The organism is Bradyrhizobium sp. SZCCT0148, assembly GCF_018129985.1.
Classification (GTDB): domain Bacteria; phylum Pseudomonadota; class Alphaproteobacteria; order Rhizobiales; family Xanthobacteraceae; genus Bradyrhizobium; species Bradyrhizobium japonicum_H.
In genome coordinates, this window is the sequence record NZ_JAFCKT010000002.1 from 1 (window position 1) to 227,182 (window position 227,182).

213 protein-coding genes, 4 tRNA genes, 5 pseudogenes and 1 riboswitch (1 of these 223 cut by a window edge) are annotated in these 227,182 nt (G+C 64.5%); of the genes and pseudogenes, 116 read left to right on the forward strand and 106 right to left on the reverse strand.

Annotated elements, in window-relative coordinates; translation table 11 throughout:
- Window positions 1-287: 287 nt before the first annotated feature.
- The 3 genes from JQ580_RS08410 to JQ580_RS08420 form a co-directional block, all read right to left on the reverse strand.
- Complete coding sequence (locus JQ580_RS08410; RefSeq protein ID WP_212279280.1) at window positions 288-2,066, reverse strand: caspase family protein; 1,779 nt, start codon at window positions 2,064-2,066, stop codon at window positions 288-290.
- A gap of 852 nt (window positions 2,067-2,918) precedes the next feature.
- Window positions 2,919-3,131, reverse strand: a complete 213-nt coding sequence (locus JQ580_RS08415) for a hypothetical protein (protein WP_212279283.1) — start codon at window positions 3,129-3,131, stop codon at window positions 2,919-2,921.
- Window positions 3,132-3,260: 129 nt separating this feature from the next.
- Window positions 3,261-3,491, reverse strand: coding sequence for a hypothetical protein (locus JQ580_RS08420; protein WP_311982326.1), 231 nt, complete (start codon window positions 3,489-3,491; stop codon window positions 3,261-3,263).
- Window positions 3,492-4,190: 699 nt separating this feature from the next.
- Between JQ580_RS08420 and JQ580_RS08425 the strand changes: the two genes are divergently transcribed.
- The 7 genes from JQ580_RS08425 to JQ580_RS08455 all read left to right on the forward strand — a co-directional run bounded on the left by JQ580_RS08425 (window position 4,191) and on the right by JQ580_RS08455 (window position 12,409).
- Window positions 4,191-5,879: a methyl-accepting chemotaxis protein gene (locus tag JQ580_RS08425; protein WP_212280212.1), complete on the forward strand. Its 1,689-nt coding sequence runs from the start codon at window positions 4,191-4,193 to the stop codon at window positions 5,877-5,879.
- Window positions 5,880-7,148: 1,269 nt separating this feature from the next.
- On the forward strand, window positions 7,149-7,334 hold the full coding sequence (locus JQ580_RS08430) for a hypothetical protein (RefSeq protein WP_212279286.1): 186 nt from the start codon (window positions 7,149-7,151) through the stop codon (window positions 7,332-7,334).
- A 179-nt stretch (window positions 7,335-7,513) separates the two neighbouring features.
- The gene (locus JQ580_RS08435; protein WP_212279288.1) at window positions 7,514-8,473 is read left to right on the forward strand and encodes a hypothetical protein; all 960 of its coding nucleotides are present in this window, start codon (window positions 7,514-7,516) and stop codon (window positions 8,471-8,473) included.
- A gap of 1 nt (window position 8,474) precedes the next feature.
- Window positions 8,475-9,152, forward strand: coding sequence for a hypothetical protein (locus JQ580_RS08440; protein WP_212279290.1), 678 nt, complete (start codon window positions 8,475-8,477; stop codon window positions 9,150-9,152).
- Complete coding sequence (locus tag JQ580_RS08445; protein WP_212279292.1) at window positions 9,152-9,418, forward strand: hypothetical protein; 267 nt, start codon at window positions 9,152-9,154, stop codon at window positions 9,416-9,418. The genes JQ580_RS08440 and JQ580_RS08445 overlap by 1 nt, the downstream gene beginning before the upstream one ends.
- Window positions 9,415-10,983 carry an AAA family ATPase gene (locus JQ580_RS08450; RefSeq protein ID WP_212279294.1) on the forward strand — a complete coding sequence of 523 codons (1,569 nt, stop codon included), beginning with the start codon at window positions 9,415-9,417 and terminating at the stop codon, window positions 10,981-10,983. Before JQ580_RS08445 ends, JQ580_RS08450 begins: the two co-directional genes overlap by 4 nt.
- A gap of 151 nt (window positions 10,984-11,134) precedes the next feature.
- A complete protein-coding gene (locus tag JQ580_RS08455) occupies window positions 11,135-12,409 on the forward strand; it encodes a DUF2130 domain-containing protein (RefSeq protein ID WP_212279296.1) in 1,275 nt (424 codons plus the stop codon).
- A 131-nt stretch (window positions 12,410-12,540) separates the two neighbouring features.
- Here the strand turns inward: JQ580_RS08455 and JQ580_RS08460 are convergent, their stop codons facing one another.
- From JQ580_RS08460 to JQ580_RS08475, 4 genes are all read right to left on the reverse strand, one after another.
- On the reverse strand, window positions 12,541-12,879 hold the full coding sequence (locus tag JQ580_RS08460; RefSeq protein ID WP_212279298.1) for a DUF3644 domain-containing protein: 339 nt from the start codon (window positions 12,877-12,879) through the stop codon (window positions 12,541-12,543).
- 483 nt (window positions 12,880-13,362) lie between these two features.
- On the reverse strand, window positions 13,363-15,078 hold the full coding sequence (locus tag JQ580_RS08465; RefSeq protein WP_212279300.1) for a site-specific integrase: 1,716 nt from the start codon (window positions 15,076-15,078) through the stop codon (window positions 13,363-13,365).
- A 280-nt stretch (window positions 15,079-15,358) separates the two neighbouring features.
- Window positions 15,359-15,448 (reverse strand) — tRNA-Ser (locus JQ580_RS08470).
- Between the two features lie 614 nt (window positions 15,449-16,062).
- Complete coding sequence (locus tag JQ580_RS08475; RefSeq protein ID WP_212279302.1) at window positions 16,063-17,202, reverse strand: ROK family protein; 1,140 nt, start codon at window positions 17,200-17,202, stop codon at window positions 16,063-16,065.
- Between the two features lie 333 nt (window positions 17,203-17,535).
- Between JQ580_RS08475 and rplU the strand changes: the two genes are divergently transcribed.
- From rplU to JQ580_RS08490, 3 genes are all read left to right on the forward strand, one after another.
- On the forward strand, window positions 17,536-17,922 hold the full coding sequence (gene rplU / locus JQ580_RS08480; protein ID WP_212279304.1) for a 50S ribosomal protein L21: 387 nt from the start codon (window positions 17,536-17,538) through the stop codon (window positions 17,920-17,922).
- 115 nt (window positions 17,923-18,037) lie between these two features.
- Window positions 18,038-18,307 carry a 50S ribosomal protein L27 gene (gene rpmA / locus JQ580_RS08485; RefSeq protein ID WP_018459863.1) on the forward strand — a complete coding sequence of 90 codons (270 nt, stop codon included), beginning with the start codon at window positions 18,038-18,040 and terminating at the stop codon, window positions 18,305-18,307.
- 154 nt (window positions 18,308-18,461) lie between these two features.
- A complete protein-coding gene (locus JQ580_RS08490) occupies window positions 18,462-19,055 on the forward strand; it encodes a GNAT family N-acetyltransferase (RefSeq protein WP_212279306.1) in 594 nt (197 codons plus the stop codon).
- Window positions 19,056-19,058: 3 nt separating this feature from the next.
- Here JQ580_RS08490 and JQ580_RS08495 read toward each other — a convergent pair whose 3' ends face one another.
- Complete coding sequence (locus JQ580_RS08495; protein WP_212280213.1) at window positions 19,059-19,973, reverse strand: DMT family transporter; 915 nt, start codon at window positions 19,971-19,973, stop codon at window positions 19,059-19,061.
- Between the two features lie 261 nt (window positions 19,974-20,234).
- Here JQ580_RS08495 and JQ580_RS08500 point away from each other — a divergent pair, with 261 nt between their 5' ends.
- The 3 genes from JQ580_RS08500 to JQ580_RS08510 all read left to right on the forward strand — a co-directional run bounded on the left by JQ580_RS08500 (window position 20,235) and on the right by JQ580_RS08510 (window position 23,586).
- Window positions 20,235-20,717 (forward strand): MaoC family dehydratase, encoded by a 483-nt coding sequence (locus JQ580_RS08500; protein WP_212279308.1) that lies wholly within the window; start codon window positions 20,235-20,237, stop codon window positions 20,715-20,717.
- Window positions 20,718-20,802: 85 nt separating this feature from the next.
- On the forward strand, window positions 20,803-21,843 hold the full coding sequence (gene obgE / locus JQ580_RS08505; RefSeq protein WP_212279310.1) for a GTPase ObgE: 1,041 nt from the start codon (window positions 20,803-20,805) through the stop codon (window positions 21,841-21,843).
- A 108-nt stretch (window positions 21,844-21,951) separates the two neighbouring features.
- Window positions 21,952-23,586, forward strand: a complete 1,635-nt coding sequence (locus JQ580_RS08510; protein WP_212279312.1) for an alkaline phosphatase family protein — start codon at window positions 21,952-21,954, stop codon at window positions 23,584-23,586.
- 110 nt (window positions 23,587-23,696) lie between these two features.
- On the opposite strand, the gene JQ580_RS08515 is transcribed toward JQ580_RS08510, so the two are convergent.
- Window positions 23,697-24,662 carry a Bug family tripartite tricarboxylate transporter substrate binding protein gene (locus JQ580_RS08515; protein ID WP_212279314.1) on the reverse strand — a complete coding sequence of 322 codons (966 nt, stop codon included), beginning with the start codon at window positions 24,660-24,662 and terminating at the stop codon, window positions 23,697-23,699.
- A gap of 206 nt (window positions 24,663-24,868) precedes the next feature.
- Between JQ580_RS08515 and proB the strand changes: the two genes are divergently transcribed.
- The 10 genes from proB to JQ580_RS08565 all read left to right on the forward strand — a co-directional run bounded on the left by proB (window position 24,869) and on the right by JQ580_RS08565 (window position 34,573).
- Entirely contained in the window at window positions 24,869-25,990 is a 1,122-nt protein-coding gene (proB, locus tag JQ580_RS08520) for a glutamate 5-kinase (RefSeq protein WP_212279316.1), read from the forward strand.
- A gap of 186 nt (window positions 25,991-26,176) precedes the next feature.
- The gene (locus JQ580_RS08525) at window positions 26,177-27,472 is read left to right on the forward strand and encodes a glutamate-5-semialdehyde dehydrogenase (protein ID WP_212279317.1); all 1,296 of its coding nucleotides are present in this window, start codon (window positions 26,177-26,179) and stop codon (window positions 27,470-27,472) included.
- Window positions 27,473-27,495: 23 nt separating this feature from the next.
- A complete protein-coding gene (locus JQ580_RS08530; protein WP_212279319.1) occupies window positions 27,496-28,140 on the forward strand; it encodes a nicotinate-nucleotide adenylyltransferase in 645 nt (214 codons plus the stop codon).
- A 221-nt stretch (window positions 28,141-28,361) separates the two neighbouring features.
- Window positions 28,362-28,718 (forward strand): ribosome silencing factor, encoded by a 357-nt coding sequence (gene rsfS / locus JQ580_RS08535; RefSeq protein WP_018318847.1) that lies wholly within the window; start codon window positions 28,362-28,364, stop codon window positions 28,716-28,718.
- Between the two features lie 95 nt (window positions 28,719-28,813).
- Window positions 28,814-29,296: a 23S rRNA (pseudouridine(1915)-N(3))-methyltransferase RlmH gene (gene rlmH, locus JQ580_RS08540; RefSeq protein WP_106947104.1), complete on the forward strand. Its 483-nt coding sequence runs from the start codon at window positions 28,814-28,816 to the stop codon at window positions 29,294-29,296.
- A gap of 32 nt (window positions 29,297-29,328) precedes the next feature.
- Window positions 29,329-30,687 carry a murein hydrolase activator EnvC family protein gene (locus JQ580_RS08545; protein ID WP_212279321.1) on the forward strand — a complete coding sequence of 453 codons (1,359 nt, stop codon included), beginning with the start codon at window positions 29,329-29,331 and terminating at the stop codon, window positions 30,685-30,687.
- Window positions 30,684-32,042: a S41 family peptidase gene (locus JQ580_RS08550; protein WP_212279323.1), complete on the forward strand. Its 1,359-nt coding sequence runs from the start codon at window positions 30,684-30,686 to the stop codon at window positions 32,040-32,042. The genes JQ580_RS08545 and JQ580_RS08550 overlap by 4 nt, the downstream gene beginning before the upstream one ends.
- Before the next feature lie 153 nt (window positions 32,043-32,195).
- Window positions 32,196-33,428, forward strand: coding sequence for a divergent polysaccharide deacetylase family protein (locus tag JQ580_RS08555; protein ID WP_212279325.1), 1,233 nt, complete (start codon window positions 32,196-32,198; stop codon window positions 33,426-33,428).
- Between the two features lie 75 nt (window positions 33,429-33,503).
- Window positions 33,504-34,010 carry an RNA pyrophosphohydrolase gene (locus JQ580_RS08560; RefSeq protein ID WP_212279327.1) on the forward strand — a complete coding sequence of 169 codons (507 nt, stop codon included), beginning with the start codon at window positions 33,504-33,506 and terminating at the stop codon, window positions 34,008-34,010.
- A 62-nt stretch (window positions 34,011-34,072) separates the two neighbouring features.
- Entirely contained in the window at window positions 34,073-34,573 is a 501-nt protein-coding gene (locus JQ580_RS08565) for an RNA pyrophosphohydrolase (protein ID WP_212279329.1), read from the forward strand.
- A 193-nt stretch (window positions 34,574-34,766) separates the two neighbouring features.
- Here the strand turns inward: JQ580_RS08565 and JQ580_RS08570 are convergent, their stop codons facing one another.
- The 5 genes from JQ580_RS08570 to JQ580_RS08590 all read right to left on the reverse strand — a co-directional run bounded on the left by JQ580_RS08570 (window position 34,767) and on the right by JQ580_RS08590 (window position 39,932).
- Window positions 34,767-35,174, reverse strand: a complete 408-nt coding sequence (locus JQ580_RS08570) for a F0F1 ATP synthase subunit epsilon (RefSeq protein WP_212279331.1) — start codon at window positions 35,172-35,174, stop codon at window positions 34,767-34,769.
- 140 nt (window positions 35,175-35,314) lie between these two features.
- Entirely contained in the window at window positions 35,315-36,757 is a 1,443-nt protein-coding gene (gene atpD / locus JQ580_RS08575; RefSeq protein WP_212279333.1) for a F0F1 ATP synthase subunit beta, read from the reverse strand.
- 52 nt (window positions 36,758-36,809) lie between these two features.
- Window positions 36,810-37,685 (reverse strand): F0F1 ATP synthase subunit gamma, encoded by an 876-nt coding sequence (locus JQ580_RS08580; RefSeq protein ID WP_212279335.1) that lies wholly within the window; start codon window positions 37,683-37,685, stop codon window positions 36,810-36,812.
- 157 nt (window positions 37,686-37,842) lie between these two features.
- Window positions 37,843-39,372 carry a F0F1 ATP synthase subunit alpha gene (gene atpA / locus JQ580_RS08585; protein WP_212279337.1) on the reverse strand — a complete coding sequence of 510 codons (1,530 nt, stop codon included), beginning with the start codon at window positions 39,370-39,372 and terminating at the stop codon, window positions 37,843-37,845.
- Window positions 39,372-39,932 (reverse strand): F0F1 ATP synthase subunit delta, encoded by a 561-nt coding sequence (locus JQ580_RS08590; protein ID WP_212279338.1) that lies wholly within the window; start codon window positions 39,930-39,932, stop codon window positions 39,372-39,374. The genes atpA and JQ580_RS08590 overlap by 1 nt, the downstream gene beginning before the upstream one ends.
- A gap of 681 nt (window positions 39,933-40,613) precedes the next feature.
- On the opposite strand from JQ580_RS08590, the gene JQ580_RS08595 reads away from it, so the two are divergent.
- Window positions 40,614-41,117 (forward strand): septal ring lytic transglycosylase RlpA family protein, encoded by a 504-nt coding sequence (locus JQ580_RS08595; protein WP_212279339.1) that lies wholly within the window; start codon window positions 40,614-40,616, stop codon window positions 41,115-41,117.
- A gap of 260 nt (window positions 41,118-41,377) precedes the next feature.
- On the opposite strand, the gene JQ580_RS08600 is transcribed toward JQ580_RS08595, so the two are convergent.
- Window positions 41,378-43,588, reverse strand: a complete 2,211-nt coding sequence (locus tag JQ580_RS08600; protein WP_212279340.1) for a primosomal protein N' — start codon at window positions 43,586-43,588, stop codon at window positions 41,378-41,380.
- Window positions 43,589-43,699: 111 nt separating this feature from the next.
- On the opposite strand from JQ580_RS08600, the gene JQ580_RS08605 reads away from it, so the two are divergent.
- Window positions 43,700-44,665, forward strand: coding sequence for a tyrosine recombinase XerC (locus tag JQ580_RS08605; RefSeq protein ID WP_212279342.1), 966 nt, complete (start codon window positions 43,700-43,702; stop codon window positions 44,663-44,665).
- Between the two features lie 100 nt (window positions 44,666-44,765).
- Window positions 44,766-45,356, forward strand: coding sequence for a DUF4337 domain-containing protein (locus tag JQ580_RS08610; protein ID WP_212279344.1), 591 nt, complete (start codon window positions 44,766-44,768; stop codon window positions 45,354-45,356).
- A gap of 168 nt (window positions 45,357-45,524) precedes the next feature.
- Here the strand turns inward: JQ580_RS08610 and JQ580_RS08615 are convergent, their stop codons facing one another.
- The 12 genes from JQ580_RS08615 to JQ580_RS08670 all read right to left on the reverse strand — a co-directional run bounded on the left by JQ580_RS08615 (window position 45,525) and on the right by JQ580_RS08670 (window position 59,534).
- Entirely contained in the window at window positions 45,525-46,055 is a 531-nt protein-coding gene (locus JQ580_RS08615) for a hypothetical protein (RefSeq protein ID WP_212279346.1), read from the reverse strand.
- Window positions 46,056-46,089: 34 nt separating this feature from the next.
- Window positions 46,090-47,490, reverse strand: coding sequence for a dihydrolipoyl dehydrogenase (gene lpdA, locus JQ580_RS08620; RefSeq protein WP_212279348.1), 1,401 nt, complete (start codon window positions 47,488-47,490; stop codon window positions 46,090-46,092).
- A gap of 39 nt (window positions 47,491-47,529) precedes the next feature.
- Window positions 47,530-48,291: an SDR family oxidoreductase gene (locus JQ580_RS08625; protein ID WP_212279349.1), complete on the reverse strand. Its 762-nt coding sequence runs from the start codon at window positions 48,289-48,291 to the stop codon at window positions 47,530-47,532.
- Window positions 48,292-48,343: 52 nt separating this feature from the next.
- Entirely contained in the window at window positions 48,344-49,594 is a 1,251-nt protein-coding gene (gene odhB, locus JQ580_RS08630; RefSeq protein ID WP_212279351.1) for a 2-oxoglutarate dehydrogenase complex dihydrolipoyllysine-residue succinyltransferase, read from the reverse strand.
- A 159-nt stretch (window positions 49,595-49,753) separates the two neighbouring features.
- Complete coding sequence (locus tag JQ580_RS08635) at window positions 49,754-52,711, reverse strand: 2-oxoglutarate dehydrogenase E1 component (RefSeq protein ID WP_212279353.1); 2,958 nt, start codon at window positions 52,709-52,711, stop codon at window positions 49,754-49,756.
- A gap of 137 nt (window positions 52,712-52,848) precedes the next feature.
- On the reverse strand, window positions 52,849-53,733 hold the full coding sequence (gene sucD, locus JQ580_RS08640) for a succinate--CoA ligase subunit alpha (protein ID WP_094890720.1): 885 nt from the start codon (window positions 53,731-53,733) through the stop codon (window positions 52,849-52,851).
- 36 nt (window positions 53,734-53,769) lie between these two features.
- Complete coding sequence (locus JQ580_RS08645; RefSeq protein WP_212279355.1) at window positions 53,770-54,249, reverse strand: DUF1579 family protein; 480 nt, start codon at window positions 54,247-54,249, stop codon at window positions 53,770-53,772.
- 4 nt (window positions 54,250-54,253) lie between these two features.
- Complete coding sequence (sucC, locus tag JQ580_RS08650; protein ID WP_212279357.1) at window positions 54,254-55,450, reverse strand: ADP-forming succinate--CoA ligase subunit beta; 1,197 nt, start codon at window positions 55,448-55,450, stop codon at window positions 54,254-54,256.
- Window positions 55,451-55,663: 213 nt separating this feature from the next.
- On the reverse strand, window positions 55,664-56,632 hold the full coding sequence (gene mdh, locus JQ580_RS08655; RefSeq protein ID WP_212279359.1) for a malate dehydrogenase: 969 nt from the start codon (window positions 56,630-56,632) through the stop codon (window positions 55,664-55,666).
- A 251-nt stretch (window positions 56,633-56,883) separates the two neighbouring features.
- Window positions 56,884-58,068, reverse strand: a complete 1,185-nt coding sequence (zapE, locus tag JQ580_RS08660) for a cell division protein ZapE (RefSeq protein WP_212279360.1) — start codon at window positions 58,066-58,068, stop codon at window positions 56,884-56,886.
- 111 nt (window positions 58,069-58,179) lie between these two features.
- The gene (gene thpR / locus JQ580_RS08665; RefSeq protein WP_212279361.1) at window positions 58,180-58,716 is read right to left on the reverse strand and encodes an RNA 2',3'-cyclic phosphodiesterase; all 537 of its coding nucleotides are present in this window, start codon (window positions 58,714-58,716) and stop codon (window positions 58,180-58,182) included.
- Window positions 58,717-58,889: 173 nt separating this feature from the next.
- Complete coding sequence (locus tag JQ580_RS08670) at window positions 58,890-59,534, reverse strand: arylesterase (RefSeq protein ID WP_212279363.1); 645 nt, start codon at window positions 59,532-59,534, stop codon at window positions 58,890-58,892.
- A gap of 55 nt (window positions 59,535-59,589) precedes the next feature.
- Between JQ580_RS08670 and JQ580_RS08675 the strand changes: the two genes are divergently transcribed.
- The 4 genes from JQ580_RS08675 (at window position 59,590) to JQ580_RS08690 (ending at window position 64,631) form a co-directional block, all read left to right on the forward strand.
- On the forward strand, window positions 59,590-60,312 hold the full coding sequence (locus JQ580_RS08675) for an ABC transporter ATP-binding protein (RefSeq protein WP_212279365.1): 723 nt from the start codon (window positions 59,590-59,592) through the stop codon (window positions 60,310-60,312).
- Window positions 60,309-62,879, forward strand: coding sequence for an ABC transporter permease (locus JQ580_RS08680; RefSeq protein ID WP_212279367.1), 2,571 nt, complete (start codon window positions 60,309-60,311; stop codon window positions 62,877-62,879). Before JQ580_RS08675 ends, JQ580_RS08680 begins: the two co-directional genes overlap by 4 nt.
- A 282-nt stretch (window positions 62,880-63,161) precedes the next feature.
- The gene (locus tag JQ580_RS08685) at window positions 63,162-63,953 is read left to right on the forward strand and encodes a Bax inhibitor-1/YccA family protein (protein WP_212279369.1); all 792 of its coding nucleotides are present in this window, start codon (window positions 63,162-63,164) and stop codon (window positions 63,951-63,953) included.
- A 147-nt stretch (window positions 63,954-64,100) separates the two neighbouring features.
- The gene (locus JQ580_RS08690) at window positions 64,101-64,631 is read left to right on the forward strand and encodes a GNAT family N-acetyltransferase (RefSeq protein WP_212279371.1); all 531 of its coding nucleotides are present in this window, start codon (window positions 64,101-64,103) and stop codon (window positions 64,629-64,631) included.
- Window positions 64,632-64,749: 118 nt separating this feature from the next.
- On the opposite strand, the gene JQ580_RS08695 is transcribed toward JQ580_RS08690, so the two are convergent.
- From JQ580_RS08695 to acnA, 3 genes are all read right to left on the reverse strand, one after another.
- Window positions 64,750-65,118, reverse strand: a complete 369-nt coding sequence (locus tag JQ580_RS08695) for a DUF2794 domain-containing protein (protein WP_106947131.1) — start codon at window positions 65,116-65,118, stop codon at window positions 64,750-64,752.
- 557 nt (window positions 65,119-65,675) lie between these two features.
- Window positions 65,676-66,467 (reverse strand): DUF1223 domain-containing protein, encoded by a 792-nt coding sequence (locus tag JQ580_RS08700; protein ID WP_212279373.1) that lies wholly within the window; start codon window positions 66,465-66,467, stop codon window positions 65,676-65,678.
- A gap of 221 nt (window positions 66,468-66,688) precedes the next feature.
- Window positions 66,689-69,409 (reverse strand): aconitate hydratase AcnA, encoded by a 2,721-nt coding sequence (gene acnA / locus JQ580_RS08705; RefSeq protein ID WP_212279375.1) that lies wholly within the window; start codon window positions 69,407-69,409, stop codon window positions 66,689-66,691.
- Between the two features lie 239 nt (window positions 69,410-69,648).
- Here acnA and ccmA point away from each other — a divergent pair, with 239 nt between their 5' ends.
- The 5 genes from ccmA (at window position 69,649) to JQ580_RS08730 (ending at window position 72,656) form a co-directional block, all read left to right on the forward strand.
- A complete protein-coding gene (gene ccmA, locus JQ580_RS08710) occupies window positions 69,649-70,251 on the forward strand; it encodes a heme ABC exporter ATP-binding protein CcmA (protein ID WP_212279377.1) in 603 nt (200 codons plus the stop codon).
- Window positions 70,252-70,318: 67 nt separating this feature from the next.
- Entirely contained in the window at window positions 70,319-70,987 is a 669-nt protein-coding gene (ccmB, locus tag JQ580_RS08715) for a heme exporter protein CcmB (RefSeq protein WP_028150494.1), read from the forward strand.
- A gap of 105 nt (window positions 70,988-71,092) precedes the next feature.
- A complete protein-coding gene (locus JQ580_RS08720; RefSeq protein ID WP_212279379.1) occupies window positions 71,093-71,884 on the forward strand; it encodes a heme ABC transporter permease in 792 nt (263 codons plus the stop codon).
- A complete protein-coding gene (gene ccmD, locus JQ580_RS08725) occupies window positions 71,881-72,066 on the forward strand; it encodes a heme exporter protein CcmD (protein WP_212280214.1) in 186 nt (61 codons plus the stop codon). The genes JQ580_RS08720 and ccmD overlap by 4 nt, the downstream gene beginning before the upstream one ends.
- A complete protein-coding gene (locus JQ580_RS08730) occupies window positions 72,063-72,656 on the forward strand; it encodes a DsbE family thiol:disulfide interchange protein (RefSeq protein WP_212279381.1) in 594 nt (197 codons plus the stop codon). Before ccmD ends, JQ580_RS08730 begins: the two co-directional genes overlap by 4 nt.
- Before the next feature lie 105 nt (window positions 72,657-72,761).
- Here the strand turns inward: JQ580_RS08730 and JQ580_RS08735 are convergent, their stop codons facing one another.
- Together JQ580_RS08735 and ftsY are read right to left on the reverse strand one after the other, a co-directional pair.
- Window positions 72,762-73,364 carry a septation protein A gene (locus tag JQ580_RS08735; protein WP_212279383.1) on the reverse strand — a complete coding sequence of 201 codons (603 nt, stop codon included), beginning with the start codon at window positions 73,362-73,364 and terminating at the stop codon, window positions 72,762-72,764.
- 3 nt (window positions 73,365-73,367) lie between these two features.
- Window positions 73,368-74,315, reverse strand: a complete 948-nt coding sequence (gene ftsY / locus JQ580_RS08740; RefSeq protein WP_212279385.1) for a signal recognition particle-docking protein FtsY — start codon at window positions 74,313-74,315, stop codon at window positions 73,368-73,370.
- A 60-nt stretch (window positions 74,316-74,375) separates the two neighbouring features.
- On the opposite strand from ftsY, the gene JQ580_RS08745 reads away from it, so the two are divergent.
- A complete protein-coding gene (locus JQ580_RS08745; protein ID WP_212279387.1) occupies window positions 74,376-75,077 on the forward strand; it encodes an RluA family pseudouridine synthase in 702 nt (233 codons plus the stop codon).
- Window positions 75,078-75,191: 114 nt separating this feature from the next.
- Complete coding sequence (locus JQ580_RS08750) at window positions 75,192-76,301, forward strand: DUF2336 domain-containing protein (protein ID WP_212279389.1); 1,110 nt, start codon at window positions 75,192-75,194, stop codon at window positions 76,299-76,301.
- 77 nt (window positions 76,302-76,378) lie between these two features.
- Here JQ580_RS08750 and mtaB read toward each other — a convergent pair whose 3' ends face one another.
- Window positions 76,379-77,632, reverse strand: a complete 1,254-nt coding sequence (gene mtaB, locus JQ580_RS08755) for a tRNA (N(6)-L-threonylcarbamoyladenosine(37)-C(2))-methylthiotransferase MtaB (RefSeq protein WP_212279390.1) — start codon at window positions 77,630-77,632, stop codon at window positions 76,379-76,381.
- Complete coding sequence (gene dapF, locus JQ580_RS08760; protein WP_212279392.1) at window positions 77,632-78,507, reverse strand: diaminopimelate epimerase; 876 nt, start codon at window positions 78,505-78,507, stop codon at window positions 77,632-77,634. Before dapF ends, mtaB begins: the two co-directional genes overlap by 1 nt.
- A gap of 241 nt (window positions 78,508-78,748) precedes the next feature.
- Here dapF and JQ580_RS08765 point away from each other — a divergent pair, with 241 nt between their 5' ends.
- Both JQ580_RS08765 and JQ580_RS08770 read left to right on the forward strand, forming a co-directional pair.
- Window positions 78,749-79,522, forward strand: a complete 774-nt coding sequence (locus tag JQ580_RS08765) for a GyrI-like domain-containing protein (protein ID WP_212279394.1) — start codon at window positions 78,749-78,751, stop codon at window positions 79,520-79,522.
- A gap of 5 nt (window positions 79,523-79,527) precedes the next feature.
- The gene (locus JQ580_RS08770) at window positions 79,528-80,241 is read left to right on the forward strand and encodes an SIMPL domain-containing protein (protein WP_212279396.1); all 714 of its coding nucleotides are present in this window, start codon (window positions 79,528-79,530) and stop codon (window positions 80,239-80,241) included.
- 181 nt (window positions 80,242-80,422) lie between these two features.
- Here JQ580_RS08770 and JQ580_RS08775 read toward each other — a convergent pair whose 3' ends face one another.
- Entirely contained in the window at window positions 80,423-81,487 is a 1,065-nt protein-coding gene (locus JQ580_RS08775) for an MBL fold metallo-hydrolase (RefSeq protein ID WP_212279398.1), read from the reverse strand.
- A gap of 314 nt (window positions 81,488-81,801) precedes the next feature.
- Between JQ580_RS08775 and ffh the strand changes: the two genes are divergently transcribed.
- The 7 genes from ffh (at window position 81,802) to JQ580_RS08810 (ending at window position 87,719) form a co-directional block, all read left to right on the forward strand.
- A complete protein-coding gene (ffh, locus tag JQ580_RS08780; RefSeq protein ID WP_106947146.1) occupies window positions 81,802-83,346 on the forward strand; it encodes a signal recognition particle protein in 1,545 nt (514 codons plus the stop codon).
- An 85-nt stretch (window positions 83,347-83,431) separates the two neighbouring features.
- A complete protein-coding gene (gene rpsP / locus JQ580_RS08785; RefSeq protein ID WP_008133080.1) occupies window positions 83,432-83,764 on the forward strand; it encodes a 30S ribosomal protein S16 in 333 nt (110 codons plus the stop codon).
- A gap of 8 nt (window positions 83,765-83,772) precedes the next feature.
- Window positions 83,773-84,330, forward strand: coding sequence for a ribosome maturation factor RimM (rimM, locus tag JQ580_RS08790; RefSeq protein WP_212279400.1), 558 nt, complete (start codon window positions 83,773-83,775; stop codon window positions 84,328-84,330).
- 109 nt (window positions 84,331-84,439) lie between these two features.
- Window positions 84,440-85,195 (forward strand): tRNA (guanosine(37)-N1)-methyltransferase TrmD, encoded by a 756-nt coding sequence (gene trmD / locus JQ580_RS08795; protein ID WP_212279402.1) that lies wholly within the window; start codon window positions 84,440-84,442, stop codon window positions 85,193-85,195.
- Between the two features lie 111 nt (window positions 85,196-85,306).
- The gene (rplS, locus tag JQ580_RS08800) at window positions 85,307-85,687 is read left to right on the forward strand and encodes a 50S ribosomal protein L19 (protein WP_094890672.1); all 381 of its coding nucleotides are present in this window, start codon (window positions 85,307-85,309) and stop codon (window positions 85,685-85,687) included.
- A 322-nt stretch (window positions 85,688-86,009) separates the two neighbouring features.
- Window positions 86,010-87,416, forward strand: a complete 1,407-nt coding sequence (gene leuC / locus JQ580_RS08805; RefSeq protein ID WP_212279404.1) for a 3-isopropylmalate dehydratase large subunit — start codon at window positions 86,010-86,012, stop codon at window positions 87,414-87,416.
- Between the two features lie 93 nt (window positions 87,417-87,509).
- Window positions 87,510-87,719: a hypothetical protein gene (locus JQ580_RS08810; protein ID WP_212279406.1), complete on the forward strand. Its 210-nt coding sequence runs from the start codon at window positions 87,510-87,512 to the stop codon at window positions 87,717-87,719.
- Between the two features lie 53 nt (window positions 87,720-87,772).
- Here JQ580_RS08810 and JQ580_RS08815 read toward each other — a convergent pair whose 3' ends face one another.
- Window positions 87,773-88,348: a hypothetical protein gene (locus JQ580_RS08815; RefSeq protein ID WP_212279408.1), complete on the reverse strand. Its 576-nt coding sequence runs from the start codon at window positions 88,346-88,348 to the stop codon at window positions 87,773-87,775.
- Between the two features lie 179 nt (window positions 88,349-88,527).
- On the opposite strand from JQ580_RS08815, the gene JQ580_RS08820 reads away from it, so the two are divergent.
- On the forward strand, window positions 88,528-88,827 hold the full coding sequence (locus tag JQ580_RS08820; protein WP_212279410.1) for a DUF1330 domain-containing protein: 300 nt from the start codon (window positions 88,528-88,530) through the stop codon (window positions 88,825-88,827).
- Window positions 88,828-88,834: 7 nt separating this feature from the next.
- On the opposite strand, the gene JQ580_RS08825 is transcribed toward JQ580_RS08820, so the two are convergent.
- Window positions 88,835-89,089 carry a hypothetical protein gene (locus tag JQ580_RS08825; RefSeq protein ID WP_212279412.1) on the reverse strand — a complete coding sequence of 85 codons (255 nt, stop codon included), beginning with the start codon at window positions 89,087-89,089 and terminating at the stop codon, window positions 88,835-88,837.
- Window positions 89,090-89,136: 47 nt separating this feature from the next.
- Complete coding sequence (locus JQ580_RS33775) at window positions 89,137-89,415, reverse strand: hypothetical protein (protein WP_249134094.1); 279 nt, start codon at window positions 89,413-89,415, stop codon at window positions 89,137-89,139.
- Between the two features lie 154 nt (window positions 89,416-89,569).
- On the opposite strand from JQ580_RS33775, the gene JQ580_RS08830 reads away from it, so the two are divergent.
- From JQ580_RS08830 to JQ580_RS08845, 4 genes are all read left to right on the forward strand, one after another.
- Window positions 89,570-89,968, forward strand: coding sequence for a metallopeptidase family protein (locus JQ580_RS08830; RefSeq protein WP_212279414.1), 399 nt, complete (start codon window positions 89,570-89,572; stop codon window positions 89,966-89,968).
- Between the two features lie 80 nt (window positions 89,969-90,048).
- A complete protein-coding gene (gene leuD / locus JQ580_RS08835) occupies window positions 90,049-90,654 on the forward strand; it encodes a 3-isopropylmalate dehydratase small subunit (protein WP_008539074.1) in 606 nt (201 codons plus the stop codon).
- Window positions 90,655-90,734: 80 nt separating this feature from the next.
- Window positions 90,735-91,520: a glycosyltransferase family 32 protein gene (locus JQ580_RS08840; RefSeq protein ID WP_212279416.1), complete on the forward strand. Its 786-nt coding sequence runs from the start codon at window positions 90,735-90,737 to the stop codon at window positions 91,518-91,520.
- A gap of 231 nt (window positions 91,521-91,751) precedes the next feature.
- Complete coding sequence (locus JQ580_RS08845) at window positions 91,752-92,171, forward strand: hypothetical protein (protein ID WP_212279418.1); 420 nt, start codon at window positions 91,752-91,754, stop codon at window positions 92,169-92,171.
- Between the two features lie 19 nt (window positions 92,172-92,190).
- Here the strand turns inward: JQ580_RS08845 and JQ580_RS08850 are convergent, their stop codons facing one another.
- The 4 genes and pseudogenes from JQ580_RS08850 to JQ580_RS08860 all read right to left on the reverse strand — a co-directional run bounded on the left by JQ580_RS08850 (window position 92,191) and on the right by JQ580_RS08860 (window position 95,508).
- On the reverse strand, window positions 92,191-92,985 hold the full coding sequence (locus tag JQ580_RS08850) for a caspase family protein (protein WP_311982444.1): 795 nt from the start codon (window positions 92,983-92,985) through the stop codon (window positions 92,191-92,193).
- 72 nt (window positions 92,986-93,057) lie between these two features.
- Window positions 93,058-93,309 (reverse strand): annotated as a pseudogene (locus tag JQ580_RS34085) (tetratricopeptide repeat protein); the annotation flags it as partial.
- 35 nt (window positions 93,310-93,344) lie between these two features.
- A pseudogene (locus JQ580_RS34295) lies at window positions 93,345-93,671 on the reverse strand (tetratricopeptide repeat protein); the annotation flags it as partial.
- Window positions 93,672-93,831: 160 nt separating this feature from the next.
- Window positions 93,832-95,508, reverse strand: a complete 1,677-nt coding sequence (locus JQ580_RS08860) for a methyl-accepting chemotaxis protein (RefSeq protein ID WP_212279423.1) — start codon at window positions 95,506-95,508, stop codon at window positions 93,832-93,834.
- 490 nt (window positions 95,509-95,998) lie between these two features.
- Here JQ580_RS08860 and JQ580_RS08865 point away from each other — a divergent pair, with 490 nt between their 5' ends.
- Window positions 95,999-96,970 carry an AraC family transcriptional regulator gene (locus JQ580_RS08865; RefSeq protein ID WP_212279425.1) on the forward strand — a complete coding sequence of 324 codons (972 nt, stop codon included), beginning with the start codon at window positions 95,999-96,001 and terminating at the stop codon, window positions 96,968-96,970.
- Window positions 96,971-97,051: 81 nt separating this feature from the next.
- Here the strand turns inward: JQ580_RS08865 and JQ580_RS08870 are convergent, their stop codons facing one another.
- Window positions 97,052-97,933 carry an HpcH/HpaI aldolase/citrate lyase family protein gene (locus JQ580_RS08870; RefSeq protein WP_212279427.1) on the reverse strand — a complete coding sequence of 294 codons (882 nt, stop codon included), beginning with the start codon at window positions 97,931-97,933 and terminating at the stop codon, window positions 97,052-97,054.
- A 109-nt stretch (window positions 97,934-98,042) separates the two neighbouring features.
- Here JQ580_RS08870 and JQ580_RS08875 point away from each other — a divergent pair, with 109 nt between their 5' ends.
- Window positions 98,043-98,687, forward strand: a complete 645-nt coding sequence (locus JQ580_RS08875) for a carbonic anhydrase (protein WP_212279429.1) — start codon at window positions 98,043-98,045, stop codon at window positions 98,685-98,687.
- Window positions 98,688-98,816: 129 nt separating this feature from the next.
- Here the strand turns inward: JQ580_RS08875 and JQ580_RS08880 are convergent, their stop codons facing one another.
- On the reverse strand, window positions 98,817-99,851 hold the full coding sequence (locus tag JQ580_RS08880; RefSeq protein WP_106947163.1) for an aspartate-semialdehyde dehydrogenase: 1,035 nt from the start codon (window positions 99,849-99,851) through the stop codon (window positions 98,817-98,819).
- A 116-nt stretch (window positions 99,852-99,967) separates the two neighbouring features.
- Here JQ580_RS08880 and JQ580_RS08885 point away from each other — a divergent pair, with 116 nt between their 5' ends.
- Entirely contained in the window at window positions 99,968-100,762 is a 795-nt protein-coding gene (locus JQ580_RS08885; RefSeq protein ID WP_212279430.1) for a hypothetical protein, read from the forward strand.
- 125 nt (window positions 100,763-100,887) lie between these two features.
- On the forward strand, window positions 100,888-101,310 hold the full coding sequence (locus tag JQ580_RS08890; protein ID WP_249134066.1) for a hypothetical protein: 423 nt from the start codon (window positions 100,888-100,890) through the stop codon (window positions 101,308-101,310).
- Between the two features lie 171 nt (window positions 101,311-101,481).
- Here the strand turns inward: JQ580_RS08890 and JQ580_RS08895 are convergent, their stop codons facing one another.
- Together JQ580_RS08895 and leuB are read right to left on the reverse strand one after the other, a co-directional pair.
- Window positions 101,482-102,117 carry a DapH/DapD/GlmU-related protein gene (locus JQ580_RS08895; protein WP_212279431.1) on the reverse strand — a complete coding sequence of 212 codons (636 nt, stop codon included), beginning with the start codon at window positions 102,115-102,117 and terminating at the stop codon, window positions 101,482-101,484.
- A 132-nt stretch (window positions 102,118-102,249) separates the two neighbouring features.
- Window positions 102,250-103,362 (reverse strand): 3-isopropylmalate dehydrogenase, encoded by a 1,113-nt coding sequence (gene leuB, locus JQ580_RS08900; RefSeq protein WP_212279433.1) that lies wholly within the window; start codon window positions 103,360-103,362, stop codon window positions 102,250-102,252.
- Between the two features lie 263 nt (window positions 103,363-103,625).
- On the opposite strand from leuB, the gene JQ580_RS08905 reads away from it, so the two are divergent.
- Window positions 103,626-104,828: a YbfB/YjiJ family MFS transporter gene (locus JQ580_RS08905; RefSeq protein WP_212279435.1), complete on the forward strand. Its 1,203-nt coding sequence runs from the start codon at window positions 103,626-103,628 to the stop codon at window positions 104,826-104,828.
- 102 nt (window positions 104,829-104,930) lie between these two features.
- Here the strand turns inward: JQ580_RS08905 and JQ580_RS08910 are convergent, their stop codons facing one another.
- The 4 genes from JQ580_RS08910 to JQ580_RS08925 form a co-directional block, all read right to left on the reverse strand.
- Window positions 104,931-105,713 (reverse strand): molybdopterin-binding protein, encoded by a 783-nt coding sequence (locus tag JQ580_RS08910; protein WP_212279437.1) that lies wholly within the window; start codon window positions 105,711-105,713, stop codon window positions 104,931-104,933.
- Window positions 105,714-105,783: 70 nt separating this feature from the next.
- A complete protein-coding gene (locus JQ580_RS08915) occupies window positions 105,784-106,413 on the reverse strand; it encodes a cytochrome b/b6 domain-containing protein (protein WP_212279439.1) in 630 nt (209 codons plus the stop codon).
- 182 nt (window positions 106,414-106,595) lie between these two features.
- Window positions 106,596-107,150, reverse strand: a complete 555-nt coding sequence (locus JQ580_RS08920; RefSeq protein ID WP_212279441.1) for a fasciclin domain-containing protein — start codon at window positions 107,148-107,150, stop codon at window positions 106,596-106,598.
- A gap of 330 nt (window positions 107,151-107,480) precedes the next feature.
- Window positions 107,481-108,242, reverse strand: coding sequence for an SDR family oxidoreductase (locus JQ580_RS08925; protein WP_212279443.1), 762 nt, complete (start codon window positions 108,240-108,242; stop codon window positions 107,481-107,483).
- A gap of 85 nt (window positions 108,243-108,327) precedes the next feature.
- Between JQ580_RS08925 and JQ580_RS08930 the strand changes: the two genes are divergently transcribed.
- Window positions 108,328-109,857, forward strand: a complete 1,530-nt coding sequence (locus tag JQ580_RS08930) for a malonate--CoA ligase (protein ID WP_212279444.1) — start codon at window positions 108,328-108,330, stop codon at window positions 109,855-109,857.
- A gap of 112 nt (window positions 109,858-109,969) precedes the next feature.
- Here JQ580_RS08930 and JQ580_RS08935 read toward each other — a convergent pair whose 3' ends face one another.
- Complete coding sequence (locus JQ580_RS08935; protein ID WP_212279446.1) at window positions 109,970-110,830, reverse strand: sulfite exporter TauE/SafE family protein; 861 nt, start codon at window positions 110,828-110,830, stop codon at window positions 109,970-109,972.
- A 517-nt stretch (window positions 110,831-111,347) separates the two neighbouring features.
- On the opposite strand from JQ580_RS08935, the gene sdhC reads away from it, so the two are divergent.
- The 4 genes from sdhC to JQ580_RS08955 all read left to right on the forward strand — a co-directional run bounded on the left by sdhC (window position 111,348) and on the right by JQ580_RS08955 (window position 114,875).
- Complete coding sequence (sdhC, locus tag JQ580_RS08940) at window positions 111,348-111,746, forward strand: succinate dehydrogenase, cytochrome b556 subunit (protein WP_212279448.1); 399 nt, start codon at window positions 111,348-111,350, stop codon at window positions 111,744-111,746.
- Complete coding sequence (gene sdhD, locus JQ580_RS08945; RefSeq protein WP_212279450.1) at window positions 111,743-112,147, forward strand: succinate dehydrogenase, hydrophobic membrane anchor protein; 405 nt, start codon at window positions 111,743-111,745, stop codon at window positions 112,145-112,147. The genes sdhC and sdhD overlap by 4 nt, the downstream gene beginning before the upstream one ends.
- Before the next feature lie 3 nt (window positions 112,148-112,150).
- Window positions 112,151-113,992, forward strand: a complete 1,842-nt coding sequence (gene sdhA, locus JQ580_RS08950) for a succinate dehydrogenase flavoprotein subunit (protein ID WP_212279452.1) — start codon at window positions 112,151-112,153, stop codon at window positions 113,990-113,992.
- A gap of 100 nt (window positions 113,993-114,092) precedes the next feature.
- Window positions 114,093-114,875: a succinate dehydrogenase iron-sulfur subunit gene (locus JQ580_RS08955; RefSeq protein WP_094890228.1), complete on the forward strand. Its 783-nt coding sequence runs from the start codon at window positions 114,093-114,095 to the stop codon at window positions 114,873-114,875.
- 21 nt (window positions 114,876-114,896) lie between these two features.
- On the opposite strand, the gene JQ580_RS08960 is transcribed toward JQ580_RS08955, so the two are convergent.
- Window positions 114,897-115,418, reverse strand: a complete 522-nt coding sequence (locus JQ580_RS08960; RefSeq protein WP_249134067.1) for a GAF domain-containing protein — start codon at window positions 115,416-115,418, stop codon at window positions 114,897-114,899.
- 62 nt (window positions 115,419-115,480) lie between these two features.
- Between JQ580_RS08960 and JQ580_RS08965 the strand changes: the two are divergent.
- The 7 genes and pseudogenes from JQ580_RS08965 to JQ580_RS08995 form a co-directional block, all read left to right on the forward strand.
- Window positions 115,481-116,131: pseudogene (locus JQ580_RS08965) on the forward strand (GMC oxidoreductase); the annotation flags it as partial.
- Window positions 116,132-116,193: 62 nt separating this feature from the next.
- On the forward strand, window positions 116,194-118,140 hold the full coding sequence (locus JQ580_RS08970) for an ABC transporter ATP-binding protein/permease (RefSeq protein WP_212279454.1): 1,947 nt from the start codon (window positions 116,194-116,196) through the stop codon (window positions 118,138-118,140).
- 123 nt (window positions 118,141-118,263) lie between these two features.
- Window positions 118,264-119,088, forward strand: coding sequence for an FkbM family methyltransferase (locus tag JQ580_RS08975; protein ID WP_212279455.1), 825 nt, complete (start codon window positions 118,264-118,266; stop codon window positions 119,086-119,088).
- A gap of 20 nt (window positions 119,089-119,108) precedes the next feature.
- Window positions 119,109-119,495 carry a VOC family protein gene (locus tag JQ580_RS08980; protein WP_212279457.1) on the forward strand — a complete coding sequence of 129 codons (387 nt, stop codon included), beginning with the start codon at window positions 119,109-119,111 and terminating at the stop codon, window positions 119,493-119,495.
- A 67-nt stretch (window positions 119,496-119,562) separates the two neighbouring features.
- Window positions 119,563-120,048 carry a pyridoxamine 5'-phosphate oxidase family protein gene (locus JQ580_RS08985; RefSeq protein WP_212279459.1) on the forward strand — a complete coding sequence of 162 codons (486 nt, stop codon included), beginning with the start codon at window positions 119,563-119,565 and terminating at the stop codon, window positions 120,046-120,048.
- On the forward strand, window positions 120,048-120,290 hold the full coding sequence (locus tag JQ580_RS08990) for a hypothetical protein (RefSeq protein WP_212279461.1): 243 nt from the start codon (window positions 120,048-120,050) through the stop codon (window positions 120,288-120,290). The genes JQ580_RS08985 and JQ580_RS08990 overlap by 1 nt, the downstream gene beginning before the upstream one ends.
- Window positions 120,291-120,476: 186 nt before the next feature.
- Window positions 120,477-122,657: an OmpA family protein gene (locus tag JQ580_RS08995; protein ID WP_212279463.1), complete on the forward strand. Its 2,181-nt coding sequence runs from the start codon at window positions 120,477-120,479 to the stop codon at window positions 122,655-122,657.
- 64 nt (window positions 122,658-122,721) lie between these two features.
- On the opposite strand, the gene JQ580_RS09000 is transcribed toward JQ580_RS08995, so the two are convergent.
- From JQ580_RS09000 to JQ580_RS09030, 7 genes are all read right to left on the reverse strand, one after another.
- Complete coding sequence (locus tag JQ580_RS09000; protein ID WP_212279465.1) at window positions 122,722-124,479, reverse strand: alkaline phosphatase; 1,758 nt, start codon at window positions 124,477-124,479, stop codon at window positions 122,722-122,724.
- A gap of 80 nt (window positions 124,480-124,559) precedes the next feature.
- On the reverse strand, window positions 124,560-125,897 hold the full coding sequence (gene argG, locus JQ580_RS09005) for an argininosuccinate synthase (protein WP_094975895.1): 1,338 nt from the start codon (window positions 125,895-125,897) through the stop codon (window positions 124,560-124,562).
- A 93-nt stretch (window positions 125,898-125,990) separates the two neighbouring features.
- A complete protein-coding gene (locus JQ580_RS09010) occupies window positions 125,991-126,767 on the reverse strand; it encodes a phosphatase PAP2 family protein (protein WP_212279467.1) in 777 nt (258 codons plus the stop codon).
- A 54-nt stretch (window positions 126,768-126,821) separates the two neighbouring features.
- Window positions 126,822-127,316, reverse strand: coding sequence for a hypothetical protein (locus JQ580_RS09015; RefSeq protein ID WP_212279469.1), 495 nt, complete (start codon window positions 127,314-127,316; stop codon window positions 126,822-126,824).
- Window positions 127,317-127,463: 147 nt separating this feature from the next.
- A complete protein-coding gene (gene rlmN / locus JQ580_RS09020) occupies window positions 127,464-128,666 on the reverse strand; it encodes a dual-specificity RNA methyltransferase RlmN (protein ID WP_212280216.1) in 1,203 nt (400 codons plus the stop codon).
- A 181-nt stretch (window positions 128,667-128,847) separates the two neighbouring features.
- Entirely contained in the window at window positions 128,848-129,495 is a 648-nt protein-coding gene (locus JQ580_RS09025; protein ID WP_212279471.1) for an invasion associated locus B family protein, read from the reverse strand.
- A gap of 107 nt (window positions 129,496-129,602) precedes the next feature.
- Window positions 129,603-130,439, reverse strand: a complete 837-nt coding sequence (locus tag JQ580_RS09030) for an SDR family oxidoreductase (RefSeq protein ID WP_212280217.1) — start codon at window positions 130,437-130,439, stop codon at window positions 129,603-129,605.
- Window positions 130,440-130,656: 217 nt separating this feature from the next.
- On the opposite strand from JQ580_RS09030, the gene JQ580_RS09035 reads away from it, so the two are divergent.
- Window positions 130,657-131,631: an NADPH:quinone oxidoreductase family protein gene (locus JQ580_RS09035; protein WP_212279473.1), complete on the forward strand. Its 975-nt coding sequence runs from the start codon at window positions 130,657-130,659 to the stop codon at window positions 131,629-131,631.
- Between the two features lie 185 nt (window positions 131,632-131,816).
- Here the strand turns inward: JQ580_RS09035 and JQ580_RS09040 are convergent, their stop codons facing one another.
- Both JQ580_RS09040 and JQ580_RS09045 read right to left on the reverse strand, forming a co-directional pair.
- Window positions 131,817-132,203, reverse strand: a complete 387-nt coding sequence (locus tag JQ580_RS09040; RefSeq protein ID WP_212279475.1) for a YkvA family protein — start codon at window positions 132,201-132,203, stop codon at window positions 131,817-131,819.
- 97 nt (window positions 132,204-132,300) lie between these two features.
- Window positions 132,301-132,591 (reverse strand): 4a-hydroxytetrahydrobiopterin dehydratase, encoded by a 291-nt coding sequence (locus JQ580_RS09045; RefSeq protein WP_212279477.1) that lies wholly within the window; start codon window positions 132,589-132,591, stop codon window positions 132,301-132,303.
- A gap of 152 nt (window positions 132,592-132,743) precedes the next feature.
- Here JQ580_RS09045 and JQ580_RS09050 point away from each other — a divergent pair, with 152 nt between their 5' ends.
- Both JQ580_RS09050 and JQ580_RS09055 read left to right on the forward strand, forming a co-directional pair.
- Window positions 132,744-134,186, forward strand: a complete 1,443-nt coding sequence (locus JQ580_RS09050) for a TAXI family TRAP transporter solute-binding subunit (protein WP_212279479.1) — start codon at window positions 132,744-132,746, stop codon at window positions 134,184-134,186.
- Between the two features lie 121 nt (window positions 134,187-134,307).
- Window positions 134,308-135,849: an alkaline phosphatase D family protein gene (locus tag JQ580_RS09055; RefSeq protein WP_212279481.1), complete on the forward strand. Its 1,542-nt coding sequence runs from the start codon at window positions 134,308-134,310 to the stop codon at window positions 135,847-135,849.
- 3 nt (window positions 135,850-135,852) lie between these two features.
- Here the strand turns inward: JQ580_RS09055 and JQ580_RS09060 are convergent, their stop codons facing one another.
- A complete protein-coding gene (locus JQ580_RS09060; protein ID WP_212279483.1) occupies window positions 135,853-136,236 on the reverse strand; it encodes a response regulator in 384 nt (127 codons plus the stop codon).
- A gap of 179 nt (window positions 136,237-136,415) precedes the next feature.
- On the opposite strand from JQ580_RS09060, the gene JQ580_RS09065 reads away from it, so the two are divergent.
- From JQ580_RS09065 to JQ580_RS09095, 7 genes and pseudogenes are all read left to right on the forward strand, one after another.
- On the forward strand, window positions 136,416-137,180 hold the full coding sequence (locus tag JQ580_RS09065; RefSeq protein ID WP_212279484.1) for a Crp/Fnr family transcriptional regulator: 765 nt from the start codon (window positions 136,416-136,418) through the stop codon (window positions 137,178-137,180).
- Window positions 137,181-137,260: 80 nt separating this feature from the next.
- Window positions 137,261-137,977: a prolipoprotein diacylglyceryl transferase family protein gene (locus tag JQ580_RS09070; protein WP_212279486.1), complete on the forward strand. Its 717-nt coding sequence runs from the start codon at window positions 137,261-137,263 to the stop codon at window positions 137,975-137,977.
- Window positions 137,974-139,419, forward strand: coding sequence for a radical SAM protein (locus JQ580_RS09075; RefSeq protein ID WP_212279488.1), 1,446 nt, complete (start codon window positions 137,974-137,976; stop codon window positions 139,417-139,419). The genes JQ580_RS09070 and JQ580_RS09075 overlap by 4 nt, the downstream gene beginning before the upstream one ends.
- Window positions 139,416-139,637, forward strand: coding sequence for a mercuric transport protein (locus JQ580_RS09080; RefSeq protein WP_212279490.1), 222 nt, complete (start codon window positions 139,416-139,418; stop codon window positions 139,635-139,637). The genes JQ580_RS09075 and JQ580_RS09080 overlap by 4 nt, the downstream gene beginning before the upstream one ends.
- Window positions 139,634-139,915, forward strand: coding sequence for a hypothetical protein (locus JQ580_RS09085; protein WP_212279492.1), 282 nt, complete (start codon window positions 139,634-139,636; stop codon window positions 139,913-139,915). Before JQ580_RS09080 ends, JQ580_RS09085 begins: the two co-directional genes overlap by 4 nt.
- 237 nt (window positions 139,916-140,152) lie before the next feature.
- Window positions 140,153-141,979 carry a translational GTPase TypA gene (gene typA, locus JQ580_RS09090; RefSeq protein ID WP_212279494.1) on the forward strand — a complete coding sequence of 609 codons (1,827 nt, stop codon included), beginning with the start codon at window positions 140,153-140,155 and terminating at the stop codon, window positions 141,977-141,979.
- Window positions 141,980-142,154: 175 nt separating this feature from the next.
- Window positions 142,155-143,405: pseudogene (locus tag JQ580_RS09095) on the forward strand (flavin monoamine oxidase family protein); the annotation flags it as partial.
- A 104-nt stretch (window positions 143,406-143,509) separates the two neighbouring features.
- On the opposite strand, the gene JQ580_RS09100 reads toward JQ580_RS09095, so the two are convergent.
- Genes JQ580_RS09100 through JQ580_RS09115 form a run of 4 tightly spaced genes read right to left on the reverse strand, consistent with a single transcriptional unit; the run spans window position 143,510 to window position 146,608 of the window.
- Entirely contained in the window at window positions 143,510-143,917 is a 408-nt protein-coding gene (locus tag JQ580_RS09100) for a thiol-disulfide oxidoreductase DCC family protein (protein WP_212279498.1), read from the reverse strand.
- Entirely contained in the window at window positions 143,917-145,236 is a 1,320-nt protein-coding gene (locus JQ580_RS09105; RefSeq protein ID WP_212279500.1) for an SDR family oxidoreductase, read from the reverse strand. The genes JQ580_RS09100 and JQ580_RS09105 overlap by 1 nt, the downstream gene beginning before the upstream one ends.
- Before the next feature lie 8 nt (window positions 145,237-145,244).
- Window positions 145,245-145,712, reverse strand: coding sequence for a DUF2269 family protein (locus JQ580_RS09110; RefSeq protein ID WP_212279502.1), 468 nt, complete (start codon window positions 145,710-145,712; stop codon window positions 145,245-145,247).
- A complete protein-coding gene (locus tag JQ580_RS09115; protein WP_212279504.1) occupies window positions 145,709-146,608 on the reverse strand; it encodes an alpha/beta hydrolase family protein in 900 nt (299 codons plus the stop codon). Before JQ580_RS09115 ends, JQ580_RS09110 begins: the two co-directional genes overlap by 4 nt.
- Before the next feature lie 263 nt (window positions 146,609-146,871).
- Here JQ580_RS09115 and JQ580_RS09120 point away from each other — a divergent pair, with 263 nt between their 5' ends.
- Window positions 146,872-147,381, forward strand: coding sequence for a GNAT family N-acetyltransferase (locus JQ580_RS09120; RefSeq protein ID WP_018318962.1), 510 nt, complete (start codon window positions 146,872-146,874; stop codon window positions 147,379-147,381).
- A gap of 177 nt (window positions 147,382-147,558) precedes the next feature.
- Window positions 147,559-148,101 (forward strand): inorganic diphosphatase, encoded by a 543-nt coding sequence (gene ppa / locus JQ580_RS09125; protein WP_212280218.1) that lies wholly within the window; start codon window positions 147,559-147,561, stop codon window positions 148,099-148,101.
- 129 nt (window positions 148,102-148,230) lie between these two features.
- Here ppa and folD read toward each other — a convergent pair whose 3' ends face one another.
- From folD to JQ580_RS09140, 3 genes are read right to left on the reverse strand one after another with little or no spacing between them, the layout of a single operon-like run.
- Entirely contained in the window at window positions 148,231-149,115 is an 885-nt protein-coding gene (gene folD, locus JQ580_RS09130; RefSeq protein WP_212279506.1) for a bifunctional methylenetetrahydrofolate dehydrogenase/methenyltetrahydrofolate cyclohydrolase FolD, read from the reverse strand.
- Window positions 149,116-149,125: 10 nt separating this feature from the next.
- Entirely contained in the window at window positions 149,126-149,470 is a 345-nt protein-coding gene (locus tag JQ580_RS09135) for a DUF167 domain-containing protein (RefSeq protein WP_212279508.1), read from the reverse strand.
- Window positions 149,471-149,484: 14 nt separating this feature from the next.
- Window positions 149,485-149,775 (reverse strand): YggT family protein, encoded by a 291-nt coding sequence (locus tag JQ580_RS09140; RefSeq protein ID WP_094975914.1) that lies wholly within the window; start codon window positions 149,773-149,775, stop codon window positions 149,485-149,487.
- 216 nt (window positions 149,776-149,991) lie between these two features.
- On the opposite strand from JQ580_RS09140, the gene JQ580_RS09145 reads away from it, so the two are divergent.
- Window positions 149,992-150,067, forward strand: a tRNA-Ala gene (locus JQ580_RS09145).
- 108 nt (window positions 150,068-150,175) lie between these two features.
- On the opposite strand, the gene JQ580_RS09150 is transcribed toward JQ580_RS09145, so the two are convergent.
- The 7 genes from JQ580_RS09150 to JQ580_RS09180 all read right to left on the reverse strand — a co-directional run bounded on the left by JQ580_RS09150 (window position 150,176) and on the right by JQ580_RS09180 (window position 158,030).
- Window positions 150,176-150,988 (reverse strand): enoyl-CoA hydratase, encoded by an 813-nt coding sequence (locus JQ580_RS09150; RefSeq protein WP_212279510.1) that lies wholly within the window; start codon window positions 150,986-150,988, stop codon window positions 150,176-150,178.
- A 109-nt stretch (window positions 150,989-151,097) separates the two neighbouring features.
- On the reverse strand, window positions 151,098-151,892 hold the full coding sequence (locus JQ580_RS09155; RefSeq protein ID WP_212279512.1) for a glutamine amidotransferase: 795 nt from the start codon (window positions 151,890-151,892) through the stop codon (window positions 151,098-151,100).
- A gap of 121 nt (window positions 151,893-152,013) precedes the next feature.
- On the reverse strand, window positions 152,014-152,793 hold the full coding sequence (locus JQ580_RS09160) for an SDR family NAD(P)-dependent oxidoreductase (RefSeq protein WP_212279513.1): 780 nt from the start codon (window positions 152,791-152,793) through the stop codon (window positions 152,014-152,016).
- A gap of 226 nt (window positions 152,794-153,019) precedes the next feature.
- A complete protein-coding gene (locus JQ580_RS09165) occupies window positions 153,020-153,508 on the reverse strand; it encodes a tellurite resistance TerB family protein (protein WP_212279515.1) in 489 nt (162 codons plus the stop codon).
- Window positions 153,509-153,791: 283 nt separating this feature from the next.
- On the reverse strand, window positions 153,792-155,201 hold the full coding sequence (locus JQ580_RS09170) for an adenylate/guanylate cyclase domain-containing protein (RefSeq protein WP_094893231.1): 1,410 nt from the start codon (window positions 155,199-155,201) through the stop codon (window positions 153,792-153,794).
- A 50-nt stretch (window positions 155,202-155,251) separates the two neighbouring features.
- Window positions 155,252-156,622 carry a cytochrome P450 gene (locus JQ580_RS09175; RefSeq protein WP_212279517.1) on the reverse strand — a complete coding sequence of 457 codons (1,371 nt, stop codon included), beginning with the start codon at window positions 156,620-156,622 and terminating at the stop codon, window positions 155,252-155,254.
- Between the two features lie 31 nt (window positions 156,623-156,653).
- Window positions 156,654-158,030: a hydrolase gene (locus JQ580_RS09180; RefSeq protein ID WP_212279519.1), complete on the reverse strand. Its 1,377-nt coding sequence runs from the start codon at window positions 158,028-158,030 to the stop codon at window positions 156,654-156,656.
- 61 nt (window positions 158,031-158,091) lie between these two features.
- Between JQ580_RS09180 and JQ580_RS09185 the strand changes: the two are divergent.
- A pseudogene (locus tag JQ580_RS09185) lies at window positions 158,092-159,075 on the forward strand (polysaccharide deacetylase family protein); the annotation flags it as partial.
- 68 nt (window positions 159,076-159,143) lie between these two features.
- Here JQ580_RS09185 and JQ580_RS09190 read toward each other — a convergent pair.
- The 6 genes from JQ580_RS09190 to JQ580_RS09215 form a co-directional block, all read right to left on the reverse strand.
- Window positions 159,144-159,545 carry a hypothetical protein gene (locus tag JQ580_RS09190; RefSeq protein WP_212279521.1) on the reverse strand — a complete coding sequence of 134 codons (402 nt, stop codon included), beginning with the start codon at window positions 159,543-159,545 and terminating at the stop codon, window positions 159,144-159,146.
- Between the two features lie 109 nt (window positions 159,546-159,654).
- Window positions 159,655-161,301, reverse strand: coding sequence for a glycosyltransferase family 39 protein (locus JQ580_RS09195; RefSeq protein WP_212279523.1), 1,647 nt, complete (start codon window positions 161,299-161,301; stop codon window positions 159,655-159,657).
- Window positions 161,302-161,428: 127 nt separating this feature from the next.
- Window positions 161,429-161,504, reverse strand: a tRNA-Thr gene (locus JQ580_RS09200).
- 100 nt (window positions 161,505-161,604) lie between these two features.
- Window positions 161,605-163,341 (reverse strand): heme biosynthesis protein HemY, encoded by a 1,737-nt coding sequence (locus tag JQ580_RS09205; RefSeq protein WP_212279525.1) that lies wholly within the window; start codon window positions 163,339-163,341, stop codon window positions 161,605-161,607.
- Window positions 163,342-163,377: 36 nt separating this feature from the next.
- Window positions 163,378-164,643, reverse strand: coding sequence for a COG4223 family protein (locus tag JQ580_RS09210; RefSeq protein ID WP_212279527.1), 1,266 nt, complete (start codon window positions 164,641-164,643; stop codon window positions 163,378-163,380).
- Window positions 164,644-164,707: 64 nt separating this feature from the next.
- Window positions 164,708-165,454: a uroporphyrinogen-III synthase gene (locus JQ580_RS09215; protein ID WP_212279529.1), complete on the reverse strand. Its 747-nt coding sequence runs from the start codon at window positions 165,452-165,454 to the stop codon at window positions 164,708-164,710.
- A 150-nt stretch (window positions 165,455-165,604) separates the two neighbouring features.
- On the opposite strand from JQ580_RS09215, the gene tsaD reads away from it, so the two are divergent.
- The 3 genes from tsaD to JQ580_RS09230 all read left to right on the forward strand — a co-directional run bounded on the left by tsaD (window position 165,605) and on the right by JQ580_RS09230 (window position 168,192).
- Window positions 165,605-166,678: a tRNA (adenosine(37)-N6)-threonylcarbamoyltransferase complex transferase subunit TsaD gene (gene tsaD, locus JQ580_RS09220; protein WP_212279531.1), complete on the forward strand. Its 1,074-nt coding sequence runs from the start codon at window positions 165,605-165,607 to the stop codon at window positions 166,676-166,678.
- A 2-nt stretch (window positions 166,679-166,680) separates the two neighbouring features.
- Window positions 166,681-167,661 (forward strand): NAD(P)H-dependent glycerol-3-phosphate dehydrogenase, encoded by a 981-nt coding sequence (locus tag JQ580_RS09225; protein ID WP_212279532.1) that lies wholly within the window; start codon window positions 166,681-166,683, stop codon window positions 167,659-167,661.
- A 117-nt stretch (window positions 167,662-167,778) separates the two neighbouring features.
- The gene (locus JQ580_RS09230; RefSeq protein ID WP_094975932.1) at window positions 167,779-168,192 is read left to right on the forward strand and encodes an EVE domain-containing protein; all 414 of its coding nucleotides are present in this window, start codon (window positions 167,779-167,781) and stop codon (window positions 168,190-168,192) included.
- 13 nt (window positions 168,193-168,205) lie between these two features.
- Here the strand turns inward: JQ580_RS09230 and JQ580_RS09235 are convergent, their stop codons facing one another.
- Complete coding sequence (locus tag JQ580_RS09235) at window positions 168,206-169,375, reverse strand: DNA topoisomerase IB (protein WP_212279534.1); 1,170 nt, start codon at window positions 169,373-169,375, stop codon at window positions 168,206-168,208.
- Window positions 169,376-169,777: 402 nt separating this feature from the next.
- Here JQ580_RS09235 and acs point away from each other — a divergent pair, with 402 nt between their 5' ends.
- Window positions 169,778-171,724: an acetate--CoA ligase gene (gene acs, locus JQ580_RS09240; RefSeq protein WP_212279536.1), complete on the forward strand. Its 1,947-nt coding sequence runs from the start codon at window positions 169,778-169,780 to the stop codon at window positions 171,722-171,724.
- Window positions 171,725-172,162: 438 nt separating this feature from the next.
- Complete coding sequence (locus JQ580_RS09245) at window positions 172,163-172,678, forward strand: L,D-transpeptidase (protein WP_212279538.1); 516 nt, start codon at window positions 172,163-172,165, stop codon at window positions 172,676-172,678.
- Window positions 172,679-172,730: 52 nt separating this feature from the next.
- Here the strand turns inward: JQ580_RS09245 and JQ580_RS09250 are convergent, their stop codons facing one another.
- Together JQ580_RS09250 and JQ580_RS09255 are read right to left on the reverse strand one after the other, a co-directional pair.
- A complete protein-coding gene (locus tag JQ580_RS09250) occupies window positions 172,731-173,321 on the reverse strand; it encodes a thermonuclease family protein (protein ID WP_212279540.1) in 591 nt (196 codons plus the stop codon).
- A 53-nt stretch (window positions 173,322-173,374) separates the two neighbouring features.
- Window positions 173,375-173,572, reverse strand: a complete 198-nt coding sequence (locus JQ580_RS09255) for a DUF1674 domain-containing protein (RefSeq protein WP_212279541.1) — start codon at window positions 173,570-173,572, stop codon at window positions 173,375-173,377.
- A 184-nt stretch (window positions 173,573-173,756) separates the two neighbouring features.
- Between JQ580_RS09255 and JQ580_RS09260 the strand changes: the two genes are divergently transcribed.
- From JQ580_RS09260 to purH, 3 genes are all read left to right on the forward strand, one after another.
- Complete coding sequence (locus JQ580_RS09260; RefSeq protein WP_212279543.1) at window positions 173,757-175,103, forward strand: RsmB/NOP family class I SAM-dependent RNA methyltransferase; 1,347 nt, start codon at window positions 173,757-173,759, stop codon at window positions 175,101-175,103.
- 156 nt (window positions 175,104-175,259) lie between these two features.
- The gene (locus JQ580_RS09265; protein ID WP_212279544.1) at window positions 175,260-176,978 is read left to right on the forward strand and encodes a heparinase II/III family protein; all 1,719 of its coding nucleotides are present in this window, start codon (window positions 175,260-175,262) and stop codon (window positions 176,976-176,978) included.
- A gap of 57 nt (window positions 176,979-177,035) precedes the next feature.
- Window positions 177,036-177,117, forward strand: a riboswitch (ZMP/ZTP riboswitch).
- A gap of 25 nt (window positions 177,118-177,142) precedes the next feature.
- Complete coding sequence (purH, locus tag JQ580_RS09270) at window positions 177,143-178,735, forward strand: bifunctional phosphoribosylaminoimidazolecarboxamide formyltransferase/IMP cyclohydrolase (protein ID WP_212279546.1); 1,593 nt, start codon at window positions 177,143-177,145, stop codon at window positions 178,733-178,735.
- A gap of 119 nt (window positions 178,736-178,854) precedes the next feature.
- On the opposite strand, the gene JQ580_RS09275 is transcribed toward purH, so the two are convergent.
- Window positions 178,855-180,240 carry an MFS transporter gene (locus JQ580_RS09275; protein WP_212279548.1) on the reverse strand — a complete coding sequence of 462 codons (1,386 nt, stop codon included), beginning with the start codon at window positions 180,238-180,240 and terminating at the stop codon, window positions 178,855-178,857.
- 108 nt (window positions 180,241-180,348) lie between these two features.
- On the opposite strand from JQ580_RS09275, the gene ggt reads away from it, so the two are divergent.
- Both ggt and JQ580_RS09285 read left to right on the forward strand, forming a co-directional pair.
- The gene (gene ggt, locus JQ580_RS09280; protein ID WP_212279550.1) at window positions 180,349-182,097 is read left to right on the forward strand and encodes a gamma-glutamyltransferase; all 1,749 of its coding nucleotides are present in this window, start codon (window positions 180,349-180,351) and stop codon (window positions 182,095-182,097) included.
- Window positions 182,098-182,196: 99 nt separating this feature from the next.
- Window positions 182,197-183,492, forward strand: coding sequence for an MFS transporter (locus tag JQ580_RS09285; protein WP_212279552.1), 1,296 nt, complete (start codon window positions 182,197-182,199; stop codon window positions 183,490-183,492).
- Between the two features lie 40 nt (window positions 183,493-183,532).
- Here the strand turns inward: JQ580_RS09285 and JQ580_RS09290 are convergent, their stop codons facing one another.
- Window positions 183,533-184,198 (reverse strand): glutathione S-transferase family protein, encoded by a 666-nt coding sequence (locus JQ580_RS09290; RefSeq protein ID WP_212279554.1) that lies wholly within the window; start codon window positions 184,196-184,198, stop codon window positions 183,533-183,535.
- Between the two features lie 178 nt (window positions 184,199-184,376).
- Between JQ580_RS09290 and JQ580_RS09295 the strand changes: the two genes are divergently transcribed.
- The 4 genes from JQ580_RS09295 to panE all read left to right on the forward strand — a co-directional run bounded on the left by JQ580_RS09295 (window position 184,377) and on the right by panE (window position 188,138).
- Window positions 184,377-184,958 (forward strand): DUF2239 family protein, encoded by a 582-nt coding sequence (locus JQ580_RS09295; protein WP_212279556.1) that lies wholly within the window; start codon window positions 184,377-184,379, stop codon window positions 184,956-184,958.
- 82 nt (window positions 184,959-185,040) lie between these two features.
- Window positions 185,041-186,408 carry an MATE family efflux transporter gene (locus tag JQ580_RS09300; RefSeq protein WP_249134069.1) on the forward strand — a complete coding sequence of 456 codons (1,368 nt, stop codon included), beginning with the start codon at window positions 185,041-185,043 and terminating at the stop codon, window positions 186,406-186,408.
- Window positions 186,409-186,493: 85 nt separating this feature from the next.
- On the forward strand, window positions 186,494-187,102 hold the full coding sequence (locus tag JQ580_RS09305; RefSeq protein ID WP_212279560.1) for a 2-hydroxychromene-2-carboxylate isomerase: 609 nt from the start codon (window positions 186,494-186,496) through the stop codon (window positions 187,100-187,102).
- Window positions 187,103-187,214: 112 nt separating this feature from the next.
- Window positions 187,215-188,138 (forward strand): 2-dehydropantoate 2-reductase, encoded by a 924-nt coding sequence (gene panE / locus JQ580_RS09310; protein WP_212279562.1) that lies wholly within the window; start codon window positions 187,215-187,217, stop codon window positions 188,136-188,138.
- Between the two features lie 79 nt (window positions 188,139-188,217).
- On the opposite strand, the gene JQ580_RS09315 is transcribed toward panE, so the two are convergent.
- From JQ580_RS09315 to JQ580_RS09330, 4 genes are all read right to left on the reverse strand, one after another.
- A complete protein-coding gene (locus tag JQ580_RS09315; RefSeq protein ID WP_212279564.1) occupies window positions 188,218-188,796 on the reverse strand; it encodes a c-type cytochrome in 579 nt (192 codons plus the stop codon).
- A gap of 185 nt (window positions 188,797-188,981) precedes the next feature.
- Window positions 188,982-190,250, reverse strand: a complete 1,269-nt coding sequence (locus JQ580_RS09320) for a PQQ-dependent sugar dehydrogenase (protein WP_106947252.1) — start codon at window positions 190,248-190,250, stop codon at window positions 188,982-188,984.
- A gap of 366 nt (window positions 190,251-190,616) precedes the next feature.
- Window positions 190,617-191,603, reverse strand: coding sequence for an NAD-dependent epimerase/dehydratase family protein (locus tag JQ580_RS09325; RefSeq protein ID WP_212279566.1), 987 nt, complete (start codon window positions 191,601-191,603; stop codon window positions 190,617-190,619).
- 76 nt (window positions 191,604-191,679) lie between these two features.
- Window positions 191,680-191,754 (reverse strand) — tRNA-Gly (locus JQ580_RS09330).
- Between the two features lie 274 nt (window positions 191,755-192,028).
- On the opposite strand from JQ580_RS09330, the gene trxA reads away from it, so the two are divergent.
- A complete protein-coding gene (trxA, locus tag JQ580_RS09335) occupies window positions 192,029-192,952 on the forward strand; it encodes a thioredoxin (RefSeq protein ID WP_212279568.1) in 924 nt (307 codons plus the stop codon).
- Window positions 192,953-193,038: 86 nt separating this feature from the next.
- Window positions 193,039-193,716 carry an LON peptidase substrate-binding domain-containing protein gene (locus tag JQ580_RS09340; protein WP_212279570.1) on the forward strand — a complete coding sequence of 226 codons (678 nt, stop codon included), beginning with the start codon at window positions 193,039-193,041 and terminating at the stop codon, window positions 193,714-193,716.
- A gap of 57 nt (window positions 193,717-193,773) precedes the next feature.
- Here JQ580_RS09340 and JQ580_RS09345 read toward each other — a convergent pair whose 3' ends face one another.
- From JQ580_RS09345 to JQ580_RS09355, 3 genes are all read right to left on the reverse strand, one after another.
- Entirely contained in the window at window positions 193,774-194,358 is a 585-nt protein-coding gene (locus JQ580_RS09345; RefSeq protein WP_249134070.1) for a cytochrome b/b6 domain-containing protein, read from the reverse strand.
- Window positions 194,359-194,458: 100 nt separating this feature from the next.
- Window positions 194,459-194,737, reverse strand: coding sequence for a PepSY domain-containing protein (locus JQ580_RS09350; RefSeq protein ID WP_212279574.1), 279 nt, complete (start codon window positions 194,735-194,737; stop codon window positions 194,459-194,461).
- Window positions 194,738-194,925: 188 nt separating this feature from the next.
- A complete protein-coding gene (locus JQ580_RS09355) occupies window positions 194,926-195,276 on the reverse strand; it encodes a hypothetical protein (protein WP_212279576.1) in 351 nt (116 codons plus the stop codon).
- Window positions 195,277-195,382: 106 nt separating this feature from the next.
- Here JQ580_RS09355 and JQ580_RS09360 point away from each other — a divergent pair, with 106 nt between their 5' ends.
- Window positions 195,383-195,913: a TetR/AcrR family transcriptional regulator gene (locus tag JQ580_RS09360; protein WP_212279578.1), complete on the forward strand. Its 531-nt coding sequence runs from the start codon at window positions 195,383-195,385 to the stop codon at window positions 195,911-195,913.
- A 99-nt stretch (window positions 195,914-196,012) separates the two neighbouring features.
- Complete coding sequence (locus JQ580_RS09365; RefSeq protein ID WP_007598651.1) at window positions 196,013-196,210, forward strand: Trm112 family protein; 198 nt, start codon at window positions 196,013-196,015, stop codon at window positions 196,208-196,210.
- Window positions 196,211-196,275: 65 nt separating this feature from the next.
- Here the strand turns inward: JQ580_RS09365 and JQ580_RS09370 are convergent, their stop codons facing one another.
- On the reverse strand, window positions 196,276-197,496 hold the full coding sequence (locus tag JQ580_RS09370) for a ubiquinone biosynthesis hydroxylase (protein WP_212279580.1): 1,221 nt from the start codon (window positions 197,494-197,496) through the stop codon (window positions 196,276-196,278).
- A 138-nt stretch (window positions 197,497-197,634) separates the two neighbouring features.
- On the opposite strand from JQ580_RS09370, the gene tesB reads away from it, so the two are divergent.
- The gene (tesB, locus tag JQ580_RS09375) at window positions 197,635-198,498 is read left to right on the forward strand and encodes an acyl-CoA thioesterase II (RefSeq protein WP_212279582.1); all 864 of its coding nucleotides are present in this window, start codon (window positions 197,635-197,637) and stop codon (window positions 198,496-198,498) included.
- Here tesB and JQ580_RS09380 read toward each other — a convergent pair.
- Together JQ580_RS09380 and JQ580_RS09385 are read right to left on the reverse strand one after the other, a co-directional pair.
- Window positions 198,495-199,343: a DUF4339 domain-containing protein gene (locus JQ580_RS09380; RefSeq protein WP_212279584.1), complete on the reverse strand. Its 849-nt coding sequence runs from the start codon at window positions 199,341-199,343 to the stop codon at window positions 198,495-198,497. The genes tesB and JQ580_RS09380 overlap by 4 nt on opposite strands.
- A gap of 32 nt (window positions 199,344-199,375) precedes the next feature.
- On the reverse strand, window positions 199,376-200,275 hold the full coding sequence (locus JQ580_RS09385) for a DUF4339 domain-containing protein (RefSeq protein ID WP_212279585.1): 900 nt from the start codon (window positions 200,273-200,275) through the stop codon (window positions 199,376-199,378).
- Window positions 200,276-200,513: 238 nt separating this feature from the next.
- Here JQ580_RS09385 and JQ580_RS09390 point away from each other — a divergent pair, with 238 nt between their 5' ends.
- The 9 genes from JQ580_RS09390 to xth all read left to right on the forward strand — a co-directional run bounded on the left by JQ580_RS09390 (window position 200,514) and on the right by xth (window position 210,842).
- Window positions 200,514-200,852, forward strand: coding sequence for a P-II family nitrogen regulator (locus tag JQ580_RS09390; RefSeq protein WP_027535359.1), 339 nt, complete (start codon window positions 200,514-200,516; stop codon window positions 200,850-200,852).
- A gap of 78 nt (window positions 200,853-200,930) precedes the next feature.
- A complete protein-coding gene (locus JQ580_RS09395; RefSeq protein ID WP_212279586.1) occupies window positions 200,931-202,232 on the forward strand; it encodes an ammonium transporter in 1,302 nt (433 codons plus the stop codon).
- Window positions 202,233-202,543: 311 nt separating this feature from the next.
- Window positions 202,544-202,882 (forward strand): P-II family nitrogen regulator, encoded by a 339-nt coding sequence (locus JQ580_RS09400; RefSeq protein WP_008142813.1) that lies wholly within the window; start codon window positions 202,544-202,546, stop codon window positions 202,880-202,882.
- Window positions 202,883-202,920: 38 nt separating this feature from the next.
- Window positions 202,921-204,369, forward strand: coding sequence for an ammonium transporter (locus tag JQ580_RS09405; RefSeq protein WP_212279588.1), 1,449 nt, complete (start codon window positions 202,921-202,923; stop codon window positions 204,367-204,369).
- 218 nt (window positions 204,370-204,587) lie between these two features.
- Entirely contained in the window at window positions 204,588-204,992 is a 405-nt protein-coding gene (locus JQ580_RS09410; protein ID WP_212279590.1) for a GFA family protein, read from the forward strand.
- Window positions 204,993-205,218: 226 nt separating this feature from the next.
- Window positions 205,219-206,433, forward strand: a complete 1,215-nt coding sequence (locus JQ580_RS09415; RefSeq protein WP_212279592.1) for an aminotransferase class I/II-fold pyridoxal phosphate-dependent enzyme — start codon at window positions 205,219-205,221, stop codon at window positions 206,431-206,433.
- A 9-nt stretch (window positions 206,434-206,442) separates the two neighbouring features.
- Window positions 206,443-208,923, forward strand: a complete 2,481-nt coding sequence (locus tag JQ580_RS09420; protein ID WP_212279594.1) for a DNA translocase FtsK — start codon at window positions 206,443-206,445, stop codon at window positions 208,921-208,923.
- A gap of 151 nt (window positions 208,924-209,074) precedes the next feature.
- Window positions 209,075-209,827, forward strand: coding sequence for an outer membrane lipoprotein carrier protein LolA (locus JQ580_RS09425; RefSeq protein ID WP_212280219.1), 753 nt, complete (start codon window positions 209,075-209,077; stop codon window positions 209,825-209,827).
- Between the two features lie 199 nt (window positions 209,828-210,026).
- Window positions 210,027-210,842 carry an exodeoxyribonuclease III gene (gene xth, locus JQ580_RS09430; RefSeq protein ID WP_212279596.1) on the forward strand — a complete coding sequence of 272 codons (816 nt, stop codon included), beginning with the start codon at window positions 210,027-210,029 and terminating at the stop codon, window positions 210,840-210,842.
- A gap of 63 nt (window positions 210,843-210,905) precedes the next feature.
- Here xth and JQ580_RS09435 read toward each other — a convergent pair whose 3' ends face one another.
- Window positions 210,906-211,349, reverse strand: coding sequence for a cyclic nucleotide-binding domain-containing protein (locus tag JQ580_RS09435; protein ID WP_212279598.1), 444 nt, complete (start codon window positions 211,347-211,349; stop codon window positions 210,906-210,908).
- A gap of 58 nt (window positions 211,350-211,407) precedes the next feature.
- Complete coding sequence (locus JQ580_RS09440) at window positions 211,408-212,094, reverse strand: response regulator transcription factor (protein WP_008142830.1); 687 nt, start codon at window positions 212,092-212,094, stop codon at window positions 211,408-211,410.
- Window positions 212,095-212,295: 201 nt separating this feature from the next.
- On the opposite strand from JQ580_RS09440, the gene JQ580_RS09445 reads away from it, so the two are divergent.
- Together JQ580_RS09445 and JQ580_RS09450 are read left to right on the forward strand one after the other, a co-directional pair.
- Entirely contained in the window at window positions 212,296-212,865 is a 570-nt protein-coding gene (locus tag JQ580_RS09445) for a L,D-transpeptidase family protein (protein ID WP_212280220.1), read from the forward strand.
- Window positions 212,866-212,871: 6 nt separating this feature from the next.
- The gene (locus tag JQ580_RS09450; protein WP_212279600.1) at window positions 212,872-213,657 is read left to right on the forward strand and encodes a 2-keto-4-pentenoate hydratase; all 786 of its coding nucleotides are present in this window, start codon (window positions 212,872-212,874) and stop codon (window positions 213,655-213,657) included.
- Window positions 213,658-213,698: 41 nt separating this feature from the next.
- Here the strand turns inward: JQ580_RS09450 and JQ580_RS09455 are convergent, their stop codons facing one another.
- Window positions 213,699-214,388 carry a YggS family pyridoxal phosphate-dependent enzyme gene (locus JQ580_RS09455; protein ID WP_212279602.1) on the reverse strand — a complete coding sequence of 230 codons (690 nt, stop codon included), beginning with the start codon at window positions 214,386-214,388 and terminating at the stop codon, window positions 213,699-213,701.
- A gap of 108 nt (window positions 214,389-214,496) precedes the next feature.
- Between JQ580_RS09455 and JQ580_RS09460 the strand changes: the two genes are divergently transcribed.
- The gene (locus JQ580_RS09460) at window positions 214,497-216,194 is read left to right on the forward strand and encodes a diguanylate cyclase domain-containing protein (RefSeq protein ID WP_212279604.1); all 1,698 of its coding nucleotides are present in this window, start codon (window positions 214,497-214,499) and stop codon (window positions 216,192-216,194) included.
- Between the two features lie 39 nt (window positions 216,195-216,233).
- Here the strand turns inward: JQ580_RS09460 and JQ580_RS09465 are convergent, their stop codons facing one another.
- A complete protein-coding gene (locus tag JQ580_RS09465) occupies window positions 216,234-217,283 on the reverse strand; it encodes a GGDEF domain-containing protein (RefSeq protein ID WP_212280221.1) in 1,050 nt (349 codons plus the stop codon).
- 192 nt (window positions 217,284-217,475) lie between these two features.
- On the opposite strand from JQ580_RS09465, the gene leuS reads away from it, so the two are divergent.
- From leuS to holA, 3 genes are all read left to right on the forward strand, one after another.
- Complete coding sequence (gene leuS, locus JQ580_RS09470; protein ID WP_212279605.1) at window positions 217,476-220,112, forward strand: leucine--tRNA ligase; 2,637 nt, start codon at window positions 217,476-217,478, stop codon at window positions 220,110-220,112.
- Window positions 220,099-220,650, forward strand: a complete 552-nt coding sequence (gene lptE, locus JQ580_RS09475) for an LPS assembly lipoprotein LptE (RefSeq protein WP_212279607.1) — start codon at window positions 220,099-220,101, stop codon at window positions 220,648-220,650. The genes leuS and lptE overlap by 14 nt, the downstream gene beginning before the upstream one ends.
- 64 nt (window positions 220,651-220,714) lie before the next feature.
- Window positions 220,715-221,743 (forward strand): DNA polymerase III subunit delta, encoded by a 1,029-nt coding sequence (holA, locus tag JQ580_RS09480; protein WP_212279610.1) that lies wholly within the window; start codon window positions 220,715-220,717, stop codon window positions 221,741-221,743.
- Window positions 221,744-221,860: 117 nt separating this feature from the next.
- Here holA and JQ580_RS09485 read toward each other — a convergent pair whose 3' ends face one another.
- From JQ580_RS09485 to mnmE, 5 genes are all read right to left on the reverse strand, one after another.
- The gene (locus tag JQ580_RS09485; protein WP_162308832.1) at window positions 221,861-222,748 is read right to left on the reverse strand and encodes a ParB/RepB/Spo0J family partition protein; all 888 of its coding nucleotides are present in this window, start codon (window positions 222,746-222,748) and stop codon (window positions 221,861-221,863) included.
- Between the two features lie 149 nt (window positions 222,749-222,897).
- A complete protein-coding gene (locus JQ580_RS09490; protein ID WP_140481789.1) occupies window positions 222,898-223,752 on the reverse strand; it encodes a ParA family protein in 855 nt (284 codons plus the stop codon).
- A gap of 27 nt (window positions 223,753-223,779) precedes the next feature.
- The gene (gene rsmG, locus JQ580_RS09495; RefSeq protein ID WP_409363199.1) at window positions 223,780-224,451 is read right to left on the reverse strand and encodes a 16S rRNA (guanine(527)-N(7))-methyltransferase RsmG; all 672 of its coding nucleotides are present in this window, start codon (window positions 224,449-224,451) and stop codon (window positions 223,780-223,782) included.
- 108 nt (window positions 224,452-224,559) lie between these two features.
- Window positions 224,560-226,440, reverse strand: a complete 1,881-nt coding sequence (gene mnmG / locus JQ580_RS09500; protein ID WP_212279614.1) for a tRNA uridine-5-carboxymethylaminomethyl(34) synthesis enzyme MnmG — start codon at window positions 226,438-226,440, stop codon at window positions 224,560-224,562.
- Between the two features lie 439 nt (window positions 226,441-226,879).
- A protein-coding gene (mnmE, locus tag JQ580_RS09505) for a tRNA uridine-5-carboxymethylaminomethyl(34) synthesis GTPase MnmE (protein ID WP_212279616.1) crosses the window boundary here: on the reverse strand, window positions 226,880-227,182 show its final stretch. It continues 1,050 nt past the right edge of the window; only the last 303 of its 1,353 coding nucleotides appear in the window; its start codon lies off the right edge, out of view; the stop codon is at window positions 226,880-226,882.

A 227,182-nucleotide genomic window follows, 5' to 3' on the forward strand; every position in this document is an offset into this window, starting at 1 on the left:
CCTTAAAGCTAGACTTAAGGTCACACGCTTCGCGAATTACCACCCGTCACGCAAGACGGCCCTCGTCGGAGGCGTACGATCCTTCCCATCTTTACCGCAGTTGTGCTCGGCAGCCTATACACGCCGATAGCATAAACGGCGATTTCAGAATGTCCACTTTGGGTCAATCTCGCCATTTTCGGCCCGGAGCCCTGATGTCCGCTTGTCTCCCGGCAGCGGCGCAATAGCAGACATCTTTCAACCGCCGCTTAGGGCAGACGTTGGCGAATTCTTTCGGGAACAGTGCGTTAATTGCATACCTCTCTGGTGCGGCCAGCCATCGGGGAGGTCTGATCACTGACGGGAGCGGCCTCTACTCTGCATCCTTTGCCGACAGGACGGCACCCGGCGGAATTGCAGAATAACTGACCAGAGGCTTGCGGTTTACTCGATGGAGCGGACTCGACCTGTCGCCGCTCAGTATCCCGCTTGCGCGCCTCGTCCCTTGTAACGACAGGCTTCTTGTCCTGTGCCTTCTCGCATTCGTTGTCATCGTTGACTCGATAGCCAGCGCGACAAGCAATCTTCACGCAGGCGTCTCCATCGGCCCTAAAGCCATGATCACACACCAAGGGGCAGACACGTCCTGACTTAACCTTGATCGCATCCAACGCATCGGTGCTTGCGAGGGTCGTGTTGAGCTTGGTCCCGGCATACTTGTTAAACTGGGTCAGGGAGCGCTGTGACTTGGCACCCCAATTTCCCTCTTCTGGATCTACAAGACAGCCGACCCGCCGCAGTTCGGACTGTACCGCTTTCGTGAGTTGTTGCGGCGACTGCACCGGTTCAGGGGAGGGTGCAGGCGATGGGAGGGCTGCAATCTTATGATCGGCTATGTTTTTTTCTGCTGCTTGCTTATCGGCAAGAGCCTTCGCAACAGCGGCCTCTATCTCCTTGCGGCGCTGCTCGGCGGCGGCGGCTTTGGCCTCCTCGACCTGTTTGGCCTTCTCGGCAGCGAGCCTCGCATCTTCAGCAGCCTTGGCGGCGGCGGCGGCCTTGTCCTGTTCGGTCTTCCTAGCGTGGTCGGAGGCGAGCCTCGTTTTTTCATCTTCGGCCTGCCGAGCCTTCTCCACCGCCGCTGAACGGGCCTCCTCCGCCGCGATTTTGTTAAGTTGACCCTTGGCAAGCCCGGCGTAGAAGCCATCCGGGTATTGGGCAAGGAACACGTTCCAGCCCTCGCGAGTGCCGAGTTGAAGGGCTAGCTCATAGTTCCGGCGAACAACGTCGTCCGGGCTGGCCTGCGGGCCGGTTGCTGACGGCTTTGCTGCAACGAGCGCCACGTCATCACCGCCTAGCGAGCCGTAGACATACGGTTCCTGCTTGTAACTGGTATTCTTCAACACATCGTCGCGGACGAAGCCGAACGCCTTGCGGAGGTCCAGACCGGGTGTCGGCAGCCGCTCGACAAGCGCAGCCGCAAACGGGCTGTTCTTTGAGTCGCCATCGGACGCCGTTGACCCGGCTTTCGCCGCGAACGCAATCATCGTGTTCGGGCTGGTCGGCTCGATCTTGGCGAGGCCGCGACCGATGGCACGGGCAGCAACTGTTCGCTTCATGGTCTTGGCGAAAGGATTGTCGCGGCAGGCGTCGAGTATGATCAACCGAAGCTGCTTCGCGGGCTCGACAGCGAACAGCGCCCGGTCAAGCGCCACGGTCTCGTCGAGAACATCACTGTCGGTCTCAAGGGCTGCATCGGTCGGTATGAGGTAGTTGGTCCCATCAAGTTCGATGCCGTGACCGGCGTAGTAGATCACGGCCACTTCAGCATCTCGCGCACGTTGGCCGAACTCGCGCAGGGCCCTGCGCATCTCCGAAGCGTTCAGGTCTGTCTTGATGTCGATCCAATCAAATCCGGCCTTCTTGAGCATGCCCCCAATCAGGGCGGCATCGTTCGCCGGGTTGGAGAGCTTTGGAACGCTCCTATAGGCCGAGTTGCCCATCACCAATGCTATACGGCGCTCCGCATGGGCCGGGCCGCACATAAGCCAAATGGAAACGATCAAAGAAAACCAGCGAAAAGCGCCCATTTCAGTCCCCGGTAATATGTGCGCAGCCTATGCATAGACTGCCCAAAGGCAAGCGGGGCTTATGTGACAGTTATCACATTATTGGGGTTGGCGCCTCGTGAGGACCCCAGACTCCAGACCCAGAACCACTGAGTCCGCTCTGGTTCATGATCGCCGTTCGGCGGGTCCGCCGCTTTCTTCTCGCTTACCTCCATGAGCTGACTACCGGGGACGCTGCCTAAACTTCTCATTCGGGCCAAAAGCGGAATTGGCAATGCCGTGCGAGGGGGCCACCAAACAAGCGGTTTCAAAGGGACAGCTGTCTCTCGCCTTGTCCGGTCTCAAGGACTGAACACACCGCTCCGCGCCGCGAGCCGATCGGGGTTATGAGTACGAGCTCTAGTCCAGCTGCGGCTGTAAACAGGCGAGGCGCCGACCTTCGCACCAGAGGTGCCTCGGGTTGTTCGTCCACCAGAGGCCCTTTCCTTTTGCTATGACCTAATCGCCGAATTCGTCGAGACGTGCCTGATGATCAATATGAAATTAGCTTGCCGAACGGCTTGGTGCGTATGTCAAATAAACTGACATAGATTGGGATTGCCGATTTTTCCCGACAGTAGTTAGATTCTTGTTGGCAGAAGCGAGTCAACTTGGCATGGTTCTGAGGACCGGGGCTGGCGTTCATCTCGCATCGATTTACACCCGGGTTCTGAAGCAACGGCAACGCTGCGGCAGGGGTTTTAGTACGTGTTTTTTAGATCAGCCTAGTGAACTCCTGAGGCCGCCTTCTAGGTGGCCTCTTCGTTGAGAATTCAATTCTGCGGGGACATTGCAATGGCAAAACCAGCCGTTTCCCGTGATGCTTTTCGTGGACTATTCGCTTTCTACGCGGCGAAAGCTCATCACGATCACAAAGCCGGAGCCGAGGAATGCCTTTTGAGGTTGTTCGGGTCTGCGGAATATATTCCTGATCGCCTGCTGCAGAAATGGTCCGAAAAAGCTGACCAACTCGGTCCAGAAACCGTCGGCAGTGTAGTTGAGCCACGAGCCCGTGAAATCGCGAGCGGCGGCGCGCGGTACGACCATGCGAGTGATTTTCTCCACTCGCTCCTGAGAGACCTCGGGCGAAAAGTGCAGTGAGCAGATGCGCCGTTTCTGCGGCGCTTGGACTACCTGCTCAGCATCCTTCGAAAGAGGCCATCCACCGAGGCGGCCTTACTTCGGCCCCGGGAGATCGTCCTTCTTCGGCGGCCGTAGGCCGGGCGAGTTGAGCCAGTCGTCCATATGAGCGGCAGTCTCTGCTTGCCTCGCTCTCAATAATGCCGCGTCGCGCACCGGTCCGTGCGGCAGCAATCTGGCCTCTTCCAAGAGCTTGTGAGCTTCTTCGAGAAGCCGTTCCTTGAGTGATTTTGTTTGTTTGAAACGACGCCGAGGAATGATCGTCACAGCGCGCTCCTTTTCCGTTTGAGGAAGGCGGGAGCGCAGGGGCGTTCTCATCACGGACAAAAGCCGAGGTCCGCTCCGTGATGAAGGGATAATGACTTACCCCCGGGGTTGGTTCTACATCTTTTGATACGATGCGGGAAATAATTAATCTTCAAAACCTACTCAAACTGAGTGACCTACTCAACTGAGCCACTCGCAAATTCAAATTACGCCACCGAGGTCAGAAACAGCTAGCACGCACCCGGGGCCTTTTGCGCACTCAAAAAGCGATCCAAAAAGTGTCAGCCTAGGGTCAACAGCGCCGGTTTTCGGCCGTGGGAAGTCAGGTCCGTCATGGCAACGGCCGAGCATCGGGAGCCGTGTGACTCAAGAGGGTCATGCACGTTCCGGGAGCGCCCGGAGCTGAAATTCCTCCAGGCGACTCGTCAATCGCGTCGATCTCGCCTGAGTTCGGGAATTCCGGCCCACGGGCTTTGAACATGTCGCAGCACTTTGCCCCAACTGACAGTTCAGAAGGCGCTTGATCCCTCTCCGGGGAGAAGTTGATGAATGCTGAGGTGGCGTCGCTTTCACAAGCGCACCAATGGTTGCTTAGAAAATCGGCATTTGCCTATAATTAATGCTAAAATTTACTCACTCTCAATGAGTACAAACCTACGCTGGCTTACAAGTTGAACAAAATTCAGTCAAGTAGGTACTATAATGCGCCTCACGGACATTTCGATTCGAAACAAGGTTCTCTCGGCATTCTCCGTCGTGGTCCTCGTGGCGCTAGGCCTAGGCGCCTTCGCCGTTGATCGCCTGGGGTCAGTGAATGACTCGGCGGCCGAAATCCGCGACAATTGGCTGCCCGCGACTGGATGGCTTGGCTCGCTCTCCAAGTCCGCCGAGCAAGTGCGGCAGCGCCAAGGGCAGTTGGTCCTCTCGTCAAGTGCGAGCGAGGTAGCTCGCTCGGAAGGACTGATAGGAGAAACGCTCCAAGATTTTGACCAGGTCTGGAAGAAATACGAGCCCACGGTTACTACATCGGCTGAGATGGCTATCGTAGAACCTCTCAAGAGGGCTTGGGCGACCTATCTGCAAAACGGCAGGCAGCTTGCCGATCTCGCGAAGAAGAACCGGGATGAGGCCGCGCAATTCTACATGAGCAAAATGGCCGAGGACTTCAGGCCCGTCCGCAAGGGGTTCGCCGATGTTCTCGCCTTCAATGTAGATGCGGGCAAGAAGGAAGCGGACAAAGGCGCCGAAATTTTCCGCTCCGCCCGGATGTGGATTTTGGGCGCCTTGGCGGTAGCCGCCGGGCTTTGCGCTCTGATGGGATACTTGATCATCGCGAGTGTCTCAAGACCAATCGTGGCGATGACAGATATCATGAGGCGACTTGCGGGCGGCGACCGGGCTGTCGCAATCGACGGCGTCGATCGCAAGGACGAGATCGGCAAGATGGCCGGTGCGGTTCTGGTCTTCAAGGAAAGCGCGATTGAGACTGAACGACTGCGGGAAGCACAGGCCGAGGGGGAGAAGTCGGCCGCCGAGCAGCGCAAGCGCGACATGCGCAATTTAGCTGACGCTTTCGAAAGCGCTGTTGGTGAAATCGTCGAGACGGTCTCCACAGCTTCAACGGAGCTTGAAGCTTCCGCCTCAACGTTGACAAGAACCGCCGAGCGGTCGCAAACATTGACGACGATGGTCGCCTCGGCGTCCGAAGAAGCCTCCACAAATGTGCAGTCTGTTGCTTCCGCGAGTGAAGAGCTGGCATCCTCCATCACTGAGATAAGTCGACAAATTCAGGAGTCTGCGCGGGTTGCTAGTGAGGCCGTGCAGCAGGCTCGGGCTACAAATGAACGCGTCGGCACGCTGTCCAAAGCCGCGTCTCGCATTGGCGACGTCGTGGAATTGATTAACACAATCGCGGGTCAAACCAATCTGCTCGCGCTAAATGCTACAATTGAGGCTGCCCGCGCGGGCGACGCCGGACGCGGCTTTGCTGTTGTAGCCTCCGAAGTAAAGGCCCTGGCGGAACAGACCGCAAAGGCGACTGGAGAAATCGGTCAGCAAATTACGTCTATCCAAGGCGCAACTGATGAATCGGTTGCCGCGATCCGGCAGATCAGCGGAACTATTGAGCGGCTTTCCGAAATCTCATCTACGATTGCAGCGGCGATTGAAGAGCAAGGTGCTGCTACGCAGGAAATCTCGCGAAACGTGCAGCAAGCCGCTCAGGGCACGCATGGTGTCTCGACTCACATCACCGACGTGCAGCAGGGGGCGACTGAAACGGGTTCCGCGTCGTCTCAACTGTTATCGGCTGCTCAGTCACTCTCCCATGACAGCAATCGACTAAAGCTCGAGGTCGGCAAATTCTTAAGCTCAGTTCGGGCAGCTTAGCGGGATGAACGCCAGATCACACGCTAGGGCTGGCCCTAGAGTCCACTGTGGGTCAAAACCCGAAGAACTCAGGTTGAGCAAATTTGGTCCGCTCTGGCGCGATAAATGGACCTCCGTGAGACCCAGCGCGGAAGCGATGAAAAGGCATCCTGGCTGTCGTGAATTCGCGCGCATCACAACGCGTATGCTCAACTTGGACCTGCGCCTAGTCACGGCTAAGTGGCATAGAGCCTTCGAAGCGGGCGTTCTGAATTCCAAGGACGGAGAAAATGAATTCCGCGCCAGCGGGCCCTCGCAACACCATTCTGTCGAGGCGGCGCTCGAGTACAGAGACAGCGGCGGCTGCAGACTGAAAGAACGTGGCTTGGCGGGAAAATCGTCACTTGATGCCGGCAGAGCGCCGTGACTCCGAATGCGATCGCGAGGACGCTTCGGGGCGAAGAAAGCTCGAAGGGGGCGAAAAGGCGGAGGCCGCTCTTCCGAAGTCCGGACGAGAGCACGAGGAGCAGTTCGCAGACCGGAAGCCGAACGCGGCGCAATCGACGAACAGTGGATCAGCGCGGCTTTTGACCCGCAACCGGCGCCACATTGTGCCCGGATCAACAAGCGTGCCCCAACGATCGTTGGCCTAGTCGAGCAACTTGGCCGGTACACCATGGCTATCAAGACAAGACAGGCGCTCTGACGGCCGTTCAGGTCTTGCCTGAGCCCCTCAACAGCCGGGGACTTCCCCTCCCCCCGCTATTCCGCGTTCCCTCACCAGCGGGGTTCTATCTACCGTGGCAGCCAGTTTCCGAATTCTCCCGGGGACTCGCTCCTCGTCCAGTGAGCGGTTTCATCGATCTCCTGACGCCGCTGGCCTGGCAGGTACCAGAGAGCCGAACCTCGTGAGTGCAAGAAGGTGCCAAACTCACGATGCGCGAAGGCTTTAGGATCTCGGATATCCCGAGGTCGGCTATGTGGAGACTGTGAGGTTTACCGCTTTATTGCGGTCCGCCGGGTTAAGCGGAAGGAGCGCGGAAGGCTAGGGCGCAACGGTCAATGCATGAATGCAGCGACGCGGCATCAAGAGAACTGCTTTCGGCCTCAAGGCGCGCACTGCCCACGAAGGAACATTAACCATCCAAAGTATAAGAGCTCCCGGAGCTGGCGCTCGGCGACGATCGCACTACATAATGTCCGCTATCGCGATCCTTGCGAAGGCGGCCGCCGCTGGTGTTGGAAGCACCAACGACGGCCTAACCACAACCGGCTCTGGAGGAGTCAGTCATGGCTAAGCGCAACTATAGCCCCGATTCGGGGCAGAACTCCCACAACTCTGTTTCGATGACCGGCACGGATTTCCGCGTGCCGGGAGGTACGATGTCGACCGCGATCGGCACCCCGGCGCCCGATCCGGGCGGTGCCCTGAGCACGAAGGCCAAGCCCTCCACCATCGTCAACTCCATCAATTAGGATCGGGCTGATCGGCCTAGCCGGCTCGCAAAAGCCGGCGCGATCCATCTTCGATCCTGTTGGCGGTCGCCATCGCGTCGCGGTGGCGAACGTCTCCGTATGTCCGTACGGCATACGGTCGATGACGTGATCGCGACTGGCCTGGTCACCGATCCCTCTCACAGAGACGGGATTTTGTCATGTCGTTTTTCCGCGCTTCGGCTTCCATGATGGAAGCCACGTCCACCCTCATCCACCGTAGCGGCTCCGATATCCTCGGCGTGCGGGAAGCAATCGACGACCTCACGGGTCTCACGGTGACCGCGTTTCCCATGACGATGGTTCGGGACATCATCCCGGCTCGCGCCATGATGACGGCGGCCTACGTGCTCTCCGGCTTGCTCTCGAACCGCCGCCGCATCTATTTGGGCGAATCGAGCCGGATCGGGCGCAGGCTCTATGATCACAGCTGCGATCCGAGCAAGGGCTTCGCCGTTGAGGTCTTTGTGATCACCAAGTGCGGCCTCGACCCGCTCGACAAGACGGCGGCTTTGTACCTTCAGGCCCACCTCACGCGCGTGGCCGAAGATGCAGGCGTTATCACGGTTCAGAAGGGCACGGGTGCGCAGGCGATCGACCCCTCTCTGCGTCACGCGACCACCTATTTCAAGATGGCCAAGATCGCAGAACGCCTTTTGTTCGATGCGGGATGCGTTGCGTTTCAGAACCACCCCGCGGCTCCGAACACGCTGCCGGACGACTTGAGCGAGCCGCTCGCGCCGATCTCTGAGGATGACGCTGCTCCGATCGAAATCGGCGTCCTCACCCGCAACGCCGGCACCGAAGAGTATCAGCTCGCGTACGGCGACCTCTGGGCCCGCGGTTGCTATGCGGACGCCGGCTTCGTCGTCACGGCGGGTTCGGAGCTGCGCCGGGAGACCAACCCGAGCGTCAACCCGATCCTCCACGCCCGTCGGGAGGAGCTGCTGGATGCCGGCGTGCTTGCCGACATTCCGGGCCTCAGGGATCGCCAGCGCCTGACGGTCTCGGTGTGGTTTCCCTCGCCGAGCATCGCCGCCAAGGTGGTGACGGGCGCCCACGTCGCCAGCAACAAGTGGGTGCCGATTACCGACCCGGGTCCGTTCGTCCTGGGCACCTGACATGGCGAGCACGCCCGTGAACTTCACGTCCTTGCCGGTGTCGGAGCATTTGCTCCGGCACCGCGACCCCGTTGCGATCACCAATTCGAGCAGCGTCCGGTCGTACGTGGCCGACGAATTCGCTCAGTCCCATTGGGGGCGAACGGCAGGCATCGCCGCCGACGGGACGGGTAACGTCTCGTCGATCGGCACTAAGCCGTCGTCGACGGCATGGCCGTTTGACCGGAAAGACGCCCCTGCGCTCGCTTGGTGGCGGACGCTGCCCCGCGAAATGCTTCGCGAGACGGAGAATCTCGTGCTGCACGCCACCCTCGGCCAGATCAGCCTCATGCGCCCCGGTAACGGCCACATGATTCCCTTGATCGGCAATCCGGCGGCCGCTATCGCCGAGGCCTTTGACTTGGTGCCGATTGCAGAGGCGACGCTCGAAGTCGACATCGTCATGAGCTCTTTGATGGTGAGCGCGTTGAGCGGCGATATCGCGGCAGCCCTGGTCCTGTCTTACGTCATTCGGCACACCCGCCCCGATAATCCTTTTGCGGCCGAGCTCTCGGCGTCCTGGCTCGCGGAAAATGATTGGCGGCTGTCGTGCGGCTCCATCAAGGGTACGAAGACGGAGAGTATGCCCGTTCCGCACTTGGAAGACGATGGGTCGGCCATTGAAGTGGATCCGGCCTAATGAAGATCCAGATCTTGCCCGATCTCCAGGCCGGTGTACACCCGATCAAGCCCATCATGATCGCGCCCAACCTCGGGGTTGTGATCGCGGCTGACCATGCCAAAGACGGCGCGATCCGCTCCTTCGAGCGCCAGCGCCGCACCATCCCGCCTCACGTCCCGATCCCGGTGATGCTCGGCAAATACGATTGCGACCGCCGTGGCTTGAAAGACGAAGTTGGCCTCGGATCCCCGCCTGCAAATACTATGGTGGTCGAAGTCGGATGAGCAGCACCGGCGACAAGGATGACAATTTCGGCTTGCCGACGGTCGCAAGCGATGACGTGTTGACGGGCGCGGCCGCGGATTCGGCCGACTCCGAAGATCACCTGAAAAGTTTGCCCCGTGTTTTGCGGTACGCAAAGCTGATCGGGGACCACGCCAGCCACATCGAACAACGCCTCATCGCCGAAATTCACGAACTTTGCCCGGACCTCGTGATGAACGTTGGATCGGACGTTCCGCTCGAAGTTGACGCGGGGCTTGCGCTTGCAACCGAGCTCGATCGTCGCGCGGTGAAAGATAACGATCCGAATCTGCGCAGCTTGTCAGATTCTGTCCGATTGCTGTGCTTGCCCGCGCCCCGCGAGGGCTTTCACTCCAAGCACTACCTTCGGGTCGCAAAGGCGCTGCTGCTGGCCTTCGAGAATATTCGCAGTCGCGATGATCGGCTGTGCTGCGAAATCGAGCGGCTTGTCTTTGGTTGGGCGGCTCTGCCAATTTGCGCGCATATGGTCGCCAAACACGAATCGGCCGCTGCGAATGCGCTTCGCCTCGGCTCGCGCATGGTGGAGCATCGTATTGCCGCCGCATGGAAAGAGGGTGTTGAGTCCCAGAAGGAAGCGCTGCGCTCGGCCACGAATGCCGCCCAGAAAGACGCGGAGCCTTTGCCTCGAAACGCATCCGACGACGACAATTTGCCCCCGGATCACGTGATCGTCGCCCGCCTGAGTACCGACGAGATGAAGAATTATCGGATCAAAGAAATTCTTGGATCTGCAAAGACTCTGATCAACGTGCCGCTGCCCTTGGTCACCGTGCCGCCGCTGCATGAAGTGCGCCGCAAACTGCTGCTTGAGTTTCCCTACGCAGAACGCGTCATCGACTTGGTTCTGTCTGATCTTGTTGGCCGCCGTGTCGTTCAGCTCCGTCCTATTATTTTGGTCGGCGAGCCAGGCGGAGGTAAGTCGCGATTCGCCCGCAGTATAGGCCAGGCTCTTGGTCTTCACGTCTGGCGAACGGATTGTTCTCGGGCAGATGCGGCGTTCGCAGGCACTGACCGGCGCTGGCATACCGCCGAGCCCTCTCATCCCTTTCTTGCGGTTGTCCGAAGCAAGACTGCGAACCCCATGGTGCTGCTGGACGAGCTTGAAAAAGCGCCTTCCAGCTCGAACCTGTCGGTGGGCCGCCTGTGGGACTGTTTGTTGAGCTTTACCGACGTCGAATCGAGCTCGCGCTACCCTGATCCGGCACTCCAAATCAACGTAGATTTATCGCGACTTTCCTTCATCGCGACCGCCAACAATCTGGACCCGCTGCCCAGCCCGATCCGTGACCGGTTCGTGGTCGTGACGTTCCCCAAGCCGGCCGCTGAGGACCTGGACGCCTTGTTGCCGGCTGTGATGGTGGACCTCGCCAAGGACCGCGGGCTCGATCAGCGCTGGATACAGCCCCTCGACGAAGACGAACACGTCGCGGTCGCCAAACTGTGGCAGGGCGGCTCCGTGCGCCGGTTGCGCCGCATTGTGGAGGTCATCCTGCGCGAACGCGATCTCAGTGCCACGAGGAATTAATATGAGCCGAGACCCCGACGAGAAGCCCGCTTCCCACCGAGTATCGCCGTTCCCACGGCTACCCCGATTGCCGGGGATAACCATTCCCCCGACGCCGGATCATGCCGGAAACAAAGATACACTCACGCCTCACCATCAAAGGACCCATCTGGTGAGCGACCCCCAGATCACCTGCACGAAGTGCGGCACTGAGATCAAGCTGACAGAGTCCCTCGCGGCGCCCCTGATCGTGGCCGCACGCGAGCAGTTTGCGGCGCAGCTTGCGGCCAAGGAATCCGAGTTCAGCCGCCGCGAGGCACAGCTCCAGCAAACGAAGGCCGAGCTCGCGAAGGCCCGTGAGACCGTCGACGAGCAGATCGCGGCCAGGATGGCGGTCGAACGCACCGCCATCGCGGAGGCCGAGGCTAAGAGGGCCCGCTTGGCGCTGGCTGATGATCTCGGCCGTCGGGATCAACAGCTTGCCGACCTGCAGCACCTGCTCGCCGCGAATGACGCCAAGCTTGCCGAAGCTCAGCAGGCTCAGGCCGAGATGCTCCGCAAGCAGCGTGAACTCGACGTCGCCAAGCGCGAGGTCGAGCTGACCGTTGAGAAGAAAGTGCAGGAGAACCTCGTTGCGGTGCGCGACAAAGCGCGGCTCGAGGCTGAAGACGCGCTCAAGGCGAAGGTCGCCGAGAAGGAGGCCCAGCTCGCGGGCATGCAGCGCCAGATCGAAGATCTCCGCCGCAAGGCGGGCCAGGGTTCCCAGCAGCTTCAGGGCGAATCGCTCGAAGCAGAGCTCGAGTCCCTGCTCCGGGCCCGCTTCCACGGCGACCTGATTGAGCCGGTCCCCAAAGGCGAGTTCGGCGGCGACGTGGTGCACGGCGTGGTCTCCGCCAACGGCCAGCGTTGCGGCACCATCCTGTGGGAATTGAAGCGGACGAAAGCCTGGAATCCGGCATGGCTCGGCAAATTGCGGGATGACCAGCGCGCCGCGAAAGCGGAGCTCGCGCTGATCGTCTCGACCGTTCTGCCGAAGGACGTCGAGGGTTTCGACCTGATCGAAAATGTCTGGGTGGCAGGGCCGCGCTTTGCAATTCCTCTCGCTGTCGCACTCCGGCAGCTGCTGATCGACGTCGCCACAAGCCGCCAAGCACAGGAAGGTCAGCAGACCAAGACCGAGATCGTGTACAGCTACCTGACCGGTCCGCGCTTTCGTCACCGTATCGAGGCCATCGTCGAGAAGTTCACCGACATGCAGAAGGACCTCGATCGCGAGCGCGCTACCATGTCGCGCCTCTGGGCCAAGCGCGAGGAGCAGCTCAGGGGCGTCTTGGAATCCACTGCCGGCTTGTACGGAGACATTCAGGGCATCGCCGGCCGCGCCATGCAGGAGATCGAGAGCCTGGACGTGCTGATGATCGAGTCGAAGGGGGAAGCGGCGGAGTAACCGTTAGAAACGGCCGGAACAGGGGCTGGCACTGGTGCGCCAGAGTGTTTCTGGTGCCCAGGAAAGGATTGGCTGGCCAGACCATTACGCCATTGTTTTTATTGCATTTTATTTTCGGGAACTCAAGTTTGTTACACAGGCTTGTTCCAGTTAGTCCCACACTCAAGCAGAGGCAGCGTCCCGGCGGGCACTCCGATCGTCATCGTGTTGCCAGCGCGGTTCTTCTTTGGCGAGAGCCGCTTACCGCTGCCCTTCTTCGTGGTCTTGGGCTCCCAGACCTCAATCGACCGAAGCTTGCTGCGGTTTGCCTTCAGAATGCGCGCCTTGAGCAGCAGCTCCCACGCATTGAGCATCAAAATTGCGAAGGTTTCTTCTCGATATTTGAAGCCGGGCTTATTGTAGACCTCGATTGAAGCAATGGCAGCTTGGGTCGCTTTTTCGACGAGGTATCCATAACGTGGGCGGCGCATGGGAGGCGAATCGGTTGAGTTGCACTAATCCATAGTATCGATTCTAGCTGGCATCCGGTCCAGATTTTGGTGGATCGCGGCGAGCCCGGCGCTAATTTCATTGAGGCCCACGAATTTGAGACGTGACCTCATGCCAGCGGTTTGCGGCTCTCCCCCCTACCCCCAACCCGTTTCTGAGTCTCGCGCCCTTAACTCGGGGTCTTTCCTCGCTTAGCGGTCCGGTCAGCCGGATTGCTCGCATAGTTTGCAGTTCAACCGCGAGGTAAGTGAGGGGCTATCACGCGATCTCACTGAGTCGATTTGACTCACGCTGTGCCTCTTGTCGGCCGATTCCTCATAAAAATATGGTGACAACGCTCGTTGACTAAGTTGTGCTACCGGAGCAATGCCCCGGCTCTCTGCTGCGATCGGACCGCGGCTGCACAGAGCAAAGGAAGCACCAACCAACCCTATGCGCGGACTAGCGCCGCAACACTATGTGAACTAAGGAGCCGCCTCCCGTTTGGGCCGCCCCGCTCTCCTCGGGGTCGATGCCATTGCTTCGAAATCCAACCCTTCGAACATCGACCAGTCGATCTCCTTCGGCAGTTCGAAATTTGCCAACTCCTGGCACTGCTTGCGGCGCAACTCGGCTCGCGTGCCGTAACCGGCATGAGGATCGCTGGCGCGGTGGCCCATCTGAAGCCGGGTCGTCGTGGTGTCGACATCCTCCTCGATCAGCATGTCCTTGCCGCCATGCCGGAGCGACTGGCCGACCTCGATGTTCATCCCAGCGGCGCCGCCGCGCCTCAGGAGCTTGTTGATCCGGTCAGACGCGGTGTCCGAGGGATCCTTGCATGTCTGCAGCAAGCGAAAGAGGAAATTGTCACCCTGCTCGATCGCCCAGTCCACGAAGCCCCACTTGCGGAACGCGCTGTGCAGAACGAAGAAGCGGAGACTTTCGTCGGTCTTGTAGGGAACGCGCCGATAGATGCCGTCCGTCTTGTCGAACACGATCCCGTTGACGCGGATGATGTCCACTCCGTGCTTCGTCCCGAAATCGCTGCCGCGGATCCACGGCAGAATGCCGATCCGGCGCGTCGACAGCAGACATAGCGGGCCCAGCATGGCGTCGTCCAGATAACCTGAGTCCACGCCCAGCCGGAACACGCGGTTCAGCGTCTCATAGTCGATGCTCTCACGCTTGACCGAAGGCTTGGCATTGTCGGGCCATCGCACGCGGAAACCCTGGAAAGGGTCACGCAAACGATGAAGGCCGGTTGCAGCGTGGATGATGGCGCGTACGATCTGCACATAGCCATCCTGCATCGTCTTCAGCGCGATCGGCTCGTAGCAACGCTCCTTCTTGTTCTTGGCGATCGCCGCAGCGATGCCCATGGCGAGCAGCTCTTCGGTCTGATCGCCTTTCTGCGAGAATTGCAGCGGCAGGTATTGGAGCTCGTTGACGTAGTTCTGCAGGTCGATCGGCATGTACGCATGGAGAGGCCGGTCACCCACGAGCGTCTTGAAGACATGGGTACGCCAGCGGGCCGTGCTGATCGTACCGTCGGACGCACCACCGTTCTTGCGGATCGTGATGTATTCGTCCTCGATCTGGCTGAAGAGCGGAGACGGCCCAACCGCCTCGGGCTGGGCGGGAAGTAGGGCCGCTGCCCCGGGCTGGACCACGCGGCGATCCACCACTTCCGAAACAGCCGCGTGGATCGTTGAAGGCGGGTGGATCGTTGCGCCCTGCTCGAGAAGCTTGAGCTGCCGATCGGCAACCTCGGCCAGCTTGCCGATGGCCTCCGCAAGGGGTTCGCGGACCTGAGGCAGCCCTTCGCCGGCGCGCCAGCGATCCCAAACGTCCTTTCGGAGCAGGTCGGCCCGCGCGGTTACCGTGGGGTGGCCTGCGTCCCCCTTCTTGACCTCCTGCTCGATGGCCACCGCCTCCTGGATGGCGGCGAGGTCGCGCATGGCGGCCGGCGAAAACACCGGCGGCGGCGCCGGCCTCTCGAGCTTCGCGGCGGCCTCGTTGAGAAAGGCCATCATATTCGCAAAGAACTCCTCGGGGCTATCGCCCTTTGGGAAGCCGACCTCGCTCGGCGGAAACTGGCTGTACGCGTAACCTTCCAAGTGCCGCCTCCATTCCCCGAACCCCGCCTGGGCCAGGGTCCCCAGCCAGGCGGCGCGGCGGTGCGCCTCCCTCTTGGGCAGCACGCCGAGCCTCACCCGGATAGGAGCGCATGGGATGCCGTCACCCGCAAGATCGCGGGGTGGCCGGATCTGGAAGAAATACGTGGAAAGCCGGCGAACAACATAGGTTGGCGCGCCTCGCCGACGGCTGCTGCTAGCCGCCTTCGAGGCGGCATGACCGTGGACTACTTGATGGACTACCTCGGGGGATACACGCTTCGGCACTTGCACACTCACGCAAGCCGGACACGCGATTTTTCAAGGGTTTCTCACGAGCAGAAAGTGGCGGATAGGATTTGAAAACTGGCGGAGAGGGAGGGATTCGAACCCCCGATAGGCTTGCACCTATGCCGCATTTCGAGTGCGGTGCATTCAACCACTCTGCCACCTCTCCTGAAGGCGCCATGGAAGGAGCAGGGCCCCTGTGGTTGGGGGCGTTAATAGGCGAGGATGGCGGGCCAGACAAGGCGGGAGAGGGGAAAATCCGCTCGGTGTTTTGGCTTCTGTCCGCCTCTTCCCGGCCCGAATGCGGGGGCAAGGCGGGCCGATTGCCGGTTTGACGCGTTTTTGTCGGGCGCGAGGTGGGGGCCGATTCGAGAACCCCAATGCGGTGACACCCTCTCCCCAACCCTCTCCCGCGAGCGGGAGAGGGGGCGCACCGCCTTTGGGGCGGGCACTGAGATTCATCGCCTCGAAAAAAACGGGGTGGGACCGCCAGACGCGGTAAACACTGGCGGTCCCGGTGCCGCTCATTGAAATACTGGCTGGGAAGGGCGGCTTCGCCGGCCAGGTGAGGCGACGATTCGACCGTAGCGTGCGGGGGGCATCCCGCAATGCAATCCGGGCGTTAAGCTAACTGGTCAAGGTTACCCGGGGGCTGGGGGTGGTCACGGTGTTTGGCGAGAGAGCCCCAATGCGGAGGCAGCCCTCTCCCCAGCCCTCTCCCGCAAGGCGGGAGAGGGAGTCGACCTCGGGCGTGGCGGCGAACGGGGCTCGTCGCGCAAGGGGCTAGTCGTCCTTCTTGTCCTTGCCCTTTTTCTTGCCGGTCTCGGAGTCCTTGTCCTTGTCTTTTTCCTTGCCGTTGTCCTTGCGGCGGTTGGTGAAGCGGGCGTTGCCGAGGCCGGTGCCGATGGTGAGCACGCCCCAGCGATCGACGTCCTGCATGAACGGCACTTCGGAGAGGCCCTGCACCACGCCGTCATTGTGCATCAGGATCGCGGTGTCGTGCTCGCCGATCTCGGGAATGCCCTCGAGCAGGCTCGCCGGCAGGTTGAACTTGCTGCTCTCCCAATTGCCGGGAAGATTCTGCGCGCCTTTTTCGATGGATCCATCGGCATTGATGACGCCGGGACAGGCGATGCCGATGAAGGGGGCGAGCTTGTAGCCCTCCTTCTCGGCTTCCGCGATCAGCCCCTTCAGCATCTTGGTGAGCCGCTTCACCGCGCCTTCGCGCGTCGGCTCGTCGTCGGCATGGCGCCACAGATCGGATTTCACGACCTTGGCCTTCGTGAGGTCCTTGGCCTTCTTCCAGCCGGTTTCGACCAGGCCGCAGCGGATGTTGGTGCCGCCGATGTCGACGGCGAGGATGCTGTCATGGGCCTCGAAGATCCATGACGGCGCCAGATGCAGCGCGCCGATCAGGCCGGCCTCGTCGGGGTGATGCCGGATCGGCACCATCTCGATCTTGAGCTCCTCGTGCCTGAGGATGATCTCGGTGCGCGCGATCGCGAGCTCGCCGAGCCGGGAATCGCGGAAGCCGCCGCCGACCACGATGCGCTCGGTCTTGGCCCAGGCCTTGCTCTTGAGGAAACGCCGCGTGACATAGGCGAGCTCCTGGGCGAATTCCTCGATGGCGCTGTGCACCACCGCGGAGGCTTCGACGTCGTCGCCGACCAGGATGTCATCCAGCGTCTTCTTGCTGATTTCATCGGTCGGCTCCTTGCCGAACGGGTCCTGGCCGGACTTGCGCAGCGGCTTGCGCCAGCGCTCGAGGATGTCGCGGAAGGCGCCCCTGCTGGCGCGGTCGCCGAGGAAGCCGTCCTCGTCCTTCATCTCGATGTTGAAGCTGTCGATCTCCACCGACGGCAGCCGCCCGGCGCCGTGATGGGCAATGCCCGTCGTCGTCTTGACCAGTTCGTCCGTTGCCATGGTTGCCCTTGCCCGCTGATTGGTTCCGGCCGGTACAACTGCGGGGGAACCGGTTTGTTGCAAAGCCGCAGGCGATTTGGCCGAATGCCGCAGGCGGGGCCAAATCCTTCAAATCCGGGCGTTTTTCGCGCCCTTTTTCTTGACTTGGCGCCGTTGGCGGCTATAAGTCCTGCAACCGGCGCGGGGCGTTTCTCGCGCCGCTTGTTTTTGCGTGGGTTTTCAAAGGGATAACTCCCGCCCGCACAAAACTCGCATAAACCCATAGCGACTGACAAAAAGCCGGCCCGGACGATGTTCGTCGCGAGGCCGGGATTTGAACACGGAGAAAAAACGATGTTCGCAGTCATCAAAACCGGCGGCAAGCAATACCGCGTCGTGCCGGATGATGTTCTCGAAGTAGGCAAGATCGAAGGCGAAGTCGGCTCGATCATCCAGCTGGGCGAAGTCTTGGTGCTCGGCGGCGACACGCCGGTGCTGGGCATTCCGACGGTCGCAGGCGCGTCCGTCGCGGTCGAGGTGCTCGACCACAAGCGCGGCCCCAAGATCATCGCGTTCAAGAAGCGCCGCCGCAAGAATTCGCGCCGCAAGCGCGGCTATCGCGACGAGATCACGGTGCTCCGCATCTCCGAGATCCTGACAGACGGCGCCAAGCCCACCAAGGGCCCGCGTCCGAAGCGGGAGAAGGTGGCAAAGGAGCCGGCAGCGGAAGCCGCCGAGTAACGCGAAATCGATCACGCCAATTCACGAATTGATGCGTGAGAAATTTTGAAATGATTCCGTCAAGGAATTGATCTAGACAAGCGCATCATCTTGCGCAGGATTTCGGAGACGAACCATGGCTCACAAAAAAGCAGGCGGTTCATCGCGCAACGGTCGCGATTCCAAGGGCAAGCGCCTCGGCATCAAGGCGTTCGGCGGCGAAGTCGTGATTCCCGGCAACATCATTGCGCGTCAGCGCGGCACCACCTGGCATCCCGGCCTTAATGTCGGCATGGGCACGGACCACACTCTGTTCGCCAAGATCGAGGGTCGCGTCACGTTCCAGGCCAAAGCCAACGGCCGCACTTTCATCTCGGTACTCCCGCTCGCTGAGGCGGCTGAATAGACGGCGGATCACATCGGAGTCCGCCGGGTCCTACCGAACCGGCGGAGTCCTTGAGATCATTGAGATCGAAGGCTCCAAGGGGGAGGCGGGAAACCGGCCTCCCCTTTTCTTTTGACTTGCTCACTTTGACTTAGTGACTTTCACGGAGCCGGACATGTTGCAGGATTTCTCGAGCGCGACCCTGGCCGAGGCGAGACCCAGCGTCGTCGCCACCGAACGGCTGACCTTGCGGCGGCCGACGCTGGCCGACGTGAAGACCATCGCCCGGCTCGCCAACGACCGCCGCGTCGCCGAAAATACCCGCCGCCTGCCGCATCCCTATTCGCAGGACGACGCCATCGCCTTCATCCGCGCCACCGCCTCGCTCGGCAGCGAGACCGTGTTCCTGATCGAGCACGATTCAGGGCCGGTCGGCATGGTCGGGATCGACTGCTCCACGCCTGGCAATGCCGAGCTCGGCTACTGGCTGGGCGTCGAGCATTGGGGCCGCGGCTATGCCACCGAGGCCGCACGCGGCGCGATCGACTTCTTCTTCGAGGAATTCGCGGACGAGCACCTCTATGCCGGCGCGCGCGTCACCAACCCGGCCTCGCGCAACGTGCTGGAGAAGTGCGGCTTCCAGTGGAGCGGCGTGCAGCTGCACCGTTTCCTGGCGCTGGGCTCCTCGACGCCGGTCGATTGCTTCCGCCTCTCGCGCGGGGTGTGGTCGTCGCTGAAGAGCTGGAGCAGCGCACGACGGGTGAGGTAGGGCCTACGCCGGCGGATTCACGTCTCCGCCGGCCCGCCCGAGATCGCGCTCGCGCAAGTAGATGTAGAACCCGGCGCCGATGATGATGGCGGCGCCGACGAGCGTGGCGATCGACGGCACGTCGCCGAACACAACGAAGCCGAAGATCACCGCCCACACGATCATCGAATATTGATAGGGCACCACGACGCTGGCCGGCGCCAGCTTCAGCGAGCGGTTGACGCAGAACAGCGCCGTCACCGAGATCAGCCCGGCCGTCGCGAAGATCACCAGGCTGCCCGGCGTCGGCGGCACCCAGTTGAAGGCCGACAGCACCGCACCGAGCGTGAAGGTGCCGACGAATTGCGATGACGCCATCACGATGTCGGGCGTCCTGCGCAGGCTGCGCGTGATCAGCATCAATGTCGCGAAAGAAAGACTGCCGCCGAGCGCGATCAGCGCCGGCAGGCTGACGGTCTGCGCCGACGGCCGCAGCGCGATCAGAACGCCGCAGAAGCCGATCAGGATCGCCGTCCAGCGCCGCCAGCCGACCTTCTCGCCTAGGAAGATCGCCGACATCGCGGTGACGAAGATCGGCCCGGCCAGATAATAGGTGATGACGTCGGCAAGCGGCAGATAGACGGTCGCGAGGAAGAAGGCGGCAACCTCGAGAGTCGAGAGCACGACGCGAAACAGCTGCAGGCCCGGCCGCTCCAGCTGCAGGAACTGGTGCCGCTGCGTCCAGATCAGCGGCGACAGCAAAAGCAGCGCCGCGCAGGCGCGCAGGAACAGCAATTGACCCACCGAATAGGTGCCCACCAGGAACTTGCCCATGGCGTCGCCGAACGAGAACATGAAGATCGACAGCACCATCAGCCCGATGCCGGCAAGGCGCGCGGAGCGATCGTCATAGGCGGAGAGGTTCTTGAAGAGGGGCATTGCCACGCGTTGAGTTTGGGCTCGTCATTGCGAGCGAAGCGAAGCAATCCAGACTGTCGCCGCAGCGGCAGTCTGGATTGCTTCGTCACTTCGCTCCTCGCAATGACGGTGAGAGAGCGTCGGAAACTGGCGAATAGAGTCGCTTGCGGTCGTTTTAATGACGCTGGCGCCCGCGACAAGCCCACGCAAGACGAATTGACCGGATTGTCGCAGTCTTCGCGCCGCGGTAGCGATAAGCCGACCACGAGCAGAGAGCATGGCATGAGCGACTTCGATCCTTCCCGGCACCGCATGATCCCGGCGCAACGCTGGTTCGAGGATTTCGTCGTCGGCGAACGCTTCGTGATCCCGAGCCGGACCCAGACCTCGGCGATCTTCGCCGCGTTCCAGACCGCGAGCGGCGACACCCATCCCGTGCACTACGACGTCGAATATTGCCGCCGCCGCGGCATGCCGCATCTGCTGGCGCACGGCTTCCAGACCCTGATCCACACCGCGCCCGGCGCCGGCCTGTTTCCGTTCATGGTCGAGGAGTCCCTGGTCGGCTTCCTCGAACAGTCGAGCCGGTTCCTCAAGCCCGTCTACGCCGACGACACCATCTACCCCGCACTCGAGGTCACCGAGCTGGTGCCGGGCCGCACCACCGGTGCGGTGACACTCCGCAGCACCGTGTTCAACCAGCGCAAGGAGCTGGTGCTGGAGGGACTGCAGAAATTCCTGATCCGACGCCGGCCGGCGGGTTAAGCAAGGGCCGCAATTCGCGGAAATTCGCCGCTTTTGCGGGTCTCTCCGGGTTGCCGCAGGGGACCTGCTGGCCTACCTATGGCCCATGAAATTCCTCGACGAAGCAAAGGTCTATATCCGCTCCGGTGACGGCGGGAACGGCTGCGTGGCGTTCCGCCGCGAGAAGTTCATCGAATTCGGCGGTCCCTCCGGCGGCAATGGCGGCCGCGGCGGCAATGTCATCATCGAGGTCGCCGACGGCCTCAATACGCTGATCGACTACCGCTACCAGCAGCATTTCAAGGCCCAGAAGGGCGAAAACGGCTCGGGTTCGGACCGCCACGGCGCCAACGGCAAGAACATCGTGCTGAAGGTGCCCATGGGCACGCAGATCTTCGACGAGGATCGCGAGACCCTGATCCACGACTTCACCGAGGTCGGCGAGAAGTTCGTGCTGGCCGAGGGCGGCAATGGCGGCTTCGGCAACGCGCATTTCAAGACCTCGACCAACCGCGCGCCGCGCAACGCCAATCCCGGCCAGCCCGGCGAGGAGCGCTGGATCTGGCTGCGGCTGAAGCTGATTGCCGATGCCGGCCTCGTCGGCATGCCCAATGCCGGCAAGTCGACCTTCCTGTCCAAGGTCAGCGCGGCGCGGCCGAAGATCGCCGACTATCCCTTCACCACGCTGCATCCGCAGCTCGGCGTCGTGAACGTCGATGGCCGCGAATTCGTGCTGGCGGACATTCCCGGCCTGATCGAAGGCGCCCATGAAGGCACCGGCCTCGGCGACCGTTTCCTCGGTCACGTCGAGCGCTGCCGTGTGCTGCTGCACCTGATCGACGCAACCTGCGAGCACGCCGGCAAGGCCTACAAGACGGTGCGCAAGGAGCTCGACGCCTATGGCGGCCAGCTCACCGACAAGATCGAGATCGTCGCGCTGAACAAGATCGACGCGGTCGAGCCGGACGAACTGAAGAAGCAGAAGGAGCGCTTGAAGCGCGCCGCCAAGAAGACGCCGCTGCTGATGTCAGCGGTCACCGGCGACGGCGTCAAGGAAGCCCTGCGCGCCCTCGTCGCGGTGATCGGCGAGGCCCCGGTGTCGGCCAAGGCCAAGAGCGCGGCCGAAGCGGAGCCGTGGTCGGCCTAGGCGTCGTCGAGCGACGCTCTCTCCCCGCCTCTCCCTCCGGCAGAGGTTGTCTTCGCGCCATTGATAGCGCAGCATCCGGCACATCAAGAAATGCCGGAGCGAGGAAGCATGGCGCGCGCGAAGAACGTTCTCTGGATCATGTGCGACCAGCTTCGCTATGACTATCTCGGCTGCACCGGCCATCCCACGCTGAAGACACCGAATATCGACGCCATGGCTAAGCGCGGCGTGCTGTTCAGCAAGGCCTATGTGCAGTCGCCGATCTGCGGGCCGTCGCGGATGTCGTTCTACACCGGGCGTTACATGCGCTCGCACGGCTCGCACTGGAACGGCTGGCCGCTACGCGTCGGCGAGCCCACGCTCGGCGATCACCTGAAGAAGATCGGCGTGCGCAACGTGCTGGTCGGCAAGACCCACATGGCGCCCGACCTCGAAGGCATGAAGGCGCTCGGCATTCCGCCGGAATCCGTCATCGGCGTGCACGTCGCCGAATGCGGCTTCGAACCCTATGAACGCGACGACGGCCTGCATCCGACGGGCCGGCCGCGCCCGAAATACGACGAATATTTGCGCCAGCAGGGTTTCGAAGCCAGCAATCCCTGGGAGCACTGGGCCAATTCCGGCGCGGCGGAGGACGGCTCGTTGCAGAACGGCTGGCTGCTGGTACACGCCGACAAGGCCGCGCGGGTGCCGGACGAGCATTCCGAAACGCCCTACATGACGCGCCGCGCGATGGACTTCATCAGCGAGGCCGAGACCGACGGGCGGCCGTGGTGTCTGCATCTGTCCTACATCAAGCCGCATTGGCCCTATATTGCGCCCGAGCCCTACGCCAGCATGTATTCGCCTGACGACATGATCCCGGCGATCCGCTCGGAGCGCGAGCGGCAGAACCCGCATCCGGTGTTCGGCGCCTACATGGACATGCGCTACTCCCGCAACATGGCGCGCGACGAGGCCCGAGAGAAGGTGATCCCGACCTATATGGGCCTGATCACCCAGATCGACGACCAGATGGGCGTGCTGATGAAATTCCTGGAGGCGCGCGGCCTGCTGGACACCACCATGATCGTGTTCACCTCCGATCACGGCGATTACCTCGGCGATCACTGGATGGGTGAGAAGGATCTGTTTCACGAGCAGTCGGCAAAAATCCCGCTGATCGTCATCGACCCCTCGCAGGAGGCCGACGCCACGCGCGGCACGCGCAGCGATGCGCTGGTCGAGGCGATCGATCTCGCGCCGACCTTCGTCGACTATTTCGGCGGCAAGGCGCCGGGCCACATCCTCGAGGGACGCTCGCTGCTGCCACTGCTGCGCGGATCGACGCCGCCGGACTGGCGCAAGGTCGCGTTCTCCGAATACGACTACGCCATGCAGGATGTGCGGCTGAAGCTGAACCAGCCGATCGAGCGCTGCCGCCTGTTCATGGCGTTCGACGGCCGCTGGAAATACATCCATGCGTCAGGCTTCCGCCCGATGCTGTACGATCTCGAAACCGATCCGGAGGAATTTCTGGATCGCGGCGACGATCCGGATTGTGCAGGGATCATCGCGCGGCTGCAGGCCGAGCTGTTCGACTGGGCGCTGCATCCGAACGACCACATCACCACGCCGCGCGAGAAGATCGCGGCTTATGCGGACAACCAGCTCCAGGTGAAGGGCGGGGTGCTGATCGGCATCTGGGATGAGGCGGAGTTGGCGTCAATCAAGGACGGCATCGCCCAGCGCGCCAAGATGTGAGTGAGCGGAGCGAGGCTCTCTCTCCATTCGTCATGCCCGGGCTTGACCCGGGCATCGATGTCTTGCGGCAAGTCGCGCGTGCACGTGGATGGAGGAGTGTGAAACGCAAGTCAATTCTCGATCTTGTATCCTGTCGCCTTCACGATCGGCTGCCACAGCGCGATGTTCGCGGCGAGCTCCTGCGTCAATCCTTCCGGCGTCGAGCCGACCGGGATCAGCCCGATCGCGGTGAGCTTCTCCTTCACCTCGGGCTTGGCGAGTGCGGCGCTCGCGGCGGCTCCCAGCTTGCTGGCAAACTCCGGTGGGCTGCCGGCCGGAAGCCACATGCCGTACCAGGCGTCCGCGACGAGATCGATGCCGCTCTCCTTCAGCGTCGGCACCTCAGGCGCGAATGGTGAGCGCTCTGCGCTCGACACCGCGATGATCTTCACGCCCTTGGCACGGTGCTGCGGCAGCGCATCCGCCAACGTGACGATGCCGAACGAGATGTGACCGCCGATGATGTCGTTGAGGATCGGCGCGCTGCCGCGATAGGGCACGCGGGTCAGGGGCATGCCGAGATCCTTCTCGACCTTGGAGCCCATGAAATGCGGAATGGTGCCGTTGCTCGGCACGCCGAACGAGGCCTTGTCCGGATGCGCCTTTAGCCACGCCACGAAGCTCTTGAAGCCGACGGCGTCGATCGCCGGGTTGATCACCAGCGCGAATTCGAACCGCGCCAACAGCGACACCGGCATGAAATCCCTGGCCGTGTCGAAGCTCGGCGTCGTCTCCACCATCGGCAGCAGGTACATGGTGGGCCCCGTCGTCACCAGCACCATGCTGCCGTCGGCGCTGCCGCCCTTCACCGCCTTGATGCCGATCAGACCGTCGCCCCCGGTGCGGTTCTCGACCACCAGAGTCCGTTGAAGGACAGGCGCCATCTCCTGCGCCATCAGCCGGCACAGCGTGTCGCCGCCCGCGCCTGCCGCGAACGGGAAGATGATCTTGCTCAGCCCGGCCTGCGCTTGCGCCTCATTTGCCTGCGCCAGCAGCGGCAGGCCGATACATCCGGCCATGAATTTGCGGCGATCCATCCGTTTCCCCTCCGACCCTTTGTTGGTTGCCGGCATTAGAGCCGGGCCGGCGCCCAAGACAAGGCCGACCTTGGTTTGTTTACCATGTCGGCCGCCTTGCGCCGGCCATCGTCCTGCTGCAAAAGCTGGCTTATCGGCGCCGCTCTCTCGCTCCGCCGTTTCCGATGCAGAGCAGATCGTCAAAGCGCGCCAACACACATACCCACATGGCCAGTCCCGAACTCCGTCAATTCCGCCGCATCGTCGTCAAGGTCGGCTCCGCGCTGCTGGTCGATTCCGACAAGGGCGAGGTGCGGGCGTCCTGGCTCGCCGCGCTCGCCGACGACATGGCCAAGCTGCATCGCGAGGGCCGCGACGTCCTCGTCGTGTCCTCGGGCTCGATTGCGCTCGGCCGCAGCCGCCTCAAGCTGCCGCGCGGCCCGCTCAAGCTGGAAGAGAGCCAGGCCGCCGCCGCCGTCGGCCAGATCGCGCTGGCGCGGATCTGGTCCGAGGTGCTCGGGGCCCACGGCATCGGTGCCGGCCAGATCCTGGTCACGCCCGGGGATACCGAGGAGCGCCGCCGCTATCTCAATGCGCGCTCCACCATCGGCAAGCTGCTGGAGTGGCGCGCAATCCCCGTGATCAACGAGAACGACACGGTGGCGACCAACGAGATCCGCTACGGCGACAACGACCGCCTCGCCGCGCGCGTCGCCACCATGGCGAGCGCGGACCTGCTGGTGCTGCTGTCCGACATCGACGGGCTCTACGACGCCCCGCCGAAGAACAATCCGAACGCCAAGCTCATTCCGGTGGTCGAGAGCATCTCCTCGGAGATCGAGGCCGTGGCGGGCGACGCTGAATCCGAGCTGTCGCGCGGCGGCATGCGCACCAAGGTCGAGGCCGCCAAGATCGCCACCACCGGCGGCACGCATATGCTGATCGCCTCCGGCAAGATCGAGCATCCGCTGCAGGCGATCGCCGATGGCGGCCGCTGCACCTGGTTCCTGACGCCCGCCAATCCCATCACCTCGCGCAAACGCTGGATCGCCGGCACGCTGGAGCCGAAGGGCACCCTGACGATCGATGCCGGCGCCGTGACCGCGCTGCGCGCCGGCGCCAGCCTGCTGCCGGCCGGCGTGATCAAGGTCGAGGGCCAGTTCGCCCGCGGCGATGCCGTGATCGTGCGCGGCCCCGATACCAGCGAGATCGGCCGCGGCCTGATCGCCTACGATGCCGAGGTCGCCGAGCGGATCAAGGGCCGCTCCTCCCCCGATGTGATGAGCATTCTCGGTATCAGCGGGCGCTCGGAAATGATCCACCGCGACGATCTGGTGGTGGGCGGGTAGGAGGCCCCTGCCGTCATGCCCGGGCCTGTCCCGGGCATCCACGGTCTTGGGACCGCCTGAAAGGTCGTGGATGGCCGACGGCGGCCGGTGCCAACCGATGAGGGAGATCAGCCATACCCTCCCTGCCCTTCGCAAAAGCGGGATTTCCGTGCTAGGACACCGCCTTAGCAGAAGGTTGAACTCCCCATGGCCGCCCCCCTCAAAGCCGTCGACGGCAATGCCGATCTCCAGGCGCTGATGTCCGATCTCGGGACCCGCGCCCGTGCTGCTGCGCGCGTGCTGGCGCTGGCGCCGCCGGAGCAGAAGAACCGCGCGCTGGAAGCCATGGAGCGGGCGATCCGCCAAAACGCTCCGGCGATCCTTGCCGCCAATGCCGAGGACGTCGCCGAAGCCCGCGCCTCCGGCAATGCGACCTCCTCTTTCATCGATCGCCTGACGCTGACGCCAGCGCGGGTCGAGAGCATGGCCGAGGGTATCAGCATTGTGCGCGGCATCGCCGATCCCGTCGGCATCGTCACCGAGAGCTGGCAGCGGCCGAACGGCATGACCATCGAGCGCGTGCGCGTGCCGCTCGGCGTCGTCGGCGTGATCTTCGAGAGCCGGCCGAACGTTGCGGCGGATGCCGGCGTGCTCTGCCTGAAGTCCGGCAATGCCGTGGTCCTGCGCGGCGGCTCGGACAGTTTCCGGTCCTGCCGCGCGATCCATGACTGCCTGGTGCAGGGCCTGCGCGAGGCCGGCCTGCCTGAAGCTGCGATCACGCTGGTGCCGACGCGCGACCGCGCGGCGGTCGGCATGATGCTGTCGGGCCTCGACGGCACCATCGACGTGATCGTGCCCCGCGGCGGCAAGAGCCTCGTCGCGCGCGTCGAGCAGGAAGCGCGCGTGCCCGTGTTCGCGCATCTCGAAGGCGTGAACCACGTCTATGTCGATGCCAGCGCCGACCTCGCCATGGCGAAGTCGATCGTGCTCAACGCAAAAATGCGCCGCACCGGCGTCTGCGGCGCGGCCGAGACGCTGCTGGTCGATCGCGCTGCCGCGGCCAAGAATCTGAAGCCGCTGGTCGAGATGCTGATCGAAGCCGGCTGCGAAGTGCGCGGCGACGAAACGGTGCAAGCAACGGATGCGCGCGTCAAACCTGCGAGCAAGGACGATTGGGACACCGAATATCTCGACGCGATCATCGCGGCGAAGGTCGTGGACGGCGTCGACGGCGCAATCGCGCACATCCAGAACCACGGCTCGCATCACACCGATGCGATCGTGAGTGCCGATGAAGCGGCTGCGAAGAAATTCCTGAGCGAGGTCGATTCCGCGATCGTGCTGCACAACGCCTCGACGCAGTTCGCCGATGGCGGCGAGTTCGGCTTCGGCGCCGAGATCGGCATCGCCACCGGCCGCTTCCACGCCCGCGGCCCGGTCGGCGCCGAGCAGCTGACGAGCTTCAAGTATCGCGTTCACGGCACCGGGCAGACGCGGCCGTAAGTCATGGCGCAAGGCGCGAGTCATTGAGCAACAATTTCGTCGCGCCGCGGTTCTTCGCGCAGGCCGTACCGCCCTATACGAAGGGCATGCGCGTCGGCCTGCTCGGCGGCTCGTTCAATCCGCCCCACGAGGCCCATCGCGCGATCAGCCAGTTCGCCCTGAAGCGCCTTCAGCTCGATCGCGTGTGGTGGCTGGTGACCCCCGGCAATCCACTGAAGGAGAACGGTACGCTGCACGAACTCGGGGAGCGCATGCAGGCGGCGCGCGACGTCGCCGACGACCCGCGGATCGAGGTGAGCTGTCTCGAATCCGTCATTCGCACCCGCTATACTATCGACACGATCAACACCCTGCGCCGCCGCCTCAGCGGCTTGCGCTTTGTCTGGATTATGGGCGCCGACAACCTCGCTCAATTCCATCGTTGGCAGCAGTGGCGGCGCATCGCCGACCAGGTGCCGATTGCGGTCATCGATCGCCCGCCGCAGAGTTTCCGTGCCCTCGCTTCGCCCGCCGCCCAGGCGCTGGCGCGCTACCGCGTGCCCGAGAATGAGGCGGCATTGCTTGCAGATCGGCCGGCCCCGGCCTGGATTTTCCTGACCGGATTGAAGCTTAATCTCTCCTCGACCGGCTTACGGAACCCGGACGGGAGCTGGAAAGGTACGAAGTGAGACGGAGTGGCGGCGTCGTGGGGACGTCAGGCTCTCTGGCATATTGAAACCCTTAACCCCACATGATGTAGTGTAACCGGTGAGCGCCGGATTCGGCGTTCGCGATACAGTGAAAGGAATGGTCCCTGACCACATCTGTATTGTCCAAGTCAGCTTCGACGAAGTCTGTTTTACCCAAGGTTGCCAAGCCGGCGCGTAAAACCTCGGCCAAAGCTGCGGCCTTGAAGGCGCAACCCGACGCCGACAAGACGCTGAGCCTGATCCTCTCCCGCCTCGAGGACATGAAGGCGGAAGAGACTGTCACCATCGACCTTCGCGGCAAATCGGCGTACTCCGACTACATGATCGTCACCACCGGCCGGGTGAACCGGCACGTTGGCGCGATCGCGGAAAACGTCGCCAAGGGCCTCAAGGAAAACGGCATCAAGAACATCCATGTCGAGGGCTTGCCCAATTGCGACTGGGTGCTGATCGATTCCGGCGATGTGATCGTGCACGTGTTCAGACCCGAAGTCCGCGAGTTCTACAACCTCGAGCGGTTGTACACGCAGGGCCCAGGGGCTGCGAAAGCGATCTAGGCTCGCTGAGCCGATTTCGAATCGGCTGACGCGCATGCTAGCGTCGTGCGCGCGCCATTTGCGCGCGGTCTCGAAAACACGACCCTGAAGACATCATGCGCGTTGCTGTCATTGCGGTGGGCCGGCTGAAGCAGGGCCCCGAACGGGAACTTGCCGACCGTTATTTCGAGCGGTTCGACGAGGCCGGCCGCAAGCTCGGATTCCGCGAGCTGCTGGTTCACGAAATCCCCGAGAGCCGCGCGCGCGACACCGCGACGCGGATGACCGAAGAGGCCGCCGCGATCTCGGCGCATATCCCTGACAAATCGATCCTGGTGGCACTGGACGAGCGCGGGCAAAATCTCGACTCCACCGTATTCGCACGGCATCTCGGACGCTGGCGCGACGAAGGTGCCGGACAAACTATCTTCGTGATCGGAGGGGCGGACGGACTTTCGCCCGAATTGCGCCGTAAGGCCAAGCTTGCGATCGCGTTCGGCTCTGCGACCTGGCCGCACCAAATGGTCCGCGTCATGCTTCTGGAACAGCTTTATCGGGCCGCCACCATTCTGGCCGGTCACCCCTATCACCGCGCGTGATGCGCGCCACAACGAGCACCTTTGCCGACACGATGCGAGCGCCGCTCCTCAACCTGCTGCTGATCACCGGCGTCGCCGGCGCAAGCCTCGTGCAAGCTTGCATAAGCCTCGCGCAAGCTCAGACGGCAGCCCCGGCGCCACAGACCGCCGCCATATCGCCCGACGCCATCAAGCAGCGCGAGCAGGAGCTGGAAGCCGCGCGAGCCAGGCAGAAGAACGCCGAAGAAGCCCAGGCCAAGCTCAAGGCCGAGATCACCTCGCTCGGCCAGGACCGCACCCAGCTCAATCAGCAGCTGATCGACACCGCCGCCAATGTGCGCAGCGTCGAGACCAAGATCGACGAAACCGAAGCTCGGCTGCGCGCGCTCAACGGACGCGAGCAGGCGATGCGCGCCTCGCTCGATTCGCGCCGCGCCGACATCGTCGAGGTGCTGGCGGCGTTGCAGCGGGCCGGACGGCGCACGCCGCCGGCGCTGCTGGTGCGGCCCGAAGATGCGCTGCAATCGCTGCGCACGGCCATGCTGCTCGGCGCCGTGGTCCCGGAGTTGCGCGGCCGCGCCGAAAAGATCGCAAGCGAGCTCGGCGAGCTCGTGGCCTTGCGCAAGAATATCGCCACCGAGCGCGATCAGCTGGCCTCCGACCGCGACAAGGTCCGCAACGACCAGACCCGGCTCACCGCCCTCGTCGACGAGCGGCAGCGCCAGCAGGCGGAGCGCGAAAAGGATCTCAACGCCGAGAATTCGCGCGCGATCATGCTTTCAAAGCAGGTCGGCGATCTCCAGGGCCTGATCACCAAGATGGAGCAGGATCTGCAGAGCGCCGCCAAGGCCGCCGAGAAGGCTGCCGAGGCCGCAAGGCAGGCCGAGGCCAAGGCGGCGGCGGCCGCCAGCTCCAGCGCCAAATCCGGCCCGGGCGTGTTCAAGGACCGGTCCCGGACCACCCCCGCGATCGTCTTTGCCTCCGCCAAGGGTCTCCTGCCGCTTCCGGTTAACGGTAACAAGATCAGGGATTTCGGCGGTTCCGACGGGGTCGGCGGGGTTCAGAAGGGCATTTCGCTGGCGACCAAGCCCGGCTCCCAGGTCACAACGCCGTGTGACGGCTGGGTGGTCTACTCAGGTCCGTTCCGCAGCTATGGACAACTCTTGATCCTCAATGCCGGGGGCGGGTATCATGTCCTGATCGCCGGGATGGAGCGCATTTCGGTCAACATCGGACAGTTTGTGCTCACGGGGGAGCCGGTTGCGACGATGGGATCGACCTCTCAGGTCGCCTCCATTCTCGCGACGAACGCGAGCCAACCTGTGCTGTATGTCGAGTTCCGTAAGGACGGCACTCCAATCGATCCAGGCCCATGGTGGGCCGCAAATGAAGGCGAGAAGGTTCGCGGATGATGCGCAAGACTTCAGTAATCCTCCTCAGCGCGGCCACCGGTGCGGCGCTGATGCTGTTCGTGACCCAGCCGCGCGCGGTGTTCATGGGCTCCAGCGCGCGAGCCGCCACCGCGGACACCTATCGCCAGCTCAATCTGTTCGGCGACGTCTTCGAGCGCGTGCGCTCCGACTATGTCGAGAAGCCCGACGATACCAAGCTGATCGAATCCGCCATCAGCGGCATGCTCACCGGCCTCGATCCGCATTCGAGCTACATGGACGCCAAGAGCTTCCGCGACATGCAGGTGCAGACCCGCGGTGAGTTCGGCGGTCTCGGCATCGAGGTGACGATGGAAGACGGCCTGATCAAGGTGGTCTCGCCGATCGACGACACCCCGGCCTCGCGCGCCGGCGTCATGGCCAACGACATCATCACCAATCTCGACGACGAGGCGGTGCAGGGCCTGACCCTGAACCAGGCGGTCGAGAAGATGCGCGGCCCGGTCAACACCAAGATCAGGCTCAAGATCATCCGCAAGGGCCAGGACAATCCGATCGACGTCACCCTGGTGCGCGACAACATACGCGTCCGCTCGGTGCGCGCGCGCGTCGAGGCCGACGACATCGCCTATATCCGCATCACCACCTTCAACGAGCAGACCACCGAGGGCCTGAAGCGCGAGGTCGCCAACCTCTCGAATCAGATCGGCGACAAGCTGAAGGGCTACGTCATCGACCTCCGCAACAATCCGGGCGGCCTGCTCGAGGAAGCGGTCACCGTCTCCGACGCGTTCCTGGAGAAGGGCGAGATCGTGTCGACCCGCGGCCGCAATGCCGAGGAGACCCAGCGTCGCACCGCACATTCGGGCGATCTGACCAAGGGCAAGCCCATCATCGTGCTGGTCAATGGCGGCTCGGCCTCGGCGTCGGAAATCGTCGCCGGCGCGCTGCAGGACCACAAGCGCGCGACCATCGTCGGCACGCGCTCGTTCGGCAAGGGCTCGGTGCAGACCATCATTCCGCTCGGGAGCGGCAATGGCGCGCTGCGGCTGACCACCGCGCGCTATTACACGCCGTCGGGCAAGTCGATCCAGGCCAAGGGCATCGTGCCCGACATCGAAGTGCTGCAGGACGTGCCGGACGAGCTGAAGTCGCGCACCGATACCAAGGGCGAGGCCTCGCTGCGCGGCCATCTCAAGAATGACGGCGACGAGAAGACCGGCTCGCAGTCCTACGTCCCGCCGGACGCCAAGGACGACAAGGCGCTCAAGCTCGCCGGCGACCTGCTCCACGGCATCAAGAACAGCGCCTCCGCCGCGCCCATTCCCGGCGGCGACAACAAGGCCACGACCGACAAGCCCAAGGCAGCGAACTAAGGCTACCAGCCGATCCTGGCATGACGCGATCTGACGAAAAGGGCGGCTCCTGGAGCCGCCCTTTTTGCTTGAACTCCGGTCCCCGGCCTTTCCCGGCCTGCCGCCGCTTGACCCCGGCGTGGTATCGTCATTGGCAGTGATTCGGGATCGCGCATGACTGAAACGGCCGATGATCTGAGCGCCCCGCTCGGACAGGACAAGCCGCGGCGGAAACGCCGGCTGCGGCTGCCGTTCACGGCCATGCAGGCGCTCGCCGTGCTGCTCGGCCTGTTCCTCCTGACCTTTGCCGGCTTCGCCATCTTCAACAAGGATCCGCTCGGCGGCGAGCCGATGTCGCGGATCGCGATTCGCGAGAACGGCGCCAGCAAGGCGACCGATGAGAAGCCCTCCGCCGGCCACGGCCAGGCTGGCAAGCAAGAGAGCAAGCACGACAGCCAGGAGGCGCCGAAGCAGGCCGCGCCCGGCGAACAGAAGACCGTCACCATGATCGACGGCTCCACCGGCGCCCGCCACGACGTGGTGATCGGCGCCGGCGAGGACGGCGGCGACAAGGCCGGAACCGCGTCTGCCCCGCCGCCCGTCATGGCTGGGATCAATCCAAAACTGCTGGAGAAATCACGCTACGGCATGATCCCGATGGTCGCCGACGGGCTGAAGCCGTTCAACGTCTATGCGGCTGACGCCGATCGCGCCAAGGCCGCCAAGATGCCGGTGGTCGCCATCGTGATCGGCGGCCTCGGCGTCGGCGCCGCCAAGACCGCCGATGCCATCATGAAGCTGCCGGCGGCGGTCACGCTGGCCTTCACGCCCTACGGCACCGATCCCGGCAAGCTCGCCGAACGGGCCCGCGCGCAGCGCCACGAAATCTTCCTCCAGATCCCGATGGAGCCTTACGACTTCCCCGACAATGATCCGGGACCGCAGACGCTGCTGACCTCGCTCAGCACCGACCAGAACATGGACCGCCTGTACTGGCATTTCAGCCGGATGCAGGGTTATGCCGGCATCACCAATTTCATGGGCGCCCGCTTCATCGCGACGGAGGCTGCGATGCAGCCGATCATCCGCGAGGCGGCCAAGCGCGGCCTCGGCTTCTTCGACGACGGCTCCTCGCCCCGCAGCATCGCAGGCCCGGCCGCGGCGAGCGCGGCGATGCCGTTCGGCAGGGGCGACATCGCGATCGACGTGGTGCCGACGCCGACCGAGATCGACCGCGCCCTGAACAAGCTCGAATCGGCGGCGCGCGAGCGCGGCGCGGCTGTCGGCACGGCTAGCGCCCTGCCCGTCTCGATCGAGCGCATCGGCGCCTGGACCAAGGCATTGGGCGACCGGGGTATCCTTTTGGTGCCATTGACAACCGCGATGCTGAAATCAAAATCCAGCTAAATCAACGGATTGGTACGGCACGGGTCCCGCGGACCGGTCAAGCCGCAACCAGCAGCATGCGAGAGGTCTGGCGGAATGGCGCGTTATGAGGATCTGCCCTACCGGACCTGCGTCGGCGTGATGCTGATCAATAAAGATGGCCTGGTGTTCATCGGCCGCCGCGCCGGCGGCATCGAGCATGTCGACGACACCCATGTCTGGCAGATGCCGCAAGGCGGCGTCGATCCCGGCGAGGACACCTGGGATGCCGCCAAGCGCGAACTCTATGAGGAGACCAGCGTGCGCTCGGTCGAGCGGCTCGGCGAGGTCCCGGACTGGCTCACTTACGACATTCCGCGCACGGTCGCGGGGCGCGCCTGGAAGGGCCGCTACCGCGGCCAGCGCCAGAAATGGTTCGCAGTGCGCTTCACCGGCAAGGACAGCGAGATCAATGTCGAGAAGCCCGGCGGGGGCGGCCACAAGGCCGAATTCGTCAGCTGGCGCTGGGAGCCGATGAAGAACCTGACCGGGCTGATCATTCCCTTCAAGCGCCCGGTCTATGAGCGCGTGGTGCAGGAATTTTCCGCGCTGGCGGACCAATAAATCGAATTGTCGTCCCGGCTTCGGTGCTAATGCAGCCGGGAATGACGACGAGAGATTTGCGCGTGACGAGTGAAAAGCCCTACCGCCCCAACGTGGGGATCGCCCTCTTCAACGCCGAAGGCCGCGTTCTGATCGGTCACCGCTTCAAGGGCGACGGGCCCGAGATCATCCTGCCGGGACTCGACTGGCAGATGCCGCAGGGCGGCGTCGACGACGGCGAGAACTTGCGCGATGCCGCGATGCGCGAGCTCTGGGAGGAGACCAGCGTCAAGAGCGCGACCTATCTCGGCGAGACCGACTGGCTCACCTACGAATTTCCGCCTTACGACGGACCACAGACGCATCGCCTCGCGAAATTCCGCGGCCAGCAGCAGAAATGGTTCGCGCTGCGCTTCACCGGCAAGGATGACGAGATCGACCCGTTGACGCCGCGCAACGGACAGCCGGCGGAGTTCGATGCCTGGCGCTGGGAGCGGCTGGATCGCGTCGCCGATGTCGTGGTGCCGTTTCGCCGGGAGGTCTATCGCGCAGTGGCCGAGCAGTTCTCGGGCTTCGCGGGCTGAAATCGCGAAAACAACCCCATGCACAGTAGCGATGGGGTTGAAATGGCTGGATAATTTTTTCAGGCGATTGGCATGTGAGGTGGCCCCGCCAAGCGGGGTCCAACAAAGTTTCAGCGCCCGCCACTTCCGTGACGAGCGCTGAATTTTATCCAAAAAAATCCAAGGCTTGAGCCCCGGAGCGGTGCCCCGGGGCTTAGTGCATAGCCGTCGAGCTGAGCTGCTGCTGGATGCTCTTGAAGTGGTCGAGCCGCTCGATGGCGTTATCGAGCGCGCTGCCTTCATGCTCCTTCAGGCCCTCTTCCATCTCGGAGACGGTCGCGGCGAACTGGGCGCGGTCGAGCTCGGCCAGCGACGTCGCGACGTCGGCGAGCACAGTCAGGCCCTTCTCGGAGACTTCGGCGAGACCACCGAGCACGATGATCTTCTCATGCTTGCCGCCGGCGGTGATGGTGAGGATGCCCGGACGGATTGCAGCCACGACCGGGGCATGTCCTGCCAGGACGCCGAAATCACCCTCGACGCCGGGGATGTCGACCTGATCGACCTCGCCCGAGAATGCGAGCTTTTCCGGAGAGACGAGATCGAAGTGGAAGGTGGCCATGGGCTATCCGTTGTTTTCCGCTTGTCACCCGCGGGCCTGACCCGCGGGTCCCTCCATCAAAATTCTCTTTTGATGGATCGCCGGACTCGACGAAAAGACGCGCTTCGCGCTTTTGCCCGGCGATGACGAGATGAGAAGGCTTAGGCGGCTTCCGCCGCCAGCTTCTTGCCCTTCTCGACGGCTTCCTCGATCGTGCCGACCATGTAGAAGGCGGCTTCGGGCAGGTGGTCGTACTTGCCTTCCACCAGGCCCTTGAAGCCCTTGATGGTGTCGGCGAGCTCGACGAACTTGCCCGGCGATCCCGTGAAGATTTCGGCGACGTGGAACGGCTGCGACATGAAGCGCTCGACCTTGCGGGCGCGCGCCACCGTCAGCTTGTCCTCTTCCGAAAGCTCGTCCATGCCGAGAATGGCGATGATGTCCTGAAGCGCCTTGTAGCGCTGCAGCACCTGCTGGACCTGACGGGCGACCGCGTAGTGCTCCTCACCGACGACCAGCGGGGAAAGCATGCGCGAGGTCGAGTCGAGCGGATCCACCGCCGGATAGATGCCCTTTTCGGCGATCGAGCGCGACAGCGTGGTGGTCGCGTCCAAATGCGCGAACGAGGTCGCGGGCGCCGGGTCGGTCAAGTCGTCGGCCGGAACGTAGATGGCCTGCACCGAGGTGATCGAACCCTTCTGCGTGGTGGTGATGCGCTCCTGCAGCGCGCCCATGTCGGTGGCGAGCGTCGGCTGATAACCCACCGCCGAAGGAATACGACCCAACAGCGCCGACACTTCCGAGCCCGCCTGGGTGAAGCGGAAGATGTTGTCGACGAAGAACAGCACGTCCTGGCCCTTGTCGCGGAAGTCTTCCGCGATGGTCAGACCCGTGAGCGCGACGCGGGCGCGGGCGCCGGGCGGCTCGTTCATCTGGCCGAACACCAGCGCGCACTTCGACTTCACGCTCGGATCCGGATTCTTCGGATCGGCATTGACCTTGGATTCGATGAACTCGTGATAGAGGTCGTTGCCCTCGCGGGTACGCTCGCCGACGCCGGCGAACACGGAGTAACCACCGTGCGCCTTCGCGACGTTGTTGATCAGCTCCTGAATCAGCACGGTCTTGCCGACGCCGGCGCCGCCGAACAGGCCGATCTTGCCGCCCTTCGCATACGGAGCGAGGAGGTCGACGACCTTGATGCCGGTGACGAGAATTTCAGCTTCGGTCGACTGGTCGGTGTAGCTCGGCGCTTCCTGGTGGATCGGGCGCAGGCCTTCGGTCTTGACCGGACCGGCTTCGTCGATCGGCTCCCCGATCACGTTGATGATGCGGCCGAGCGTGCCCTCGCCGACCGGAACGCGGATCGGCTGGCCGGTGTCGGTCACTTCCTGGCCGCGCACCAGACCTTCGGTCACGTCCATCGCGATCGTGCGCACGGTGGACTCACCGAGATGCTGCGCAACTTCCAGCACGAGGCGGATGTTGCCGTTCTTGGTTTCCAGCGAATTGAGAATGGCCGGGAGGTGGCCCTCGAACTGAACGTCGACGACGGCACCCATGACCTGGGTGACCCGACCGACCTGGGTAGCTGCTGTAGCCATGAAGCTCTCCTTCGAAATTCTGTACTTGAACGACCGTCGTTTGGTTGGTGCGTCAGACCGCCTCGGCGCCGGAGATGATCTCGATCAGCTCCTTGGTGATCTGGGCTTGACGGGTTCGGTTGTAGATCTGGGTTTGCTTGCGGATCATTTCGCCAGCGTTGCGGGTGGCATTATCCATCGAGCTCATCTGCGCGCCGTAGAACGAGGCGTTGTTTTCCAGCAGCGCGCGGAAGATCTGCACCGCGATGTTGCGCGGCAACAGGCCGGAGAGGAGTTCGTCCTCCTCCGGCTCGTATTCGTAGGACGTCGTCGGCGCATTCGCCGCCTTCGCTTCAACGACCAGCGGGATGATCTGCTGGGCGGTCGGGACCTGGGCGATCACCGACTTGAACTGCGCGTAGAACAGCGTGCAGACGTCGAACTCGCCGTTCTCGAAACGGGCCAGCACCTTCCTGGCGATGTCCTCGGCGTTGACGAAGCCGAGCTGACGAACGCTGCGCAGGTCGAGATGCTCGACGATCTGCTTGTCGAACAGGCGGCGGAGCTGCTCGTAGCCCTTGCGGCCGACGCAGAAGAACTTCACTTCCTTGCCCTGCGCCATCAGCGCCTGGGCGCGATCGCGCGCGAGACGCACGATCGAGGAGTTGAAGGCGCCGGACAGGCCGCGCTCGCCGGTGCAGACCAGCAGCAGGTGAACCTGATCCTTGCCGGTGCCGCCGAGCAGCGCCGGCGCGCCGGGCGAACCCGCGGCAGCGCTGGCGATGTTGGAGATCACCGCGCTCATCTTGTCGGCGTAAGGCCGGGCCGCCTCGGCGGCCTGCTGGGCACGGCGCAACCTGGACGCAGCAACCATCTGCATCGCCTTGGTGATCTTTTGCGTCGCCTTGGTGGAGGCGATGCGGACGCGCATGTCTTTAAGAGACGCCATTCTTCGTTCACCCCGGCGGTTCGATGCAACACCGAACCGCTAGCCTGTCCCTATCGCGATGCCCGGCCGGGCGCCGGGCACGCTTCTCGTTGTCTTGTCTCTTGCGAAGCGATCACGGCCGGAACAATCCGGCCATGCTGCTGTTACGCAGAGCTCGTTACGCAAAGCTCTTGGCAAAACCTTCGACCACCGACTTCAGCTTGGCGGCGGTGTCGTCGGAGAGGTCGCGGCTGTCGCGGATCGAGTTGAGGATCTCGACGTTCTTGCCGCGCAGCAGCGACAACAGGCCGTCCTCGAATGCGCGCACCTTGCTGACCGGGAGCGGATCGAGATAGCCGTTGGTGCCGGCCCAGATCACGCAGACCTGCTCTTCCATCTTCAGCGGCGCGAACTGCGGCTGCTTCAGCAGCTCGGTCAGGCGCGAACCGCGGTTGAGGAGGCGCTGGGTCGAGGCATCGAGGTCGGAGCCGAACTGCGCGAACGCCGCCATTTCGCGGTACTGCGCGAGCTCGCCCTTGATCTTGCCGGCGACCTTCTTGGTGGCCTTGGTCTGCGCCGAGGAGCCGACGCGCGACACCGACAGACCGACGTTCACGGCGGGACGGATGCCCTGGAAGAACAGGTCGGTTTCCAGGAAGATCTGGCCGTCCGTGATCGAAATGACGTTGGTCGGGATGTAGGCTGACACGTCGTTGGCCTGGGTTTCGATGACCGGCAGCGCCGTCAGCGAGCCCGAACCATGGTCCGCATTCAGCTTCGCCGCACGCTCGAGCAGGCGGGAATGCAGATAGAACACGTCGCCAGGATAGGCTTCGCGGCCCGGCGGGCGGCGCAGCAGCAGCGACATCTGGCGATAAGCGACGGCCTGCTTGGACAGATCGTCATAGATGATGACCGCGTGCATGCCGTTGTCGCGGAAATACTCGCCCATGGTGCAGCCGGTGAACGGCGCGATGTACTGCATCGGCGCCGGATCCGACGCGGTGGCGGCGACGACGATCGAGTACTCGAGCGCGCCCTGCTCTTCCAGCACCTTGACGAACTGGGCGACGGTGGAACGCTTCTGGCCGACCGCGACGTAGACGCAGTACAGCTTGATGTTCTCGTCGGGCTGCGCGTTGAGCGGCTTCTGGTTCAGGATGGTGTCGAGCGCGATCGCGGTCTTGCCGGTCTGACGGTCGCCGATGATCAGCTCGCGCTGGCCGCGGCCGATCGGGATCAGGGCGTCGATCGCCTTGAGGCCGGTCGCCATCGGCTCGTTCACCGATTTGCGCGGGATGATGCCGGGTGCCTTGACGTCGACGCGCATGCGCTTGTCGGCCTGGATCGGACCCTTGCCGTCGATGGGATTGCCGAGCGCGTCGACGACGCGGCCGAGCAGGCCCTTGCCGACCGGGGCGTCCACGATGGCGCGGGTGCGCTTGACGGTCTGGCCTTCCTTGATCTCGCGGTCGGCGCCGAAAATAACGACACCGACGTTGTCGGTTTCGAGGTTCAGCGCCATGCCGCGGGTGCCGTTCTCGAACTCGACCATTTCGCCGGCCTGGACGTTATCCAGACCGTAGACGCGGGCGATACCGTCGCCGACGGACAGCACCTGTCCGACTTCGGAGACTTCAGCTTCCTGGCCGAAATTCTTGATCTGGTCCTTGAGGATCGCGGAAATTTCCGCGGCGCGGATGTCCATCAGCCTGCCTCTTTCATCGCGTGCTTGATCGAATTGAGTTTGGTGCGAAGCGAACTATCGATCATGCGGCTGCCGAGCTTGACGACGAGGCCACCGATGATCGAGGGATCGACATTCACGTTGAGCGCGACGTCCTTGCCGGTCACCGACTTCAGGGCAACCTTGAGGGCGTCGAGATTCTTGTCCGAAAGCGTTTCCGCCACGGTGACGTCGGCCGTCACCTCGCCCTTGAACCGGGCGACCAGGGCGCGGTAGGCGCGAATGACGTCGGCCACCACGAACAGGCGGCGATTGGCGGTCAGGACTTTGAGGAAATTGGCGGAGATGCCGGCGATGCCGGCCTTGGCCAGCACGGCCGAAAGCGCCCTGGACTGGGCATCGGCTGCGAAAACCGGGCTGCGGACGAGGCGCTTCAGATCAGAGCTCTCGTTCAGCATGGCCTCGAATTTCTCGAGATCGGCTTTGACCTCGTCGACCACTTTCTGGTCGAGAGCCAGATCGAACAAGGCCGTTGCATAACGACCGGACACACCGGAAACGGACGTATCTTCTGCAGCCACAGACGCGCTCTTTTTGCTGTCAAACTCGCAAGGGAAAAACCGTCGCCACGAAGCGGCGCCAAGCGATCCAAGCCCTTGGAATTCAAGCGGGACTTCGATTTCCGGCCGACACGGGACGTGCCGGGTCCGTTAAAATCGCGGCTTTGCTAACATAGCAGGCGCGCAGGTGCAACATGACGCCAAATTAAAGGCACGTGGTTCTGTCGCCAGTTCGTCGCACGCTGGATGCGTCAATCATGTGATCCGACGATTGCAACAAGAAACGAGCAACGACTTGGCGTCGCCCTGCCGCGGCACGGAATTGTCGAGCGCTCGGCCTGAACTTGGTCCCGTGTTGGTTCCTGCCCTCAGCGCATAGCCGCCATGAACACCGATCGCTGAGCCGTGATTCCGGTCCGGCTGCCTCCACTCGCCGAATACTTACCCAATTCTAAACGCGGAGAGCGATGACTTCGTTCTACAGTATTCGATAGTAATGGTTAGGTTAAATAATCGTTAAAGCCGAAGAATTCAAAACATCAGCTGCAACATCGGTGCCAGTCACAAGATGTTTCGTGACGACACAGAACAGATTTACTGCCCAATTCACGCCGCATTGGGAAACGAAACGCCAGACCGCTCACAAACTGATGGGGGCTCCACTGGCCACACATGTGGCAATACTAGCTTAGGGACCACTAAATGCTGTCTTTGAAGACGCTGGGCTCTGTGACCCGGCCGCGTACGGCGATCGCTTTCGTTGCCGCAACTCTCCTCATCGGTGGCACCGCCACCGAAGCTTCCGCCAAATCCCGACATCACCGGCACCATCATCATCACCGCCACCACGCCCAGGTCGATACCAACGCGACCTCCGATTGGCGCAACGCCAATGCGTCGATGACGCCGTCACAGGGCTCGGGCCGCAGCTTCTCCGGCATGGCCTCCTTCTACGGCAACGAGTCCGGCAGCCGCACCGCCTCGGGCCAGCGCTTCAACCAGAACGCCTTGACCGCCGCGCACCGCTCGCTGCCGTTCGGCACCAAGCTGCGTGTCACCCATGGCGGCCAGAGTGTCATCGTCACCATCAATGACCGCGGCCCCTTCATTCGCGGCCGCGTGCTCGACCTCTCCACGGGCGCAGCTCGCGCCATCGGCCTCACGAGCCGCGGCGTCGGCCGAGTCACCGCGGAAGTCGTCTCCTGAGGCGTTCGACGTCCTCACACCACGCGCAAATTTCCATCAGTTTGATGCGCGTCTGAAACAAGCCCGCGGTCTTGGGGGACCGCGGGCTTTTTGTTTGGCCGGTCGCTGCGGCGGAGCCCCGGGGGAGAGAGTTCGCACGGCTCCCGCCTCCCACCACGTCATGGCGAGCGCGCAGCGAAGCAATCCAGGATTTTTCCGCGGAGAGTTTCGAGATTGCTTCGTCGCAAGGGCTCCGCGCAATGATGTGGAGGGAGCGGGAGCTACAGGAAGCTCTGCGGATCGACGTCGACTTCGAGCTTCTGATTGCCCGTCGGCCTCGGGCAGACCGCGAGCCAGTTGCGCAGATAGTCCGAGAGGTCGAAGCCGCGCGCCGATTTCACCAGGATGCGGAAGCGGTAGCGGCCCTTGATCACGGCGAGCGGTGCTTCGGCCGGTCCCAGCACCACGACGCGCTCGTCGCGCGGGGCGAGCGCCACGATCCGACGGCCGAGGCCTTCGGCGCTCGGTCGGTCGCCGGCGGAGATGATCAGGCTGGCGAGCCGGCCGAACGGCGGATACAGCGTGCGTTCGCGCAAGTCGATCTCGCTGTCGTAGAAGGCCTCGCGGTCGCAGGCGATCAGCGCCTTCATCACGGGATGATCGGGCTGGTGGGTCTGGAGATAGCCGACGCCGCGGCCCTGCTCGCGCCCGGCGCGGCCGATCACCTGGTTGAGCAATTGCCAGGTACGCTCCGCCGCGCGCGGATCGCCGTTGGAGAGGCCGAGATCCGCATCGACCACGCCGACCAGATTGAGCCGCGGAAAATTGTGGCCCTTGGCCACCAGCTGCGTACCGATGATGATGTCGACACGGCCCTCCGCGATCTCGGCAAGCTCGGAACGCATGGTCTCGATCGAGGTGATGAGATCGCTCGACAGCACCATGGTGCGCGCGTCCGGAAACAGCGACGCTGCCTCCTCCTGCAAGCGCTCGACGCCGGGCCCGACCGCCACGAGCGATTCCTCCGCCGAACAGTTCGGGCAGAGATGCGGACGCGGCATCGAGAAGCCGCAATGATGGCAGACCAGGCGCTGGCGGAAGCGGTGATCGACCAGCCAGGCATCGCAGATGGTGCAGGCGAAGCGATGGCCGCAGCCGCGGCACAACGTCAGCGGCGCGTAGCCGCGGCGATTGAGGAACAACAGCGCCTGCTCGCGCTTCTCGATCGCTTTCCTGATCTCGCCGGCAAGCCGCGGCGAGATATAGCGGCCGCGCGCCGGCGGCTCGCGGCGCAGGTCGATGGCCTCGATATGCGGCATGTGCTGGCCGCCGAAGCGCGAGGGCAGCGCGATGCGCTGATAGCGGTTCTTGCGCGCATTGACCTCGGACTCGACCGATGGCGTGGCCGAGGCCAGCACGACCGGGATCTTGGCGATATGCCCGCGCACCACCGCCATGTCGCGGGCGTGGTAGTGCACGCCCTCGTCCTGCTTGTAGGCCTGGTCGTGCTCCTCATCGACGATGATCAGGCCGAGACTGGCGTAGGGCAGAAACAGCGCCGAGCGCGCGCCGACCACGACCGGGGCGGTGCCTGCTGAGATCGCCGCCCAATTGCGGGCGCGGGTGCGCGGGGTCAGCTCGGAATGCCATTCGATCGGCCGCGCGCCGAAGCGTTGCGCGAAGCGGTCGAGGAACTGGCCGGTGAGCGCGATCTCCGGCATCAGGATCAACGATTGCCCGCCGCGACGGATGGTTTCAGCAACCGCCTCGAAATACACCTCGGTCTTGCCCGAACCGGTGACGCCGTCGAGCAATGCGACGTGAAAGGTGCCGTTGGCCGCAAGTGCGCGCATCGCGTCCACGCCGGCGCGCTGCAGCGGCGAGAAATCCGGCCGGCTGAAATCGGGATCGGGGCTAGGCGGCGGCGCGGGCGGCGGCATCGGCTCGACCGCGAGCGTGCCTTCGTCGACGAGGCCGTCGATCACGCCTGCGGAGACGCCCGCCTCTTTCGCCGCCTCCGACTTGCCGTGCAGCAGCCGGTCCGACAGCACCTCGATCAGTCGCTGGCGTGCCGGGGTCAGCCGCTTCGGGGGATCGCCGACCAGGCGCACGCCGGGACGCACCCGCTCGGGCCCGAGATTCTCGCCCATCCGCAGGCACATGCGCAGCACCATGCCGCGCGGGCTCAGGGTGTAATTGGCAACCCAGTCCACCACGGCCCGCAGTTCGGGCTTGAGCGGCGGGATGTCCAGCTTCTCGCTGACCTCCTTGAGACGGTTGTGCAGGCGGGGATCGGGATTGGCGTTCTCCCCCCAGACCACGGCCAGCACCTCGCGCGCGCCAAGCGGCACGCCGACGAGATCGCCCGCCTTCAGCTGCATCCCGCGCGGCACCTTGTAGGAATAGGTCTGGTCGAGCGCGACCGGCACCAGCACGTCGACCATGCCGGTCGCGCTGGTGGGGGCGGTGGTGCTGCGCGGCGTGTGGTCCATGAACGGAGATTCGGAACCCGGGGCTAGAAGGCTAGCGCCCAGTGGCTGCCTTAGCGAACGATAAACGAGTGTGATGCGATATACTGGGTGGAATCATTACGTCCAGTGCGCATGAGCAAAGCCGCCGCCCCACCAGTCGAGCTCGCCAGCGCCGATCCCTCGATCGCGCAGGAGATGACGCGCTGGCTGTCGCATCTCGGCGCCGAGCGGCGGTTGTCGCCGAAGACGCTGGAGGCCTATGGCCGCGACTTGCGGCAATGCCTGAATTTCCTGTGCAGCCATTGGGGCGAGCGCGTGACCCTCGAGCGCTTCGCGGCGCTGGAGGCCACCGACGTCCGTGCTTTCATGGCGATGCGCCGCGCCGACGACATTGCCGGCCGCTCGCTGATGCGCGCGCTGGCCGGCCTGCGCTCCTTCGGCCGCTTCCTCGAACGCGAAGGCAAGGGCAAGGTCGGCGCACTCTCGGCGATCCGCGCGCCGAAGGTGGCCAAGACCTTGCCGAAGCCGCTGCCGATGGCATCAGCCAAGCGCCTAGCCGATGCCGACGAGCGGGCCGGTGAGGATCGCGAGACCTGGATTCTGGCGCGCGATGCGGCGGTGATGGCGCTGTTGTACGGCTCCGGCCTGCGCATCTCCGAGGCGCTCGGCCTGAAGCGCCGCGAGATGCCGCGTCCCGGCGAGGGTGACGTCTTGATCGTCACAGGCAAAGGCAACAAGACCCGCATGGTGCCGGTGCTGCAGAACGTGCTGGAGCTCGTGCAGGACTACGTCGCGATGTGCCCCTATCCGCTGCCGGCTGAAGGCCCGATCTTCGTCGGCGCGCGCGGCGGCCCGTTGAGCCCGCGCATCATCCAGCTGGCGATGGAGAGGCTGCGCGGCGCGCTCGGCCTGCCCGACAGCGCGACGCCGCACGCGCTCCGGCATTCCTTCGCCACGCATCTGCTGTCACGCGGCGGGGATCTGCGCGCGATCCAGGAATTGCTCGGCCATTCCTCGCTCTCGACCACGCAGATCTACACCGGCATCGATTCCGAGCGGCTGCTGGAAGTCTATGCCAGCGCGCATCCGCGGCGGTGAATTGCGCTGAATCCTGACATCAAGCTGTCATGGCGCGCATGCCTCTTGCGCGGTGCCCGCGGTTCGGTCAATCGTGGGGAACCACGACAGGAGGGGAATCATGAGCGCACATGAAAGCATGGAGCATGCCGAGCACGCCGAACACGCGTCCGGCTCGAACAAAAAGATCGCGCTTCTGATCGCCGTGCTGGCGCTGTTCCTGGCGATCTCGGAAACGCTCGGCAAGGGCGCCCAGACCGAATCGATCAGCAAGAACGTCGAGGGCGCCAATCTCTGGGCGTTCTTCCAGGCCAAGAGCATCCGCCGTACCGTGGTGGTGACCGCGGCAGAACAAGGCAAGCTGACGCTGGCCGGCACCACCGACGACGCCATGAAGGCGGTGGTGCAGAAGCAGGTCGACGACTGGACCAAGACCGCACAGCGCTACCGCTCCGAGCCGGAGACCGGCGAAGGCACCGAGCAGCTCGCCGAGAAGGCCAAGCATGCCGAGCACGAGCGCGACGAGGCGACCGCGAAATACCACCACTTCGAGCTGGCGTCGGCCGCCTTCCAGATCGGCATCGTGCTGGCCTCGGCCACCATCATCACCGGCATGTTCGCGCTGGCCTATGTCGCCGGCATCCTGACGCTGGGCGGCATCCTCATGACCGGCCTCGGCCTGTGGTGGCCGCATCTGTTGCATTTGCATTGAGGCTGCTGGGGACGTGTAAGCCACACGGACGGTGTCATCCCCGGCTTGACCGGGGCATCCAGTGCGCCGCAGCCCCTCGGTTCAATCCCTGACGTCTCTGGAATACTGGATTGCCCGCCTTCGCGGGCAATGACGCCGAGTGTGTGGCAATGACAGGTGTGGCGAAGCTCACCGCGCCTGATGCACGCTCTTCCTGAAGCGCTGGATCAGACGCAGGGTGCGGGCCGACCAGCCCTCGCCGTTGCCGGAGACCAGCTCGCGGATGCGGCGCTTGATCGGGTCGACCAGCTCGGACGCCTTGGCGCGCAGCTTGAGCACCAGATCGTAGATGCGCTCGAACCAGCGCATCTCCAAGAGCTTGTCGCGCGTGACGTCGAACACGAAGGCGGTGACGCCGACGCCGACCATCTTGGCGAACAAGAACGTGGACATGCCGGTGAACCAGTATTCATGCGTGAGCAGATACAGGCCGGCCAGCTTGAGCGGAAACAGCGGAAGGATCGGCACCGCGAACACGATCAGCGTCATGGCCGGCGGGAGCGCATCGACACGCTCCGTCAGCCATTGCTTGAAGCGCGCGAGCGGAATGATTGCGACAATCCGCGCGACGATCGGTTCGAGATGGTCCCACAGCCAGGCTTCGATCAGGAAGATGATCGCCAGCAGGACCCAGACCGGTTGAAGTAGGCGGCGCAGCATATGTTGTCCCGCCCGATTCGGCTCGGCGCGTGGTCTACATATGGATGGCCCGCTTGCCGACTGCAAGCGCGGCTTCCTTGACGGCCTCGGAGCGGGTCGGATGGGCGTGGCAGGTCCGCGCGAGATCTTCCGCACTGCCGCCAAATTCCATGAGAACGCACGCTTCATGGATCAATTCACCGGCTTCGCGGCCGATAATGTGCACGCCGAGCACGCGATCGGTCTTCGCATCTGCGAGAATCTTCACGAAGCCGTCAGTGGTCTGGTTGACCTTGGAGCGGCCATTGGCGGTGAACGGAAATTTTCCGACCGTATAAGCCACGCCCGCCTGCTTCAGCTCCTCCTCGGTCTTGCCGACGGAAGACACCTCGGGCGTGGTATACACCACACCCGGGATCACGTCGTAATTCACGTGGCCGGCTTGGCCTGCGATGATCTCGGCCACCGCAACGCCTTCGTCCTCGGCCTTGTGCGCGAGCATCGGGCCTGCGACGACGTCGCCGATGGCATAGACGCCCTTCACGCTGGTGGCGAAATGCGGATCGATCTGCACGCGACCGCGGGGATCGAGCGCGACGCCGGCTTCCTTCAGGCCCAGCGCATCCGTGAACGGCACGCGGCCGATGGCAACGAGCACGACGTCGGCTTCCAGCGTCTCGGCCGTGCCGCCGGCGGCCGGTTCGATGGTCGCCTTCAGCGTCTTGCCTGACGTGTCGACCGCCGTGACCTTGGCGCCGAGCTTGAACGCAAAGCCCTGCTTTTCCAGAATGCGCTGGAACTGCTTGGCGATCTCGCCGTCCATGCCGGGCAGGATGCGATCGAGGAATTCGACGACGACGACTTCCGCGCCGAGACGCTTCCACACCGAGCCGAGCTCGAGGCCGATCACGCCGGCGCCGACGATCAGCAGCTTGCCGGGGACCTTGTCGAGCGACAGCGCGCCGGTCGAGGACACGATGCGCTTCTCGTCGATCTCGATGCCCTTGAGGCGCGCGATGTCCGAGCCGGTCGCGATCACGATGTTCTTCGTTTCGATCGTCTGCGACTTGCCGTCGGCGGAGACTTCGACCTTGCCGGTCCCCAGGATCTTGCCGGTGCCCTTGAGCACGTCGATCTTGTTCTTCTTCATCAGGAACTCGACGCCCTTGACGTTGCCGTCGATGCCCTGCTGCTTGAAGTTCATCATCGCGGGAAGGTCGAGCTTCGGCGAGGACACAGACACGCCCATCTTGGCGAAGGAGTGCCCGGCTTCCTCGAACATCTCGGACGCATGCAGCAGCGCCTTCGACGGCATGCAGCCGACATTGAGGCAGGTGCCGCCGAGCGTGGCGTTCTTTTCGACCACGGCGACCTTCATGCCGAGCTGGCTGGCGCGCACCGCGCAGACATAACCGCCAGGTCCGGTGCCGATGACGACGAGATCGTAGGTAGCCATGAGAGAAAGTCCCGTGAGGTTTAGCGTGATGAGATTGTGTCAGCGCCCGCCGGACACATCGAGAGTGGCTGCTGTAACGTAGGAGGCCTCGTCCGACATCAGCCAGACGATGGCATTGGCGATTTCGTCGGCGGTGCCGACGCGCTTCATCGGCACCATGTGGGCCAGGCGATGATGGCGGTCGGGCTCACCGCCGGAGGCGTGGATTTCCGTGTCGATCAGGCCGGGGCGGATGCCCGCGACGCGAATGCCTTCGCCTGCGACCTCATAGCCGAGGCCGGTGGTGAAGGAATCGATCGCGCCCTTGGACGCGGCATAATCGACATAGGTGTTGGGCGCGCCGAGCTTGGCCGCGACCGACGACAGATTGACGATGACGCCGCCTTTGCCGCCGTGTTTCGTCGACATCCGCTTGACGGCTTCGCGCGCGCAGAGGATGGAGCCGGTGACGTTGACTGCCATCACGCGCTGGATGCGCTCGGCCGACATTTCGTCGACGCGCACGCCGCTGGTCCCGACGATGCCGCCGTTGTTGACGAGCGCACCGAGGGTGCCGAACTTGTCGGCTTGCTTGAACAGATCGACGATGTCGCGCTCCTCGGCGACATCGCATTTCACCGCGATGGCCTTGCCGTTGCTGGCCTCGATCTGCGCGACCACCTCGTCGGCGGCCTTCTTGTTGCTGGCATAGCCGACCACGACGCGGTAGCCGCGCGCCGCCGCCGCAAGCGCGGTCGCCCGCCCGATGCCGCGGCTGCCGCCGGTGATGACAACGACTTTATCCGTCACGCGCGCCTCCATGGTTCGACACGCGCCGTCGCACGAAGCGACGGCGCTCGCTGAGCATCAGGAATCAGAGATCGAGCACCAGGCGCGCCGGATCTTCCAGGCTCTCCTTGACGCGAACCAGGAAGGTGACGGCTTCCTTGCCATCGATCACGCGGTGATCGTAGGACAGCGCCAGATACATCATCGGGCGGACCTCGATCTTGCCGCCGACGACCATCGGACGCTCCTGGATCTTGTGCATGCCGAGGATGCCGGACTGCGGCGCGTTCAGGATCGGGGTCGACATCAGCGAGCCGTAGATGCCGCCGTTGGTGATGGTGAAGGTGCCGCCCTGCATCTCGTCGATCTTGAGCTGGCCGTCACGAGCGCGGCGGCCGAAATCGGCGATGCCCTTCTCGATGTCGGCGATCGACTTGTTGTCGCAGTCGCGCACCACGGGCACAACGAGGCCCTTGTCGGTGCCGACGGCAACGCCGATGTGGTAATAGTTCTTGTAGATCAGATCAGTGCCGTCGATCTCCGCGTTGACCGCCGGGATGTCCTTCAGCGCCTGCACGACGGCCTTGGTGAAGAAGCCCATGAAGCCGAGCTTCGAGCCATGCTTCTTCTCGAACGCGTCCTTGTAGTGCGCGCGCAGCGCCATCACGTTGGTCATGTCGACCTCGTTAAAGGTCGTCAGCATGGCCGCGGTGTTCTGCACGTCCTTGAGGCGGCGCGCGATGGTCTGGCGCAGGCGGGTCATCTTGACGCGCTCTTCGCGGGCAGCGTCGTCGGCCGGCGAAGCGCTGCGCACCTGCACGGCGGCGGCGGGCTGGTTGACCGGGGTCGGCGCCGAGGCCGCACGCTCGATCGCAGCGAGCATGTCGCCCTTGGTGACGCGGCCGTCCTTGCCGGAGCCCGGAACAGTGGAGGCATCGACGCCGGTCTCGGCGGAAAGCTTGCGCACGGAGGGGGCGAGCGGGGCGTCGGCCGGCGGCGCCTTCGGCGCACTGGGCGCCGGCGCGGGAGCAGCTGCCGCGGCGGCAGGAGCGGCAGCGGCGGGCTTGGCGGGCGCAGCAGCAGCGGGCTTGGCAGCGCCGGCACCATCGGTGATCTGGCCGAGCAGCGCGCCGACCGCAACGGTCGCGCCATCAGCGGCGACGATCTCGCTGAGCGTGCCCGCGGAAGGCGCGGGGACCTCGATGGTGACCTTGTCGGTCTCGAGCTCCACCAAGGGCTCGTCGACGGCGACGGGATCGCCGGCCTTCTTGAACCAGCGGCCGATGGTGGCCTCGGTGACGGATTCGCCGAGCGTCGGCACACGAATTTCAGTCATGGTCTTTTCCTTAAGGGATCGCCAGTGCGGTCATGAATTCATACGTCATGCCCGCGAAGGCGGGGCATCCGGCACGCCGCGACGTTCGTTCTCATCACGAGAGTCGCGGTGTACTGGATTGCCCGCCTTTGCGGGCAATGACGACGTCCTAAAAAATTCTCAGCTCAGTGCTTCGTCCAGGAACGCCTTCAGCTGCGCCTGATGCTTGGACATCAGACCCGTGGCCGTCGCGGCGGAAGCGGCGCGGCCGACATAACGCGGACGCCGGCTCGCACCGTTCACCTGGTTCAGCACCCATTCCAGATAGGGCTCGATGAAGTGCCAGGCACCCATGTTGCGGGGCTCTTCCTGGCACCACACCACTTCGGCCTTCTTGAAGCGCGACAGCTCGGCCACCAGCGCCTTCAGCGGCACCGGATAGAGCTGCTCGATGCGCATCAGGTAGATGTCGTCGATGCCGCGCTTCTCGCGCTCCTCGTACAGGTCGTAATAGACCTTGCCGGAGCACAGCACGATGCGGCGGACCTTCTCGTCCGGAACGAGCTTGATCGGCTCATTCGGCAGCATCTGGGCGTCATCATAGAGGATGCGATGGAACGTCGTTCCCTTCGCCAGCTCCTCGATGCGCGACACCGCCCGCTTGTGGCGCAGCAGCGACTTCGGCGTCATCAGGATCAGCGGCTTGCGGATCTCGCGATGGAGCTGCCGGCGCAGCACGTGGAAGTAGTTCGCCGGCGTGGTCGGGTAGACCACCTGCATGTTGTCTTCGGCGCACATCTGCAGGTAACGCTCCAGACGCGCCGAGGAATGCTCCGGTCCCTGGCCCTCGTAGCCGTGCGGCAGCAGGCAGACGAGACCGGACATGCGCAGCCATTTGCGCTCACCCGAGGAGATGAACTGGTCGAACACGACCTGCGCGCCGTTGGCGAAGTCGCCGAACTGGGCTTCCCAGAGGGTCAGCGTGTTCGGCTCGGCGAGCGAGTAGCCGTATTCGAAGCCGAGCACGGCTTCTTCCGACAGCAGCGAGTTGATGACCTCGTAATGGCCCTGCTCGTTGCCGAGGTGGTTGAACGGCGTGTAGCGGCTCTCGTCCTCCTGGTCGATCAGGACCGAGTGGCGCTGCGAGAAGGTGCCGCGCTCGGAATCCTGGCCGGACAGGCGGACATGGTGCTTTTCGTTGAGCAGCGTGCAGAACGCCAACGCCTCGCCGGTCGCCCAGTCGATGCCCGCGTTGCCATCGATCGCCTTGGCGCGGTTCTCCAGGAAACGCTGGATGGTGCGGTGGACGCGGAAACCATCCGGCACCTTGGTGATCTTGCGGCCGATGTCCTTCAGCGTTGCGATGTCGACGCCGGTGACACCGCGTCGCGCATCCTCTTCCTGATCGGCGATCTTGAAGCCGGCCCACTTGCCGTCGAGCCAGTCGGCCTTGTTCGGCTTGTAGCCGGAGCCGGCCTCGAGTTCGGCATCGAGCCGCGCGCGCCAGTCCGCCTTGGCCTTCTCGACCTCGCCCTCGGTCAGCACGCCTTCGCTGATCAGGCGGCGGGAGTAGAGTTCGAGGGTGGACGGATGGGCCGCGATCTTCTTGTACATCACCGGCTGGGTGAAAGCCGGCTCGTCGCCTTCGTTATGGCCATGCCTGCGGTAGCAGAACATGTCGATGACGACGGGCTTGTGGAATTTCTGCCGGAACTCGGTCGCGACCTTGGCCGCGAACACGACGGCTTCCGGATCGTCGCCGTTGACGTGGAAGATCGGCGCATCGATCATCTTCGCCACATCCGACGGATAGGGCGAGGAGCGCGAGTAACGCGGATAGGTGGTGAAGCCGATCTGGTTGTTGACGATGAAGTGCACGGAGCCGCCGGTGCGGTAGCCCTTCAGGTCGGACAGACCGAAGCATTCGGCCACCACGCCCTGGCCGGCGAACGCGGCGTCGCCATGCATCAAGAGCGGCATCACGGAGATGCGCATATCGGGGGGATCGCCGTGCTGGTCCTGCTTGGCACGCACCTTGCCGAGCACCACGGGATCGACGATCTCGAGATGCGAGGGATTCGCGGTCAGCGACAGATGGATGCGGTTGCCGTCGAACTCGCGGTCAGAGGACGCGCCAAGGTGATATTTGACGTCGCCGGAGCCTTCGACAGCGTCGGGATTGGCCGAGCCGCCCTTGAACTCGTGGAACAGTGCGCGGTGCGCCTTGCCCATCACCTGCGTGAGCACGTTGAGGCGGCCGCGATGCGGCATGCCCAGCACGATCTCCTTCACGCCGAGATTGCCGCCGCGCTTGATGATCTGCTCGAGCGCGGGGATCAGCGATTCAGCGCCGTCGAGACCGAAGCGCTTGGTGCCGGTGAACTTGGTGTCGCAGAATTTTTCGAAGCCCTCGGCCTCGACCAGCTTCATCAGGATGGCGCGGCGACCTTCGCGGGTGAACGAGATCTCCTTATCGGGTCCCTCGATGCGCTCCTGGATCCAGGCCTTCTGCGCGGCATTGCTGATGTGCATGAACTCGACGCCGAGCGTCTGGCAGTAGGTGCGCTCGCAGATCGCCGTGATCTCGCGCAGGCTGCCATATTCGAGGCCGAGAACATGATCGAGGAAGATCTTGCGATCGAAGTCGGCCTCGCTGAAGCCGTAGGTGCGCGGATCGAGCTCTTCGCGGTTGCGGGGGGCTTCGATGCCGAGCGGATCGAGCTTGGCGTGGAAGTGACCGCGCATGCGGTAGGCGCGGATCAGCATCAGGGCGCGGACGGAATCGCGCGTCGCCTGGAGCAGGTCGGCGGAGGAGATGTCGGCGCCCTTGGCCTGCGCCTTGGCGGCAATCTTGCCGCCGACCGCCTTCTCGACCTGGGCCCAATTGCCGTCGAGGGCGGAGGTCAGGTCATCCTGCGGGGTCAGCGGCCAGTTGGTGCGCTCCCAGGACGGGCCTTCCGCGTTCTTGCTGATGTCAGCCGGCGCGTCGTTCAGGCTCTTGAAGAACTCCTGCCACTCGGCATCGACCGAGGACGGGTCCTTCTCGTAGCGGGCGTAGATTTCGTCGATGTAGGTGGCGTTGGTGCCCTGCAAAAATGAAGACAGGGCAAAGGCTGCGTTCGCGTCTTGGCGAGACATACTTGAGTTCCTGGCGATTTCAGTTCGCGCATAACAAACGGCGCTGACGCCGAGCTCCCCGGCAGAGGCTCGGCGCGACAGGCACCCTTTACCCTATTTGCTGCGAAACTTCGCCCGGAAAAGTACGAAGAAGTGAATTAGCCTTTCAACTTTTCGGCAAGCGTGTGGCCGAGGCGGGCGGGAGACGGGGACACTGTAATCCCTGCCGATTTCATCGCGTCGGTCTTGGAACCGGCGTCGCCCTTGCCGCCCGAAATGATCGCGCCGGCATGGCCCATGCGGCGGCCGGGAGGTGCAGTCACGCCGGCGATGAAACCGACCATCGGCTTCTTGCGGCCGCGCTTGGCCTCGTCCTTGAGGAACTGGGCGGCGTCCTCCTCGGCGGAACCGCCGATCTCGCCGATCATGATGATCGATTCGGTCTTGGGGTCGCCGAGCAGCATCTCCAGCACATCGATGAACTCGGTTCCCTTGACCGGGTCGCCGCCGATGCCGACCGCGGTGGTCTGGCCGAGGCCTTCCTGGGAGGTCTGGAACACGGCTTCATAGGTCAGCGTGCCGGAGCGGGAGACAATGCCGACGGAACCGGTCTTGAAGATGTTGGCCGGCATGATGCCGATCTTGCACTCGCCGGCGGTCATGACGCCCGGGCAGTTCGGCCCGATCAGGCGCGACTTGGAGCCGGCGAGCGAACGCTTCACGCGCACCATGTCGATGACCGGAATGCCTTCGGTGATGCAGACGATCAGCGGGATCTCGGCGTCGATGGCCTCGCAGATCGCGTCAGCCGCGCCCGGCGGCGGCACATAGATCACCGATGCATCGGCGCCGGTCTTCTCACGCGCCTCGCGCACGGTGTCGAACACCGGCAGGCCCAGATGCGTCGCGCCGCCTTTGCCCGGCGAGGTGCCGCCGACCATCTTGGTGCCGTAGGCGATCGCGGCCTCCGAGTGGAAGGTGCCGTTCTTGCCGGTGAAGCCCTGGCAGATGACCTTGGTGTTCTTGTCGATCAGGATGGACATGAGGTCTGCTTTCGCGAAACTAACAGAGTGAGAGGGTCAGTGGATGCGGCGGTAGACGCCGGTGAGCACGTCGGCCCAGCCTTCCGCGTCCGGCGAGAACTGGATTTTCAACGAGTAGGAATTCTCATTGATGATTTCGTAGACGTGGCGCGCATTGCCGCGGAGCGAGCCGCGCACCAGCGTCAGGGTGTTGCCGACCCACCCGCCGGAAGCGGGCGCGGGCGGCGTGTAGCCAAGCGAGTCGTACCAGAACAACTTGTAGGTCCGGTCATCGCGGTCGTAGGTGAAGATGCCGTGGGTGGCGAAGACCTGCTTGCCGTCGCGCATCTGGATGCTGTCCTGGATCAGGTAGAATCCGTTGAGGTCGATGCGCGCCACGGTGCGCGAGGTCGCCGGCCCGCCCTCGGTCCAGCGCGACGGGAAGACCACCTCTTCGCCATCCCATTCGCCGGCGAACGCGGCGAGACGCGCGTGCTCGGGAAGCGGAGATGAAGCGGCGAGATGGTCCTGGGCCATGGCCTCAGCCTCCCTTGACGGCCTTCACGATCTTCTGCGCGGCGTCGTCGAGATTGTCGGCCGGCACCACGTTGAGGCCGGATTCACGGATGATCTTCTTGCCGAGCTCGACATTGGTGCCTTCGAGGCGAACCACCAGCGGCACGCTGAGGCCGACTTCACGAACCGCAGCCGTGACGCCCTCGGCGATCACGTCGCATTTCATGATGCCGCCGAAGATGTTCACCAGGATGCCCTTCACGTTGGGATCGGCGGTGATGATCTTGAACGCGGCCGCGACCTTTTCCTTGCTGGCGCTGCCGCCGACGTCGAGGAAGTTGGCCGGCGCCATGCCGTAGAGCTTGATGATGTCCATCGTCGCCATGGCGAGACCGGCGCCGTTGACCATGCAGCCGATATTGCCGTCGAGGGTCACGTAGTTGAGGTCGTACTTGGACGCCTCGATTTCCTTGGCGTCTTCCTCCGTCTCGTCGCGCAGTGCGAGCACCTCGGGATGACGGAACAGCGCGTTGTCGTCGAACGACACCTTGGCGTCGAGGACGCGGAGCTGGCCCTGCTTGGTCACGACCAGCGGGTTGATCTCCAGCATCGACATGTCCTTGGCGACGAACGCCGCGTAGAGCTGCGCGGTGAGCTTCTCGGCCTGCTTGGCGAGATCGCCTGACAGCTTCAGCGCATTGGCGACGGTACGGCCATGGTGGGCCATGATGCCGGTGGCGGGATCGATCGAGAAGGTCACGATCTTCTCGGGGCTGTTGTGTGCGACGTCCTCGATGTTGACGCCGCCCTCGGTCGAGACGACGAAGGAGACGCGCGAGGTCTCGCGGTCGACCAGGATCGAGAGATAGAATTCCTTGTCGATGTCGGAGCCATCCTCGATGTAGAGGCGGTTGACCTGCTTGCCGGCGGGGCCGGTCTGGATCGTCACCAGGGTGGCGCCGAGCATCTGCTTGGCGAATTCGGTGACCTCAGCGGCCGATTTGGCGATGCGGACGCCGCCCTTGTCGCCGGCCGAGGCTTCCTTGAACTTGCCCTTGCCGCGGCCGCCCGCGTGGATCTGGCTCTTTACGACATAGACCGGACCCGGCAGCGCCTTGGCGGCGGCCTCCGCATCGGCGGCCTTGAGCACCGGCACGCCCTTGGAGATCGGAACGCCGAACTCGCCCAGCAGCGCTTTGGCCTGATATTCATGGATATTCATATGGTCGCTCCCTGAACCCGCGGGCGGTGACCTCTAGGGTCCACCTCAGTCTTGTGGCTGGCATACCATATACCACAGGAACTGCAAACCCGGATTCTCTGCCTTCAAATCTCTGGACTGCCGGATCCGGATACCCCGCCAAGATCTTGAACCGGGCCCGGAAGTGAAACCGCCGAAGACCGGGTCTCGGTCTTCGGCGGGGGAATGCTTGGATTACTTCCCGAGAAGATCGGGTGCGATCTTCTTGCAGGCATCAACCAGGCCCTGCACGGCCCCGACCGACTTGTCGAAGGCCTCGCGGTCCTTGCCGGCGAGTTCGATCTCGACGACGCGCTCGACACCCTTGGAGCCGATCACGACGGGCACGCCGACATACATGTCCTTCACGCCGTATTCGCCGTTCAGGTAGGCGGCCGAGGGCAGCACGCGCTTCTTGTCACGCAGATAGCTCTCGGCCATCGCGATCGCCGAAGCCGCCGGCGCGTAGAAGGCCGAGCCGGTCTTGAGCAGATTGACGATCTCGGCGCCGCCGTTGCGGGTGCGGTCGACGATCTCGTCGAGACGCGCCTGCGAGGTCCAGCCCATCTTGACGAGGTCGGGCAGCGGGATGCCGGCGACGGTGGAGTACTTCACCAGCGGCACCATGGTGTCGCCATGGCCGCCGAGCACGAAGGCGGTGACGTCTTCGACCGAGACGTTGAACTCGTCGGCCAGGAAGTAGCGGAAGCGCGCCGAATCCAGCACGCCGGCCATGCCGACGACCTTCTTGTGCGGCAGGCCCGAGGCCTTCTGCAGCGCCCAGACCATCGCGTCGAGCGGGTTGGTGATGCAGATGACGAAAGCGTCGGGAGCGTACTTCTTGATGCCGGCGCCGACCTGCTCCATGACCTTGAGGTTGATGGAGAGAAGATCGTCGCGGCTCATGCCGGGCTTGCGCGGCACGCCGGCGGTGACGATGCAGACCTTGGCATTGTCGAGCGCTTCGTAGGAGTTCGCGCCGGTGTAGTGGGCGTCGAAACCGTCGACCGGCGAGGACTGCGCGATGTCGAGCGCCTTGCCCTGCGGCACGCCTTCGGCGATGTCGAACATCACCACGTCGCCCAGCTCTTTCAGGCCGATGAGATGAGCCAGCGTTCCGCCGATCTGACCGGAGCCAATCAAAGCAATCTTGTCGCGCGCCATGTGAGCCTGTCCTTTAGACACGTAAGGAGGGAAAACTGAGACGGGTGGTTATCCCTTTCGCCTCCCCCGTTCAAGTCGCGGGATGCCCAATTGTCGGGCTTGGCGCGATAGCAGCCATACAAGCCCGTCATTTCCGGGATGCGCCGACAGGCGCAGGCCCGGAATCCATAACCGCGATCGGAGTATGGATACCAGCTCGCGACGTTCGTCGCTCCCCGGAATGACGGCCTGCGAGGATGGTGAAATAGGACTTAAGTCTCGACCAGCCCCTTGGTGGAGCCGCTGGCGGTGGAGTCCTTGCGGCCGTGAGCCAGCGCCAGATAGGATTCCGAGCTCATCTCGATCAGGCGCGAGGCGGTCCGCTTGAACTCCATGGCCTCGGTGCCCTCATGGGCCAGGTAGAGCGAGATCGGGTTGGCGTCGGCCGAGGCCATCAGCTTCACCGCATTGTCATAGAGCGCGTCGATCAGCGTGATGAAGCGCTTGGCGGCGTTGCGTTGGGACAGGTCCATCACTGGAATATGGTCGACCAGGATGGTGTGATAGTCGTGCGCCAGCCTGAGGTAGTCCGATGCCCCCAGCGGCTTCTCGCAGAGATCGGCAAACGAGAACCGCGCCACGCCATGGGCCGAGCACGGCACGTGCAGGATGCGGCCCTTGATCGAAATGTCGCGCGGCCGGCCTTTGGCGCTGCCCGACATCCGCGACCAGGCGCGGTCGAGCGCTGCGTCCGCATCAGCGTCCGCCGGCGTCAGCCACATCGGCACGCCCTGCAGTTTCTCCAGCCGGAAATCGGTGCGCGCATCGAGCCGCGCGACGTCCATGTGGTCGGTGATCTGCTTGATGAAGGGCAGGAACAGCGACCGGTTCAGGCCGCCCTTGTAGAGATCGTCGGGCGCGACGTTTGAGGTCGCGACCACGACGGTGCCGAGCTCGAACAACTTTGCAAACAGACGCCCGAGGATCATCGCGTCGGCGATGTCGGTGACGTGGAATTCGTCGAAGCAGAGCAGCCAGCTCTCCTCGAAGATCGCGTTTGCGGTCAGCGCGATGACGTCGCCGTCGGCGATCTCGCCGCGCGCGATGCTCTGGCGATAGTCATAGATGCGCTCATGCACGTCGGCCATGAATTCGTGGAAATGTGCGCGACGCTTGTGCTCGACCGAGGCATGCTGGAAGAACAGATCCATCAGCATGGTCTTGCCGCGGCCGACCTCGCCATGGATGTAGAGCCCGCGCGGCGGCTCGTCCTTGTCGCTGCTGAACAGGCGGGCGAGCAGCCCCTGCTTGCGCGCGGGCTTGTAAGCCGCGAGCCGCAGGTCGAGCGCCGCATAGGCTTCGGCAACCTCGGCCTGCGCGGCGTCCGGCTCGATCGCACCGGAGGCGATCTGGGCCTGATACGCGTCGCTGAAGGGGGAATTGGGGGGCGAGAGCATGGCCCTTTACCGCCAGAGACGGACGGAAATTGCAAGCCGTCAATTGGTGCAGGGCGCTATGCGTTCCGTGTCCCGGACGCGTTGCGCAGCGTCCGGGACACGAGAGCTACATCACTCACACAGCTCGTAGGCGTCCTCGACCACATACGGGCCGCCGCCGGTCGATGCGCGCGACGAGAACAGCACGAACCGTTCGGCCATGAACGCCTTGCTCGGGAAGTAGCCGCGCAGCGAGAGATAATCGGCGACGTCGCGATCGGTGGCATCGTGCAGCCGGGCCAGCGTGACGTGCGGGATGAACTTGCGGCCTTCGGGATTGAGGCCGATCCGCTGCATCATGCGTTCGAGCTCGGCCTGCAATTCCATCAGCGGCCTGCTCGGCGCGATGGTCGCAACGACGGCCCTCGGTTTGCGGCCGCCAAAACTCGTCAGCCCCTGCACCTTCACCTCGAAGGGCTTGCGGTCGACGCGAAACAGCATCGAGGCGATCTCGTTGGCGGACAGGCCGTCGATATCGCCGATGAAGCGCAGGGTGACGTGATAATTTTCGGGATCGATCCAGCGGGCGCCGGGAAGGCCACCCCGCAAATTGGAAAGCGTCTGGCTGACTTCGGCCGGGATTTCCAGACCCGTGAACAAACGCGGCATCGTTTCGCACTCCCGATGCTTGGGCATGATCAGAGGAAAGACCATATCCAAATTTTAGAGCCGGTGACGAATCACCGGTACCCTGATTCCTATCGCGTTTGTGCGACTCTGCGAAGCATCGCGCACCTCACCCCGTTAAAACCCTGGGAATTAGGGTTAGCGCTGCCTGCATTTCAACGCCGTTGCTCAGTGATCGTGCCGAGGAATGCCTCCACCATGGGCATGATGTTGGCGACGATGATGTCGACGCCTTCAGCGGTCGGATGAATGCCGTCGGCCTGGTTGAGCCTGGCGTCGGCCGCGACGCCGTCGAGAAAGAACGGATAGAGCGGCACGTCGAATGTCTTCGCGAGGTCCGGATAAATCGAATTGAAGCGCGCGGCGTAATCGGCGCCGTAATTCGGCGGCGCCAGCATGCCGCACAGCATCACCGCGATCTTGCGGGCCTTCAGCCGCTGGACGATGTCGGTCAACGCGGCGCGCGTCACCGCGGGATCGACGCCGCGCAGGGCATCGTTGGCGCCGAGCTCGACGATGACACCATCGGTTCCGTCGGGGATCGACCAGTCGAGACGGTCACGGCCGCCTGAGGAGGTATCGCCGGACACACCGGCATTGATCATATCGACATCTATGCCTTTGTTTTTCAAAGATTTTTTAAGCTTGGCCGGGAATGCATCCTGGGCTGCCAGGCCGAGGCCCGCGCTCAGGGAATCACCGAGGACCACGAGCTTCGCCGGCTTGGTCACCGGCTGGGCCTGCAACGACGGCGTTGTCGCGATCGTCATCAAACCGAGCATCAACACGGCTATGTGCATGAACAATCCGTAACGCCTCTCGACCGCGCTATCGGAGTTGCCATATGACCGGACCATGGACACTCGCATCAATTCCTCTTCCCTCGTCGGCACCACGACGGACACCATCGCCATTTCCAACGTCAATCTCTCATTGGGAACGGGGGCGGCACGCGTTCACATCCTCAAGGATATCAGCTTGCGCGTCGGCCGTAGCGAGACGATCGGCCTGATCGGCCCGTCAGGCTCGGGCAAATCCACGCTGCTGATGGTGATGGCGGGGCTGGAGCGTCCTGATAGCGGAGAGGTGGTGGTGTCAGGCACGCCTTTCAATGCCCTCGACGAGGACGCGCTGGCCCGCTTTCGCGGCCGCCAGGTCGGCATCGTCTTCCAGTCCTTTCATCTGATCCCGACCATGACGGCGCTGGAGAACGTCGCGGTGCCGCTGGAGCTCGCCGGCAATCCCGATGCCGCCAAGCGCGCGGCGCAGGAGCTGCAATCGGTCGGCCTCGGCGACCGCCTGCATCATTATCCGACGCAATTGTCCGGCGGCGAGCAGCAGCGCGTCGCGCTTGCTCGCGCGCTGGCGCCCGATCCCGCCATCCTGGTCGCGGACGAGCCGACCGGAAACCTCGACGAGACGACCGGAAAACAGATCGTCGATCTCTTGTTCGGAAAGCATGCCGAGCGCGGCATGACGCTGGTTCTGGTCACGCACGATTCCTCGCTCGCGCATCGCTGCGACCGCGTGATCCGCCTGCGCTCGGGCCGCATCGACACCCAGTCCGCACCGGCATGAGCATCGCAGCCGAACCTTTCGCGAGGCCAAACGGCATCGCGCTGTCGCTGCGTTACGCACTGCGCGAATTGCGCGGCGGCCTGAGCGGCTTCTATGTCTTCATCGCCTGCATCGCGCTCGGCGTGATGGCCATCGCCGGCGTCGGCTCGGTGTCGGCGAGTCTCTCCGACGGCCTGGCCCGCGAGGGCCGCACGCTGCTCGGCGGCGACGTCTCTTTCGTGCTGTTCCAGCGCGAAGCCAAACCGGAAGAGGTCGCTTTCCTGCGCTCGCGCGGCACGGTCTCGACCGCGGCGACCCTGCGCGGCATGGCGCGCGCGGCCGATGGCCAGCTCGCCTTGGTCGAGATGAAGGCGGTCGACGATACCTATCCGATGCTGGGCCAGCTGACGTTGGCACCGCAATTGCCGATGTCCGACCTGCTTGCGGAGCGTGACGGTGCATTCGGCGCCGCCGCCGATCCGACGCTGCTGGCGCGGCTGTCGTTGAAGACCGGCGACCGCGTCACCATCGGCTCCGCGACCTTCCAGATCCGCTCCACCGTCGAAGCCGAGCCCGACAAGCTTGCCGGCGGCATCGGCTTCGGCCCGCGCTTCCTGATCAGCGAGGCGGGCCTGCGCGCCACCGGCCTGATCCAGCCCGGCAGCCTGGTGCGCTGGGTCTACCGGGTGAAGCTGCCCGAGGCCGCCAACAGCGAGCGCGCCACCGAGACCTTCATTGCCGACGCCCGGAGCGCCGCGCCGCAAGCCGGCTGGGAGGTCCGCAGCCGCTCCAACGCGTCGCCGCAGCTCGAACGCAACATCAGCCGTTTCACGCAGTTCCTGACGCTGGTCGGCCTTGCCGCGCTGCTGGTCGGCGGTGTCGGCGTCGCCAACGCCGTGAAGAGCCACATCGACCGCAAGCTCGAGGTGATCGCCGCGTTCAAGGCTGTCGGCGCCACCGGGCGCGACGTGTTCGGCATCTATCTGGCGCAGGTCCTCCTGCTTGCCGCGATCGGCTCGGTGATCGGCCTCGCACTCGGCGCCGCCATGCCCTTCGCCATCGTCGGCCTGTTCGGCAAGCTCTTGCCGCTGCCGGTGATCCCGGCGGTGCATGCCGACGAACTCGCGCTGTCCTTTCTCTACGGCCTGCTCACCGCGCTCGCCTTCGGCCTGTGGCCGCTCGGGCGCGTCCACGACGTTCCGGTCGCAGCCCTCTTCCGCGACACCATCAGTTCGGAATGGCACCGCCCCCGTTTGGGCTATCTCATGTTCATGGCCGTCGTGGTGGCGCTGCTGATCGCGGTCGTGATCGGGCTGTCGTTCGACAAGCGCATCGCGGCGGTGTTCGTGGCCTCCTCGGTCGTCGTGTTCGCCCTGTTGCGCGGCATCGCCGCCCTCTTGATGGCGATCGCGCGGTGGCTGCCGCGCTCGCGGCTGCCGATGCTGCGGCTCGCAATTGCCAATATCCACCGTCCGGGCGCGCTGACACCGTCGGTCGTGCTGTCGCTGGGACTTGGGCTGGCCGTACTCGTCACCATCACCCAGATCGACGGCAATCTGCGCCGGCAGTTCCTTGCGGCCCTGCCCGACCGCGCGCCGTCGTTCTTCTTCATCGACATCCCAAGTACGCAGGCCGCACCGTTCGACGACTATCTCCGCAAGATCGCGCCGGGCGCGACCGTCGAGGACGTGCCGATGCTGCGCGGGCGCATTGTCGCGGCGCGCGGCGTGCGCGCCGAGGACCTCAAGCCGACCACCGATTCCGAATGGGTGCTGCAGAGCGACCGCGGCCTGACCTATACGGCGGAGCAACCGAAGGGCTCCAAGGTGGTCGAAGGCGAATGGTGGCGCGCCGATTATTCCGGGCCGCCGCTGGTCTCGATGGAGAAAAAGATCGCCGACGGGCTCGGCCTCAAGCTCGGCGACGAAATCGTGGTCAACGTGCTCGGCCGCGACATCCCGGCCAGGATCGGCAATCTGCGCACCATCGACTGGCAGGGGATGGGCATCAACTTCGTGCTGGTGTTCTCGCCGAACGCGTTCAAGGGCGCCCCGCATACCCATATCGCAACGCTGACCGAAACCGGCGGAACCGCCGCCGGCGACGGCAAGATCATCAAGCAGGTCGCCGACGCCTATCCGATGGTGACGAGCGTACGCGTGCGCGAGGTGATGGAAACGGTCGGCTCGGTCGTGACCAATCTGGCGCTGGCGATTCGCGGTGCCAGCGCCGTGACCCTGATCTCGGCGATCCTGGTGCTCGGCGGCGCGCTCGCCGCCGGCCACCGCCACCGGGTCTATGATGCGGTGATCCTGAAGACGTTGGGCGCGACGCGGCTGCGGCTGCTCGGCGCCTATGCGCTCGAATACCTCCTGATCGGGCTCGCCACCGCGGTGTTCGGCGTGATCTCCGGCAGCGTCGCCGCCTGGATGATCGTGACGCGGCTGATGACGCTGAGCTTCGTCTGGCAGGCCAGCAGCGCGGCCTTCGTGGTCGCAGCCGCGCTGGTCGTCACCGTCGGGCTCGGGCTTGCCGGCACGCTGCTGGCATTGAACAAAAAACCCGCCACGGTGTTGCGCAATTTGTGACAAAATGTAGCGGACGGCCGCACCAGAGCGAAATCGCACGATTCCTGCGATTAACCACGACTGCTCGTCAGGTTCGCGTCAGGATTGCCGCCAAGGGCGACATTCAGCCGCGCGTGGAAGGTTGCAGCGGATGTGTTAGTTTCCCACATATCCAATGGGTTCGGAGTCCCGATTGTTAGCCCGAATTTAGTCGGCAGGCATCGGTATCCGAGATAGAGTTTGACGAACCGGGCGGCATGGCGACCCTCATGCCGGACCGGACCAACCAACGGGAATTCGACCATGTCGGACCTAGACCGTAACTACGCTTCTCCTTTCGGCAGGGCCGCCGGGCGTGTTGACGCCGCGACGGTCGATGCCGGCCTGCGCGCCTACATGCTGCGCATCTACAACTACATGAGCATCGGCCTGGCCATCACCGGCCTGGCCGCGCTCGGCGTCTACATGGCTGCCGTGACGGACGTGCCGACCGCGGACGCCGTCCGCGTCGGCAAGCTGTTCCTGACGCCGTTCGGCTACGCGATGTTTGTCAGCCCGCTGAAATGGCTGTTCATGCTGGCGCCGCTCGCCATGGTGTTCGTGATCTCGGCGGGCATCAACCGTCTGGCTCCCTCGACCGCCCAGATCCTGTTCTGGGTATTCGCGGCGCTGATGGGTATCTCGCTGTCGTCGATCTTCCTGGTGTTCACACACACCTCGATCGTGCGGGTGTTCTTCATCACGGCGGCCACTTTCGGTGCGCTGAGCCTCTACGGCTACACCACCAAGCGTGACCTCACCGGGATGGGCTCGTTCCTGTTCATGGGCCTGATCGGTATCGTCCTCGCCAGCCTGGTGAACCTGTTCCTGGCCAGCTCCATGCTGCAGTTCATCGTGTCGGTGGTCGGCGTTCTGGTGTTCTCGGGCCTTACCGCCTGGGATACCCAGCGGCTGAAGAACGACTACATCTACGGCTACGCTTCGGCCGGCGGCGAAGTCGCAGAGCGTGCGGCAATCACCGGCGCGCTGTCGCTGTACCTGAACTTCATCAACCTGTTCACGCTGCTGCTGCAGCTCCTCGGCCAGCGCGAGTAAGCGCTGAGACGAGAGAACGGACGCGAACCCCGGCCGAGAGGCCGGGGTTTTTGTTTGCATCCAGTCAGTCATGCCCGGGCTGGTCCCGGGCAGGACGCATGCGGAAACGGCGTTGCTCGTGATCCCATCCCTGCTATCTTTTCCGCCATGTCCGCACCCGAAATCAGGCCTACGACCGAGGCCGACCTTCCCGCCATCACCGCCATTTACCAGCAGGCGGTCCGCGAGGGCACCGCGACGTTCGAGCTGGAGCCGCCCGACCTTGCCGAGATGACGCGCCGCTACCGTGCGCTGGTGGACGGCGGCTATCCCTATTTCGTCGCCGTGCTCGAGGGACGCGTGGCCGGCTATGCCTATGCCGGCGCCTACCGCCCGCGCCCGGCCTACCGCTTCACGGTCGAGAACTCGATCTATCTCGATCCCTCGTTCCACCGCCGCGGCATCGGGTCGTTACTTCTCGACCGGTTGATCGCCGAATGCGAGGCGCGCGGCTTCCGTCAGATGATCGCGGTGATCGGGGATTCCGCCAATGCCGGCTCGATCGGTGTCCACACCAAGGGCGGCTTCAAGATGATCGGCACGCATCCCAGTGTCGGGCTGAAATTCGGCCGCTGGCTTGATACGGTGATGATGCAGCGCGACCTCGGCGAGGGCGCGACCACGGTGCCGGAGAAGTAGGACTCGGTCTGGTCGGGTGGGCAAAAGCGTCTGCGTGCCCACCGGCTTCCCGCGGTAGAGACGGAACGTAGGCACGGCGCCTTGCGCCTTTGCCTACCCTGCGGCACGGGCCGTGCCGCTACACCACCGCCAGCTTGCGATCGATTACCAGCAGCACGCGCTCCAGCTCGTGGCCGCGGCGCAGGATCAGGCCGGTCGCCGAGATCACGCTGTACATGCCCTGCTTGCGCGCGAGCCGCGGGTCCTTCTCGATGCGGTAGATCGGCACTTCCGAGGCACGGCGATAGACCGAGAACACGGCGCGATCCCTGAGGAAGTCGATGGCGTAGTCGCGCCATTCGCCGTCGGCGACCATGCGGCCGTAGAGATTGAGAATACGGTGCAACTCGAGCCGGTTGAACGTCACCCGGCTGAGCTGCGTGGCCGCAGCAGCGGGGCGCGCCACCGCGCGCTGCTCGCTCGGATCGGCATCCTCCGACAGACTCATAAAGCGCTTCCTCATCGCACGGCATGAACCCCGTCCGCGAAGACCGTCCCCGGAACCTGGATCATGACAGCTGCATGATTGCGCCAACCGGTCAGCGCCGCAAGGGGCTCCTGATTCAACCAGTCGAATCGCATGCGAATCAGGACACACGCAATGGTGGAACTCTGTCGCGGCAAACCGTCACGGGATCGTTAGCAGGAATCACAGGATCGCCGCTTTTCCGCCTAGCGACTGCCGCCCTCAATTGCGAAAAGATTTGTGTGCGTTGACCCGGTCCTGTCGGTTCCGGATTCCTCAGCCCCCAGCCCCCCGGGGCCGAACAGGATCGGGTCTGTACGCACAACAAGGAGGGCCAACGCAAGTTGGTCCTTTTTTGTTTGTGTCGGGATGTTTCTGTTTCCAGTCATTCCGGGTGCGTAGCGCGAGCTATGGTGCGCAATTGCGCAGCTGAGAATCCGTTGATCCACAATGTGAACTGAGAAATGGATTGGGGCGCTCGCCAAGAGGCGCGTCCGGAATGCCGAGAGACTGCTTCTTCTGCTACGATCTTACGCGCTTCAGTGCAGCGACGTGTAGGCAGCGCCGAGCATCGGTCCCGGCCGCTCGCGGCTGCCGTCCTGAACATAGACCACCGCGCCGTCGACGCCGTCACGCGTGAGGTTCTCGATCGGCACCGTCCAGCTTTCCGAACGCCCGGTCCAGTCACCGACCTTGAGCAGGTTGCGCACCACGTTGTGATAGGTGACCTGCTGTCCGCGATTTTCGCCGCGGGTGATCTCGATCGGGACCGACCTGGCAATCGAACAGATCCAGACCTCGCCATGCGAGATGGCCGGCTCGTTGCTGGCAGCCACCGACACGTTGATCTGCTTGCCGGCGAGCGACAGCGTCACCGGCACGCTCATTACGCCCTTGTCCTTATCGCTCTTGCCGATCGCGCTCTCGATGCCGGCACGATCGCTGCCGATGACATGGGTGGAGCCGTTGACCACGACTTGCGGCGTGTAGACCTCGCGGTCGCCGCGCATGCGCGAATAGGCACGCTGCCGTGCAGAGAAGCGCGAATCCGCCAGCGTGTCCTTCCAACCAAGATAGTCCCAATAGTCGATCGGCATGCTCAGCGCGATGACCGAGGGATCCTTGGAGAGATCGCCGATGATCTTGTCGGCGGGCGGGCAGGAGGAGCAGCCCTGCGAGGTAAACAATTCGACGACGGCGCGGGGGTCGGCCTCGGCAGGACGGATAACGGCGACGATCGCACAGATGCCAAGAGCTCCCGACCAGAGCGCACCGGACCACCTTGAGATCACGTTGCGTGAAACCAGATGAGAAACCGTCATTGCTGTCATGTCGAACGCCGCACACCAAAGCTCGTGGGAAGGGAAATCTTATCGCCTGATGGTCACCGTAATCTTACGGGTACGGCATAACCCGGCCATCCTGGGCGGAGTTTCCGCTGGACGGGCCCATCCGAAGCATGCCGCAAACGCGCGAAGGCGGCCTTGTGATAGGCCGCCTTCGTTTAACCTTCTACTCACGTCGCAGTGAGCCACCGTTCACAAATTCGCGCTTAGGCCGCGAGCTTGCGCAGCACGTAGTGCAGGATACCGCCGTTGCGGTAGTAGTCGAGCTCGTCCAGCGTATCGATGCGGCAGAGCAGCGAAACGCGCTGCAGCGAACCGTCGCCGGAGACGATCTCCGCGGTCAGCTTCTGGCGCGGCTTGAGGTCGCCTTGGAGGCCGCGCAGCGTGACCTTCTCGTCGCCCTTGAGGCCGAGCGACGACCAGGAAGTGCCGTCCTCGAAGGTCAGCGGCAGCACGCCCATGCCGACCAGGTTGGAGCGATGGATGCGCTCGAAGCTCTGGCAGATCACGGCGCGCACGCCGAGCAGACGGGTGCCCTTGGCCGCCCAGTCGCGCGATGAGCCGTTGCCGTATTCGGCGCCGGCGAACACCACCAGCGGCACCTGCTCCTGCTGGTACTTCATCGCGGCGTCGTAGATCGACATCTGCTCGCCGTCGGGCCAGTGCTTGGTCAGACCGCCCTCGGGGATATTGCCATCCGCGCCCTTCAGCATGAAGTTCTTGATGCGGATGTTTGCGAAGGTGCCGCGCATCATCACTTCATGGTTGCCGCGGCGCGTGCCGTACTGGTTGAAGTCGGCGGGGCGCACCTGGTGCTCGCTGAGATACTTTCCGGCGGGCGAGGTAAGCTTGATCGAACCAGCCGGCGAGATGTGGTCGGTGGTGATCTTGTCGCCGAACATGGCGAGGATGCGCGCCTCGACGATGTCGGTGACCGGCTCCGGCTCCTTCTTCATGCCTTCGAAATAGGGCGGGTTCTGCACGTAGGTCGACGACATGTTCCAGCGATAGGTCTCGCTCTCGACGGTCTTGATCTTGCGCCAGTTGGTGTCGCCCTTGAACACGTCGGCGTATTTCTTCTTGAAGATCGCTGCGGTCACGAATTTCTTCATGAAGGCGTTGATCTCCTTGGTCGTCGGCCAGATGTCCTTGAGGTACACTGGCTTGCCGTCCTTGCCTTCGCCGAGCGGCTCGACCGCGAGGTTCTTGGTGACGCTGCCGGCAAGCGCGTGCGCCACGACCAGCGGCGGCGAGGCCAGATAGTTCGCCTGCACGTCCGGCGAGACGCGGCCTTCGAAGTTGCGGTTGCCCGAGAGCACGGCAGCGGCGACGATGCCGTTGTCGTTGATCGACTTCGAGATCTCCTCAGGCAGCGGACCGGAATTGCCGATGCAGGTCGTGCAGCCGAACCCGACCAGGTTGAACCCGACCTTGTCGAGATCCTTCTGCAGGCCGGAATCGGCGAGATAGCCGGCCACGACCTGGCTGCCCGGGGCGAGCGAGGTCTTCACCCACGGTTTTGCTTTCAGGCCCTTCGCGGCGGCGTTACGGGCCAGCAGGCCGGCGCCGATCAGCACGCTCGGGTTCGAGGTGTTGGTGCAGGACGTGATGGCGGCGATCACGACGTCGCCGTGGCCGATCTCGAAGTCCTTGCCCTCGACGGCGAAGCGCTTGGTCGGCTCTTCGGTCTTCTTGTACTCGGTGCCCAGCGCAAGCGAGAAGCCTTCCGCGACCGACGGCAGCGCGATGCGGCCTTCGGGACGCTTGGGGCCGGCCATCGACGGCACGACGTCGGCGAGATCGAGCGTCAGCGTCTCCGTGAACACAGGGTCGGCAGACTTGGCGGTGCGGAACAGCCCTTGTGCCTTGGCATAGGCCTGCACCAGCGCGACGCGCGCCGGGGCGCGGCCGGAGGTCTTGAGGTAGTCGATCGCGGCGGCGTCGACCGGGAAGAAGCCGCAGGTCGCGCCGTATTCGGGCGCCATGTTGGCGATGGTGGCCTTGTCGGCGACGGAGAGATTGTCGAGGCCGGGGCCGAAGAACTCGACGAACTTGCCGACCACGCCGAGCTTGCGCAGCATCTGCGTCACGGTCAGCACGAGGTCGGTCGCGGTGACGCCTTCCTTCATTGCGCCCTTCAGCTTGAAGCCGACGACGGTCGGCAGCAGCATCGACAGCGGCTGGCCGAGCATGCAGGCTTCCGCCTCGATGCCGCCGACGCCCCAGCCGAGCACGGCGAGACCGTTGACCATGGTGGTGTGGGAGTCGGTGCCGACCAGCGAATCGGGATAGGCGACCTCGAAGGTGCCGGTCTTCTTGCCGACCGTCATCTTCTCCTTCTTGGTCCAGACCGTCTGGGAGAGATATTCGAGGTTCACCTGGTGGCAGATGCCGGTGCCGGGCGGCACGACGGAGAAGTTCGAGAACGCCTTCTGGCCCCATTTCAGGAACTCGTAGCGCTCCTGGTTCTGCTTGTACTCCTCGGCGACGTTCTTGCCGAAAGCCTTGTTGTCGCCGAAGAAGTTCACGATCACGGAATGGTCGATGACGAGGTCGACCGGCACCAGCGGGTTGATCTTCTCGGCATCGCCGCCGAGCTTCTGCATCGCGTTGCGCATCGCGGCGAGGTCGACCACCGCGGGCACGCCGGTGAAGTCCTGCATCAGCACGCGCGCCGGGCGGAAGGCGATCTCATGCTCCAGCGACTTCTTGCGCAGCCATTTCGAGACCGCGACGATGTCTTCCTTCTTGACCGTGCGACCGTCCTCATTGCGGAGGAGATTTTCGAGCAGGACCTTCATCGAATAGGGAAGTTTCGAGATTCCCTTCAGACCATTCTTCTCGGCTGTGGGCAGGCTGTAATAGACATAGGACTTGGCGCCGACCTTGAGGGTCTTTTTGCATTTGAAGCTGTCGAGCGAGGTCATGTAGGAATCCCAATTGTTAGCTATACCCGGCAGGGTATCTTAACACCGTCAGCGTATCAGGCTGGGCCGCTTGCAGGGGCAGGTTGAGTTGCTGCATCAAGTAGTTCCGGGCTTATAGAAGCTTTCTAACCGCGCCGCCACAGCCACAATCGTACCGCAGCATTCGCGAGCCAAAAATTCCCATGCGCTACCCCAAGTTTTCCTGAGGCCCGGCTTTGAGCGGGGTGGACCGAGACAGGATGCAGCTTTCCGGACGCGGGGTCACCTGCGTGCGCGGCGGCCGCGAGGTGTTTGCCGGGCTGGATTTCGCCGCCGTGGCCGGCGAAGCGGTGGCGGTGACGGGGCGCAACGGGTCGGGCAAGACCTCGTTGCTGCGGCTGATCGCGGGCCTGCTCGTTCCGGCGGGCGGGACGATCGTACTGGACGGCGGCGATGCCGAGCTGACGCTGCCGGAGCAGTGCCACTATCTCGGCCATCGCGATGCCCTGAAGCCGGCGCTGAGCGTGGCGGAAAACCTGTCGTTCTGGGCCGACTTCCTCGGCGGGGAGCGTTCCGACTTCGCCGGAAGCCTCGCCACGGTGGGGCTTGCGCATGCCATCCACCTGCCGGCCGGCTTCCTGTCGGCCGGCCAGCGCCGCCGGCTGTCGCTGGCCCGCCTTTTGACCGTCCGCCGCCCGGTCTGGCTGCTGGACGAGCCGACCAACGCGCTGGACGTGACCGGCCAGGACATGTTCGGCGGCCTGATGCGCGATCACCTCTCGCGCGGCGGCATGATCGTCGCGGCCACCCACGCGCCGCTTGGGATCGAGACGCGAGAGCTGCGGATCGGGGGAGCGACGTGAGCTACCCTCAGCTTTCCAAGCGCCTGAGCGCGCCCGTTTACGCTCCCGTCATCGTTGGGAGCATTCCGTGACCGCCCTGTCCGCCCTCATCCGCCGGGACATCAGGATCGCGTTGCGCGTCGGCGGTGGGGCGCTGATTGGCGTGCTGTTCTTCCTGACCGTCGTCGTCCTGATGCCGTTCGCGGTCGGGCCGGATCTGGCGCTGCTGTCGCGGCTGGGGCCGGCCATCCTCTGGCTAGGCGCGCTGCTCGCGAGCCTGCTCACCTTGGACCGGCTGTTCATGGCCGACCACGAGGACGGCTCGCTCGACCTGATCACGATGAGCCGGACGCCGCTGGAACTCGCCTGCGCCGCCAAGGCGCTGGCGCATTGGCTGGCCGCCGGCCTGCCGCTGATTGTCGCAACCCCTGTGCTCGGCCTGCTGCTCAACCTCGACATGGTCGCAACCGGCGCGGTCGCGCTGACTCTGCTGGCGGGCACGCCGGCACTGACGTTTACCGGCATGATCGGCGCGGCGCTCGCGGTGACGCTGCACCGCGGCGGGCTGCTGATGGCGGTGCTGGTGCTGCCGCTGTCGATTCCCGTGCTGATCTTCGGTGTTGCGGCTTCGCAGGCCGTGATCGTCGGTCCCATGACGTTCGGTGCGCCGTTCTCGATCCTGTGCGCGCTATCGCTGGTCAGCCTCGTGATCGGCCCCTTCGCAGCCGCAGCGAGCCTGCGGCATGGACTTGACTGAAACGGGCGCGACTGAGATGCGCGCGACTGACTTGACCCCGATCAACTTTCGCTGCGGGCTTTCGTGCTGATTGCCTGAGCGGCCACCGACGATTATCAGGGTACCATGACACTGATCGACCTCGCCAACCCCACGCGGTTCCTCGCGCTGACAGCGCGGGTCCTGCCGTGGCTTGCGGCCGCGACCGTGCTCCTGCTTGCGATCGGCCTCTATCAAGCCGCGCTGGCGCCCGACGACTACCAGCAGGGCGCGACGGTGAAGATCATGTTCATCCACGTGCCCAATGCGTGGCTGTCGATGTTCGTCTGGGGCGTCATGAGCATCGCCTCGCTGGGCACCCTGGTGTGGCGTCATCCGCTCGCCGACGTCGCCGCCAAGGCGGCCGCGCCGATTGGCGCCGCCTTCACCTTCCTCGCGCTGCTCACGGGCTCGCTGTGGGGCCGGCCGATGTGGGGTACCTATTGGGAGTGGGACGCGCGGCTGACCTCGGTGCTGATCCTGTTCCTGATGTATCTCGGCCTGATGGCGCTGTGGCGTGCGGTCGACGATCCCTCGCGTGCGGCGCGCGCCGCCGCCGTGCTGACGCTGGTCGGCGCGATCAACCTTCCCATCATCAAGTTCTCGGTCGATTGGTGGAACACGCTGCACCAGCCGGCCTCGGTGATGCGCATGGGCGGCTCCGCCCTCGACAAGTCATTCCTGATTCCGCTGCTGGTGATGGCGATCGCCTTCACGCTGCTGTTTGTCACGCTGCATCTGGCCGCGATGCGCAACGAAATCTTGCGCCGCCGTGTTCGCGCGCTGCAGATGATGCAGGCGAGCCGTGTGGCGTTCTCGAGCGAGATCGGCGCCGGCGCGCGCGGGCAAAACGCGTCGAACGAAGTCGGGGCCGCCTGATCATGTCGCTCGGTCCCTATGCATCCTTCATCGTGACGTCCTATGCCGCGGCGGCCGTCGTGGTCGCGATCCTGATCGGCTGGATCGTGCTCGACTACCGCAACCAGACGCAGCGCCTGCGCGAGATGGAGGAGCGCGGCATCACCCGCGGCTCCGGGCGCAGCGCGATGGACGCGTCATGAGCGAACAATCGACGTCCGCACCGCCGCACCGCCGCACCTTCCTGATGGTGCTGCCGCTGATCGCCTTCATCGGCCTGGCGCTGCTGTTCTGGTTCCGGCTCGGCAGCGGCGATCCCTCGCGGATTCCCTCCGCGCTGATCGGCCGTCCGGCGCCGCAGACCGCCCTGCCGCCGCTCGAGGGATTGCAGGCCGACAACGCGCAGGTGCCGGGTCTCGACCCCACAGCGTTCAAGGGCAAGGTCAGCCTGGTCAATGTCTGGGCGTCCTGGTGCGTGCCGTGCCACGACGAGGCGCCGCTGTTGACCGAGCTCGCCAAGGACAAGCGCTTCCAGCTTGTCGGCATCAATTACAAGGATGCGTCCGACAATGCGCGCCGCTTCCTCGGACGCTACGGCAACCCGTTCGGCCGCGTCGGCGTGGATGCCAACGGCCGCGCCTCGATCGAATGGGGCGTCTACGGCGTGCCCGAAACCTTTGTCGTGGGACGCGAGGGCACCATCGTCTACAAGCTGGTCGGCCCGATCACGCCGGACAATCTGCAGAAGGTGCTGTTGCCGCAGATGGAGAAGGCGCTGAAGGCGGGATCCTGACGCCGCGCTCGTGCCCCGGACGCTGCGCAGCGCACAAGCGGTGCGCTGCAGAGCCGGGGCCCATGTCACTGCGACGCATTTGCAGAGAGCCGGGACACGCGACCGTCAACCCTTCCGCACGTCCCCGGCCTCGGCCTCGCTCGTTTCCAGCGATACCGGCTCAACACCATAGCGCTTGGTCAGCGGCATCTGGGCGATGGCGAAGATCATCGTGATCGGGGTCACGCCGAACACCTTGAAGTTCACCCAGAAGTCCGTGCTCTGGGTGCGCCAGACGATCTCGTTCAGCACCGCCATGCCGGCGAAGAACAGCGCCCAGCGCAGCGTCAGGATGCGCCAGCCCTGCGGCGTCAGATTGAACATCTGGTCGAACATGACGGCAATAAACGAGCGCCCGAACAGCAGCCCGCCACCCAGGATCGCCGCGAACAGGCCATAGATGATGGTCGGCTTGACCTTGATGAAGGTCTCGTCGTGCAGCACCAGCGTCAGCGTTCCGAACACCAGCACGATCACGCCTGTGACGATGGCCATGATCGGGATGTGGCGCGTCACCATGTAGGAGGCGATCATCGCCACCACGATCGCCACCATGAAGGCGCCGGTGGCGGCAAACAGGTTGAACTTCGCATTGACGAAGAAGAACACGAGCAGCGGCCCGAGTTCGGTCGCAAGCTTGAACAGCGGATGCGGCTGGGTCTTGTCCATTCTCTAGCTTTCGATTCCGGCGATGGCGCGGGCGAAGTCGCGCGCGGTGAACGGCGCGAGATCGTCGACACCCTCGCCGACGCCGATGAAGTGCACCGGCAGTTTGAATTTCTCCGCGAGCGCGACCAGAATGCCGCCGCGTGCGGTGCCGTCGAGTTTCGTCATCACGAGGCCGGTCACCCCCGCCGTGCGATGGAAGGCCTCGACCTGCGACAGCGCATTCTGGCCGACGGTCGCGTCCAGCACCAGCAGCACCGCATGCGGCGCAGTGTCATCCACCTTGCGGATCACACGCACCACCTTCTCGAGCTCGTTCATCAGCTCGGCCTTGTTCTGCAGGCGGCCGGCAGTGTCGATCAGCAGCACGTCGATGGCCTGCTCCTTCGCCGCGGTCAGCGCGTTGAAGGCGAGGCTCGCCGAATCCGAGCCCTGCGCGCCCGCGATGACCGGCGTCTTCGTCCGCTCGCCCCAGACCTTGAGCTGCTCGATGGCTGCTGCACGAAACGTGTCGCCGGCGGCGAGCATCACCTTGCGGCCTTCGGAGGCGAATTTCTGCGAGAGTTTTCCGATGGTGGTGGTCTTGCCGGAGCCGTTGACGCCGACCACGAGGATGACGAACGGCTTCTTGCCGGCATCGATCACGAGCGGCTTGGCCACCGCCGACAGCACCTTCTCGACCTCGGTGGCGACGACGTCCTTGACCTCGTCGGCCGAGATCGCCTTGTCGTAGCGGCCGGTGCCGACGGCTTCCGCGATCCGGACCGCGACTGATGTGCCGAGGTCGGCGCGCAGCAGCACGTCCTCGATGTCGTCGAGCATGGCGCGGTCGAGCTTGCGCTTGGTGACGAGGTCGGCGACTGCGGTCCCGAGCGAGGACGAGGTGCGCTTCAGCCCGTCGGACAGGCGGCGCCACCAGCTCAGCTTGGGGGGATCTGACGTGGTATCGTTCATGGTGGCGGTGTGTTAGCCGTTCCGGCTCCCAAACGAAAGTCTTGACCGAAAGTCCTGCGATTGCTCGATGTTCCCCAATTGACCGCCGATGAAATCCTGGCCCGCGTGCTCCATCGCGACGGGCTGATGCTGATCATCGACAAGCCGGCCGGGCTTCCCGTGCATCGCGGCCCCAAGGGCGGCGCCAATCTGGAGGCCTCGTTCGACGCGCTCTGTTTCGGCCTGCCGCGGCCGCCGGTGCTGGCTCACCGCTTGGACAAGGACACCTCCGGCTGCCTCGTGCTTGGCCGCCATCGCAAGGCAACGGCCTCGCTCGGCCTCCTGTTCAAGCACGGCAAGATCGGCAAGACCTATTGGACCGTGGTCGAGGGCGGCCCTGCCGAGGACGAGGGCACCATCGACATGCCACTGGGCCGGCTCAACGCCGAACGCGGCTGGTGGCAGAAGCCCGATCCCGAGGGACAGAAGGCGATCACCAATTGGAAAGTGATGGGCCGGGGCGACGGCTTCACCTGGCTCGCCATGGAACCGGTGACCGGGCGGACCCATCAATTGCGCGTGCATTCGTCGGCGACCGGCTGGCCGATCTTCGGCGACAACATTTATGGCAACGGCCCGCGTTTCGGTGAGCCAAAGCTGCATCTGCATTCCCGCGAGATCGTGGTGCCGATCTCGCGGAACAAGGAGCCGGTCCGCGTCGTGGCGCCCGCCCCGCCGCATATGCACGAGAAACTGAGGGCTTGCGGGTGGAATGGGGAGTAACCGCGCCCGTGTTCGCCCGGAGACTTGGTTTACGAAACGTTCAGTGCTCGTCCCTCATGATAGCGGTTGCTTAGAACAAGCTTCCGTCAATCTGCTCAGGACGAGCTGCGCGTCATGTCCACGGCCGGGCTATCGATCATCGACGAAGTCGAATCCGCGATTCGGCTCGGCTCGGCGGAAAAGGGCCTGGAAACGGCCCGTCGCGTCACCGACCTGTTCCTTTCCTCCGCCGGCAGTTTTGACGATGAGCAAATCGCGCTGTTCGACGACGTGCTCGAGCGCCTGATCGGCACGATCGAGCTGCGGGCACTTGCCGACATGGACGCACGCATTGCGCTCGCCGAGATCAGCGCGCAGCTGGCGCCGGTCGCGCAGGCGCCGCCCTCCGTGATCCGCCGCCTCGCCAGCAATGACGAGATCCGCATCGCAGGTCCCGTGCTGCAGGAGTCCGCCCGCCTCGACGACGGCGAGTTGGTGAAGATCGCATCATCCAAAGGCGAGCCACATCTGCTCGCGATCGCCGGCCGCTGGTGGTTGAAGGAGATCGTCACCGACGCACTTCTGGCACGCCGCTTTCCCAGCGTCAGCCGCCGGCTCGCCGCAAATCCCGGCGCGCGCGTCTCCGGATACGGATTTGCAGCCATGGTCGGGCAGGCCGAGGCGGATCCCGAACTTGCCGTCAGCGTCGGCGTCCGCGTCGACCTGCCGTCGGAACTGCGCCGCCGGTTATTGCGCTCGGCCAGCGAGGCCGTACGCGCCCGCCTGCTGTCGCGCGCGCCGCCGCATCTGTTCGAGGAAATCCAGGGCGCGATCGCGGCCGTCACCGTCGGTGTCGATCGCGAGATGTCCGCCGTCCGCGATTTCGAAGGCGCCAAACGCGCAATTGCAGTGCTCAAGGCGACCGGCCAACTCAACGAGACGGCGCTGCTGGGTTTTGCCAAGCAGCGGCGCTATGAGGAAACCGCCGCGGCGCTCGCCGCGCTGTCCGGATCGACCGTCGAGGTGATTCGCCCGCTGATGCAGAGCCTGCGCGAGGACGGCCTGCTGGTGCCGTGCAAGGCGGCGCAGCTCAGCTGGGAAACCACGTCCGCAGTGCTCGAATGCCGCTTTGCGACGGGTGCGATGAAGCCGGCGGACCTTGCAAGAGCGCAGGGGAATTACGCCCGGATAGCGGCGGAGAATGCCAGGCGGACGCTGCGGTTCTGGCAGGTCAGGGCGTCGTAGCGCCGCGCTATTCGTCCAAGAAACACGGGGAAGCCGTAGCCTACGAGGTCGCCGGTCAAGCCGCGCGACGGCACCGACTATGTGGTCAGCCGCTCGCCGTCACTGCCGGCGATCCGGAGCGGCACCACGCTTCCCACACGACCGCCCGCGATCGCCACCGGCAGATAATGCTCCGTGCGCCCCTGTCCATCATTCTCGATCAGCACGTCACGCGTCGCGCCGATCTCGGCTTGGAGGCGCTTGCGCAGCGCCGCTTCGCCCGCCGCCCTCAGCCGCTTCGCGCGTTCCTTGATCGCACCGCCTGCGACCTGCGGCATCCGCGCGGCCGGCGTGCCGGGGCGGGGCGAATAGGGGAAGACGTGCAGGAAGGTCAGGTCGCATTGCTCGACCAGATCGAGCGAGCGTGAAAACATCTCCTCCGTCTCTGTCGGGAAGCCTGCAATGATGTCGGCGCCGAACGCGATATCGGGACGCAGGCGGCGGACCTGCTCGCAGAACGCGATCGCGTCCTGCCGCGAATGCCGGCGTTTCATGCGCTTCAGGATCATGTCGTCGCCGGACTGCAGCGACAGGTGCAGATGCGGCATCAGCCGCGCATCGCCGGCAATGACATCGAGCAGATCGGCATCCGCCTCGATCGAATCGATCGAGGAGATGCGCAGGCGCCTCAGCTCCGGCACGTGTCGCAGGATCTGCTTCGTCAGCATGCCGAGCTTCAGCGCGCCCGGCAGATCGGTGCCGTAGCTGGTGAGGTCGACGCCGGTCAGCACGATCTCGGCATGGCCGCGTTCGGCCAGCGTCCGCACCTGTTCGACCACCGCACCCATCGGCACCGAGCGCGAATTGCCGCGGCCGAACGGGATGATGCAGAAGGTGCAGCGATGGTCGCAGCCGTTCTGCACCTGCACGAACACGCGCGGCAGGCCACTCGCAAAACCGTCGATGAGATGCGGCGCCATCTCCCTGACAGCCATGATATCGCTGACGGCGATCTTCTCGCCGGCGTCGAGATCGAAAGCGCTGCGTGTCTCGCGCCACGCGGATGATCGCATCTTGTCGTCATTGCCGACGACGCGGTCGACTTCGCGCATCTCGGCAAACATGCCGCTTTGCGTCTGCGCCGCGCAACCTGTCACGACGATGCGGGCCTCGGGCCGCTCGCGCTTCAATCTGCGGATCGATTGCCGCGCCTGCGCCACCGCCTCGTTGGTGACGGCGCAGCTGTTGATGACGATGGTGTCCTCGAGCCCCGCAGCTTCCGCCTCGCGGCGGATCACCTCGGCCTCGAACGCATTGAGGCGGCAGCCGAAGGTGACGACGTCGACCGCCATCAGACCGCCGGCGCGAACAGCGCCGGATCGAATCGGCTCTCATATTCGAAGGTCGCCGTGCCCGTCATCAGCACGTGGTCGTCGCGCTCGCGCCATTCGATGCCGAGCTTGCCGCCGGGCAGCGTGATTTCGACATTGCGTTCGGCGCGCTTCAGCCGCGCGGCGGCAACCGCAGTCGCGCAGGCCGCCGAACCGCAGGCTTTGGTCAGCCCGGCGCCGCGCTCCCAGGTGCGGATCGTGATGTGCTTGTCATCGACGATATGGGCGAGTGTGATGTTGGCGCGCTCGGGAAAGATCGGGTGGTTCTCGAGCAGGGGACCGAACCGCTCGAGATCATAGGCGTTGACGTCCTCGACCCAGAAGATCGCATGCGGATTGCCCATGCTCACCACCGAGGGCGAATGCAGGATCGGATTGTCGATCGGCCCGATCTGCAATTCGATGTAGCGGGTGTCGCGAAACTCTTCCGCCAGCGGAATCTCCTGCCAGCCGAACTTCGGCGCACCCATGTCGACGGTGTAGAGATCCGGCGCCGGGCCCTGCCAGGCATTGAGCAAGCCGGCCGCGGTCTCGAACGTCGCAGAGGTCTGCCCGGTCTTCTCGAAGATGCGCCGCACCACACAGCGCATGCCGTTGCCGCAGGCGCCGGCCTCCGAGCCGTCATTGTTGTAGATACTGATGAAAGCCTCGGTGCCATCGAACCGCGGCCTCGACAGAACCATGAGCTGGTCGTAAGCCACGCCGCCATGTGCCGACGCCACCGCGCGGGCGTCGTCCGGCGTCACCTTCTCTGCGGAATCGCGCATGTCGACAACGACAATCTCGTTGCCGATGCCGTTCATCTTGGCAAATGCGTGGTTGGCCAGCGCGCTCATGAAAATTCCCGAATTTCGCCTGCCTTATATGGCGATCCTTGGCGGCTTGGCCAGTGATTTGCGGTCGGTGGTCGAGGTCCGCATGACGCATCTGTCATGAGACGTATTCCGCGCTCGCGTGTTACAACGGCGCAGCTCGCGGCGAACCGGGATGCGCAGACGGGCTCAAGCCGGATTAGGCCTTGGTGGGCAAGGTCTTGCCGATGAAGGGCCTTCGTTAAGGCCTTAGGGGAGAATGAAAATGATCAGGTTTCGTCGTCTTGTTCTGGCCGCGCTGATCCCGGCCGCGGCCTTGTCGCTTGGTCTGCCCTCGGTTCTGGCGCAAACCCCCAGCCCGGCACCGGCCGCCTCGGCAAGTCCCTCGCCCGCCCCGTCGGCGTCTCCCGCCCCGGCCGCGAGCGCTTCGCCTGCCCCAGCGCCCGCACCCGCGCCGTCGCCTGCCGCCAGCGCGTCGCCGGCCCCGACAAGTTCGCCCTCGCCCGCAGCCAGTGCCTCACCCAGCCCGACGGCGCCGCCACCGGCTGCGGCCGCTACCCCTGCCCCGGTGCAGACCGCCGATCCGTTCGGCCTGGAGACCACGCTCGAGGCCAAGAAGGTCGTGATGGTCAAGGGCACTGCCAATTGGGACTCGGCCTTCGACACGCTGATCGATGCCTTCAAGGCGCTGAACACGCTGCTGGACAAGCAGGGCATCAAGCCCGCCGGCAATGCGATGATCGTCTACACCTCGACCGACGACACCGGCTTCACCTTCCTTGCCGAGATCCCGGTTGAGCAGGATCCCAAGAACCTGTCCAAGGATATGAGCATCGGCAAGTCGCCGGAGGGCAAGGTGCTGAAATTCGTCCATCGCGGTTCCTACGACAACATGGACAACACCTACGAGGCGATCACCAATCACCTCGACGACAAGAGGCTGGAAGCCAAGGACACCTTCATCGAGGAATACCTCACCGATCCCCTGAAGACGGCCGAGGACAAGCTCGTGATCAACGTTTTCGTACCGCTGAAGTGAGACAGATGCAGAAGCCCGCCGTACTTGTTGCCTCCCTTTTCACCGTTCTCGCCGCCACGCTGCCGGCAACGTCCGCCCTTGCCGACGACGTGGTCTCCGCCATTACGGTGAGCGGCGAAGCCAATATGTCCGCGGCGCCCGATCTCGCCCAGATCGACGCCGGCGTCGCCAGCGACGCCAAGACAGCGAAGGAAGCCTCCGATGCCAACAACGCCGCGATGGGCAAGGTGCTGCTGGCGCTGAAGGGCGCCGGCATTGCCGAGAAGGATTACCAGACCTCGCGGCTGTCGCTGCAGCCGCAATACGGCCAGAACAAATCCACCGGCGCTTCCCCAGTGGTGGGCTTCCGCGCCTCGAACCGCGTCACGGTAAAGATTCGCGACGTGACCAAGGTTGCCGGCATCATCGACACGCTGGTCGGCGCCGGCGCGAACGATATCGGCAACATCTCCTTCGAGGTGACGCAGGCCTCAAAGCTGCTCGACGATGCCCGTGAGCAGGCGATCGCCGACGCGCGTCGCAAGGCCGAGATCTACGCCAAGGCGACCGGCGTGACGCTCGGCGCTCCGCTGAGCGTGTCCGAAGGCGGCGCTCCGGTGCCGCTGTTCAAGGCGCGGATGGCGACGCCGCAAATGGCGCCAGCCGCAGTTGCGCCGGGCGAGGAAACGCTCTCGGTGACGGTGAATGTGAGCTGGGCGATCAAGCCGAAAGATCAATAGGTCTCGTGTCCCGGACGCGCGGCAGCGTGTAACACTGCTGCGCAGAGCCGGGATCCGGCCGGCAATACGATACGCTACGGCGACATGGGCCCGGCTCTGCAGCGCACCGTCGCACCGGACGATGCTTTGCATCGCCGGGGAGACGCTGCGTGCGGGGCAAGAGCGGTGTGAGCGGAGAGAGCTAAATCTCCACGACCTGCCCGGGCTTCATCGCCACGAACCGCTCCTGCGAAATCTCCGCCGCGTCGAGCGCTTCCATCAGTGCCTTGGCCGGCGCGTCGATCGCTTCGTCGGTGAGCTGGAACGTGCCGTGATGATGCCCGAGCGCAGCCTCGGCGCCGCAATCGGCCAGCGCCTTCACTGCGTCTGCCGGGTTCATGTGCTGGTCGCGCATGAACCAGCGTGGCTCGTAGGCGCCGATTGGAAGGATCGCCAGCCGCAGCTTGCCGTGCCGTTCGGCGACGCGGCGGAAATGCCGGCCGTCGCCGTAGCCGGAATCGCAGACGACGTAGATTTTGCCCGCAGGGGTCTCCAGCACGAAGCTCGCCCACAGCGCCTTGTTGCGATCGAACACGCCGCGTGCGGTCCAATGCCGGGTCGGCACCAGATGCACCGCGATGCCGCCGCCGAGCTCGACGCGGTCGTGCCAGTCGAACGCTTCCGCCTTGATCGTGGAATCCCAGCTGCGCATCGTCACGTCGTTGCCGAGCGGGGTCACCACGCGCGGGGCAAAGTTCTTGGTGAGCCGCGACAGCGTCGCGATGTCGAGATGATCGTAATGGCCGTGCGAGACCAGCACGACGTCGATCTGCGGCAGTTTCTCGAAAGCGATGCCGGGATCATTGTGCCGCTTCGGCCCGGCAAAGCTGACCGGCGAAACCCGCTCCGACCAGACGGGGTCGACCAGGATGTTGAGCCCGCCGGTCTGGATCAGCCAGCTGGCATGGCCGACGAAAGACAGCCGCACCTTGGCGCCATCGACACGGGCGGGTGGGGTGTCGGCATGCGGGCTGGGCGCCCAGTCGGGCCATTTCGCCCGCTGCCGCTTGCCGCCGAACTGCCAGCGCAGCACCTCGCGGAGCGATTTCGGCGGCGCACCGTCCGGATCGAAGAAGGTCAGGCCGTCGAAATGGTCGGAGACCGGGCCGTCATAGGTTTTCATGCGGGACATCCAGAGGGAGGGGATACCGGCCAGCGCGCCAGCCCCGGCAAGCAGTCCGAAAACGCGACGGCGGGTGACCGGCACAGGCGGGCTTCAGGGCTGGCGGGAAAGGTAAGTCATCACCTCTTATATGGGAGGAGCCACCAGAAAAAGAACCGCCGGCAAAAGAGTCCTCTTTTCAAGACCTTACCTTGGCACGGCCGCTCCGGCACCCTAACTTTCCTTGACTTTTGGCCGGGAGCGGCGTTTAACCCCGCCACTTTCTCGGAAAGGCTTTCTTTTCGACCCGCCGACTGGCCCTGGAGGCCGGAGGTCAACGCCCGACAGCGCGATGCGCCCTCGGGCGTAAAGGTGTTTGGAAGATCGCCATTCTGGCGAGCAGGACAAGGACGATTTCATTGTTCGACAATCTGTCGGAACGGCTTGGTGGCATTCTCGATCGTCTGACGGGGCGCGGTGCGCTGACCGAAAAGGACGTCGACGCCGCGATGCGCGAAGTGCGCCGCGCGCTGCTGGAAGCCGACGTCGCGCTCGAAGTGGTCCGCAGCTTCACCGAGCGCGTCCGCGAGCAGGCGATCGGCGCCACCGTCGTCAAGTCGGTGACCCCCGGCCAGATGGTGGTCAAGATCGTCCATGACGAGCTGATCAACACGCTCGGCGCCGAGAGCCAGACCATCGACGTCAATTCCGTGCCCCCGGTGCCGATCATGATGGTCGGCCTGCAAGGCTCGGGCAAGACGACCACCACGGCGAAGCTCGCGCGCCGTCTGGTCCAGCGCGACAAGCGCAAGGTGCTGATGGCCTCGCTGGACGTCTACCGTCCGGCGGCGATGGAGCAACTCGCCGTGCTCGGTCGCGACCTCGACATTCCGACGCTTCCGATCGTCGCGGGACAGCAGCCGCCGCAGATCGCCAAGCGCGCGATGGAAGCCGGCAAGCTCGGCGGTTACGACGTCGTGCTGCTCGACACCGCCGGCCGCACCACGCTCGACGAAGACATGATGGCGGAGGCGGCCGCGATCAAAGCGGCGGCGAACCCGCATGAAGTGCTGCTGGTTGCGGACTCGCTCACCGGTCAGGACGCCGTGAACCTCGCGCGCGCCTTCGACCAGCGCGTCGGTCTCACCGGCATCGTGCTGACCCGTGTCGACGGCGACGGCCGCGGCGGTGCTGCGCTGTCGATGCGCGCGGTCACCGGCAAGCCGATCAAGCTGATCGGCACCGGTGAAAAGACGGACGCCCTGGAAGATTTCCATCCCGACCGTATCGCCGGCCGCATCCTCGGCATGGGCGACGTGGTCTCGCTGGTCGAGCGCGCCGCCGCCAACATCGACGCCGAGAAGGCCGCCCGCACCGCCGAGCGCATGCGCAAGGGTCAGTTCGACCTCAACGACATGCGCGAGCAACTGCTGCAGATGGCCAGCATGGGCGGCATCAGCGGGCTGATGGGCATGATGCCCGGCATCTCCAAGATGAAGAACCAGATCGCCGCCGCCGGCATCGACGACAAGATTCTGAAGCGCCAGGTCGCGGTGATCGATTCCATGACGCGCGACGAGCGCCGTCATCCCGATCTGCTCAAGGCGAGCCGCAAGAAGCGCATCGCCGCAGGCAGCGGCCAGAGCGTCGAGCAGGTCAACAAGCTGCTCAAGATGCACCGGAACATGGCCGACGTGATGAAGGCGATGGGCTCGGGAAAGCGCGGCCCGCTCGCCGGCATCGCACAGGCCATGGGCTTTGGCGGCGGCATGAAGCCGCCCTCGCCGGAAGAGATGAAAGCGCTGCAGGAGAAGATGCAGAGCGGCGGCGGTGGCCTGCCGAATCTGCCGAAGGATTTGCCGGCCGGCCTACGCCAGGGGCTGCCGAACGTTCCGGGGCTCACCGGGCTGAGCGGCAAGCCGATGCTGCCGGGCCTCGGCGGTTTCCCGGGCAAGAAGAAATGAGGAATTCGTCGCACGGGTCGCAAGTGCCCCGCGCGCCGCGAAAATACCAATCAACCGAACAAAACGTACTTTGAAGGAGAACTGAATGTCCGTCGTCATCCGCCTCGCCCGCGCAGGCACCAAGAAGCGTCCCGTCTATCACGTCGTCGTCGCCGATTCGCGCTTTCCCCGCGATGGCCGCTTCATCGAGCGTCTCGGCTATTTCAACCCGCTGCTGCCGAAGGACAACGAGACCCGGCTGAAGCTCGACATGGACAAGGTGAAGGCCTGGCTCGCCAAGGGCGCACAGCCGTCCGACCGCGTCGCGCGTTTCCTCGATGCCGCCGGCGTCAAGAAGCGCGAAGCACGCAACAACCCCGAGAAGGCCGTGCCGCGCAAGGAGCGCAAGGCGCAGGCCGAAGCCGCCGCGAAGGGCTAAGCTAGATCATGTCGGCGCTGGTCTGCGTCGCGCGGATCGGCGCCGCGCATGGGGTGCGCGGTGCGGTCAAATTGTGGACCTTCACCGAAGATCCCTTTGCCGTGAAGCGCTATGGTCCGTTGCTGTCCAAGGACGGCAAGCGCCAGTTCGAGGTCGCAACGGCGCGCGAAGCCAGGGATCATCTGGTCGCGACGTTCAAGGGCGTCACGACCCGCGAGGAGGCCGAACGCCTCAACGGCATCGAGCTCTACGTCGCGCGCGAAAAACTGCCCGCGACCGACGATGACGAATATTACCACACCGATCTGATCGGGCTCGCCGCCGTCACCGTGGAAGGCGATGCGCTCGGCCGCGTGCTCGCGATCCATAATTTCGGCGCTGGCGACATCATCGAGATCGCGCCGCCCAAAGGCGCGACGCTATTGCTGCCGTTCACGAACGCCGTGGTGCCCGAGGTCGATATTGCCGGCGGCCGCGTCGTGATCGCGCGGCCGCAGGAAGTCGAGGGCGAGGATCGTGGCGAAGCGCTCTCCCAAAGTCGTCCCCGCGACAGCGGGGAGCCGTAACCACCGACTGCAATTTTGGCTAAGCTGATCGCTCCAGCCATCGCGAGACCAAGTGCGGTGGTTATGGGCCGGCTCGCTCCGCGCCCCGGACGACGAGACCTGAGATCCAATGACCAATCGCACACCTTGGCGCGCGACGGTGCTGACGCTGTTCCCGGAGATGTTTCCGGGGCCGCTCGGCGTGAGCCTGGCCGGCCGGGCGCTGGCGTCCGGGCTCTGGGAGATCGAGGCGCGGGACATCAGGTCGTCCGCAACCGATCGCCATCGCAGCGTCGACGACACTCCGGCCGGTGGCGGCCCGGGCATGGTGCTGCGGGCAGATATTCTGGCGGCGGCCATCGATGCCGCGGAGATCGGCCCTCAGCGGCCGCGGCTGCTGATGAGCCCCCGGGGTCGGCCATTGACCCAGGCTCGCGTCACAGAGCTGGCCAAGGGTCCAGGCCCGCTGATCGTCTGCGGCCGGTTCGAGGGGATCGACCAGCGGGTGATCGACGCGCGGGGCCTCGAGGAGGTCTCGATCGGCGATTACGTGCTGTCCGGGGGCGAGATCGCAGCTCTGGCCCTGATCGACGCCTGCGTGCGGCTGTTGCCGGGGGTGATGGGCAAGGAAGCTTCGGGAACCGAGGAAAGCTTCTCCGACGGCCTGCTCGAATACCCTCAATACACCCGCCCGCAGCTGTTCGAGGGGGCCCCGATCCCGGAGGTCCTGACTTCGGGCGACCACGCCAAGGTCGCGGCCTGGCGGCGGGCGCAATCCGAGGCGCTGACGGCAGCCCGGCGGCCCGATTTGTGGGCCCGGATCCCGGCAAAGGCCCCGAATCGGGCCGGACGCCAAAAAACGCCAAAAAACAAGACAGACGGGTGACAAACGCTCCGGCTTGCCTTATAGGAGCGGCCACATCCGCAATAGCTGGATCGACGAATTTCGCGCAGCCCCCGTGTCTCGCGGCTGGGCGCGCCGATGGAGATTTACCCCATGAACCTGATCCAACAGCTCGAAAAAGAGCAGTTCGACAAGCTGTCCGCCGGCAAGGACATTCCGGAGTTCGGTCCCGGCGACACCGTGATCGTCAACGTGAAGGTCGTCGAAGGCGACCGCACCCGCGTGCAGGCCTATGAAGGCGTCTGCATCGGCCGTTCCGGCGGTGGCCTCAACGAGAGCTTCACCGTCCGCAAGATCTCCTACGGCGAAGGAGTCGAGCGCGTGTTCCCGGTGATGTCGCCGATGATCGACTCGATCAAGGTGGTGCGCCGCGGCAAGGTACGTCGCGCCAAGCTTTATTACCTGCGCCAGCTGCGCGGCAAGTCGGCTCGTATCGTCGAGAAGACGGAGCACGCCAAGGCCGTGAACGAGTAAGCTCCGCTACAATCGAGTTTCCAAAGGCGCGGGGCAAAACCCCGCGCTTTTTTGTTGCGACAGCCGTGCGCGTCAAAGCCCTCGCGATTCCGGTTCGGCCTGCTATATATTCGTAGAATGTTTCCAGATCAGACCAGCATGGAGCCCGTCAAGCGCGTCGTCATCGACGATCGCTCGCGGCTGCCCGGCCGGTTCTTCGGACGCTTCGCGACCTCGGCAACGTCAGAGCTTACGCGCGCAGCCTAAAAGCTGCGCTGACGATTTTGTTGCCCCGCGCGCCACCTGCGCTCTTCGCTGACACACATTCCCGGAGCTCGAGCTCATGTCCAAGCCGACCACATTGTACGACAAGATCTGGAACGACCATCTGGTGCACGAGGCCGACGACGGCACCTGCCTGCTCTACATCGACCGCCATCTGGTGCACGAGGTGACCTCGCCGCAGGCGTTCGAAGGCCTGCGCATGACCGGCCGCAAGGTCCACGCGCCGGAGAAGACGCTCGCCGTCGTCGATCACAACGTGCCGACCACCGACCGCACCAAGCCGAATCCCGACCCCGAAAGCATCGAGCAGATCAAGACGCTGGCCGAGAACGCCAAGGAATTCGGCATCGAGTATTACAACGAGTTCGACAAGCGCCAGGGCGTCGTCCACGTCATTGGCCCCGAGCAGGGCTTCACGCTGCCTGGCACCACCATCGTCTGCGGTGACAGCCACACCTCGACGCATGGCGCGTTCGGCGCGCTCGCGCACGGCATCGGCACCTCCGAAGTCGAGCACGTGCTGGCGACGCAGACGCTGATCCAGAAGAAGGCAAAGAACATGCGCGTCACCGTCGACGGCAAATTGCCGGACGGCGTGACGGGCAAGGACATCATCCTCGCCATCATCGGCGAGATCGGCACCGCGGGCGGTACCGGCTACGTGCTGGAATACGCCGGCGACGCGATCCAGGCGCTGTCGATGGAAGGCCGCATGACGGTCTGCAACATGTCGATCGAAGGCGGCGCGCGCGCCGGCCTGGTCGCGCCGGACCAGAAGGCGTTCGACTTCCTGCGTGGCCGCCCCAAGGCACCCAAGGGCGCGGACTGGGATGCGGCGATGCGCTACTGGGAGAAATTGCGCTCCGACGACGGCGCGCATTTCGACAACGAACTGCGCCTCGATGCGGCCAAGCTGCCGCCGATCGTGACCTGGGGCACTTCGCCTGAGGACGTGATCTCCGTGACAGGTTTCGTTCCGGACCCCGACAAGATCGCGGACGAGGCCAAGCGCCTCTCCAAGCATCGCGCGTTGAAGTACATGGGCCTGACCGCGGGAACCAAGATCACCGACATCAAGGTCGACCGCATCTTCATCGGCTCTTGCACCAACGGCCGCATCGAGGATCTGCGCGCGGCTGCGAAGATCGCCGAAGGCAAGTCCGTTTCAGCGCATGTCAACGCCATGGTCGTGCCGGGCTCCGGCCTCGTGAAGGAGCAGGCCGAGGCCGAAGGTCTGGACAAGATCTTCATCAAGGCCGGCTTCGAATGGCGCGAGCCGGGTTGCTCGATGTGCCTGGCGATGAACCCGGACAAGCTGGCTCCGGAAGAGCGTTGCGCCTCGACCTCGAACCGCAACTTCGAGGGACGCCAGGGCTTCAAGGGCCGTACCCATCTGGTGTCGCCGGCGATGGCGGCAGCGGCGGCGATCGCGGGTCACTTCGTCGACGTCAGGGACTGGCGCTGAGCCACTCCTTGCAATTGTAGCGATCGCGGCAAACCGCCGTTAAACGATCGCCTGACACTCTCGTCCTCGCGAGGATTTCGCGAGGACGCGCCGATGGCCAACAAGCCTGAATATGTCGATCTGATCGGCGAGGCCACGCGCCAGCACCACCGACGCGCGCCACGCTTGCGCATCATCGCCAAGCCGGAGGTCGAGGAGACCTCGAAGCTCAGCCGCTGGCCGCCTGCGATCTTCAAGCAGTGGAAGATCGAGAATTTGATGCGATGGAAAGATGCGACGTCGAAGCTGAGGGATTGGCTTTAGTCGGCCAGGTAAAAAAGGGCGCCGATGAGGCGCCCTTTTCACGTCGATCGTGCTCACCAATACCTGTACGGATGGTGCCAGCGATGCCAGCGGCAGACGCGGCGCGGGCCGTAATAGGTCCAGATCACCCGGCAGCGGCGCGGATGATGGTAAGCGGGATAATAGCCGCCGACATAATAGCGCCGGTGGAAGTGGCGGTGGCCGTAATGATGAGGCCGATAGATCCCGTAGCGATGGAATCCGCCGTAGCGGTGAACGCCGCCATAGCGGTGAAGCCCGCCGTAGCGATAGCCGCCGCCGTGAAAGGCCGGCGCGGCGCGGAAGCCGCCGATATGGCCGCCGTGGAATCCACCGCCGCGAAAACCGCCGATATGTCCTCCGCCGCCGCGGAAACCGCCGCCGCCGTGAAAATGCCCGCCGCCATGACCGCCGCCACCGTGGCGAACCTGCGTGACCAGGCCGTCGCTCGCAGCCTCACTCGCACCCTTCGCCGCTTGTGACGACGCCGGATTGATCAAGTTCAGCGCTTCAGCACGACGCGCGGTTCCGGCCGACAGCATCAGCGTTGCGGCCGCCGCAATCCCGAACAGGCGCACCGGGCCTGCCCTGAGACCCAAACTCTTCAGCATGGACTTCTCCCTGGATATGGACAGCGCAGTGGCGTTGCTCGTTCCCGGCACGCGTCATCCCTGTTCATTTGCAGTCGCGCCCGGGATTAAATTGCAGACAGCGATGTGAACGCGCCATGAATGAACGAGGCCGGCAATTGCGATGCGACGCGCTGCCGCGACGAGAGGAGTTTTGAAAGATGACCGTCTACGCAATCGCGCAGCTGAAGATGACGGACCGCGCGGCCTATGACCGCTACCAGGCACGGTTCTTCGACGTGTTCAGGAAGTATAACGGCCGGCTGCTCGCCGCCGATGAACGCCCGCGCGTGCTCGAAGGGGCCTGGCCGCACGACAAGCTGGTGATGATGTCGTTTCCGGACGAGGCCGCTTTCCTCGCCTTCTCGACATCACCCGACTATCAGGAGATCTCGCGCGATCGCAAGGCCGGCGCACAGGCGACCGTGCTGCTGGTCAACGGATTTGCGCCCGCCGGCTAGCACGCCATCAGAACGGCCCAAAGCCGAACACGAACGGTGCGGGCACGCGGTAAGGATAGGGACGGTAGTGGACCGGGCGCGCGTAATAGTGCGGGTCACGGCGCACGGCAGGCCGTACGAGATAGGTCCGCGCGGGCCGTCGCACATCGAACATCGCGATCCCCGCCGAGGCCTCCGGAACCGTTACCGCTGGTGCCGCGGACGCGCGAGGCAGACTGGCGACAAGCGCGACGGCAACGGCCAATGCAAACCATCTCGCCATGACGCCTCCTTGAGGCTCCTGTGCTGCGCGACGGCGTCGCATCAACGCTAACCGGGGCGCCAAAAGCAGCTCACACGCGGCACGATCACCGTGCCGCTCGGGCGAAATTCCTGAACATAGGTCGCGTTGCATTCGCGGACGGCATTGGGGCCCGGATTGTAGCGCGGATAGACGCCATCGGGGCTGTAGTAGGGCGTGACACGCAAGCGCGGCGGGGGCCGCTTGCGCGGCCGGGCATCAGACGGGGCCGCCTGGGCGAGACGGAACTCAGGTCCTCCTGCCGTCTGGGCCTCGGCGCCACCCCAAAATTGCGAAAACAACCCCATGCACAGTAGAGTCAGCGCTGTTTTTGCTCGCATTTTCTTGCCCACCCGAAACCCTCAATCGAGGCCCACGCTCCCCGTTTTGGCGGCGCCCGTCAACCTCGCCGCGCTTATAAAGCGGGATGCATCAGCGGGAAACCCGCGCTAAGAGAACCCCATGTGGACGGACTTGAAAGCGCCCTCGCTGGCCGAGATGGAAGCAACGGCGCATGAGATCTTCGAACGCCTGCCGGCGGAATTTCGCGGGCTGTGCGAGGGCGTGATCCTTCGCGTCGAGGACTTCCCGACCGAGGAGGTCCTGGACGAGATGGAATGCGAGAGCGAGTTCGACCTGCTCGGCCTGTTCCAGGGCATCGGCCTGCCGCAGCAGAGCCTTGGCGACGTGGCGCGGCTGCCCAACATGGTCTGGCTCTATCGCCGGCCGATCCTGGATTACTGGGCAGAGCACGATGAGAGCCTCGGCCATATCGTCCGCCACGTCCTGATCCACGAGATCGGCCACCATTTCGGGCTGTCGGACGACGATATGGAAGCGATTGAGGCGCAAGCAGACTAGATCTGCCGAATTCGGCCTAGGATTCCCGCCTCGATCGCGATAAATACCGGTTCCCTGAACCACCCCCGGAAAGCGCAACCATGGACAAGTTCACCACGCTGGAAGGCGTCGCGGCGCCGCTGAAGATCATCAATGTCGACACCGACATGATCATCCCGAAGCAGTACCTCAAGACCATCAAGCGCACCGGCCTTGGCAAGGGGCTCTTCTCCGAGCAGCGCTACAAGGACGACGGCAGCGAGAACCCGGACTTCGTGCTGAACCAGCCCGCCTATCGCAACGCGAAGGTGCTGGTGGCCGGCGACAATTTCGGTTGCGGCTCGAGCCGCGAGCACGCGCCCTGGGCACTGCTCGACTTCGGCATCCGCTGCGTGATCTCGACCTCGTTCGGCGACATCTTCTACAACAACTGTTTCAAGAACGGCATTCTGCCGATCCGCGTCAGCCAGGAAGACCTCGACAAGCTGTTCGACGACGCCGAGCGCGGCGCCAACGCGACGCTGACGATCGACCTGCCGAACCAGGAGATACGCGGCCCCGACGGCGGCAAGGTCAAGTTCGAGATCGATCCGTTCCGCAAGCACTGCCTGATCAACGGCCTCGACGACATCGGCCTCACTATGGAAAAGAAGGCCTCGATCGACACCTACGAGGACAAGCTCAAGCGCGAGCGCGCCTGGGCCTGAGCTCGCGTCTTCGTTCAGCCCCGGTGCCGACAGCGCCGGGGCTTTTTCTTTGCCTCGCTGATCCCGTATAGCTTCCGCTCATGCTGCCCGACATCGTCACCTTCTGGCACGGCCCGATGGATGCGCTGCGCCAGACCTGTCTGCGCTCGCAACTGGCGGCCGGTCACAAGGTCACGGTCTACAGCTTCGACACCATTCCCGGCCTGCCCGCCGGCGTCGTCAACGCGGACGCCGAAGCAATCCTGCCGCACGCGTTCTCTGAGCGATTGCGGCCGCCGCAACCGGATGGAAGCTGGCGCGACTGGACCACGCTGCAGTTCAGCGATTTCTTCCGCATGAAGCTGATGGCGAAAGGCCTCGGCCTCTGGCTCGATGCCGACGTGCTGCTGCTGAAACCCGTCGAGATCGATCCGGCCAAGCCCTATTTCGCCTGGGAGCGGCCGCGCCAGCTCGGCAATTCCGTGATCTACCTGCCGCCCGGGCACGGCATCGTTGCAGCCTTCGAGGAACTGATGGAGCAGGAGGAGCTGACGCCGAACTGGCTGTCGGTCCGCCATCGCATCACCTTCATGATGCGCCGCCTGCGCGGCGGCTCGAGCCGTCTCTCGGATATCCGCGTCGCGATCTTCGGGCCCGCGGCCCTCACCGCGCTCGCGCGCCGCACCGGCGAACTCGCCTGCGCGCTGCCAAAGCAATCGTTCTACGCGGTACATGCCGAGCCAAAGCTGTTCTTCGATCCCTCGAGCTATCTCGGCCTCGTCACCAACCCCGAGATCATCGGCCTGCACATCTCGCCCAAGGGCCGCGGCGGCGAAAAGCCGATTCCGGGCAGCCTGTATGCCTGGGCGGCGGAGCGGTTCGTGTAACTCTCCGTTCTTGTCCCGGACGCGGTGCGGCATGCAATGCCGCTCCGCAGAACCGGGACCGAGCAAGTGGCGAGATCGGCACCCGGCTCAGCGGCGCACCACTGCGTGCCGCGCTGCGCCCGGGGCATGAGAGCAATTTCCCCGCGCCCTCCCAGTTTGATCCAGCGCAACGCGCCTCCTGCAACATTGTGCGTAATTCACTCCAATTCCGCTGTCCGAAGGGAGCTTTCCATGAGCACCGCAAGCAGGCCTTACCCGATCGTCCAGGACCTCATCGACTCCTTTGCGAGCTGGCTGAAGCATCGCCGCGAACTGAACGAGATCCGGCAGCTCGATCGCGCCGATTTCGACCGGATCGCGAACGACCTGCGAATCGCGCCTGACGATCTGGAAGAGCTGGTCCGCCATGGCAAGCATTCTGCCGACGAGTTGCCGATGATGCTGCAGCAGCTCGGCATCAATGCCGAAGGCCTCGGCCGCGCGCAACCGCTGCTGCTTCGCGACATGGAGCGGGTCTGTTCGCTTTGCGCCCACAAGGCAGAGTGCGACCGCGATCTCGCCGACGGCACCGCCGCGGAAAACTATCACGCCTATTGCGGCAACGCCTCGACGCTGGAGTCGCTCGATCGCGCCGACGTCGCGCCGCGCTGAACTGCAGCTTCGGGAGACGTCACTTGCCGGCGACGAAATAGAAGTCCTGCCGTCCGGAGACCGACCCGTAGCTGAACGGCTTTTGCCTACGGCCGGTGGCCTCCATGACATCGTCGCGAACGAAATCGAACAGCCTGCGGACCTCGAGGCCCGGCGTTGGAAGATTCTTGACGAATGCGGTCGCGAACGGGCTGTTGGTCCCGTCACCGTCGAGCGCGGTCTCACCATCCTTGGCGGCAAAGACCACCAGCGTGCCCGCCTCCGGCTCCAACGGCGCCAGGCCACGCGACACCGAACGCGACGCCACCGTCAACGTGCGCTTCATTTGCGCCGCGAACGGGTTGTCGCGGCAGGCATCGAGGATGATGAGCCGCAGTTTCCTGGCGCGCTCCGCTGCATTGAGCACCTGATCGACCGGCACGGCTTCAAATCCGATCTCGCGATCCGCCGCGAGCTTCGCATCCGTCGGAATGAGGTAATTGACTCCGCCGATTTCCATGCCGTGCCCGGCATAATACACGACGGCCCAATCCGCCGTCTCCGCACGGGCCGCGAACTCGCGCAAGGCATTCACCAGCGCATCCTTGCGCAAATTGGTCAGCAGGGTGACCGCTTCGAATCCGGTCAGCCTCAGCACGTCGGCAACGAGGTTTGCGTCGCGCACGGGGTTCGGCAGGGCGGCGACGTTTTCATAGGCCGAATTGCCGATGACAAGGGCGATGCGGCGTTCGCCGCTCGGCGATTCTGAGGCCGCGACCGCCGCCGCAGCGCCGGATTTCTCGACCAATATCGTTGCCGGTCGAGACGACGGCAATCTCGCGAGCCGCTCGCGCGCCTTGTCCTGCGCCCATTTGGTCGCGCCGTGACCTAGCGCGAGCGTCGCACTGAAATCGGCCTTCGCCTTGGCGACATCGCCAAGCTTCTCGTAGGCCAGTCCGCGATTGACATAGGCATTCGCGTAGCCGGGATCCACGCGTATTGTCTCGGTGTAGTCAGCGATGGCCCGCTCGTGGTCGCCCTTCTTGCCGTAGGCATTGCCACGGTTGAAATAGGCGTTCGCATTCGTGGGCTGCAGTCGGATCGCTCCGGCATAATCGGCAATGGCGCGGTCCAGGTCGCCTTTGTTGCTGTAGGCGTTGCCGCGGTTGTATACGCGTTCGCATAGGCCGGATCGATCCGGATCGTCGCGGTGTAGTCCGCGATGGCCCGATCCCTGTCGCCTTTGTTGCTGTAACCGTTGCCCCGATTGTAGTAGGCGTCCGCGTGGGTCGGATCGAGCCGGATCGTCGCGGTATAGTCGGCTATGGCGCGATCCGTGTCGCCGCTGGCGGCATAGGCATTGCCACGATCGTAATACGCACTGGCGTCGTTGGGATTTCGCCTGACGGCCTCGGAGGCGGTGGTAACAGCGGCGTTCACCTCGCCTTTGATGCGGTCATTGGCATCTGCGGGCCCGGCGAGAATGAGAAGTGCAAAGCAATGGAATAATCTGCGAAGCATGCGACAGCCCACGCGCAATATCGGGGACGGGAAGCAGTATTAAGCGACGCAAATTTATTGGAGCAACCCGCCCGGCTGTGTGATCTAAATCACAAAAATTGCAGCCGCGGGCCATCGGCAGCCGCGGCATGCAATCCGAATGCTCACGCGGCTGGCCGGATCAGGCCCGCCCCGCCATCGCAGCGGCTTCTGCTGCAGCGCGCTGCATGCTGGTCGACATCTCGTTCGTCACCGTGCTCTGCTCCTCGATGGCTGCGGCGGTCGACGTCACGTACTCGCTGACATTGTTGATCGCCTGCTTAATCGAACTGAGCGCGCCGACGACGTCGCCCGAGATCTGGTTGAGGCTGCCGATCTCCTGACCGATCTTGTCGGTCGCCTGCTTAGCCTGGTTGGCGAGGCCCTTCACCTCGGAGGCGACGACAGCGAAGCCGCGGCCGGCCTCGCCGGCGCGGGCGGATTCGATCGTGGCGTTGAGCGCGAGCAGATTGATCTGACCGGTGATGTTGCTGATCATCTCGACGATGCCGCTCATCGCCTGCGCGGCGTCGGTGAGGCGTTGGGCCTGCGCGTCGGCAGAGGAAACCTGCTCCACGGCGCCGGCCGCCGTCTCGCGTGACTTCGTCATGGCCTCGGAGATTTCGCGAACGGAGGCGTTCAGCTCTTCCGAGCCGGCAGCGACCGATTCCATCATGGCGCGGACGCGCTCATTGCCCATGCGGACCAGCACCTGTTTCGTGACGTCCGTGGCATATTTGACGACCTTGAACGGCTTGCCATTGAGATCGAGGATCGGGTTGTAGGAGGCCTGAATGTAAATCTCCTTGCCGCCCTTGCCGATGCGCTTGTATTCGGCCGCCTGATATTCACCGCGGTTGAGCGCAGCCCAGAACTCGCGATAGGCGGCACCGTCGCGCTCGCCGGGCTCGACGAACATGCTGTGGTGCTTGCCCTTGATCTCAGCCAGCGAATAGCCGAGCGCACCGAGGAAATTGGCATTGGCGGTGAGGATCGTGCCATCCATGTGAAACTCGATCACGGCCTGGGCCTTGTCGATCGCCGCGATCTGGCCGGCGAGATCTGCGTTCTTCAGTTTCTCCGCCGTGACGTCGGTGGCGAACTTGACCACGCCGAAGGGCTTCCCGGTATCGTCCATCACGGGGTTGTAGCTCGCCAGGATCCAGACCTCCTTGCCGCCCTTGCCGATGCGCTTGAACTCGCCGGCCTGGACCTCACCACGGTTAAGTTTCTGCCAGAATTCACGATACGCCGCGCTGTCCCGCTCTGCCTGGGGGATGAAGAGGCTGTGATGCTTGCCTTCGATCTCGGCCAGCGAATAACCGAGCGCACCGCAGAAGTTCTGGTTGGCGGAGACGATGGTGCCATCCAGCTTGAACTCGATGACGGCCTGGGCCCGGTTGATGGCGGCAATCTTGGACGCATCGGCCATGCTGCGAAGCTTCTTCGCCGTGATCTCGGTTGCGATCTTGATCACCTTGACCGGCTTGCCGTCATTGCCGAGCACCGGATTGTAGGACGCTTCGATCCAGATCTCACCACCGCCACTCGCGATGCGCTTGAACTCGGCCGCCTGGAATTCGCCGCGGCGCAGGGCAGCCCAGAACGCCTGGTACTCGGCGCCGTCACGCTGATCGACCGGCACGAACATGGAGTGGTGCTTGCCCTGGATCTGCTCGAGGCGGTATCCAAGTGCGTCCAGGAAGTTCTTGTTGGCTGTGATGATCGAGCCGTCCATGTTGAACTCGATCAAGGCCTGCGAGCGGCCGATCGCATCGATCTGAGCCTGAGCATCGCCGTGGGATTTGCGACCGAACATTTCTCTTGCTCCAAAATTGACATGTCGCTCGCGGTGCATTCGCCCGAAGCGCCCTCAGCATTCGTTGTGTCGCCGGATGTCGTACGGTCGGAAGTCTTACCCGCACGCATCCGCGCTCAGGAGCAAGTACATGACTAGAATTATCAGAGTATTTGTCCGATCGAAGACACAACAGCCGGATTTTGCCAGCGCGATTAACCTGACAACGACGCGCGTCCACCTCCGCAGTGCCGCGGGCCTTGAACTGCAAAGGCCGCGCTAAGATCGCTATCGGTATTCGGCAACGCCGCCGGGCGGCGGATCATCTGCGGGCGAACAGGACGAACTCGCACCTGTGCGAAGCTGCTCAGGCATTTTGTCGCAGTGCCAGCAATTCGGTGCAGCTGCATGCTTCGGCGGAGATCGCCGACGCCGCCGGTCGTTCCGTGCAATCTCCAATTGGTAGCGCGAAGATTCGGATTCGGTAGTTTGATCTTTTTAGGATGCTGATGTGAGCGCCGTCTCCTACCTTGACCGCTATTCGCTGCTTCGGTCGCACGACGGCGAGTTCGCGCGCGACCGCCTGTTCGCAGTGTATGGCGCCGATCGATTCGAGACGCATGACCGCGAGTTCGGTATCCATGCCAATCTAGTTCGCTTGAGTTCGATCGGCCTCGCCTTCTGCGCCTACGATGGTGCAGCGTCACTGTCCTTTCCGGATTCGCAGATCCTTCGCCAGTTCTTCTCCATCCAGGGAGCTGCGGACTTCAGCACCAAAGGACGTCGCCAGCCGATCGAGGCCTGGAGCCCGATGATCCCCGGCGACGCCAGGCTCGATCTCGACTTCGCGCCGGGCTACCGGCAACTCGTGCTGAGGATGGATGCCGCCGTGCTCGAGCGTCTGGCGAAGAGCCTGGTTGGCGACGACAGCAGCACGAAGCTGCGCTTCGTCGACGGCAAGGCCGATTCCGCCATGATGGCGCAGGTGCGCCAGGACGTCTTCAGATTTGCCGAGGAGCTGGAACGGTTCGGACAGGATTACGCGCCCATCGCCATCGCCGAGCTCGAACGGGCGCTGATGGTGCGAATTCTTCTGGCGCACCCGCACAGCTTCACGAATCGGCTGCATCGCACGCCGCCTGGCGCCAATCGGACCTTGGTCGACCTCGTGGAGTCCTACGTGGCGGCGCATTGGGACGAGCCGCTCGATCTGGAAAAGATCGCCGAGATCGCCAATGTGAGCGTGCGGACGATCTTCCGCGAATTCTCCGATGCCGGACGGGGATCACCCGGCCAGTTCGCGCGGCGCATTCGGCTCGATCGCGCAGCGGAGCTGTTGCGACGACCCGACGAGCAAACCAGCGTGCTGGCCGTGGCGTTCAAATGCGGCTTCCAAAATCTCGGCCGCTTCGCATCCGAATATCGTCGGGCCATCGGCGAGCTGCCGTCCGAGACTTTGAAGAATGCGAGACGCAGGCAGTAAGAGACCCATGCGCTTGCCGGCTGCGCCGCGCTGCGAATGAGCGATGCGTCGCCTTGAATGGCGCGGCAGCTGGATAGGCTCTCAACCCCTCCCCATCGCCGCGATCGCGTCCGCGATCTCGATCGTGCGCCGCGCCATGTCGGCGTGCAGGCGCTCCACCATCGCACCATCGAGACGAATCGCGCCGCGCGAGACGTTCTCCGGCAGTTCGAACGCCGCGATGATTTTTCGGGCGCGCGCGACTTCCTCTTCGGGCGGGGTGAAGATCGCGTTGCAGGCGTCGATCTGCGAAGGGTGGATCAGCGTCTTGCCGTCGAAACCGAGATCGCGGCCTTGCGCGCATTCGGTGGCAAACCCGTCGGGATTGGCGATGTCGCTGTAGGGGCCGTCGAGGATTTCGAGGCCATGAGCGCGCGTCGCCAGGATGCAATGGGTGATCATCGGGATCATCGCGGCACGGCCCGGCAGCATCCTGATCCGCGTCTCGCGCGAGATGTCGTTCGGGCCGAACACGAAACCCGACAAGCGCCGCGTTGCATCGCGCCCCGCTGCGGCCAGCTCTTCGGCGTGCAGCACGGCGCGCGCGGTCTCGATCATGGCCCAGACCTTCACGGTCGGCGCGGCGTCAAGCTCGGCGAGCTTCCGGCCGATCGTGTCGAGATCTTCGATGCTTGAAACTTTTGGAACCAGGATGCCGTCGGGCGAGGCCTTGGCAGCCATCGCGACGTCATCGGCCCACCAGGGCGTGTCGAGGCCGTTGGTACGGATCAGGATCTCGCGCTTGCCGAACCCCTTGGCGGCGATGGCCGCCGCGACTCCATCGCGCGCTGCAGCTTTGGCGTCGGGGGCGACGGAATCTTCCAGATCCAGGATGAGGCCGTCGGCAGCGAGATTGCGCGCCTTTTCCAGCGCGCGGGGATTGGAGCCGGGCATGAACAAATGGCTGCGGCGCGGGCGGATCATGCAAGCGTTCCTTCCGGTTTTCTCAAACGGGCTTCACCGGAGCCGATAACATCTGGCCTGCCTGTTCGAAAGGCTTGTTCGCCTTGGCGGTATATGATTAGGCATAGCCATGATGACATTCCCAAAGCATTTGCTGGAAGGCTATCAGGCCTTCGCCACCCAGCGGCTGCCGACCGAGCAGAGCCGCTACCGCGACCTGTCGGTGAAGGGGCAGTCGCCGGAAGTGATGGTGATCGGCTGCTGCGACAGCCGCGTCTCGCCCGAGGTGATCTTCGACGTCGGCCCGGGCGAATTGTTCGTGGTCCGCAACATCGCCAATCTGGTGCCGGTGTATCAGCCGGACGGCAATGCGCATGGCGTCTCGGCCGCGCTGGAATATGCGGTGACGGTGCTGAAGGTGAAGCACATCGTGGTGCTCGGCCACGCCCAGTGCGGCGGCATCCGCGCCTTCGTCGATAAGATCGAGCCGCTGACGCCCGGCGACTTCATCGGCAAATGGATGCAGATGTTCATCAAGCCCGGCGAAGTGGTCGAACAGCGCGACCACGAGACCATGGCGCAATTCGTCGAGCGCATCGAGAAGGCCGCGGTGTTCCGTAGCCTGGAAAATTTGATGACGTTCCCGTTCGTTCGCAAGGCGGTCGACAGCGGCCAGATGCAGACCCACGGCGCCTATTTCGGCGTCGCGGAGGGATCGCTGTTCGTGCTGGACAAGACCAGCAAGGAATTCAAGAACGCGCGCAGCGTGGCATAGGCCTGCGTCGGCTCGGCTTGAATTCGTAGGGTGGGAAGGCGCAACGCGCCGCGCCCACCATCTTTACCGATCGAAAAAACACAGGTGGTGGGCACGCTTCGTTTTGCCCACCCGTCCGAGACGGCCGCGTCAGGCCGCCTTTTTCTTCGCGCTGATCAGCTTGCGGTTGATCAGGACTTCCGCGATCTGGATCGCGTTGAGAGCTGCGCCCTTGCGGAGGTTGTCGGACACGCACCACAGCACGAGGCCGTTCTCCACCGTCGCGTCCTCGCGGATGCGGCTGATGTAGGTGGCGTCCTCGCCGGCCGCTTCGTACGGCGTGGCGTAGCCACCGGGCTCGTGCTTGTCGATGACGAGGCAGCCGGGCGACTTGCGCAGGATGTCGCGCGCTTCATCCGCGCTGATCGGATTTTCGAACTCGATGTTGACGGCTTCGGAGTGGCCGACGAACACCGGCACGCGCACGCAGGTGGCGGAGAGCTTGATCTTGGAATCAAGGATCTTCTTGGTCTCCGCCATCATCTTCCACTCTTCCTTGGTGTAGCCGTCCTCCATGAAGACGTCGATCTGGGGGATGATGTTGAAGGCGATGCGCGCGGGAAACTTCTTATTGACGATTTCGCTGTTGGTGTAGACGGCCTTGGTCTGCGAGAACAGCTCGTCCATCGCGTCCTTGCCGGCGCCCGACACCGATTGATAGGTCGAGACCACGACACGCTTGATCGTCGCCTTGTCGTGCAGCGGCTTCAGCGCGACCACGAGCTGCGCGGTCGAGCAGTTCGGGTTGGCGATGATGTTCTTCTTCTTGAACCCGGCCGTCGCATCCGCATTCACTTCGGGAACGATCAGCGGCACATCCGGGTCCATGCGCCAAGCCGAGGAATTGTCGATCACGACAGCGCCGGCGGCGCCGATCTTCGGCGACCATTCCTTCGACACCTCGCCGCCGGCCGACATCAGGCAGATGTCGACGTCGGAGAAGTCGTAATGCTCGAGCGCCTTGCACTTCAGGGTCCGGTCGCCATAGGAGACCTCGACGCCGACGCTGCGGCGTGAGGCCAGGGCCACGACCTCGTCCGCGGGAAATTTGCGCTCATCGAGAATGTTGAGCATTTCCCGTCCGACATTGCCGGTCGCGCCGACGACTGCGACTTTGTAACCCATCGTTCACTCTCCGATGAAATAGCCCGTTCCCGAAGCTGACGCTTAAACAGGAAGAGCAGCGCTTCTATGCGAGAACCAGCCGCAAGACAACGTTGGACCATCCTTGAAGGCCGTGGATGCAGTCGCTCGAGGCCAGCACGGCCGCAATCCCCACCCGGACCAGTCTCTATCTGACGCTGGCAGCCTTCGCCGACGAGGTGGTCGGTACGCTGGCGCGCCTGATTGCCTATGTGGGGACGCTGGCCTTGTTTGCCATCCTCGCCCTCGCGGCGCTCGGCCAGCTGCCCGAACTGCACGACGACGAGCCGGCGCTGCGGCCGGGCTGGAGCACGGCCGACCGCTCGCACCCGGCCTTCGCCCTGAGCCGGATCGATTCATCAGAAAAAACAGCCTCTTATACCATCCTTCGGCATCCCGAAGGCGGCCGCAAGGACGTCATGCGCTGGACGAGTGCGGCAGACCAGCCGCTGGCCGAGCTCGAAATCTATCGCGAAGGGGGCGAATTCGACGTGGCTCGTCCTGTCGCGATGGACCTCGCCGCCCTGATGGGCCTCGGGGCGGCCACCCCGCTCGAGCAAGCCGGCCTGGTCGAGACGAAATTCGGCCCCGTCGCGCTGTTCCGGCCGACCGGCACGGACAAGAATTCGCCGGCCTGCCTCGGCTACCTCAAGCGCAACGAGGAGCCGGGCTTGCAGATCTCCGGCTTCTCCTGCCAGGGCGATACGATCCCCGCCCGGCGTGCGGCGATCGCCTGCACGCTGAACCGGCTGACGCTGCTGACCTCGGGCAACGAGCCGAAGCTGGCGGAATTGTTCGCGCGGGCCGAGCTGAAGCGCCGGGCCTGCGACCTTGCGGGCTCGCCGGACTGGCTGCTGGGCGCGGCGAATGCGCAATTGCGCGGGGCGCTTTGACTTACGTCAAGCTCCTGCATCAAGCTCAAGTGGCTGGTATTGATGCAACTTTTGCCTGCGGGCACGATTATTCCAAGCCGGTGTGACCCAATAGACCTAGTTGCGCGCACCCCGGCCGGGCTAGTATGGGGATGAAATCGACTGGCGGCCTGCCGCCTGAAGGGGACGTGATGAGCTCGAAATTCTCTGCCAAATTGGCGACCATGCTTGCAGCGGGCGCCGTGATTGCAACGTCCCTCGTGACGCCCGCCTCGGCCGACAACAAGACCAAGCGCTATGACGACCGTGGCCGGCACTATTACGGCCCGAGCGGCCCCAACACCGTCTACCAGCAGGGCCGAACCCGTATCTATGTCAGCAAGCGCTCATGGCTCGACGGCGGCACGGAGGTCAATCCGGGCGACCGCAAGTTCTCCGATTACGCCTTTCCGCCGGCCGTGGGCTATCCGTCGTTCGCCCGCGAGAATCTGAACCGCCCGATCGACCGTCAGCCGCTCTCGCCGCCGCATGACGTCGGTGGTTACCCGCAGAATTTCCCGCTGTACTGAGCGGCGTCATCGACCGAATCAAAATGGCCGGGCTCGCGCCCGGCCATTTTTTGCGGGTTACCCGCAGGCTCTCGATCGCAACGAATGCGTGGGCACGCTTCCGCCTTCGAGCTCCGGCGGACGGGTCGCTATTCGCACCCTGCAAGACCGGTCGTTCAAGCGAGATTCGCCTTACGCGTTCGCCGCCGGATCATAACGCCTGCAGAACTCCTCGATCGCTTCGGAGCGGAAATCGGCGAGGCGCTCGAAGACGAGCTCATCCGGCCAATCCCACCACGCGATGCGGCGCAGGCTGTCCGCGACGGAATCAGGGAAACGCTTGCGGATGGGGCGCGCGGGAACGCCGCCGACGATCGTGTAGGGCTCGACGTCGCGGCTGACGACCGCGCCTGCCGCGATCACCGCGCCGTCGCCGACAGTCACGCCGGGCAGCAGGATGGCGGCGTGTCCGATCCAGACATCATTGCCGACGATGACGCGGTCGCCGCGACGGTCCGCGAAGAAGTCACGGTCACGCGTCACGCCCGTTTCGTAGTATTCCGGGCAATAGGTGAAGCGATGCTGCGACGGCCGGCCCATCGGATGATTGGGCGCACCGATCCGCACCGAATTGGCGATGGCCGTGAACTTGCCGATTTGCGCGTCGGCGACCTCGCAATTCTCGCCGAGATAGGAGTAGTCGCCGAGCGAGGCATATTCGATGCGGGTGTTGCCGAGAATTTCGCAGCGCCGCCCGATCTGCGCCTCGCGCTGGCGCACCGTGTCATGGATGAAGGTTTCCGCGATCTTGGGCCGGGGCGTGTCCATGATTTAGCTCCGGGAGCAGGGGCCGTAAGGTGGGCAAAGGCGTGAAGCGCCGTGCCCACCATCTCTATCCAACAATCAGGAAGTGGTGGGCACGCTTGCGCTTTGCCCAGCCTGCAAAAAGCCGTGCAAACCTCACGCGTGCAGCTTCTGCAATTCATTCAGGATCGCTTCGCCCATCTGCGTGGTCGAGGCGGCCGTGGTGCCCTCCGACTTGATGTCGGCGGTGCGCAGGCCGCTGGCGAGCACCGCGGCGATCGCGGCATCGACCTTGTCGGCGAGCGCGCCCATGTCGAAGGAATAGCGCAGCGCCATGCCAAAGGACGAGATCATCGCGATCGGATTGGCGAGGCCCCGGCCGGCGATATCAGGCGCCGAGCCGTGCACGGGCTCGTACAGCGCCTTGCGCTTCTTGCTCTTCACATCGACCTCGCCGAGCGAGGCCGACGGCAGCATGCCGAGCGAGCCCGTCAGCATCGCGGCGATGTCGGACAGCATGTCGCCGAACAGGTTGTCGGTGACGATGACGTCGAACTGCTTCGGCGCCTTCACCAGCATCATGCCGCCGGAATCGGCGAGCTGATGCTCGAGCGTGACGTCGGGGTATTCGCGCTCGTGGACCTGGGTCATGACCTCGTTCCAGAGCACGCCCGACTTCATGACGTTGCGCTTCTCCATCGACGTCACCTTGTTCTTGCGCTTCCGCGCAAGTTCGAAGGCGACGCGGCCGATGCGCTCGATCTCATAGGTGTCGTAGACCTGGGTATCGATGGCGCGCTTCTGGCCGTTGCCGAGATCGGTGATGGTCTTGGGTTCGCCGAAATAGACGCCGCCGGTGAGCTCGCGCACGATCATGATGTCGAGGCCTTCGACCGCCTCACGCTTCAGGCTCGAAGCGTCCGCCAGCGCCGGATAGCACACGGCGGGGCGGAGGTTGGCGAACAAAGCCAGATCCTTGCGCAGGCGCAGCAGGCCGGCTTCCGGGCGAACCTCGTAGGGCACCGCATCCCACTTCGGACCGCCGACCGCGCCGAAGATGATGGCATCGGCGGCGAGCGCCTTGGCCATGTCGCCCTCGGAGATCGAGACCTTGTGCGCATCATAGGCGGAGCCGCCGACGAGGCCGGTGTCGGTCTCGAACTTGGCGATCCCGGCCGAATTGAGCCAGTCGATCAGCCGCTTCACCTCGCCCATCACCTCGGGGCCGATACCGTCGCCGGGAAGCAGCAGCAGTTTGTGGGTCGCCATGGTCGTTCTTCCTCCGTTTCGTCATGGCCGGCATAGCCGGCCTAAGGACGGCGTCGCTTCCGCTCGCCTATGTCCCGGCCATCCACGTCTTGCCTTGGGTGCAGAGAACGTGGATTCCCGGCACAAGGCCGGGCATGACGGCATCTCGTGAATTTCGGCCGGATTGCTAGAGCGGCGTTGCGTGCTTGGCAAGACACCATTGCCGCGCCGCGGCTGTGCAAGCCGGGCGGGGCCTGCCACAGTGCAGGCTGCCGGAGTATCCCTTGCACGCCCCTGATCGCCCCCCGCCCGACGCACATCCTGCGCGGCTGATCCTGACCCTGTCGCTGGCGGCGACGGTGGGGCTGGGAATCGGCCGCTTTGCCTATGCCCTGGTGCTGCCGGACATGCGGGATGACCTCGGCTGGTCCTACTCGGCAGCCGGATTCATGAACACCATCAACGCCGTCGGCTATCTCGTCGGCGCGCTGGTGGCCTCGCGCCTGATCCAGCGCGTCGGCTGGTCCGCGGCGATCCGCGGCGGGACCCTGGCCTGCGTGGCCGCGCTCGCGACCTGTGCGCTGACGGGAGATTTCGTCGCGCTGAGCCTGGCGCGCCTCGTGCTGGGTCTCGGGGCCGCGGCCGGGTTCGTTGCCGGTGGCGCGCTCGCGGCGACCATCGCCCAGTCGCGACCCGAGCGGGCCAATTTCCTGCTCAGCCTGTTCTATGCCGGGCCGGGCATCGGCATTCTGTCCTCCGGGCTGATCGCCCCGTTCACGCTGCAATATTTCGGCCCGGGCTCATGGTGGATCGTCTGGTGGGCGCTGACGCTGCTGTCCATCGCGATGACCATCCCGCTGTTCCTGATCCGCATCGAGAGCAGCGTCCGCTTCTCCGAAGGCAGCCACGCGTCGTTCGCGGTACTCCCCGTGCTGATCTATCTCGCCGGCTACTTCCTGTTCGGCGCCGGCTACATCGCCTACATGACCTTCATGATCGCCTATGTGCGCGACGGCGGCGGTGGAGCCACGGCACAGGCGGCGTTCTGGGGGCTGATCGGCCTGTCCGCCTTCGTCACACCCTGGGCCTGGCGCGGCGTGCTGGCGCTGGATCGCGGCGGATTGGCCACCGCCATCATCCTCGGCACCAACGCACTGGGTGCGGCGCTGCCGATGCTCGGGCATTCGCCGGCGTGGCTCGCGGTCTCGGCGATCGTGTTCGGCGTCGCCTTCTTCGCCGTGGTCGGTTCGACCACCGCCTTCGTCCGCTTCAACTATCCACCTGCGATGTGGCCGACCGCAATCGCGGCAATGACGATCTCGTTCGGCGTCGGCCAGACGCTGGGGCCGATCGTGGTCGGCGCGATCACCGACGCGCTGGGGAGCTTGAGCTACGCGCTCAACGTCTCGGCGGCATTACTGGCGCTGGGGGCGGTCGCGGCGTTATGCCAGCGCAAGGTGGGGCCGGCCAAGCAATCGGTGCCGTAGGTGGCAAAGGCGCACTTGTGCGGTGCCCGCCATCTCTCTCGAACCGCTCAAATGCGTGGGCACGCTTTGCTTTGCCCACCCTACGTAATGACGACAGCGGTGCTAACTGCCGCTGAACGAATTATACCCCTGGTCTTCCCAATAGCCGCCCTTGTAGTCGTTGGTGACTTCCATCGAGACGACGTATTTCGGGTTCTTGAAGCCGAGCTTTGTCGGCACGCGGATCTTCATCGGGAAGCCGTAGGCGCGCGGCAGAATTTCGTTGGCATATTTGAACGTCATCTGGGTCTGCGGATGCAGGGCGGAGCGCATGTCGAGCGGCGAATTGTAGCCGTCCTTGTCGGCGCACTGGAACCAGACGTATTTGGCGCGCGTGTCGGCGCCGATCAGCTTGAGGAAATCGCGCAAGGGCGTGCCGGTCCAGCTGCCGATCGCGCTCCAGCCCTCGACGCAGATGTGGCGGGTGATCTGCGAGACCTGCGGCAGCTTATACAGTTCTTCCAGCGTCCACGACTTCTTGTTGTCGACAAGGCCGCGCACTTCGAGCTTCCAGTCCGCAGCCGAGACGTCAGGCGCATCGTCGAGTTCGTAATAGGCGTTGAACGGAAACGGCTTCGTAATCGCGCTTTCGGGAAAGGTCGGCGCCAGCGCGTCTGGATTGAAGATGAAGGCCTGCACCGCGTCGTTGAATTTCGAGATCCGGGCCAGCATGTTTTCAGCCGAGGACGAATCGACCACGTCGCAGCCGGTGAGCAGCGTCAGCGCGCCCAGGCTGGCGCCGCCCGCGATGAAGCGGCGGCGGGTGACGTCGGGCATGGTCTTGATGGAGTCCTTGATCAAGAGCCGCTTGTCGACGCCGGGGATCAGGAATGAACGCTTGGCCATGTTATCCTCACATATCTACTTTGAGCATGATCTTGTCGGAAAACCGCTTCACACTTTTCCGGATCATGCTCTAGCGACCGATGATCATGGCGCGCAGGCTCTTCGGCACCAGCAGCGCGAGCAGGACGTGAACGACGAGGAACGCGCAGATCGCGGCCATGCAGAAGAAATGGATGTAGCGCGCGGTCGGGTAGTCGCCGAATAGCGCGACGAGATAATAGAGCTGCACCGGCTTCCACATCCCCAAGCCCGTGAGCACGATCAGGACGCCGACCAGGATGATGCCGGCATACAGCAGGCGTTGCACGTAATTGTAGACTGTGAGGTCGTCATGGCCGAGCTTGAAGGTCAGCGCGGCCCTGACGTCGTGGAGTACGCCCGACGGGGTGATTGGAAACAGCTTCTTGCGGAAGCGGCCGGTGCCGAAGCCCGTGACGAGGTAGGCGAGGCCGTTGATCATCAACAGCCACATCGCGGCAAAATGCCAGAGCAGGCCGCCGCCGAGCCAGCCGCCGAGCGTGTACTCGCGCGGAAAACTGAAGCCGAACAGCGGCGAGGCGTTGTAGATCTGCCAGCCCGACAGGATCATCAGGATCATGGCGACGGCATTGGTCCAGTGCATGACGCGGACCCAGGCCGGCTGGATCACTTTGGCCGGGGTGGAGCCGACCTGCTGGTCGGCGACTGTGAGACTCGACATGGCGGTTCCGTCCTGGGGATCGTGCGACAGCAATTATACGCCGATGCTTCCGGTTTCGTTACGCCCCGCCGGCGATCGAATCGATGCCCGTGGGCTATCGTAGTCACAAAAAAGCGAGCCGGGTGCCCCCGGCTCGCCGTTTCGTCGCATCCGGTCGGGGGATGAAACCGGGTTTCGCGGTGTTACGACGCCGGCATCAGCACGGTGTCGACCACGTGGATCACGCCGTTCGACTGGTTGACGTTCGGGATCGTGACGGTCGATGAGCCGCCCTTGGCGTCGACGATCATGACGGAGCTGCCGGACTTCTTCACGGTGAGCTCTTCGCCCTCGGCGGTCTTAAGCTTCTGGCCGTCCTTGAGGTCGGAGGCTTCGAGCTTGCCGGGCACGACGTGGTAGGTGAGGATCTTGGTCAGCGTCGCCTTGTTCTCGGGCTTGACCAGGTTGTCGACGGTGCCGGCCGGCAGCTTGCCGAAGGCGGCGTTGGTCGGCGCGAACACGGTGAACGGACCCTTGCCTTCCAGCGTCGGCACCAGGCCGGCCGCCTTCACCGCCGCCACCAGCGTGGTGTGGTCCTTCGAATTGACCGCGTTCTGCACGATATTCTTGGACGGGAACATCGCGGCGCCGCCGACCATGACGGTCTTCTCCTCGGCGCGGGCAGGCGCGACGACGGTCGCGGTGATGGTCAGGGCGCTGAAGGCAGCGGCAGCGAGATAGGCAAAGCGCTTCGACATGGAGGGTCTCCCGATTGAATTGTAACCGGCGATGGCCGGTCTTGAGTTGGGGCAACAACGGCGGCTGCGACCTTTTGGCGTGGAGCAGCAGCGCCGTCGTTGCACCGAACTACGGGAGCGTTCGCCGTGCGGTTTCGGAAAAAAATTCTTTGTGATGCTTGAAACTATGCAGTGGTGCGTTCGTGTCTGGCGCGCGTCAAGGACGGTGCGGCAGGGTGGCAAAGGCGCGCAGCGCCGTGCCCACCACCTCCCCTGTGATTTCGCGTGGTGGGCCCGCTGCGCTTTGCCCACCCCACGGCAGCGGTGCACGTTGCACCGATCGCGCCCGCCTCAGTCCCGGTTGTTCGGCGTCTGAATGAATCCGCGATTATGCGTGGGGCTGATCAGCATCTCGTTGATGCAAACGCGCGCCGGCATGCTTGCAATGAACGCGATGGTGCGGCCGAGATCTTCCGATTGCAGCATCTTGGCCTGCTCCTCCTCGCTCGGCACCACCGGGCGCAGCTTGAGGATGGGAGTCGCCACCTCGCCGGGCATCAGGCAGCAGGCGCGCAGGCCGTTGACGCATTCGTCCATGTTGAAGGAATGGGTCAGTGCCAGCACCGCATGTTTGGTGGTGGTGTAGGCCGGGCCCGGCATCTTCGAGACGTGACGGCCGGCCCAGGACGAGACGTTGATGATCGCGCCGTCCTGCTGCTTGCGCATCGTCGGCAGCACCGCGCGCATGCAATAGAGCACGCCGTTGAGATTGACCTGGACGAGTTGGTCCCAGCCTTCCAGTTCCATGTCCTTCCAACTGCGCTTGGGGACGTTGATACCGGCATTGTTGACCAGGAGGTCGATGCGGCCGTGCTTCGCGACGATCTGATCGGCGGCCTTTTGGGCTTCCGCGGCGTTGGAGACGTCCAGCACAATGGATTCCGCCACCCCGCCTGCCTTGGTGATCTTGGCGACCACGGTATCGAGGGCGTCCTTGCGCCGGCCCGACACCACCACCGTCCAGCCGTCGGCAGCCAGCGCCTCGGCGCCGGCCTCCCCGATGCCGCTGCCGCCACCCGTAACCCAGGCCACGCGTTTCCCGTTTTTGGACATGCAAACTGTCTCCGTTGCTTCATCGGGGCGGTTTTTGCTAATCCAGCCCTCGGTTTGACCGGCCTTCGCCGGCGAGGAATGTTGCATGAACACAGTTGCCAACGCCAATCTGTTTTCCCGCCTGTTCGATGGCCTCGACAACCCCGCGCGCCTCGCGATCGAGACGCATGACGGCGGCCACATCAGCTATGGCGACCTGATCGCGCGCGCCGGGCAGATGGCGAATGTATTGGTCGCGCGCGGCGTGAAGCCCGGCGACCGCGTCGCGGTGCAGGTCGAAAAGTCCGTCGCCAATATCGTGCTGTATCTCGGCACGGTCAGGGCCGGCGCGGTCTATCTGCCGCTCAACACCGCCTATACGCTGAACGAGCTCGACTACTTCATCGGCGACGCCGAGCCCGCGCTGGTCGTCTGCGATCCCTCCAAGGCCGAAGGCCTCGCCCCGATCGCCGCCAAGGTGAAGGCCAAGGTCGAAACGCTCGGAGCGGACGGCAAGGGATCTCTGACGGAAGCCGCCGACAGGGCCAGCGCCGACTTCACCACCGTGGCCCGGGCCAACGACGACCTCGCCGCGATCCTCTACACTTCGGGCACCACCGGCCGCTCGAAGGGCGCGATGCTGACGCACGATAATCTGGCGTCGAACTCGCTGTCGCTGGTCGACTACTGGCGCTTCACCGACAAGGACGTGCTGATCCACGCGCTGCCGATCTACCATACCCACGGCCTGTTCGTTGCGACCAACGTGACGCTGTTCGCACGAGCCTCGATGATCTTCCTGCCGAAGCTCGACCCCGATTTGATCATCAAGCTGATGGCGCGGGCCACGGTGCTGATGGGCGTGCCGACCTTCTACACGCGCCTGCTGCAGAATTCGGCGCTGTCGCGCGAGACCACGAAGCACATGCGCCTGTTCATCTCGGGCTCGGCGCCGCTGCTTGCCGAAACGCATCGTGAATGGTCGGCGCGGACGGGCCACGCCGTGCTGGAGCGCTACGGCATGACCGAAACCAACATGAACACGTCGAACCCCTATGACGGCGAGCGTGTCCCCGGCGCGGTCGGTTTCCCGTTGCCGGGTGTTTCGGTGCGCGTGACGGATCCCGAGACCGGGAAGGAGCTGCCACGCGAGGAAATCGGCATGATCGAGGTCAAGGGCCCGAACGTCTTCAAGGGCTACTGGCGCATGCCGGAGAAGACCAAGTCCGAATTCCGGCCCGACGGCTTCTTCATCACCGGCGACCTCGGCAAGATCGACGGCAAGGGTTACGTGCACATCCTCGGCCGCGGCAAGGATCTCGTGATCTCCGGCGGCTTCAACGTCTACCCCAAGGAGATCGAGAGCGAGATCGACGCCATGCCAGGCGTAGTGGAATCCGCGGTGATCGGCGTGCCGCATGCCGATTTCGGCGAAGGCGTTACGGCAGTGCTGGTCTGCAACAAGGGCGCCGATGTCACCGAAGCCGCCGTGCTGAACGCTCTCGACGGACGGATCGCGAAGTTCAAGATGCCCAAGCGCGTCTTCGTCGTGGACGAACTGCCGCGAAATACGATGGGCAAGGTACAGAAGAACATCTTGCGCGATACGTACAAGGATATCTACGCGAAGAAGTGAGGGTGTGTTGCTCTCTCCTCGTCATTGCGAGCGCAGCGAAGCAATCCGGACTGCCCCTGCGGAAAGACTTTGGATTGCTTCGCTGCGCTCGCAAAGACGGAGGGTGCGGCGGCTACTGCCCGCCCAGCAAGCTCATCACAAATCTGCTGCCGACGATGAACAGATAGCAGCCGAACGCCACTTCGAGCGTCCGCTTCGACATCGCATGCGCAGCCTTCACACCGAGCGGCGCCGTCACGAGGCTCATCGGCATTACCAGCACCGCGCCGATCAACGAGACGTAGCCGAGCGCGAACGGCGCTTGCAGCGCTGCGACGGCTGGATAGTCCGCCGCCGCGGGCCAGCCGGCATAGATGTAGCCGAGCGCGCCGGGGATCGAGATCAAGACCGCCAGCGCCGATGAGGTCGCGACCGCCTGATGGATGGGACGGCCGTAGAACGTCATCAAGAGGTTCGAGAACAGCCCACCGCCGATGCCCATCAGCGTCGAGAGGATGCCGACGCAGAAGCCGTAGGCGCGCATCAGCGGGCCCTTCGGCAGATCTTCGCCGAACTTCCAGCCTTCGCGCGCGAAGATGAGCCGCGCCGCCGCCGAATAGGCGACGGCAACGAAGACGATCTTGAACAGCCGCTCCGGCGCGAAGCGCGCGACCACGCTGCCGGCGATCACGCCGAACACGATCGGCAACCACCACGCGCGCAAAATCGACAGATCGACGGCGCCACGCTTGTAATGCGCCTGAAACGAACGGATCGACGTCGGGATGATGACCGCGAGCGATGTGCCGACGCAAAGCGGCATGCGCGCCTCCAGCGGCACGCCGGCAATGCGGAAGCATTCGTAGAACACCGGCACGAGAATAGCGCCGCCGCCAATGCCGAACACGCCGGCCAGGAATCCCGACAACGCCCCGGTTGCGATCAGCAGCAGCGCGAGCTCGACGATGTCCTTGATATCAAGTCCTGCAATCACCCCTGACCTGCCCCGGCGACTGGTCGCAACTTCTCCGAGACGCGGGTTCGAAGACGGCTACGCTCGCAGCTGTAGGCGATCTGATAAGCCCGGTCGACGCCCGCAACGTTCTGGCTGGGGTGGGATGCGGGCCGCGCATATCCGTAACCGCAGTGGACAGAGTGCGCGCAGGGGAGGCCAGATCGCCTCGACCCCGGGAGAGGGGTGGCCGGCGCCACATGGAGCCACGTGAGGCAGCGACAGGTCTGGACGACGGTTAGAGGCGTTCCAATAGTGATTTCAATGTGCCTCGCGTACCTCGTATAAGAGTGAATTTAAATTCGCAATTTGGCTGGCGGACCGACGCTCTGGTATACCAAGCCACTGATTGGCCTTGCTTCATCAAGGCCCTAGAGCTGAACCACCGTTCGATTTATGTCAATTTGGAGATTGCGCAGGCCAAATCGACTCCGTAAATAGAGCCGACCTTTCCGATCCCCGCGCGCCCCTGCAGGGCCGCCATAAAACATCAAAGCCCATGACCGCACGGATCGAACGACCACTTTCACCGCACATGCAAGTGTACCGCTGGACGCTGACGATGGCTCTGTCCATCATCCACCGCGCCACCGGTATTGCTCTCTATTTCGGAACCCTGCTGCTGGTCTGGTGGCTGGTTGCCGCGGCGTCCGGCCCTGCTGCTTACGCGCATGTCCAAGCTTTCGCCGGCAGCATCATCGGACGGCTGATCGTGTTTGGCTACACCTGGGCCCTGATGCACCATATGCTCAGCGGCATCCGGCATTTCGTCTGGGACCTCGGCTACGGCTTCAAAGCCAACGAGCGGGAAGCGCTGACCTGGGGCGCCCTGATCGGCGGCATCGCGCTGACGGTGCTGATCTGGATCGTCGCCTATGCGAACGGGGGTGGCCGATGAGCGCATCCGAATCGCCGAAGCGCAGCCTGCGCACCCCGCTCGGCCGCGTCCGCAATCTCGGCGCCGCGCATTCCGGCACGTCCGATTTCTGGCGCCAGCGCATCACCGCCGTCGCCATGACGCTGCTGATGATTCCGGCGCTGGTGATCATCGTTATGCTGCTCGGCCGCAACCAGGTCTACGCTGCGCAGACACTGAGCTCCATTCCCGTCGCGGTGATCCTGCTCCTCTTCATCTTCGCCAGCGCCTGGCACATGAAGATCGGCATGCAAGTGGTGATCGAGGACTACGTCCATAACGAGAAGCTGAAGCTCGTCTCGATCATGCTCAACAATTTCTTCTCGGTCGCCGTGGCGCTCGCCTCGACCTACGCGATCCTGAAACTTTCCTCCGGAGTGTAACCCATGGCAACCGGAACATCGTCCGCCACGAAGGCCAACGGCGCTCCCGCCACCAACGGAAAAGCCTATCCGATCGAAGACCACACCTACGACGTGGTCGTGGTCGGTGCCGGCGGCGCGGGATTGCGCGCCGTGGTCGGCTGCAGCGAAGCGGGCCTGAAGACGGCCTGCATCACCAAGGTGTTTCCGACCCGCTCGCACACGGTCGCGGCGCAGGGCGGCATCTCCGCCTCGCTCGGCAACATGCACAAGGACGACTGGCGCTGGCACATGTACGACACCGTGAAGGGGTCGGACTGGCTCGGCGACCAGGACGCGATCGAATACATGGTGCGCAACGCGCCCGACGCGGTCTACGAGCTGGAGCACTGGGGCGTTCCGTTCTCGCGCACCGAGGACGGCAAGATCTACCAGCGCCCGTTCGGCGGCATGACGATGGACTTCGGCAAGGGCCAGGCACAGCGCACCTGCGCCGCCGCTGACCGCACCGGCCACGCCATGCTGCACACGATGTACGGCCAGTCGCTGCGCCACGCCGCCGAGTTCTTCATCGAGTTCTTCGCCATCGATCTGATCATGGACGACCAGGGCACCTGCCGCGGCGTCATCGCGCTCAAGCTCGACGACGGCACGCTGCACCGTTTCCGCGCCCAGACCGTGATCCTCGCGACCGGCGGCTACGGCCGCGCCTATGCGTCCTGCACCTCGGCCCATACATGCACGGGCGACGGCGGCGGCATGGTGCTGCGCGCCGGCCTGCCGATGCAGGACATGGAGTTCGTGCAGTTCCACCCGACCGGCATCTACGGCTCGGGCTGTCTCGTCACCGAGGGTGCGCGCGGCGAAGGCGGCTATCTCGTCAACTCCGAAGGCGAGCGCTTCATGGAGCGCTACGCGCCGTCGGCCAAGGACCTCGCTTCGCGCGACGTCGTCTCGCGCGCGATGACGATCGAGATCCGCGAGGGACGCGGCGTCGGCAAGAGGAAGGACCACATCTTCCTTCATCTCGACCATCTCGATCCCGCGGTGCTGGCCGAGCGGCTGCCGGGCATCTCCGAATCCGCAAAGATCTTCGCCAATGTCGACGTGACGCGCGAGCCGATCCCGATCGTGCCGACCGTGCACTACAACATGGGCGGCATCCCCACCAACTATCACGGCGAAGTGCTGACCAAGAAGGACGGCGACGACAACGCCATCATCCCCGGCCTGATGGCGATCGGCGAAGCCGCCTGCGTCTCGGTGCACGGCGCCAACCGCCTCGGCTCCAACTCGCTGATCGATCTCGTCGTGTTCGGCCGCGCCGCGGCGCTCCGTCTCGCCGAGAAACTGACGCCGAACGCCAAGCAGCCCGAGCTGCCGGCGAACTCGTCGGATCTCGCGCTAAGTCGCCTCGACCATTACCGCTACGCCTCCGGCGGCACGCCGACCGCGAAGCTGCGCGAAGGCATGCAGAACGTGATGCAGACCAATTGCGCGGTGTTCCGCACCGGCGAAGTCCTTAGTGAAGGCCAGAACCTGATCGAGAAGGTTCACAGCGGCATCACCGACATCGCCGTGTCCGATCGCTCGCTGGTGTGGAATTCGGACCTCGTCGAGACGCTCGAATTCGACAATCTGATCTCGCAGGCGGTGGTGACGATGAACTCGGCCGCAAACCGCACCGAGAGCCGCGGCGCGCATGCGCGCGAGGACTTCTCCGAGCGGGACGACAAGAACTGGATGAAGCACACGCTGGCTTGGCTGGAGGACTCCGGCAAGGTCAGGATCGAGTATCGCCCGGTTCACGACTACACCATGACGAACGACGTGCAGTACATCCCGCCCAAGGCGCGCGTTTACTGATGACTGCTCGTCATTGCCGGGCTTGACCCGGCAATCCACTCCTAAAGATGGATGCACGGGTCAAGCCTGCGCATGACGAAAGAAACCAGAGGCAGGACTAATGGTTGAATTCGCACTTCCGAAGAACTCCAAGATCACTGGCGGCAAGACCTGGCCGAAGCCCGCGGGCGCGACCGAGACCCGCGAGTTTCGCGTCTATCGCTGGAACCCGGACGACGGCAAGAATCCGAGCGTCGACACCTATTACGTCGACACCAATGATTGCGGTCCGATGGTGCTGGACGGCCTGATCTGGATCAAGAACCACATCGATCCGTCGCTGACCTTCCGCCGCTCCTGCCGCGAAGGCGTTTGCGGCTCCTGCGCCATGAACATCGACGGCCAGAACACGCTGGCCTGCACCCGCTCGATGCACGACGTGAAGGACGGCGCGGTGAAGATCAATCCGCTGCCGCACCAGCCGGTGGTCAAGGACCTCGTGCCCGACCTCACCAATTTCTACGCGCAATATGCCTCGGTCGAGCCGTGGCTGAAGACCACATCGCCGACGCCGCAGAAGGAATGGAAGCAGAGCCACGAGGACCGCGAGAAGCTCGACGGCCTCTACGAGTGCATCCTGTGCGCCTGCTGCTCGACCTCGTGCCCGAGCTATTGGTGGAACAGCGAGCGCTATCTCGGTCCCGCCGCGCTGCTTCAGGCCAACCGCTGGGTGTCCGATTCGCGCGACGAGGCGACCGGCGAGCGGCTCGACAATCTCGAGGATCCGTTCCGCCTCTACCGCTGCCACACCATCATGAACTGCGCCAAGGCGTGCCCGAAGGGATTGAACCCGGCCGAGGCCATCGCCGAGCTCAAGCTCAAGATGGTCGAGCGCCAGATCTGACGAGCGCTGCGTGACACCCACTTAACCCTGGGTGACACCTTCCTTGCGTGTCGCGACCCCCCGCCGATGCTCGGCGTCGCGCTTGCTATCGGACCGGGCCGGCGCGGCAGCCACGCTTCCCCTTGAAGTCCCGTGCTCGACTGCCCGACGCAATTGGCGGTCGGTGACGCGCAGCTTGATCTCGTCCGAAGCGAGCGCGGCGAGACTGGCGAGGATCTGCTTCTGGGTGTCGTCGAGCGCCCGGGGCCTCGTGTCGATCACGCAGAGCGAACCGAGCGTGAAGCCGTCCGGATCGACCACCGGACAGCCGGCGTAGAACCGAAATCCCAGATCTCCCGACACGGCCGGATTCTCCACGAAGCGCTGGTCGGTGGCGAGATTCTCCGCGACCATGATATCCTTCTGGAGAATAGTGTAGTTGCAGAACGCCCAGCCGCGCGGCGTATCGGGCATGTCGAGCCCGTAGCGCGACTTGAACCATTGCCTTGTCGGAGTGAGCAGCGTCAGCAGTGCGACGGGAGCATCGAGGCTGCGTGCTGCCAACCACGTCAGACGATCGAAGGCATCCTCCGGCGGCGTGTCGACGAGGCCCGAGCGTTCGAGCGCAAGACCATGTCTCGTTCGGATGCATCTGGGAGTACCGCGAGCCGATCGCGCCGCGCAACACCGGTAATGCAGCCACGCTGTACTGGAAATCCGATTCCGCGCTCACATCACCGGACCTGCTGTTCTGCCAGGTCGAATTTCCGGTGCCGAGCCCCGAGACGGCAAGCCGGGCCCCCGCTCACGGCTGGACGATGTTCGCCGGCCTCGCTTTGCCGAAGAGCCGGGGCCGGGTCAGACTCCGAAACGCCGAGCCGCTTGCAGTTCCGCGCATCGAAGCCCACATGTTGTCGCATCCTGACGATGTGAAGACTGCGATCGCTTGCGTCGACCTCTGTCGTGCGCTCGGCAATACCCGCGCCTTCGCGCCATTGGTGACGTGCGAGTCGATGCCCGGTGACCTCGACGCCACCGGGATGGAACGCTTCGTGCGCGACTCCGCGGTGACATATTGGCACCAGACGTGCTCGGCGAAGATGGGGCGCGATACGATGTCCGTGGTCGACAGCAAGCTGAAGGTCTATGGGGTCGACGGGCTTCGCATCGCCGACGGCTCCGTGATGCCGCGGATCACAACCGGCAACACGATGGCGCCCTGCGTCATCATCGGAGAGAAGGCGGCGCGCGCCATGCGGGACCAGCACGGCATCTGAACGCCGCCTTGGACCTCGGGGAACCCGGTGGAACCCGCCGGGTTCCATCGCGTTGTCCGAGCATGGACAAGCTGGCCGGTAAGCGTGAGCAGGGCAAGAAGCCGCCCATCGTCAAGATCAAGGGCGAGAGCGGCGACGAAGTCAGTCCTCCTCCGCCCGAATTGGTCGAGCCTGACCCCAAGCTATCCCCCGAAGAAGCCGAACAGGCCCGCAAGGATTATCTGCTGACGCGGTTCTGGATCAGCGCGCGCGGCTTCTGGGGAAGCAACGGTGATCGCCTGGCCTGGCCATTCTCGCTCGGCCTCGGCGTGCTGATCATCCTGACCGTCGCCTTCCAGTACGGCATCAATGTCTGGAATCGCGCGATCTTCGATGCAATCGAGAAGCGCGATGCCAGCACCGTTTTCCATCTCACCGCCGTTTTCTTTCCGCTCGCGATCGGCAGCATCGTGCTGGGCGTGGCGCAGGTGTTCGCACGGATGGGCATCCAGCGGCGCTGGCGTGCCTGGTTGACCAACAGCGTGCTCACGCGCTGGCTCAAGAACGGTCGCTACTACCAGCTCAACCTTGTCGGCGGCGACCACAAGAATCCGGAATACCGGATCGCCGAGGATCTGCGCATCGCGACAGATTCGCCGGTCGATTTCCTCGCCGGCGTGACATCCGCGATGCTGTCGGCGGCGACCTTCATCGTCGTGCTCTGGACGATCGGCGGTGCGCTCACCATCACGCTCGGCGGCTCGACGCTCACCATTCCCGGCTTTCTCGTGATCGCCGCGATGCTTTATGCTGCAATCGCGTCCGGGTCGATCCTGGTCATCGGCCGTCAGTTCGTCCAGGTCTCCGAAGACAAGAACCAGGCCGAGGCCGATTTCCGTTACACGCTGACCCGCGTGCGCGAAAACGGCGAGAGCATCGCGTTGCTCGGCGGCGAGGAGGAAGAGCGCGACGGCATCGACCGCAATTTTACCAACGTGTTGCGGCAATGGGCGCGGCTTGCCGGCCAGCACATGCGTACCACGCTGGTGTCGCAGGGATCGAGCCTGGTTGCGCCGGTCGTGCCGCTGTTGCTCTGCGCGCCGAAATTCCTCGATGGTTCGATGACCCTGGGGCAGGTGATGCAGGCCGCCTCCGCCTTCACTATCGTGCAGAGTGCGTTCGGCTGGCTGGTCGATAATTATCCGCGGCTTGCCGACTGGAACGCCTGCGCGCGTCGGATCGCCTCGCTGATGATGTCGCTGGACGGCCTCGAGCGCGCCGAGCAGGGCGACGGCCTCGGCCGCATCAAGCGCGGCGAGACCAGCAATGACGCCATGCTGGAGATGAAGGATCTTTCGGTGACGTTGGATGACGGCACCGCCGTGGTCGGCGAGACCGAAGTGGTGATCGAGCCCGGCGAACGTCTGCTGGTTGCCGGTGAATCCGGCACCGGCAAGAGCACGCTGGTGCGCGCCATCGCCGGCCTTTGGCCCTGGGGCGGCGGCAGCGTCAATTTCCATCCCGACCGCCGCCTGTTCATGCTGCCGCAGCGGCCTTACGTGCCGTCCGGATCCTTGCGCCGCGCCGTCGCCTATCCCGGAGCCGAAGACGACTGGACCGTCGAGGAAATCGGCGAGGCCCTGCACAAGGTCGGACTCGATCATCTCAAGGAGAAGATCGAGGAAGAGGGGCCGTGGGACCAGACGCTGTCAGGCGGCGAGAAACAGCGCCTCGCCTTCGCGCGGCTGCTGCTGCACAACCCCGACATCGTCGTGCTCGACGAGGCGACCTCGGCACTCGACGAGAAGAGCCAGGACAAGATGATGAAGATGGTCACCGACGAACTGCCGAAGGCGACCATCGTCAGCGTCGCGCATCGCGTCGAGCTCGAGGCCTTTCACAGCCGCAAGATCGTGCTGGAGCGCCGCAAGGGCGGCGCCAAGCTCGTCAGCGACATCGAGCTGATCCCGCGCAAGGGCAAGCGCAGGCTGCTGGGGCGATTTCTGCGGCAGCGGAAGGCACCGAAGTAGGCGGCGTGACATCCGTAGCCCGGATTCCGCTGCGCTCCATCCGGGCCACATTCCTCTCCCATAGCGTTGGAGTCCTCGGCAAAACCGGCTATGCATGCGCCGCTTGCAACGAGGACCGCCTGCTTGACGACCGACAATGCCCCTTCGTCCGCGCCGTTCGGCGCGTTTGCGCCCAATGCGGCGCAGGCTGCGATCATTCGCCTCGTACAGCAGTCGGGGCTGAAGCGCGGCGCGTTCCGGCCCTGGATGTCGCGGCTGGTCAACCTGCTGGGCGGCGGCCCGCTCGACGTAGAATATCAGGGCGCGTCATTCCGCTTCTATCACCAGGGCAGCGCGACCGAGCGCGGCGCGTTGTTTAATCCCGACTACAATCTCGACGAGCTCGACTTCTTGCGCCGGCACACCCCGGCGGGCGGCGTATTCGTCGACGTCGGCGCCAATGTCGGCACGTTTGCGCTCGTGATGGCGCGGCAGGTCGGCAGCATGGGCAAGGTGGTCGCTATCGAGCCGCATCCGCTTACGTTTGGACGGCTTTCGTTCAATCACGCCGCGTCGAAGACGGCGCAGGTGCACCTGGTGCAGGCTGCGGCCGGCGACAGCGACGGCGAGCTGATGATCGAGAGCGGCGGCGGCAATCTTGGTGCCACTCACGTCGTCACCGGCACTGCGAGCGCCGAGGCCATCAAGGTGCCGTCGCTGCGGCTGACACGCATTCTCGACGAGGCCGGCGTCAGCCAAGTCGATTCGCTGAAGATCGATGTCGAGGGTTTCGAGGACCGCGTGCTGATCGGCTTCTTCCGCGATGCGCCGCCCGCGCTGTGGCCGCGCGCGGTCGTCATCGAGCATCTGTCACAAAACGAATGGCAGCAGGATTGTATTGCCGACATGGTCGCACGTGGATTCGCGATCGCGCGCAAGACTCGAAGCAATACGTTTCTCTCGCGCTGACAAGGACGAAGGAGGTTGCGATGATCGACCATGTGGGTTTCTCGGTCTCCGACTATGAGCGCGCCAAGGCGTTCTACGCCGAGGCGCTGGCCCCGCTCGGCTACGGCCTGATCATGGAAGTCACGGCGGAGCAGACCGGCCACGCCGCAGCCGCAGGCTTCGGCGCCGACGGCAAACCGGACTTCTGGATCGGCGGCGAAGGCGCCATGAACAAGCCGGTGCATGTCGCGATCGCGGCAAAAGACCGCGCCACCGTCGACGCGTTCTACAAGGCGGCGATTGCGGCCGGCGGCCGGGACAACGGCCCGCCCGGCATCCGGCCGCATTACCATGCGAACTATTACGGCGCCTTCGTGCTCGATCCCGATGGCCACAATATCGAGGCCGTGTGCCACGCGCCGGAATAAGGCCGGAATTCCGGCAGGAACATCGTTCCATGCAGGTCGTTATCGTTCCTTGCAGAAGGAGTACGATATGGCCAACGACAATGCCCAAGACGTGGATCGCGCCTGGGATCTGATGAAGAAGATCGGCTTCGCGATGCTGGTGACGCGCGACGGCGACAAGCTGCGCGCCCGGCCGATGAGCGCCTTTCTCGATCGCGAGGCCAACACGATTTTCTTCCTGACCGACGCACGGCGCCATAAGGATGAAGAGATCGCACGCGATCCCTCCGTCAACCTGTCGTTCGCCGATGCGAGCAGCCAGAAATATGTTTCGCTGACGGGTACCGCTGTCGTCTCCAACGATCGCGCCAAGATCAAGGAGCTCTTCTCGACCCCGGCGAAGGCATGGTGGGACAGCGCCGAAGACCCCAATATCCGCGTGCTCAAGATCACGCCCGATGATGCCGAATTCTGGGATTCGCCGGGCACGGTGATCTCCTATGTGAAGATGGCTGCGGCAGCGGTGACGAACACGCGGCCCGACCTCGGCGAGAACCGCAAGGTCTCACTGTGATGCCGATCGACCCACCCGAGATTCCGCCTTCGACTCCGGGCACGCCGACCGAGCCGCCGCCGGGGATTCCGCCCGGCAGCCCGCAGCCCGAGATCGCGCCGCCGGTGCGCGAGCCCGGCGAATCGCCACAGCCCGACGAATTGCCGGGCCGCACGCCGGAAGAGATCCCATCACGCGGGCCGAACGGCCCGCTCACTCCGAATCCTGCGACGGATGCAAATCCGCCGCGGGAGCGCTCGTGAAGCGACCGATCGCACGTGGGGCAATTGCAACCAGCGTCTGAATGCGCAATGAACGTTGCTTGAGTGACGTGATTCCCGTGCAGAAATAAATCGAGCGGCGACCGCTTCGCCCGCCACAATCCGGCCTAACGCGTAGCCGTTCATCCCAACACTTCGTCAAAGAACCTTCCGGGGAAGTTCACCACCATGACCAATCTTCGTTTCGTGCTGCTTGCGACGACGGCTCTGACCGCGATGCAATTCGCAAGCTCCGCATCGCAAGCGCAAACTGCGCCGCCGCTCGTGGTGGCTCAGGCCCAGCCTCAGGACGCGAGTCCTGACGGAAAACCGAAGCAGCCCCCGAAGGGACCGCCCGCGGCTGCGCCGCCTGCTGCGCCCGCGCGCCCGGCCGCTCCGCCACCCGCTGCTGCACCGCCCCACACGCCCGCTGCGCCGCCCCCGGCTGCCGCACCGCCGCGCCCCGCCGCGCCACCGCCACCTCCGCCGCCTCCTGCAGCCCGCCCGGCGCCGCCGCCACCACCCCCGCCCCCTGCCGCTCCGAAGCAGCCGTCGCCGCCTCCGGCCGCGGCGCCGCAGCAGCACGCCCCGACACCTCCGCCGCCCTCTGCACGCCCGGCTCCGACGCCGCCACCCGCAGCAGCACCGCAGCCGCACACGCCCCCCGCGCCGCCGCCCTCGGCTCGCCCGACTCCGCCGCCCCCGCCACCACCCCCGGCAGCGGCTCCCTCGGCGCGACCCGCGCCTGCGCCAACCGCGACACCGCCGGCTCCGACGGCAGGGCCTGCGGCCCGCCCCGGCCTAGCCGCGCCGCCAGCGACTCCTGCTCCCACCGCGACTCCTGCTCCGACCGCAACTCCTGCTCCGACCGCAACTCCTGCGCCAACCGCAACGCCCGCGCCGGGCAGCACGCCAGCCGCACCGCCGGCTGGCCGTCCCGGTACGCCGCCGCCCGGTCGTCCCGGCGCGCCTCCTCCGGCAGGATCACCCGGTGCCGCGCCCGCTCCGACGGCGACGCCCGCTCCCGGTGGCACTCCGACGCCGCCGCCCGGACGTCCGGGTGCAGCGACGCCGCCCCCCGGCGCGACGCCAGCCCCGACCGCGACGCCAACTCCCGGTCAGACGCCAACTCCCGGTCAACAGGGTGGAACGCCTCCCGCGGGCGCGCCCGCTGCCGGAGCTCCGCCTGTATCACCGCAGGCTGGCGCGCCGCCACGACCGCCGGCGCCTCCAGCCGGCGTCGCGGCACCGAGCAGCGTATCGGGCTCGGCGGCGGCAACACCGCCGCCCGACAAGGTGCGGAATGCTCCGCCGACGATTGCACCGGCATTCCGGGCTGCGCCGACGGTCGCTGCACCCTTGCCGCCGGCGCCGCGTCCGCCGCAGCGTGACCTGACTCCGCTCGCGATTGGCGCAGGCGTGGTGGCCGGCGCCGTCGTCGGTGCCACCATCGCCGATCTCCACAGCCAGCGACGCGAAACCATGGAAGGCGGCCGCACCGTCTACACCGAGCCGGACCGCATCATCATCCGCGATCCGGGCGGGCAGGCCTATGTTCGCGGCAACGATCTCTATCGCTTCCGGTATGGCGCTCGCGACATCCGCACCGACACCGTCGGCGGCGAGACCCGCACGGTCGTGATTCGTCCCGACGGCAGCGAGATCATCACCGTGGTCGGTACTGACGGCCGGCTGATGCGGCGCATCCGCAGGGATCCCCGCGGGCGCGAGGTCATCATCATCGACAACACCTACCGCGACCCGCGCGCGGTCGGCGGCTTCTATGTCGATGTGCCGCCGCCTGTGGTGAACATCCCCTACGATCGCTACATCGTCGATGCCCAGGAGGCGTCGCCTGACGTGATCTACCAGACCATGGTGGCGCCGCCCGTGCAGCGGATCGATCGGCGGTATTCGCTCGATGAGATCCGCTACAGCCCCAATGTTCGCATGCAGATGCCGAGCATCGACGTCAACACGATCATCTTCGAGACGGGATCGTGGACCATCCCGCCGGACCAGGCGGCCCGGCTGCAGGTGATCGCCGACGGCCTCAACCAGGCGATCCAGCGCAACCCGCGCGAGGTCTTCCTGATCGAGGGCCACACCGACGCGGTCGGCAACGAGGTCGACAATCTGTCGCTGTCGGACCGTCGCGCGCAATCCGCGGCCGAATTGCTGACGCAGCAGTTCGGCGTGCCCGCCGAGAACCTGACCTCGCAGGGCTATGGCGAGCAGTATCTGAAGGAGCAGACGCAGGGGCCGAGCGCGATCAACCGTCGCGTCACGATCCGCAACATCACGCCGCTGCTCAACGGCGGCCAGGCCTCGCTGCCGCCGCCCCCGCCCGGCACCGCGCCGCCGCGCTGAGGCAAACACGAATGCAAAATGGCCGGGAGCAATTCCGGCCATTTTTGTTTGAACAGCAGCGCTGCTAGGGCCGGGCCGCAAGCCCGAGCGCATCGACCATGAGGTGAAACACCTCGGTGTTGTCCATCGAGCCGCGCACACCATCGCTGCCCGGTCCCGTCGCCGTGAGAATGACGTCCTCGCCTGAATGCACGCTGGCGCCGATCATCGCAGACAGATTGCCGGGACGCAGCACCGCGCCCGGAACGTCCTTGTATTTGTCGTTGGCCTTGAAGGTCCCGTCGCCATCGGCCTTCACGGTCGGCTCGTTGGGATTGTCGAGTTTTGGGCGGAACGTCTCGTAATGATCCGGGAGGCTGGCCGAGAAGATCGCGAGCCTGCGGCTGACGTCGACGCGTGACGGATAGCCGTCCGCATCCGGCGCCGGGTAGTTCGGGAATCCAGCCTGCTCGTAAACGCCGACGCGCTCGCGCAGCGGCACGTTGGGCGTCGTACCCATGTCATCATTCACCGTGCCCACGAGGCTGTTGGGATGATTGTGGTCGGCCAGCACAAGGATGAGGGTGTCTTCGCCACGCGCACGCGCCCATTCGCGCGTCTGGCGCACCGCGTTATCGAGCATGATCGTGTCGAAGATGGCGCGTTCCATATCGAGCACACGGGCGTATTTGTCGATCATTCCGGACTCGACCATCAGGAAGAAGCCGGCCTCGTTGCGCGACAGGAGCTTGAGTGCGGCCTGCACCTGCTCGGTCAGGTCAGGCTGCTCGGGAAACCTCGTCACGCCGCCGCCTCTCAGGAATTTGCGGTCGAGCGCGCCGTCCATGTTTCCCGTGGCGAACAGGCCGAGCAGCTTGCCCGTCTCCGGCTTTGCGGCAGCAGCGCTGAGCTCACCCGCGGTGGTCGCCACGTGGTAGCCGGCGTCACGAAATTTCGCGATGTAGTCGGTCTCATCCTTACGTTTCGAGCCGGCGCTGGACTTGGGCATGAAGTTCGCGCTGCCGCCGCCCATCAGCACGTCAGGCTTGGCAGCCAAGAACTGCTCGACGATTTCGTCGTAGGCGGCACGCCGGCGCGTATGCGCGATCATTGCGGCCGGCGTTGCGTCCTCGATCTCGGTGTTGGTGACGATGCCGATCGCCATGCCGTGCCGCCTCCTGGCAAGACTCGTGATGGTCTCGACCCGGGGATCGTCGAACGGGCTCAGCGTGCGGTCGGCATAGACGCCCAGCGCGTTGACGGCGCTCTTGTGCCCGGTCGCATAGGCGCTGGCCGAGTTCGCGGAGTCCGTGATGATGGAGTCCGAACCCGCGGTCGCCACCAGGGCCATATGCGGCATGTCGTCGATGGCGAGCTTGCCGCGGCTCTTGCCCTCTGCAATGCCCTTGGACAGGATTCGGGCCGCGACCCGATGCGCCGGCGACATGCCATCACCGATGAACAGGATGACGTTCTTGGCCTTGCGCGGGCCGGTGTCGTAGACCGTCCACGTGACGCTGCGCTGGTGTATGCCGTCGCTCGCATCCACGGCAATGCTGCCCGGCGTCGTCAGCGTGACGTCGCGGAGGATCAGCGCCGACTGCTGCTTGCCGTCCTCGCGCTCGATGAAGGTCGCCGAGCGGCCGAACGCGGCCGCATAATCAGCGCCGTTCACCGTCACCTTCAGCTTGGCGGGATCGACCAGTCCGGGGAATTCGACCTTGAAATCGAATTGGGCTCCGGCCAGAATCTCGGCACGATCGATCGGATAGATCGTCTGTGCCGGCAGTGACGTTGTCCAAAGCAGGACGATGAGAGAGGCGACGGCCGATCCCTTGACCATGTTCGATGCTCCGCGATTTCGTTCACGACAGGAGCGAAACCGTAGCGATCGAGCATGACAACGTCATTAAGTGTGTCGCTTCAACCCTTGTCGCTCTCCAGCCGGAAGATCTGCGAGCCTTCGCTGCCCGAGAGCAGGCCGGTGTCGCTGTAGAGCTTCAGCTTGGTGCGGGTGTCGGCGATGTCGAGATTGCGCATGGTGAGCTGGCCGATGCGGTCGGCCGGCGAGAACGCGGCATCCTCGACCTTCTCCATGCTAAGCCGCTCCGGCGCATAGGTGAGATTCGGGCTTTCCGTGTTGAGGATCGAATAATCGTTGCCGCGGCGCAGCTCGAGAGTGACCTCGCCGGTGACGGCGCGCGCGACCCAGCGCTGCGCGGTCTCGCGCAGCATCAAAGCCTGCGAGTCGAACCAGCGACCTTGGTACAGCAGGCGCCCGAGACGCATGCCGCTGATGCGGTACTGCTCGATGGTGTCCTCGTTGTGGATGCCGGTGACGAGGCGTTCATAGGCGATGTGCAAGAGCGCCATGCCCGGCGCTTCATAGATGCCGCGGCTCTTGGCCTCGATGATGCGGTTCTCGATCTGGTCGCTCATGCCGAGGCCGTGACGGCCGCCGATCGCATTGGCTTCGAGGAACAGCGCAACCGGATCAGAGAAGGTCTGGCCGTTCAGCGCCGTGGGCTGGCCTTCCTCGAAACGCACCACGACCTTCTCGGCCTTTACGGCGCAATCGTCGCGCCAGAACGGCACGCCCATGATCGGGTTGACGATCTTGATGCCGCTGTCGAGGCTCTCGAGATCCTTGGCCTCGTGCGTGGCGCCGAGCAGGTTGCTGTCGGTCGAGTATGCCTTCTCGGCGCTCATCTTGTAGGCGAAGCCCTGGGCGGTCATGAACGCCGACATCTCGGCGCGGCCGCCGAGTTCGTCGATGAATTGCTGGTCGAGCCAGGGCTTGTAGATCTTCAGGCCGGGATTGGTGAGCAGGCCGTAACGATAAAAGCGCTCGATGTCGTTGCCCTTGAAGGTCGAGCCGTCGCCCCAGATGTTGACGCCGTCCTCCTTCATCGCCGCGACCAGCATCGTGCCGGTGACGGCGCGCCCCAGAGGCGTGGTGTTGAAATAGGTGATGCCGCCGGTCGAGATATGGAAGGCGCCGGACTGGATCGCAGCGATGCCTTCATGAACGAGCTGGGTGCGGCAATCGACGAGGCGCGCCTTCTCGGCTCCGAACTCCATCGCCTTGCGCGGGATCTCGTTGTAGTCGGCCTCGTCGGGCTGGCCGAGATTGGCGGTGTAGGCGTAGCAGCGCGCGCCCTTCTGCTTCATCCAGAGCAGCGCCGCGGAGGTATCGAGGCCGCCCGAAAAAGCAATGCCGACTTTCTCACCCTTGGGCAGGCTTTTCAGGATCGTGGTCATGGCGCTTCCAATCGGGTCTCGAAGGGCTGAAGTCGGGGCGGGTTTGACCGCGCGAATATCAAATTTCGCAGGGCTCGGCACGCATTTAATGGCTCAAACCTGGGGTTCGGGACCAGTCTTGCGGCCGAACAGGCGCCGGCGGAGCCGGTAAGCCGGCATGTTCAGCCGGGTGAGGGCGGCATCGACCGCCTCGTCCGAGAAGCGTGTCCGCGGCCAACGGTAAATCAGCGCGTAGGCAAACCAGATCACGACAAAGGTCACGAGGCCGGCAATCGAGACATCCGTGAAGAAGTGTCCGCCGAAGGCCATGCGCAGCCCGCTGGTAACGGCGCCAAAGATCACGGCGGCGGCATAGGCGAGCGGTCGCCAGGCCGGCGGCGCCAGCGCGGCCGGCGCCAGCGTCCAGAACGCGGTCGCGCCTTCGCCCGAGAAGAACGAGCAGTTGCGCGCGCAGCCGCCGCGCGGATCCCACCACGACACGAACTGCTGGTCGCCGGCGAACTCGGTGACCACCACCGGGCGTGGCCGGCCCCAATAGGTCTTGAAGGTCAGATTGGTGAGGATGCCGGCCGACAGGATGATCGTGACCAGGAGGAAAACGATGGCGCGTCCCGACACCATCAGGGGACGGTCGGGCCGGATCATCTTGACCACGAGCGCGATCAGCGACGGCGCCACGAAAGCCCAGGCGACCCACATCGCGGCGTCACGCGCAAACGCCGCCCAGTCATTCAGCTTGAGCGGAAAGGTTTTCGTCTCGGGGTCGAAGAACAGCGACGCGAGCTTGAGATCGAGCTCGGGATAGAGGCCGAAAACGGCGCCGATGACGAGCCAAAGCGCCAGGGCGATGAAGAGTCCGGTACGGTTCATGGCGCGCGGTTTAGCGGAGTGGGACGGGGATGAAAACCCCGGAAGCGGCGCGACCTATCGCGCATCCGGCCTGGAATTCGACGGCAGCGGCGGAGGCCGCTTGCGCGGGGGCAGTGGTTCACGCCAGGCGCCGGCATTGCGGCCGGCAATCAGCCAGTAGACCACGCCGGCGACGATGCCCGCGCCGGTCATGATCTCCAGATGGCGCCGCACGATGCCTTCGAACTGGAACGTGTCGGAGTGAAAGGGAACGAGGCCGAGATAGCAGGCGAGCCCGACGAGGCCGCCGCCGACGGCATAAGCGAGCGCGCTGCGAATGTAGAGCGCTTCGGTAATCGCAACGATCACGGCCGCGGGCACCAGCGAAAAGCCCGAGACGAAGATAAAGCCGAAGCCGAGCAGGATGTCGATCGCGCCCTGATCGACTGGGCCGGCTCCGAGATCGGAAAATTCTGGAAACAGCAGCGCGACGACCACGATCATGCCGCCGACGAAACAGGCGGCGAGAAAGCCGATGAAGATGACGACGAGGCGGCCGATCAGGGACATGAGGTCAGCTGATCATCGTTCGATGGCGCTCCGCGCTCTCGACCGTCATGGCCGGGCTTGCCCCGGGCATCCACGCTTGTCTTTCTCGCGGCTCGTGGATGGCCGGGTCAAGCCCTGCCATGACGAACCTTGAGGGCGTCGCCATGATCAATCCGTCATCGCCATGGCGCGCAGCGCCTGGCGTTCGCGTGCGCTGAGCTTTTCGGTCTCCGACTTGAGCTGACCGCAGGCGGCGAGGATGTCGCGGCCGCGCGGCGTGCGCACCGGCGAGGAATAGCCGGCGTTGAAGATGTATTCGGAGAACTTCTCGATCTGGTCCCAATCCGAGCATTCATAGGCCGTGCCGGGCCAGGGATTGAACGGGATCAGATTGATCTTGGCGTGAATGCCCTTGAGCAGCTTCACCAGCAGCTTGGCATCGTCGAGCGAGTCGTTGACGCCCTTGAGCATCACATATTCGAAGGTGATGCGGCGTGCGTTGGAGGCGCCGGGATAGTCGCGGCAGGCCTGCAGCAGCTCCTTGATCGGATATTTGCGGTTGAGCGGCACCAGCTCGTTGCGCAATTCGTCGCGCACCGCGTGCAGCGAGATCGCGAGCATGACGCCGATCTCCTCGCCGGCGCGCACGATGTTCGGCACCACGCCCGAGGTCGACAGCGTGATGCGGCGGCGGGAGATGCCGATGCCTTCGTTGTCGCCGACAATGAGCAGCGCATCGCGCACCGCGTCGAAATTGTAGAGCGGCTCGCCCATGCCCATCATCACGATGTTGGTGACGCGACGCGTGCCGTCCTCGCGATCGGCCCAATCGTTGAGACGATCCCGCGCCACCATGATCTGTCCCACGATCTCGCCGGCCGTGAGGTTGCGCACCAGGCGTTGCGTGCCGGTGTGGCAGAACGAGCAATTCAGCGTGCAGCCGACCTGGGAGGAGACGCAGAGCGTGCCGCGATCGGTCTCGGGGATGTAGACGCACTCGACTTCATGGGCGCGCTCGACATTGTCGCCGCTCGGCAATCGCAGGAGCCATTTGCGGGTGCCGTCGTTGGAGATCTGCTCGGCCACGACGTCGGGCCGGTCGACCGTAAAGTGCTGCGCGAGTTCGGCGCGAATGCCCTTCGAGATCGAGGTCATGTCGTCGAAGCTCTGGGCGCCGCGGAAATAGAGCCAGTGCCAGAGCTGCTGCACCCGCATCTTGCGCTGCGAAGGCTGAACACCGATTTCGCCGAGGCGGTCGGCCAGCTCCGTGCGCGACAGGCCGACCAGCGACGGCTTTGCCGGCGGCACATAGGTTTCGAGCGGAGACTTCTCCACCAGGATTGCGTTGTGCGGCTCGGTCGTCGGTTGCATTGGTTGCCTGAGATTGCTGCTGTTCGTCATGCCCGGACTTGTCCCGGGCATCCACGTTCTTTTTCGCCCGTAATTGGCACATGGATGGCCGGGACGGGCCCGGCCATGACGACCGAAATTGTGGAACCGGCCCTATATAGCAACCGGAGCCACCGATTGCGACCGTGGCGACGACTTAGCCTTACCGCCGGCAATCCTGGGCGATCTTGTCGAGCGCCTGGGCGAGGCCCTTCAGCGAGAACGTGTCGGTCGTCTCCGTTCCCTTGGCCGAGACGCCCTTGACCACGAGATCGGCGGATTTGCGCATGGCCTCGACCATCCGCTCCTCCTCGGCCGCGTTCTTGATCCAAAGTCCGTCGCCCTGCGTATACATCGCGAATGCGGCGCCGCCGACCTCGACCGAGGATTCCGACCCCGGCTTCAGCGCGTAGCCGATCATGACCGAGACTTCGTTATTGACCTTCTCGGCCGGACGGGTCGACACGAAGGCATAGGCGGGATCGCGCGGCCTGTTCGGCGGATTGGTCTTGGACGACGACGGTTTTGCCAGCGCAAAGCAGACCTTCTTGCCGTTGGGCGTCGCGGAATAAGCCCCCCAGGTCCCGAACTGGCCGATCAGGGTCGGCTCCGCGCCACCTGCAACCGCCGCGGGCGGGGCCACGGGTTTGCTCTCCGGCTTTGCAGTGGACTTGGCAGTCGTGTGAGCGGCCGGCGCGGCTGGCTTTGGCGTCGCTTTCGGCGCCGGTTGCGCCGTCTGCGCTCGCGCAGATTCGACTGTTCCCCCGGCCACCACGCCAGTCATCAAAGCTAAAATCAGCACCCGCCACATGCCGGAGTGGTTCCCTCAATATTGTGACTGGAAGATGGCTCGGCCGCGCTTTGTCCCCGCGGCAGAGATAGCCGGGAAAGTCCAATTTGGGAAGGCAGTTAGCGGTATCAGCCTTTAGATCGCGCAGCGCGCTGGTCGGCCCATTGCGCTTCTGTCCAACGCAACAAATCCTCGGCGCCGGAGCTGCGCAAATGCGCGCCACCGTCGATCACGACCATCTCGCCGTTGATGTAGCCAGCGCAATCCGAGATCAGGAAGCTGGCGAGATCGGCTAGTTCGCTGTGCTCTCCGGTCCGGCCGAGCGGATTGCGCATCAGGGTGTCGTCGCGCCCCTCCAGCCGCAACTGCCCCGATGCACCCGCGGTCGGGAACGGACCTGGTGCGATCGCGACGGTGCGGATACCCTTCGGACCCCACTCGACCGCGAGGCTCTTGGTCATCGCCAGCACCGCCGACTTCGCCATCGCGGAGGGAACGGTGAAGGCGCGTCCGGTGATGGTCGACGTCGAGAGGATCGACAGGATGACACCGTTGTGATGGCCCTCGATCCAACGCCGGCCGGCGGCGAGCGTGCAATACATCGCACCGTGCAACGTCGGCGCCAGGATCGCATCGGCCGCCCGGAACGACAAATGCTCGCTTTGCGCAATGAAAGTCGCCGCGGCATTGTTGACGAGGATATCGAGCGGCCCCTCGCGCCAGATCACGTCCATCATGTTCTCAACGGCAGCCCCGTCGCGGATATCGCAGGCGATGGTGGCGACCTTGCCGCCGGTCTGCGCGCGCATATTGCTCGCCGTGGCCTCGAGCCGATCGAGTTTACGACCGCAGATCACGAGCTCGGCGCCGAGCGCGAGGAAGCGGCGTCCCATCGCCGCGCCGAGGCCCGAGCCGCCGCCGGTGACGAGGATGCGCTTGTCCTTGAGCAGACCTGTTTCAAACATCGTTTGAATCCCCTCTTTTTCTTCTTGCTTCGTGGCAGCGAGCGAAACGACGCAATACAGAGTCCGCCCTGCGGAAATAGTCTGGATCGCTTCGCTCGCGATGACGCGAGGATAGGCCTTCGCATCGCTTGGGGCAAAGAAACCGGATTGTCGCCCGTGCCTAAATCCGGCAGAACCGGCTAACCAAAACTCCACTCGAAACGCTTCAGGTGCCGCCATGAAAGCCATTCTCTGCTCGCAATATTGCCAGCCCGACGATCTCGTGCTGGCCGATGTGCCGGATCCGGTGGCCGGTCCCGGCGAAGCGGTGATCGCAATCAAGGCGGCGGCGCTGAACTTCTTCGACATCCTGATGATTCAGGGCAAGTACCAGATCAAGCCGCCGTTCCCGTTCTCGCCGGCCGCGGAAGTCGCGGGCGTGATCGAGAGCATCGGCGCCGGCGTGACCGATCTGAAAGTCGGCGATCGCGTCGTGGCCTCCTGCGGCCACAACGGCGCACGCGAGAAGATCGCGCTGCCGGCGGCTTCGATCGTGAAGATCCCCGACAATCTCGACTACGACCGCGCGGCCGGCATCATCATCATCTACGGCACCGCGCTGCATGCGCTGGAAGATCGCGCCAGCCCGAAGCCGGGCGAGACGCTCGCGGTGCTCGGTGCTGCCGGCGGCACCGGCCTGGCCGCCTGCGAACTCGGCAAGCTGATGGGCTTGAAGGTGATTGCCTGCGCCTCGTCGGACGAGAAGCTGGAATTCGCCAAGGCGCACGGCGCAGAGCTGACGCTGAACTACGGCAAGGAAGATCTCAAGGAAGGTCTGCGCAAGCTCACCGGCGGCAAGGGCGTCGACATCATCTTCGATCCGGTCGGCGGCGCGTATGCCGAACAGGCGCTGCGCTCGATCGCGTGGGAAGGCCGCTTCCTCGTGATCGGCTTTGCCGCGGGCGACATTCCGAAAATGCCGCTAAACCTCGCGCTGCTGAAGGGCTGCGACATCCGCGGCGTGTTCTGGGGCGCATGGACGCGACAGAACCCGGAGAAGAATCGCGCAAACCTCGAGAAGCTGGTGAAATGGACGGCGGAAGGGAAGATTTCATCGCATGTCGATCGCACCTTCCCGCTGGCGCAGACCGCGGACGCATTGAAGGTGCTGGCGGGACGCCAGGCCATGGGCAAGGTGATCCTGCATCCGTGAGGATGTGGCTGGCGAATGGTGTCGCGACGCCATCGCCACACGCTCAAGAGTCATCGCCCGCCTGGTGCGCGATCGCGCACAGGGGCGGGCGATCCAGTACTCCGTGACGTCCGCGAATCAATCGAAAGGCCGCGGCGCAATGGATGCCCGGAACAAGCCGAGCATGACAGCGCGCTTGTGGCGACTTATTGCGCTTCCGCTTCTCCCTCATCCACCCCACGCTTCAGCACCGCACGCGCGGCGTCGCGGTGCTCGTTCGTGATGTGGCCGGAAACCATGCGAATGGCGGTAGCGAGCACGGCTGCGTCGTCCGCGAAGCCGAGGACCGGCATCACGTCGGCGACGAAGTCGAACGGAAGTATGAAATAGGCGATCGCGCCCAGCAGCGCGGCCTGGACGTGGCGCGGAGTCTGCCGGTCAAACGCGCAGTAGTAGGCGGCAAGCAGGTCTTCCGCGAACGGCAGATGCGCGGCGACACGCTTCAGCTTACGCCAGAAGCGGCGGCGCACACTTTCCCGATCTTCCGCGAGCCGATCGGCCGGCTCGAAACCGACGCTGTGTTCGGCAGCCATGTTCGATAACTCCCCGTTCAGCCTCAGCCCGCAGATCGCCGCGCCGAGTGATCACAAGATGGGGATGTCGCCGATCCCTGCAAGACGCCGGCCGATCTCAGCCTGCGATCGCATCCATCGTCTTGGCCAGCGTGATGTCGAGCGCGGTGACGCCGCCGGCATCGTGGGTCGACAGCACCACCTCCACCGTCTTGTAGACGTTGCGCCATTCGGGGTGGTGATCCATCTTCTCGGCGGCTAGCGCGGCCCGGGTCATGAACCCGAACGCCTCGTTGAAATCCTTGAAGATAAAGGTTTTCGCGATGGCATCCCGTCCATGGACCTCAGTCCAGTCAGGTAGTCCGCCCAGCGCCTGCTTGCGCGCCTCCGCCGAAAGTCGTTCTGCCATGGTCATCTCCGTCCTTCAGGGGAACTTTACCCTAACACCCCGCTGATGCCCGGGTTCATACGGGGATTTCCGCCATCCGCTAACCATGACGGAGATGTAACCCCGCCGGACAAGAAATTTGCTACAATTGCGGGCGTAAATCGCCGGCCAAGATGAAACTGAGCCTGAAGCGCCTGTTTGGGAGATCGATGACCGGGGGATTGGACCTGGCCGAATTGCCCCCGCCTTCGCCGCGATCCGCGGCGCGGAAGACCGCACTCGTGACTCTTGCGCTCGTGCTCGCGATCATCGGCGCGCTCGCCGGCGGTTATTACTTCGCCATGCGGCCCGTGACGTTGAAGATCGCAGTCGGTCCCGCCAACAGCGATGACGTCAAGGTCGTGCAGGCGCTGACGCAGGCTTTCGTGCAGCACAAGAGCCAGATCCGGCTGCGGCCAATCCAGACCGACGGCGCCACGGCCAGCGCCGATGCGCTTGCGGAAGGCAAGGTCGATCTCGCCATCGTGCGAGGCGACATCGACGTACCCAAGAATGCGCAAGCGGTCGCGACCCTGCGCAAGAACGTCGTGGTGCTGTGGTCCGTACCGGGCAAAGGCAAGAAGCGAGGCCCGAAGATCACCAAGATCTCGCAGCTCGCCGGCCATCGCGTCGGCGTCGTCGGCCGCACCCAGGCCAACGTCAATCTGCTCAAGGTGATCCTCCAGCAATACAACGTCGATCCCGCCAAGGTTGAGATCGTGCAATTCCCGGCCAACGAGGCCGCCGAGGCGATCAAGGCCCAGAAGGCCGACGTCTATCTCGCGGCAGGCCCGGTCAACAGCAAGATCACGGCGGACGCGATCGCCGCCTCCACCAAGGATTTCGGCGCGCCCAGCTTCCTCGCGATCGAGTCGGCGGATGCGATCGCGCAGAACCATCCGGTCTACGAAGCGTCCGAGATTCCCGCCGGCACCTATGGCGGCTCGCCCGCCCGCCCGGATGACGAGGTCAAGACCATCAGCTTCTCGCACCACATCGTGGCGCGCAAAGGCGTGTCCGAAACCACCATTGCCGCGTTCACGCGCCAGCTCTTCTCCGTGCGCCAGCAACTGGTGACGGAATTCCCGCTGGCGGCGAAGATCGAGACGCCCGACACCGACAAGGACGCGGTGATCCCGGTGCATCCCGGCGCAGCCGCGTTCGTCGATGGCGAGGAAAAGACCTTCCTGGACAAATACAGCGATTACATCTGGTGGAGCCTGATGGCGCTCTCCGCCATGGGCTCGATCGGCGCCTGGTTCGCTGGCTATCTGAAGAAGGACGAGCGCGACAACAACAGCCATCTGCGCGAAAGGCTGCTCGACATGATCGCAGCCGCCCGCAAGAGCGAGGCGGCCGAAGAGCTCGATCAGATGCAGGCCGAGGCCGACGAAATCCTGCGCGACACGTTGCGCTGCTACGATCACGGCGCGATCGAGGAGGGCTCGCTGACCGCCTTCAACATCGCGCTGGATCAATTCCACGCCGCCGTCGCCGACCGCAAGGCGGTGCTGTCCAGCTTGCCGCAGAACCTGCAACGTGCGGGCGCGCAGTTCAGGGCGGCCGGCAACGCGTAACGCTTGCGCGCGTTATCGCTGCGTCACATTGTCTCAATATAGGTTCACGCCATCACGGGGCGCGCAACGCCCGAGCCCCGATTCCATCGAGCCGCAATCGCAGGGTTTGGAGCCACCCGTTATGAACTTCAAATTCTCCCGCCGCCGTTTCCTCGCCACCGGCGCCGGTGTGCTCGGCACCGTCGCGATGCCGTATCTGTCGCGCGCGGCCGATCGGCCCGCGGTGACCCATGGGGTGCAGTCGGGCGACGTCACGGTCGACGGCGGCGTGGTGTGGGCGCGTGCCGACCGGCCGGCGCAGATGCTGGTCGAGGTGGCGACGACCGAGTCTTTCAGGGATGCCCGGGCGCTGCCGCCGATCGCGGCGCTGCCCGAGAGCGACTTCACCGCAAAGATGTTGATCGAGAACCTGCCTGCTGGTCAGGACATCTTTTACCGGATCCGCTTCCGCGATCTCTCGCATAGCGCCATCGAGGGCGAGCCGGTGACCGGCCGTTTCCGCACCGCGCCCGCCGACCGTCGCGATGTCAGCTTCGTCTGGGGCGGAGACGTCGCAGGACAAGGCTGGGGCATCAACCCCGATGACGGCGGCATGTTCACCTTCTCGGCGATGCGCAAGCACCGTCCGGACTTCTTCCTGCACTCCGGCGACACCATCTACGCCGACGGACCGATTGCATCCGAAGTGAAGCTCGCCGACGGCAAGATCTGGAAGAACGTCACCATCCCGGAGAAGGCCAAGGTCGCGGAGACGCTCGACGAGTACCGCGCCGCGCACAAATACAATTTCACCGACGAGAACCTCCGCGCCTTCAATGCCGAGGTGCCGATCTTCGTGCAATGGGACGACCACGAAGTCACCAACAACTGGTCGCTGTCGAAGGAGTTGCCGGCCGCTTACAAGGAGCGCGATATTTCGCTGCTCGCCGCCCGCGCGGGCCGCGCCTTCCACGAGATGTATCCGATGCGCGAGAGCATCGTTGAGCCGGGCCGGGTCTATCGGCAGATCTCCTACGGCCCGCATCTCGACGTGTTCGTGCTCGACGAGCGCAGCTATCGCGGTCCGAACGGCCCCAACCTCGAAACCGCCTACGGCCCCGCCAGCTACTTCCTGGGCCCGGATCAGATCGCATGGCTCAAGCGCGGCCTGCTCAATTCCCGCGCGACCTGGAAGGTGATCGCCTCCGACATGCCGCTCAGCCTCGTCGTGGCTGACACGCCGAAGGGCGGCTCGGAAGCGATCGCGCAGGGTGACGGCCCGGTGCGCGGCCGCGAGCTCGAGATCGCCGACATTCTACGCTTCATCAAGATGGCCCCGATCAGCAACACGGTGTGGCTGACCGCGGACGTGCACTACGCTGCCGCGCATTATTACGATCCGAACAAGGCGCAATTCCAGGAATTCGAGCCGTTCTGGGAATTCGTGTCGGGCCCGCTGCATGCCGGCACCTTCGGTCCGAACGCGCTCGACAACACGTTTGGCCCTGAGGTCCGCTTCGTCAAGGCGCCGGGAAAGGACAGCCAGAACCTGCCACCGTCCGCCGGCATGCAGTTCTTCGGTCACGTCAAGATCGACGGCGCCTCGGGCCAGATGACCGTGACCTTGCGAGACCGCGCCGACGTCGCGCTGTGGTCGACCACGCTCGATCCGAAGCAGGCCTGATCGCTAATCGAGGGAACGCGCCTTGAGCGCCGCCTCCAGCGCGTCGCTCGAGCACGGCTTCTGCAACCGCGGCCGGCCGGAGAATTCAGGCGGAATGCGCGCCTCGGCGCCATAGCCGGTGACGAAAACGAACGGGATCTTCAGCGCCACCAGCCGCTCCGCGACCGCAAAGCTCGTCTCGCGGATCAATTCGACATCGAGCAGCGCGAAATCGGGCGCTCGCTTGGCGATGGCGCCCAGCGCCTGGGTCACCGAACCGACGCTCCGCACGTCCGTCACTCCAAACCCGAGCAGACGGTCCTCGAAATCGATCGCGATGATCGGGTCGTCTTCGACGATGAGAACATCAGCCGGCCAGCTTGAGCCATCGGAACGTGCGGGTGTCATGATCGCATCTTGCGTGTGGTGGGGGGCGGATCAGGACTGCCGCGACACGATGCCTGCTTGCAGCGCATCGGGGGGTTCCCGGAACGAAACCCACCACAGCGTCGTTCTCTAGTCTGTCCACTTGTGCACACAGTGGAGATCCGGAACTCGATAAGATGGAAGCGGGATGGGGATTCACGATGGATGTGCGTATCAGCAAGATGACCGAGGTCGAGAGCCGTCCGGCCAACAATTTGTTGCGGCGCCTGAGCCAGGCAGACTACGCCCTGCTCGCGCCGCACGTGACCGTCGAAAACTCCGCAGCCAACCAGCTGCTCTACAGCCCCGGTGACGACGTCCAGGTCGTCCACTTCCCCTGTGGACCGGCGCTCGCGACCTTTCTCGTCCCCAACGAGGATGGCCGAGACGTCGAGACCATCCTGGTCGGCCGCGAAGGCGCGGTGGGCGGCATCGTCAGCGAGGGATTCCTGCCGGCCTATACCCGGATCTGTGTGAAATTCAGCGGCCCATTTGCGCGTGTCCATGTCGCCAAGCTGGAAGCGGCCAAGCTGCGCTCGGTATCACTGCGCAATATCTTTACCCGCTATGCCGATTGCATGCTGGCGCAGATCTTCCAGTCGACCGCCTGCAATGCGATCCATTCGATCGAACAACGGACCGCCAAATGGATCCTGGCGGCGATGGAGCGGACCGGCGACGAGGACAGCGTGCCGCTGACCCACGAGCAGCTTGCGACGCTGCTCGGCGTTGGCCGCAGCTATGCCAGCCGCGTGCTTCAATCGTTCAAGGCGGAACGGATTCTCGACACGAGGCGCGGATCGATCCTGGTTCGCAACCGCGACGGCCTGAAGCTTCGCGCCTGCCTGTGCAACGACGCGGTGAAGATGCATTTCGAGGAGGTGCTGCGCGGCGTCTATCCGACCGAGCAGCAAGAGGCCGGCTAGCGCCCCGCATCGCTTCCCCGGCGTGAAGAGGGAGCAGGCGCCCTATCCCACGCGGCTGGAACCTGGGCTAGTATCCCCTCATGAGCGGGGCCTTTCTTCACACCATCTTCGACATCCTGGCCTGGCTGGCGGCCGCGGCGGCCGTCTATTGGCTCTCGCGACAGCGCCTGCGATTTCCGGCGCAATCCTTCGAACTGCCTTATATCGCAGCGCTGGTGTTCGGCGCGGGCCTCGGGGCTTACCTGTTCGGCTCCGCCAATCTGTGGCTGTCGGGCGAGAGCGGCATTGCCCGCTCGGTCGAGGGCGCGATCGCTGGCGGCATCGTCGCGATCGAGCTCTACAAATGGTCCGCGGGAATCGCAGCGCGGACCGGCGCGCGTTTCGCGCTGCCGCTGGCGCTCGGCATCGCGATCGGCCGGCTCGGCTGCTATTTCGCGGGCCTCGACGATTTCACCTACGGCGCACCGACGGCGCTGCCCTGGGCCCATGATTTCGGCGATGGCATTCTGCGCCATCCTGTGCAGCTCTACGAAAGCGCGGCCATGGCAATATTCGCGCTCATCTATGTGCTGGCCGTCGTGAACCGGAACGCCTTTGTGAGCACCAATGGTTTCTACCTGGTCCTCGTCTATTATGGAGCGCAACGCTTCCTGTGGGAATTCCTCAAGCCCTACGGCACGCTGATCGGCCCGTTCACCCTGTTTCACCTGCTGTCGCTGTCCATTCTGCTCTACGCCGGCGTCATGCTGGCGACGGCGCCCAAAGCGAGACCCATACAAAGCGAGTCACTTGCATGAACGCGCCGTTGCGTAAGTCGCGGCCCTATATTTTCTGGGGCCAGACCCAATCTCTTTGCGAGACCTGCCTGAATCTCGTGCCGACAAAGATCCAGATCGTGGACAACGAGGTCTGGTACGAAAAGCGCTGCCGGGAGCATGGCGTCCAGTCGACGCTGGTGTCGACGGATGCCGCCTATTGGCGCCTGTGCAAGGATTTCATCAAGCCCGGCGACCGGCCGCTGCAATTCCAGCAGCGCACGGAATTCGGCTGTCCCTACGATTGCGGCCTCTGCTCCGACCACGAGCAGCATTCCTGCCTGGCGCTGATCGAAATCACCGAGCACTGCAATCTGACCTGCCCGGTCTGCTTTGCGGAGTCCTCGCCGGCACGAACGAAATTCACCCCACTCGCGACAGTGGAGAGGATGCTCGACGCGCTGGTCGCGAGCGAAGGCGAGCCGGATCTCGTCCAGATCTCCGGCGGCGAGCCGACGCTGCACCCGGCTTTCTTCGAGATCCTGGACGCCGTGCGCGCGCGCCCGATCCGCCACGTCATGATCAACACCAACGGCCTCCGCATCGCCCGCGAGAGGGATTTCGTGGCACGGCTGGCCGAGAACAAGCGCGGGCTGGAGGTCTACCTCCAGTTCGATTCGCTGCAGCGCGACGCGCTGATCGACCTGCGCGGCGCGGATCTGCGAAAAATCCGCCAGCAGGCGCTGGAGAATCTCGAGCATTTTGGCGTGTCGACCACGCTGGTCGCGACCATCAAGCGGGGCGTCAACGATTCCGAGATCGGCGACATCGTCCGCCACGCGCTGACCTGGACATGCGTGCGCGGCGTCACGCTGCAGCCGGTGCAGGACGCCGGCCGAAACGAGAATTTCGATGAGAAAACCGACCGCATCATGCTGTCGGAGATCCGCAAGCGCGTGATCGAGACTGGCGTGTTCGGCGACAAGGACATGATCCCGCTGCCTTGCAATCCCGAAAGCATCTCGATCGGCTACGGCCTGCGCAACGGCGAGAAGGTGCTGCCGCTGACCTCGCTGATCCCGCAGGAGCAGCTCGTTGCGGTGATGCCCAACACCATCAGCCCGGAGAAATATCCGGTGCTGCGGGAGAAGTTCGTCGATCTGTTCTCGCTGTCGTCGGGGCCGCTGAACACGAGCGAGCGCGTCTGCGAATTGCTGTGCTGCCTGCCGAGCTTCGAGGTGCCGCAGGGCTTGTCTTACGAAAACGTCTTCCGCGTCACCATCGTGCAGTTTCTGGACCGCTTCAATTTCTGCGTCGGCAACGTCAAGCGCAGCTGCATCCATTTCGTGACGGAGCAAGGCGCGATCATTCCGTTCGACACCTACAATCTGTTCTACCGCGACGGCAAGATCGACGGCATCCGCGCCGGGCTAAGCGGTGACACCTATCGGGAAGGCGGGCTGCGCGAGGAGATACCTCGTTGAGCGAGACGCCTTCACCTTCGCGAAGCGGAGTTGTCACCGCGTTGATGGTGATGGTCGGGGTGATCCTGCTGCTGCCCGGCATCTGCGCCCTTATTTTCGTCTCCGATTCGATCCAGTCGGCCCACCTGGATATCCGTGTCGTCCCCGCTCTCGTCCTCGCACTGCTGGCGGCATCTGCCGGCGTGATGTTGATCAGGGCAGCGAGAAGGAAATCATGAGCGATTCCAGCCACACTCCACCGTCACTGCCGCCTCAGAAACAGCCGCAGCGCGGCGGCTGCGTGACCGCGCTGATGGCGATCGCCGGACTTTTCATGCTGCTGCCGGGGCTCTGCGCGCTCCTGTTCGGCGGGATGTCGGTGGTCGATGGTGGCCGGATTGCCTCCGACATCGCGCCGCTCATCTTCCTTGGACTGGTCATCGGCATCGGCGGGATCGCCATGATCTGGGCGGCGATCAAGGGGCGGAAAGCCCCGCCAATCCGAAACGACAGCTAAGCCCCGGAAATCCCCGGGCAAAATTCAGTCAACCAAGCCCCAAAGAACGCATTGTTTTTTGGCGGTTTTTGCATATATTGCGCCGCAACGCGCAGGCTGCCCGGTCGATATGGCCGGGCTTCCTTTTTGGGCGGCGAGCGCCCTTTTTCAGTCTTCCAGCGTTGTTTCGAGAAGAGGTCCCGGTCCGACCGGCGAGATCGCGCTTAACCCATTGTACGAACGCAAAGAAGCTCACTCATGAACCTCCGTAACGTCGCCATCATCGCTCACGTCGACCACGGCAAGACGACCTTGGTCGACAAACTCCTCCAGCAGTCGGGCACGTTCCGCGAGAACCAGAAGGTGACCGACCGCGCCATGGACTCCAATGATCTGGAGCGCGAGCGCGGCATCACCATTCTGGCCAAGGCGGCCTCGGTGCAGTGGAAGGACACCCGCATCAACATCGTCGACACGCCGGGCCACGCCGATTTCGGCGGCGAGGTCGAGCGCATCCTGAACATGGTGGACGGCGCCCTGGTGCTGGTCGACGCCGCGGAAGGTCCGCTGCCGCAGACCAAGTTCGTGGTCTCCAAGGCGCTCAAGGTCGGCCTCAAGCCGATTGTCGTCATCAACAAGGTCGACCGTCCCGACGCGCGTCCGACCGAAGTCATCAACGAGGTGTTCGACCTGTTCGCCGCGCTGGACGCCAGCGAGGAGCAGCTCGACTTCCCGATCCTCTACGGGTCGGCCAAGCAAGGCTGGATGGCCGAGAGCCCCGAGGGCCCCAAGGACAAGGGCATGGAGCCGCTGTTCGACCTGATCCTGCGCCACGTCGTGCCGCCGACGGTCGAGGAAGGTCCGTTCAGGATGATCGGTACGATCCTGGAGGCCAACCCCTATCTCGGCCGCATCATCACCGGCCGCATCTCCTCCGGCGTGCTCAAGCCGAACCAGCAGGTCAAGGTGCTCAACGCCGAGGGTAAGCTGGTCGAATCCGGGCGCATCACCAAGATCCTGGCGTTCCGCGGTCTCGAGCGCACGCCGCTCGATGAGGCCGAAGCCGGCGACATCGTCGCCATCGCGGGCCTCACCAAGGGCACCGTCGCCGACACCTTCTGCGACCCCACCGTCGAGGTGCCGCTGCCGGCACAGCCGATCGATCCGCCGACCGTGTCGATGTCGTTCATCGTCAACAACTCGCCGCTCGCCGGCACCGAAGGCGACAAGGTGACGAGCCGCATGATCCGCGACCGTCTGTTGCGCGAAGCCGAAGGCAACGTCGCGCTGCGCGTCGTGGAAGCCTCCGACAAGGACGCGATGGAAGTCTCGGGCCGCGGCGAATTGCAGCTCGCGATCCTGATCGAGACCATGCGCCGCGAAGGCTTCGAGCTCTCGGTGTCGCGTCCGCGCGTCGTGTTCCAGAAGGACGAAGCCACCGGCGCCACCATGGAGCCGATCGAGGAAGTCGTGATCGACGTCGACGAGGAGCACTCCGGCGTCGTCGTGCAGAAGATGAGCGAGCGCAAGTCCGAGCTGGTCGAGATGAAGCCGTCCGGCGGCAACCGCCTCCGCCTGGTGTTCTACGCGCCGACCCGCGGCCTGATCGGCTACCAGGGCGAACTGCTCACCGACACCCGCGGCACCGCGATCATGAACCGCCTGTTCCACGGCTATGCGCCGTACAAGGGCGAGATCCAGGGCCGTCGCAACGGCGTGCTGATCTCCAACGACCAGGGCGAAGCGGTGGCCTACGCCATGTTCAAGCTGGAAGACCGCGGTCCGATGATGATCGAGCCGGGCTGGAAAGTCTACAAGGGCATGATCGTCGGCGAGCACACCCGCGACAACGATCTCGAGATCAACGTGCTCAAGGGCAAGCAGCTCACCAACATCCGCACGACCTCGAAGGACGAGGCGGTGCGCCTGACCCCGCCGATCCGGATGACGCTGGAAAAGGCGCTCGCTTATATCGAGGACGACGAGCTCGTCGAGGTCACGCCGAAGTCGATCCGCCTGCGCAAGAAGCACCTCGACCCGAACGAGCGCAAGCGCGCCGAAAAGTCCAAGGAAGCGGTGGCGTAAAGCCAGCGCTCTCGCGCCCGGACGTAGTGCCGCAGGGTGGGCAACGGGCAAGCGTGCCCACCCCGGAAATCCCTTCTGAAATGACGGATTAACCGCTCTCGTGCGCAAGCGCGCCGCGCGGATAATGAGATTTCTGTGCTATCGTTAGCGCGTATTACAGACGCGCTATAGCTCACCCATGAATACCCTGCCTTCCTCCGTCGACGTCGCGATCATCGGTGCCGGTGCCGCCGGCCTCGGCGCCGCGCATACGTTGCAGGGCTCGGGCCTCTCCGTGATCGTGCTGGAGGCGCGTAACAGGCTCGGCGGCCGCGCGTGGACCGTACAGGCCTCGCCCGAGGTCATCTTCGATGTCGGCTGCGGCTGGCTTCACTCCGCCGACAAGAACTCCTTCGTCGCCATCGCCAAGCATTTGAATTTCGTGGTCAATACCGACCTGCCGCCCTGGCGCGATCGTGCCTTCGGCGAGGTGTTTCCGGAACGAGAGCGCGACGAGTTCGCGCGCGAGATCGACGCGTTCTACGACCGGGTCAGCGAGGCGGCGGAAGCGGGCGAGGATGCGCCGGCCGAGCGATATCTCGAGCCGGGCAATCGCTGGAACCCGATGATCAATGCGGTCTCGACCTATGTGAATGGCTGTGAGCTCGATCGGGTCTCGATCCTCGACATGGACGCCTACGAGGACACCTATTTCAATTGGCGCGTCAGGGACGGGTACGGCGCGCTGATCGCTGCCTATGGCGCCTCCTGCCCGGTGACACTGAACTGCAATGTGTCGCTGATCGACCATTCCGGCAGGCGAATTCGGATCGAGACGTCGTCGGGCACGCTCACTGCGGACAAGGTGATCGTCACGGTGCCGACCAGCCTGATCGCGGACGAAGCCATCCGCTTCTCGCCGCCGTTGCCGGCCAAGGTCGATGCTGCCGCTGGCCTGCCGCTTGGCGTCAACGACAAGGTGGTGCTGGCGCTGGAGGACGCAGAAGCCTTTCCGAAGGAAGGCAATCTGCGCGGCGCGACCATGCGCACCGCGATGGGCACGTACCATATCCGCCCGTTCGGCCAGCCCTGCATCGACGGCTTTTTCGGCGGCACTTTTGCGCGCGAACTGGAGGACGCAGGCGACGGCGCCTTCGCCGCGCAGAGTATCGATGAAATCGCGGACTATCTGGGCAACGACATCCGCCGCAAGCTGAAGCCGCTCGCAGAGTCGCGCTGGGGCCACGACCCCTTCGCGCGCGGTGCCTATTCGCATGCGCTGCCGGGCCATGCGGGAGACCGCGCCGTGCTGGCCGCGCCGGTGGACGGCCGGCTGTTCTTCGCGGGGGAAGCGACCTCGCCGAACTTCTTCACGACGGCGCATGGCGCGCGGGACAGCGGAGAGCGGGCGGCGAAGGAAGTGCTGGCGGCTTTGCTCAGGCCGTAGCAGCCAACGCCGTCATTGCGAGCGAACGATGTGATTCGGGACTGTCGCCGCGGAATGATTCTGGATAACTCCCTCGCTTCGCTGCTCGCGAAGACAAGTAGGCACTATTCAATCACCCGCGCGCGTAAATCAGCATCAGGCACGAAGCACGCATCGTATTTTCCAAAGATGCGAAAGCGATTGCGTGCGATGAGGCTGTAGACCGGGTCGCGCAGCTGTTTTGGTACGGCGAACAATGCGTGCACCCAGCCCCAGCCTGCAAGCTGGGACAGCACCGACAGCGCGGCGTCGGATTTGATGAACACGTCGCCGCCGTGGACGACCGCGTTGGTGTCGGGATCGTCGGGATCAATGCCGAATGTCCGTGCGAGCCGGGCTCCGTACTCCGACTGGATCGGCGTGAAACGAAATCGCTTCGCCGTATCGCGCGCAGCGACGAACCGCACCCAGCGCGAGCAGAAGACGCAGACGCCGTCGTACAGGATCACGTCGTCATCGGGCCATTTGGGCATCAGCGATTGTCCAGCATCAAGAGCGCCACCAGCATCAGCACGATCGACGGACCCGTCTTCACCAGCGCACCGAGCGGCTCGATCCAGAGATCGGGTGTCAGGACCGCAGCGCCGAACATATAGCCGAGCGAGGCGACGATTCCAGCGACGAGCCCGGTCGCCGCGGTGCGGCGGAACGCGATCAGCACGCCGATGCTCATGTCCATCAGGCTGGTGCCGATGGTGATGGGATCGACCAGCGCGGGCGGGAAATCGTGCGCCGTCAAGATGCCGGCAGCGGCGCGGTAGGACACGAACAGCGCGATGAAACCGGAAAGGAGCCAGAACATGACGAGGCTGGCGAAGATCAGTGCCTTGACCGGGAACAGCCTCGCGAACCATTTGTCCTGGACGGTCGCGGGATGACGACCAATCGTCTCGGCCAGCGTCTTCGGCGAGATGCCTGTGGCGGCGATCCATGCCGAGGGATCACCTCGCACGCCTCGGCGCAGCTCGGCGATGGCAGTGGAGCGCATCGGCGGGATCCAGCCGAGATGATTGGCGAAATCGCCGATCCTGGCGCCGAAATCGAGCATGAAAGACGGCATCGCGACATGCGGCCATCCCGCCGTGCCGAATGCAAGGCGGAACTGCCTGATGACGCCTGCCATGGTGGCGGGCTCGGCCTGCATCAGATCCCATTTCACGGCCCTTACAGAGGCATCTTCGATGTCGCGCGCGGCAAGCCAGGCGATGGTGGCCGAAATATCCTCGATGGCAACAGGCTGGAACGATGTCGCCATCTCCTTGTCGGGCAGGTTGAACGGGGAGGCAGCGAGCCCGCGGAGCATGGCGCTGCCGCCATAGGCGGATGGTGCGACCACGAAGCCGGGCCGCAGGATAGCGTGCGCAATGCCTGAGGCCGCGATCAGGCGCTCGGCCTCGCGCTTGGTCGTTGCGAAGGCGGTGCGATCGGCTTCGGCCGCCCCGGGGATCGAGAGATGCACGAGCCGGATCGCCCGGCCGCTGTCGGTAATCGCCGCAAGCAGGCGCGCGACGAAGTCGCGATGCACGGCACTCGTGTCGCTGCCGGGACCGTCCTGAAGCACGCCGATACAATTTACGACGACATCCACCGCATGTTCGCGCAACAGGCGCGTCAACACCGTCACGTCGAGTGAGAGGATCGGCTGCTCGATGTCGAGCGCTCCCGTCTTCTGCGCCGGCGACAGGCTGCGCGCCACGCCAAGCACGCGAAAGCCGCGTGCGCGAAGATCGTCAGTCACGAAGCGGCCTATCAGGCCGGAGGCGCCGAGCACCAAGATGGTTCGCTGGTTCATCACGGCTCTCAAAACGGCTTTGCAACCATCAGCCAGAGGATCAGCATCGTCGCGCCGAACCCGGGGAAGCCGAACGCGAACCAGCGGCGAAACAAGACGAAGTATCGTTGCGGCAACGCCGTGTGTTCCTCCGCAGCCTTTCGCGCGAGATCGCGCATCTCGATCTGCATGAACACGACAGGGACCCAGAACAGGCCGGCGACGGCATACAACAGGAGCGAGGCGAGCAGCCAGCGCTCAGTGATCGGCGTCGCCGAGAGCATCATCAGCAATCCGCCCGTGATCGGCTGGAGGAGCACCGCCGACAGCGTGAAGATTGCGTCTGCAATGACGACGACCGAAGCGGTGCGGGCAATGAACTCCGCATCGTCGGTGCGATGCGCCATCAGCATGAAGAAGGCGATGCCGGTTCCGGTGCCGAGGATAACGATGGCACCGAGCACATGGAAATACTTGACCAGGACATACAGCGTCATTGCTTCTTGGTCACTGTTGGCATGCCCTGGTTCAGCGCACGCGCGAGGTCCCGGCTCGCGGCTTTGACGCCGGCCTCACTCTCGATCAGCCAATGCCCTTCGCTGCCGACGGCCGGCAAGGTGTGGAAGTCGACCTTGCCGCCGCTGCCGCGAAACGCGTCGGCCAGCGCTCTCGAGAACGCCGGCGCGAAATAGCTGTCATTGTCCGCAACAAGCCAGGTGACGGGAATCCGCGCGTCCCTGCCGAAGTCCGCTGCGGCCGCAACAAGCGTGTGTTTCGCGCAGATCCGGTTCGGCTCATCATTGGCGTGGCCGCCCCGCCCGGGCGCAAGCACGGTGATCGTGGAGATATCCTTCGGATCGCCACTCGCAAGCGCCAGCGCACCCCAGCCGCCGGCGGAATGGCCGAGCACGATCGCGGCATCCTTGCGAATGAAATCCTGCTTCCGCAAGAACTCCATCGCGAGCCGGATTTCCCCGGCCGTTGCGCGGCCCGAACGCGCATAGTCCGCCTCATCACATCCGCCCTGGTCCTCAACATAGCGGCCGCCGGTCGCGCCATGGCCGAGGCGCTCCGGCACCAGCACGGCAAAACCGCGCGCGACGAGAAAGGCGGCAAGCGGACGATATTCCGGCTGCGGCATTTGCGCCCGGCGCAAGGGATTCTGCGTCGAGGCGTGCGCGATGACCGCAAGCCGGAACGGACCTGTACCAATGGGGCGAAACAGCAGGGCGCGCGCGGCAATGTCGGTATCCGGCGACGGCACAAGCCACGCTTGTCGGCGAAATGGCTCGCCCTCCTCGCCGGATGGTCCAAACGTGACCTGAGCGCACAGCGGTGCGACCGACAAGGCCAGCAGAGACAGGAGCCCGAGGATGATGTTGAGGAGCCGCATGAATGGCCGGAGGCGGGAACAGCGACAATCAGACTAGTCGGAACGAATCAGTATCGGCAGACTTTCTGCGTTGCCATTGCCGTTCATTGGTTGTCGTAGACAGAGTTTTGCACCGACGAGTCGCACGCCGGTGGCTTTCACGTCGGCGTCCTGTCTTTTTTCGGCACAACATGGTTAAGATACTGATGCACAAAGTCCACACGTTAACCGATAATTAACGATAGGTCTTGCCGCCGGCGCGGCGACTTGGTTTGATTGCGTCCATGAGCACAACCCTGATCGAGGTCCGGCCGGCCAAAGCTGCAGATGCAACTGCGGTGGCGTCAACGCATGACGAAGCCTGGCGCTCGGCCTATCAGGGAATCATCCCCGGCGCCGAGCTGGAAAAGCTCATCAACCGCCGCGGCCCGCAATGGTGGGACAGTGCGATCCGCAAGGGAAGCCGCGTCAGCGTTCTGGTGTTCGGCGACAAAATCGCAGGCTACGCCAATTACGGCCGCAACCGCGCCCGCAGCCTGCATTTCGACGGCGAGATCTATGAGCTTTACTTGCGCCCCGAATTCCAGGGCCTTGGGTTCGGCCGTCGCCTGTTCGCCTCTGCCCGCCGCGACCTGATGCAGAGCGGGCTGAAGAGCATGGTGGTGTGGGCGCTCTCGGACAACGACCCGGCGACAGAGTTCTACCGGGCCTTGGGGGGCCGTATGGTGGCGCGCTCCTCGGAGCGGTTCGGGCCGAAGTCGCTCGACAAGGTTGCCTTCGCCTGGACCAATTGAGCTGCTGAAAGCTATTCGGCAGCGTTTCCCCGTCCGTCGATACCGCTGCCTTTGAGCCGGTGATCTCCGGATTCATTATTTCACAAAAACGCGATGGATCAGCGGGCCAACCGCGCGTATGACAGCGCCAAAATCGCTGCCGGGCGCGATTTACCCTCGGCAACAACGGAGCCTTCAATGCGTATCGATGCGATCTCGATTGGGAAAAATGTACCACACGAAGTCAACGTCCTCATCGAAGTCCCCGTGGGCGGCGAACCGATCAAGTACGAGATGGACAAGGAAGCCGGCACGCTGGTGGTCGACCGCTTCCTCTACACGCCGATGCGTTACCCCGGTAACTACGGTTTCATCCCGCATACTTTGTCGGATGACGGCGACCCCTGCGACGTCCTGATCATCAACACCCGCGCCATCATTCCCGGCGCCGTCATGAGCGTGCGCCCGGTCGGCGTGCTGTTCATGGAAGACGAAGCCGGCGGCGACGAGAAGATCCTGGCGGTGCCGTCATCGAAGCTGACGCAGCGCTACGACAAGGTGAAAACGTACTCCGACCTGCCCGACATCACGCTGCAGCAAATCCAGCACTTCTTCGAGCACTACAAGGATCTCGAGAAGGGCAAATGGGTGAAGATCCTGCGTTGGGGCGGCCCGGAGGACGCGCACAAGCTGATCCTCGAAGGCATGGATCGCGAAGAAAAGAAAAAGAAGAAGGGCTGAGTGCACCGTCCCGGACGCGATGCGAACGAAGTGACGCATCGCTGAGCCGAGACCCGTGGGTGGGCTCTGCTGGGCCGGCTCCGCAGCGCAACGTAAAACGATGCGCTGCGCCCCGGGCCGAGGCTCGAACTACACCGCCGGCTTCGGCAACCCGGCGATCGCGCAGGCCGCTCGCAGCGTATTGACCAGGAGGCACGCCACGGTCATCTGGCCGACACCGCCCGGCACCGGCGTGATCGCGCCGGCAACCTCAAGCGCTTCCTGATAGGCGACGTCGCCGACGAGGCGCGTCTTGCCGTCTTCCTTGGGTATCCGGTTGATGCCGACGTCGATCACGGTTGCGCCCGGCTTCAGCCAATCACCGCGCACCATCTCGGGCCTGCCGACCGCGGCGTAGACGAGATCGGCCCGCTTCACGAGCCCGGGCAGGTCGCGCGAGCGCGAATGCGCGATCGTCACCGTGGCGTTCTCGTTCAGCAGCAATTGCACCAAGGGGCGGCCGACCAGATTGGAGCGGCCGATGACGATGGCGTTCATGCCTTCCAGCGAAGCGTGCACGCTCTTGGTCAGGATGATGCAGCCCAGCGGCGTGCAGGGCGCCAGCGCCTCGAAGCCGCCGGCGAGCCGACCGGCATTGTTCGGATGCAGCCCGTCGACGTCCTTGGCGGGGTCGATGGCGTTGACGACGGCTTCGGTGTTCAGCCCTTTCGGCAGCGGCAGCTGCACCAGAATCCCATGCACGGCCGGATCGCGGTTGAGCTTTGCGACCAGCGCGAGGAGATCTGCCTGCGACACATCGGCCGCCAGCTTGTGCTCGAACGAGGCCATGCCGGCGGCCTGGGTCTGGGTGTGCTTGGAGCGGACATAAACCTCGCTGGCGGGGTCGCTACCGACCAGCACGACCGCCAGCCCCGGCACCAGATTGTGCTCGCGCTTGACGCGAGCGACCTCCTCGGCGACGCGGGCCCGAAGCTCCGCGGCGATGACTTTTCCATCGATGATCTTGGCGGTCATGTCAGTTCCCTCAGTCCTTCGATTGGGCCGTGACCAGCTGGCGCAGGGCTTCGCCGAGCCGGGCCGGATCGCCATCGACTGCGATCTGCTTCAGCCGCGAGGTGGCTCCGGACAGGAGCTTTACGCCAGCCTTGGGGACGCCCAGTGATTTCGCCAGCAGGATCAAAACGGCCTTGTTGGCCTCGCCGCCATCAGCAATGGCGCGCACCCGCACCTTCAGTACGCTGCGGCCGTCGGCCAGCTGCTCGATCCCGTCGATGCCATCGCGGCCGCCACGCGGCGTCACCCGCAGCGCGATGCTGATGCCTGCGGCCGAATAACGCCACGGTTCCTTACAAGCTACGTTGGCAACCAAGGGCTCCAGCCCGCTCAGACCACGTTCGGGTAGATGTAGTACAGGATCACCCGCTCGATGAACATGATGAGCAGGATCAGGATGATCGGCGAGATGTCGAGACCGCCGAGACTGGGCAGGAAATTACGAATCGGCGCCAGCACCGGCTCGGTGATCCGGTACAGGAACTCCGCCACCGCCGACACGAACTGGTTGCGCGTGTTCACGACGTTGAAGGCGATCAGCCAGGACAGGATCGCGGAAGCGATCAGCAGCCAGACGTAGAGGTCGAGCACGATGATGACGATGTCGAGAACGGCACGCATGATTTGAAAGACTCTGGCTTTTGAAGACTCTGGCGATCGAACTCTGGCAACGGCTGAATTGGCGCCTTTCGCTAGATATCGGTTCCCCCCCGCCCAAACAAGGGAAGTCAGTGCCAGGATGGCTAAAACCGCCTTACACCCGTCCTTGACTTGACCTTGGCGGGGACTTAAATGGCGCCCGGTTGTCGGCCGCGTTTACCAGAGCGGCCAGCAAAAGGGGCCATAGCTCAGCTGGGAGAGCGCGTCGTTCGCAATGACGAGGTCGGCGGTTCGATCCCGCCTGGCTCCACCAGCCTTCGCAGGCTACGACTGCTTCGGCTCGGCAAGCCGCTTCGTAGCGAAGGCTGCCGCGGCGTAGCCCGAAGGGCGAAGCCGGGCTACCTTCTCAGATCTCTCCCCCCTACCTCCCCGTAAATCGCGGCGGCCGCTTCTCCATGAAGCTCGCGACTCCCTCCCGGAAATCGCTGCCAGCCAGCGCCACCATCATCTCCCGGTTGGCTTCGATCGTGGCCTCCGCCAGGGTCTGGAACGGCACCTCGTAGAGCTGGCGCTTGATCACGGCCATTGCGCTCGGCGAGACGAAATCGGCGAGGTCGCGCGCATAGGCATAGGTTTCCTCGCGCAGCTTCTCCGGCGGGCAGAGCCGGTTTACCAAGCCGATCCGCAACGCCTCGTCACTCGATACGCGCCTTGCCGAGAGCAACAGATCCATCGCGTTGGCGTGGCCGACGATGCGCGGCAGCATCCAGCTGATGCCGTGCTCGGCAATCAGGCCGCGCCGCGCGAAGGCGGTCGTGAACACGGTGTTGTCGGCGGCAAAGCGCAGGTCGCAATAAAGTGCGTGCACGAGGCCGATGCCGGCCGTGGCGCCATTGAGCATGCCTATGACAGGCTTCTTGATCGACGGATAGAAACCGTAGCGCGTCTGCCAGTCCGGACGCCGGTTCATGTCGAACGGCGGTAGATTCGTTGCGCGCCTGACGTCATCGGGGTCGAGCCCCTTCAGGGCATCCATGTCGGCGCCGGCACAGAAGGCGCGGCCGGCGCCGGTGAGGATGATGACGCGGACATCGTCATCGTTGCTCGACGCTTCCATTGCGTGGCGCACGTCGCGTTCCATGGTCGGCGTCCACGCATTCATCCGGTCGGGACGATTGAGCGTGATGGTCGCGATCTTGTCGCTCACCTCATAAAGAATGTGCTCGTAGGCCATGACCGCTCTCCCTTTGCATGCCGGCGCGTTCGCGCGCTCGTTGGCTAACAGCCTAGCATATCCAGAGAGAAGGCAGAGACTTGCGCCAAGAACCTGCGCGAAGGCGCGATCACTCGGCGGCTTGCGCCAGCACCGGCCGGCGCGCCAGCCAGCCGTCGATGAAATGGTCGAGCCAGGCGCGTTCGGCGGCATCGTACACGGCACGATCGGCGAAGTGATGATGCCGCTGCCTTGCGCCGGGCGCGCTGAAGCCGTCATAGCCGCGCGTGGTCCAGCGATGCATCATCGCGTACGTCACGTCAGGATGGAATTGCACGCCGAAGGCATTGCCGGCGCGGAACGCCTGCACCGGAAAATCGTCGCCCTCTGCCAGTAGCTCGGCGCCGACAGGCAGCTCGAATCCCTCGCGATGCCAGTGATAGACCTGGGCCGGCCAGGCCGGGCAGAGCGCGTGGCCCGCGGCCGTGGGCCGGATCGGGTAGTAGCCGATCTGGGTCAGCGCCTCCGCATGTGGCGCGACGCGGGCGCCGAGCTGCTTAGCCAGCATCTGGGCGCCAAGGCAGATGCCGAGAAACGGCCGCTGCTCGCGAAGCGGAATTTCGATCCAGTCGATTTCACGGCGGATGTACGCGTCGGGATCGTTGGCGCTCATCGGCCCACCGAAGATCACGGCGCCGGCATGCTGATCAAGCGTCTCGGGCAGGGGATCGCCGAAGCGCGGACGGCGGATGTCGAGGCGATGGCCGAGCGCGCGCAACGCATTGCCGACGCGGCCGGGTGTCGAGGATTCCTGGTGCAGGACAATCAGGACCGGCAACTGGGTGTCAGCGGCGACGGCGCGCGGCGTCCTCCTGGGGAAGGGCACCAATTCTGCGCCAACAAACCTGTCCGTCCGGAACGACATGGCCTCTGCGAGTGCTATCGGTTCAGACCACCAGCATAACTAAGCGATCGTTAATTTCGTGTGAGTTCGCGCACACACCGAAACCGAAGCAAGCTCCGGGCCAATAGGGGCGCCTCGAGACCTATCGCCTCTGCCTCTGGAACCGACTGGTGGCGGCCAGGATAAAGCCCCGTGGGAAGAAGCGCAGGGCCAAGGGCACAATCTTGATGCCGAGGCCAGGCAGCACTGCCCGTTTGTTCACCATCAGGCCACGATAGGCCTCCCGTGCGACCTCGGCGGCCGAAACATTGAGAAGAGCCGTATCATGTCCGGAGCCGACGCCGGCACGCGCCTGGAATTCGGTGGGCACGGGACCCGGGCAAAGCACGGTGACGCGAACGCCGCGCGGGGCGAGCTCGGCCCGCAGCGCTTCGGTAAAGGAAATCACGTAGGCCTTGGAGGCATAATAGACGGCCATGCCGGGACCGGGCAGGAAGCCCGCGACCGAGCCGACATTGAGAAGACCGCCCTTGTTCCTGATGAGCTGATCGGCGAAGCGCAGCGACAAATCCGTCAGGGCCCGCACGTTGACATCGACGATCCCGATCTGCTCGTCGCGATCGCACTCGACGGCATCGCCGAACACGCCGAAGCCGGCATTGTTGACGAGGTGATCGAGCTCGACGCCTTCGGTTACCAGCGCCGCCGCGATCGTCTCGCCGGCGTCGGGATTCTCGAGATCGCAGGCAATCACGATCGGCTTCTTACCGCCCTTGGCGGCGAGCTCATTGGCGAGCGCTTCCAGTCGATCCACGCGCCGCGCCGTCAATGCGAGGCGATGCCCATTGGCGGCGAACACACGCGCCAGCTCCGCACCTATGCCCGCCGAAGCGCCGGTGATCAACGTTACCCGCTCAGTCACGATCGAAGTCTCTTGAATTGATGTTCTTGGCCCGGCAATGGCGGAACGAGAGCATAAGCCGCGCGCGGCAGGCAAGCGGCAGCGGCCGCATGGCCGCTTGAGCGGGCGACAGGGGGCGCGAGAAAGCGGAGCATTTACGGAAGAATCCGGAGACGGCCGGCCGGAAGCTACATTAAAGTTTTGTCATGTGGCCAGCACAACCGGCCATCCGCCGGTTTGCACGGATTCAGCCGCCGACGGCGCGGTCCTTCACCTGACCACTGGTGCGCTCCGCCACCGCATGCTTCAGGTCGATCCGGTCGCGCTGGGAAATGCCGAGCAGGTCGGAGGCGCGCCAGACGACGTTGTCTTCGAATTCGGAGACCTGGCCGTCGGCATAGACCAGCTCCCACATCATCCGAACGATGCGCTTGCGGCCGTCTTCGTCGAGCGAGCGCATGATGACACTGGTGAAATGATAGAGGTCTACCGCCTCGCCCTCGACCTGGGTAGCGTCCGCAATCAGGCGATCCGCAGTGCCGCGATCGAGCCCAAAATGGCTCTCGATCAGGCTATGCAGCTTGCGCTGCTCACTCGCGCTCGGCTGGCCGTCCAGCGAGACCACATGGACCAGCAGCGCAGTGGCAGCCAACCGATAATCGCTGTCACCGAACGTGCGGCCCTGGTCATGGGGGGCGACAATGTCGGCGATGAATTGACGCAGGCCGTCGAGCATAAGGTCCTACCGAGATCGATGCAGCCGCGAGGCGCGGCCGTTACCAGCATTATATGAGCAGGAAACTCAACCGGCGCAACGTGCGTCAGTTCCGCGCGCAGCATTACGTTTCGGCAATCTGAGAGGCACGCATTGGGCGCGATGAGCAAGCTGAGCCCAGCTGTCGTCCCCGCGAATGCGGAGACCCATAACCACGGGCTTTCGATTGGCGATGACCATCCTGCCCATCCTCGAAATCACGCGGTATGGGCCCCTGCTTTCGCAGGGGCGACAACGGAAATCCTCACGGAATCTCGTACACCACCATCTTGTCGGCGATGCCGCGCAATGCGGCCTGCTTCTGGATCGGCTTGATCTCGCGTTGCCGAAGGAGTGCGGCGACCGCCGGCGCATCCGCCACCGGGCCGGTAATGTGGATTTCCTGCGCGGTCGACAGGCTCTGCACGCGGGCGGCGATGTTGACGGTCTGGCCGAAATAATCCTGCCGCTCATTGAGCATCACCGCGAGACAGGGACCTTCATGGATGCCGATCTTGACGACGAGATCGTCGGTGCCGCGCCGCTTGTTGAGATCGTCCATCGCCGCGCGCATCCGCAGGCCCGCGACGATGGCGTGCTCGGGCCGGACGAAGGTGGCCATCACGGCATCGCCGATCGTCTTCACCACGGCGCCCTTCTCGGAAGAGATGATCTCGAGGAGCGCATGGAAATGCGCCCGCACGAGATCGAAGGCAGCGAGATCGCCGACGCGCTCGTAGAGCGCCGTCGAGCCCTTCAGATCCGTGAACAGAAAGGTCAGCGACGTGATCTGGAGCCGCTGATCGAGACTGAGATTGTCCGCCTTGAAGACATCGCGAAAGGTCTGGTTCGACAGCATCCGCTTGGCGGTGAGGAACGGCTTGCGCTTGCCGATCAGATGGTGGAGCGCCTCGGCGGCGATGAACACCGACGGCAGCACGCGCACGCCGGCCTGGTTCTCCAGCGACAGCCGCAGCGGGCCGGGCCGCATGGTCGTGGTCCCCGTCGGGGCCTGCACCTTGTTGTACATGATGGCGAGCTGCTGACGGTCCCTGGTCGGCTCGCCCTGGACGTCGATGAAATGGGCGGCGTGCGTGACCGGCTCGAAGATGATGATGAAGTCACCCGGCAGCTGCAGCGACATCGTCGCCTTCTCGCCGGCCGGCAACTCCATCGTATCCAGCGTCACCTCGTTCGCCAGCGTCGCGAACGAGTCCTTGTTGAAGTCGACGCCGGAGCTCCAGAACACCTGCTTGAAATACTCCCACACCGGCAGCGTATCGGGGTCGTGCGCCGCGATGCGCCGGACCCGCGGATTCACGGTGAAGGACACCTCGACCTGATCGTCGACGGAGGCCTTGTAGCCGCAAGCGCAGAGCGCGCAGTGATAGTCGTCGGGCTTGAGCGCCTTCAACGTCGTATGCGCGCCGAGCACGCCGCCGCAGCCCGGACACAGCACGTTCCAGCCGAGATCGAACAGCCCGAGCCGCGCCGCGTGCAGGAAGGCCGAAATCGCGTGCTCTTCGTCGACGGCATGCTGCGTGGCGAAGTCGAGGACATTGACGCGGTTGAGCTCGTGATCCTCGCCGTCCTCGATCAGCCGCGCAATCGCATCGACCACCTTCGCGTCGGCGGTCTGGTTGAGAACGGAAAACTGGGCCTGGATGTCGCTCATGACGGGACTCTATCTAGGGTGATCACGCCATCGGCCAGACGAGGGGCCTGTCACCGACGTGTGATGCGGAACATGGGTGAGTGGTCCGGCTGGGTCGTGACCACGCCGAGCGGGATCACGGGATTCGCCGGGTCGGCGAACTCGACACGGAACGCGCCGATCAGCCGGGCCAGCGCCAGCACGGATTCGGCCTGCGCGAACGGCGCGCCGATGCAGACGCGCGGACCTGCGCCGAACGGCAGATAGGCGAAGCGGTCCGGCGCCGCCGTCGCCATGAAGCGCTTAGGAATGAACGCGTTCGGCTGGTCCCACAGCTTCTCGTGCCGGTGCAGCAGCCAGGGCGCGATCATGATGATGTCGCCCTTGCCGATCTCGATTCCGGCCGCATTGTCCTTTTCGCGCGCGGCGCGCGCGACCAGGAACGCCGGCGGATAGAGCCGCATGGTCTCGTCGACCACGGCACGGGTGAGTTTCTGCCGGTCGATGTCGGCCATGCTGTCGAGATGCTCGCCGCTCGTCTCGGACGCCACCTCCTCCTGCGTATCAGGATCGAGCGCGAGCAGATAGAGCGCCCAGAACAGCGCAGTCGCCGTGGTCTCGTGTCCGGCAAGGATCATGGTCGCGACCTCGTCGACCAGTTGCTCGTCGGAGAAACCCTTGCCGGTTTCCGGATCGCGCGCCGCGTCCATGAGATCGAACAGGTCACGCGGCGGCGCGCCGTCCTTCTTGCCGGCAGCGCGCCGCTCGGCGATCAACATCGCGACGAATTCGGTCCAGCGCTTGCGGAAACGGGCGCGAGCAAAATCCATCGGGCTCGGCCACGACACCGGCAGCAGCATGTCCAAGAAGTAGGGTCGTCCGAGCCGGGACGCATACTCCATGATAAAATTGCGCAAGGTCGCGCCGTGCCGGTCCATGCCGAACGAGAACATCGTGCGTCCGGCGATCTCCAGCGTCATGCGCTGCATGATTTCGCGCAGATCAACCGGCGCGCCGGTCTGCGTCTCGAGCTTCGCAATGGTTTCGTCGAGCACCGCCGTCATGTGCGGTACGAGGTTGGCGGTCGCGCGCGGCGTGAAGGCCGGCGCGAGGGTGCGGCGCTGGAACGTCCAGGAATGACCTTCCGCGATCAGGAGGCCGTCGCCCAGCACGGGACGCAGCATCCGGATTCCCGCCGGCGTGCGCGTATAATTCTCGTAATTCGTAAGCAGGACGTGCCGGATCGCATCCGGCTGGTTCAGGATGAAGCTGTTGTGGAGGAAGAAGCGCCCCTTGATGACGTCTTCCTCATAGGCGGGCTGCCCCCAGGTCGCGATCATGTTGTGCCGGAGCACGGCAAGCCGGCCGAAGAACGACATGTCGTCGGGCGCGCGCGGGGGAGCCGGAGGGATGATGGGCCTGCGCACGCTGGCGATATTCATGGCTCTCTCCCGATATGACGCAGGCAAATAGCTAGTAAGTCAGCTCGGCAATCGCAATCCTGTTCTCCGAGGCAGGCCAGGCTCGCGCCACAATTCGTTCTTCGCCGAATTGAGCCACGATGTTGCGCCCGACCTCGCTGGCGGGAAGCCGCAGAGTTGCTGCCGAATCCGTGGGCACGCCCGGCTTGACGTCGGCCGGCTCCTTCCCGTCGAGCAGCACCACGTCCCGCGGCAGGCCGAAATAGCCCCTCGGCCGCGACATGATCACGATAGCTCCTGCGTCCTTGTCGGCCGGCCCGAGCGGGCGCGCAGCCCGCAAATGCACGACGTCGGAGGCGCGCGGGAACGGCGAGCGGTAGATGTGCGTCGTCGGAGCGTCCGGCGATGTCAGGACGAATTCAAGCGACCAGGCGGGATCGACCTGCGCCGGCCCCCAGCGGCCGTCGGCACCGGTCTTCGCGCTGTGCAGCGCACCGCCGTTGCGCTCTGCGGTTTCAGGATTGACGCGAAAAATATCGACGGTTGCACCCGCCACCGGACGATTGGTCGGCACGCCGCCCGGCGTCCCCGTGACGAGGCCGCTCAGCCGTACGCTTGGCTCCGGCACGATCGCAATGCGCACGGGCTCGTGACCTGCGATGAATCTGTAGATCTCGCGGAAGGCGCGCGGGTGGAACGCCACCTCGCGATGGTCGAGCGCGCCGAGCACCAGATTGGTGGCGCCCTTCAGCTCCGGTCCTTCGACGGTGACGCCGGTCGGCGTGCCCGGCTTGCCGATGAAGCGGCCGTCGGCCTGGGCGTATTTGTCCATGCCGTCACTGCGCAAGGTGAGGAAGGCGACGCCCGGCGTCACCTCGCTCTCGCCCTCGTTCAGGCCGAGCAGGAATACGCCGCGGCCGTTAAACTCGTTGTTGGGCTGGTCGTCGGTGGCGAACACGCCGTGATTGGGCGTGCCGCACAAGACGGCGTGGCTGACATCGCCGGCACCACCGTTCTTGATGACGTTGCGGATTGCGTAGCCGCCGCGCGAGCTGCCGACCAGCGCCACGCGCGGCGCACCCGTGCGGCGCTTCAACTCGGCGATGGCGGCAGAGAGCTCGCGGCGCTGGTCCTCGGTCGAAGAGCGGTTCGCCTGCTCGACCTTGTCGTCGGTTCGCGCCAGCGGATCGGTGAAATTGATCGCCATCATGCGATCGCGCGCGATACCGTTGGATTCCATCCGCCACAGCGTCGTCATCCAGAGCGCGTCGTAGTCGCCATTGCCGTGGACGAACAGGATCGGCGGAGCCGGGTCCGGAGGCAACGCAGCCGCCGGCGCAGATTGGGCCCATGCGCCCGCCCGCAAGCTCGCAATTGCGAAAGGCAAGCTGCTAGCGCCCTGCAGGATCGTCCGTCGCGACAGCTTCATTTGTTCCTCCCGGCAAACCAACTCTTTGCACCGCTTATAGCGGCCTAACCACTGGACAGCGAACTCGCGCGCCGACCAGGCCGCTCCCAAGACAGTTGCCGCCCGTGCCGCCGATCCATTGCCGGCACCGGCGAAGCTTGCGGCCAGAGATGACGTCGAGACCACCGCGACGATCGCGGCCAGGCCGACGGCGCTTGCTCAGGCACCCGCGCCGACGCCGGCCCCGGCCATGGCGGTCCAGCAGAGATCGACCTGCGCCAATCCGAACGCGCTGGGCGTCTCCCGTGTGGTCGAGATCGACACCACCGGCGGCCCCGGCTTCGGCTTCGATCATTTCAAGCAATTCGACTTCCTCACCGACAAGGAGGTCGTGCTGACCTTCGACGACGGCCCGTGGCCCGTGAACACGCCGAACGTGCTGAAGGCGCTCGCGGACGAATGCACCAAGGGCTTGTTCTTCTCGGTCGGCAAGCACGCGACCTATCATCCGGAAATCCTGCGCCAGGTGCTGGCCCAGGGCCATACGGTCGGCACGCACACCTGGTCGCATGTCAATCTGAACGGCAAGAAGATGACCGAGCAGATGGCCAAGGACGAGGTCGAAAAGGGCATCAGCGCGGTGAAATTCGCGCTCGGTGCCAATCCGGCGCCATTCTTCCGCTTCCCGCAGCTCCAGCATAATCCGGCGATCGTGGGCTATTTCGGCACCCGCAACGTCGCGATGTTCTCGACCGACGTCGATTCCTTCGACTTCCGCAAGGGCGCGACGCCGGAGAAGATCATCGAGACGGTGATGACGCGGCTCGACAAGCTCGGCAAGGGCATCATCCTGATGCACGATTTCCAGAAGAACACGGGCCTTGCCCTGCCGGCGCTGCTCGCCCGTCTCAAGGCCGGCGGCTACAAGGTCGTGCAGATGAAGGCCAAGACGACGCTGCAGTCGCTGCCCGAATACGACGAGGCGATCATGAAGGACATGAAGGTGCCCACCGCGAGCACCAACACGCGTCCGATCGCTAGCGTGGTGCAGACGGTGTCGCAGTAAACGCTTCTCGATCTCCAACTCTTGCGTCATGGCCGGGCTTGTCCCGGCCATTTGCTTTTGGCGAGCGCCTACCAATAGATGCCGTGGCGGTGCAGCTCGCTGATGATGCGGCGCTCAGTCCAGCGCTTGGACTTCGGCTTGTCAGCCCTTGCCGTTTTCTTGGTGGCGGGCTTGGTCGTCGCGACCGGCGCAGGGGTGGGCGCCGGCGTGGATACCGCCGGAGCCGCCGGAGTGACGGGAGCAGCCGGCTCAGAGAGCGACACTGCCGGCGGGCGATCCAGATATTTCGGCGCCTCCGCGGCTGGCGCGACTTCGTTTCCCTGCGCCGTGGTGCTGGTCGCCGATGTCGCCGTAGTCAGTGGAGCAGGGGCCTGGGCGCCCGTCGCGGACAGCGAAAGGCTGCGCGAGTCGCCTGCCTGGGCCGACGCAGAAGCCAGGACCATTGCGGCAACCAGAATGATCTTACGCATGTGAAATCTCCCCGTGTTGGCGTGACTGCGACATTACGGGCGAAACGCTTGGGGTTAAGTGATCGGCCTCACATTTGGCGCGGCACAATTTCGAACCCGGCGGCTGCGGTCAGCACCCGCGCCGATAGACCCGCAGCGTCACGTCCGGAAAGCTCATGCTGTCGAGCAGGCAGACGCCCTTGTCCGCGTCCATGCGGGCGATGAGTTCGTCGCCGACGCGAGGGCCAATCAGCGTGTGCTGGATCGAACTCGAGACGACGAAGATCTCGGACTGCAGAAGCCCGTCTGCAGTCGCCGCTGCCGTTCGATGCCACATCTCGCCACGGACGACGAGATTTATATGCGCCCTTGCCGCATATAATTGAATGGTCGCGGGCGTGACGGGATAGGGGCTCGAAAAGCCGACATAGAGCGGTCCCGACGGCGGCGGCTTGACGTCGCGAAGGAGCGACCAGAGACGCTGGGTCGATGCGCGGATGCTGTCCTGCTGCTGCGCGCTCAGCGACGTCGCTATGCTGAGCTGACCGATCACGACGTCCTTGACGAACAGCGCGAAGGCGATCGCGAGCGCAAGCACCCGGCCCGCCGTCAACAGGCGGCGGCGGGTGTCTTTCGCAAGCGCCGTGCGCGCAAGCAGCGATTCAATGGACGCCATGCAGGCGCAACCATTGAGGACGATCGCGACGATGAACACGCCGTAGAACATTGCGCCGAAAAAGTAGGTTTTGATCTCGGCAACGGACGGAATGGCGTAGGCGATCAGCATGGTCGCGAGCAGAACCACGGCATCCAGCACCGCAGCCCGTCCCTCGATCGTAGCGAACACGAAACGCAGCAGCATCAAGGCCACCCCGATGACGAACCAATGGTGCAGGCCGAACCGACCGTCCCCGCCGATCGAGAAGCGCAGCAGTCCGGGCCAGAAACCTTCGCCCGTCGTCCAGAGGTCGCGCTGGCCGATGAACACCATGAGAATGTAAGTGACGGTCTCGACCAAGGCGGGCCCGATCAGCACGGCCGTGGTCGCGACCAACGGCAGCACGAACCACAATAGCGCGCCGAGTGCAGTCCTGATCGACGGGCGCAATCCGCCGGCCTGGATACAATCGATGACCAGCCGGATCGCGAACGTACTGCCGAGCAGAGCGAGCGCAGCCGGAAACGACGTCGGCTTGATGCAGGCGGCGAGTGCGCAGGCAACGCCGAGGCCGGCCAGCGAGCTTGTGCTGCGCCGGAGCACGCCGCGATAGACGACGGCACCGGCGGCAAAGCCGACGGCCAGTCCCGAGGGCAGATCGGGACGCGCCTCGGTGACCGTGTGCCACAGCACCGGCACGCACGCTGCTGCGACCAGACACGCTGCGATCTCGAGGACCGGCCGTCGCCGAACCAGCCAGACGATCCCGAGCAGGAAGCCGAACACGAGCACGGCATGAACGAGATAGGGACCGACATAGCTTTCGGGAAACAACCGAAAGCCAGTTGCCGCCACCAGCGTCGAAAACGGCGCATGGTGATGCAGCAAGTCCCAGACGCTGCCGGCGACGCCGCGGCTTTCGAAGGCGTTCACCCACCTGACCGCGTCGCCGAAATAGGCGACGTCGTCATAGAGCGGCGGCACCGACAGCCGGCCGTGCAGGCGCGAGGCATCGAGCGACCTGGAGGCAACGACGGCGGTGATCAGCCCCGCAAGGAGAACGAGGCCGGACAGCCGGATCCAGTCGCTCCGATCCGCGGACCCCGCTCCGTTCGCCATGCCGCTGCCTGCCCCATCGCTCGCACCCGCCGGCGCGCATCGTAGAGACGCCAGCATCGCGCGCAACGCGCCGGATGCAATGTCCGGGACCTTGGCTCTCTTGTTCGATCGGATGACAACGGGGCGCTGGTGCCGCAAGAGGGATTCGAACCCCCGACCCCGTCATTACGAATGACGTGCTCTACCAACTGAGCTATTGCGGCGAACCCTGCCGGGGCCAAGGCGAAGCCGGCCCCGATACGCGCGCCCCTGATATCGGGCATGGCCCGAATTGGCAAGGACATGCCGGGTTGGAAATGCGGCTCACGCGCCCCAGCGGGACCAGAATCCGCGCCAGCCCCCGGCCTGGGCCTTGGGTGTGCCGATTTGTTCCGTAAATTCATCGCTCGGACCCTCGTCGTCGATCCCGGGATCGTCGGGGGCCCGGACGATCGGGATGACCGCAGGAATCGGCGCGGCCGCGGGTTTGCCGAGATCGGCGCGGCTCCGGAACACCGGTGTCGCCGCCGGCGGCGATGATTCGGCGACTTCAGAGGCCGGCTCGACCGATTCGGCGGTCGCAACGGGCGGCTCTTCCTTGGTTATCAGGGGCGAGTTGTCCTGTGCCGCCGGCAGCGGCGCTGGTGCTGCCGCGGGCAGTTCCGCCGGGCCTTCGCTGGGAGCGGCCGTCACCCGCTTCGGTGGCGGAGCCGCCAACATGGCCTCCTCGAAGGCCGAGGATTCGATCGTGGCCCCCTTGTCCGAAGGTAGGCTCGCGACCGGCGTCTGCCACTGGAACGCATCGAGCCGGCCGGTGACCGGGGAGACCGGGCGCCAGCGGTCGCTGACATAGCCGTCGGCAGTCCAGGCCGGATCGTGCCGGCCACGCACCGCGCGCAGGGTCCAGGCGCGGGCACGGCCGCTATCGCCATGCTCGGCACGCTCGATCTCGGCCATCAGCAGCGCGACGCGCTGCGTCGGATCGTTGACGTAAGGCGCAAGCACTTCGCGCGCACGCGCGAATTCGGAGGCGTCGATGGCGGCACGCGCGATCGCGAGTTGACCTTCGACATGGCCGGGCTTGTCGGCTGGGGTCTTGGCCGCGAGCGTCTCGACCCGCTGCAGGCGTTGACGCGAGGAGTCGCCGAGTTTCACGTGCGCATAGGCGTCCGCAAGATCGGGATGCGGATTGGCGAGCCAGGCGGTCTCCACAAACTTCATCGCACGGCGCACCTGATGCGCCTCGCTCTCGAATTTTGCGGCGAGCACCGCCGCCGGCACCAGCGTCGGCGCCAGCTTGATCGCCTCCATTACGCTTTCGCGCGCGACGTCGCGGTCCATGGTTTCCAATTCCAGCGCACGTGCGGTGAGCAACACGCCGCGCTGGCGGCGATAGGCCGGCTTGTCGATCAGGCCTGCGGACAAATTCGAATCGAGGATCGCGAGCGCGCCGCTCCAGTCGCCGCGCGCGCAGCGGAAGCCGAGCACCGCATGCGAGGCCCAGGTCGAGGACGGCGACAGCTTGATCGCTTCCTCCGCGATCATCACGGCGCCGACCGCATCGTCGGCGCGCTGCGCCTCGATAAACAGCCCGCGCAGGCCGAGCAGGCGGGTGTCCTCGCGCTCGGCCATGACGCGGAAGACGCGCTGCGCCTCGTCGCGATTGCCTTCGAGCTGCGCCGACTGCGCATGCAGGAGCAGCGCGAGCGGATCGTTCGGCGCATGCCGCCGCGCCGCCTCGGCGTGCCGGCGGGCGAGCGCGGTGTCGCCATGACCGATCGCGAGCAGGCCGTGGGTGATGGCGTGGCGGCCCCGCGCGTGGCGCTTGTCTTGGCGACGGCGCCGCAGACGCCCCGGTGTGCGCCAGATCGTCGTCAGGATGCTCCAGACCAGCACGACAGCCGCGGCAAACAGGCCGAGCAGGAGCACGAATCTGGGCAGCGTGGTCGAGATACGGAAACCACCCGCGGTCAGGACGAGATCGCCGGGCTGGTCGGCAACCCAGGCCGCGCCGGCCGCCGCCAGCGCGATCAGGACGAGGAAGAGGACGATGCGAAGCATGACGATCCCTATACGCGCTGATTGTTGCGCGAACCTTTATTGAGCAGGCTTGACGAGATCCGCCATCGCATCGTCGGCGAATTTGCGGGAGGCGGCGAGCGCAGCGTCGCGGGCATCGGCCTTGTCGAGCCAGGCCTGTGCCGGTGCACGGTCGGCCTCGGGCAGCGTCTTGAGCTCGCGTCGCGCTTCCACGAAATCGTTGCGCAACGCAGCCGCCGTCACCCGCGCGACGATGGCGCCGCGATCATTGCCGACCCCGTCGGTGCGCTCGATGCGGACGAGCTTCGACGCGCCTGCCTGAAGTCGCTCGACGATGCCCGTTCCGCTGGCCTGGGCTTCCACCGGCGGCGACAGCTTCGGCACGATGTTGAGCAGCTCGCGACTCAGCGCCACCGGCGTCGGGATGCCTGACGTGGCAAACGTGTCGAGTGGCTTCAGCATATCGGGCTTTGCCGCCATCGACCGCGCTGCGGCCAATTGCGATTCATAAGAATCGCCGTGGCGAACGGCGACGTCGAGCAGGGCAGCTGCCACCACATGGCGCAGCGGCTTGTCGTCCATCTTCTTCGCATCGGCGATCTTCTCGCCCTGCTGCGCGAGCTCGGCGCGTTCGATCTTGCCGGAACGCTCAAGCTCGGCGATGCGATCACTCAGAGCCGCGAGATCGGGCGCGGCAGTGCGTGGGGCCGATTTCGCATCGTTCAATGTGCTCGCGGTCTTGTCGAGTTGCGTCCGCAGATTGGCGACGTCGTTGCGCAAGCTGCTTGCGGACTTCTCCAGCACGTCGATCCGCGCCACCATCGCCGGATCGGCGGCGGGCTTGCCGGCCTTGGCTTCGACGACCCTGGCTTCGACTGCCGCAACGCGGCCGCTCAGCGCATCGACCGTCGCGCTCGTGACTTGCGGAGCGGCCGGCGGCGCCTGCACGGCGGGCCAGCCCAGCATCCAGCCGACCCCGATCACGACCGCCGCGGCGACAGCGCCGGAGAACGGCGCAATGACCCAGGGCGAAATCGGCGGGGACACGACGGCAGGCTGTTCCTCGGCGCGCTCAGGCTGCGACGCGGACTTGACCTCTTCGGACCCGATCGCTTCGGACTTCATCCCTCCGAATTCGGAATCCTCGACCTTGGCCTGCTCGTGCGCGGCCTGCTCGGGCTGTGCGTGCGCCTCCGGCTCGACGGCCGTTTCCTGCGGCTGGGTCGAGACTTCGGTGGCCTCGAGGTCGATGGTGGTCGGAGTGCGCTTGGCACGGCCGGACTCAGGAGCCAATCCTGCGTCTTCAGGCTTGTCGTCGGCCATCGTGACGGTTCCTCACACTTCCATACTCGGGACGGACCGATTACGTCGGATTCGGCCCGACCTCTTACGCCAAACGGGTGCGCAAAGCACGCTCCAAGGTGTCAAATAAGGCATTTTCGTCCGGCGTCGCAGCCACCAGGACCTGTGACGCGCCGGCATCGCGCAGCACGCTGGCAACTGTCTCGGACAGGCAGCATTGCGGGATCGCCAGCGCCGAGATCTCGACGCCTTCATCCCTGGCGGCATCCAGGAACGCGCGGGCGCTGCGCCGGGAGTAGTGCAGCACCGCCTCGACGCCGTGGGCCGCGAAGCCCTCGCAGACCTCGCGCGGCAGATGCTTGACCGGCGCCATGCGATAGGTCGTCTGCGTGACCACGCTGAACCCCTCCGCCCCGAGCTCGCCGCCGAGGTCGCGCGACAGATCCGCGCCTGCGAGATACAGCAGCGTGCTCTTTTTCTTAAGCAACTTGTCGCGAGCGCTCTGCATCACCTTGTCGCGCAGGGACGCGGCATCGCCCCCGGCGACGATCACCTCGGCAAAGCCGGCCTCGCGCGCCGCAGCAGCCGTATGCTCGCCGACCGCGAACAAAGGCAGCTGCAACAGACCAAATTCCCGCAATTGTGACGTGACGGCCCGGATCGCGTTGGCGGACGTGACGAGGATGGCACCGTAGGGAGCTTCACTCTCGTCATGGAAGGCGACCGGCTCGAACTTGAGCACCGGCGCAAGCAGCACGGCATGGCCACGCGCGCGCAGACCTTCCGCCGTCGCCTCATTGTCGGGATGCGGCCGTGTAACAAGAATGGACATCGCAGGTGTTCCCGAGTCAATTTGCGGCGACGCAGCCGTGAGGAAGCCGCGCGCGGCGATTGCGCAATCTGGCCCCGGAATGCTACCGGACGTACCAGAACTCCGCTTTCCGGATGAGCGCAAGGGCGCAAATTGGATAACAATTCGCCAATGCTGGTGCTGGGCATCGAAACGACCTGCGACGAGACCGCCGCGGCGGTGGTCGAACGCACGTCTGACGGCAACGGCAAGATTCTCTCGAACGTCGTCCGTTCCCAGATCGAGGAACACGCCCGCTTCGGCGGCGTGGTGCCGGAGATCGCCGCCCGCGCCCATGTCGACCTGCTCGACGGCATCATCGAGCGCGCGATGCAGGAGGCCGGTGTCGGCTTCGCTCAGCTCGGCGGCGTCGCGGCCGCGGCGGGGCCGGGCCTGATCGGCGGCGTCATCGTCGGACTCACCACCGCAAAGGCGATCGCGATGGTGCACGACACGCCGCTGGTCGCGGTGAACCATCTGGAGGCGCATGCGCTGACGCCGCGGCTCACGGACGGAATCGAATTTCCCTATTGCCTGTTCCTCGCCTCGGGCGGCCACACCCAGATCGTCGCGGTCACCGGCGTCGGCCAATATGTGCGGCTCGGCACCACCGTCGACGATGCGATCGGCGAGGCCTTCGACAAGGTCGCGAAGATGCTGGGCCTGCCTTATCCAGGTGGTCCGCAGGTGGAACGCGCGGCCGCAAGCGGCGACGCCACGCGCTTTGCGCTTCCGCGTCCGATGCAGGGACGCCCCGATGCCAATTTCTCGCTGTCGGGATTGAAGACGGCGGTCCGCACCGAAGCGAGCCGGCTGGGCGAGATCACGCCGCAGGACATCAGCGATCTCTGCGCGAGCTTCCAGGCCGCCGTACTGGATTCGACCGCCGACCGGTTGAGTGTCGGCCTCAGGCTGTTCCGCGAACAATTCGGCGCGCCGCGCGCCCTCGTCGCGGCTGGCGGCGTTGCCGCCAATCAGGCGATCCGCGGCGCCCTCGATGAGGTCGCACGGCAAGCCGGGACGCAACTGATCATGCCGCCGCCTGCGCTTTGCACCGACAATGGTGCGATGATCGCCTGGGCCGGCGCCGAACGCCTCGCGCTCGGCCTGACCGATACGATGGAAGCGCAGCCCCGCGCGCGCTGGTTGCTCGACGCCAACGCAACGGCGCCGGCGGGCTACGGCAAGACCCGGGCAGGATACTAGCAATGCCGGCGTTCGACTCCGTCGCGGTGATCGGCGCAGGGGCCTGGGGGACCGCACTCGCAACCGTGGCGGCGCGGGCGGGGCGGAGCGTCACGCTCTGGGCACGCAATGCGGAGCACGCCGCGCGGATCGCATCGACACGCGATAATCCGCGGCTGCCCGGCGTGCGGATCGCTGCTGACATCGTCATCACCAGCGATCTCGCCAAGTCGTCGCGCGCCGACGTGCTGCTGATCGCGACACCGGCGCAGCATTTGCGTGGCGCGGTCAACATGCTGGCCTCGCATCTGACAGGGCCGGCGCCGATCGTTGCCTGCGCCAAGGGTATCGAGCACGGCACTCATAAATTCATGACCGACGTGATTGCGGAGGCCGCGCCGCACGCGCAGCCCGCGATCCTGTCGGGCCCGAGCTTTGCCGACGATGTCGCGCGCGGCTTGCCGACCGCCGTGACGCTGGCGGCAAAGGACGAGGCGCTGGCGAGCAACCTGGTGAAGGCGCTGGGCTCGCCGACGTTTCGTCCCTATCACTCCACCGACATTCGCGGCGTCGAGATCGGCGGCGCGGCCAAGAACGTCCTGGCGATCGCGGTCGGCATCGCGGTCGGACGCAAGCTCGGCGCCTCCGCCCAGGCTGCGCTGACGACCCGCGGCTTTGCCGAGCTGACGCGCCTCGGTCGCGCGCTCGGCGCTCGCAGCGAGACGATCACCGGCCTGTCCGGCCTCGGTGATTTGATTCTGACCTGCTCGAGCCCGCAGTCGCGCAATTTCGCCCTCGGCCTCGCGCTCGGCCGCGGCGAACAGCCACCCGCGGGCAAGCTGGCGGAGGGCGAGTTCACCGCGCCGGTGCTGATCGAACTCGCGGCTTCGCAAAACGTCGAGATGCCGGTGTCAGAAGCCGTGGCTTCGATCCTGAGCGGCCGGAGCACGATCGACGCCGCGATCTCCGCACTGATGACGCGCCCCTTCAAGGCGGAGGAATGACATCTTCTCGTCATGCCCGCGCTTGTCGCGGGCATCCACGTCTTGATATTGAATTGACGGCAGAGATTTCGATGGCCGGCGCAAGCCGGGCCGTGACGACTAGATAGGGCGCGCGCGATGAACTACTGGCTGGTGAAATCCGAACCATCGGTGTGGTCCTGGGACCAGCAGGTCGCAAAGGGCGCCAAGGGCGAAGCCTGGACCGGCGTGCGCAATTACACCGCACGCATCAATCTCGTGAACATGAAGAAGGGCGACAAGGCGTTCTTCTATCATTCCAACGAAGGCAAGGAGATCGTCGGCATCGCCGAGATCATCAAGGAGGCCTATCCCGACCCCACCGACAAGACCGAGAAATTCGTCTGCGTCGACATCAAGGCCGACAAGCCGTTGAAGACACCGGTGACGATGGCCGCGATCAAGGCCGAGAAGAAGCTCGCCGAGATGGCTCTGGTGAAATATTCGCGCCTGTCGGTGCAGCCGGTTACGGCCGAGGAATGGAAGCTCGTCTGCAAGATGGGCGGGGTTTAGGCCGTAGCCGCCTTCAGACCGCGGCGGTTGCGACAACCTGCTGCAGGAGCTGCTCGCGACGTGCCTGCGAGCGCTGGCCCTTCATGGTCGCGGCGAAACGCTCGAGGATGCCTTCCTCGAACGCGGTGACGATGGTGTCGTGGACGTAGCTCTTGCGGCAGATCGCCGGCGTGTTGGAGAGTTTGTCGGCGGCGGCGCGGATTGCGTCCAGCACCTGCTTCTTGCGGCCGCGCTGGCTCGTCGCCGGCGTGATCCGCGACAGTGATTCGACGACGACGGCGGACGCCATCAGCGTGCGGAAATCCTTCAGCGAAATCTTGATGCCGGCAATCTCGCGCAGAAACGCGTTCACCTGCGTGGTGCTGACCGCCCGCACGATGCCGTAGGCATCGCGATACTGGAACATGCGCTTGCCGGGGACGCCCTGCAAAATGCCGATGGCGCGCACCAGCTTGGCAGCGTCGCACTCCTTGCGCACCGCCTTGCCGCCCTTCGCCTTGAAGGTCAGCACGAAGCAATCGTTGTCCAGCGTGACGTTGGATTTCAGCAGCGTGGTGGCGCCACGTGTGCCGTTGAGGCGGGCATAGGATTCGTTGCCGGGGCGGATCGCGGTGCGCGCGATCAATTCAATCACGGCCGAGAGCGCGAATTCACGCGTCGGCTCGTCGCCCGACAGGAACGCCGAAACCTTGCGTCGGATTTTTGGCAGCGCGCCGACGAGCTTCTCCAGGCGATGCGCCTTGCGGTGCTCGCGGACCTTTTCCCAGTCGGCGTGGTAGCGGTACTGCAACCGTCCTGCGGCATCGATGCCGACGGCCTGCAGATGCGACGTCGGATCGGCGGAGTACCGCACTTCGCGATAGGCCGGAGGCACCGCCATGGCATGGAGGCGGCGGATGGTGCGGGCATCGCGGATATGTGCGCCGTTGGGGCGGACGAAGGAATAGCCCTTGCCGCGCTTGATGCGCCGGATCTTCAATTCGTTCTGGTCGCCGAGCCGCAGCCCCAGCTCCTTGGCCAACGCCTCGACCGTCGCCGCGGGCGCCGTGTCGAAGGCCTTTTTCGGGCTTGGACGCCGGAAGGGGGTCGGTTTCGGCCATTGTCCAAGGGTCTTGGCGAGCGCAATGGCCGCAGGATCGGCGGAAGCGGGCCGTATCGTCCCGATATTCTGCTGATCCATCATAGCCTTACGCCTTAGCCCTGTCTGTTATCGGTCAATGCCGCTGTTCTGATTTTTGTTCCGAAGGGCCTCGTTGGACCCGGGTTGGCCATTTAGGGTGTTCCGAACGCTATTGCGAGTCCCGAATCAGTGAGGGGTGGTTTCTAAATACCTCTCGCCATGGCGTGAGGGTCTGCCTACTGCGTTCCGCAGACCTGAGGAAAGTCCCCGGAGAGTGTCCACGCGGCCTGTTTCAGATCTGCGACAATCACAACGGGTGAACTTGATCTTCCGCATGGCCGGTGGCCCGCCGAAGGTCCAGCTTGTGCTCCTTGTCGGGCCCGGTTAGCCCGACGCATAATCAGTCAATGATCAAGTCGGCTCGCCAGTCGCTAGCGTTCGGCCTGCCGTATGTGGAGGGAAAGCATGTCCGAGAAGATCTACGACGTCCCCGCGGAATGGGCGAAGCGCGCCTGGGTCGACCAGGCCAAGTACAAGGAAATGTACGCCCGCTCGATCTCGGACCCGAACGGTTTCTGGGCCGAACAGGCCAAGCGCATCGACTGGATGCACGCGCCGACGAAAATCGAGAACGTCTCCTTTGCGCCGGGCAACATCTCGATCAAATGGTTCGAGGACGGCATCCTCAACGTCGCCCATAACTGCATCGACCGCCATCTCGCCAAGCGCGCCGACCAGACCGCGATCATCTGGGAAGGCGACGATCCCTCGCAGTCCAGGCACATCACCTATCAGGAGCTGCATGACGAAGTCTGCCGGATGGCCAACATCCTGCGCACCCGCAACGTCGGGAAGGGCGACCGCGTCACCATCTACCTGCCGATGATTCCGGAAGCGGCTTATGCGATGCTCGCCTGCGCGCGCATCGGCGCGATCCACTCGGTGGTCTTCGCGGGCTTCTCGCCGGACAGCCTCGCCCAGCGCATCAACGACTGCAAATCCAAGGTCATCATCACCGCGGACGAAGGCCTGCGCGGCGGCAAAAAGGGTCCGCTGAAGGCCAATGTCGACGCCGCGCTTGCTAAAGCGAATGACGTCGATTGGGTCGTGGTGGTCAAGCGCACCGGCGGCAAGATCGACATGAATCCGACGCGCGACCTCTGGTACCACGAGGCGGCAGCGATGGTGACGACGGAATGCCCGGTCGAGCACATGCACGCCGAGGACCCGCTGTTCATCCTCTACACCTCAGGCTCCACCGGCCAGCCGAAGGGCGTGCTGCACACCTCCGCCGGCTATCTCGTGTTCGCCTCGATGACGCATCAATACGTCTTCGATTATCATGACGGCGACATCTACTGGTGCACCGCCGACGTCGGCTGGGTCACCGGCCACAGCTACATCCTCTACGGGCCGCTGGCGAACGGCGCGACCACGCTGATGTTCGAAGGCGTGCCGAATTACCCGGATAATTCCCGGTTCTGGAGCGTCATCGACAAGCACAAGGTCAACATCTTCTACACCGCGCCGACCGCGATCCGCGCCCTCATGCAGAGCGGCGACGAGCCGGTGAAGAAGACCTCGCGCGCCTCGCTCCGCCTGCTCGGCTCGGTCGGCGAGCCCATCAACCCGGAAGCCTGGGAGTGGTATCACCGCGTCGTCGGCGACGGTCGCTGCCCGATCGTCGACACCTGGTGGCAGACCGAGACCGGCGGCATCCTGATCACCCCGCTGCCGGGCGCGACCAAGCTGAAGCCGGGCTCGGCAACCCAGCCGTTCTTCGGCGTGGTGCCCGAGATCGTCGATGCCGACGGCAAGGTGCTGGAGGGTGAGACCACCGGCAACCTGTGCCTGACACGCTCCTGGCCGGGCCAGATGCGTACGGTCTATGGCGATCACGCCCGATTCGAGCAGACTTATTTCTCGACCTACAAGGGCAAGTACTTCACCGGCGACGGCTGCCGGCGCGACGCCGACGGCTATTACTGGATCACCGGCCGCGTCGACGACGTCATCAACGTTTCCGGCCACCGCATGGGCACCGCCGAAGTCGAGAGCGCACTGGTCGCACATGAGAAGGTGTCGGAAGCAGCCGTGGTCGGCTTCCCGCACGACATCAAGGGCCAAGGCATCTACGCCTACGTCACCCTGATGGCCGGCGTGCAGCCGACCGACGACCTGCGCAAGGAGCTCGTGACCTGGGTGCGCAAGGAAATCGGCCCGATCGCTTCGCCCGACCAGATCCAGTTCGCGCCGGGCCTGCCCAAGACCCGCTCCGGCAAGATCATGCGCCGCATCCTGCGCAAGATCGCCGAGGACGAGCCGGGCAGCCTGGGCGACACCTCGACCTTGGCCGATCCCGCCGTGGTCGATGATCTGGTCCAGAACCGACAGAACAAGAAGTCTGCCTAAGGCAAGCTTCTATGTCCCGGACGCAGCGCAGCGCGCACTCCGCGGTGCGCTGCTGAGCCGGGAGTCGATCGTGCCGCGCGAAGAAAGAACTGGATCCCGGATCGGCTCAGCAGCGCCAGGGCGCTGCAGCGCGTCCGGGACACGGGACTGCCTTTCGCGCCGAGGCTCCCCGAGAACAACAACCGTTCTCACCCTCACGGACTTGTCAGGGCGTGCACCCGCACGGCTGCATCTTTCCAGCCGAGTGTTGTTTTCAGGTCATTTACTTTATTTCGAACATTTCCTTTGGTCCCCCTGCTGGCTGGCCCTCGGCGGCCGTGCGTGGAAACCAACCGGTTAACGGGCGCGGTTAAGATTGTTCCCTGACAAGGACGGGCAAGCTGGCGATTGCCGGTTGTGCGTCATTTTGGACGATCCGTTCGGGCTAGGGGAAGATCGATGTCGAAGAGGATTGCTGTTGCGCTCGCTGCCACCATCGGGGCAGGTGTGTTGATGTCGCCGGCGGCGCAGGCGCGGCCGGAAATGGTGGGGGCCCATCTGGCCGATTATTCGCCGGGCACCATCGTCGTCAAAACCAGCGAGCGGCGGCTTTATCTCATCCTCGATAACGGCCACGCCGTGCGCTATCCGGTCGGTGTCGGCAAGTCCGGCAAGCAGTGGGCCGGCACCACGCGCATCGACGGCAAGTATCGCAACCCCGCATGGGCGCCGCCGGCCGAGGTCAAGCGTGACAAGCCGAGCATTCCCGACATGATTCCCGGTGGCTCGCCGCGCAACCCGATGGGCGTCGCGGCGATGACGCTCGCCGGCGGCGAATATGCGATCCACGGCACCAACGTGCCGGGCTCGATCGGCGGCTTCGTTTCCTATGGCTGCATCCGCATGCTCAACGACGACATCACCGATCTCTACGGCCGCGTCTCCGTCGGCACGACGGTGGTCGTGACGCGCTGATCGCCGCGCGCGCCTGAATTGAAAAAGCCGCATCGATGGATGCGGCTTTTTGTTACCAGAAGCGCCAGCTGCGTCCGCACCAGCCGTTGCGATGACCACCATTATAGCTGCGAACATAGCCGCCCGCGAGTAACGCCGCCGAGACGTTGGCAGTACGTTTGGTCGCGACGTCGGCGAGCACCCGGCCATATTTGTCCTGGCCGAGATTGAAGATCATGACGCCGCCCTGGCCAAGCAGGTTGCGCAGCGCATCGCTTGCGGCCTCGGCCTTGTCGAGTTCGTCCTGGCAGGATGCTTTCATCTCGGGTGCATCGATGCCACGCAGGCGAACGCGCGCAACGAGATCGCGGCCGTTGGACTGATGCACACGCGCAAGGAAAGTATCGCCGTCCACGGTCCTGACGACATCGACCGGCTGACGCATGTCGAAACTGCCGGACTGCTGCAGGATGATCTCGGCGTCGCGCGACTCTCCGTTATCTGCTTGCGGAACGGGCCACGTCGTTCCATGGCGAAAGCCGAGCACGATCGCCGTCACGATGCCGACCACGAACATCCACGGCAGCAGCCCGGAGAAGCGGCGGCCGAACGGCGCGCCGCTGTAGAACGGCCGGCGGGAATGGTGGGGGTCGAAGCGCGACATCTGCGCACGCTAGGGCTGAGTCGGCTGAACCGGCAAGAGCGCGTTCCGGCGCCTCAGAAGTCCGAAGCGATACCCTTGCGCTCCCAATCGCCGTAGCGCGTGGGCTCGGGTCCTTTCGGCCCCTGCAATTCCTTCGGCGCAGCTTTCTCATGCGCGGCCGCTGCCTGCCGGCGCGCTTCGGCCTCGGCCAACGCCCGCTGGGCGGCCGGCGGAAGAGTCTTGCGATCGGGAATGGAAGGTTGGTCACTCATCGCGCGGTTCCTAGCGCAGGATCTGGAGACATGCGAGGTCCAATATCGCATTGCTGAGATGGTCATGCCGGGCTGCAAAGGCCAGAGGCCTTTCTTACATTTGGCATATTCGCATGCCAGAGATCGGGTTCTCAAGGCATGCGCCCCTCGGCGGAACTGCCGCTCGCTCAGAACCTTAAGCCGCATGCCATCTCAACGTTTTGCTCCTCCATCCGAAGTGCCAGGCCTTGCGGCACGTCGGATCGCCGCCGACATCGTCGACGGCGTGCTGCACAAGCACCGTACGCTCGACGATCAGCTCGACGGCAGCGGCGCCCATCCCGGACTGAAAACGCTGGCCGACCGTGACCGCGCGCTGATGCGGCGCCTGGTTGCGACCGTGCTGCGCCGGCTCGGCACGCTCGGCCATGTGCTGTCCCGCCTGCTCGACAAGGGCATCCCCTCCGAGGCGCCGCGTGCGCAGAGCGCGCTCCTGATCGGCGCGGCGCAGATTCTCTGGATGGACGTGCCGGATCACGCGGCCGTCGACCTCTCCGTTCGCCTGGTGCAATCAGACCGGCGTGCCGCGCGCTATGCCGGCCTCGTCAATGCCGTGCTGCGCCGTTGCGCGCGCGAGGGCACCGCGCTGGTCGAGGATGTCGCGGCGCAATCGCTGGATCTGCCGCCATGGCTGCTCGCGCGCTGGAGCGCGCATTATGGCGAAGCAACCGCAAGGGAGATGGCGCGGGCACTCGGCCACGAACCCTCGCTCGATCTCACCGTGAAGTCCGATGCCACGCAATGGGCGAGCCGCCTGCATGGCGAGACGCTGCCGACCGGAACGGTGCGGATGCTGCTGCACGGCTCGGTGACCATGCTGCCCGGCTTCGCCGAGGGACAATGGTGGGTGCAGGATGCCGCCGCCGCGCTGCCCGCCCGGCTGTTCGGCGACGTCAAGGGCAAATCCATTGCCGATCTCTGCGCCGCCCCCGGCGGCAAGGCCGCACAATTGGCGCATGCCGGCGCACACGTCACGGCGATCGACCGCTCGCCGGCGCGGGTGGCGCGACTGCGTGAAAACCTGGCGCGGCTGTCGCTCCAGGCCGAGACTGTCGTCGCTGACGCCGTGGAATGGGCCGGCCCTGCCGACAGTTTCGACGGTATTTTGGTCGACGCGCCCTGCACCTCGACCGGCACGATCCGCCGCCATCCGGATGTGGCGTGGCTGCGCCAGGAATCCGATGTCGCCGCCATGACCGTGCTCCAGCAGCGGCTGCTGCGAAAGTCTGTGACGCTGCTCAAGCCGGGCGGTACGCTGATCTACTGCACTTGCTCGCTGGAACCCGAAGAAGGCGAGCAGGCCGTGGCCGCGCTGCTGGCGGCCGAACCCGCGCTTCGCCGCGTCCCGATCGAGGCGTCGGAGGTCGCGGGCCTCAGCGAAATCCTCACCCCCGAAGGCGATCTTCGCACTCTGCCCAGCCATCTGCCGAACGCCGATCCCAAGCTTGGCGGGCTCGACGGGTTTTTCGCAGCCCGACTCGTTAAATCCTGATTTTGCACCGGATTTTGCGACCGCGACGCTGATTCGCGCCGTTCAAGGTGGTGTCAGCCGTTCGATTTTGGGATTAATAAGGATTCGTCGGAATCCTCTCCCCCTTCAAGGCAAGGCGTGTCGGTCGCTCAACGCAGACATATCTCGACGCTGGTCATGAACCGCTTCGCGCGGAACGTGCTTGCGCGCGCGAGCGGCGGTTCGGTTGCGCTATCGCGGGTTTGGCCGGGACGTACTGACAGGCTGATCATCGCGCCGCACGATCTGCGCACCGCGGATGCGACACGCGCCGCCGAAATCTATGCCGGCCGATTCGTCTTCGCCGGCAAGATCGTCAATTGCCACGGCCGTTCGATCTTCGATCTCGAGCCGCCGTCGGAGGATTGGGAGGTCGCGCTGCTCGGCTTCGGCTGGCTGCGCCATTTGCGTGCCGCCGATACCGCCCTGACGCGCGCGAATGCGCGCGCGCTGATCGAGGACTGGATCGCCAATCCCGCCAACAAGCGCCGCCCCGTCGCCCGGCGCGCCGACGTGCTGGCCCGGCGCGTGATCTCGCTGCTGTCACAGGCGCCGCTGGTGCTCAACGAGACCGACAACAAATTCTACCGCCGCTACCTGCGCGCGCTCGCGCGCGAGATCCGCTTCCTGCGCTACACCATGGTCGACATTCCCGACGGGGTGCCGAAGCTCCAGGTGCTGATCGCGCTGTGCTATGCGGCCCTCTGCCTCGCCAACCAGGCGCGTCACATCCGCAGTGCATCGAAGAAGCTGTCGGACGAATTGCAGCGGCAGATCCTGCCCGACGGCGGACACATCTCCCGCAATCCGGGCGCGCTGATCGAACTCCTGATCGACCTGCTGCCGCTGCGCCAGACCTTTGCCGCGCGCAACATCGCGCCGCCGCCGGCGCTGCTCAACGCGATCGACCGCATGATGCCGATGCTGCGCTTCTTCCGGCATGGCGACGGCAATTTCGCGCTGTTCAACGGCATGAGCGCGACATCGTCCGACCTGCTCGCCACACTGCTGGCCTATGACGACACCCACGGCGTGCCGATGGCGAACATGCCCCATACCGGCTTCCAGCGGCTCGATGCCGGCCAGACCACCGTGATCATCGACACCGGCCCCCCGCCGCCGGCCGGCGTCAGTCACGACGCCCACGCCGGCTGCCTGTCGTTCGAACTCTCCTCCGGCATCAGCCGCATCGTTACCAATTGCGGCATGCCGACCACCGGCCGCGACAATTGGCGGCCGTTCGCACGCGGCACGGCGGCGCATTCGACGCTGACCTATCACGAGACATCGTCATGCCAGTTCGTCGAAATGTCGGCGATGAAGCGGCTCCTGCACGGCTCGCCTGTGACCAGCGGGCCCGTCGAGGTCGAGAGTTATCGCGAGGTCGTGCAGAACGGCACGCTGCTCACGAGTTCGCATGACGGCTATCTCGCCAAGTTTGGCGCTATCCATCGCCGCGTGCTGATGATCTCCAATGACGGCGCCCGCATCGACGGCGAGGACACGCTGTCGCCGCCGCAGGGCGGACGCTTCAAGGGCGCTGACGCCGATTTCGCGCTGCGCTTCCATCTGCATCCCGCGGTGAAGGCGAGCCGGCTGTCGGACGCGCGCGGCGTCATGCTGGTGCTGCCGAACCGTGATGTCTGGACCTTCGAGGCGCTCGACGACAAGGTCGACCTCGAGGACAGCGTATTCCTGGCGGGCAATGACGGGCCGCGCCGCACCGCCCAGATCGTGATCCGGCAGGACGCGCGGCAGGCGCCCTCGATCCGCTGGAGCTTCGTCCGCTCCACGGCATCGCCGACCGTCACCAATGCCCGCCGCAACGCCCGGCGCGAACCGGAACTTCCGCTTTAAACGCGCGGATCCGGCCCATCTGATCGTTGTGACCCGCGCCGAAAACTGCTATCGAGCCCGCGTTCGCGCGACTGGCGACCTTGGATGGAGCACCATCGGGAAGCGCGACACATACCCGCCGCGCGCCTGGGCATAGACACTCCTTAAGACAGAGGATCTTGCTCATGACCGACCATCCCCGCCGCGTCACCCGCGCCCTGCTTTCCGTCTCCGACAAGACCGGCCTGATCGAGTTCGCCAAGGCGCTTGCCGCGCATGATGTCGAGCTGGTCTCGACCGGCGGCACCGCGAAGGCGATCGCTGCGGCCGGCCTCAAGGTGAAGGATGTTTCCGACCTCACCGGCTTCCCCGAGATGATGGACGGCCGCGTCAAGACGCTGCATCCGAAAGTGCATGGCGGCCTGCTCGCGATTCGCGACAACAAGGAGCATGCGGAGGCGATGAAGGCGCATGGCATCGCGCCGATCGACCTTCTCGTCGTCAATCTCTATCCGTTCGAGGCGACCGTCGACAAAGGCGCCGGCTTCGAGGATTGCATCGAGAACATCGACATCGGCGGCCCCGCAATGATCCGCGCCGCCGCGAAGAACCATGACGATGTTGCCGTCGTCGTCGAGGCAGATGATTACAAGGCCGTGCTCGACGAGCTCGCCGCCAACAACGGCGCGACCATGCTGAAGCTGCGCCGGCGGCTTGCCGCGAAAGCCTATGCACGCACCGCCGCCTACGACGCGGCAATCTCGAACTGGTTCAACCGTCAGCTCGAGATCGACGCGCCCGACTTCCGGGCCTTCGGCGGCAAGTTGATCCAGTCGCTGCGCTACGGCGAGAACCCGCACCAGACCGCGGCGTTCTATGCGACGCCCGACAAGCGCCCGGGCGTCTCGACCGCGCGGCAGCTCCAGGGCAAGGAGCTCTCCTACAACAACATCAACGACACCGATGCCGCCTATGAGTGCATCGGCGAATTCGACGCCAAGCGCACTGCGGCCTGCGTGATCGTCAAGCACGCCAACCCCTGCGGCGTCGCGGAGGGATCGAACCTCGTCGAGGCCTATCGCAGGGCGCTGGCCTGTGATTCCACTTCAGCCTTCGGCGGCATCATCGCGATGAACCGTCCGCTGGACGCGGATACGGCGCGCGAGATTACAAAGATCTTCACCGAGGTGATCATCGCGCCCGATGCGACCGAGGAGGCGATCGCGATCATCGGCGGGAAAAAGAACTTGCGCCTGCTCCTCGCCGGCAGCCTGCCCGATCCCCGCGCGCCCGGCCTTACCGCCAAGACAGTGGCCGGCGGCCTGCTGGTGCAGAGCCGCGACAATGCTGTGGTCGACGACATGACGTTCAAGATCGTGACCAAGCGCGCGCCCACGGATGCGGAGATGCGCGACCTCAAATTCGCGTTCCGGGTGGCCAAGCACGTCAAGTCGAACACTATCATCTATGCCAAGGATCTGGCCACCGTCGGCATCGGCGCCGGCCAGATGAGCCGGGTGGATTCAGCGCGTATCGCGGCGCGCAAGGCGCAGGATGCGGCAGCTGAGCTGAAGCTCGCCGAGCCGCTCACCAAGGGCTCGGTGGTGGCGTCGGATGCGTTCTTCCCGTTCGCCGACGGCATGCTCGCCTGCATCGAGGCCGGTGCCACCGCGGTGGTGCAGCCCGGCGGCTCCATGCGCGACGACGAGGTGATCAAGGCCGCCGACGAGCATGGCATCGCCATGGTGTTCACCGGCACGCGGCACTTCCGGCACTGATCTCACCGTCATCCGGGCGCGCGGAGCGCGAGCCCGGAATCTATCGAGCAGCGTCGCAGGCGGATAAATGGATCCCGGGCTCGCGCCACGTGGCGCGCCCCGGAATGACGACGGGGTTGCTACTCCCGCACCCGCATCAACAGCCCCAACCCGGCGACGAAGAACACCACCAGCACGGCCATGCCGGCCTTCTGGCTTGCGGTCACCGCGGTAATCGTGCCGATCAGCAACGGTCCGATGAAGGACGTCACCTTTCCGGTCAACGCAAACAGGCCGAAATACTGCGCGATGCGGTCTCTCGGTGCGAGGCGGATCAAGAGCGTGCGTGAGGCGGCCTGGAGTGGACCACCGGCCGCGCCGATGAGGCAGCCCAGCACGAGATAGGCGCGCTCGGCCGTGCTCGAGAACAAGGGAGCATCTGCTCGCGGCGACGCGACCTGGATGAAGAACACACTGTCCTTGTCGACCAGGAGAATCGCCGCCACCGACAGCAGCAGCACGAGCATGCTGCCGGCGATGACGCGCTTCGGTCCGATGCGATCGTCCAGCTTGCCGCCGAACCATGCGCCGAACGCGCCGGCGATCGCGAGCATAATGCCAAACGTGCCGATCTGAATTGTGTGCCAGCCGAAGGTGCCCGCGGCATAGATGCCGCCAAAGGCAAACAGCGACACCAGACCATCGGTATAGATCATGTTGGCGAGCAGAAATGCCGCCAGCGATCTCTGCTGCGGCAAGCTTCTGATTGATTGCCCCAGCTCCGACAACCCCTCACGCAAGGCCGCGCGCACCGGGCGCTTGGCCGGATAATCCGGCGTGAACAGGAACAACGGTGTCACGAAGAGAATGAACCACAGCCCGGTCAACGGGCCCACGATGCGATCGCCCTGATGGCTGACCGGATCTAGCCCGAACAGGGGCGTGAGGCCCAGCAACGTGCGGCCGGTCTGCGGGTTGGCCGCGAGGAAGCCGAGCACGATGATCAGGCTGACGATGCCACCGACATAGCCGGTGGCCCAGCCGGTGCCGGAGAGCCGGCCGATCCGCTCCGGCGGCACCAGTGTCGGCATCATCGCGTTGTTGAAAAGGGTGGCGAACTCTGCGCCGACGCTGGCGAGCGCCACGGCTGTAAGCAGTGGCGGAATGATGGAGGGATCGCCAGGCTTGCCGATCCACAGCGTGCAGGATGCCGCCACCAGCAACGCACCAAACCCTGCGATCCACGGTTTCCGGCGGCCCGAGGCGTCCGCGATGGCCCCAAGCACTGGTGACATCAACGCGATCGCAAGACCCGCGGCTGCCATCGCAAATCCCCACAGCGATTGGCCGGTGGCGGGATTCGGCGCAATGCTGGTGGCGAAATAGGGCGCGAATACAAAGGTCGTGATCAGCGTGAAATAGGGCTGCGCGGCCCAGTCAAAGAAGATCCAGCTGACGACGGCGGCGCGCGGCGGATAGGTCCGGGGCACGCCGCCCATGCGCGCGTCCGGGGCGATCGTCGTCATTGCGCAGTCCTCATCACGAACAGTTTTGCCTCTCTTGAGGCAAACGGTATAGCATTGCCGCGAGGCGTGTGAACTGTCCGAAGCCACGACGGAAGTTTGATTTTGATCATGTCGTTACATCCGACCCGACGGACGCTTATCGCCGTCGTTGCCACTCTGGCGTTTGGTCTCGCATCCGCGACCGCTCAAGATGCGCGGCGGGCCTATGTTCCTGCTGCACCCGACTCGGTGCGCGCCGTTGCCGCCGAGCACGGCATGGTCGTCGCGCAGGAGAAGATATCCGCGCAGATCGGTGCCGATATCCTGCGGAGCGGTGGCAATGCGGTCGATGCCGCGGTTGCGACAGGATTTGCGATGGCCGTAACCTATCCGCGTGCCGGCAATATCGGCGGCGGCGGCTTCATGGTGATCCATTCCGCTGACCGCAATGAAGACATCACGATCGATTACCGCGAGACGGCGCCGGCGGCGACCACGCCGCAGATCTTCCTCGGCGCCGACGGCAAGCCCGACATTGCGAAGTCACGGGATTCCGCGCTCGGCATCGGCGTGCCCGGCACTGTCGCGGGCCTCGCTTTGGCTTTGGAAAAATACGGCTCGGGCCAGTTCACGCTGGCGCAGTTGCTCGCGCCTGCGATTGCGCTCGCCCGCGATGGCTTCATCGTCAGCGACGACATGGCCGACACCATGCCGGGATGGCACCGGCGGCTGGCACGCTGGCCGTCGTCGGCCAGGATCTTTTCGCGGCCCGATGGCACGCCGATCGGTGAAGGCGACATGCTGGTGCAGGGCGATCTCGCCGAAACACTGTCGGCTGTCGCCGCACGGGGGCCAAGCGGCTTCTACGAGGGGCCGGTCGCGGAAAAGCTCGCGAAAGCCGTGACGGACGCCGGCGGCATCATGACGCCGGCCGATCTGAAGTCCTATCAGGCTGTGATCCGCGCGCCGGTGCGCGGCACCTATCGCGGCTACGACGTCGTGTCGATGCCGCTGCCTTCATCGGGCGGCGTCGTGCTGGTGGAGACGCTCAACATCCTCGAGGGCTTCAAGCTTGCCGATTTGAAGCAGGGCTCGCCGACATCGTTGCATCTTCTGATCGAGGCGATGAAGCGCGCCTACGCGGACCGGGCGCGCTATCTCGGCGATCCCGCCTTCGTCAACGCGCCGATCGAGACGCTGATCGCCAAGGACTACGCGGCCAAGCTGCGCTCTGGCATCTCGATCGAACGCGCCACACCATCGAAGGAGCTCGTTTCCGCGGCCTCCTCGCCGCGCGAGGGCAGCAACACCACGCATTTCTCCGTCGTCGATTCCCGCGGCAACGCGGTCAGCAACACCTATACGCTGAACTTCAGCTACGGTGTCGGCCTCGTTGCCGACGGCACCGGCGTGCTGCTCAACAACGAGCTCGACGATTTCACCGCCGCCGTCGGCGCCTCCAATGCCTATGGTCTGGTCGGCTTCGAAGCCAATCTGCCCGGACCCGGCAAACGTCCGCTCTCGTCGATGTCGCCGACCATCGTGCTCAAGGACGGCAAGCCGGTACTTGTGACGGGCTCGCCCGGCGGCAGCCGCATCATCTCGACCGTGCTGCAGGTGATCGTGAACGTCCTTGACTACAGGATGGACGTTGCGGCCGCCGTTGCAGCGCCACGGCTGCATCATCAATGGCTGCCGGACGAAGTCCGTGTCGAGGGCGGGTTTCCAAGTCATGTTCTGGGCGAACTGAAGGCGATGGGCCACACGATCGTCGAGCCGATGGGGCAGACATCGGCCAACTCGATTGTCGTGACGCCCAACGGGCCGCTCGGCGCGCCCGATCCGCGCACGCGGGGCGCCGAAGCGGCGGGGCAGTAACCACGTCATTTGCATGGCACGGAAGCGCGGACCCGCTAGCTCTCGCTGCCACCCGTGCTACCAAAGCGCAGCCTGCAAGAAACTGCCGGGGAAACGCACATGACGCCAGCTGATCCGAACCAGCGCATCGAGCGCGCGGAGATCGAAGACACCAGCCTTCTTGCGTTCTATCGCGACATGAACCTGCCCGAGCGCCGGACGTTCTGGGCGTGCGCGGCGGGCTGGGCGCTCGACGGCATGGACTTCATGATCTATCCGCTGGTGATCGGCACCATCATCGCGCTGTGGAAGGTCGATGCGGCTTCGGCCGGCCTTGCCGGCACGGTGACGCTGCTGGCCTCCGCGATCGGCGGCTGGCTCGGCGGCTATCTTTCCGACCATATCGGGCGGGTGAGGACGCTCCAGATCACCATCATCTGGTTCTCGTTCTTCTCGCTGGTCTGTGCTGTCGTGCAGAATTTCGAACAGCTCCTGATCGCGCGTGCCGTGCTCGGCCTCGGCTTCGGCGGCGAATGGGCGGCGGGCGCGGTGCTGATGGGCGAGGCGATCAGGCCGCAATATCGCGGCCGCGCGGTCGGCTCGGTGCAGTCAGGCTGGGCGGTCGGCTGGGGCCTCGCGGTGCTGTCGCAGGCGATCCTGTTCTCGGTCTTGCCGCCGGAGACGGCATGGCGCTGGATGTTCGTGATCGGCGCGCTGCCGGCGCTGCTGGTGTTCTACATCCGCCGCTCCGTCACCGAGCCGGCGATCGCGGTCGAGGCTCGCGCCAGGCAGGCCGCGAGCGGCGATCGCCCGGCGATCTGGGAAATCTTCTCGGGCCCGATCCTGAAGACCACGATCCTGGCGTCGCTGATGGCGACGGGCTGCCAGGGCGGCTACTACGCCGTCACGTTCTGGGTGCCGCAATTCCTGACCAAGGAGCGGCATCTGTCGATCGTCGGCTCGACCGGGTACCTGTCGACGCTGATCATCGGCTCCTTCATCGGGTATCTCACCGGCGCATGGCTTGCCGACCGGATCGGGCGGCGCAATCTGTTCCTGATCTTCTCGATCGGCGCCATGGCGGTGGTGCTGCTCTATACGCAGCTGCCGCTCACCAACGAGATCCTCTGGCTGCTCGGCTTCCCGCTCGGCTTCTTCGCCTCGGGTTATTTCTCCGGCATCGGCGCGTTCCTGACCGAGCTCTATCCGACGCGGCTTCGCGGCTCCGGCCAGGGCTTTTGCTACAATTTCGGCCGAGGCATCGGCGCGCTGTTTCCGTTCCTCGTCGGCGCGCTGTCGGCGTCGACCTCGCTTGCGAATGCGATCGCGATCTTCGCGGTGGTAGCCTATGCGGTGTTCTTCATCGCCGCCTTTGCGCTGCCGGAAACGCGCGGGCGCGTGCTGCACGCGCATTGACAGGCGCAATCATGCGCATGTTCCCGGGCGGTGAGAAAGCTTACCGCCCCACCTGATACGGCCCGCCCTTTTCCAGCGCTCTCGCGTAAGCCGGGCGCGCGTGGATGCGATCGAGGAAAGCCATCGCCTTGGGATGGCCCTGCTCGAGCCCGCCGCGCGCTTGCGCCGCTTCGAGCGGGAAGCTCATCTGGATGTCGGCTGCGGTGAATTCGTTGCCGGCGAACCACTCGCTCTTGCCGAGCTCGCCCTCCCAATAATCCATGTGCTGCTTGAGCTGCGGATTGACCAGCGTGGTCAGCGCCTGGTTGGAGACCTTGCGCACCAGCGGACGAAGCAGCGCCGGCGCACGCTTCGGCATCAGCGTGAACAGCAGCTTGAGCAGCAGCGGCTGCATCGCGGACCCCTCGGCATAATGCAGCCAGTAAGTGAAGCGCAGCCGCTCCGGCGTGTTCGGCGGCGGAATCAGGCGGCCGTTGCCGTAGGTCCCGACGAGATATTCGATGATCGCGCCCGACTCGGCGATGGTGTTGCCGTTGTCGGTGATGACGGGCGACTTGCCGAGCGGATGGACGGCGCGCAGCTCCTTCGGCGCCCGCATATCCGGCTGGCGCTGATAGCGCACGATCTCGTAGGGCACGCCCAACTCTTCGAGCAGCCAAAGCACGCGCTGCGAGCGGGAATTGTTGAGGTGGTGAACGGTCAGCATCGGTGAGGTCCCCAGGGCAGGCGTGATGGCTAGGCGTGGTGGGTCGGTCGCGTACCTGCCAGCCCGGGGCGGCAATGTCGAGCCATTGGAGCGGATATTTTCATCCGGGTATATTGACGTCGACAATTTACCCGGGTATTAAATGGCCCAACGTTTGTTAAATGCGGCAATGATTCCAATGCAGAAGATTTTCACCGCCTTCCAGGGTCAGCGCCGCCTAGTGTCCGGGCCGGCAGGCGAAGTTGCGCTGGTCGTCAAGCGCGTGGCGCCGCGACCGAATGAGCCCATCATCATCTTCGAGGACGGCACGGGTCGATCGATCGATTTCGATCTGCGCGGCGGGGATCGCGAGGTGCTGGCACGGCTGGCCAGGCTCGTCCCACCCCCGGTCGAGGAGAGCACCCCGCCAAGCGAGCCGCGCGGGCGCGGACGACCGAAGCTCGGCGTGGTCGCGCGGGAGGTCACGCTGTTGCCGCGGCATTGGGAGTGGCTCGGCGCGCAACCGGGCGGCGCCTCGGTCGCGTTGCGCAAGCTCGTCGACGAGGCGAGGCGCGCGAGCGGCGACAAGGACCGCGAACGGCAGGCGCGCGATGCGGCCTATCACTTCATGTCGACCATGGCGGGCAACCTGCCCCAATTCGAGGAAGCCTCGCGCGCATTGTTTGCGGATGACCGGCGGCGCTTCACCGGCCTGATCGCGGATTGGCCGTCCGACATCCGCGACCACATCGTCAAGCTCGCCTACAGCGACCGCGCCTAAGGCGCTCTCACACAACCCCATCGACGGCCGGGCCGCGCCTTGCGCGGCAACGGCTCCGTGCGCCCTGATGAAAGGCCGATCCATGCCCACGCCCAAGCCGCTCTCAACGACATTCCTTGGCTTCCTCGCGCCCTTGATGCTGAGCAACGCGCTGCAATCGCTGTTCGGCACCGTCAGCAACGTCTATCTCGGCCAGATGATCGGCGTCGACGCGCTGGCGGCCGTGTCCGTGTTCTTTCCCGTGATGTTCTTTCTGTTCGCCTTCGTCATGGGGCTGAGCACCGGCGCGACCGTGTTGATCGGACAGGCCTTTGGCGCGGGCGAGCACGACAGGATCCGACGCGTCGCAGGTACGACGCTCGCGATCGGCCTTCTGCTCTCGATTTCGATCGCGCTGATCGGCGGGCTGTTCAGCCGTCAGCTGATGATGGCGCTCGCGACGCCCGCAGACATTCTCGACCAGGCCAGCGCCTACGCGCGGATCATGCTGCTCACCATGCCGCTCGGCTTCATCTTTCTGCTGATGACGGCGATGATCCGCGGCGTCGGCGACGCGCTGACGCCGCTGCTGGCGCTCGCGTTGTCGACCGCGATCGGCCTGATCCTCACGCCGATGTTGATCCGCGGGTCGTTCGGACTGCCGGCGGCCGGCATCACCAGCCCGGCATGGGCGGGCGCGATCTCGAACGCGCTCACCTTGATCGCGCTGGCGCTGTGTCTGCGGTGGAAGAAGCACGCGCTCGCTCCAGACGCGGCGCTGCTGCGTCACCTCAGGCTCGACGGCGCCATGCTCGGAAAGATCCTCGGCATCGGATTGCCGAGCGCCGTCGGCATGGTGGTGATGGCGATCGCAGAGCTGGTGCTGCTCGGACTCGTCAACGGCTATGGATCGGACGCTACGGCGGCCTACGGCGCCGTCAACCAGGTGATGGGCTACACGCAGTTCACGGCGATGTCGATTTCCATCGCCGTCTCGATCCTCGGCGCGCAGGCGGTCGGCAGCGGTGATCGAACCCGTTTCGACGGGATCGTGCGGACCGGGCTCGCCTTCAACCTGGTCCTGACCGGCGGCCTGGTGGCGCTGATCTATCTCGCGCCGCGCGCCATCCTCGGCATCTTCATCACCGACGGCGCCGTGCTCGATCTGGCGAAGGAGCTGCTCTTCATCGCCTTGTGGAGTTCGGTGCCGTTCGGCCTCGCCACGGTATTCTCGGGTGCCATGCGGGCGGCCGGCGTCGCGTTGACGCCGATGCTGCTTGCGATCTTCGCGATTGTCGCCATCGAGCTGCCGGCCGCTGTGATCCTGAGCCACGCGTTCGGCCTTCGAGGCATATGGGCTGCCTATCCCATCGTGTTCTGCGCCATGTTCGTTTTGCAGATGGGCTATTACTTCCTGGTCTGGCGCAAGCGCGGGGATCCGGCTCGTGCTCTGTTGGTCAAGGTATTATGACCATCATTAAACGGTGGACCTGTTGGACACGCTGCGTCACAATGCGGGGAAATTCAGATCAAAGATGTCAGATCAGGGAGATCGAATGACCCGTACAGCTCCGCAATTCCTGTTCGATTTCGGCAGCCCGAACGCCTATCTCAGCCACCTCGCGATTCCCGCGATCGAGCAGCGCATCGGCGTCAAGTTCGAATATGTCCCGATCCTGCTCGGCGGCATCTTCAAGTCGACCAACAACAAGTCGCCGGCCGAGACGTTGGCCGGCGTCAAGAACAAGCGTGAATTCCAGCAGGTCGAGACCGAGCGCTTCATTAGTCGCTTCAAGGTCCAGCCCTATGTCTGGAATCCCCACTTTCCCGTCAACACGCTGAACCTGATGCGCATGGCGATCGCCGCACAGCTCGAGGGCGTGTTCGAAAAATACGTCGAGGCCGCCTTCCACCACATGTGGCGCGAGCCGAAGAAGATGGACGATCCCGAGATCGCGGCGAAGGCCCTGGCGTCCTCCGGCCTCGACGCCCAGAAACTGTTCGCCCGGGCCCAGGAGCCGGAGGTGAAGGGCCGGCTGATCAAGAACACCGAGGAAGCGGTCGCCCGCGGCGCATTCGGCTCGCCGACCTTCTTCGTCGGCAACGAGATGTTCTTCGGCAAGGAGCAGCTGCGCGAGGTCGAGGAGATGGTGCGCGGGACTTAGCCGCTTATTCTCCGGCGACAGAATGTGATCGCGGTAGCATTCTGGATTGCTTCGCTTCGCTGGCAATGACGATTATAGATAGACCGCCAATAGCAAGAAGAGGGAAGATCCCATGCGTATCCTCGTGGTCGGCGCCGGCGCCATCGGCGGCTATTTCGGTGGCAGGCTGTTGCAGGCCGGCCGCGACGTTACGTTCCTGGTCCGGCCGCGCCGCGCCAGCGAGCTCGCAAGCGCGGGCCTCGTCATCAAGAGCCCGAATGGCGACGTGACGCTGCAGAATCCGCCGACGGTGCAGGCCGATGCGCTCAAGGACAAGTTCGACGTCGTGCTCTTGAGCTGCAAGGCGTTCGATCTCGACGATGCCATCAAGTCCTTTGCGCCGGCGGTCGGACCGAACACCGCGATCATCCCGATGCTGAACGGCATGAAGCACCTCGATGTGCTTGATGCCAAATTCGGCAAGGAACGCGTGCTCGGCGGCTTGTGCGCCATCGCGGCGACCCTGAACGAGAAGCGCGAGGTGGTACAGCTCCAGCCGATGCAGTCGCTGAACTATGGCGAGCGCGACGGCAAGCTGTCGGATCGTGTCAAGGCGATCGATGAGGCCTTCAAGAGCGGCATCAATGGCGCCACCGCCAGCCAGAACATCATGCAGGACATGTGGGAGAAGTGGGTGTTCCTGTCCTCACTCGCGGCCTCCACCAGCCTGATGCGAACCTCCGTCGGCAATATCCTCGCCGCTCCCGGCGGCCGGGATTTCCTGCTCGGCATGCTCGACGAGACCAGCGCGATCGCTACCGCGTCGGGCTATCCGCCGGGCGGGCCTTTCTTCGAGCGGGTGAAGGGCAACCTCACCACCGAGGGATCGCCGATGACGGCCTCGATGTTCCGCGACATCAAGGCCGGCCTGCCGGTCGAAGCCGATCACGTCATCGGCGACCTCATCGAGCGAGCCGACGCCGCCAAGGTGCCGGTGCCGAAGCTGCGCATCGCCTACACGCATTTGAAGGCGTATGAAAAGCAGCGGGCGGGATGACACAGGCCCTAGCCGCCTGTCCTGGACCAGCAAGGCGCTGATCCGGGACGACAGCGCAGCTTGCCTTCGCAGCTCGGCGCTATTTCAAATGCGCGAGATAGTGCGAGACCGCCGTGATCTCCTCGTCGCTCATGCGATAGGCGACATCGGCCATCGCGGCGACGCCGCCGCCGACGCGCAAGCCGGCTTTGTAGTCGTGCAGCGCCTTGACCAGATATTCCTCGCGCTGGCCCGCCAGACGCGCGACTCCCTTGGTGCCGGCGAAGCTGTCCGTATGGCATGAGCCGCAGCGGCGGCCGGCGGCAACCTGCGTGCCTTTCTTCGACAGGTCGGGATCCGCGTCCTCCGGTCCCTTCGGCGGCGTCAGCTGCGAGAAATAGGCGCCGAGGTTGCGGATGTCCTCGTTGGTGAGCTGCTCGACGATCGGCTGCATCTGCTCGTTCTTGCGCGAGCCGGCGCGGAAGAACACCAGCTGCCATTGCAGGAACTGATCGGGCTGCCCGGCCAGCGAGGGGATGTTCTCGGTCTGCGAGACGCCGTTCTCGCCGTGACAGCCGGCGCAGACCGAGGCTTTCTCCTTGATCGCGGAATTATCCGCGGCCTGGGCCGGGAGGAACAGCAGGGTCGCAGATAGAATTCCGAACCGAATGGCCCGCATGACTGACGTCTCTCCAGCTGTCATTGCCGGGCTTGACCCGGCAATCCATCCTCTTGCGAAAGGTTTTCGTATGATGGATGCCCGGAACAAGTCCGGGCATGACGAACCTGTTCCGTGGCGAGCACGCCGCATCAAGCAAAGAGGCTGCGACGGTCGCCCAATTGCAGCCTCTTCGTGACGTCGCGCTACTTCTTGCTGTAGCTGATGCGATAGATCGCGCCGGCCCAGTCGTCGGCCACGAGGATCGATCCGTCCTTGGCAAGGATGATGTCGTCGGGACGACCGAGATAGCCCTGGTCGCCCTCGATCCAGCCGGAGGCGAACACCTCCTGCTTGGCGTTCTTGCCGTCGGGTCCGACGATCACGCGCATGATGCGGCCGCCCTGGTACTTGTGGCGATTCCAGGAGCCGTGCTCGGCGATAAAGATGTTGTTCTTGTACTCGGCGGGGAACTGGTCGCCAGTATAGAACTTCATGCCGAGCGGAGCGACGTGCGCGCCGAGGTTCAGCACCGGCGGCGTGAACTCGGAGCATTTGTGGCCCATCGCAAACTTGTCGTCGGGCAGATTGCCCTGGTGGCAATAGGGGTAGCCGAAGTGCTCGCCCATCTTGTTGATCATGTTCAGCTTGTCGCTGGGCAGATCATCGCTGATCCAGTCGCGGGCATTCTCGGTGAACCAGTACTTGCCGGTGCGCGGATCGACGTCGCCGCCGACCGAGTTGCGGACGCCGAGCGCGTAGATCTCGGCGTTGCCGGTCTTGGGATCGACGCGCCGGATCTGCGAGACGCTGGTCGGGGGAATGCCGATATTGAAGGGCGGTCCGAACGGAATGTAGAACCATCCTTCCTTGTCGACCGCGATGTACTTCCAGCCATGCGCGGCGTAGGACGGCATGTCGTCGTAGACGACCTTGCCCTCACCGGGATTGTCGAGCTTGTTTTCGATGTCGTCGTAGCGGATCAGCTTGTCGACGGCGATGACATAGAGCGCCCCGTCCTTGACCGCCAGACCCGTGGGCATGTTCAGCCCCTTGAGGATGGTCTTGACCTCCTTCTTCCCGCCATTGTCCTTGATGGCATAGACGTTGCCGAGGCCGAACGAACCTACGAACAGCGTGCCCTTGTCACCCCAGGCCATCTGTCGCGCGGCCAGCACGCCGGAGGCATAGACTTCCATCTTGAAGCCCGGCGGCAGCTTGACCTTCTTGATGATGTTGGCGAGCTCGGCATCGGAAGCGCCGGTCGGCGGACCCGACGGCGGCGCGAGGCCCTTCTGCGCCTCGGTCTCGTCGCCCAGGAACCAGTCATCGGGCGGATGGGTCCAGAATTCCTTGGTGCCGGATTCGTATTTCTTCAGCGGCTTGCTTTTGTCCTGCGCGTGACCAGCGCTGGTCCCCGCAAGAAGGGCCACGGCCGCAAGCGCCAACACGGATCGATGGAACATCGATGTCATCGCGTCACTCCCCTAAGGCAGCCGTCTGGGCTGCGATTATTTTGTTTTGCTCGTCGAGATGCGAAGTTCGTGATCTGCCGAAAGGCAGACGCAAAAGGCTAGCACATCTGCGAGCGCTGAGAAGACGTCGCTTGTGCTGCAATCGCGCTCATTAAAAATTGAGACTGAATGCCAATGAGGGCAAACAGAGTGACGACCGCGACCTCGCTGCAACGCGGAATCAAGACGGCCGAAAGGTCGCAAAAGCAAAAAACGCGAAAACAACCCCATGCACAGTAGAACGACTTGATCCAGCCTGGCCCGGTTTTGCCCGCGGTGAAACAGAACAGGCGCTTGATGCATCGAGCGAAATGACGAAGGTGGCGCTTAGAAGGCGACGGGATAGGGGCCGTCGCCGAACAGCCGGTCATGATAGCCCTTCGAGCCGACCTCACGTGCCAGCGGACTGCGAAAATCGCGGTCCGCGCGCAAGCTGTCCAGCACATGGGCGAAGTCGAATTCCGGCCGCCAGCCCAATTCGCGCCGCGCGCGGTCGTTGACATAGACGCGGTCGATTTCTGGAAACAAGTTCCATCCCCGTGCCGCGAAGAGCTGCGCGCAATCCGGATAGAGCGCGCGCACGACACCAGCCGCATCGCGCGCGAGCGCAGCGAGATGACGCGGCTCGAACGGGCTGGTGGCGGAGACGATGTAGCGGGCGAAGCCGATCTTCGGGGCGCGTTCGACGGCAAGCAGGTGAGCGCTCACGGCGTCCGCGATGTCGAGCCGGCGATAGAGCAGCTCGTTGGCCTGCGCGTTCTCCAGCGTGTAAGCCGAGCGCATCGCGGGATCATCATCGTCTTCCGGAAAGAAGCGTGAGGTCCGCAAGACAACGACCGGCAGACCGCGCTCGCGATAGAACAGCTCGCACAGGGTCTCCGCCATCAGTTTCGTGGTGCCGTAGATGTTCTTCGGCACCGGCAGCAGATCCTCGGTGACCCACACGGCGGCCTGGCCCGCCTCGGGGCGGAGCTGCGAGCCGAACGCGCTGGTGGTGCTGGTGAAGACGAAGCTCCTCACGCCGGCGCTCGCCGCCGCCTCGAGCAGATTGAGCGTACCGGTGACATTGGTGTCGACGAAGTCTTGCTTGGAGTGGGTCGCCACGTGCGGCTTGTGCAGGGTCGCGGTGTGGATCACGGCGGTGACGCCGCCGATCTGCTCGCGCACGAAGTCGGGGTCGATGATGGAGCCGACGGCGTCGGTGAAGCGCGATGGCTTCAGCTCGATCCCGCGCGCAGAAGCGCCGCGCCCGCGAATCGTTCTTAAGACGGCCTCTCCGAGATGGCCTGCGCTACCCGTCACCAGAACTGTCATGACGGACCCAAATCAGCCGCCAGCGACGTGGCGAACCACGTTTTTGTCCAGGCCGGCTGGATGCTTGGGAGAAATTTGGAGCGGGCGAAGGGGCTCGAACCCTCGACCCCGACCTTGGCAAGGTCGTGCTCTACCACTGAGCTACACCCGCATCCTGTGTCGGTCGCGTGACGCGCCGGCAACGGCTGTCGTATGCCAAAAGCGCGAGGGGAATGCAACAGCTACCGGCGGCATAGATGCGGTTCTTGGGGCCGATAGGCAGCCTGAATGCGGCCAAATGGCCCGAAAGTGCCCCGGAACCGGCGAATCGGCTGCGATGGATTGAAATTCGGCCGTCCCGGCCCAATCTAGGAGCCGACAGCGCAGCACAGGAAGCGGCGGCATGCTAATGAGCCGCCAATCCAGATATCAGACGAGGGGATGCCGTGACGATCATCGACCAGGGTAACGGAGCCGCAAACCCGGCTGCGGCCGATCTGATCAAGGACACCACCACCCAGACCTTCGTGAAGGATGTCATCGAGGAATCGAAGCGCCAGCCGGTGCTGATCGACTTCTGGGCGGAGTGGTGCGGCCCCTGCAAGCAGCTCACTCCCGTCCTCGAAAAGGCGGTCAAGGCGGCCAAGGGCAAGGTCAAGCTGGTCAAGATGAACATCGACCAGCACCCGGCTATCCCGGGCCAGATGGGCATCCAGTCGATCCCGGCCGTGATCGCCTTCGTCAACGGCCAGCCGGCCGACGGCTTCATGGGCGCGGTGCCCGAGAGCCAGCTCAACGCCTTCATCGAGAAGCTGACCAAGGGTGTGACCGCGCCGGGCGAGCCCAATATCGCCGAGATCCTGCAGGAGGCCGAAGCCGTCCTCGCCGAGGGTGATGCGGCGGCGGCAGCGCAGATCTACGCCGAAGTGCTCCAGCACGATTCCACCAACATCGCGGCGCTTGCCGGCTTGGCGAAGTGCTATACCGTCTCCGGAGCGATGGAGCAGGCCAAGCAGACGCTGGCCATGGTGCCGGAATCCAAGCGCAACGATCCCGCGGTGAAAGCCGTGCAGACCGCGATCGATCTCGCCGAGCAGGCGCAGTCGCTCGGACCGGTCGCCGAGCTGGAACAGAAAGTCGCCGCAAACCCGCTCGATCATCAGGCCCGATTCGACCTGGCGACCGCGCTGAACGCGCAAGGCAATCGTGCGGCCGCGACCGAGCAGTTGCTCGCGATCATCAAGCGCGACCGCAAATGGAACGACGACGGCGCCCGCAAGCAGCTGGTGCAGTTTTTCGAGGCCTGGGGCGGCACGGATGATGCAACGGTCGAGGGACGCAAGCGTTTGTCGACGATCCTGTTTTCGTAAGGGCTTTTTCGAGCATGATCCGTTCGAAAAGCTGCTGCACACTTTTCCGGATCATGCGCTAGCAAGTCCAAGGGGGAACCGGGCAGATGCCGATCAACGTCGAATATCGCGGGCCCGCCGACCTCCCGGAGATCATTCCGGTGTTTCCGCTGCCCGGCGCGCTGCTGCTGCCCCGCGGCCAGATGCCGCTCAACATCTTCGAGCCGCGCTACCTGTCGATGGTCGACGATTCCTTCCGCGACGGCCATCGCCTGATCGGCATGATCCAGCCGGATGTCGCGCACTCGCCGAAGAATTCCGACAAGCCGACGCTGTTCCGCGTCGGCTGCGTCGGCCGCATCACGCAGCTCGCCGAATCCGGCGATGGCCGCTACATCCTCGAGCTCACCGGTGTCTCACGCTTCAAGGTGGTCGAGGAGCTCGAGGTGCTCACAGCCTACCGGCAGTGCAAGGTGGACTTCTTCACTTTCGCCAATGACTTCACCGCGCGGATGGGTGAGGACGAGGTTGACCGCGAAGCGCTGCTGGCCGTGCTGGCGGACTTCCTGAAGGCCAACAATCTCAAGGTCGACTGGGAAGGCGTCGAAAGCGCGCCCAACGAAGCGCTGGTCAACGCGCTGGCGATGATGTCGCCGTATGGTCCCGCGGAGAAGCAGGCCATGCTGGAAGCGATGGACCTGAAGACCCGCGCCGAGATCCTGATCGCAGTGACCGAGATGGACCTCGCCAAGAAGCGCACCAGCGGCGATCCGCCCTTGCAGTGAGGGATTTCCCAGCGTCGTGATGCCCGGGCATGACGACGAGCAGCTTCGCGTCGCCTCTCAACCCGACAAATGTCCTCGGATGCGCTTGCGCCCGGTGATCATCGCGCGGACCAGACTTTCGCGCTGGAGCAGCCCCATCAGCAGCACGCCGAGCACGTGCAGCACGACCAGGACGATGACGGCGTCGGATGAATAATGGTGGGTGTCCTCCACCCACCAGACGCCGAAGAAGGTCGTGGTCACCGACATCGCGCCCGTGATCGCCGAGACGGCGAGCGCCAGCATCAAGGCCACCAGCATCAACGTGCCCGCGGGATTGAGTCCGATATAGCGGCCGGTCATGCCGCGGCGCAGATTCCAGAGATAGCCTGGCGCCGCGCGGAGCCTGACCCTGATCATGCGGAAGCGCGAATAGCGGCTCCCCCAGAAGCCCCAGACGATGCGAAAGGCGAGAAGCCCCAGCACCGCATAGCCGACGATGCGGTGAAGCCGGTCGTAGACGGGGGGCGTGAACCACGCGGCCAGAACGCAGGCCACGAGAGCCCAGTGCCAGAGGCGCAGCGGGAGGTCCCAGACTGCGACCGTCCGCGGAGCGATTCGATCCGCAGGGGTCCCGCCGGACACCCCGCGCGCTTGTGGCATCGCTTCTTCAATCAAGCAAAGACCATCCTCGAGCTCTGCCTTGCGCAGTTCATGTCTGCGCAGCCCAGCCCACGACTTGCGTCAAGCCTTACTTCAAGCCTTACTTGGCGATCGTGTGCTTCAGGCTGAGATCCTCGGGGCTGTAGAACAGCTCGTACAGCTTGCCTTCCTTGACGCCGTAGACCTCGTAGCACGAGCCTTCGATCTTGGAGCGCCGCACCTCGTAGCCGAGCGCCTTGGCCTTGGCTTCGGCCTCGCTGGCCGGCTTCCACGACGCCTTGTCGAGCTTGGTGCAATCCTTGAACCCGTCGGCCATGGCTGCCGACCCCATGCCCAGTCCAACCGTCAATGCAATGGCAACAACACGAATGATCTTCACGAACCTCTCCTCTCTGTCGTGCGCGCTACGCGAGCCGCGAGCTACACCGAAGGAAGCAAAGGAGGGGTTGAAGTCAATCCGGTTTGGGCATGAGCCGTTTAGATAAGTTCTAACGGCGGCCAAAAGCTGAGTGCTCTCGGTGCGCGACACACCGCTGCGGCCTTACGCCTCACAGACGGTGCGTGTTGCTAGTAGCCGGCCACTGCCATCGCGACGACGGCGCTGAGCGCCATCCAGCCGAAGTGCCGGCCGCGTGTCGCCCACGCGTTGGCAAGCGCGGAGAAGCCGAACACGCAGGCCATGGTGATGACGACCCAATGGCGCGCCGCCTCCGATCCCATCCAGGGCACCGCGATGAGGAGCACGCCGCCGCCGATCCAGGCCACGGTGGAGGCCTGCCAGACCAGACGGATCAAGGTGCGAAGCCGTGCAGGCTCGATTGTCGCGCGGGCGAACACCTTGGCCTCGCCGAGATAGCCGTGGATGAGGGCCACGACGATCGTCAGCACGCCCGCGCACTGGAGCAAGAGATCACGCATCGTCGGGCCTCCCGAACGCTCGTCCATACATCTGTGTATGGTGACATAGGCGCTGGCCTGCGGCCTGTCAATACACTAGTGTATGGCTAGCCTCCGGGAATTCGACATGACCGAACAGCTCTCCGCCGACGACTGGATCAGGCAAGGTCTCAAGGCCCTCGCCAAAAGCGGTTTCACCGCGCTCAAGGCCGATCCGTTGGCAAGATCCATGGGCGTGTCGCGCGGCAGCTTCTATTGGCATTTCGCCGATCTCGGCGCGTTCCAGGCGGCCGTGCTGAAGCGCTGGCGCGAGATCGCGGCCGAGCAGATCATCGCCGATGTCGAAGCCGCCGGCGAAGAACCGCTCAAGGCGCTGCTGCGGAGGTCGTTCGGCGCCCGGCTCGAGCTCGAACGCGCGGTCCGCAATTGGGCGGCCTTCGATGCGGCCGCGCAAGGGGCTGTGCGCGCGATCGACCGCCGCCGGCTCGATTACATCGAAGGGCTGCTGGAAAAACGCGGGCTCAGCCCGACAGCCGCGCAGGCGCGGGCGCAGATCCTATATTGGACATTTCTCGGCTTCGCGCTGTCAGGCGCGCCAGTGTCGGCAGCACGGCTGCAGGCCCTGCTCGACGAGGTCTTGACGATGGTCTCGGCTTAGATGCTGTTTTGACGTTTTCCTTACGCGAAAACGCTTTGGCAGCCGCGATGGGCGGGCGCGGATTTCTGTGCTAGAGGCAACCGATTGCCGGAGACTCCCATGAACGCCCCCACCGAACGTCCCGAAGCCAGCGTCGATCCCAAATTGCTGGAGATTCTCGTTTGCCCGCTGACCAAGGGCCCGCTGGAGTTCGATTCCGCGAAGCAGGAGCTGATCTCGCGCAGCGCCAAGCTGGCTTATCCGATCCGCGACGGGATCCCGATCATGCTGCCGGAAGAAGCGCGCAAGATCGATTGATTCTGCTCGCGCTTGAGGCGCGCTTCTCCGGGACGACGTCCGGAGTTGAGAGTGGCGACATCTTCCTAAAGCGCCTCGCCCTTCAACAATCTTGGCACCTCGCCCGTGAGGCCGGCGGCCTGGCGGATGAAGAGGTTCTTCAGCGGCGGGGCGCGGTCAACGAGGCCGAGGCCGATGTCGCGAACGGTGCGCAGCAGCGTCGACTGGTTGGAGAACAGGAAGTTCAGCGAGTTGGTGGCAACGCCCATCGCCATGGTGTCGAAGCGGCGCCAGCGCTGGTAGCGCTCGAGCACGTCGGCGGCGCCGATATCCATGCCGAGCCGCGCGGCATCGACCACGACTTCGGCCAGCGCGGCGACATCCTTCAGCCCCATGTTGAGACCCTGACCCGCAATGGGGTGGATGACATGGGCGGCATCGCCGACCAGCGCGAGGCGCGTGGCGATGAAGGAGCGCGCGACGAAATAGGACAACGGAAACGCGCGCGGCTTGTCGAGCGCCTTGACCTCGCCGAGATGCAGCCCGAAACGCTGCTCGAGCTCGGCGTGAAATTCTTCGTCGCCGAGCGCGATGATGCGCGCGGCCTCGGCTCGGCGCTCGGTCCACACCAGCGATGAGCGCTTGCCCGAGAGCGGCAGGATCGCGAACGGGCCTGCCGGCAGAAAATGCTCTTCGGCGCGGCCCTCGTGATCGCGCTCGTGGCCGACGGTCACGACGATGCCGGACTGGTCATACTCCCAGCCGTGGGTGGCGATGCCGGCGCGCTCGCGCAGTCTCGAGCGCGCGCCATCGGCGGCGACCAGAAGACTTGCCGCGACGACACTGCCGTCACCGAGCGTCACGTCGATGCCCTCAGGACGCGCGTCGTAGGACGCCACGGTGGTGGCACGGAGGTCGACGCCCTCGGCTTCCGCACGCGCCACCAGCGCGTCGATCAGCCGGCGATTCTCGACCATGTGCGCGAATGGCTCGCCCGGTGCGACATCGCCGGCGAAGTTCAGGAAGACCGGACGGGTCGCATCCTCCAGCTTGGAATCGGTGACGACCATGTCGAGGATCGGCTGCGCCTCGCCCTTGACGTCGTCCCAGGCGCCGATCGCCTCGAACAGGCGACGGCAGGCGGCCACGATCGCGGTGGCGCGAGGGTCGCGGCTCGGCCGGGTGGCGAGCGCGGGATCGGCGACGATGACGGGAATCTCGGGCCCGAGCCCCTGTCGCAGCGCCAGGGCCAGCGCAAGCCCTGCAAACGCGCCGCCACCAATAACAATGCTACCCTGTACCGACATGCCCAAATTCCCGGTCAAATCCTGGTCTTGCTAGCAGACTTGAGGTGGGCGAAACAGTGCGGTGAAACAAGGGCGGAACGGCCCCATTGTGTCATTCCGGAGCATCGGCCCCGGAACGACGGCGAGAAAGCTCACTCCATGTCCAAAAGCCTGATCGACCTGATTTCGATCCTCGACCTCGAGCAGCTCGAGGTGAACCTGTTCCGGGGCAACAGCCCGAAGACCAGCTGGCAGCGGGTGTTCGGCGGCCAGGTGATCGGGCAGGCGATGGTCGCGGCCTGCCGGACGGTCGAGGGCCGGCTGCCGCATTCGCTGCACTGCTATTTCATCCTGCCGGGCGATCCGCAGATCCCGATCATCTACCAGGTCGAACGCCTGCGCGACGGCAAGAGCTATTCGACCCGCCGCGTCACCGCGATCCAGCACGGCAACGCGATCTTCTCGATCATGGTCTCGTTCCACGCCGAGGAGGAAAGTGCGTTCGACCATCAGGACAAGATGCCCGACGTCCCGCCGCCGGAGAAACTCACGGCGGAGGAGGTGGCGAAGCAGCCGATGTTCAAGGAAATGCCGGAGTTCATCCGCCGTTACTATGAGTCCGATCGCCCGATCGAACTGCGTCCGGTCGAGCTCGGCCGTTATTTCGGCCAGAAGATCGACGACGGCCGCATCCATGTCTGGATCAAGACCGCCGCGACACTGCCCGACGATCCGGCGCTGCACATGTGTGCGCTCGCCTACGCCTCGGACTTTTCGCTGCTCGACGCGATCATGGCGCGCTATGGCCGCACGCTGTTCGACAAGCGCATGATGCCGGCCAGCCTCGATCACGCGATGTGGTTTCACCGGCCGTTCCGCGCCGACGAATGGCTGCTCTACGCCCAGGATTCGCCGAGCGCGCGCGGCGGCCGCGGCCTGACCCGCGGCTCGATCTTCAAGCCGGACGGGACGCTGGTCGCCTCTGTGGCGCAGGAAGGCTCCGTGCGCGAGCGGAAGTCCTAGCCCGCTGCTTCCGTGCGTTCGACGAGTTCGAACTGCGCCGTGGTCCACGTGAAGTACCAGCGCAGCAGCCACGGAATCGGAATGATCAGAAGGCAGCCGAAACTGAATGCGAGGGTTCGCCACAGCAGTTGAAGGCCGGTGGCGACGAAGATCATCTCGCGCCGCGTTCCCACGATGTTTTGGCAAATCCAGCGCAGCCATGCGGCCATGACCCAGGCCCAGCCGATGATCGTAAACATGGCGAGAAACGTCAGAAGCTGCCAGCCGATGAAGGCCCACGGGCTGCCGTTGAACGTCATCGGAATTGACTGACCATTAGAGCTGAGATTGGCGACCACCCAGCGCATCACCATCCAGGACAGGAAAGCCTGGAGCGGAATCGCCACAAGCTGAAGCAGGTCGTGGATGAGACCCGCATAGCCCGCCAGCGCCATCGCAACGAAGACGTACCAGATATCGCCGACCTGCCCGGTGAAGCCGATGTTCGGCCGCTGCGGAACGTGCACGCGAGGGAAGAGCCAACGGTAGTACCCGGTGGCGGTCCATGGAGCCGGCACCACGACGGCGTTGCCGATCACCAGCAGGATGCACCATCCAAGGAACGACCACAGCGGCAGGTCGACCGACAGCCGGCCTTCGCTGTCGCCGCTCGAAGCCACCGCAGGCGACGCGCCGGGGATGAGACCGGGGACCGCGCCGGCCTTCTGCCAGCCTGCCATCCCTTCGCTCCAGACCAGCGTATCTGATCGCACGATTCCCCGCGCGATCAGATCGCGGAACTGCGCCTCCGGAAACGGACCCTTCTGCTGGCCCTCGGATGCGTGAAACCAGAGTCGATTCGACATCTCGCCTGCTCGCTACCGAACGCCAGCAGCCGTCACATGGCCGCCTGCGACCCGCGCGGCGCGAGAACGGTCTCCGATGCGAACCAGTTCATGATCCAGCGATACACCCACGGAATCGGGATGATGAGGCTGCACAGGATCGCGGCGACGATGCCGCGCCAGAGGATGCCGAGACCACTGCCCTTGAAGACGATCTCGCGCCGCGTGCCCTCGATGCTGCTGCAGAACCAGCGCATCTGGGCTGCAGCGACCCAGGCCCAGCCGACGATGGTGATGATGGAAATTGCGAACAGCAGATTCCAGCCGACATAGGCCCAGATCGAACCGGTGAAGCTCAGGCCCAACGGCTGCTCGTTGGATGCGAGGTTCGCAACCATCCATTTGACCAGAAGCCAATAGAGCACGAGCTGGACGATGAACAACAGATTGCTCAGCAATTGGCTGCCGATGAAGCCGATCGCGATCGCCAGAACGATGAAGCCGAAAAACCAGGGCACCACCGCCATCGCGTTGCCGGTGAAGCTGAGATTCGGCCGTCCCGGGACCTTTACGCAGGACACGATCCATTTCGTGTACCAGACGAACAGCCACGGCACCGGGATCACGAAGCACGAACCGATCAGCAGCACGAGCGTGCGCCAGGTGAACTCGAGGATGCCGAAATCAACCGCGAGCGATCCGGCGACTCCGCCTCCGCCGCCGGCATAGCCACCGGATCCCATCATCGTCGGGCCGCCCGCCGGGATCATCGGCGGCGCGCCGCCACCTCCGAGCAGGCCGGGGATTTCGGCGGCCTTCTGCCAGCCGGCCATGCCCTCGGACCAGACCAGCGTATCCGGTCGCACGACGCCCTGGGCGACGAGATCGCGGAATTGCCCTTCCGGAAAGGGCCCCTGTTGCTTGCCCTCGGATGCGTAGAACCAACTCGCCATGAAGCGCCCCCTCAAAATACTTATGTGCCGCCTGGCAGGCGCGGGTTCACGCATCCATGCCAAAAATGCATTGTGAAGGATGAACACTTGCCCTGTACAGAGGCGGCCGTTCACACGCCCAGACGTTTTTCCGCTTCAATCTGCAAGTTTTTTGTGCCATCTGCCCGGAAAGATGCCAGATTGACGCAGCGCCGGGGACATGCGGCGCGGCGCATTCCCGGGGGATACAGGCCTGACCATGAAGCTCGTCGTCGCAATCATCAAACCCTTCAAGCTCGATGAGGTCCGCCAGGCCCTGACGGCGATCGGCGTTCACGGCATGACCGTGACCGAGGTGAAAGGCTATGGCCGCCAGAAGGGCCATACCGAAATCTATCGCGGCGCGGAATATGTCGTGAACTTCCTGCCGAAGCTTCGCATCGAGATCGCGGTCGCCTCCGACATTGCCGACAAGGCTGTCGGCGTGATCACGGCATCGGCGCGCACCGGGCAGATCGGCGATGGCAAGATCTTCGTAACGCCGATCGACCATGCACTGCGCATCCGCACCGGCGAAACCGACAGCGACGCGCTCTAACACGATTTCCTTATCTTCGATCGCACCGGGCAACGACGCCACGATGTGCGACGCCAAATTGATGCCGGGGGGAACGACATGGCGGGATATTTGCGCCGCGCAGCTGCTTTTGCTGCGCCGATCGGACTTGTGTCGATCACAGCTTCGCCGGCGCGCGCCGCGGTTTCCGAGATCAACACCGCCGATACCGCCTGGATGATCGTCGCTACCGCGCTCGTGCTGATGATGACCATCCCGGGACTGGCGCTGTTCTATTCCGGCATGGTGCGCAAGAAGAACGTGCTCGCGACCATGGCGCAAAGCCTCGCCGCGGTGATGATCATCTCCATCCTCTGGGTCGCGTTCGGCTATTCGCTGTGCTTCGTCGGCGACGGCCCGTGGATCGGCACGCTCGACCGCTGGTTTCTCGCCGGCATGACCATGGACAGCGTCAATCCGGCCGCGAAGACCATCCCGGAAGCGCTGTTCATGCTGTACCAGATGACGTTCGCCATCATCACGGTGGCGCTGGTCGCAGGCTCGGTCGCCGACCGGATGCGGTTCTCGGCCTATCTCCTGTTCTCCGTCGCCTGGTTCATCTTCGTCTACATTCCGCTGGCGCATTGGGTGTGGGGCGGCGGCTTCCTCAGCAGCATGGGTGTGCTGGATTTCGCAGGCGGCCTCGTGGTGCATCTGTCGGCCGGCACTGGCGGCCTCGTTGCGGCCAAGGTGATGGGGCGCCGTCACGGCTACGGCAGCGAAAACCTGTCGCCGTTCGATCTCTCGCTCGCGGTGATGGGCACCGGCCTGTTGTGGGTCGGCTGGTTCGGCTTCAACGGCGGCTCGGCGGGCGCGGCCAATTCGCGCGCGGTGATGGCGATCATTGCGACGCATCTGGCGGCCTGCTCCGGCGCATTGACCTGGGGCGCGATCGAATGGTCGACGCGGCGCAAGCCCTCCGTGCTCGGCATGATCTCCGGCGCGGTGGCAGGCCTCGGCACCATCACGCCGGCCTCCGGATTCGTGGCGCCCTGGCATGGCATCGTCATCGGCATCGTCGCCGGTTCGGTTTGCTATTGGGCCTGCACCTGGCTGAAGCACCGCTTCGACTATGACGATTCGCTCGACGTGTTCGGCGTCCATGGCATCGGCGGCCTGACCGGAACCCTGCTTGCCGGCGTATTCGCAACCAGCGCCATCGGCGGCACCGCCGGCCTGCTGGAGGGCCACCCGCAACAGCTGCTGATCCAGTTCTACGGCGTCGCCGTCACCTTCGTCTGGTCGGCTGGCGTGAGCTTCATCCTGCTGAAGCTGGTCGGCCTGTTCGTGCCCCTGCGCGTATCCCGTGAGCAAGAGCTGGAGGGGCTCGACATTTCGCAGCACGGCGAGGCACTGCAATAAGCGCCACCGCTACTTTATTACCTCTCAGCTGCTCGACCCATGTGCAGTATTGTGTCAGCAGCCTGTCATGCTCGCATTTTGAGCAGGCGTGACCACGTTTTGAGCGCGACGGAATAGCGCACCGCACCGCAATACGCGCCCACCGCGAAAACACCCGTTTTCATAGTCCGTTAGGCACCAGGCCCGATCTGGCACGGCATTTGATTCTAAGGGTCTTGGCTGTGCCCGCGTAGTGAACTTTCTCCCTCGTGGCGAACCAGTCGAGAAACGCCCGGCCACGTCCGGACCGGGCCCAAGCGGGGATAGGACCCATGAAAATTGTTATGGCGATTATCAAGCCATTCAAGCTGGAAGAAGTCCGTGACGCCCTGACCGCCATCGGCGTTCACGGTCTCACGGTGACGGAAGTCAAGGGATATGGCCGCCAGAAGGGCCATACGGAAATCTATCGCGGCGCCGAATATGCCGTGAGCTTCCTGCCCAAGATCAAGATCGAGGTCGCTGTCGCCTCCGACCAGGTCGACAAGACCATCGACGCCATCACGTCCGCCGCAAAAACCGGACAGATCGGCGACGGCAAGATCTTCGTCATCAACCTCGACCACGCGGTGCGTATCCGCACCGGCGAGGCCGATGCCGCGGCCCTTTGATTTCGCGCTCAACCATTATCCAATCAGGAGTGAATAATATGACGTTCAAGCGTCCCTATGGCGCGGGATTGGCGGCTCTCGCAGTCGGCCTGTTCGCTGCGACCGCAGCCTACGCCGAGCCAACGGTCAACAAGGGAGACAACGCCTGGATGCTGACATCGACAGTGCTGGTGCTGTTGATGACGATCCCCGGCCTCGCGCTGTTCTACGGCGGTCTCGTTCGTTCCAAGAACATGCTCTCCGTCCTGATGCAGGTGTTCTACACCGTCTGCGTCGTCACCGTGATCTGGGCCGTGTACGGCTACAGCCTCACCTTCACCGGCGGTTCCGACTTCATCGGCGGCTTCTCAAAGGCCTTCATGATGGGCGTTACCACCGACTCGAAGGCCGCGACCTTCTCGGTCGACGCCAACATCTCGGAGCTCATCTACATGTGCTTCCAGATGACCTTCGCGGCGATCACGCCCGCCCTCATCGTCGGCGCCTTCGCCGAGCGCATGAAGTTCTCGGCGATCGCTCTGTTCATCCCGCTCTGGGTCACGCTGATCTACTTCCCGATCGCGCACATGGTCTGGTACTGGCAGGGTCCGGACCTCCTCCAGGATGCGGCCAAGGCGCTCGCTGCTGCCACTGACGCTGCGGCGAAGACCGCGGCCCAGGCCAAGCTCGACGAGCTCAACGCCGACGCCGGCTGGATCTTCAAGAAGGGTGCGATCGACTTCGCTGGCGGCACCGTGGTGCACATCAACGCCGGCATCGCAGGCCTCATCGGCGCTCTCCTGATCGGCAAGCGCGTCGGTTACGGCAAGGAGCTGATGGCTCCGCACTCGCTGACCATGTCGATGATCGGCGCCTCGCTGCTCTGGGTCGGCTGGTTCGGCTTCAACGCCGGCTCCAACCTGGAAGCCAATGGCGGCGCTGCGCTCGCCATGACCAACTCCTTCGTCGCCACCGCAGCCGCCGCGCTGTCGTGGATGTTCGCGGAGTGGATCATCAAGGGCCATCCGTCGGTGCTCGGCGTCATCTCCGGCGCTGTCGCGGGCCTCGTGGCCGTCACCCCTGCCGCCGGCTTCTCCGGCGTGATGGGCGCGATCGTCCTCGGCCTGATCGTCGGCGTGGTCTGCCTGTTCTTCTGCACCGTCGTGAAGAACGCGCTGGGCTACGATGACAGTCTCGACGTGTTCGGCGTGCACTGCGTCGGCGGCATCGTCGGTGCCCTCGGCACCGGCATTCTCGTCAACCCCGCCCTCGGCGGCGCCGGCGTCATCGACTATACCGCGATCCCGCCGAAGGTCGCGGACTACGACTTCGCAGCGCAGATGATGTCCCAGATCTGGGGCGTCGGCACCACGCTGGTGTGGTCGGGCATCGGTTCGGCGATCCTCTACAAGGTCGTCGACGTGATCGTTGGTCTGCGCACCAATGTCGAGAGCGAGCGTGAAGGTCTCGACATCACCGAGCACACCGAGCGCGCCTACAACATGTAAGTCTCCTCCCGGGCATGGTCTCCTCGGAGACCATGTCCACAACTACGGTTCGGGCACATACCCGGCAATGCCCTGACCGTTGAGGGGCTCCAGCGCAAGTTGGAGCCCCTTTCTTTTTGGCAGGGTTGTTTTTGAGCTCGCGGCGAAGAAAAGGATTGCCATTCCGTACCGGCAGCGCAGAAATATCGACCACAAGAAGCAACTATCGGGAGGTCGTCATGCGTTTGGAAGGCGGATGCTATTGCGGCGAAGTGCGCTACGTCGCCGAAGGTGACCCGATGATGCAGGCGCAGTGTCATTGCCGCGAGTGCCAGTACATCTCGGGCGGCGCGCCCAACACCTTCATCGCGATGCCGGCAGCCGGCTTCAGCTACATCCTCGGACAGCCCAAGCAGTTCACGCGCAAGGACCTCGAACGCGCGGTCACGCGCGAATTCTGCGCCGAATGCGGCACGCATCTGGTGACCAAGGTTCCGGGCCTGCCCGCAGCGGTCCTCAAGGTCGGCACGCTGGACGAGCCGGAATTGTTCAAGCCGCAGATGGCGATCTACACCTGCGACATGCAGGAATTTCATGCGATCCCGGCGGGGATGGCGACGTTCGAGAAACTGCCGGGGCGTTGAAATCAAATCGAGCCAGGGGAAGGCGCGCTTCGCTCCCGCAATGCCGGCGGGAAGGTGAAGACCACCCATGCATCCTGTTGGCATCCGTCCCCATTATTCCTGCTCTGGACGGAGGCGGCAGCCGATGGTTAATCGCGTCTTAACCTCGCCCTATCTATGGTGAACTGAACCGCTTCCCGCCGGGGCCTTCGCGCGACCGGCTGTTCCACGAGTGCTGGCGCCCAGAATGGTCATGACCGCTTCAAACCTTGCGCCACAGGCCAGTGGAAGCTCCAACAACGAACGCTCGCCCTTCGTCCGGCTGAACGAGCTGCTGGCGCCGCATCAACCCGGCAAGCCCCTGATTTCGCTCGCGGTCGGCGAGCCCCAGCATCCCGTGCCCGATTTCGTCGGCCCGGTGCTGGCCAAGCACATCGCCGATTTCGGCCGCTACCCGATGAACCAGGGCACCGAGCCCTTCCGCCAGGCCGCGAGCGCCTGGCTGTCGTCCCGCTTCAGGTTGCCGCGAGCGCTCGACCCCAGGAGCGAAATTCTCGTCCTCAATGGCAGCCGGGAAGGGCTGTTTCTCGCCGCGATTGCGGCCGCGCGTTATGTCGGCCCGCGTCCGGGCAAGCCGGCCATCCTGATGCCGAATCCATTCTACCCGGTCTATGGCGCAGGTGCCGGCGCCGCGGCCTGCGAACCGGTCTATCTGCCGACCACGGTCGACAACGGCTTCCTGCCCGATCTCGACGCCATCGACGAGGCGACGCTGGCCCGCACGGTGGCGTTCTATCTGGCCTCGCCGGCCAATCCGCAGGGCTCGGTCGCCTCGCGCGACTACTTCAAGCGCCTGAAGGGCCTCGCCGACCGCTACGGCTTCATGATCCTCAGCGACGAGTGCTATTCGGAGATCTATACCCGCGAAGCGCCCGGCAGCGCGCTGGAATGCGCCGGCCCCGATTTCACCCGCGTGGCCGCATTCCAGTCGCTGTCGAAGCGCTCGAACCTTCCGGGCCTGCGCGTCGGCTTTGCCGCCGGCGACAAGACGTTCATCGGCATGTTCCTGGAGCTGCGCAACATCGCCGCGCCGCAGGTGCCGGTGCCGCTGCAGCACGTCGCGACCTTTGCTTACGGCGACGAAGCGCATGTCGAGGAGAACCGCAGGCTCTACCGGATCAAGTTCGATCTCGCCGACCAGATCATCGGCAACCGTTACGGCTACCGCCGGCCCGACGCCGGCTTCTGCGTCTGGCTCAACACGTCCGAGATCGGCGACGACGTGTCGGTGTGTCTGAAATTGTTCAAGGAAGCAGGCGTGCGCGTGGTGCCCGGCAGTTTTCTGGCGCGGCAACAGCCCGATGGCTTCAATCCCGGCGCAGGCTACATTCGCCTGGCGCTGGTGCAGGATGGCGAGACCACGGCGCAGGCGCTGCACCGGTTGGTCGAGACTCTGGGTTAGGCGGGGCCCATGAGCATGTCGGCAATCGAACGTGTCATTCCACTGGTCGGCCATCTGCCGCCCTCGATCCGCGAGGGGCTGGCGCGGCGCGTGCGCGAGCTCTCCGGCTTCGGCCTGATCGCGTTATCCGGCGTCGCCTCGGCAGCGCTGATGACTTGGTCGGTGCAAGACCCCAGCCTGAGCCACGCAACCTCAAGGCCGATCCGCAACATCCTCGGTTATGCCGGTGCGATCGGCGCCGACCTTGCCATGCAGATCCTCGGGCTCGGCGCCATCATGCTGGTCCTGACCGTCGCGGTCTGGGGCTGGCGCATGATGACCCACCGGCCGTTCGACCGCGAGGCGCTGCGGCTCGGCTGCTGGATTCTCTGCACGGTGATCGCGGCAGGCTTCGTCAGTTGCTGGCCGCATGGCGGCGCGTGGCCGCTGCCGACCGGCCTCGGCGGCGTGGTCGGCGATGCGCTCGTGCGCGCGCCCGCAGTGATTTTCGGGCCGGCCGGTACGATCTATCGCATCGTGCTGGGAACGATCCTGTTCGCCGCGATGGCCGCGACCTTCCTGATCGCATGCGGTCTTGGCGCACGCGAGCACGACGACGAGCTTTCGGAGATCGAGGACGACGACAAGCCGCTCGACGAGGACGAGGAGAACGATCGCGGCTCGGTGTCGCTGGGCTGGCTGTTCCACGCGCTGATGAGCACGAAGGCGCGGCTGATCTGGCTGTGCGGTGCCGCCTACCGCTCGCTGGTCTCGAGCGGCCCGAAGACCAAGGGCGCCGCGTTCAGCCGCCAGGAGCCGAATCTCGGCGGCGGCCGCGCCGCACCGTCGATCTCGCCGCAGTCCGAGGACGAGGATTACGAGAACCAGCACGAAGAAGAGGACGACGAGGAGGAGGAAGAAGAGCAGCCCGCCGCCCGCGCCCCGCGCAAGAAGGCCGCGCCGAAGACCCCCGCCAAGAAGTCCTCCGACAAGTTCGAGCTTCCATCCGTCTCTGTGCTGGCCGCGCCCAAGGCCGGCGATCGCCAGCCGCTCAGCAAGACCGAGCTCGAAGCCAATTCGCGTTCGCTCGAAGGCGTGCTGCAGGATTTCGGCGTGCGCGGCGAGATCGTCAAAGCCAATCCGGGCCCCGTCGTCACGCTGTACGAGCTCGAGCCCGCGCCCGGCATCAAATCGTCGCGCGTGATCGGACTTGCCGACGACATCGCCCGTTCGATGAGCGCGCTGTCGGCGCGCGTCGCCGTCGTGCCCGGCCGCAACGCCATCGGCATCGAGTTGCCGAACGCACATCGCGAAAAGGTCTATCTGCGCGAGTTGCTGATCGCCAAGGAAACCGTCGACACGGTGGCAAAGCTGCCGCTCTGCCTCGGCAAGACGATCGGCGGCGACCCCGTCATCATCGACCTCGCGCGCACGCCGCACATGCTGATCGCCGGCACCACCGGCTCCGGCAAATCGGTCGCCATCAACACCATGATCCTCAGCCTGGTCTACCGGCTGCGCCCGGACCAGTGCCGCCTGATCATGGTCGATCCCAAGATGCTCGAACTCTCCGTCTATGACGGCATTCCCCATCTGCTCACGCCCGTCGTGACCGACCCGAAGAAGGCGGTGGTCGCGCTGAAATGGGCCGTGCGCGAGATGGAGGAGCGTTACAAGAACATGGCCAAGCTCGGTGTGCGCAACATCGACGGCTACAACACCCGCCTGCTCGAACTCAAAGCCAAGGGCGAAGAGCCGACGCGCACGGTGCATACCGGCTTCGACAAGGAAACCGGCAAGGCAATCTACGAGGAAGAGAAGCTCTCGCTCGATCCGCTGCCCTACATCGTCATCATCGTCGACGAAATGGCCGACCTGATGATGGTTGCCGGCAAGGACATCGAAGGCGCTGTCCAGCGTCTCGCGCAGATGGCCCGCGCGGCCGGCCTGCACGTCATCCTCGCCACGCAGCGTCCGTCGGTCGACGTCATCACCGGCACCATCAAGGCGAACTTCCCCACCCGCATCGCCTTCCAGGTCACGTCCAAGATCGATAGCCGGACCATTCTGGGCGAGATGGGCGCGGAGCAGCTGCTCGGCCAGGGCGACATGCTCTACATGGCCGGTGGCGGCCGCATCAGCCGCGTGCACGGACCCTTCGCCTCCGACGATGAAGTCGAGAAGGTGGTGCGCCACCTCAAGACGCAGGGCCAGCCCGAGTATCTCGAAGCCGTTACCGCCGAGGAGCCGGCCGAAGACGAGGACGGCGGCGCCGTGTTCGATGCCAGCGGCATGGGCGCGGATGGCGGCGGCGATTTGTTCCAGCAGGCCGTCGCGATCGTCAAACGCGACCGCAAGGCCTCGACCAGCTACATCCAGCGCCGCCTGCAGATCGGCTATAACCGCGCCGCATCGCTGATGGAGCGCATGGAACTGGAAGGTATCGTCGGACCTGCCAACCATGCGGGCAAGCGCGAGATTTTGGTCGAGGAAGAAGACAGCCATATGTGAGGCGGGAGCCTCGAGACATCATTTCACGCGAAATCGTTATCTGCTTTTGCCCGAAATCACGCTAAAAGACGCCCAGCCACGTTAGGACGACGCGTTGATCAGACATTTGAACATTCGATTCGCCGCCACCATCGCTGCGCGAAGCGCGCGCGTGGCCGGCGTGCTTCTCGTCACCGCCGCGATGGTGACCGCATCGTCATTCGCGCAGAACGTGCCGGTGCCGAAACCCGCGCCGAAGGGCCGCGATGGTGGAGCCTCCGGCGGCCCGGCCGTCACAGGGGCGACCCAGACACCGCCGAATCCGGTCATTCCGGATCCGCGCCGCAACGTGCCGAGCAGCATCTTCCAGACCTTCGATGCCAACCAGAAGGCGCAGGCGGCCAAGGTCAGTGCCTACCTGTCGTCGCTGTCGACGCTGGTCGGGAATTTCGTCCAGGTCGGTCCCGACGGCAGCAAGACGCAAGGCGATTTCTACATCCAGAAACCGGGCAAGGTGCGGTTCGAATACAACGCGCCGAGCCCGATCGACATCGTCGCCGATGGATCTTCACTGGTGGTGCGCGACCGCAAGCTCGCGACCCAGGACGTCTATCCGCTGTCGCAGACGCCGCTGCGCTTCCTGCTGTCGGATCGCATCGACCTCATGAAGGACACCAACGTCGTCAACGTCTCGGCCGACGACGTTTTCATCAGCGTCACCATCGAGGAGAAGCAGGCACTGGTCGGCACCAGCCGGCTGCTGCTGATGTTCGGCGCCAAGGACGGCCAGTTGAAGCAGTGGACCGTCACCGATCCGCAGGGCTACGACACCACGATCGCCGTCTACAATCTGGACTCGAGCAAGAAGCTCGATCCGGGCATGTTCAAGATCGATTTCACCAATTACGGCCCGGCGCCGGGCTAAGGGCTCGTGTCCCGCCCGCGGCGCTGAGCCGTGACACAGAGGGCCGCGAGATGGGCCCCAGCTCTGCAGCGCGTCCCTTCGTGCCGCGCGGCGTGCGGAGGCTCGAGAGAATTCGTCCCTACATTGATAGCTAAAAGGCGGTGGGCACGGCGCTTTGCGCCTTTGCCCCCCTATAGGAGCTTGCTAAGACGCATCCCTCATGCGTTTTTCCCTGACAACCTGGAACATCAATTCGGTGCGGCTGCGCATCGATCTGGTCGCGAAGTTTCTCAAGAGCGCGCGGCCGGACGTGCTGTGCCTGCAGGAGACCAAGTGCATCGACGATGCGTTTCCGCTGAAGCGCTTCAAGCGGCTCGGCTACGAGCACGTCGCGCTGAACGGGCAGAAGGGCTATCACGGCGTCGCCATCGTCTCGAAGATTCCGTTCGAATCGACCGATATGCGCACCTTCTGCGACAAGGTGGATTCGCGTCACATCTCGGTCTCGTTCGGCGAGAAGGCCAATATTGCAAAGCCGCTGGTGGTGCATAATTTCTATGTCCCCGCGGGCGGCGACATTCCCGATCCCGCGCTGAACGAGAAGTTCGATCACAAGCTCCGTTTCCTCGACGAAATGAAGGCGTGCGAGCCGCTGCATCCGCGCGGCGAGGACCGCCACATCCTGGTCGGTGATCTCAACGTCGCCCCGCACGAGAACGACGTGTGGTCGCACAAGCAGCTTCTGAAGGTGGTCTCGCACACGCCGGTCGAAACCGAGAAGTTGAAGGCGGCGCTCGAAGCCGGCGAATGGGTCGACGTCGCACGCGACCGGATTCCGATGTCGGAGAAAGTCTACACGTGGTGGAGCTACCGCTCCGCCGACTGGACCGTCGGCGATCGCGGCCGCAGGCTCGACCACATCTGGGTCTCGCGCGCGTTGAAAGACGCGGTCAGCGATTTCAGGATCCTGCGCGACGCGCGGAGCTGGGAGCGGCCGTCGGACCACGTGCCTGTCACGGTGACGCTGGAGGTTTAGTCTCCGTCGTCATTTCCGGCGCAGGCGTAGCGCGAACCCGGAATGACGGACGGAAGGAGCTGGCTACGACGTCAGCTTCGCGCCCGCCATCAGGATGTCGCTGGCAATCTGGCTGGAGCGGACCGCGAATTCATCGCGCAGCCGGATCGCAGCCGCCGGATCGCTTTCGAGCACGCGTTGGAACAGGCTGCGCGCGACACGGATGACGGAGGAATGCTCCAGCGCGATCGCGCTCGAGGGCCGCTTCATCGGCACCACCAGCGCGAGCTCGCCGATCAGCGCGCCGGGACCCGCGATCATCTCGGCGCCGGCGCCGTCATCGACCCGGAAGGCGCCGCGCTGGACCACGAAGCCGGCATCGGCGTCATCGCCGAGATTGAACAGGGTGTCGCCGCGGACGAAGTTGCGCTGCTCGGAGCCGATCGCCAGCATGCGCAACGAGGCGTCTCCCAACAGGCGCAGTGTCGGGACTCGCTCGAGAAGCGCTACGTCGTCGTCGATTGACATTCAGATCCGAGGCTCAAGGGCATGCGATCTAAAACGATTCGCACGCCCTTCGAGCGTATCACGGCACCAGCTTGTAGCCACCGGCTTCCGTGACCAGGATTTCCGGATTGGCGGCGTCCTTCTCGATCTTTTGGCGAAGACGGTAGATGTGGGTTTCCAGCGTGTGGGTGGTGACGCCGGAATTATAGCCCCAGACCTCCTGGAGAAGGGTCTCGCGCGAGACCGGCATCTGGCCGGCGCGGTAGAGGAAGCGGAGGATCGCAGTCTCCTTCTCCGTGAGCCGCACCTTGCGCGCATTGGCGGCGGTGAGCATCTTGGAGCCGGGCCGGAAGGAGTAGGGGCCGACCGAGAACACCGCGTCCTCGCTGGCCTCGTGCTGGCGCAGCTGGGCGCGGATGCGGGCCAGCAGGACGGCGAAACGGAAGGGCTTTGCCACATAGTCGTTGGCGCCGGATTCGAGCCCCAAAATCGTGTCGGAATCAGTGTCGTGCCCGGTCAGCATGATGATCGGGGCCTTGAAGCCGCCTTTGCGCAGGGAGCGGACCACCTCGCGGCCGTCGGTGTCGGGCAGGCCGACATCCATCAGGACCAGATCGGGGGAATTGGCCTTTGCGGCGCTGGCGCCCTTGGCGCCAGTATCGACGGCGGAGGCTTCGAATTCTTCGTGCAGCGATAATTGCTCCACCAACGTATCGCGCAGATCGGTATCGTCATCCACGATGAGGATCTTGCGGGCATTGGCCATAGGGGGTCATCCTTTTAGAGTCCGACTCGGCGCGCATGCATGCTGCACCCAATCGGGAGGGGAAGTTTAGGTCGCCGTTATTATTGTTATTCGTGTTGAAGTAGTGGGCTGTTACCGATTCACAAGCCGGAAGCACTCTAACTCAGAATAGCAGGCCGGTCCGATGAATGTCCTGTAATGAATTCGACATTGCACGTTGATATGAAAAATAAAGCAGCTTCAGCTAGTTACACCGCCAATCGAAGGGCCGGACCGCTGTCCGCGATCCGCGTTAAGCCTGCGGCCGGGAATCCGCGCCGGGGCTGGCTGTCGGCGGGGACGCTGACCATTCCGGTGGCACTGGGCCGGGGCGGCATTCTCGCCAACAAGCGCGAGGGTGACGGCGGCACCCCGAGGGGCAGCTTCCGTCCCAGACGCCTGTGGTGGCGGGGCGACCGGCATAGCCGGCCCCAGACCTTCCTCCCGGCCCGGATCATCACCGGCGAGGACGCATGGTGCGAGGACCCCAAAGACCGGCATTACAACAGGGAAATCCGGCTCGGCGCGGGGCAGGGCGGCGACCGGGTCAAGCGGGCCGACCATCTCTATGACTTCATTGTCGAAATCGACCACAATACCAGGCCGCGCATCGCCGGCCGCGGCAGCGCGGTATTTCTGCACCTGGCCCGCGACAATTTCGGCCCGACCGCGGGCTGCGTCTCGATGGCGAAATCTGCGATGCTGCAATTGCTGCGACGATTGGGACCAAGAACAAGAATCATCATCGGGTAAGGGCACATGCTGGACGGTGATCAGATCGCGGCCGCCGCGCGCGTGCTCGTTCAACATTGGCGCGACGGCACCAAGCTTGACGCGCTCGAGCCGGGGTTGCGGCCGCAGAGCCGCACTGAGGGCTACGCCGTTCAGGCGGCGCTCGAAACATTGTCGCGCGGGACATTGTTCGGCTGGAAGATCGCGGCCACGAGCGTATCGGGACAGAAGCACATCAATGTCACGGGACCGCTGGCCGGTCGCATCATGAGCGACACCGTGATCGCCGATGGCGGCACCGCGTCGATGAAGGGCAATGAAATGCGCGTCGGCGAACCGGAGTTCGCCTTTCGCATGGGACGCGATCTGCCGCCGCGCGCAACGTCCTACACTGTGGAGGAGGTGCTCGCCGCGGTCGATACCTTCCATCCTGCAATCGAGATTCCCGATTCGCGCTTTGCCGATTTCACCAGAGCTGGCGAGGCGCAGCTGATCGCCGACAACGCCTGCGCGCATCTGTTCGTGCTGGGCGCGGCGACGACTGCGAACTGGCGTGCGATGGATCTCGTCGAGGAACGGCCACAGATCACGCTGCGCGGCGAGCGCTACGTCGGCCACGGCAGGAACGTGCTCGGCGATCCCCGCGCCGCGCTCGCCTGGCTTGCCAACGAGCTGCGCGGTCTCGGACTTACCTTGCGGGCAGGGCAGGTGGTGACCACAGGCACGTGCCATCCACCGCTGCCGATCCAGCCCGGCGATCATTTCGCGGCGGACTTTGGCGTGCTCGGGAAGGTGTCGGTGGGGTTCGCGTAGGCCCGGCCCTCCCGCCGCTGCGTCCGCAGCGACGACAGAAACTACCGATGCCCGAAGATCGCACTCCCCACGCGAACGTGGGTGGCACCCAGCATGATGGCGTTGGCGAAATCCGCGCTCATGCCCATCGACAGATTGGTCAATCCGTTGCGCGCGGCGATCTTGGCGGTCAGCGCAAAATGCGCCGCCGGCGGTTCTTCGACCGGCGGGATGCACATCAATCCGGAGATGGTCAGCCCATAGGTATCGCGGCAGCTGGCGAGGAAGGCGTCGGCCTCGCCAGGGGCGACGCCGGCCTTCTGCGGCTCCTCGCCGGTGTTGATCTGGACGAAGAGTTGCGGATGCTTGTTCTGGGATTCGATTTCCTTGGCTAACGCCTGGCAAATGCTCGGGCGGTCGACCGAATGGATGGCGTCGAACAGCGCGACCGCCTCTTTCGCCTTGTTGGACTGCAGCGGTCCGATCAGGTGCAGCTTGATGCCCGGGTAAACCGACGTTAACGCGGGCCACTTGCCTTTGGCCTCCTGCACCCGATTCTCGCCGAAAACGCGCTGCCCGGCGTCGATAACCGGGATAATTGCATCCGCGTCGAAAGTCTTGGACACCGCGATCAGCGTCACCGAGGCGCGATCGCGTCGCGCATCCTTGCAGGCGCGGGCGATTTCGGCTTCGACCGCGACGAGCGCGTTTGGTGAATGGCCGGTTACCGGCGCGGCGTTTTCATCTGTCATGAGTCGATTGATTAAGGTCGTAACCTGGGTAAGTCCAATTTTACCGAGTTCAAGAAAGAGTTTTTGAACCCTTCGCTTTACCTTGGCCGACGGGGTGGGGTAGCGAAGATGGCAAGCGTCAGTTTCAACCGCAGGCGAGCGAAACTCAAGCAGGTTCTCGGAATCCGGGCGCGCCTTGCGCTACTCGCGGTGATTCTGGTGGCGCCCTTGATGCTCGAGCGCATCCGTTCGCTGGAAGACACCCGCACGCGGCAGATCGCGCAGGCCACGGCTGAATTCAACACCGTCGCAAGACACAGCGCCGATGCGCAGCGCGAGGTAATCTCGTCGGTCGAGACCATCCTGAAATCGGAGGCCTTCATTCGCGCCTCCGCCGGCGGCGTCAGCAAGAGCTGCGATGTGCTGCGCGCGAGCCTGCCGTCGAATCTGCCCTGGATCCGCACGCTCCTGATCGCGGGCGCAGACGGGCGCATCCAGTGTGCGACGAACAACATGTATGTCGGCCTCGACCTGAGCGACCGACCCTACTTCCAGCAGGCCCAGACGAGCGGCCGCTTCGTGCTGAGCGATTTCATCCTGTCGCGGCCGGTGCAGACGCCGACCGTGATGGCGGCCTATCCGGTATCTGCTTTCAGCGGCACATCCGACGCGGTCGTGCTCGCCACGGTCAACCTCGACTGGATGTCGAAGGTCATGAACAATCTCGGCGGCCGCGCCGGCATCACTGCCGTGCTGGTCGACAGCGCAGGCACCGTGCTGGCCGCGCCGGCCGATCAGCACAGTGCGGTCGGCCGTCCGCTCGACAACATGCCGCTGATGTCGGCGATTGCCGACAGGGCGCTCCGTTCCGACCAGGATGAAGGCTCATTGTCTTTCCTCGCCGCCGACGGCTCGCGCCGCGCGGTCAGCTACATCCGCATCTCCGGCACCAATGCCCGCCTGATCGCCAGCATCGACGAAGACAAGGTGTCCGCGGCGGTCAACCGCGACATCCGTACCGCCTATCTCCAGCTCGGTTTCGTCGTCGTGTTCGTCCTGCTCGGCGCGCTGATCGCCGCCGAGAAGCTCGTCATCAAGCCGATCGAGATGCTCGCCGACATGGCCAAGCGTCTCGGCGAGGGCGATCTGTCGGCCCGCGCGGCGCGCAACCGCCTGCCGGCCGAGTTCGTGCCGCTGGCCCGCGCGTTCAACGCAATGGCGGCGCAGCTCAGCCAGCGTGAACGCGAGCTGATCGCGAGCAACGACCGGCTGACGGTGATGGCCTCGATCGACATGCTGTCGGGGCTCAACAATCGCCGCGGCTTCCAGAGCCGGCTCGACTTCGAATGGATGCGCGCGCAGCAATATGGCAGTGACCTCGCGCTGCTGATGATCGACGTCGACCACTTCAAGCTGTTCAACGACACTTATGGCCATCTCGAAGGCGATTCCTGCCTGACCCGGCTCGGCGAATCCCTGTCCGGCATCGCTGCCGACACGATGGGTTTCGCGGCGCGCTATGGTGGCGAGGAGTTCTGTCTGCTGCTGCCGAACACCGACGTGAACCGCGCCGTCGAGATCGGCGAGCAGGTGCGCGCGGCCGTGCTGAGGCTGTGCCTGCCGCACATCACCTCGGCCCACATGATCGTGACCGTCTCGATCGGCGTTGCCGCAGCGAAGCCCAACGAGGCCTTGCGTCCGGGCGACCTCATCGAAGCTGCCGATGCCGCGCTCTATGCCGCAAAACACCGCGGCCGCAACAAGGTCGTCGAGCACGGCGTACAGGCGGTCGAGACCGGCGCCTCGGAAATGATGATGGCGGGCTGATCGTCAGCCAAGGCCGACGTCGCCACGCCCCGCAACAGTCTAACCCTTAGACCCCGCGCGATCGAGCTCGATCTCGGTCACCACGCGATTGCGGCCGCTGCTCTTGGCGAGATAGAGGGCGCGGTCGCAGCGCTCGATGAGGTCGGCGATGGCTTCGCCGGCCCGGTATTGCGCCACGCCGATCGACACGCTGATGCTTGGCAGGACCTCGCCGGTCGAGCGGCGCGTGATCGTGCACTCCGCAAGCGCGTGCCTGATGCGCTCGGCGAGAGCGGCACAGGTGGCGAGATCGGCATCCGGCAGCACCGCGATCAGCTCCTCGCCGCCATAGCGCGCCGGGAGATCTTGCTCGCGAACCTTTTCGCGCAGCACCTTCGCCATCAGGCGCAACACCTGGTCGCCGACGCCGTGGCCGAAATTGTCGTTGAAGGCCTTGAAGTGGTCGATGTCGAGCATCAAGATGCTGAGCGGTTCGCCCCACGCCGCAGTCGCCTGCGCCTTGCGCAGGAATTCGTCGAGCGCCCGCCGGTTTGCGAGACCGGTCAGCGTGTCGGTTCGGGCGCGCTCCTCCGACCTCGAGAGCGAGTCGCGGATGACATCGAGCTCGCGGGTCTTTTCCGCAAAGCCCGCTTCCAGCCGTGTCGCCCGCGTGGCGGCCCGCGCCAGCTCGGTCATGAGCTGGGCGACCAGCGCCTTCGGATCGACGCCGGCCTTGCCTTGGTCCGCCACCTCGCTGATGACCTGCATCTGCGAATGGTTGTCGGCGATCGCGGTCGTCAGAAATTCCTTCGCGGTCCCCATCAGCGCCTGCAGCCGCTCGGACGTATCGACCACGGCGGCGGCACTCACCTGGGGTGCGACATAGGTCTTGAACAGGTCCTGATTGGTCCTGGTGTCGAACGGACGGTTGTGGTCGATCAAAAGATCAATGGCGTTGCGCAGATCGTCATGGCCGCCCGCGAAATACAGGAACCAGACAGCAAAATTGGCCGGGGTCGGCGCAATCCGCTGTTCGGCCATGCTTCGCATCGCCCGTCCGGCGACGGACGCGGCATAGTCATAATCGGGTTCGTCGAAGCTGGAATCCATCGTGCTCATGCGGTCTCGTTGGGCCGCAAATTGGCATCGAGCCCTTAATCCCACCCCAACGTGGGCCCTCGTAGTTATGCGGAGACGCCGGACAAAGTTCCAGATCGCGGCAACCCATTGACCCCTTAAGGACTTCTATGGCCTAGTCCGCCGTCTTGAGACGGCCGAACCCACGAAAACCCCAACGATTCCATGACCTCCGAACGCTATAACGCCCGCGACGCCGAACCGCGCTGGCAACGCCTCTGGGACGAACAGGCGATCTTCGTCTCCAAGAACGACGATTCGCGGCCGAAATACTACGTGCTGGAGATGTTTCCCTACCCGTCCGGGCGCATCCATATCGGCCATGTCCGCAATTACACGCTTGGTGACGTGCTGGCCCGCTTCATGCGCGCCAAGGGGTTCAACGTGCTGCATCCGATGGGCTGGGACGCCTTCGGCCTGCCGGCCGAGAATGCCGCGATCGAGCGCAAGGTCGCGCCGAAGGCCTGGACCTACGACAACATCGCCGCGATGAAGAAGCAGCTCCGCTCGATCGGGCTGTCGCTGGACTGGTCGCGCGAATTCGCGACCTGCGACCCCAGCTACTACAAACATCAGCAGAAGATGTTTTTGGACATGCTCGCCGCCGGCCTCGCCGAGCGTGAGAAGCGCAAGCTGAACTGGGATCCGGTCGACACGACCGTGCTTGCCAACGAGCAGGTGATCGACGGGCGCGGCTGGCGCTCCGGTGCCGTCGTCGAACAGCGCGAAATGAGCCAGTGGGTCTTCAAGATCACGAAGTACTCGCAGGAGCTGCTGTCCGCGCTCGACGGGCTCGATCGCTGGCCTGACAAGGTGCGGCTGATGCAGCGCAACTGGATCGGCCGCTCGGAAGGCCTGCTGGTCCGCTTCGCGCTGGATCAGGCGACGACGCCCGCCGGCGAGAGTGAGCTGAAGATCTTCACGACGCGCCCGGACACGCTGTTCGGCGCAAAGTTCATGGCGATCTCGGCGGATCATCCGCTGGCGCAGGCAGCCGCCGCGAAGAACCCGAAGCTTGCCCAATTCATTGCCGACATCAAGAAGATCGGCACCGCGCAGTCGATCATCGACACTGCGGAAAAGCAGGGTTTCGACACCGGTATCCGCGCGGTCCATCCGTTCGACCCGAGCTGGAAGCTGCCGGTCTATGTCGCCAATTTCGTGCTGATGGAATACGGCACCGGTGCGATCTTCGGCTGCCCGGCGCACGACCAGCGAGACCTCGATTTCGTCAACAAATACGGCCTCGGCAACATTCCGGTGGTCTGCCCCGAAGGCCAGGATCCCAAGACGTTCGTCATCACCGACACCGCCTATGACGGTGATGGCCGCATGATCAATTCTCGCTTCCTCGACGGCATGACGATCGAGCAGGCCAAGGACGAGGTCGCCAGGCGGCTGGAAAGCGAGCTGCGCGGCAACGCGCCGGTCGGCGAGCGTCAGGTGAATTTCCGGCTGCGCGACTGGGGCATTTCGCGCCAGCGCTATTGGGGCTGTCCGATTCCCGTCATCCATTGTCCGAAATGCGATGTGGTGCCGGTACCGGATGCCGACCTGCCCGTGGTGCTGCCGGAGGATGTGAGCTTCGACAAGCCGGGCAACGCACTCGACCATCACCCGACCTGGAAGCACGTGTCTTGCCCCAAATGCGGCGGCAAGGCCCAGCGCGAAACCGACACCATGGACACCTTTGTGGACTCGTCCTGGTACTTTGCGCGCTTCACCGATCCCTGGAACGCGAGCGCGCCGACGACGCCCGCGGTGGCCAACCGGATGCTCCCGGTCGACCAGTATATCGGCGGCGTCGAGCACGCGATCCTGCATCTGCTCTACAGCCGCTTCTTCACCCGCGCGATGAAGGCGACCGGGCACCTCGCGCTGGACGAGCCGTTCGCCGGCATGTTCACGCAGGGCATGGTGGTTCACGAGACCTACCAGAAGGCTGACGGCACCTATGTGCAGCCGGCCGAGGTCAAGGTCGAGGTGGGCGGTAACGGACGCCGCGCAACGCTGCTGACGACGGGCGAAGACATCCAGATCGGCCCGATCGAGAAGATGTCGAAGTCGAAAAAGAACACGGTCGACCCCGACGACATCATCGAGACCTACGGCGCCGATGTCGCCCGCTGGTTCATGCTGTCGGACTCCCCGCCCGACCGCGACGTGATCTGGAGCGACGAGCGAGTCCAGGGCGCCTCGCGTTTCGTGCAGCGGCTGTGGCGGCTGGTGAACGATTCCGTCGAACTCGGCAACGCCGCGCCGGCGACCCGGCCCGCCAGCTTCGGTCCGGACGCCACCGCCCTGCGCAAGGCCGCCCATGGCGCGCTCGACAAGGTCACCACCGGGATCGAGCGGCTGCACTTCAACGTCTGCCTGGCCCATATCCGGGAGTTCGCCAACAGCTTCTCCGAGATCCTGCAGCGACCCGGCCAGCCTGCGGGCCATCTCCCCCCGGATTTGGCTTGGGCGATCCGTGAAGCCAGCCAGATCCTGGTCCAGCTGTTCTCCCCGATGATGCCGCACCTCGCCGAGGAGTGCTGGCAGGCTCTCGGCCAGACCGGGCTGGTTTCAGAGGCCAATTGGCCGCAAATCGAACGCGATTTGCTGGTCGAAGACAGCGTGACCCTGGTGGTCCAGGTCAACGGCAAGAAGCGGGGTGATGTCACAGTTGCAACAGCGGCCCAGAATCCGGAAATCGAGGCTGCCGTTTTGGCGCTCGATGCGGTAAAGCTGGCCCTGGACGGCAAGCCCGTCCGCAAGGTGATCATCGTCCCCAAGAGGATCGTGAATGTTGTCGGCTAGGATCCGCATCGCAGCCCGCTTGCTGGCGGTTGCCGCCTTGGCGGCGCTGACGGCTGGCTGCTTCCAGCCGATGTATGCCGAGCGCGGCGACGGCCTGCCCGGCTTGCGCGAGAAGCTGATGGGGGTGGAGCTGCCCCCGATCAACAAGCCCAATGCCTCCCGCGAGGCCCGCGTCGGCGTCGAAGTCCGCAATGCTCTCGCTTTCAAGCTCTACGGCAGCGCAACGGGAATGCCGCCGACGCACCGCCTGGAGATCCGCTTTACGACCACCCGTTCGTCGCTGATCGTGAGCGCAACGACGGGACTGCCGACCAGCGAAAACCTCGGCATCGACGCCCAGTACAATCTGACCGAGGTCGCGACCGGCAAATCGGTGATGACCGGCACGACGTTCTCGCGCGTGTCCTACGACATGCCGGGCTCCTATCAGCGCTTCTCCCGCACTCGCGCCGTGCGCGACGCGGAGGATCGTGCCGCCAACGAGATCGCCGAGAACATCACCACCCGGCTCGCCTCGTTCTTCACCGCAGGCACCTAAATTCACTCCGTCATTTCCGGACGTGACGACATCGCGGGCCAGGCAATGACGTCCTTGAGGCCCGATGGTCGCGCTGCGTGGAAAAGAGATCGACGCCTTCCTCGCCCGCCCCGATGGGGGCCGTCCGATCATTCTGCTTTATGGTCCCGATGCCGGCCTGGTGCGTGAGCGCGCCGATGCGCTGATCGCCTCTGCCGTCGATGATCCCAACGATCCATTCTCGCTGGTCAAGCTCGACGGCGACGAGCTCTCCGCCGAGCCCTCGCGCCTCGTGGACGAAGCCATGACGGTGCCGCTGTTCGGCGGCCGCCGCGCCATCCGCATTCGCGCCGGCTCGCGCAGCTTTGCCAGCGGCATCGACACCTTGGCCGAAATGAACGTGAGGGATTGCCGCATCGTGATCGAGGCCGGCGAATTGCGCCCGGAATCGCCGCTGCGCAAGGCCTGCGAGCGCGCCAAGGCAGCCGTTGCGATCGGCTGCTATCCTGACACCGAGCGCGACCTTGCCAAGTTGATGGAGGACGAGCTCCGGATCGCAAATTTGCGCATCGCGCAGGATGCCCGCGCGGCGCTGATGTCGTTCCTCGGCGGCGACCGCCAGGCCTCGCGCAACGAGCTGCGCAAGCTGACCCTTTATGCCCATGGCAAGGGCGAAATCACGCTGGACGACGTGATGGCGGTGGTCGCGGACGCGTCCGAGCTCAAGCTCGACCCGATCGTCGACGGGGCCTTTGCCGGCCGTCCCGACATCGTCGAGACCGAATTCGCCAAGGCCATGATCGCCGGCACTTATCCCGGCGTCATCATCTCCGCCGCGCAGCGCCAGGCTGCGTGGCTGCACAAATCGGCGCTCGCGATCGCCGACGGCCAACCTGCTTCCGCCGTGCTCGACGGCGGCTATCCCCGCCTGCATTTCTCTCGCAAGGCCGCGGTCGAAACGGCACTGCGCAATTTCAGCGTGGCGCGGCTCGCCGCCATCATCGAGCAGCTCGCGACCGCGGCGCTCGACACCCGCAAGCAATCGACATTGGCCGCCGCCATCGCCCAGCGAACAATGATGGCGATCGCCGCGAACGCGAAGCGGCGGGGCTGAGCCTGCACTCAACCTACGTCATTGCGAGGAGCGCAGCGACGGCAATCCAGAGTCTCTCCGCAGAAAGATTCTGGATTGATTAGCTGCGCTCGCAATGACCTGGAGAGTGCGGAGAGCCTACAGCGCGCCCTTCGCCAGGCGCTTCATCACTTCGTCGAGCTGATCGAGGTTGCTGTAGCTGATCTGGACCGAGCCGCCGGGGTCGCGGTGATTGACGGTGACCTTGAGGCCGAGTGCGTCACTGACGCGCTTCTCGAGATCGATCGTGTCGGGGTCTTTTTCCTTGCCCCCGGTGGCGCGCGCCTTTTGCGGCTTGCGCTCCGGCACGCCCTCTTCATGCGCGAGTGCTTCGGCCTGGCGCACGTTGAGGCCCTCCTCGACGATGCGCTTGGCAGCCGCGAGCGGATCGGGCACGCCGATCAGCGCGCGAGCGTGACCGGCGGTCAGCTCGCCGGTCGCAATGAAGGCCTGCACTTCGGCCGGCAGCTTGGTCAGCCGCATCATGTTGGCGACGTGGCTGCGGCTCTTGCCGACGACTTTTGCAATGTCTTCCTGGCTGCGTTTGAACTCGTTGGCGAGCGCGTGATAGCCCTGCGCCTCTTCCATCGGATTGAGGTCTTCGCGCTGCACGTTCTCGACGATCGCGAATTCCAGCGCATCGCTGTCGCTGATGTCGACCGGAACGATAGGCACTTCGTGCAGGCCGGCCATCTGCGAGGCGCGCCAGCGCCGCTCGCCGGCAATGATCTCGAAGCGGTCCTGCGCACCCTTCACCGGGCGCACCACGATCGGCTGGATCACGCCGTGCTGCCTGATCGACTCGCTGAGCTCCTTCAGCTCGGTGTCCGAAAAGGTGCGGCGCGGATTGCGCGGATTGGCCTTGATGAACTCGATCGGCACCTTGCGCTGCGCGCGCGGCCGATCGACATGCTGAGCCTCGCCGCCGACATCACCGATCAGACTTGCAAGACCCCGGCCCAGTCGCGAACGCGCTTCGTCGGCCATCGCCAGCTCCCTTGGATTCACGCTGCAGCACTCCAGAACTCGTTTGAATCGTAGAGTGGGTTGGCCGAAGGCGGAACCCACCATTGTCAATTTCTGCGGAAGCAGAGGGTTACGCTTCGCGAAGCCACCCTACGGCTAGAACAGCGTCTTCAATGCGTGACGCGCAGCTCGCGCTCGCGCTGGATCACTTCAGTGGCAAGCCGCAAATAGGCTTCGCTGCCGACGCACTTGAGATCGTAGACCAGCACCGGCTTGCCGTAGGACGGCGCCTCCGAGATGCGTACGTTGCGCGGGATCATGGTCTTGTAGACCTTCTCGCCCATGAACTGCCGGACGTCGGCAACGACCTGGTTGGAGAGGTTGTTGCGCGAGTCGAACATGGTCAGCACGATGCCGTGGATCGACAGGTTCGGATTGAGCGTCGAGCGCACCTGCTCCACCGTCTGCAAGAGTTGCGACAGACCTTCGAGCGCGAAGAACTCGCACTGCAGCGGCACGAGTATCGCATCCGACGCTGCCATCGCATTCACCGTGAGCAGGTTGAGCGAGGGCGGGCAGTCGATCAGCACATAGGTGTAGTCGGCATCCGGCGAGACGTTGTTGTTGAGCGCACCGATCGCGTCGCGCAGCTTGAAGGCGCGGCCGGGCGTGGTGCCGAGCTCGAGCTCGAGGCCGGAGAGATCCATCGTCGAGGGTGCGATGTGCAGCCGCGGTACCGCCGTCGACACCACAGCTTCGCGCAGCGGGGCTTCCCCGATCAGGACGTCATAGGTCGAGCAGGAGCGGTTGCGGCGGTCGATGCCGAGGCCGGTCGAGGCGTTGCCCTGCGGATCGAGATCGACGATCAGGACGCGCTCGCCGATCGCGGCGAGTGCCGTGCCAAGGTTGATCGCTGTGGTTGTTTTTCCCACACCGCCCTTCTGATTCGCCAGCGCCAGGATGCGCGGATGGCCGTGCGGGACCTCGGACGTCTTCTCTTGCTGCGGCTCGTCAATCACGCTCATCGAAATTCCCCACTCAGCCCTGACGCCTCACCCGCGCCGTTCGACGGACATCAGCTCGACGATCCACCCGTCGCCTGTACGGCTTTTGTGGAGCTGCGGCTGAATATTCCAATATTTAGCGGCTTCGGTCAATTCAGCCTCTACATCTTGACCCTTGAGAAACAACGCTTTTGCGCCCTGACGCATCAGCGGCTCCGCAAAGCCGATGAGTTGATGTAGCGGAGCCAACGCACGCGCGGTGACGCAATCGACAGGGCCGGTGATTCTATCCACATTATCCCCGATCTCAGCCAGATGTACGACTCCAGGAGATGTGGTGACGCGGAGAGCTTCGCGCAAAAATGCGGCCTTCTTCGCGATCCGCTCGACGAGATGGACGCTTGCCCCTGGGGTCCCGGCCATGGCGCAGGCAAGAACGACGCCGGGAAAGCCGCCGCCGCTGCCGAGGTCGGCCCAGCGCTTTGCAGAGGGCGCGAGCTTGACCAGCTGAAGCGAGTCGGCGATGTGCCGGGTCCAGAGTTGCGGCAAGGTCGAGGGTGCAACCAGGTTGGTCTTGGCCTGCCACTCCCGGAGCAACGCGATGTAGCGGTCGAGCCGCGCCTCCGTTTCATGCGAAACGGGCGCAAGCTTCAGCGCCTCGCGCTTGTCCGCGTCGATGACGGAGTCCAGCGCCTGATCGTTGGCCGCCGCCTTGTGGATTTTCGGTTTGGTCGGTCCCGGTTCGGACCGGTTAGCTGCGCCCTCGCTTTGGGGTCGTCGCGTTAGCGGTCTGTCTCCGCCCGGTCCGCGCTGTTTCACGTGAAACGCCTATGCGATTGCTTGGGAGGTCTTCCGGGCCTCGCGCCGGAGATAGGCCGCAAGAATGCCAAGCGCGGCCGGGGTCATCCCGTCGATCCGACCGGCCTGCCCAACGGTGAACGGCCGCGCTTTTTCCAGCTTGGCGCGGACTTCGTTAGAAAGCCCAGGCACCTGCTGATAATCGACCTCGGACAGAACCAACCCCTCGTCTCGCCGGAAGGCTTCGACGTCGGCGCTCTGGCGTTCGAGGTAGACATCGTACTTGGCGTCGATCTCAAGATGCGTAGCGATGACGGGGTCGATTGCGGATAGCTCCGGCCAGATCGCGCGGACCTGGCTCCAGCCGATATCAGGATGGGCCATCAGCGAGAACGCCGACCGGCGCTGGCCGTCCCGGTTCAAAGACAGTCCGTGCTTGATTGCCTCGTTCGGGGTGATCGTCAGCGACTTCGACAGCGTCCGAGCCGCATTCAGAGCGTCCATCTTGGCGCGGTGATGCCGGATCCGGGCATTCCCGACGCAGCCGAGCGCAATCCCCTTCTCGGTGAGGCGCTGATCGGCATTGTCGGCCCGCAGCGTCAGCCGGTATTCGGCCCTGGAGGTGAACATCCGATAGGGCTCGCTGATGCCGCGGGTGACGAGGTCGTCGATCATCACACCGAGATAGCCGTCGGCACGGTCGAACACGGTCAGTGCGGCCCCGCTCGCAGCCAGCGCCGCATTCAGGCCGGCAACGATGCCCTGCCCGGCGGCCTCTTCGTACCCGGTGGTGCCGTTGATCTGACCGGCCAGGAACAGGCCACGCAGGCGCTTGGTCTGCAGGGTCGGATCCAGCTCGCGCGGATCGATGTGGTCGTATTCGATGGCATAACCCGGGCGGACCATCTTCACCCGCTCCAGACCGGGAATTGTGGCAAGGATGGCGAGCTGGACCTCCTCAGGGAGCGAGGTCGAGATGCCGTTGGGATAGACGGTGCTGTCGTCGAGGCCCTCTGGCTCGAGGAAAATCTGGTGGCCATCGCGGTCGCCGAAGCGGACGATCTTGTCCTCGATCGAGGGGCAATAGCGCGGACCGGAACTCTTGATCTGACCGGAGTACATCGGGGAGCGATGGACATTGGCCCGGATCACCTCATGGGTCGCAGCCGTGGTCCGTGTGATTCCACACTCGATCTGAGGCGTCGTGATCCGCTCGGTCAGCACCGAAAACGGCTCCGGCGGCTCGTCTCCGGGCTGCATCTCGACCGCTGACCAGTCGATCGTTGTGCCGTCGAGGCGCGGTGGAGTACCGGTCTTGAGCCGTCCGAGGGTGAAGCCTGCGCGCTCAAAGGACGCGGAAAGCCCCAACGCGGGCGCCTCACCGACGCGGCCGGCGGGCCAGTTCCTCTCTCCGAGATGAATCAGACCGCGAAGGAAGGTGCCTGTGGTGACAACAACAGCCCCTGCCCGCAGCTCCCGGCCATCGGCCAGGCGCAGACCGGTGACCCGGCCATCGGCCACGATCAGCTCCTCTGCCTCACCTTCGATGACCGAGAGACCCTCGCTCTCCCTGATCGCGGCCTGCATCGCGGCGGCGTAGAGCTTCCGATCAGCCTGGGCCCGAGGGCCTCTGACGGCGGGACCCTTCCGGCGATTGAGAACACGAAACTGGATGCCGCCGGCATCGCCCACGCGACCCATCAGACCATCCAGCGCATCGACTTCGCGAACCAGATGACCCTTGCCGAGGCCGCCAATTGCGGGATTGCAGGACATCGCGCCGACTGTGGAGAAACGATGCGTCACCAAAGCCGTCAAAGCACCCATCCGCGCAGACACGGCCGCGGCCTCACAGCCGGCGTGGCCGCCGCCAATCACGATGACGTCGAAGCTCTCTCGCTCTGTTCGCATAGCGGGACTTCTATCTCAGAGGCGCTTGGTCAGGAAGTGGAAACTCTCGTGAGGGTGTTTCACGTGAAACACTCGTCCTGCCCGGGGCGATTTTGCGAAAACAACCCCATGCACAGTAGAACGGGCTTTGAATTGTCTAGCGTTTTCACGAAAAAATCTGCGCCTTCCGATGACACTGAAGCCCATGACGGCCACTTTGGTCAGGCGATCGGCGAGAAATTCGGCTTCTGGTGCAGCGACGTCGTCCTCTCGTTTAGCAAGTGGGCCGGGCCTAGACTTCTCCGGGAACACGCAAGTTGAGGCTCGCCGGGAATGTTTCACGTGAAACAGCCGGCCGACGCCCTGAGGACTTCCAGAGTGCCCGGGTTCCAACTGGAGCCGACAAGCGTTTCACGTGAAACAATGGAACATGTGCTAGTTCTAGGTTGTAGGATCAGTTCTACTTTCCGATGCAGAACTTCTGGAAAATTGCGCCCAGGACGTCTTCGACATCCACCCGGCCAAGCAGCCGTCCCAAGGCGTAAGCTGCCGCGCGCAGCTCCTCGGCGGCCAGCTCCTCTCCGTCCCCTAAAAGTTCGAGACTCCGGGACAAGCTTTCCGAGGCCCGGCTCAAAAGCTCGCGCTGGCGGGCGCGCGTCACGACTGCACCCTCTGTGGCTCCGAAAAAGTCGGAAGCGAATTTGACCAGTGCGTCGACCAGCTCGGGGATGCCATCGCCACGCCTTGCCGAGATCCCGAATTC

Coding starts and splice junctions, on each gene's coding strand:
- JQ580_RS08410 (WP_212279280.1), bottom strand. CDS start 2,066: ATGGGCGCTTTTCGCTGGTTTTCTTTGATCGTTTCCATTTGGCTTATG.
- JQ580_RS08415 (WP_212279283.1), bottom strand. CDS start 3,131: ATGGTCGTACCGCGCGCCGCCGCTCGCGATTTCACGGGCTCGTGGCTC.
- JQ580_RS08430 (WP_212279286.1), top strand. CDS start 7,149: ATGGCTAAGCGCAACTATAGCCCCGATTCGGGGCAGAACTCCCACAAC.
- JQ580_RS08435 (WP_212279288.1), top strand. CDS start 7,514: ATGTCGTTTTTCCGCGCTTCGGCTTCCATGATGGAAGCCACGTCCACC.
- JQ580_RS08440 (WP_212279290.1), top strand. CDS start 8,475: ATGGCGAGCACGCCCGTGAACTTCACGTCCTTGCCGGTGTCGGAGCAT.
- JQ580_RS08445 (WP_212279292.1), top strand. CDS start 9,152: ATGAAGATCCAGATCTTGCCCGATCTCCAGGCCGGTGTACACCCGATC.
- JQ580_RS08450 (WP_212279294.1), top strand. CDS start 9,415: ATGAGCAGCACCGGCGACAAGGATGACAATTTCGGCTTGCCGACGGTC.
- JQ580_RS08460 (WP_212279298.1), bottom strand. CDS start 12,879: ATGCGCCGCCCACGTTATGGATACCTCGTCGAAAAAGCGACCCAAGCT.
- JQ580_RS08475 (WP_212279302.1), bottom strand. CDS start 17,202: ATGGCAACGGACGAACTGGTCAAGACGACGACGGGCATTGCCCATCAC.
- rplU (WP_212279304.1), top strand. CDS start 17,536: ATGTTCGCAGTCATCAAAACCGGCGGCAAGCAATACCGCGTCGTGCCG.
- rpmA (WP_018459863.1), top strand. CDS start 18,038: ATGGCTCACAAAAAAGCAGGCGGTTCATCGCGCAACGGTCGCGATTCC.
- JQ580_RS08490 (WP_212279306.1), top strand. CDS start 18,462: ATGTTGCAGGATTTCTCGAGCGCGACCCTGGCCGAGGCGAGACCCAGC.
- JQ580_RS08495 (WP_212280213.1), bottom strand. CDS start 19,973: ATGCCCCTCTTCAAGAACCTCTCCGCCTATGACGATCGCTCCGCGCGC.
- JQ580_RS08500 (WP_212279308.1), top strand. CDS start 20,235: ATGAGCGACTTCGATCCTTCCCGGCACCGCATGATCCCGGCGCAACGC.
- obgE (WP_212279310.1), top strand. CDS start 20,803: ATGAAATTCCTCGACGAAGCAAAGGTCTATATCCGCTCCGGTGACGGC.
- JQ580_RS08510 (WP_212279312.1), top strand. CDS start 21,952: ATGGCGCGCGCGAAGAACGTTCTCTGGATCATGTGCGACCAGCTTCGC.
- JQ580_RS08515 (WP_212279314.1), bottom strand. CDS start 24,662: ATGGATCGCCGCAAATTCATGGCCGGATGTATCGGCCTGCCGCTGCTG.
- proB (WP_212279316.1), top strand. CDS start 24,869: ATGGCCAGTCCCGAACTCCGTCAATTCCGCCGCATCGTCGTCAAGGTC.
- JQ580_RS08525 (WP_212279317.1), top strand. CDS start 26,177: ATGGCCGCCCCCCTCAAAGCCGTCGACGGCAATGCCGATCTCCAGGCG.
- rlmH (WP_106947104.1), top strand. CDS start 28,814: ATGCGCGTTGCTGTCATTGCGGTGGGCCGGCTGAAGCAGGGCCCCGAA.
- JQ580_RS08545 (WP_212279321.1), top strand. CDS start 29,329: ATGCGAGCGCCGCTCCTCAACCTGCTGCTGATCACCGGCGTCGCCGGC.
- JQ580_RS08550 (WP_212279323.1), top strand. CDS start 30,684: ATGATGCGCAAGACTTCAGTAATCCTCCTCAGCGCGGCCACCGGTGCG.
- JQ580_RS08555 (WP_212279325.1), top strand. CDS start 32,196: ATGACTGAAACGGCCGATGATCTGAGCGCCCCGCTCGGACAGGACAAG.
- JQ580_RS08560 (WP_212279327.1), top strand. CDS start 33,504: ATGGCGCGTTATGAGGATCTGCCCTACCGGACCTGCGTCGGCGTGATG.
- JQ580_RS08570 (WP_212279331.1), bottom strand. CDS start 35,174: ATGGCCACCTTCCACTTCGATCTCGTCTCTCCGGAAAAGCTCGCATTC.
- atpD (WP_212279333.1), bottom strand. CDS start 36,757: ATGGCTACAGCAGCTACCCAGGTCGGTCGGGTCACCCAGGTCATGGGT.
- JQ580_RS08580 (WP_212279335.1), bottom strand. CDS start 37,685: ATGGCGTCTCTTAAAGACATGCGCGTCCGCATCGCCTCCACCAAGGCG.
- atpA (WP_212279337.1), bottom strand. CDS start 39,372: ATGGACATCCGCGCCGCGGAAATTTCCGCGATCCTCAAGGACCAGATC.
- JQ580_RS08595 (WP_212279339.1), top strand. CDS start 40,614: ATGCTGTCTTTGAAGACGCTGGGCTCTGTGACCCGGCCGCGTACGGCG.
- JQ580_RS08600 (WP_212279340.1), bottom strand. CDS start 43,588: ATGGACCACACGCCGCGCAGCACCACCGCCCCCACCAGCGCGACCGGC.
- JQ580_RS08605 (WP_212279342.1), top strand. CDS start 43,700: ATGAGCAAAGCCGCCGCCCCACCAGTCGAGCTCGCCAGCGCCGATCCC.
- JQ580_RS08610 (WP_212279344.1), top strand. CDS start 44,766: ATGAGCGCACATGAAAGCATGGAGCATGCCGAGCACGCCGAACACGCG.
- JQ580_RS08615 (WP_212279346.1), bottom strand. CDS start 46,055: ATGCTGCGCCGCCTACTTCAACCGGTCTGGGTCCTGCTGGCGATCATC.
- lpdA (WP_212279348.1), bottom strand. CDS start 47,490: ATGGCTACCTACGATCTCGTCGTCATCGGCACCGGACCTGGCGGTTAT.
- JQ580_RS08625 (WP_212279349.1), bottom strand. CDS start 48,291: ATGGAGGCGCGCGTGACGGATAAAGTCGTTGTCATCACCGGCGGCAGC.
- odhB (WP_212279351.1), bottom strand. CDS start 49,594: ATGACTGAAATTCGTGTGCCGACGCTCGGCGAATCCGTCACCGAGGCC.
- JQ580_RS08635 (WP_212279353.1), bottom strand. CDS start 52,711: ATGTCTCGCCAAGACGCGAACGCAGCCTTTGCCCTGTCTTCATTTTTG.
- sucD (WP_094890720.1), bottom strand. CDS start 53,733: ATGTCCATCCTGATCGACAAGAACACCAAGGTCATCTGCCAGGGCTTC.
- JQ580_RS08645 (WP_212279355.1), bottom strand. CDS start 54,249: ATGGCCCAGGACCATCTCGCCGCTTCATCTCCGCTTCCCGAGCACGCG.
- sucC (WP_212279357.1), bottom strand. CDS start 55,450: ATGAATATCCATGAATATCAGGCCAAAGCGCTGCTGGGCGAGTTCGGC.
- mdh (WP_212279359.1), bottom strand. CDS start 56,632: ATGGCGCGCGACAAGATTGCTTTGATTGGCTCCGGTCAGATCGGCGGA.
- zapE (WP_212279360.1), bottom strand. CDS start 58,068: ATGCTCTCGCCCCCCAATTCCCCCTTCAGCGACGCGTATCAGGCCCAG.
- thpR (WP_212279361.1), bottom strand. CDS start 58,716: ATGCCGCGTTTGTTCACGGGTCTGGAAATCCCGGCCGAAGTCAGCCAG.
- JQ580_RS08670 (WP_212279363.1), bottom strand. CDS start 59,534: ATGCACATAGCCGTGTTGATGCTCGGTTTGATGACGATCGCGACAACG.
- JQ580_RS08675 (WP_212279365.1), top strand. CDS start 59,590: ATGGACACTCGCATCAATTCCTCTTCCCTCGTCGGCACCACGACGGAC.
- JQ580_RS08680 (WP_212279367.1), top strand. CDS start 60,309: ATGAGCATCGCAGCCGAACCTTTCGCGAGGCCAAACGGCATCGCGCTG.
- JQ580_RS08685 (WP_212279369.1), top strand. CDS start 63,162: ATGTCGGACCTAGACCGTAACTACGCTTCTCCTTTCGGCAGGGCCGCC.
- JQ580_RS08690 (WP_212279371.1), top strand. CDS start 64,101: ATGTCCGCACCCGAAATCAGGCCTACGACCGAGGCCGACCTTCCCGCC.
- JQ580_RS08695 (WP_106947131.1), bottom strand. CDS start 65,118: ATGAGTCTGTCGGAGGATGCCGATCCGAGCGAGCAGCGCGCGGTGGCG.
- JQ580_RS08700 (WP_212279373.1), bottom strand. CDS start 66,467: ATGACAGCAATGACGGTTTCTCATCTGGTTTCACGCAACGTGATCTCA.
- acnA (WP_212279375.1), bottom strand. CDS start 69,409: ATGACCTCGCTCGACAGCTTCAAATGCAAAAAGACCCTCAAGGTCGGC.
- ccmA (WP_212279377.1), top strand. CDS start 69,649: ATGCAGCTTTCCGGACGCGGGGTCACCTGCGTGCGCGGCGGCCGCGAG.
- JQ580_RS08720 (WP_212279379.1), top strand. CDS start 71,093: ATGACACTGATCGACCTCGCCAACCCCACGCGGTTCCTCGCGCTGACA.
- JQ580_RS08730 (WP_212279381.1), top strand. CDS start 72,063: ATGAGCGAACAATCGACGTCCGCACCGCCGCACCGCCGCACCTTCCTG.
- JQ580_RS08735 (WP_212279383.1), bottom strand. CDS start 73,364: ATGGACAAGACCCAGCCGCATCCGCTGTTCAAGCTTGCGACCGAACTC.
- ftsY (WP_212279385.1), bottom strand. CDS start 74,315: ATGAACGATACCACGTCAGATCCCCCCAAGCTGAGCTGGTGGCGCCGC.
- JQ580_RS08750 (WP_212279389.1), top strand. CDS start 75,192: ATGTCCACGGCCGGGCTATCGATCATCGACGAAGTCGAATCCGCGATT.
- mtaB (WP_212279390.1), bottom strand. CDS start 77,632: ATGGCGGTCGACGTCGTCACCTTCGGCTGCCGCCTCAATGCGTTCGAG.
- dapF (WP_212279392.1), bottom strand. CDS start 78,507: ATGAGCGCGCTGGCCAACCACGCATTTGCCAAGATGAACGGCATCGGC.
- JQ580_RS08765 (WP_212279394.1), top strand. CDS start 78,749: ATGATCAGGTTTCGTCGTCTTGTTCTGGCCGCGCTGATCCCGGCCGCG.
- JQ580_RS08770 (WP_212279396.1), top strand. CDS start 79,528: ATGCAGAAGCCCGCCGTACTTGTTGCCTCCCTTTTCACCGTTCTCGCC.
- rpsP (WP_008133080.1), top strand. CDS start 83,432: ATGTCCGTCGTCATCCGCCTCGCCCGCGCAGGCACCAAGAAGCGTCCC.
- rimM (WP_212279400.1), top strand. CDS start 83,773: ATGTCGGCGCTGGTCTGCGTCGCGCGGATCGGCGCCGCGCATGGGGTG.
- trmD (WP_212279402.1), top strand. CDS start 84,440: ATGACCAATCGCACACCTTGGCGCGCGACGGTGCTGACGCTGTTCCCG.
- rplS (WP_094890672.1), top strand. CDS start 85,307: ATGAACCTGATCCAACAGCTCGAAAAAGAGCAGTTCGACAAGCTGTCC.
- leuC (WP_212279404.1), top strand. CDS start 86,010: ATGTCCAAGCCGACCACATTGTACGACAAGATCTGGAACGACCATCTG.
- JQ580_RS08810 (WP_212279406.1), top strand. CDS start 87,510: ATGGCCAACAAGCCTGAATATGTCGATCTGATCGGCGAGGCCACGCGC.
- JQ580_RS08815 (WP_212279408.1), bottom strand. CDS start 88,348: ATGCTGAAGAGTTTGGGTCTCAGGGCAGGCCCGGTGCGCCTGTTCGGG.
- JQ580_RS08820 (WP_212279410.1), top strand. CDS start 88,528: ATGACCGTCTACGCAATCGCGCAGCTGAAGATGACGGACCGCGCGGCC.
- JQ580_RS08825 (WP_212279412.1), bottom strand. CDS start 89,089: ATGGCGAGATGGTTTGCATTGGCCGTTGCCGTCGCGCTTGTCGCCAGT.
- JQ580_RS33775 (WP_249134094.1), bottom strand. CDS start 89,415: ATGGGGTTGTTTTCGCAATTTTGGGGTGGCGCCGAGGCCCAGACGGCA.
- JQ580_RS08830 (WP_212279414.1), top strand. CDS start 89,570: ATGTGGACGGACTTGAAAGCGCCCTCGCTGGCCGAGATGGAAGCAACG.
- leuD (WP_008539074.1), top strand. CDS start 90,049: ATGGACAAGTTCACCACGCTGGAAGGCGTCGCGGCGCCGCTGAAGATC.
- JQ580_RS08840 (WP_212279416.1), top strand. CDS start 90,735: ATGCTGCCCGACATCGTCACCTTCTGGCACGGCCCGATGGATGCGCTG.
- JQ580_RS08845 (WP_212279418.1), top strand. CDS start 91,752: ATGAGCACCGCAAGCAGGCCTTACCCGATCGTCCAGGACCTCATCGAC.
- JQ580_RS08860 (WP_212279423.1), bottom strand. CDS start 95,508: ATGTTCGGTCGCAAATCCCACGGCGATGCTCAGGCTCAGATCGATGCG.
- JQ580_RS08870 (WP_212279427.1), bottom strand. CDS start 97,933: ATGATCCGCCCGCGCCGCAGCCATTTGTTCATGCCCGGCTCCAATCCC.
- JQ580_RS08875 (WP_212279429.1), top strand. CDS start 98,043: ATGATGACATTCCCAAAGCATTTGCTGGAAGGCTATCAGGCCTTCGCC.
- JQ580_RS08880 (WP_106947163.1), bottom strand. CDS start 99,851: ATGGGTTACAAAGTCGCAGTCGTCGGCGCGACCGGCAATGTCGGACGG.
- JQ580_RS08885 (WP_212279430.1), top strand. CDS start 99,968: ATGCAGTCGCTCGAGGCCAGCACGGCCGCAATCCCCACCCGGACCAGT.
- JQ580_RS08890 (WP_249134066.1), top strand. CDS start 100,888: ATGGGGATGAAATCGACTGGCGGCCTGCCGCCTGAAGGGGACGTGATG.
- JQ580_RS08895 (WP_212279431.1), bottom strand. CDS start 102,117: ATGGACACGCCCCGGCCCAAGATCGCGGAAACCTTCATCCATGACACG.
- leuB (WP_212279433.1), bottom strand. CDS start 103,362: ATGGCGACCCACAAACTGCTGCTGCTTCCCGGCGACGGTATCGGCCCC.
- JQ580_RS08910 (WP_212279437.1), bottom strand. CDS start 105,713: ATGGCCAAGCGTTCATTCCTGATCCCCGGCGTCGACAAGCGGCTCTTG.
- JQ580_RS08915 (WP_212279439.1), bottom strand. CDS start 106,413: ATGTCGAGTCTCACAGTCGCCGACCAGCAGGTCGGCTCCACCCCGGCC.
- JQ580_RS08920 (WP_212279441.1), bottom strand. CDS start 107,150: ATGTCGAAGCGCTTTGCCTATCTCGCTGCCGCTGCCTTCAGCGCCCTG.
- JQ580_RS08925 (WP_212279443.1), bottom strand. CDS start 108,242: ATGTCCAAAAACGGGAAACGCGTGGCCTGGGTTACGGGTGGCGGCAGC.
- JQ580_RS08930 (WP_212279444.1), top strand. CDS start 108,328: ATGAACACAGTTGCCAACGCCAATCTGTTTTCCCGCCTGTTCGATGGC.
- sdhC (WP_212279448.1), top strand. CDS start 111,348: ATGACCGCACGGATCGAACGACCACTTTCACCGCACATGCAAGTGTAC.
- sdhD (WP_212279450.1), top strand. CDS start 111,743: ATGAGCGCATCCGAATCGCCGAAGCGCAGCCTGCGCACCCCGCTCGGC.
- sdhA (WP_212279452.1), top strand. CDS start 112,151: ATGGCAACCGGAACATCGTCCGCCACGAAGGCCAACGGCGCTCCCGCC.
- JQ580_RS08955 (WP_094890228.1), top strand. CDS start 114,093: ATGGTTGAATTCGCACTTCCGAAGAACTCCAAGATCACTGGCGGCAAG.
- JQ580_RS08970 (WP_212279454.1), top strand. CDS start 116,194: ATGGACAAGCTGGCCGGTAAGCGTGAGCAGGGCAAGAAGCCGCCCATC.
- JQ580_RS08980 (WP_212279457.1), top strand. CDS start 119,109: ATGATCGACCATGTGGGTTTCTCGGTCTCCGACTATGAGCGCGCCAAG.
- JQ580_RS08985 (WP_212279459.1), top strand. CDS start 119,563: ATGGCCAACGACAATGCCCAAGACGTGGATCGCGCCTGGGATCTGATG.
- JQ580_RS08990 (WP_212279461.1), top strand. CDS start 120,048: ATGCCGATCGACCCACCCGAGATTCCGCCTTCGACTCCGGGCACGCCG.
- JQ580_RS08995 (WP_212279463.1), top strand. CDS start 120,477: ATGACCAATCTTCGTTTCGTGCTGCTTGCGACGACGGCTCTGACCGCG.
- JQ580_RS09000 (WP_212279465.1), bottom strand. CDS start 124,479: ATGGTCAAGGGATCGGCCGTCGCCTCTCTCATCGTCCTGCTTTGGACA.
- argG (WP_094975895.1), bottom strand. CDS start 125,897: ATGACCACGATCCTGAAAAGCCTGCCCAAGGGTGAGAAAGTCGGCATT.
- JQ580_RS09010 (WP_212279467.1), bottom strand. CDS start 126,767: ATGAACCGTACCGGACTCTTCATCGCCCTGGCGCTTTGGCTCGTCATC.
- JQ580_RS09015 (WP_212279469.1), bottom strand. CDS start 127,316: ATGTCCCTGATCGGCCGCCTCGTCGTCATCTTCATCGGCTTTCTCGCC.
- rlmN (WP_212280216.1), bottom strand. CDS start 128,666: ATGCAACCGACGACCGAGCCGCACAACGCAATCCTGGTGGAGAAGTCT.
- JQ580_RS09025 (WP_212279471.1), bottom strand. CDS start 129,495: ATGTGGCGGGTGCTGATTTTAGCTTTGATGACTGGCGTGGTGGCCGGG.
- JQ580_RS09030 (WP_212280217.1), bottom strand. CDS start 130,439: ATGTTTGAAACAGGTCTGCTCAAGGACAAGCGCATCCTCGTCACCGGC.
- JQ580_RS09035 (WP_212279473.1), top strand. CDS start 130,657: ATGAAAGCCATTCTCTGCTCGCAATATTGCCAGCCCGACGATCTCGTG.
- JQ580_RS09040 (WP_212279475.1), bottom strand. CDS start 132,203: ATGGCTGCCGAACACAGCGTCGGTTTCGAGCCGGCCGATCGGCTCGCG.
- JQ580_RS09045 (WP_212279477.1), bottom strand. CDS start 132,591: ATGGCAGAACGACTTTCGGCGGAGGCGCGCAAGCAGGCGCTGGGCGGA.
- JQ580_RS09050 (WP_212279479.1), top strand. CDS start 132,744: ATGAAACTGAGCCTGAAGCGCCTGTTTGGGAGATCGATGACCGGGGGA.
- JQ580_RS09055 (WP_212279481.1), top strand. CDS start 134,308: ATGAACTTCAAATTCTCCCGCCGCCGTTTCCTCGCCACCGGCGCCGGT.
- JQ580_RS09060 (WP_212279483.1), bottom strand. CDS start 136,236: ATGACACCCGCACGTTCCGATGGCTCAAGCTGGCCGGCTGATGTTCTC.
- JQ580_RS09065 (WP_212279484.1), top strand. CDS start 136,416: ATGGATGTGCGTATCAGCAAGATGACCGAGGTCGAGAGCCGTCCGGCC.
- JQ580_RS09070 (WP_212279486.1), top strand. CDS start 137,261: ATGAGCGGGGCCTTTCTTCACACCATCTTCGACATCCTGGCCTGGCTG.
- JQ580_RS09075 (WP_212279488.1), top strand. CDS start 137,974: ATGAACGCGCCGTTGCGTAAGTCGCGGCCCTATATTTTCTGGGGCCAG.
- JQ580_RS09085 (WP_212279492.1), top strand. CDS start 139,634: ATGAGCGATTCCAGCCACACTCCACCGTCACTGCCGCCTCAGAAACAG.
- typA (WP_212279494.1), top strand. CDS start 140,153: ATGAACCTCCGTAACGTCGCCATCATCGCTCACGTCGACCACGGCAAG.
- JQ580_RS09100 (WP_212279498.1), bottom strand. CDS start 143,917: ATGCCCAAATGGCCCGATGACGACGTGATCCTGTACGACGGCGTCTGC.
- JQ580_RS09105 (WP_212279500.1), bottom strand. CDS start 145,236: ATGAACCAGCGAACCATCTTGGTGCTCGGCGCCTCCGGCCTGATAGGC.
- JQ580_RS09110 (WP_212279502.1), bottom strand. CDS start 145,712: ATGACGCTGTATGTCCTGGTCAAGTATTTCCATGTGCTCGGTGCCATC.
- JQ580_RS09115 (WP_212279504.1), bottom strand. CDS start 146,608: ATGCGGCTCCTCAACATCATCCTCGGGCTCCTGTCTCTGCTGGCCTTG.
- JQ580_RS09120 (WP_018318962.1), top strand. CDS start 146,872: ATGAGCACAACCCTGATCGAGGTCCGGCCGGCCAAAGCTGCAGATGCA.
- ppa (WP_212280218.1), top strand. CDS start 147,559: ATGCGTATCGATGCGATCTCGATTGGGAAAAATGTACCACACGAAGTC.
- folD (WP_212279506.1), bottom strand. CDS start 149,115: ATGACCGCCAAGATCATCGATGGAAAAGTCATCGCCGCGGAGCTTCGG.
- JQ580_RS09140 (WP_094975914.1), bottom strand. CDS start 149,775: ATGCGTGCCGTTCTCGACATCGTCATCATCGTGCTCGACCTCTACGTC.
- JQ580_RS09150 (WP_212279510.1), bottom strand. CDS start 150,988: ATGGCCTACGAGCACATTCTTTATGAGGTGAGCGACAAGATCGCGACC.
- JQ580_RS09155 (WP_212279512.1), bottom strand. CDS start 151,892: ATGTCGTTCCGGACGGACAGGTTTGTTGGCGCAGAATTGGTGCCCTTC.
- JQ580_RS09165 (WP_212279515.1), bottom strand. CDS start 153,508: ATGCTCGACGGCCTGCGTCAATTCATCGCCGACATTGTCGCCCCCCAT.
- JQ580_RS09170 (WP_094893231.1), bottom strand. CDS start 155,201: ATGAGCGACATCCAGGCCCAGTTTTCCGTTCTCAACCAGACCGCCGAC.
- JQ580_RS09175 (WP_212279517.1), bottom strand. CDS start 156,622: ATGAATATCGCCAGCGTGCGCAGGCCCATCATCCCTCCGGCTCCCCCG.
- JQ580_RS09180 (WP_212279519.1), bottom strand. CDS start 158,030: ATGAAGCTGTCGCGACGGACGATCCTGCAGGGCGCTAGCAGCTTGCCT.
- JQ580_RS09190 (WP_212279521.1), bottom strand. CDS start 159,545: ATGCGTAAGATCATTCTGGTTGCCGCAATGGTCCTGGCTTCTGCGTCG.
- JQ580_RS09195 (WP_212279523.1), bottom strand. CDS start 161,301: ATGGCGAACGGAGCGGGGTCCGCGGATCGGAGCGACTGGATCCGGCTG.
- JQ580_RS09205 (WP_212279525.1), bottom strand. CDS start 163,341: ATGCTTCGCATCGTCCTCTTCCTCGTCCTGATCGCGCTGGCGGCGGCC.
- JQ580_RS09210 (WP_212279527.1), bottom strand. CDS start 164,643: ATGGCCGACGACAAGCCTGAAGACGCAGGATTGGCTCCTGAGTCCGGC.
- JQ580_RS09215 (WP_212279529.1), bottom strand. CDS start 165,454: ATGTCCATTCTTGTTACACGGCCGCATCCCGACAATGAGGCGACGGCG.
- tsaD (WP_212279531.1), top strand. CDS start 165,605: ATGCTGGTGCTGGGCATCGAAACGACCTGCGACGAGACCGCCGCGGCG.
- JQ580_RS09225 (WP_212279532.1), top strand. CDS start 166,681: ATGCCGGCGTTCGACTCCGTCGCGGTGATCGGCGCAGGGGCCTGGGGG.
- JQ580_RS09230 (WP_094975932.1), top strand. CDS start 167,779: ATGAACTACTGGCTGGTGAAATCCGAACCATCGGTGTGGTCCTGGGAC.
- JQ580_RS09235 (WP_212279534.1), bottom strand. CDS start 169,375: ATGATGGATCAGCAGAATATCGGGACGATACGGCCCGCTTCCGCCGAT.
- acs (WP_212279536.1), top strand. CDS start 169,778: ATGTCCGAGAAGATCTACGACGTCCCCGCGGAATGGGCGAAGCGCGCC.
- JQ580_RS09245 (WP_212279538.1), top strand. CDS start 172,163: ATGTCGAAGAGGATTGCTGTTGCGCTCGCTGCCACCATCGGGGCAGGT.
- JQ580_RS09250 (WP_212279540.1), bottom strand. CDS start 173,321: ATGTCGCGCTTCGACCCCCACCATTCCCGCCGGCCGTTCTACAGCGGC.
- JQ580_RS09255 (WP_212279541.1), bottom strand. CDS start 173,572: ATGAGTGACCAACCTTCCATTCCCGATCGCAAGACTCTTCCGCCGGCC.
- JQ580_RS09260 (WP_212279543.1), top strand. CDS start 173,757: ATGCCATCTCAACGTTTTGCTCCTCCATCCGAAGTGCCAGGCCTTGCG.
- JQ580_RS09265 (WP_212279544.1), top strand. CDS start 175,260: ATGAACCGCTTCGCGCGGAACGTGCTTGCGCGCGCGAGCGGCGGTTCG.
- purH (WP_212279546.1), top strand. CDS start 177,143: ATGACCGACCATCCCCGCCGCGTCACCCGCGCCCTGCTTTCCGTCTCC.
- JQ580_RS09275 (WP_212279548.1), bottom strand. CDS start 180,240: ATGACGACGATCGCCCCGGACGCGCGCATGGGCGGCGTGCCCCGGACC.
- ggt (WP_212279550.1), top strand. CDS start 180,349: ATGTCGTTACATCCGACCCGACGGACGCTTATCGCCGTCGTTGCCACT.
- JQ580_RS09285 (WP_212279552.1), top strand. CDS start 182,197: ATGACGCCAGCTGATCCGAACCAGCGCATCGAGCGCGCGGAGATCGAA.
- JQ580_RS09290 (WP_212279554.1), bottom strand. CDS start 184,198: ATGCTGACCGTTCACCACCTCAACAATTCCCGCTCGCAGCGCGTGCTT.
- JQ580_RS09295 (WP_212279556.1), top strand. CDS start 184,377: ATGCAGAAGATTTTCACCGCCTTCCAGGGTCAGCGCCGCCTAGTGTCC.
- JQ580_RS09300 (WP_249134069.1), top strand. CDS start 185,041: ATGCCCACGCCCAAGCCGCTCTCAACGACATTCCTTGGCTTCCTCGCG.
- JQ580_RS09305 (WP_212279560.1), top strand. CDS start 186,494: ATGACCCGTACAGCTCCGCAATTCCTGTTCGATTTCGGCAGCCCGAAC.
- panE (WP_212279562.1), top strand. CDS start 187,215: ATGCGTATCCTCGTGGTCGGCGCCGGCGCCATCGGCGGCTATTTCGGT.
- JQ580_RS09315 (WP_212279564.1), bottom strand. CDS start 188,796: ATGCGGGCCATTCGGTTCGGAATTCTATCTGCGACCCTGCTGTTCCTC.
- JQ580_RS09320 (WP_106947252.1), bottom strand. CDS start 190,250: ATGACATCGATGTTCCATCGATCCGTGTTGGCGCTTGCGGCCGTGGCC.
- JQ580_RS09325 (WP_212279566.1), bottom strand. CDS start 191,603: ATGACAGTTCTGGTGACGGGTAGCGCAGGCCATCTCGGAGAGGCCGTC.
- JQ580_RS09340 (WP_212279570.1), top strand. CDS start 193,039: ATGCCGATCAACGTCGAATATCGCGGGCCCGCCGACCTCCCGGAGATC.
- JQ580_RS09345 (WP_249134070.1), bottom strand. CDS start 194,358: ATGCCACAAGCGCGCGGGGTGTCCGGCGGGACCCCTGCGGATCGAATC.
- JQ580_RS09355 (WP_212279576.1), bottom strand. CDS start 195,276: ATGCGTGATCTCTTGCTCCAGTGCGCGGGCGTGCTGACGATCGTCGTG.
- JQ580_RS09360 (WP_212279578.1), top strand. CDS start 195,383: ATGACCGAACAGCTCTCCGCCGACGACTGGATCAGGCAAGGTCTCAAG.
- JQ580_RS09365 (WP_007598651.1), top strand. CDS start 196,013: ATGAACGCCCCCACCGAACGTCCCGAAGCCAGCGTCGATCCCAAATTG.
- JQ580_RS09370 (WP_212279580.1), bottom strand. CDS start 197,496: ATGTCGGTACAGGGTAGCATTGTTATTGGTGGCGGCGCGTTTGCAGGG.
- tesB (WP_212279582.1), top strand. CDS start 197,635: ATGTCCAAAAGCCTGATCGACCTGATTTCGATCCTCGACCTCGAGCAG.
- JQ580_RS09380 (WP_212279584.1), bottom strand. CDS start 199,343: ATGTCGAATCGACTCTGGTTTCACGCATCCGAGGGCCAGCAGAAGGGT.
- JQ580_RS09385 (WP_212279585.1), bottom strand. CDS start 200,275: ATGGCGAGTTGGTTCTACGCATCCGAGGGCAAGCAACAGGGGCCCTTT.
- JQ580_RS09390 (WP_027535359.1), top strand. CDS start 200,514: ATGAAGCTCGTCGTCGCAATCATCAAACCCTTCAAGCTCGATGAGGTC.
- JQ580_RS09395 (WP_212279586.1), top strand. CDS start 200,931: ATGGCGGGATATTTGCGCCGCGCAGCTGCTTTTGCTGCGCCGATCGGA.
- JQ580_RS09400 (WP_008142813.1), top strand. CDS start 202,544: ATGAAAATTGTTATGGCGATTATCAAGCCATTCAAGCTGGAAGAAGTC.
- JQ580_RS09405 (WP_212279588.1), top strand. CDS start 202,921: ATGACGTTCAAGCGTCCCTATGGCGCGGGATTGGCGGCTCTCGCAGTC.
- JQ580_RS09410 (WP_212279590.1), top strand. CDS start 204,588: ATGCGTTTGGAAGGCGGATGCTATTGCGGCGAAGTGCGCTACGTCGCC.
- JQ580_RS09415 (WP_212279592.1), top strand. CDS start 205,219: ATGGTCATGACCGCTTCAAACCTTGCGCCACAGGCCAGTGGAAGCTCC.
- JQ580_RS09420 (WP_212279594.1), top strand. CDS start 206,443: ATGAGCATGTCGGCAATCGAACGTGTCATTCCACTGGTCGGCCATCTG.
- xth (WP_212279596.1), top strand. CDS start 210,027: ATGCGTTTTTCCCTGACAACCTGGAACATCAATTCGGTGCGGCTGCGC.
- JQ580_RS09435 (WP_212279598.1), bottom strand. CDS start 211,349: ATGTCAATCGACGACGACGTAGCGCTTCTCGAGCGAGTCCCGACACTG.
- JQ580_RS09440 (WP_008142830.1), bottom strand. CDS start 212,094: ATGGCCAATGCCCGCAAGATCCTCATCGTGGATGACGATACCGATCTG.
- JQ580_RS09445 (WP_212280220.1), top strand. CDS start 212,296: ATGAAAAATAAAGCAGCTTCAGCTAGTTACACCGCCAATCGAAGGGCC.
- JQ580_RS09450 (WP_212279600.1), top strand. CDS start 212,872: ATGCTGGACGGTGATCAGATCGCGGCCGCCGCGCGCGTGCTCGTTCAA.
- JQ580_RS09455 (WP_212279602.1), bottom strand. CDS start 214,388: ATGACAGATGAAAACGCCGCGCCGGTAACCGGCCATTCACCAAACGCG.
- JQ580_RS09460 (WP_212279604.1), top strand. CDS start 214,497: ATGGCAAGCGTCAGTTTCAACCGCAGGCGAGCGAAACTCAAGCAGGTT.
- JQ580_RS09465 (WP_212280221.1), bottom strand. CDS start 217,283: ATGGATTCCAGCTTCGACGAACCCGATTATGACTATGCCGCGTCCGTC.
- leuS (WP_212279605.1), top strand. CDS start 217,476: ATGACCTCCGAACGCTATAACGCCCGCGACGCCGAACCGCGCTGGCAA.
- lptE (WP_212279607.1), top strand. CDS start 220,099: ATGTTGTCGGCTAGGATCCGCATCGCAGCCCGCTTGCTGGCGGTTGCC.
- holA (WP_212279610.1), top strand. CDS start 220,715: ATGGTCGCGCTGCGTGGAAAAGAGATCGACGCCTTCCTCGCCCGCCCC.
- JQ580_RS09485 (WP_162308832.1), bottom strand. CDS start 222,748: ATGGCCGACGAAGCGCGTTCGCGACTGGGCCGGGGTCTTGCAAGTCTG.
- JQ580_RS09490 (WP_140481789.1), bottom strand. CDS start 223,752: ATGAGCGTGATTGACGAGCCGCAGCAAGAGAAGACGTCCGAGGTCCCG.
- mnmG (WP_212279614.1), bottom strand. CDS start 226,440: ATGCGAACAGAGCGAGAGAGCTTCGACGTCATCGTGATTGGCGGCGGC.